General features: G+C 64.0%; 165 protein-coding genes (1 of these 165 running past the window's edge). 64 read left to right on the top strand and 101 right to left on the bottom strand.

The window, feature by feature from the left end; translation table 11 throughout:
• Positions 1-338, bottom strand: partial view of a hypothetical protein gene (locus LFT47_RS20520; RefSeq protein WP_236813643.1) — the 5' portion only. Its footprint begins 205 nt before the window's first position; 338 of the gene's 543 nt are visible here — the first part of the coding sequence; its start codon is at positions 336-338; its stop codon lies beyond the left edge, outside the window.
• Between the two features lie 52 nt (positions 339-390).
• Positions 391-822, bottom strand: a complete 432-nt coding sequence (locus LFT47_RS20525; protein ID WP_236813645.1) for a MarR family winged helix-turn-helix transcriptional regulator — start codon at positions 820-822, stop codon at positions 391-393.
• A 100-nt stretch (positions 823-922) separates the two neighbouring features.
• On the opposite strand from LFT47_RS20525, the gene LFT47_RS20530 reads away from it, so the two are divergent.
• Positions 923-2,803 (top strand): ABC transporter ATP-binding protein, encoded by a 1,881-nt coding sequence (locus LFT47_RS20530; protein ID WP_236813647.1) that lies wholly within the window; start codon positions 923-925, stop codon positions 2,801-2,803.
• Here LFT47_RS20530 and LFT47_RS20535 read toward each other — a convergent pair.
• The 6 genes from LFT47_RS20535 to LFT47_RS20560 form a co-directional block, all read right to left on the bottom strand.
• Positions 2,793-3,470 carry a response regulator gene (locus tag LFT47_RS20535; protein ID WP_236813649.1) on the bottom strand — a complete coding sequence of 226 codons (678 nt, stop codon included), beginning with the start codon at positions 3,468-3,470 and terminating at the stop codon, positions 2,793-2,795. The two genes, LFT47_RS20530 and LFT47_RS20535, sit on opposite strands and share 11 nt — an antisense overlap.
• On the bottom strand, positions 3,467-6,109 hold the full coding sequence (locus LFT47_RS20540) for an ATP-binding protein (protein WP_236813651.1): 2,643 nt from the start codon (positions 6,107-6,109) through the stop codon (positions 3,467-3,469). The genes LFT47_RS20535 and LFT47_RS20540 overlap by 4 nt, the downstream gene beginning before the upstream one ends.
• A gap of 80 nt (positions 6,110-6,189) precedes the next feature.
• Positions 6,190-6,798, bottom strand: coding sequence for a K(+)-transporting ATPase subunit C (gene kdpC / locus LFT47_RS20545; RefSeq protein WP_236813652.1), 609 nt, complete (start codon positions 6,796-6,798; stop codon positions 6,190-6,192).
• A 9-nt stretch (positions 6,799-6,807) separates the two neighbouring features.
• On the bottom strand, positions 6,808-8,967 hold the full coding sequence (kdpB, locus tag LFT47_RS20550; protein ID WP_236813655.1) for a potassium-transporting ATPase subunit KdpB: 2,160 nt from the start codon (positions 8,965-8,967) through the stop codon (positions 6,808-6,810).
• Positions 8,964-10,631: a potassium-transporting ATPase subunit KdpA gene (gene kdpA, locus LFT47_RS20555; RefSeq protein ID WP_236813657.1), complete on the bottom strand. Its 1,668-nt coding sequence runs from the start codon at positions 10,629-10,631 to the stop codon at positions 8,964-8,966. Before kdpA ends, kdpB begins: the two co-directional genes overlap by 4 nt.
• 6 nt (positions 10,632-10,637) lie before the next feature.
• A complete protein-coding gene (locus LFT47_RS20560; protein ID WP_231497388.1) occupies positions 10,638-10,718 on the bottom strand; it encodes a potassium-transporting ATPase subunit F in 81 nt (26 codons plus the stop codon).
• 385 nt (positions 10,719-11,103) lie between these two features.
• On the opposite strand from LFT47_RS20560, the gene LFT47_RS20565 reads away from it, so the two are divergent.
• A complete protein-coding gene (locus LFT47_RS20565; protein ID WP_236813659.1) occupies positions 11,104-13,080 on the top strand; it encodes an amino acid transporter in 1,977 nt (658 codons plus the stop codon).
• A 33-nt stretch (positions 13,081-13,113) separates the two neighbouring features.
• On the opposite strand, the gene LFT47_RS20570 is transcribed toward LFT47_RS20565, so the two are convergent.
• Positions 13,114-13,350, bottom strand: a complete 237-nt coding sequence (locus tag LFT47_RS20570) for a hypothetical protein (protein WP_236813661.1) — start codon at positions 13,348-13,350, stop codon at positions 13,114-13,116.
• Between the two features lie 141 nt (positions 13,351-13,491).
• Here LFT47_RS20570 and LFT47_RS20575 point away from each other — a divergent pair, with 141 nt between their 5' ends.
• Positions 13,492-14,181: a hypothetical protein gene (locus LFT47_RS20575; protein ID WP_236813663.1), complete on the top strand. Its 690-nt coding sequence runs from the start codon at positions 13,492-13,494 to the stop codon at positions 14,179-14,181.
• Positions 14,182-14,319: 138 nt separating this feature from the next.
• On the opposite strand, the gene LFT47_RS20580 is transcribed toward LFT47_RS20575, so the two are convergent.
• The 4 genes from LFT47_RS20580 to LFT47_RS20595 form a co-directional block, all read right to left on the bottom strand.
• Entirely contained in the window at positions 14,320-15,351 is a 1,032-nt protein-coding gene (locus LFT47_RS20580; protein WP_236813665.1) for a 2-keto-3-deoxygluconate permease, read from the bottom strand.
• Between the two features lie 76 nt (positions 15,352-15,427).
• Positions 15,428-16,471, bottom strand: a complete 1,044-nt coding sequence (locus LFT47_RS20585; protein WP_236813667.1) for a zinc-dependent alcohol dehydrogenase — start codon at positions 16,469-16,471, stop codon at positions 15,428-15,430.
• Positions 16,472-16,522: 51 nt separating this feature from the next.
• The gene (locus LFT47_RS20590) at positions 16,523-17,821 is read right to left on the bottom strand and encodes a four-carbon acid sugar kinase family protein (protein WP_236813669.1); all 1,299 of its coding nucleotides are present in this window, start codon (positions 17,819-17,821) and stop codon (positions 16,523-16,525) included.
• 1 nt (position 17,822) lies between these two features.
• On the bottom strand, positions 17,823-19,088 hold the full coding sequence (locus LFT47_RS20595; protein ID WP_336885443.1) for a RuBisCO large subunit C-terminal-like domain-containing protein: 1,266 nt from the start codon (positions 19,086-19,088) through the stop codon (positions 17,823-17,825).
• 271 nt (positions 19,089-19,359) lie between these two features.
• Here LFT47_RS20595 and LFT47_RS20600 point away from each other — a divergent pair, with 271 nt between their 5' ends.
• Positions 19,360-20,226, top strand: coding sequence for a GntR family transcriptional regulator (locus tag LFT47_RS20600; protein ID WP_236813673.1), 867 nt, complete (start codon positions 19,360-19,362; stop codon positions 20,224-20,226).
• Positions 20,227-20,328: 102 nt separating this feature from the next.
• Here LFT47_RS20600 and LFT47_RS20605 read toward each other — a convergent pair whose 3' ends face one another.
• Complete coding sequence (locus tag LFT47_RS20605) at positions 20,329-21,363, bottom strand: LacI family DNA-binding transcriptional regulator (RefSeq protein WP_236813675.1); 1,035 nt, start codon at positions 21,361-21,363, stop codon at positions 20,329-20,331.
• A 286-nt stretch (positions 21,364-21,649) separates the two neighbouring features.
• Here LFT47_RS20605 and LFT47_RS20610 point away from each other — a divergent pair, with 286 nt between their 5' ends.
• The 7 genes from LFT47_RS20610 to LFT47_RS20640 are packed head-to-tail and all read left to right on the top strand — an operon-like array spanning position 21,650 to position 28,888.
• Positions 21,650-22,969: an extracellular solute-binding protein gene (locus LFT47_RS20610; protein ID WP_236813677.1), complete on the top strand. Its 1,320-nt coding sequence runs from the start codon at positions 21,650-21,652 to the stop codon at positions 22,967-22,969.
• A 3-nt stretch (positions 22,970-22,972) separates the two neighbouring features.
• Complete coding sequence (locus tag LFT47_RS20615) at positions 22,973-23,875, top strand: carbohydrate ABC transporter permease (RefSeq protein WP_236813679.1); 903 nt, start codon at positions 22,973-22,975, stop codon at positions 23,873-23,875.
• Positions 23,875-24,798: a carbohydrate ABC transporter permease gene (locus tag LFT47_RS20620; protein WP_236813681.1), complete on the top strand. Its 924-nt coding sequence runs from the start codon at positions 23,875-23,877 to the stop codon at positions 24,796-24,798. Before LFT47_RS20615 ends, LFT47_RS20620 begins: the two co-directional genes overlap by 1 nt.
• 34 nt (positions 24,799-24,832) lie before the next feature.
• Positions 24,833-26,026 (top strand): Gfo/Idh/MocA family protein, encoded by a 1,194-nt coding sequence (locus LFT47_RS20625; protein WP_236813683.1) that lies wholly within the window; start codon positions 24,833-24,835, stop codon positions 26,024-26,026.
• 12 nt (positions 26,027-26,038) lie between these two features.
• Positions 26,039-27,043 carry a sugar phosphate isomerase/epimerase family protein gene (locus LFT47_RS20630; protein ID WP_236813685.1) on the top strand — a complete coding sequence of 335 codons (1,005 nt, stop codon included), beginning with the start codon at positions 26,039-26,041 and terminating at the stop codon, positions 27,041-27,043.
• A 40-nt stretch (positions 27,044-27,083) separates the two neighbouring features.
• Positions 27,084-27,782, top strand: coding sequence for a ThuA domain-containing protein (locus tag LFT47_RS20635; protein WP_236813687.1), 699 nt, complete (start codon positions 27,084-27,086; stop codon positions 27,780-27,782).
• Entirely contained in the window at positions 27,767-28,888 is a 1,122-nt protein-coding gene (locus LFT47_RS20640) for a Gfo/Idh/MocA family protein (RefSeq protein ID WP_236813689.1), read from the top strand. Before LFT47_RS20635 ends, LFT47_RS20640 begins: the two co-directional genes overlap by 16 nt.
• Here LFT47_RS20640 and LFT47_RS20645 read toward each other — a convergent pair.
• The 4 genes from LFT47_RS20645 to xylA form a co-directional block, all read right to left on the bottom strand.
• Complete coding sequence (locus LFT47_RS20645) at positions 28,870-30,090, bottom strand: ROK family transcriptional regulator (protein ID WP_236813691.1); 1,221 nt, start codon at positions 30,088-30,090, stop codon at positions 28,870-28,872. The genes LFT47_RS20640 and LFT47_RS20645 overlap by 19 nt on opposite strands.
• Positions 30,091-30,206: 116 nt before the next feature.
• Positions 30,207-31,292, bottom strand: a complete 1,086-nt coding sequence (locus tag LFT47_RS20650) for a Gfo/Idh/MocA family protein (RefSeq protein WP_336885423.1) — start codon at positions 31,290-31,292, stop codon at positions 30,207-30,209.
• The gene (xylB, locus tag LFT47_RS20655) at positions 31,267-32,769 is read right to left on the bottom strand and encodes a xylulokinase (protein WP_236813693.1); all 1,503 of its coding nucleotides are present in this window, start codon (positions 32,767-32,769) and stop codon (positions 31,267-31,269) included. The genes LFT47_RS20650 and xylB overlap by 26 nt, the downstream gene beginning before the upstream one ends.
• A 4-nt stretch (positions 32,770-32,773) precedes the next feature.
• Positions 32,774-33,964, bottom strand: a complete 1,191-nt coding sequence (xylA, locus tag LFT47_RS20660; protein WP_236813695.1) for a xylose isomerase — start codon at positions 33,962-33,964, stop codon at positions 32,774-32,776.
• 147 nt (positions 33,965-34,111) lie between these two features.
• Between xylA and LFT47_RS20665 the strand changes: the two genes are divergently transcribed.
• Genes LFT47_RS20665 through LFT47_RS20675 form a run of 3 tightly spaced genes read left to right on the top strand, consistent with a single transcriptional unit; the run spans position 34,112 to position 37,672 of the window.
• On the top strand, positions 34,112-35,431 hold the full coding sequence (locus tag LFT47_RS20665) for an FAD-binding protein (RefSeq protein WP_442863482.1): 1,320 nt from the start codon (positions 34,112-34,114) through the stop codon (positions 35,429-35,431).
• 10 nt (positions 35,432-35,441) lie between these two features.
• Complete coding sequence (locus LFT47_RS20670; RefSeq protein WP_236813700.1) at positions 35,442-36,647, top strand: ROK family transcriptional regulator; 1,206 nt, start codon at positions 35,442-35,444, stop codon at positions 36,645-36,647.
• A gap of 23 nt (positions 36,648-36,670) precedes the next feature.
• The gene (locus LFT47_RS20675) at positions 36,671-37,672 is read left to right on the top strand and encodes an aldose 1-epimerase family protein (RefSeq protein WP_236813702.1); all 1,002 of its coding nucleotides are present in this window, start codon (positions 36,671-36,673) and stop codon (positions 37,670-37,672) included.
• A gap of 13 nt (positions 37,673-37,685) precedes the next feature.
• Here LFT47_RS20675 and LFT47_RS20680 read toward each other — a convergent pair whose 3' ends face one another.
• The 3 genes from LFT47_RS20680 to LFT47_RS20690 form a co-directional block, all read right to left on the bottom strand.
• Entirely contained in the window at positions 37,686-38,873 is a 1,188-nt protein-coding gene (locus LFT47_RS20680) for a 4-hydroxybenzoate 3-monooxygenase (RefSeq protein ID WP_236813704.1), read from the bottom strand.
• Positions 38,874-38,987: 114 nt separating this feature from the next.
• Positions 38,988-39,758 (bottom strand): IclR family transcriptional regulator, encoded by a 771-nt coding sequence (locus LFT47_RS20685; protein WP_236813706.1) that lies wholly within the window; start codon positions 39,756-39,758, stop codon positions 38,988-38,990.
• Between the two features lie 49 nt (positions 39,759-39,807).
• Entirely contained in the window at positions 39,808-40,371 is a 564-nt protein-coding gene (locus LFT47_RS20690; RefSeq protein WP_236813708.1) for a hypothetical protein, read from the bottom strand.
• A 183-nt stretch (positions 40,372-40,554) separates the two neighbouring features.
• On the opposite strand from LFT47_RS20690, the gene LFT47_RS20695 reads away from it, so the two are divergent.
• Positions 40,555-41,796 (top strand): integrase catalytic domain-containing protein, encoded by a 1,242-nt coding sequence (locus LFT47_RS20695; protein WP_236812481.1) that lies wholly within the window; start codon positions 40,555-40,557, stop codon positions 41,794-41,796.
• 45 nt (positions 41,797-41,841) lie between these two features.
• Here the strand turns inward: LFT47_RS20695 and LFT47_RS20700 are convergent, their stop codons facing one another.
• Together LFT47_RS20700 and LFT47_RS20705 are read right to left on the bottom strand one after the other, a co-directional pair.
• Positions 41,842-42,636, bottom strand: a complete 795-nt coding sequence (locus LFT47_RS20700; RefSeq protein ID WP_236818736.1) for a GAF and ANTAR domain-containing protein — start codon at positions 42,634-42,636, stop codon at positions 41,842-41,844.
• Positions 42,637-42,783: 147 nt separating this feature from the next.
• Positions 42,784-43,836, bottom strand: a complete 1,053-nt coding sequence (locus LFT47_RS20705) for an FUSC family protein (RefSeq protein ID WP_236813710.1) — start codon at positions 43,834-43,836, stop codon at positions 42,784-42,786.
• A 255-nt stretch (positions 43,837-44,091) separates the two neighbouring features.
• Here LFT47_RS20705 and mscL point away from each other — a divergent pair, with 255 nt between their 5' ends.
• The 9 genes from mscL (at position 44,092) to LFT47_RS20750 (ending at position 52,292) form a co-directional block, all read left to right on the top strand.
• Positions 44,092-44,523, top strand: a complete 432-nt coding sequence (gene mscL / locus LFT47_RS20710; protein WP_236813712.1) for a large conductance mechanosensitive channel protein MscL — start codon at positions 44,092-44,094, stop codon at positions 44,521-44,523.
• A 122-nt stretch (positions 44,524-44,645) separates the two neighbouring features.
• The gene (locus tag LFT47_RS20715) at positions 44,646-45,509 is read left to right on the top strand and encodes an ACT domain-containing protein (RefSeq protein WP_236813714.1); all 864 of its coding nucleotides are present in this window, start codon (positions 44,646-44,648) and stop codon (positions 45,507-45,509) included.
• Positions 45,510-45,538: 29 nt separating this feature from the next.
• Complete coding sequence (locus LFT47_RS20720; protein WP_236813716.1) at positions 45,539-45,793, top strand: hypothetical protein; 255 nt, start codon at positions 45,539-45,541, stop codon at positions 45,791-45,793.
• 71 nt (positions 45,794-45,864) lie between these two features.
• Complete coding sequence (locus LFT47_RS20725; RefSeq protein WP_236813718.1) at positions 45,865-46,812, top strand: proline dehydrogenase family protein; 948 nt, start codon at positions 45,865-45,867, stop codon at positions 46,810-46,812.
• 346 nt (positions 46,813-47,158) lie between these two features.
• Positions 47,159-48,499 carry an MFS transporter gene (locus tag LFT47_RS20730; protein WP_236813720.1) on the top strand — a complete coding sequence of 447 codons (1,341 nt, stop codon included), beginning with the start codon at positions 47,159-47,161 and terminating at the stop codon, positions 48,497-48,499.
• A 101-nt stretch (positions 48,500-48,600) separates the two neighbouring features.
• Positions 48,601-49,284, top strand: coding sequence for a GntR family transcriptional regulator (locus tag LFT47_RS20735; RefSeq protein ID WP_236813722.1), 684 nt, complete (start codon positions 48,601-48,603; stop codon positions 49,282-49,284).
• Positions 49,281-50,093, top strand: coding sequence for an aspartate/glutamate racemase family protein (locus LFT47_RS20740; protein WP_236813724.1), 813 nt, complete (start codon positions 49,281-49,283; stop codon positions 50,091-50,093). Before LFT47_RS20735 ends, LFT47_RS20740 begins: the two co-directional genes overlap by 4 nt.
• An 8-nt stretch (positions 50,094-50,101) precedes the next feature.
• On the top strand, positions 50,102-51,550 hold the full coding sequence (locus LFT47_RS20745) for an amidohydrolase family protein (RefSeq protein ID WP_236813726.1): 1,449 nt from the start codon (positions 50,102-50,104) through the stop codon (positions 51,548-51,550).
• Positions 51,551-51,557: 7 nt separating this feature from the next.
• The gene (locus LFT47_RS20750; protein ID WP_236813728.1) at positions 51,558-52,292 is read left to right on the top strand and encodes a maleate cis-trans isomerase family protein; all 735 of its coding nucleotides are present in this window, start codon (positions 51,558-51,560) and stop codon (positions 52,290-52,292) included.
• Between the two features lie 18 nt (positions 52,293-52,310).
• Here the strand turns inward: LFT47_RS20750 and LFT47_RS20755 are convergent, their stop codons facing one another.
• Complete coding sequence (locus LFT47_RS20755; RefSeq protein WP_035743560.1) at positions 52,311-52,514, bottom strand: cold-shock protein; 204 nt, start codon at positions 52,512-52,514, stop codon at positions 52,311-52,313.
• A gap of 203 nt (positions 52,515-52,717) precedes the next feature.
• Between LFT47_RS20755 and LFT47_RS20760 the strand changes: the two genes are divergently transcribed.
• The 3 genes from LFT47_RS20760 (at position 52,718) to LFT47_RS20770 (ending at position 55,545) form a co-directional block, all read left to right on the top strand.
• Positions 52,718-53,431 (top strand): response regulator, encoded by a 714-nt coding sequence (locus tag LFT47_RS20760; RefSeq protein ID WP_236813730.1) that lies wholly within the window; start codon positions 52,718-52,720, stop codon positions 53,429-53,431.
• Positions 53,432-53,478: 47 nt separating this feature from the next.
• Positions 53,479-54,252 carry an SDR family oxidoreductase gene (locus tag LFT47_RS20765; protein WP_442863483.1) on the top strand — a complete coding sequence of 258 codons (774 nt, stop codon included), beginning with the start codon at positions 53,479-53,481 and terminating at the stop codon, positions 54,250-54,252.
• 90 nt (positions 54,253-54,342) lie between these two features.
• Positions 54,343-55,545, top strand: a complete 1,203-nt coding sequence (locus tag LFT47_RS20770) for a serine hydrolase domain-containing protein (protein ID WP_236813734.1) — start codon at positions 54,343-54,345, stop codon at positions 55,543-55,545.
• Positions 55,546-55,611: 66 nt separating this feature from the next.
• On the opposite strand, the gene LFT47_RS20775 is transcribed toward LFT47_RS20770, so the two are convergent.
• On the bottom strand, positions 55,612-56,664 hold the full coding sequence (locus tag LFT47_RS20775) for an iron ABC transporter substrate-binding protein (protein ID WP_236813736.1): 1,053 nt from the start codon (positions 56,662-56,664) through the stop codon (positions 55,612-55,614).
• 321 nt (positions 56,665-56,985) lie between these two features.
• Here LFT47_RS20775 and LFT47_RS20780 point away from each other — a divergent pair, with 321 nt between their 5' ends.
• From LFT47_RS20780 to LFT47_RS20790, 3 genes are all read left to right on the top strand, one after another.
• On the top strand, positions 56,986-57,639 hold the full coding sequence (locus tag LFT47_RS20780) for a hypothetical protein (RefSeq protein WP_236813738.1): 654 nt from the start codon (positions 56,986-56,988) through the stop codon (positions 57,637-57,639).
• Positions 57,640-57,693: 54 nt separating this feature from the next.
• Positions 57,694-58,128: an SRPBCC family protein gene (locus tag LFT47_RS20785; protein WP_236813740.1), complete on the top strand. Its 435-nt coding sequence runs from the start codon at positions 57,694-57,696 to the stop codon at positions 58,126-58,128.
• A gap of 131 nt (positions 58,129-58,259) precedes the next feature.
• Entirely contained in the window at positions 58,260-58,889 is a 630-nt protein-coding gene (locus LFT47_RS20790; protein WP_236813742.1) for a hypothetical protein, read from the top strand.
• A gap of 60 nt (positions 58,890-58,949) precedes the next feature.
• On the opposite strand, the gene LFT47_RS20795 is transcribed toward LFT47_RS20790, so the two are convergent.
• From LFT47_RS20795 to LFT47_RS20815, 5 genes are read right to left on the bottom strand one after another with little or no spacing between them, the layout of a single operon-like run.
• Positions 58,950-59,330, bottom strand: a complete 381-nt coding sequence (locus LFT47_RS20795) for a RidA family protein (protein WP_236813744.1) — start codon at positions 59,328-59,330, stop codon at positions 58,950-58,952.
• A 52-nt stretch (positions 59,331-59,382) separates the two neighbouring features.
• A complete protein-coding gene (locus LFT47_RS20800) occupies positions 59,383-60,147 on the bottom strand; it encodes an amino acid ABC transporter ATP-binding protein (RefSeq protein ID WP_272909599.1) in 765 nt (254 codons plus the stop codon).
• On the bottom strand, positions 60,144-61,067 hold the full coding sequence (locus tag LFT47_RS20805) for an amino acid ABC transporter permease (protein WP_236813746.1): 924 nt from the start codon (positions 61,065-61,067) through the stop codon (positions 60,144-60,146). The genes LFT47_RS20800 and LFT47_RS20805 overlap by 4 nt, the downstream gene beginning before the upstream one ends.
• A 12-nt stretch (positions 61,068-61,079) precedes the next feature.
• On the bottom strand, positions 61,080-62,024 hold the full coding sequence (locus LFT47_RS20810; protein WP_236813748.1) for an ABC transporter substrate-binding protein: 945 nt from the start codon (positions 62,022-62,024) through the stop codon (positions 61,080-61,082).
• A complete protein-coding gene (locus LFT47_RS20815; RefSeq protein WP_236813750.1) occupies positions 62,021-63,316 on the bottom strand; it encodes an alpha-hydroxy acid oxidase in 1,296 nt (431 codons plus the stop codon). The genes LFT47_RS20810 and LFT47_RS20815 overlap by 4 nt, the downstream gene beginning before the upstream one ends.
• A 126-nt stretch (positions 63,317-63,442) precedes the next feature.
• On the opposite strand from LFT47_RS20815, the gene LFT47_RS20820 reads away from it, so the two are divergent.
• The 3 genes from LFT47_RS20820 to LFT47_RS20830 all read left to right on the top strand — a co-directional run bounded on the left by LFT47_RS20820 (position 63,443) and on the right by LFT47_RS20830 (position 65,797).
• A complete protein-coding gene (locus LFT47_RS20820) occupies positions 63,443-65,107 on the top strand; it encodes a PucR family transcriptional regulator (RefSeq protein WP_236813752.1) in 1,665 nt (554 codons plus the stop codon).
• Positions 65,108-65,231: 124 nt separating this feature from the next.
• Positions 65,232-65,507, top strand: coding sequence for a type II toxin-antitoxin system Phd/YefM family antitoxin (locus LFT47_RS20825; protein ID WP_236813754.1), 276 nt, complete (start codon positions 65,232-65,234; stop codon positions 65,505-65,507).
• Positions 65,504-65,797 (top strand): type II toxin-antitoxin system RelE family toxin, encoded by a 294-nt coding sequence (locus LFT47_RS20830; RefSeq protein WP_272909600.1) that lies wholly within the window; start codon positions 65,504-65,506, stop codon positions 65,795-65,797. The genes LFT47_RS20825 and LFT47_RS20830 overlap by 4 nt, the downstream gene beginning before the upstream one ends.
• 18 nt (positions 65,798-65,815) lie before the next feature.
• Here LFT47_RS20830 and LFT47_RS20835 read toward each other — a convergent pair whose 3' ends face one another.
• From LFT47_RS20835 to LFT47_RS20850, 4 genes are all read right to left on the bottom strand, one after another.
• The gene (locus tag LFT47_RS20835; protein ID WP_236813756.1) at positions 65,816-69,292 is read right to left on the bottom strand and encodes a fibronectin type III domain-containing protein; all 3,477 of its coding nucleotides are present in this window, start codon (positions 69,290-69,292) and stop codon (positions 65,816-65,818) included.
• 227 nt (positions 69,293-69,519) lie between these two features.
• On the bottom strand, positions 69,520-70,902 hold the full coding sequence (locus LFT47_RS20840; RefSeq protein ID WP_236813758.1) for an NAD(P)(+) transhydrogenase (Re/Si-specific) subunit beta: 1,383 nt from the start codon (positions 70,900-70,902) through the stop codon (positions 69,520-69,522).
• Complete coding sequence (locus LFT47_RS20845; protein ID WP_236813760.1) at positions 70,899-71,240, bottom strand: NAD(P) transhydrogenase subunit alpha; 342 nt, start codon at positions 71,238-71,240, stop codon at positions 70,899-70,901. Before LFT47_RS20845 ends, LFT47_RS20840 begins: the two co-directional genes overlap by 4 nt.
• On the bottom strand, positions 71,240-72,430 hold the full coding sequence (locus LFT47_RS20850; RefSeq protein ID WP_236813762.1) for a Re/Si-specific NAD(P)(+) transhydrogenase subunit alpha: 1,191 nt from the start codon (positions 72,428-72,430) through the stop codon (positions 71,240-71,242). Before LFT47_RS20850 ends, LFT47_RS20845 begins: the two co-directional genes overlap by 1 nt.
• Before the next feature lie 227 nt (positions 72,431-72,657).
• Here LFT47_RS20850 and LFT47_RS20855 point away from each other — a divergent pair, with 227 nt between their 5' ends.
• Positions 72,658-73,269 (top strand): NADPH-dependent FMN reductase, encoded by a 612-nt coding sequence (locus LFT47_RS20855; protein ID WP_236813764.1) that lies wholly within the window; start codon positions 72,658-72,660, stop codon positions 73,267-73,269.
• A 24-nt stretch (positions 73,270-73,293) separates the two neighbouring features.
• Here LFT47_RS20855 and LFT47_RS20860 read toward each other — a convergent pair whose 3' ends face one another.
• The 12 genes from LFT47_RS20860 to LFT47_RS20915 all read right to left on the bottom strand — a co-directional run bounded on the left by LFT47_RS20860 (position 73,294) and on the right by LFT47_RS20915 (position 84,918).
• Positions 73,294-74,118, bottom strand: a complete 825-nt coding sequence (locus tag LFT47_RS20860) for an IclR family transcriptional regulator domain-containing protein (protein WP_236813766.1) — start codon at positions 74,116-74,118, stop codon at positions 73,294-73,296.
• A 96-nt stretch (positions 74,119-74,214) separates the two neighbouring features.
• Positions 74,215-74,901: a 3-oxoacid CoA-transferase subunit B gene (locus LFT47_RS20865; RefSeq protein ID WP_236813768.1), complete on the bottom strand. Its 687-nt coding sequence runs from the start codon at positions 74,899-74,901 to the stop codon at positions 74,215-74,217.
• Position 74,902: 1 nt separating this feature from the next.
• A complete protein-coding gene (locus LFT47_RS20870) occupies positions 74,903-75,562 on the bottom strand; it encodes a 3-oxoacid CoA-transferase subunit A (protein ID WP_236813770.1) in 660 nt (219 codons plus the stop codon).
• A 4-nt stretch (positions 75,563-75,566) separates the two neighbouring features.
• Positions 75,567-76,796, bottom strand: coding sequence for a thiolase family protein (locus LFT47_RS20875; RefSeq protein ID WP_236813772.1), 1,230 nt, complete (start codon positions 76,794-76,796; stop codon positions 75,567-75,569).
• An 82-nt stretch (positions 76,797-76,878) separates the two neighbouring features.
• Positions 76,879-77,358 carry a 4-carboxymuconolactone decarboxylase gene (gene pcaC, locus LFT47_RS20880; RefSeq protein WP_236813773.1) on the bottom strand — a complete coding sequence of 160 codons (480 nt, stop codon included), beginning with the start codon at positions 77,356-77,358 and terminating at the stop codon, positions 76,879-76,881.
• Positions 77,355-78,158 (bottom strand): alpha/beta fold hydrolase, encoded by an 804-nt coding sequence (locus tag LFT47_RS20885; protein WP_236813775.1) that lies wholly within the window; start codon positions 78,156-78,158, stop codon positions 77,355-77,357. Before LFT47_RS20885 ends, pcaC begins: the two co-directional genes overlap by 4 nt.
• Entirely contained in the window at positions 78,151-79,614 is a 1,464-nt protein-coding gene (locus LFT47_RS20890) for a lyase family protein (protein ID WP_236813778.1), read from the bottom strand. The genes LFT47_RS20885 and LFT47_RS20890 overlap by 8 nt, the downstream gene beginning before the upstream one ends.
• Positions 79,611-80,186, bottom strand: a complete 576-nt coding sequence (gene pcaG / locus LFT47_RS20895; protein ID WP_236813780.1) for a protocatechuate 3,4-dioxygenase subunit alpha — start codon at positions 80,184-80,186, stop codon at positions 79,611-79,613. Before pcaG ends, LFT47_RS20890 begins: the two co-directional genes overlap by 4 nt.
• Positions 80,187-80,189: 3 nt before the next feature.
• Positions 80,190-81,065, bottom strand: coding sequence for a protocatechuate 3,4-dioxygenase subunit beta (pcaH, locus tag LFT47_RS20900; protein ID WP_236818740.1), 876 nt, complete (start codon positions 81,063-81,065; stop codon positions 80,190-80,192).
• Between the two features lie 54 nt (positions 81,066-81,119).
• Positions 81,120-83,057 (bottom strand): bifunctional sugar phosphate isomerase/epimerase/4-hydroxyphenylpyruvate dioxygenase family protein, encoded by a 1,938-nt coding sequence (locus LFT47_RS20905; RefSeq protein WP_236813782.1) that lies wholly within the window; start codon positions 83,055-83,057, stop codon positions 81,120-81,122.
• On the bottom strand, positions 83,057-83,980 hold the full coding sequence (locus LFT47_RS20910) for a shikimate dehydrogenase (RefSeq protein WP_236813784.1): 924 nt from the start codon (positions 83,978-83,980) through the stop codon (positions 83,057-83,059). The genes LFT47_RS20905 and LFT47_RS20910 overlap by 1 nt, the downstream gene beginning before the upstream one ends.
• A gap of 167 nt (positions 83,981-84,147) precedes the next feature.
• Positions 84,148-84,918 carry an IclR family transcriptional regulator gene (locus LFT47_RS20915; RefSeq protein ID WP_236813786.1) on the bottom strand — a complete coding sequence of 257 codons (771 nt, stop codon included), beginning with the start codon at positions 84,916-84,918 and terminating at the stop codon, positions 84,148-84,150.
• 207 nt (positions 84,919-85,125) lie between these two features.
• Here LFT47_RS20915 and LFT47_RS20920 point away from each other — a divergent pair, with 207 nt between their 5' ends.
• Both LFT47_RS20920 and LFT47_RS20925 read left to right on the top strand, forming a co-directional pair.
• Complete coding sequence (locus tag LFT47_RS20920; protein WP_236813788.1) at positions 85,126-86,442, top strand: MFS transporter; 1,317 nt, start codon at positions 85,126-85,128, stop codon at positions 86,440-86,442.
• Positions 86,443-86,696: 254 nt separating this feature from the next.
• Positions 86,697-86,933 carry a hypothetical protein gene (locus LFT47_RS20925; protein ID WP_059388807.1) on the top strand — a complete coding sequence of 79 codons (237 nt, stop codon included), beginning with the start codon at positions 86,697-86,699 and terminating at the stop codon, positions 86,931-86,933.
• 16 nt (positions 86,934-86,949) lie between these two features.
• On the opposite strand, the gene LFT47_RS20930 is transcribed toward LFT47_RS20925, so the two are convergent.
• From LFT47_RS20930 to LFT47_RS20960, 7 genes are all read right to left on the bottom strand, one after another.
• Positions 86,950-87,237: a MoaD/ThiS family protein gene (locus LFT47_RS20930; RefSeq protein WP_236813790.1), complete on the bottom strand. Its 288-nt coding sequence runs from the start codon at positions 87,235-87,237 to the stop codon at positions 86,950-86,952.
• A gap of 8 nt (positions 87,238-87,245) precedes the next feature.
• A complete protein-coding gene (locus LFT47_RS20935) occupies positions 87,246-88,412 on the bottom strand; it encodes a WD40/YVTN/BNR-like repeat-containing protein (protein WP_236813792.1) in 1,167 nt (388 codons plus the stop codon).
• 57 nt (positions 88,413-88,469) lie between these two features.
• Positions 88,470-88,670: a hypothetical protein gene (locus tag LFT47_RS20940; protein WP_059388808.1), complete on the bottom strand. Its 201-nt coding sequence runs from the start codon at positions 88,668-88,670 to the stop codon at positions 88,470-88,472.
• 320 nt (positions 88,671-88,990) lie between these two features.
• Positions 88,991-90,382: a GntP family permease gene (locus LFT47_RS20945; protein ID WP_236813794.1), complete on the bottom strand. Its 1,392-nt coding sequence runs from the start codon at positions 90,380-90,382 to the stop codon at positions 88,991-88,993.
• Positions 90,383-90,404: 22 nt separating this feature from the next.
• A complete protein-coding gene (locus LFT47_RS20950) occupies positions 90,405-91,040 on the bottom strand; it encodes a bifunctional 4-hydroxy-2-oxoglutarate aldolase/2-dehydro-3-deoxy-phosphogluconate aldolase (RefSeq protein WP_236813796.1) in 636 nt (211 codons plus the stop codon).
• Positions 91,037-92,689: an N-acyl-D-amino-acid deacylase family protein gene (locus tag LFT47_RS20955; RefSeq protein ID WP_236813797.1), complete on the bottom strand. Its 1,653-nt coding sequence runs from the start codon at positions 92,687-92,689 to the stop codon at positions 91,037-91,039. Before LFT47_RS20955 ends, LFT47_RS20950 begins: the two co-directional genes overlap by 4 nt.
• Before the next feature lie 10 nt (positions 92,690-92,699).
• Entirely contained in the window at positions 92,700-94,010 is a 1,311-nt protein-coding gene (locus tag LFT47_RS20960) for an alanine racemase (RefSeq protein ID WP_236813800.1), read from the bottom strand.
• Between the two features lie 240 nt (positions 94,011-94,250).
• On the opposite strand from LFT47_RS20960, the gene LFT47_RS20965 reads away from it, so the two are divergent.
• The 4 genes from LFT47_RS20965 (at position 94,251) to LFT47_RS20980 (ending at position 97,959) form a co-directional block, all read left to right on the top strand.
• Positions 94,251-95,282 carry a sugar kinase gene (locus LFT47_RS20965; protein WP_236813802.1) on the top strand — a complete coding sequence of 344 codons (1,032 nt, stop codon included), beginning with the start codon at positions 94,251-94,253 and terminating at the stop codon, positions 95,280-95,282.
• Entirely contained in the window at positions 95,279-96,040 is a 762-nt protein-coding gene (locus tag LFT47_RS20970; protein WP_236813803.1) for an IclR family transcriptional regulator, read from the top strand. The genes LFT47_RS20965 and LFT47_RS20970 overlap by 4 nt, the downstream gene beginning before the upstream one ends.
• On the top strand, positions 96,037-96,441 hold the full coding sequence (locus LFT47_RS20975; RefSeq protein WP_236813805.1) for a RidA family protein: 405 nt from the start codon (positions 96,037-96,039) through the stop codon (positions 96,439-96,441). The genes LFT47_RS20970 and LFT47_RS20975 overlap by 4 nt, the downstream gene beginning before the upstream one ends.
• 225 nt (positions 96,442-96,666) lie before the next feature.
• On the top strand, positions 96,667-97,959 hold the full coding sequence (locus tag LFT47_RS20980) for a sensor domain-containing phosphodiesterase (protein WP_236813807.1): 1,293 nt from the start codon (positions 96,667-96,669) through the stop codon (positions 97,957-97,959).
• A gap of 10 nt (positions 97,960-97,969) precedes the next feature.
• On the opposite strand, the gene LFT47_RS20985 is transcribed toward LFT47_RS20980, so the two are convergent.
• Genes LFT47_RS20985 through LFT47_RS21010 form a run of 6 tightly spaced genes read right to left on the bottom strand, consistent with a single transcriptional unit; the run spans position 97,970 to position 104,092 of the window.
• Complete coding sequence (locus LFT47_RS20985; protein WP_236813809.1) at positions 97,970-98,404, bottom strand: rhodanese-like domain-containing protein; 435 nt, start codon at positions 98,402-98,404, stop codon at positions 97,970-97,972.
• Between the two features lie 19 nt (positions 98,405-98,423).
• Positions 98,424-99,239: an IclR family transcriptional regulator gene (locus tag LFT47_RS20990; RefSeq protein WP_236813811.1), complete on the bottom strand. Its 816-nt coding sequence runs from the start codon at positions 99,237-99,239 to the stop codon at positions 98,424-98,426.
• Between the two features lie 6 nt (positions 99,240-99,245).
• Positions 99,246-100,859, bottom strand: a complete 1,614-nt coding sequence (locus tag LFT47_RS20995) for a beta-N-acetylhexosaminidase (protein WP_236813813.1) — start codon at positions 100,857-100,859, stop codon at positions 99,246-99,248.
• Positions 100,856-101,764, bottom strand: coding sequence for a carbohydrate ABC transporter permease (locus LFT47_RS21000; protein WP_236813815.1), 909 nt, complete (start codon positions 101,762-101,764; stop codon positions 100,856-100,858). Before LFT47_RS21000 ends, LFT47_RS20995 begins: the two co-directional genes overlap by 4 nt.
• On the bottom strand, positions 101,761-102,756 hold the full coding sequence (locus LFT47_RS21005; RefSeq protein ID WP_236813817.1) for a carbohydrate ABC transporter permease: 996 nt from the start codon (positions 102,754-102,756) through the stop codon (positions 101,761-101,763). Before LFT47_RS21005 ends, LFT47_RS21000 begins: the two co-directional genes overlap by 4 nt.
• Before the next feature lie 43 nt (positions 102,757-102,799).
• Positions 102,800-104,092, bottom strand: a complete 1,293-nt coding sequence (locus LFT47_RS21010; RefSeq protein ID WP_236813819.1) for an extracellular solute-binding protein — start codon at positions 104,090-104,092, stop codon at positions 102,800-102,802.
• 214 nt (positions 104,093-104,306) lie between these two features.
• Here LFT47_RS21010 and LFT47_RS21015 point away from each other — a divergent pair, with 214 nt between their 5' ends.
• From LFT47_RS21015 to LFT47_RS21025, 3 genes are all read left to right on the top strand, one after another.
• On the top strand, positions 104,307-104,657 hold the full coding sequence (locus LFT47_RS21015; protein ID WP_236813821.1) for a metal-sensitive transcriptional regulator: 351 nt from the start codon (positions 104,307-104,309) through the stop codon (positions 104,655-104,657).
• A gap of 49 nt (positions 104,658-104,706) precedes the next feature.
• Positions 104,707-104,946 (top strand): heavy-metal-associated domain-containing protein, encoded by a 240-nt coding sequence (locus LFT47_RS21020; RefSeq protein ID WP_059388821.1) that lies wholly within the window; start codon positions 104,707-104,709, stop codon positions 104,944-104,946.
• A gap of 71 nt (positions 104,947-105,017) precedes the next feature.
• Entirely contained in the window at positions 105,018-107,462 is a 2,445-nt protein-coding gene (locus LFT47_RS21025; protein WP_236818743.1) for a heavy metal translocating P-type ATPase, read from the top strand.
• A gap of 98 nt (positions 107,463-107,560) precedes the next feature.
• Here the strand turns inward: LFT47_RS21025 and LFT47_RS21030 are convergent, their stop codons facing one another.
• Together LFT47_RS21030 and LFT47_RS21035 are read right to left on the bottom strand one after the other, a co-directional pair.
• Positions 107,561-107,833: a DUF2277 domain-containing protein gene (locus tag LFT47_RS21030; RefSeq protein WP_234752874.1), complete on the bottom strand. Its 273-nt coding sequence runs from the start codon at positions 107,831-107,833 to the stop codon at positions 107,561-107,563.
• Positions 107,834-107,873: 40 nt separating this feature from the next.
• Positions 107,874-108,905: an EamA family transporter gene (locus LFT47_RS21035; RefSeq protein ID WP_236813823.1), complete on the bottom strand. Its 1,032-nt coding sequence runs from the start codon at positions 108,903-108,905 to the stop codon at positions 107,874-107,876.
• A gap of 70 nt (positions 108,906-108,975) precedes the next feature.
• Here LFT47_RS21035 and LFT47_RS21040 point away from each other — a divergent pair, with 70 nt between their 5' ends.
• On the top strand, positions 108,976-109,524 hold the full coding sequence (locus tag LFT47_RS21040) for a CGNR zinc finger domain-containing protein (RefSeq protein WP_236813825.1): 549 nt from the start codon (positions 108,976-108,978) through the stop codon (positions 109,522-109,524).
• A gap of 129 nt (positions 109,525-109,653) precedes the next feature.
• Here the strand turns inward: LFT47_RS21040 and LFT47_RS21045 are convergent, their stop codons facing one another.
• The 3 genes from LFT47_RS21045 to LFT47_RS21055 form a co-directional block, all read right to left on the bottom strand.
• Positions 109,654-110,004 (bottom strand): hypothetical protein, encoded by a 351-nt coding sequence (locus tag LFT47_RS21045; protein WP_236813827.1) that lies wholly within the window; start codon positions 110,002-110,004, stop codon positions 109,654-109,656.
• Positions 110,005-110,071: 67 nt separating this feature from the next.
• A complete protein-coding gene (locus LFT47_RS21050; RefSeq protein WP_236813829.1) occupies positions 110,072-110,626 on the bottom strand; it encodes a hypothetical protein in 555 nt (184 codons plus the stop codon).
• Between the two features lie 9 nt (positions 110,627-110,635).
• Positions 110,636-111,979 carry an MATE family efflux transporter gene (locus tag LFT47_RS21055; protein ID WP_236813831.1) on the bottom strand — a complete coding sequence of 448 codons (1,344 nt, stop codon included), beginning with the start codon at positions 111,977-111,979 and terminating at the stop codon, positions 110,636-110,638.
• A 40-nt stretch (positions 111,980-112,019) separates the two neighbouring features.
• On the opposite strand from LFT47_RS21055, the gene LFT47_RS21060 reads away from it, so the two are divergent.
• The 4 genes from LFT47_RS21060 (at position 112,020) to LFT47_RS21075 (ending at position 114,720) form a co-directional block, all read left to right on the top strand.
• Positions 112,020-112,589: an antibiotic biosynthesis monooxygenase gene (locus LFT47_RS21060; protein WP_236813833.1), complete on the top strand. Its 570-nt coding sequence runs from the start codon at positions 112,020-112,022 to the stop codon at positions 112,587-112,589.
• A gap of 154 nt (positions 112,590-112,743) precedes the next feature.
• The gene (locus tag LFT47_RS21065; RefSeq protein WP_236813835.1) at positions 112,744-113,178 is read left to right on the top strand and encodes a DoxX family protein; all 435 of its coding nucleotides are present in this window, start codon (positions 112,744-112,746) and stop codon (positions 113,176-113,178) included.
• Positions 113,179-113,367: 189 nt separating this feature from the next.
• Entirely contained in the window at positions 113,368-114,336 is a 969-nt protein-coding gene (locus LFT47_RS21070) for an acyl-CoA thioesterase (protein WP_236813837.1), read from the top strand.
• Between the two features lie 51 nt (positions 114,337-114,387).
• Positions 114,388-114,720: a TfoX/Sxy family protein gene (locus tag LFT47_RS21075; protein ID WP_236813839.1), complete on the top strand. Its 333-nt coding sequence runs from the start codon at positions 114,388-114,390 to the stop codon at positions 114,718-114,720.
• Between the two features lie 32 nt (positions 114,721-114,752).
• On the opposite strand, the gene dnaB is transcribed toward LFT47_RS21075, so the two are convergent.
• The gene (gene dnaB / locus LFT47_RS21080) at positions 114,753-116,135 is read right to left on the bottom strand and encodes a replicative DNA helicase (RefSeq protein WP_236813841.1); all 1,383 of its coding nucleotides are present in this window, start codon (positions 116,133-116,135) and stop codon (positions 114,753-114,755) included.
• A gap of 625 nt (positions 116,136-116,760) precedes the next feature.
• On the opposite strand from dnaB, the gene LFT47_RS21085 reads away from it, so the two are divergent.
• Positions 116,761-117,240, top strand: coding sequence for a hypothetical protein (locus tag LFT47_RS21085; protein ID WP_236813843.1), 480 nt, complete (start codon positions 116,761-116,763; stop codon positions 117,238-117,240).
• Between the two features lie 3 nt (positions 117,241-117,243).
• A complete protein-coding gene (locus LFT47_RS21090; protein ID WP_236813845.1) occupies positions 117,244-117,819 on the top strand; it encodes a hypothetical protein in 576 nt (191 codons plus the stop codon).
• 27 nt (positions 117,820-117,846) lie between these two features.
• Here the strand turns inward: LFT47_RS21090 and LFT47_RS21095 are convergent, their stop codons facing one another.
• From LFT47_RS21095 to rpsF, 6 genes are all read right to left on the bottom strand, one after another.
• Complete coding sequence (locus tag LFT47_RS21095) at positions 117,847-118,473, bottom strand: FMN reductase (protein ID WP_236813847.1); 627 nt, start codon at positions 118,471-118,473, stop codon at positions 117,847-117,849.
• Positions 118,474-118,589: 116 nt separating this feature from the next.
• Positions 118,590-119,426 (bottom strand): PhzF family phenazine biosynthesis protein, encoded by an 837-nt coding sequence (locus LFT47_RS21100; protein WP_236818745.1) that lies wholly within the window; start codon positions 119,424-119,426, stop codon positions 118,590-118,592.
• Between the two features lie 112 nt (positions 119,427-119,538).
• Positions 119,539-119,991 carry a 50S ribosomal protein L9 gene (rplI, locus tag LFT47_RS21105; RefSeq protein WP_236813849.1) on the bottom strand — a complete coding sequence of 151 codons (453 nt, stop codon included), beginning with the start codon at positions 119,989-119,991 and terminating at the stop codon, positions 119,539-119,541.
• A gap of 17 nt (positions 119,992-120,008) precedes the next feature.
• Positions 120,009-120,248 carry a 30S ribosomal protein S18 gene (gene rpsR, locus LFT47_RS21110; RefSeq protein ID WP_003800144.1) on the bottom strand — a complete coding sequence of 80 codons (240 nt, stop codon included), beginning with the start codon at positions 120,246-120,248 and terminating at the stop codon, positions 120,009-120,011.
• A gap of 125 nt (positions 120,249-120,373) precedes the next feature.
• Complete coding sequence (locus tag LFT47_RS21115; protein WP_078107100.1) at positions 120,374-120,949, bottom strand: single-stranded DNA-binding protein; 576 nt, start codon at positions 120,947-120,949, stop codon at positions 120,374-120,376.
• A 55-nt stretch (positions 120,950-121,004) separates the two neighbouring features.
• Positions 121,005-121,310, bottom strand: a complete 306-nt coding sequence (gene rpsF, locus LFT47_RS21120; protein WP_028267876.1) for a 30S ribosomal protein S6 — start codon at positions 121,308-121,310, stop codon at positions 121,005-121,007.
• A 228-nt stretch (positions 121,311-121,538) separates the two neighbouring features.
• Here rpsF and LFT47_RS21125 point away from each other — a divergent pair, with 228 nt between their 5' ends.
• Positions 121,539-121,877 carry a YnfA family protein gene (locus LFT47_RS21125; RefSeq protein WP_236813851.1) on the top strand — a complete coding sequence of 113 codons (339 nt, stop codon included), beginning with the start codon at positions 121,539-121,541 and terminating at the stop codon, positions 121,875-121,877.
• Between the two features lie 154 nt (positions 121,878-122,031).
• Positions 122,032-122,703 (top strand): DUF1345 domain-containing protein, encoded by a 672-nt coding sequence (locus LFT47_RS21130; protein WP_236813853.1) that lies wholly within the window; start codon positions 122,032-122,034, stop codon positions 122,701-122,703.
• Position 122,704: 1 nt separating this feature from the next.
• Here the strand turns inward: LFT47_RS21130 and LFT47_RS21135 are convergent, their stop codons facing one another.
• From LFT47_RS21135 to LFT47_RS21165, 7 genes are all read right to left on the bottom strand, one after another.
• The gene (locus tag LFT47_RS21135) at positions 122,705-124,006 is read right to left on the bottom strand and encodes a M18 family aminopeptidase (RefSeq protein ID WP_236813855.1); all 1,302 of its coding nucleotides are present in this window, start codon (positions 124,004-124,006) and stop codon (positions 122,705-122,707) included.
• A gap of 43 nt (positions 124,007-124,049) precedes the next feature.
• Positions 124,050-125,048, bottom strand: coding sequence for a hypothetical protein (locus LFT47_RS21140; RefSeq protein ID WP_236813857.1), 999 nt, complete (start codon positions 125,046-125,048; stop codon positions 124,050-124,052).
• Between the two features lie 554 nt (positions 125,049-125,602).
• The gene (locus tag LFT47_RS21145) at positions 125,603-126,298 is read right to left on the bottom strand and encodes a response regulator (RefSeq protein WP_236813858.1); all 696 of its coding nucleotides are present in this window, start codon (positions 126,296-126,298) and stop codon (positions 125,603-125,605) included.
• A complete protein-coding gene (locus LFT47_RS21150) occupies positions 126,295-127,581 on the bottom strand; it encodes a sensor histidine kinase (RefSeq protein WP_236813860.1) in 1,287 nt (428 codons plus the stop codon). Before LFT47_RS21150 ends, LFT47_RS21145 begins: the two co-directional genes overlap by 4 nt.
• Positions 127,582-127,629: 48 nt before the next feature.
• A complete protein-coding gene (locus LFT47_RS21155) occupies positions 127,630-128,520 on the bottom strand; it encodes an ABC transporter permease (RefSeq protein ID WP_236813862.1) in 891 nt (296 codons plus the stop codon).
• Entirely contained in the window at positions 128,517-129,515 is a 999-nt protein-coding gene (locus LFT47_RS21160) for an ABC transporter ATP-binding protein (RefSeq protein ID WP_236813864.1), read from the bottom strand. The genes LFT47_RS21155 and LFT47_RS21160 overlap by 4 nt, the downstream gene beginning before the upstream one ends.
• A gap of 176 nt (positions 129,516-129,691) precedes the next feature.
• On the bottom strand, positions 129,692-131,188 hold the full coding sequence (locus tag LFT47_RS21165; RefSeq protein WP_236813866.1) for a bifunctional phosphatase PAP2/diacylglycerol kinase family protein: 1,497 nt from the start codon (positions 131,186-131,188) through the stop codon (positions 129,692-129,694).
• A 158-nt stretch (positions 131,189-131,346) separates the two neighbouring features.
• On the opposite strand from LFT47_RS21165, the gene LFT47_RS21170 reads away from it, so the two are divergent.
• The 4 genes from LFT47_RS21170 to LFT47_RS21185 are packed head-to-tail and all read left to right on the top strand — an operon-like array spanning position 131,347 to position 135,336.
• Positions 131,347-132,885 (top strand): efflux RND transporter periplasmic adaptor subunit, encoded by a 1,539-nt coding sequence (locus LFT47_RS21170; protein WP_236813868.1) that lies wholly within the window; start codon positions 131,347-131,349, stop codon positions 132,883-132,885.
• 6 nt (positions 132,886-132,891) lie between these two features.
• Complete coding sequence (locus LFT47_RS21175) at positions 132,892-133,620, top strand: ABC transporter ATP-binding protein (protein ID WP_236813870.1); 729 nt, start codon at positions 132,892-132,894, stop codon at positions 133,618-133,620.
• Positions 133,617-134,864, top strand: a complete 1,248-nt coding sequence (locus LFT47_RS21180) for an ABC transporter permease (RefSeq protein ID WP_059388845.1) — start codon at positions 133,617-133,619, stop codon at positions 134,862-134,864. The genes LFT47_RS21175 and LFT47_RS21180 overlap by 4 nt, the downstream gene beginning before the upstream one ends.
• 58 nt (positions 134,865-134,922) lie before the next feature.
• Positions 134,923-135,336, top strand: a complete 414-nt coding sequence (locus LFT47_RS21185) for a hypothetical protein (protein WP_236813872.1) — start codon at positions 134,923-134,925, stop codon at positions 135,334-135,336.
• Between the two features lie 87 nt (positions 135,337-135,423).
• Here LFT47_RS21185 and LFT47_RS21190 read toward each other — a convergent pair whose 3' ends face one another.
• The 8 genes from LFT47_RS21190 to LFT47_RS21225 all read right to left on the bottom strand — a co-directional run bounded on the left by LFT47_RS21190 (position 135,424) and on the right by LFT47_RS21225 (position 145,488).
• Positions 135,424-136,617: an MFS transporter gene (locus tag LFT47_RS21190; RefSeq protein WP_236813874.1), complete on the bottom strand. Its 1,194-nt coding sequence runs from the start codon at positions 136,615-136,617 to the stop codon at positions 135,424-135,426.
• Complete coding sequence (locus LFT47_RS21195) at positions 136,614-137,384, bottom strand: DeoR/GlpR family DNA-binding transcription regulator (protein ID WP_236813875.1); 771 nt, start codon at positions 137,382-137,384, stop codon at positions 136,614-136,616. Before LFT47_RS21195 ends, LFT47_RS21190 begins: the two co-directional genes overlap by 4 nt.
• 310 nt (positions 137,385-137,694) lie before the next feature.
• Positions 137,695-139,377 carry an ABC-F family ATP-binding cassette domain-containing protein gene (locus tag LFT47_RS21200; protein WP_236813877.1) on the bottom strand — a complete coding sequence of 561 codons (1,683 nt, stop codon included), beginning with the start codon at positions 139,375-139,377 and terminating at the stop codon, positions 137,695-137,697.
• 34 nt (positions 139,378-139,411) lie between these two features.
• Complete coding sequence (locus LFT47_RS21205; protein WP_236813879.1) at positions 139,412-139,990, bottom strand: TetR/AcrR family transcriptional regulator; 579 nt, start codon at positions 139,988-139,990, stop codon at positions 139,412-139,414.
• A gap of 23 nt (positions 139,991-140,013) precedes the next feature.
• Positions 140,014-141,294 (bottom strand): FAD-dependent oxidoreductase, encoded by a 1,281-nt coding sequence (locus LFT47_RS21210; RefSeq protein ID WP_236813881.1) that lies wholly within the window; start codon positions 141,292-141,294, stop codon positions 140,014-140,016.
• Between the two features lie 136 nt (positions 141,295-141,430).
• Positions 141,431-143,425, bottom strand: coding sequence for a penicillin-binding transpeptidase domain-containing protein (locus tag LFT47_RS21215; protein ID WP_236813883.1), 1,995 nt, complete (start codon positions 143,423-143,425; stop codon positions 141,431-141,433).
• A 96-nt stretch (positions 143,426-143,521) separates the two neighbouring features.
• Entirely contained in the window at positions 143,522-144,115 is a 594-nt protein-coding gene (locus LFT47_RS21220) for a response regulator (protein WP_236818747.1), read from the bottom strand.
• A 62-nt stretch (positions 144,116-144,177) separates the two neighbouring features.
• Positions 144,178-145,488: a sensor histidine kinase gene (locus LFT47_RS21225; RefSeq protein ID WP_236813885.1), complete on the bottom strand. Its 1,311-nt coding sequence runs from the start codon at positions 145,486-145,488 to the stop codon at positions 144,178-144,180.
• Positions 145,489-145,682: 194 nt separating this feature from the next.
• Between LFT47_RS21225 and LFT47_RS21230 the strand changes: the two genes are divergently transcribed.
• Both LFT47_RS21230 and LFT47_RS21235 read left to right on the top strand, forming a co-directional pair.
• Positions 145,683-146,774: an ABC transporter permease gene (locus tag LFT47_RS21230; RefSeq protein ID WP_236813887.1), complete on the top strand. Its 1,092-nt coding sequence runs from the start codon at positions 145,683-145,685 to the stop codon at positions 146,772-146,774.
• A gap of 39 nt (positions 146,775-146,813) precedes the next feature.
• Complete coding sequence (locus LFT47_RS21235) at positions 146,814-147,512, top strand: ABC transporter ATP-binding protein (protein WP_236813889.1); 699 nt, start codon at positions 146,814-146,816, stop codon at positions 147,510-147,512.
• A gap of 17 nt (positions 147,513-147,529) precedes the next feature.
• On the opposite strand, the gene LFT47_RS21240 is transcribed toward LFT47_RS21235, so the two are convergent.
• Both LFT47_RS21240 and LFT47_RS21245 read right to left on the bottom strand, forming a co-directional pair.
• Entirely contained in the window at positions 147,530-148,528 is a 999-nt protein-coding gene (locus LFT47_RS21240) for an IS481 family transposase (RefSeq protein ID WP_236812636.1), read from the bottom strand.
• Between the two features lie 198 nt (positions 148,529-148,726).
• Complete coding sequence (locus tag LFT47_RS21245; RefSeq protein ID WP_236813899.1) at positions 148,727-149,119, bottom strand: winged helix-turn-helix transcriptional regulator; 393 nt, start codon at positions 149,117-149,119, stop codon at positions 148,727-148,729.
• An 82-nt stretch (positions 149,120-149,201) separates the two neighbouring features.
• On the opposite strand from LFT47_RS21245, the gene LFT47_RS21250 reads away from it, so the two are divergent.
• Positions 149,202-149,807, top strand: coding sequence for an NAD(P)-dependent oxidoreductase (locus LFT47_RS21250; RefSeq protein ID WP_236813901.1), 606 nt, complete (start codon positions 149,202-149,204; stop codon positions 149,805-149,807).
• A 232-nt stretch (positions 149,808-150,039) separates the two neighbouring features.
• On the opposite strand, the gene LFT47_RS21255 is transcribed toward LFT47_RS21250, so the two are convergent.
• From LFT47_RS21255 to LFT47_RS21275, 5 genes are all read right to left on the bottom strand, one after another.
• Positions 150,040-151,485, bottom strand: a complete 1,446-nt coding sequence (locus LFT47_RS21255) for a phytoene desaturase family protein (RefSeq protein ID WP_236813903.1) — start codon at positions 151,483-151,485, stop codon at positions 150,040-150,042.
• Complete coding sequence (locus LFT47_RS21260; RefSeq protein WP_236813905.1) at positions 151,478-153,049, bottom strand: glycosyltransferase family 87 protein; 1,572 nt, start codon at positions 153,047-153,049, stop codon at positions 151,478-151,480. The genes LFT47_RS21255 and LFT47_RS21260 overlap by 8 nt, the downstream gene beginning before the upstream one ends.
• 192 nt (positions 153,050-153,241) lie before the next feature.
• Entirely contained in the window at positions 153,242-153,382 is a 141-nt protein-coding gene (locus LFT47_RS21265; RefSeq protein WP_172465581.1) for a hypothetical protein, read from the bottom strand.
• 581 nt (positions 153,383-153,963) lie between these two features.
• Positions 153,964-154,548, bottom strand: a complete 585-nt coding sequence (locus LFT47_RS21270; RefSeq protein ID WP_236813907.1) for a histidine phosphatase family protein — start codon at positions 154,546-154,548, stop codon at positions 153,964-153,966.
• A gap of 1 nt (position 154,549) precedes the next feature.
• On the bottom strand, positions 154,550-156,046 hold the full coding sequence (locus LFT47_RS21275; protein WP_236813909.1) for a CCA tRNA nucleotidyltransferase: 1,497 nt from the start codon (positions 156,044-156,046) through the stop codon (positions 154,550-154,552).
• A 216-nt stretch (positions 156,047-156,262) separates the two neighbouring features.
• Between LFT47_RS21275 and LFT47_RS21280 the strand changes: the two genes are divergently transcribed.
• The 5 genes from LFT47_RS21280 (at position 156,263) to trxA (ending at position 162,210) form a co-directional block, all read left to right on the top strand.
• A complete protein-coding gene (locus tag LFT47_RS21280) occupies positions 156,263-156,763 on the top strand; it encodes an NUDIX hydrolase (protein WP_059388857.1) in 501 nt (166 codons plus the stop codon).
• Positions 156,764-156,833: 70 nt separating this feature from the next.
• Positions 156,834-158,915: a murein biosynthesis integral membrane protein MurJ gene (gene murJ, locus LFT47_RS21285; protein WP_236813911.1), complete on the top strand. Its 2,082-nt coding sequence runs from the start codon at positions 156,834-156,836 to the stop codon at positions 158,913-158,915.
• 143 nt (positions 158,916-159,058) lie between these two features.
• The gene (locus LFT47_RS21290) at positions 159,059-160,732 is read left to right on the top strand and encodes an ABC transporter substrate-binding protein (protein ID WP_236813913.1); all 1,674 of its coding nucleotides are present in this window, start codon (positions 159,059-159,061) and stop codon (positions 160,730-160,732) included.
• A 158-nt stretch (positions 160,733-160,890) separates the two neighbouring features.
• Positions 160,891-161,847 (top strand): thioredoxin-disulfide reductase, encoded by a 957-nt coding sequence (gene trxB, locus LFT47_RS21295; RefSeq protein ID WP_236813915.1) that lies wholly within the window; start codon positions 160,891-160,893, stop codon positions 161,845-161,847.
• Positions 161,848-161,883: 36 nt separating this feature from the next.
• Positions 161,884-162,210 carry a thioredoxin gene (gene trxA / locus LFT47_RS21300; protein ID WP_078107075.1) on the top strand — a complete coding sequence of 109 codons (327 nt, stop codon included), beginning with the start codon at positions 161,884-161,886 and terminating at the stop codon, positions 162,208-162,210.
• Positions 162,211-168,163: 5,953 nt separating this feature from the next.
• Here the strand turns inward: trxA and LFT47_RS21305 are convergent.
• The 8 genes from LFT47_RS21305 to rpmH all read right to left on the bottom strand — a co-directional run bounded on the left by LFT47_RS21305 (position 168,164) and on the right by rpmH (position 173,761).
• The gene (locus tag LFT47_RS21305) at positions 168,164-169,351 is read right to left on the bottom strand and encodes a ParB/RepB/Spo0J family partition protein (RefSeq protein WP_236813917.1); all 1,188 of its coding nucleotides are present in this window, start codon (positions 169,349-169,351) and stop codon (positions 168,164-168,166) included.
• A gap of 67 nt (positions 169,352-169,418) precedes the next feature.
• Complete coding sequence (locus LFT47_RS21310) at positions 169,419-170,474, bottom strand: ParA family protein (RefSeq protein WP_236813918.1); 1,056 nt, start codon at positions 170,472-170,474, stop codon at positions 169,419-169,421.
• Between the two features lie 86 nt (positions 170,475-170,560).
• Positions 170,561-171,211: a 16S rRNA (guanine(527)-N(7))-methyltransferase RsmG gene (gene rsmG, locus LFT47_RS21315; protein WP_236813919.1), complete on the bottom strand. Its 651-nt coding sequence runs from the start codon at positions 171,209-171,211 to the stop codon at positions 170,561-170,563.
• A gap of 6 nt (positions 171,212-171,217) precedes the next feature.
• The gene (locus tag LFT47_RS21320) at positions 171,218-171,793 is read right to left on the bottom strand and encodes a Jag family protein (RefSeq protein ID WP_236813920.1); all 576 of its coding nucleotides are present in this window, start codon (positions 171,791-171,793) and stop codon (positions 171,218-171,220) included.
• Positions 171,793-172,767, bottom strand: coding sequence for a membrane protein insertase YidC (yidC, locus tag LFT47_RS21325; RefSeq protein ID WP_236813922.1), 975 nt, complete (start codon positions 172,765-172,767; stop codon positions 171,793-171,795). The genes LFT47_RS21320 and yidC overlap by 1 nt, the downstream gene beginning before the upstream one ends.
• A 17-nt stretch (positions 172,768-172,784) precedes the next feature.
• On the bottom strand, positions 172,785-173,183 hold the full coding sequence (gene yidD, locus LFT47_RS21330; RefSeq protein ID WP_442863421.1) for a membrane protein insertion efficiency factor YidD: 399 nt from the start codon (positions 173,181-173,183) through the stop codon (positions 172,785-172,787).
• Positions 173,176-173,583 carry a ribonuclease P protein component gene (rnpA, locus tag LFT47_RS21335; protein WP_236813924.1) on the bottom strand — a complete coding sequence of 136 codons (408 nt, stop codon included), beginning with the start codon at positions 173,581-173,583 and terminating at the stop codon, positions 173,176-173,178. The genes yidD and rnpA overlap by 8 nt, the downstream gene beginning before the upstream one ends.
• Positions 173,584-173,623: 40 nt before the next feature.
• On the bottom strand, positions 173,624-173,761 hold the full coding sequence (gene rpmH / locus LFT47_RS21340; RefSeq protein ID WP_011776797.1) for a 50S ribosomal protein L34: 138 nt from the start codon (positions 173,759-173,761) through the stop codon (positions 173,624-173,626).
• Between the last annotated feature and the right edge of the window lie 457 nt (positions 173,762-174,218).

The following is a 174,218-nucleotide window of genomic DNA, read 5'->3' on the forward strand; positions in this document are numbered from 1 at the left end:
GGCGCTGCAACGCCGGTTGTGGCCGGTGGCGCCACCTGGGCAGGTGCCGGTTCAGCGGTCACCGCCGGCGAGGGCGTTGACGCGCCACCGGGAGGAACTACGACGCCGGGATCCGGTTGGGGTTGCGGTTGTACCGGTGGGCTGGCCGTGGCGGACGGTGTGGGTTTGACCGACGGCCGGGGAGACTGGGAGCTACTGGGAGAACACATCCCAACCACACCTAAGAGGCCCTGTGAACTGCAGGATTCGGCCCCTGCGGTCTCCGCGGGCGCAAGTGCGATGAGGCACAACGCGAAAGGGAGCGCGACCAGGGCAACTGGAACCTTCCGGCGAGTCATGGCTTCGACTCTACCTACTCCGCGGCAACTTGGCAGGGAGGCGGCGTTGGCCTCAATCCCCGAGCTGCCCCAGAATCCGGGCCAGCTCGGCGCGATCCTCTGCGCTGAGCCGGGCAAAGTACTCGGAGGACTTGCCGCGCCGTTCGGCACTGACCTTCGCAAAGAGCTGCTGCCCCGCGGGTGTGGCGGCGACAAGGGTGGCCCGCCGGTCCGTAGGGTCCGGATCGCGACGGACGAGGCCTTTGACCTCGAGCTGGTCCACCACTTCCGTGGCCGAACGCGGAGCAATGCGCAGGCGTTCCGCAAGGTCTTTCAGCCGCATCGGCTCACCGGGCGCCGGGCGCATCAGCGTCATCAGCGCCCGCCATTGGTGCGGCGTCAGCTCCCATGGAGACAGCTGTTCGGCCCAGGTCCTGCGCAGCCCCCGGAAAGCGGCATGGAAGAGATCGCCGAGGTCGGCAGAATCAGAGGGCTGTGAGTGCATGCTGCCAGTCTAGCAATTTGACCAGTAACCACATAGTGAGGTAGCCTCTGCATTAGTAGGCGCGATTCCCGCGCCCCGCTCGCCACTGGAGGTGGTGCTTATGACGGAGAATATCCTCACCCAAAATCCCCATCGACCGGGCACTGGAGCCCGAAGTCCCGGCCGCGGCCCTGCCCGCCTCAATCCCGCCGACCGCACCCAACTGAAACAGCATCCCGTGCGCCTCAAACGGATCGCCGGGCTGTTCTCACCGCACAAAGTGACCATTGCCGCCGTCGTGCTTCTCATCAGCGCTTCCAGCATCATCGGGCTGGCGCAGCCGTTCCTGGTCCGCCACATCATCGACGTCGCACTCCCCGGCAAGGATCTGCCGCTTCTCGCGTGGCTGGCCGCCGGATTGATTGCCGTAGCAGCCGCAACCGCACTCATCGGCGTGCTGCAGACATGGATGACCACGGGCATGGGCCAGAAGATCATGCACACGCTGCGCACACGCTTGTTCACCCACCTGCAGCAGCAATCACTGGGATTCTTTACCCGGACCCGCAGCGGCGAGGTGCAGTCGCGGTTGAACAACGACATTTCCGGCCTGCAGCAGGTCATCACCTCCACCGCCACCGGTGTTGCCTCGAATCTGACCACGGCCATTGCCACCGCCATCGCCATGGTGGCCATTTCACCCGGGCTCTCGCTCCTGTCCCTGATAGTGATCCCGCCGGCTGTCTGGTTCACCCGCCGGGTGGCCCTGCTCCGGCGCAACATCACGTCCACGCTCCAGAGCGAACTGGCCACCATGAACACGCAGGTCGAGGAAGGGCTGTCGGTCTCCGGCGTCCGGCTCTCCAAAACCCTCGGAACCACCAAGCGCGACGCCCACCGCTACACGGAAAGCTCCAGGCGGCTGATCGGTCTGGAGATGCGCTCCCAATTGGCCGGCCGCTGGCGGATGTCCACCATGGGCATCATCTTCTCGGCTATTCCGGCGCTCATCTACCTCGCCGCTGGACTGCCCGTCACGAGCGGAGGCATGACCATCGGCACGCTCGTGGCGTTTACGGCGCTGCAGTCCGCCATCTTCCGTCCCGTCATGAGCCTGCTGGACCTCGGCGTCCAGTGGGTCACTGCGATGGCCCTGTTCAGCCGCATTTTTGAGTACCTGGACTTGACTCCCGAGATCACGGCGCCGGCGCGGCCCGTCCCGCTGGACCCGGCCGCAGTGCGCGGCGAGGTCCGCTTCGAAGGCGTCCGTTTCGCGTACGACGGCGGCACTGAAGTGCTGCTCGGCATCGACCTCACGCTTCCGGCCGGCACCAGCACCGCAATCGTGGGCCCCACGGGCTCCGGGAAATCGACGCTGGGCTCGCTGGTCCCCCGCTTGCATGACGCCACAGCGGGACGGATCACCATTGATGGGGTTGACGTCCGCGACATCGCCCCGGAGGACCTGACGAAAATCGTGGGTGTCGTGTCCCAGGAGACCTACTTGATTCACGACACCATCCGGGAAAACCTGTTGCTGGCCGCACCCGGCGCGGACGACGCAGTCCTGTGGAGCGCGCTGGCCTCCGCGCAGATCGCGGACCTGGTCGCGAGCCTGCCCGACGGCTTGGACACCATGGTCGGAGCCCGTGGCCACCGGTTCTCCGGAGGAGAACAGCAGCGCTTGGCCATTGCCCGGACCATCCTGCGGAATCCCAAAGTGCTGGTCCTCGACGAGGCCACCTCCGCCCTGGACAACGCCACGGAGGCCCAGGTCCAGGCTGCGCTCGACCGCCTGGCCGTCGGCCGGACGACGCTGACCATCGCCCACCGGCTCTCCACCGTGGAGAAAGCTGAGCAGCTGGCAGTGCTGGCCCGGGGTGCCATTGTCGAAGTCGGCACTCCCGGCCAGCTTCTCGATGCCGGCGGCGCGTATGCACGGCTTGTCGAGGCCGGAGAGACGGTGGAGTTTGCCGGCGCCGCAACCCGCCTCACGGCATGAACCGGTATCCGATCCCCACCTCGGTGATCAGGTGGCGAGGGTTCCCCGGCTCCGGTTCCAGTTTCCGCCGGAGCTGCGCCATATACACGCGCAAGTAATTGGCTTCCTTGGCGTAGGCCGGGCCCCAGACCTCGCTGAGGAGCTGCTGTTGGGTGATCAGCTTCTCGGGATTGCGTACGAAGAGATCCAGGATCCGCCACTCCGTCGGTGTCAGCCGGACGTCTTCGCCGTCGCGGGTCACGCGTCTCATGGCCAAATCCGCAGTGAATGATTCAGTGACCAGCACGGGCGGTTCTTCGCCGGGTTCCGACGTGCGCCGCAGGATCGCCCGGAGACGCGCCAGCAGCTCGTCGAGCCCGAAGGGCTTGGTGATGTAGTCGTCCGCGCCGGCGTCGAGGGCTTCAACTTTGTCGTCGGAGCCGTGCCGGGCGGACAGGACCAGGATGGGCACGCTGCTCCATTCACGCAAGCGGGTGATGACCGTGGTTCCGTCGATGTCCGGCAAACCCAGGTCGAGGATCAAGACGCCCACCGGGTGCTGGGCTGCAGAGCGCAAGGCCGATTCGCCGTCGGCCGCGGTGGCCACGGTGTAACCGTGGGCCTGGAGCGTAATCCGAAGCGCCTTGACGATATGGGGATCGTCATCCACTACCAGGACGTTGCTCATCTCGCCTCCCCGGAGGCGCTATCTGAATTGCCCGACGGCGGCACATGGCGACGATGCAAGAGCACCGATTGCGCTTCCATGGGAGCTTGCGCCTCCTCGTGCGGGAACGCGACCCCTGTGGACAGCGGAAGCCGAATGACCATGGTCAGGCCGCCGCCCGGAGTCTCTTCCGCGGTGAGGGTGCCTCCCATCGCTTCCGTGAATCCCTTCGCCACGGCGAGCCCCAGCCCAACCCCGGTGGTGGAAGGGACGTCGTTGAGCCGCTGGAATGGCTGGAACATCCTGACCACGCTTTCGGCGGGGACGCCTTGGCCGTGGTCGATGATGCGCAGTTCTCCGGACGGCCTCCCGTCCAGGGCCGATGAACTGAAGCCACCCGAGGCTCCCACCAGCACAACATCGGAATCCGGTGCGTACTTGATGGCGTTCTCCACGATGTTTGCAATGACGCGTTCCAGCATCCCGGCGTCGGCGTCGATCTCCGGCATGTTTCCGGGCAGGTCGACCCGCACCCGCCCCTGCGGTATGCCATGGAGGGCGGTCGGGATCACCTCGTACCAGCGCACCGGGCGAATAAGTGCGTTCACCGAGTCAGAGGTAATGCGGGACATGTCCAGGAGGTTCCCCACGAGGACGTCGAGCCTGTCCGAGCATTCCTCGATCGTTGCCAGCAGTTCCTGTTCCTCCTCGGGTGTGTAATGCACGCTGCTTTGCCGCAAGCCGCCTACGGCCAATTTGATCCCTGCCAGCGGAGTCCGCAAGTCGTGGGAGACGGCGCGCAGGATGGAGGTGCGCATGGTGTTGCTCTCGGCCAAGCGCGTGACCTCCCGCCGGCTAGCTGCCAGCTGTCGCCGCTCAAGCTGGGCTGAGAGGTGCGCGCCGAAGGCGCTGAGCAACCGGCGGTCGCTGGCGGGCAGGATGCGGCCGGAAAGGACCAACCGGGTTCCGGCGTCGATCTGCTCGGTGTTTTCGCCGCCGTCGGGAGGGACGGGTGCGGCCTCCCCGGCTTTGGCGACGAGACGCCAGCCGCCGGGCGCACCGCCACCCGGGCCCCCCGCCTTGAATAACGCCGCACCGCGCATCTGGAACACGTCGAGGGCCTGGTTCAAGAGTCCTTCCACGGTGTCCTCGGCGCTCGATGCCCCCCGCGTGAGATCACCCAGGGTGGTGGCCTCGGCGCGGGCCCGGGCGGCTTCCTTGGAGCGCCTGGCCGAAACGTCCACCACGGCGGCCACAGCTGCTGAAACGCCCACGAAAACCAGCAACGCCAAGATGTTCTCGGGGTCGCTGATGGTCAGGGTTCCCACGGGCGGTATGGAGAAGAAGTTCACCAACAGGCTGCTCCACAGGGCACCGAGAAGGGCGGGCCACAACCCGCCGACCAGTGCCACGGCAACCGAGCCCGTGAGCTGGAGGAGTACCGCCGTCGCAATGCTGTGCGAAGGGCTCGCGGCCAGCAGGAGCTGCAAAGCGACCGGCAGGACCACCGCCATGGCAAACCCGACGATCACCCTGGTGCGGCCAAGGTCCCGCTGCCGCGGACGGTCGACGCCCCGGCCTCCCAAGGGATGCGAAACCATGTGCACGTCAATATCGCCGGAGTCGCGAACCACCCGGTTGCCGATCCCCCGGCCGGTCAGCCTGGCGACGAGGCTCCGTCGTCGGGAAATCCCGACGACGATTTGCGTCGCGTTCACGCTACGGGCGAAGTCAAGCAGGGCCTTCGCCGGGTCCTCCCCTGCCACGGTGTGGTAGCTGCCGCCCAAATCCCGCACCAACAGGCGCTGGGCTTCCAACGCCTGGGGAGATTCCGCGGCCACGCCATCGGCGGCGCGGACATGCACCGCGAGCAAGTCGCCGCCGTTGACGCGCTTGAGGATCCGGGCGGCGCGGCGGACGAGAATTTCCCCCTCGGGGCCGCCTGTGAGGCCGACTACTATGCGTTCGCGGGCGGGCCAGCTCGCCTCGATCCCCTGTTCCGAACGGTATTTCGCGAGCCCTTCATCCACCCGGTCAGCCAGCCACAGCAGTGCCAGTTCCCGTAATGCCGTCAGGTTGCCCATCCGGAAATAGTTGGACAGGGCTGCGTCGATCTTGTCCGCCGAGTAGATCTTGCCGTCGCCCAGCCGTTGCCGCAACAGCTCGGGTGAGATGTCCACGAGGTGGATTTGATCGGCCCGCCGCACCACGTCGTCGGGCACTGTCTCCGCCTGCCGGACGTCGGTGATGGCGCTCACGACGTCGCCAAGGGAAGCCAGGTGCTGCACGTTGACGGTGGAGAGGACGTTGATACCGGCGTCGAGCAGTTCCTCGACGTCTTGCCAGCGCTTGGGATTTCGGCTTCCCGGGATATTCGAGTGGGCGTATTCATCGACGACGGCGGTGCGCGGCTTGCGTGCCAGGACCGCGTCGAGGTCCATCTCCTCGAACGCCGTGTCCCGGTAAGCAATCGTGTGGGGTGGGATGACTTCCAGTCCGTCCATCAAGGCACGGGTGTCGCTGCGCCCGTGGTCCATGGCGAAAGCCACCGCCACGTCTTCCCCACGCCCGCGCAGCCGGTGGGCCTCTGCAAGCATGGCGTAGGTCTTACCTACCCCCGGGGCTGCCCCGAGGAAAATGCGCAGCGTTGCCCGTGCCATGTGGTCATTCTTTCACTTGTTGAACGCGGCGGTTCCCCGCGGGACCGGCAACGCTCGCTTGGCTGGTTTCCTTTAGTTGGCTAGTTGGCGGCCGCTGCGGCCACGTCCAGGTTCAACTCCGTGACGTTGACGGACGGCTGCCCCAGGAAGGCCTCGAGTCCGGTTACTGTGCGGCGGTCCACCATGGCCTGCACGGTTTCAGGACTCAGCCCGTGGGCCTTGGCCACCCTGGGCACCTGGAGGCGGGCATACGCTACCGAGATCTGCGGGTCCAGCCCGGAACCGCTCGCCGTCACGGCGTCGGCCGGTACGTCCGATTCCTTGACCCCCTCTTCGGCGGCGATAGCAGCACGGTTGGCTTTGACGGCGTCGAGCAGCTTGGGATCGTTGGGGCCCAGGTTGCTGGCGGTGGATGCCCCCGGGTCCCACTTGGCTGCCGAGGGGCGGGCGTGGAACCACAAGGGGTTCTGAATGCCGGCGTCGTTGGCGGAGACTTGGGCAATCAGCGCGGAAGCGGCGGGCTTGCCGGCCGAGTCTTTCACGATGGAGCCATTGGCTTGGAAGGGCGCAACGGCTTGGCTGATACCGAAAACCGCCAATGGGTAGATCAATCCAAGGACCACAGTGGCCAGGAGCAGGAACCGCAGGGCCGTTCCTGCTTGCCGAAGATATCCGGGAAGGGTATTCATGATGGACTCCTAGCCGATGCCGGGGATGAGGGAAATGAGCAGGTCGATGAGCTTGATCCCGATGAAAGGCGCTACGAGGCCGCCCAGGCCGTAGATCGCCAGGTTCCGGGCCAGGGCCTGGTTCGCCGAGACGGCACGGTATTTCACGCCGCGCAGGGCAAGTGGAACCAGCGCGATGATGATCAAGGCGTTGAAGATCACCGCGGAAAGGATGGCCGAGGAAGGCGAGGCCAGGCCCATGATGTTCAGCCGGCCAAGCCCCGGAAATACCGAGGTGAACAGGGCTGGAACGATCGCGAAGTACTTTGCGACGTCGTTCGCCACCGAGAACGTGGTCAGGGCGCCGCGGGTGATGAGCAGCTGTTTGCCGATGCCCACGATGTTGATGAGCTTGGTGGGATCCGAGTCCAGGTCCACCATATTGGCAGCCTCCTTGGCTGCTGGCGTACCCGAATTCATGGCGACCCCGACGTCCGCCGCGGCGAGCGCCGGGGCATCGTTGGTGCCGTCACCGGTCATGGCCACCAGCCGGCCTTCGCCCTGCTCTTCCTTGATGACGGCCATCTTGTCTTCCGGGGTGGCTTCAGCAACGAAGTGATCCACCCCGGCTTCGGCGGCGATCGCCTTGGCCGTGATCGGGTTGTCCCCCGTGATCATCACCGTCCGGATGCCCATCTTCCGCAGTTCGGCGAAGCGGGCGTGCATGCCCGGCTTGACCACATCCGCGAGGTGGATAGTCCCCAAGACCCGGGCTCCGCCGTCGTGCCCTACGCCGGCCACCAACAGCGGGGTGCCGCCTTGGGCCGAGATCTCCTGCACTTTGTGCTCCACTTCGGGAGGCGTGTGGCCGCCGGCCTCTGCGACAAAGTTGGCGACGGCGGTTGCGGCGCCCTTGCGGATCTTCGTTCCGTCGAGGTCAAGGCCGCTCATGCGGGTGCTTGCGCTGAACTCGACAATTGCGAACTCCTCCGAGCCCTTCAAGAGGGCGCCAAGGTCCGGGCCGCCCACGCCCTTTTCCGCCGCTAGGTCCACGATCGAGCGCCCCTCCGGCGTCTCGTCGGCCAAGCTGGATAGCCGGGCCGCTTCGATGAGTTCAGTCCGCTCAACGTCGTGGGCGGGGAAGAAGTTGACCGCGCGGCGATTGCCGTAGGTAATGGTGCCGGTCTTGTCGAGCAGGAGCGTGGTGATGTCTCCTGCGGTCTCCACGGCGCGGCCGGAAGTGGCCAGGACATTGTGCTGCACCAAACGGTCCATGCCTGCGATGCCAATGGCCGGCACGAGCGCCCCGATCGTCGTGGGGATGAGGCAGACAAGCAGCGCCACCAGCACGATTGGCGATGGTGTCGCCCCCGGCAGGGAAGCGAACGGCGCCAAGCTCATGGTAACCGCCAGGAAGACGACGGTGAGCGAGACAAGGAGGACGTGGAGGGCGATTTCGTTGGGTGTCTTTTGCCGGACGGCGCCTTCCACGAGCTTGATCATCCGGTCGATGAACGTTTCGCCCGCTTCGGCCGTAATGCGAACGGCGATGCGGTCTGAGAGGACCTTGGTGCCGCCGGTCACCGAGGAGCGGTCGCCGCCCGATTCACGGATCACGGGCGCCGATTCACCGGTGATGGTGGATTCGTCCACGCTCGCCAGGCCTTCGATGATTTCGCCGTCGGAGGGGATGACGTCCCCGGCTTCGCAGATCACGACGTCGTTCTTCCGCAGTTCCGTTCCCGGTACCTCTTTGAGGGTGCCGTCTTCTAGCCGAAGCCGGGCCACCACACCTTTCCTGCTGGCTCGCAGGCTGTCTGCCTGGGCTTTGCCGCGGCCCTCGGCGATGGCTTCTGACAAGGTCCCGAAGAGCACCGTCAGCCAAAGCCAGATTGTCACCGAGATGCCGAACACGGCCGGCTTGAGGATGCAGATGGCTGTGCAGAGAGCCGCCCCCACCAGCACGGTGAACATCACCGGCGAGTGGATCATCTGTCGCGGCCCCAGCTTCCGCACTGCAACCGGAAGGGCGGTCCGGATGCTGGCAAGGTCCAGTTTGGCCGGTGCCTTGGTGTGGTGTTTGTGCTCCCCGGGGGTGCCCAGGGGATTTCCGTCCGCGTAGGTTTGGGCGGCGGTGTCCGAGGCTAATGCCGTGTTGGACTTGGTAGTTGCCGTGCCGGACTTGGTCATTTGAGGAGTCCTTCTGCGAGGGGGCCCAAGGAGAGGGCCGGGAAGTAGCTCAAGGCGGTCATGATCACGGTGACGCCGAGCAAGAGGGAACCGAAGAGCCAGCCGTGGGTCGGGACGGTGCCGGACGACGCCGGGATCTTGGGTTGTTTCGCCAGCGAACCCGCCAAGGCCAGCACCAGGACCATGGGCAGGAAACGGCCCAGGAGCATGGCGATTCCAAGCATTGTGGACAGGTAGGGTCCGGAGGTGGTGATCCCGCCGAAGGCCGAGCCGTTGTTGTTGGCTCCGGAGGTGAAGGCGTAGAGCACTTCGCTGAATTGGTGCGGCCCGGAGGCCGGTGCGTTGGACATGGCGTCCGGGAGCAGGACCGTGATTCCAGCCGTGGCCAGCACGACGACGGGTGTCACGAGGATGTACATGGCCGTGAGCTTCATTTCCCGTGGTCCGATCTTCTTGCCCAGGAATTCCGGAGTGCGGCCCACCATGAGCCCGGCGATGAACACTGAGACAATCGCGAGGATGAGCAGGCCATAAAGCCCTGACCCTGTGCCGCCGGGGGCCACTTCGCCGAGCATCATGTTCACCATGGCGACACCGCCGGCCAGGGGCGGCAGGGAATCGTGGGCCACGTTGATGGCTCCCGTGGACGTCAGGGTGGTGGCCGTGGCAAAGATTGAACTTTGGGCCGCGCCGAAGCGCTGCTCGAAGCCTTCCCCCAGACCGCCTGCAGCAGCGGTTGCCGTTCCTTGCGCGGCGGCAAGGGCCCAGCCCATCAATACCGTGGACGTCAGCCAGAGCGTGCCCATGACACCCACTACCGTGTATCCCTGCCGTTGGTCCCCCACCATGCGGCCATAGGCGTACGGCAGGGCGGAGGGGATGAGCAGGATCAGGAAGACCTGGAACATGCTGATGAAGACGTTCGGGTTCTCGAACGGGTGCGCGGAATTGGCGTTGAAATAGCCGCCGCCGTTGGTGCCGAGGATCTTGATGGCTTCCTGGGAGGCTACTGGCCCACCGGGAATGGTCTGGGTGACACCTGTTGCCTGATTGGTGACGTCGGTGGACCAGAAGTTCTGGACCACGCCGCCGATCACCATCACGACGGCCGCGAGGACAGCCATCGGGAGCAGTACCCGGAACGAAATGCGGGCCAGGTCCACCCAGAAATTCCCCAGCCTGTCCGTCCGGGTCCGTGCGATGCCGCGGATCAGGGCGACCACCACCACGATTCCGACGGCGGCGGAGAGGAAGTTCTGCACGGCCAGGAGGCACATCTGCACGAAGATGCCCATGGTGGCTTCGGGGACGTACGTCTGCCAGTTGGTGTTCGTCGCGAAGGAGATGGCCGTGTTCATGGCCGTCCACGGATCAACGCCAGGCAGGGAATTGTTCCCGGGCGGCACGCCTTGGAGCCGCTGGAGCAGGAACACCACCAGGATGGACACGGCAGAGAAGACGAGCACGCTGCGCAGGTAGATGGACCAGCTCTGCTCGATATTTAGGTCCACCCCGGACAATCGGTAGAACAGCCGTTCCACCCGGGTTGACTTCTTTCCCTCAAACACGCTGGCGAGGTAAACGCCCAGCGGTTTGTGCACCAAGATCAGCAGCAAAAGCAGAACGGCTACCTGGGTGACGAAGGAGGCCATGCTGAAAACCATCCGGAATCACCACTTTTCCGGGTGGATCAAGACGGCCAGCAGGTAGCCGAACAGACACAAGCCTGCAATGAACAGGACCAACCACATCACGGCGTCCGCGCTCACTGCCCGTTCACCGGCCCATCGCCGTCGACGATTTTGCCCAGAAGGTGGGCAATCCACATCACGATCCCCATGGACACCACGAAGATCCCCACAACAGCCACGTCGGCCACTGGAACGTCCTTTCATCCGCGCCCCGTTTGCGGGGCTGATGTCAGTCAACTCCTTGGCAGGCCACCAAAATCGGTTCCTGATGGTTCCTTAACACGGCAAGGCCGAATCTTGACGGCTTCTTAACAGGTGCAACGCGGCTTCCGGGAAATCGACGTTAAGGATTCATCAAGATCGGCTTCAACCAGCGAAAACACCTGTAGTCGGTGCTATCTTCAGCAATGATCGCGGTGCCTGCGCGTCGCGCGGAAAGGACACCATGACTACCTTGAGCAGGCCCCCGGCCGATCCTTCGGCACCACGGCCCGGGGGTATGTCTTCCTTGCGGACGTGGTTGCTGTTCGGACTGCAGGACTCCAAAGGATCGCACCAAGGCCCGGGTGCGGTGGGCGATTCCCATCTGAAGAAGCATTCGTGGTGGCAGGTCATGTGCCTCACCGGCGTCGACTATTTTTCCACCCTCGGCTACCAGCCGGCCATCGCGGCATTGGCTGCGGGAGTGATCTCCCCCTTGGCCACCATCGTGCTGGTGGCCGTGACCCTGTTGGGCGCCCTGCCTGTGTACCACCGCGTCGCGGGAGAAAGCCACCGCGGCGAGGGATCCATCGCCATGCTGGAGCGCCTCTTGCCACGCTGGGGAGGGAAGCTCCTCGTCCTCGTCCTCCTCGGGTTCGCGGCAACGGACTTCATGATCACCATGACCCTCTCTGCCGCGGACGCCACGGCCCACGCGATCCAGAATCCGCTCGCCCCGGGCTGGCTGCAGGGACAGAACATCCTGGTGACGTTGTTCCTGCTGGCCCTGCTGGCGGCGGTATTCCTGCGTGGATTCAAGGAAGCCATTGGCGTGGCGGTCGTTCTCGTCATCGTCTATCTGAGCCTCAACGTCGTCGTCGTGTTCTCAACGTTCGTGGAAGTGTTCGCCCATCCGGTCGCAGTGGGCGACTGGTGGCATGCACTCTCGACGTCACACGGAAACCCTTTCATGGTGATCGGCATTGCGCTACTCGTTTTTCCCAAACTCGCCTTGGGCCTGTCCGGTTTCGAGACCGGAGTCGCCGTGATGCCCCAGATCCGTGGTCGTGCCTCGGACACCGAGGAAAACCCTGCCGGACGGATCAAGGGAACCCGCCGCCTCCTGACCACGGCAGCAGTCATCATGAGCTCATTCCTGATCGCTACCAGCTTCACCACCGTTGTGCTGATTCCGGATCAGGAATTCCAGCCCGGCGGGCAGGCCAATGGACGCGCCCTGGCGTTTTTGGCGCACCAATATCTCGGCGTGGGGTTCGGCACCGTCTACGACCTCAGCACCATCGCCATCCTGTGGTTCGCAGGCGCCTCCGCCATGGCCGGGCTGCTGAACCTGGTCCCGCGGTACCTGCCGCGATACGGGATGGCACCCGGATGGGCCCGGGCAGTGCGCCCGCTGGTGTTGGTGTTCACCCTCATCGGGTTCCTGATCACCTTCCTTTTCAACGCCGACGTCGATGCACAGGGCGGTGCGTATGCCACCGGCGTGTTGGTGCTGATGACATCTGCAGCCTTGGCGGTGACCCTCTCCGCGCGCCGCTTGAGGCAGCGCAAGCGCACTGTCGGATTCGGCATCATCGCCCTCGTCTTCATCTACACAACAATTGCCAACATCTTCGAACGTCCCGAAGGCATCCGGATCGCCGCAATCTTTATCGTGGGAATCATCGTGATCTCCCTGCTTTCCAGGATCCGGCGCTCCTTTGAACTCCACGCCACCCACGTCCATCTGGACCGCCAGGCGCTGGAATTCATGTCCACCAACCTGAGCGGCCCGATTGCGCTCATCGCCCACGAACCCCTCCGCCTCACTGCGGAGGCCTACCGGGACAAACTCACCTCAGCCATTGAAGTCAGCCACATTCCGGTGGATTACCAGGCGCTCTTCCTGGAAGTGATCGTGGACGATTCCTCCGACTTCGAAACCGCACTCGAGGTCCACGGCGTGGTCCGGCACGGGCACCAGATCCTTGAAGTCCACGGGCCCGTGGTCCCGAACACCATCGCCTCGGTGCTGCTGCACATCCGCGACGTGACCGGCCTCATGCCGCACATCTACTTCCGCTGGACCGAAGGCAACCCGGTCATCAATCTCCTTCGCTTCCTGTTCCTCGGCGAAGGAGAGATCGCTCCGGTCACCAGGGAAGTCCTGCGTGAAGCCGAACCCGATGTCAGCCGGCGCCCGTGGGTCCATGTCGGCTGAGCGTTGCCACTCGGCGCCCAGGAAGCACTGCTTTCAGGGCCGCTCCGGCACCTCGCCGTTCGCTACCGCTTCGACCCAGTCGACAGCCTCATCGGAGAGGTAGAACCCCGAAGGCCCACTCTCACCAACCCACCACGCATCGGAAGTAATGACGCCTCCAACGTGGGCGATCTCGGCAACCACATCGGGGGACACCACGTCGCCGTTGTTCTCTATCAGCCATTTTTGGGTGGACGGCTTCAGCTTCGGCCACCAGTGCTCGATACTCATGGCCGAAGTCTGACATGCCTGCCCCCATTTGCTCGAGCCTTGCCCGTTAAGAGAGTGCTAAATCTGCGCCTGCCAGCATATGGATCCCATTAAGATCCGGGAGGGCGCTGTGTTCGGTGATCTGATGAAAGGGAGGAATCCATGGCCAACGGGGCCGTGGACGGGTCCTCCGCAGGAGATGAATTCACCATGAAGCGCATTGCGTTGACCAAGGGAACGGTGCCCGATGCCACGGTCCCGGGCACGCACCCGAAAGATTACGTCGTGGTCGATGACATCGGCGAGTTCACCTATTACCCGTCCGAGGGCGCGATGCTGGAAGACCTCGAGTATGTGGACGAAGCAGCCTGCGTCCTTGACCGGGAAGGCAACGACTGCCGCCTCACCCTGGATAAGGACAGAGACCTTTGCCTCGGTCCCTCGTTCGGGCTTGTGGAATTCAGCTGGCTCCGCCAGGCATGGATGAACAACCGGCACCGGAATCTGCAGGCCCATCGCTTGCAGCGCTTCTTCCCGGCAACCCGCGAGGCCCTCGTGGCCGAATTGTTCGAAACCCTTACCCTCGAATGCGCCCGGAATGCCAACGGGACACCCTGGGTGCTGCATGTAGGTGGAGAGGAAGCGCACCCGGCGACACTGAGGGACCTAGATGGGCTCCTTGCAGGGCTGGATCACCTTGAACAGGCCACCGTGCGGGACCCTTTCGGCCATGAATACAGGCCAGTCCGCCACCAGACCCACCGGCACCTCGCCCCAGGCGCAGGCCCGATCTACTACATCGAGATTCACCCCCGCGGACGCGAACTCCGGCAGCCAAGAGTCCAACACTGAGGCACCATTTTCGTCACGCGTGCATAGCCAATCAGTTTCGTCCTGCTCTGCACCGATGTCTCATAACTAATGGTGCATACGCCAACTTGATCAGAAGGTTTCGAGACGCGCCCGCCCACTTCTTTTGGTCCTCCCCGGTCAGTTTTGGGGTTTTACTGCGTGTTTGGGGGCAAGCGGCTCCTGCTCGGCGGAGTCCTCCAACGTGTCAGTTGCTCTCTCTTTTTTCTGTACCCTGCGGGCCCATGCTGAGGTCACGATGGGGCAGAGTATTGCGGAGACGACGACCGAGGCTGCCACGAGGACGGTGGCGTGGTTAGCGGCTGGGGCGTAGACGGGGTTGGCGGTGGCGATGATGGCCGGGACAAGGGCGGCGTTGCCGGCTGTGGTTGCTGCGGCGAGGCCGGCGACGCCGTCGCCGCCGGTGAGCTTGTCGGCCAATAGCAGCACGGCGCCGCCGACGAAGACCACGAACAGGCCGAGGACGATGCCGAGCAGTCCTGCTTCGACGACTGCGTTGAGGTTGATGGTCAGGCCGAGGGCCAGGCCGAGGAACGGCACCATCGCGGGCACCAGCGGGGCCAGGAGATTCCGCATGTTTTTGTCCAAGTTTCCCAGGAGCATGCCCAGTGCCAGCGGGAGGATGGCGCCGACGAGTGCCTGCCAGGGGAAGGCGGACAGGCCGGCGATGCCGAGGGTGACCATGGTCAGGAAGGGGCCTGATTCCAGGGACAGGATGGAGTAGGCGCCCGCGTCGCGTTTGCGGCCGTACTGGCCCATGAGGGAGATGTAAAGACCGCCGTTGGTGTCGTTGAGTGCGGCGACGAGTGCGAGGGTTGAGAGGCCTGCGAGGATTCCTGAGTCGATGGGTGCTTCGCCGAGGAAGCGTCCGGCGATGACGCCGATGAGGATGGCGAAGAGGATCTTGGAGCCCAGCAGCACGCCGCCTTTTTTGAGGATGTAGGGCGTGGATTTCACTTCGAGTGTTGCGCCGAGGCATACGAAGAACACGGCCAGGAGGGGTGCCAGGCCGGTGAAGAATGCGCCGGTGAAGGATCCGAAGAATTTTCCTGCGTCAGGTGCCAGGGTATGGATGACGGCGCCGATGCCAAGGGGCACCAGCATCATGCCGCCGGGGACTTTGTCCAGGGCTTTCTTGATGGGAATCGACATTGATTTCTCCTGTGAATGGCTGGGGTGTGCTTGGTCCGCGCGCTCGGGGGGGCGGGTGCGCGGGTGGGGGGTGTGTTTAGCCCAGGCCCGGGATGAGCAGGACTTTGCAGGCGTCTGCGGTGAGCAGTTCGACGGCTTCGTCGATGTCGCTGAGCTTCTTGCGGTGGGTGATGAGCCAGTCCAGTTCCAGCCTTCCGGAATCGAGGAGCAGCAGGCTTTGTTCCCAGGTTTCCCAGAGCCGGCGTCCGAAGATGCCGCGCAGGGTGATGCCCTTTTTGCTGATGTAGGCGGCGATGTCGACTTCTGCGGGGCGGCTGGGGTGTCCGACGGTGATGACGGTCGCTTCGCGGCGGACGGCTTCGAAGAGTGTTGTCAGGGTGCCGGGGGCTCCGGAGCATTCGAAGGCGACGTCGAAGCCGCCGCGGCGGCCGGTCAGTTCGCGGCAGCGGTCGATGATGCCGTCGTTGGGGTGCAGGGCTGTCGCGCCGAGTTTCTCGGCTTGGGCCCTTCGGTAGGGGTTGGGGTCGACGGCGATGACATGGCTGGCGCCCATGAGTAGTGCCAGGTTCACGACGACGAGTCCGACGGGGCCGGCGCCGCTGACGAGCACGGCCCGGCCTGCGACGGAGTAGTTGGCGCGCTGGATGGCGTGGACGGCGACGCCGGCGGCTTCGAGCAGGGCCCCGGATTCCAGGGACAGGCCGGTGGGGAGCTTGACGCAGATTTCTTGCGGGACGGCTGCGTACTCGGCGAAGACACCGTCGATGTGCATGCCGAGGATGCCGGTGCGTTCGCAGGTGTGTGCGTCGCCGGTGCGGCAGGGGAAGCACTGGCCGCAGGTGAGGTGGCTTTCGAGGGCGACCTGGTCGCCGACCTTGAGCCCGGTGACGCCGGGGCCGACTTCGATGATGGTTCCTGCGCCTTCGTGGCCGAGGATGACCGGGAGGTTGAGGTTGAATGCCTGGGCTGAGGGGGTCCATTCGTAGAGTTCGCGGTCGGTGCCGCACAGGGAGGCTGCGCCGACTTCGATGACGACGGAGCCTTCTGTTGCTTTGGGATCGCCGGCGTCGGTGACGTAGGTGACGCCTCGCTCGGCTGCGTTCTTGACTACTGCCCGCATGGGGGCCGCCTTTCGTTGGTTCTGGTGATGCGCGGAGGAATTGTGTTGGGGTCAGCTGGGGAGGTGGCCGGCGAAGCGGCGCAGGATGTCGCTCGGGCCGACCTGTCCGCCTTTGAGCAGGAGCCTGCACCTGCTGACGGCGGAGGCGCCGTCGGCTTTCAGGATGGGGCCTGCTGTGACGAACTGGTCGGACACCCGGAGTTGGCGTACGCCCATGGCGATGAGTGCATGGCTGGAGGTGTCGCCACCGCAGACGGCGATGTCACGGGTGAGCCCAGCGTTTGCCATCCTGGCGGCGATGCCACCGATGAGTGTGCCGACGTAGCCGGCGTCCACCGGTTTACTCGCACCGTAGCGGGGGTCCGCCGCTCCGCGGGTGGTGTGGACGACGACGTTCCTGCCTGCCCGGAGGGCAGCGGAGACCTGTTCGTCGAGAGCTGCCACGAGGGTTCTGTCATCGCGTTGCAGCAGTTCGGCAGGCACGGGAACTTCCTGCCAGCCATTGGAGGCAGCGTCGTTGATTTGTTCGGCTGTGGTGCTGGAGGCTGAAGCGCTGACGGCCAGTACCGGTCCGGCCGGGCGCTGCGGCCCGGGGGTACGTGGAGCCTGGTCCGAGATGGAGCGTGCCAGGGCTGCCATGATGCCGCCGGATCCGACGACGATGGATGGGCCGTGGCCGTGTTCTTCCCGTGTGAGGGCTTCTGCGATGGCGTCCATGTGGTGTTCGTCCACGGCGTCGACGACGAAGGCCTGCGCTCCGGGGTCCCGGCGCCGGTCGGCCCAGGCGTCCTTGAAGGTGCCGTCCTGGTAGGCGGGCAGGTGGATGGCCCCGGGCACCTGGGTTCCGCCGAGCTGTTCGGCCAGGACCTCGCGCAGGTCCGCCTCGGACATGGGGGTGGACGGGTGCCGGGACATCACCGGATGGCGGTCCAGCCGGTAGATTTTTCCGGCGTGGGTCGCGTAGTGGTTGCTGAAGGCGGTGTAACGGCCGAAGCCCGGCTGGGCCGGCACCACGGGAATGGGGCCGTGCAGGGGGAACTGCCCATGGAGCAGCTGGATCCCGCGGCCAATGCTTCCCACAGTGGTGGAGCTGTCGAACGTGGAGCAAACCTTGTACAGCAGCACCTCCAGGTTCAGGGCCGCAATCCCGGCAAGGTCGCGGGCTACCAGGTTGTCGAACGCCGTTCCGGACAGGGACCGTGCAGGCCCGGCGAACCCGACGACGTCGGTGTCGGTGGGCAGCGGCGCGTCCCCGATGACCAGGGCAGCTTCCAGGCCGTAGCGGTGGGATTGGGCCAGGACGTCGGCGGCTCCGGTGAGGTCGTCCGCGACGAAACCGAAAGCTGGCATGTCAGGCACCTTTCCCGAACGTCTGGACCGCATGCAACAGGGCGTCGTCTCCAGTTTCCGCCTGCCTGGCGGCTGCAGTCTGCAGCGGGACCCTGTCCACGGCTGCTTCCCATGCCTGGCGCAGGCTGCGCACTCCGGCGCCGGGACCGTCCGGGTGCGCGGCGACCCCGCCGCCGGCCAGCATCATCAGATCGGTGGAACCCACCGCGTCGAAAGTGGGGCCGGGAGTGGTGACGTTCTGCCCCGAGGACAACACGGGAACTGGTGTGATGGTCTGTCCCAGAGGTTCGAGCAGGCTGCGGATGTTGGCCGCGACTTCTTCGTCGAGTTCGTAGAACTTGCTGCCCAGGCCGCTGGCGTGCAGGTGGTCGGCGCCGGCAAGGCGGGCCATCTGCTGCCAGACCCGGTAGTCCATGCCCAGGGCTTTGGACCGCATGGAGGCGGCGAGGCCCGCGCGGTGGCCGTGGATGGGGACCTGGGCGAAGCTGCGGAGCAACGCAAGGGCCGGCATTCCCATCACGGGGATGTTCAGCATCACGCAGCGGCCACCGGACTCCACCACCAGGTCGTGGCGCTTTTGCAGGCCGGCAAGATCGCCGGTGATGTTGAAGGCATACATCGTCGAGTGGCCCGTGACCTGCTCGGCGGCACGGATTTCCTCGGTAGCGACCGCGACCCGGCGTTCCAGCGGCAGGTACTCCGGATCAGTCATCAGCTCGTCATCCTTGATCAGGTCGATGGAGGCCATCGCCAGATCCCGGACCACCAGCCTGAACTCTTCTTCCGAGAGCCCGACGTTGGGTTTGACGATGGTGCCGACCATGACGCCCTGAACGTCACTGATGAGCTTGCGCGTCCCCTCGATGCCGAAGGCCGGGCCGGGGTGGGCGGCGACGAAGTCTCCGGGCAGCTGCATATCCTGCAACCGGCAGGCATACAGATCGCCCAGTTCGAAAAGATTGCCTGCGATGGCAGTCTGCAAGGTGGCCAGGTCGGTGCCGATGTTCTCCATCGGGAAATCAACGGTCACCAGTGCGGCACGGACTTTTTCCGGGTTGGCCCGTGACGGCAGGGAGGGGCGGCAGAAGCCGAGCTCCTGGATATCGGCTATCCGGGCGGCGTGCCGTTCCCGGATCCGGGCGGATTCGCCAGGCACCGGCAGGAACGTGCCGCTGGACTGCTCACCCGCCATGATGGTGGCGGCCTTCTCGGGCTCAATCTCAGACTCTAGGTAATAGGTGCAACGCACCGAGCGCGGGTCGCGCATGGACTCTCCAATTCGAGGGGTTTTGGAACTCACGTATCCGACTGTCACCTGCAGGTACTTTCACTTCGCTCACGCGCCAATGCGGGCTCAAGCAGGTGACTCGCACTCCGTATCCATGGCATCTTCCGTGATCCCAGGGCCGAAGTTGTACGTACCTTTGATACGTACAATAATGGGTGGTGTAGGTCACGTCAAGACCAGTCGATAGCACCGCAACCCGCTGGGCACGCAGCGGGAGGGCTAAGATTTGCACAGCGGCATAGGAGTGAGCGTGAGTTTGGAACCAGCAGAAGCAGGATCGGAGCCGGCGGGACGCAGCGGTGGCCTGAACCGGGAAGCCGGAGGCCCCCTTCATGCCCAGATCCGGGACATCCTGCACCGGCAGATCGTGGACCTTGCGCTGCCCCCGGGCTCCTCCCTGCCCACCGAAGAGGAACTGCAAAGGCAATTCGGGGTCTCCCGCAGCGTCGTGCGCCAGGCCTTATCCGGCCTTGCCGACCTCGGCCTGATCCGGCGCCAGCGCGGCCGCGGCAGCGTCGTGGCCGCAACGCCCATCCTCCGCCGACATGTTCAGCGCGCCGGCGGCCTGGATGAGCAGGCAGCCGCGCACGGCCAGCGACTGCGCACCCATGTCCTCAGCGTGGAACCTTCCGAGCCGCCCCAGGCAGGCATCGAGGCCCTCAACACCACCAACACCTGGAAAATCGAGCGGGTCCGCTACCTCGACGATCTACCCGTCGCCTTCATGCGCACCTGGGTCCCGCGCGACTTCTTCCCGCACTTCACCGCGGAACTGCTCGAAAACGCCTCACTCCTTGGCCTGATGCGCGACCACGGCTACCACCCCGCCGGCGGACCACGCCAGGTACAGGCCGTGTCCTCCGATACTGACCTGGCACGAAGACTGAACATCACCACCCGCGAACCCCTGCTCCTGCTCCAAGGCGTCACCCGGGACGCCCTTGGCCACGGCCTCGAATGGTTCAACGTATGGCACAGCCCCAACACCGTCTTCGACGTCGACGCGCAAGTGACCAGCCAGCCAGGACGCGTCTCCCAAGAACACATCCGCCGCCTGCGCACCCTGACCCAACAACTCGAATCAGAACTAGCCGACCTCGAACGAGGAGCCCACTAAAGCGCGCCCCTGCCAAACGATCTCTGCGCGGTTGGGCTGAAGATGTGAGCGCGCGTCGGCGAAAATACCCCCAAAAGTGAGCGAGGGTCGGACGGGAGCTCCCTACGCCGGGGGCGCCGTAGATTCGCGGACCACAAGGTGCGTGGCGAGCTCCACCCGCCGGGAGTCCACCGCGTCACCCCGCATTTGGCGCAGGACAAATCGCAGGGCGGCGCGGCCCATCTCCTGCAGCGGCTGGGATACGGACGTCAGTGGGGGTACCGATTCCTCCGCTTGGTAGGTCCCGTCGAATCCCACCACGCTGATGTCCTCCGGGATGCGGATCTTTTGCCGACGCGCCTCGGCGAGTACGCCCAAGGCGATGCTGTCGCTTGCGGCGAAGATTGCCGTTGGGCGCTCTTCGAGTTGAAGCAGGGTTTTCATTCCCGCCACACCATTCTCGGAGCGGAAGGGTCCCGACAGGATGTAGCGCTCCTCGACGGGCACCCCCTTCGCCATCAGCGCCGCCATGTAGCCGTGCAGCCGGGCCTGGTTGCACTCGGCCGCTTCCGGCCCGCCCAGATAGGCGATCCTGCGGTGCCCGAGATCCAGCAGGTGGGCCGTGGCGGCCTTGCCCCCGGCCCAATTGCTGGCACCGACGCTGACCACGTCACCCGGCGGCGGGTTGAGCGGGTCGATGACAACAATTGGTATCTGCCGCCGTCGAAATGGATCCAATTGTGCCGAGCTGAACGCCGAGGTCACCACGATCATGCCGCTGCGGCCTTCATCGACGATCCGCTGCGCCCGTTGCTCGAGACTCAGCTTCGACGCCGATTGCTGGCCGGTGATGTTGAGCAGGACTTCGACGTCGGAGGCGGCCGCGTGCTCCAGCACGCCATTGAGCACTTCCACTCCATACGCCGAATTCAAGGTGTCGAAGACAACCTCCACCACGGGCCGGCGGCTGGCGGTGTTCTTTCGCTGAAGCGGCGACTTGTATCCCGTCCGCTCCAAAGCGGTCAGAACTTTGGCGCGCGTATCAGCCGCAACGTCCTCGCGCCCATTGACCACCTTCGAGACGGTCGGCATCGAGACGCCCGCTTCCCGGGCGATCGCGGCCAATGTCACCTTGGCGGGACTTTCGCTGCTGGCCATGGATCCTCACTCTTTCGAAATATTTCGTTGACATAAGTCTGAGCGGCCAGGCGAACAGAGTCAATCGCCATTTCGTAAAAGAGTTGAACTTTATGCCCGATTTGCCTTGACGGTGACCCACGCCACAGCTAAATTTGCGTAACGGACCGAAAATATTGTCGAAATATTTCGAAGATTCGGATCAAGCATATTCAGCGGCAGTGCAGCCTCGCTCCCCGAAGGCCGGACTCCCGAAACCAATAGCCGGGCAATCAGCGTCGAGCCCGGAGGACGAATGGAATTCTAAATGCTAAAACTCACGTTGCGCTCAGCGGCGATCGCCGTCACTGCTGCGGCCGTATCGATCTCCCTCGCAGCTTGCGGATCAAGTGGACCGGCAAGTTCAGCAGGAAACGCCGATTCGGCCACCATGTGGGGCCTTACGGGCGGTAACCAGCCCGTACTTCAGAAGTCCATCGATGCCTGGAACAAAGCCCACCCGGACGAGACCGTCAAGCTCGACTTCTTCGCCAACGACGCGTACAAGACCAAAGTGCGTACCGCCGTCGGCGCCGGCCAGGGACCTACCTTCATTTACGGTTGGGGCGGCGGCGTCCTGAAGTCCTATGTCGACTCCGGCCAGGTGGCCGACCTGTCGGACTTCGTAGCATCAAACCCCGATGTCAAGAACCGCTACCTGCCGTCCGTGCTCAAGAACGGCGTGATCGATGGCAAGACCTATGCCCTGCCCAACAACAACGTGCAGCCCGTCGTTCTTTACTACAACAAGGAAGTCTTCGACAAGATCGGCGTGCAGGCCCCCAAGACCTGGGACGATCTGATGGCATTGGTGCCGAAGTTCAAGGCTGCAGGAATCGCTCCCTTCTCCCTGGGCGGCCAGTCCAAGTGGCCTGACCTGATGTGGCTCGAATACCTGGTGGAGCGCATCGGCGGACCCGACGTCTTCGCGAACATCGCCGCCAACAAGCCCGGCGCCTGGTCCGATCCGGCCGTCAAGGAAGCCCTGAGCAAGATCCAGAACCTCGTGGACGCCGGCGGATTCGCCAACGGTTTCTCCTCCATCGCTGCCGACAGCAACGCGGACCAGGCCCTCCTCTACACCGGCAAGGCCGCAATGATCCTGCAGGGTGGCTGGATCTACCAGAGCATGAAGAAGGACGCCGCGGACTTCGTCAAGAACGGCAAGCTGGGCTACGTCACCTTCCCCGCCGTATCCGGCGGCAAGGGCGATCCGGCCAACGTCGTGGGCAACCCCTCCAACTTCTGGTCGATCTCTTCCAAGGCCACGGACAGCCAGAAGAAGGCAGCACTCGACTATGTCAAGAGCGGAATGTTCACCGACGCTGACACGCAGGCCTTGATCGACTCCGGAGCCGTTCCCGTCACCACCGGCATCGAAAGCAAGCTGGCCGCATCACCGGACAAGGACTTCCTGAGCTACGTGTACGGCATGGCCAAGAACGCCCCCAGCTTCACCCTCTCTTGGGACCAGGCCCTCAGCCCCGCCCAGGGAGACGCCATGTTGGCGAACCTGGACCAGATCTTCCTGAAGAAGATCAGCCCCGATCAGTTCGTCTCAACCATGAACGCAACGATCGGAAAGTAACCCGTGCCTACCTCAACCGGTTCTTCCCGGCGGGTCCTTGAAAAGGGCCCGTCGGGGTGGCTGGCCGCACCAGCCCTCGTCTTCTTCCTCCTCTTCGCCATCATCCCGCTCTTCGGCGTGCTCTTCCTCAGCTTCACCAAATGGGACGGGCTGGGCGAAATCAGGCTGGACGGCTTGTCGAGCTGGACCACGGTCCTGACTGATCCCGTCACAGGCAATGCCCTGTGGGTCACCGCCAAGATCATGTTCTTCTCTTTCATCGTCCAGGCTCCCATCAGCTTGCTCCTCGGGGTCTTCACGTCCGCATCCCAGAAATACCGTGCGGCCCTCGCCGTCCTCTACTTCGTGCCGCTGCTGCTGTCCTCCGCGGCCGTCGCCATCGCCTATAAGGCCCTCTTGGACCCGAACTTCGGCCTTGGCCCGGGCTTGGGCCTTCCATTCCTGGCCCAGGACTGGCTCGGCAACTCAGATCTGGTGCTGTTCGTCGTCGTCTTCGTCATCGCCTGGCAGTTTGTCCCGTTCCACACGCTCATCTACCAAGGCGGCGTACGCCAGATCCCGGCGTCGCTGTATGAAGCGGCCCAAATCGACGGCGCCGGGCGCGTCCAGCAGTTCTTCGCCATCACCTTGCCCCAGTTGAAGTACACGATCATCACGTCCTCCACCCTCATGGTGGTCGGCTCACTGGCCTACTTCGACCTCGTCTTTGTCCTCACCGGCGGCGGTCCCGGATACTCCACGCGGCTGCTACCGCTGCACATGTACCTGACTGGCTTCAAGGCCAACGACATGGGAGCGGCGAGCGCCCTGGGTGTCATCCTCGTGGTGATCGGCCTTGCCTTGGCCCTCCTCCTGCAAAGACTCGGTGGCAAGAACCGCAACGCAAGCCAATTGGAAGGTGCCTGATGGCTTCCACGACCCAGATTCCCGCACCGCCTGCAAGGCGCACCGCGCCAAGCAACAGGCAAGGCCGCAAGCATGGCGTCGGAGCGAAACGGACCAAGGGGCCCGGCCGGCTCCGTCCCAACTACCTGGGTGGGCTGGGCGGCTGGCTTTGGCTGGCGATCATCATCGTCCCCATCTACTACGTAGTGGTGACCAGCCTGAAGAACCAAGCCGGGTTCTTCACCTCGAACCCGATGATGCCACCCACCGAGCCGACGTTGGACAACTACAAGCTGGTCCTGGACAACGACTTCGCGATGTACTTCGCCAACAGCCTGATCGTCACTGTGGGCAGCGTCGTGCCGGCACTCTTGGTGTCGTTCATGGCCGCCTACGCGATCGTCCGGGGCAAGGGCCGCTTCCTGACGTGGACGAACAACACGTTCCTCCTTGGCCTGGCGATTCCCTTGCACGCCACGATCATCCCCATCTATTGGATGATCACCAAGGCCCATCTCTATGACACTTTGTTGGCGCTGATCCTGCCCTCCATCGCGTTCGCCATTCCCATTTCCGTCCTCATCCTGAGCAACTTCATGCGCGATGTTCCCAATGAGTTGTTCGAGTCCATGCGGCTCGACGGATGCTCGGACTGGGCCATGATGTGGCGCCTCGCGCTACCCATGACGCGGCCCGCCGTCGTGACCGTAGGCATCTACAACGCGCTCGGCGTCTGGAATGGCTTCCTCTTCCCGCTGATCCTGACCCAGAGCCCATCCACCCGCGTGCTTCCACTGTCCTTGTGGACCTTCCAGGGCGAATTCAGCGTGAACATCCCCGCCGTGCTGGCTTCCGTGGTGCTCGCCACCTTGCCGCTGCTGGTCATCTATGTGGTCGCCCGCCGCCAACTGCTCAGCGGACTGACCGCCGGATTCAGCAAATAGCCAACGCTCTTCTGAATTTCACGAAAGGAACACAATGACCCCCGCAAAGCCCTTGCGCGTCGGCATGGTCGGCTACGCGTTCATGGGTGCCGCCCACTCCCACGCCTGGCGGACAGCGCCGCGGTTCTTCGATCTCCCGCTGGACCCCCAGCTCACCGCGCTTTGCGGCCGGAACGACGACGGCGTCCGCGCCGCCGCGGGCAAGCTCGGCTGGGGATCGGTGGAGACTGATTGGCGCCGGCTTCTCGAACGGGACGACATCGACCTCATCGACATCTGCACCCCGGGCAACACGCACGCCGAGATCGCAATCGCGGCCCTCGAAGCCGGAAAACACGTGCTGTGCGAAAAGCCCCTCGCCAATTCGGTGGCGGAGGCAGAGCGCATGACCGAAGCCGCCCAGGCCGCAGCTCTTCGTGGCGTGTTCTCCATGTGCGGGTTCAGCTACCGCCGCACCCCCGCGTTGGCCCTCGCCAAGCGGATGGTCGAAGAGGGCCGCCTGGGAAAGATCCGGCACGTGCGGGCGCAGTACCTGCAGGATTGGCTCAGCGACGAAAATGCGCCCATGACGTGGCGACTGGACAAATCCAAGTCCGGATCGGGCTCCCTGGGCGACATCGGAGCGCACAGCATCGACGCAGCGCAGTGGGTCACCGGGCAGCAGATCACGGGCGTTTCCGCGCTCCTGGAAACTTTCGTCCACGAGCGGCCGTTGGCCGGTGATCTCGTGGGCCTCGGCGGCCACGGCGACGTCGGCGCGGATGCGCCACGCGGCACGGTCACCGTCGATGACGCCGCCATTTTCACGGCAAGGTTCGACGGCGGCGCTACTTCAGCGGGCGCCGTCGGGGTCTTCGAGGCCACGCGTTTCGCGCTCGGACGGAAGAACGCCATGCGACTGGAAGTCAACGGGACGAAGGCATCCCTCGCGTTCGACTTCGAAGAGATGAACGTCTTGTCCTTCTACGACGCCGCCGAATCCCCCGACGCCGGGTTCCGCCGGATCTTCGTCACCGAGCCCGAGCACCCCTACGCCGGCAACTGGTGGCCCACCGGGCATGGCCTCGGATACGAACACGGCTTCACGCACCAAGTAGTGGACCTCGTGACCGCGATCGGCGCAGGCAAGCAGCCCTCGCCGTCGTTCGCTGACGCTTTGCAAGTGCAAAAGGTGCTGGCCGCCGTGGAAGGCAGCGCCGCAGAGTCCAGCCGCTGGCAGAAAGTCTAGGAGGGAACCGCGATGAAAAGACCCATCACACTATTCACCGGCCAATGGGCCGATCTTCCCTTCGAAGAGGTCGCCCGGCTCGCGGGCGAATGGGGTTTCGACGGGCTGGAAATCGCCTGCTGGGGCGACCACCTCGACCCCTACCGTGCTTCCGTCGACGACGGCTACGTACAGGAACGCCTCGATATCCTCGAAAAGAACGGCCTTAAGGTCTTCGCGATCGCCAACCACCTCAGCGGCCAAGCGGTGTGTGACGACCCCATCGATGAGCGCCACCGGGACATCCTGTCCGATGAAGTCTGGGGCAATGGTGATCCCGAAGGGGTGCGTCAACGCGCTGCGGAGGCCATGAAGGTGACGGCACGGGCGGCGGCACGCCTCGGCGTCAAGACCGTCACCGGGTTCACGGGCTCCTCCATCTGGAAAGCAGTGGCCATGTTCCCGCCCGCCTCGGAGGCGATGATCGAACGTGGCTACCAGGATTTCGCGGACCGCTGGAACCCGATCCTCGACGTGTTCGACGAGGTGGGAGTCCGCTTCGCCTTGGAAGTCCACCCCTCCGAGATCGCCTACGACTACTGGACCGCAAAGCGCGCCCTGGAAGCTGTCGGCCATCGCGAGAGCTTCGGGCTGAACTTCGATCCGTCCCACTTCATCTGGCAGGACCTGGATCCGGTGATGTTCCTCCAGGATTTCGCACCGAAGATCTTCCATATGCACGTCAAGGAATCCATCCGCCAGCTCAATGGACGCAATGGCCGGCTCGGATCCCACTTGCCATGGGCGGATCCGCGGCGGGGCTGGGACTTCGTCACCGCAGGCCATGGGGACGTGAAGTGGGAGCCGATCTTCCGGACCCTCAACGCCATCGGCTACGACGGGCCTACCAGCGTCGAGTGGGAAGACGCGGGCATGGACCGGCTCGTGGGAGCGCCGCAATCCTTGGCCATGGTTCGGGAACTCGCCGCCATCGCCCCGCCGATCGCCGCTTTCGACGCAGCATTCTCAAGCCGCTGACCGTTCGTTTTATCCGGCCAATTTCTAAGCAAAGGAAACCATGACTGACAAGAAGACCGCCCTGGTGGTCCGTGGCGGCTGGGATGGCCATCAGCCATTCGAGGCCACAGAGCTCTTTATCCCATTCCTCAAGGACAACGGCTATGACGTTCGGGTGGAGGAATCTCCCAAGATATATGCCGATTCGGCATATATGTCCGGCGTGGACTTGATCGTGCAATGCGTAACGATGTCCACCATCGAGAAGGACGAATTCGAGGGCCTCCGCACCGCCGTCGAAAACGGCACCGGGCTCGCGGGCTGGCACGGTGGCATCGCCGATTCGTACCGGAACAACTCGGACTATCTGCATATGATCGGCGGCCAGTTCGCCTGCCATCCCGGCAAACATCCGGACGAACGCATCGGCGAGCAGTCGGACAACTACGTGCCGTACACGGTGAACATGCTCCAAGCTGCCGCGAGCCATCCCATCACGCAGGGCATCAGCGACTTCGAGCTGGTCACCGAGCAGTACTGGGTCCTCTCGGACGACTACATCGACGTCCTTGCCACCACCACCCAGAAGGTCCGCGAATGGGACCAGTGGAACCGGGAAGTCACCTCACCCGCCATCTGGACCAGGCAGTGGGGAAAGGGGCGGATCTTCGTGTGCACCCCCGGACACCGAGTGGAAATCCTCCAGGACAGCAACGTCCGCACGATCATCGAAAGGGGCATGCTTTGGGCAAGCCGTTAAGAGTAGGAATCATTGGCTGCGGCGCCATCATCGCCCAGTACCTCACAAACTTCCGCCGGCTGGAGGCCATCGACCTGGTGGCCGTGGCGGATCTCGATCCCGCGCGCGCTCAGGCGGTCGCGGATTCTTACGACGGCGTCCGCGCAGTCACCGTCGACGAGCTCCTGGCGGCGGACGACGTCGAGCTCGTCCTGAACCTCACCATTCCGGCCGCGCATGCGCCGATCGCTTTGAGGGCGATCGCCGCCGGCAAGAGCGTGTATGGAGAAAAGCCGCTCGCCGCGACGACCGCCGAAGCACGGCAAGTGCTCGACGCGGCGAGGGAGGCCGGCGTCGTTGTCGGCTGCGCCCCGGACACGGTGCTCGGTACCGGTATCCAGACAGCCCGCAAGGCAATCGATGACGGCCTGATCGGCGCGCCGATCTCGGCCACGGCGACCATGGTGACCCCGGGACACGAGCGCTGGCATCCCAACCCGGACTTCTACTACCAGCCCGGCGGCGGACCCCTGCTGGACATGGGCCCCTATTACGTGAGCGCCCTGGTGACGTTGCTGGGTCCGGTGGTCTCGGTCATTGGAGCCGCAAGCCACACACGGAACTCGCGCACCATTGGTTCGGGCCCGCGCGAGGGCGAGGTGATTCCGGTGACCATCGATTCGCACGTGACCGGCGTCCTGGTCCATGCCTCCGGCGCCTTGTCCACGCTAGTGATGAGCTTTGACGCGGTAAAAACCAAGTCGCCCAACATCGAGATCCACGGTGCGGCAGGGTCCCTGGTGGTTCCCGACCCGAACCACTTCGACGGCGACGTTGAGCTCTTCACGCTCGGTGCCGACTCCTGGCAGACGCTTCCGGTCTCTGCCGGCTACGTCGATTCAGGCCGGGGCTTCGGCATCGCCGACCTCGCCGCAACCCCGGCCGGGGCCGAACCACGTGCTGGCGGCCAACTGGCGTTCCACGCGCTGGAGGTCATGGAATCCGTGCTGGCATCTGCCCACAGCGGCTCAGCGGTGTCGATCGAAAGCACGGTTGCCCGGCCGGAACTCGTGGAGCTGACAGCCTTGGCGGCCCCGCTCGCGGAGGTTCAAGGAATCAGCTCGTAGGCCTGGCCCAATATTCTCCGGACTGAGGTTGCCGCTGCGCCCCTGAGGGCCCCCGTCTGTCCCAGTCCGGAGAACGCCAGGTTTCCTTCCGGGATCAATCCCGGTGCATGGTGATCCAGGCTCCGGTGCAGTGCGGGAGCGATCCATTCCTCCAGTACGGCGAAATGACCGCCGAGCACGACGGCGGAAACGTTCGCCACGCGCGCTGTGGAGGCGACCGCGATTCCGAGGTAGTGCCCGGCCTGTTCCACCGCTGACACGGCGCTCCCATCGCCGCCGGAAATGCGGCTCAGCAGCTGGTCCATCTGCTGGGACGTCACATCCTGATCGATTCCTGCTGCGGAATATATGGCCTCTTGGCCTGCGAACGTCTCAAGGCAACCGTGGCCGCCGCAAGCGCACAGGGGGCCGTCGGGATGCACCACCACATGCCCGATCTCACCGGCATGGCCTTGCGGGCCGGCGAACAGCTGGGAATCGATGATCAGCCCGCCGCCAACGCCGATTTCGCCGGAAATGTACAGGAAGTCCCGGAACCGGAAGCGGGCGCTTGTGGCGTGATCTGCGCCGTGGCCAAACCAGAGTTCCGCGAGCGCTGCGCTATTGGCCTCATTCGAGAGGGAGATTCCGAAGGGGGCTTCGGGCAGGAGCATGGGCAGCTCTTCGGAGAGCTCGACGTCGGCCCAGCCCAGGTTCGGCGCCCCCAGCACCACGTTCCGTTCCATATCCACCAATCCGGGCACGGTCAATTCCCCACCAAGAAGTTCGACGCCGTTGCGCGCCGCCTCTGTTGCCGCCCGCTGCGCCATGGTGACAAGGAGCGGCAGGATGTCGGAGGGCAAGCTCCCGCGGTTATGCCGTTCAACGGTTTCGTGGAAGGTCAGTTCCCCGGTGAAATCAAGGACTCCCACCGCGAGGTAGTCCACATTGATTTCCGCGGCCAAGGCACCGCGGGCCGGATTGAGGACAAGGCCGGTTCCCGGCCGCCCGCGTTCGCCGTCGCGGGTGACACTTGTTTCCCGCACCAGGCCGGATTCGAGCAAGTCGGTGACGATGCTCGAAACGGACGCTTTCGTCAGACCGCTTTCCGCGGCAAGCTGGGCACGGGTGGCCCCACCATTCCTCTGGATCCCGGCGAGCACAAGTGCCAGATTCTGCCTGCGGACATCACCCACCCTCCCGGGCGACGGCGTAGCGGACATGTTTCCTCCGGGATCCTGTCTTGACTGCGTGACTTACATCATCAATCAGGGATCCGCGGTTCAAGGCCATTTGGACCGTGCCGTGCGGCCTGGCGATGCCGCCGGGGGCTCCGCCCCTAGTCCGCAGGGTACCTGATTCCCGCTTGACTGCGTGCTTCATCCAGCAGGGACATGGTGGCCAGGGTATCTGCCAATGGCATGGTGGGGCTCTCGAGAAGGCCCTGCTGCAGGCAGCGGACTACTTCGCGCAGCTGGTATGTGTAGCCATGGCCGGCCGGGGTGAATTTTTCCACCCGTTGCTCGCCGGAGCTGGAGACAATGGTCAGCTCGCTTGGATTGAACAGCGGGGCGTTGCAGCGCAGCATGCCCTTCGTGCCGCACACTGTGGCCGTTTGTGGGGTCGCCGAAGTCAACGACGTCATGGCCTGGACCTGTGCACCGGAGGAATAAGACAGCGTCAGTGCAGTCTCGGAATCCACTCCGCCATCCGTGAGATGTGCCGTGGCCGTGATCGACTGCGGGTGACCGAGGCTGATCAGCGCCCAGGTCAGGGGATACACCCCAACGTCCATCAGGGCGCCTCCCCCGTCGTCGCGTCTCCACAACCGGGACTCCGGATGATACGGCGCTGGAAATCCAAGGTCTGCCTGCAACCACCGGATCTCGCCGAGTTCTCCGGATGCGATGATTTCGGCCGCCCGTTGCACGCTGGGCAGGAACCGAGTCCATACGGCTTCCATCAAGAACAGGCTTTTCTCCTGGGCCAGGCTGACCAGATCTGCTGCTTCGCGGGCGTTGATAGTCATCGGTTTCTCGCACAACACGTGTTTCCCGGCGTCGAGGGCCGCTTTCGCCACCACATAGTGGCTCGTGTGCGGCGTTGCCACGTAAACAACGTCTACCTCAGAGTCGTGGAGCAGGCGCTGGTAACCCTGGAGGCCGTCGTCGTCACCGTAAGCGCTCCGGAAGCCATGCTCCAAGGCAAACGCCTCCGCATTTTCCTGGGTCCGGGAACTGACGGACTGCAGCACGGCGTCGGGCAGGAGCGCGAGGTCTCCGACAACGGTGGAAGCGATCCGTCCGGTGGAAATGACTCCCCACCGGACGGGATTGCCCGAGGCAGGCACTGGGTCCTGATTCAGGGAATCAACAAGCGGAGTCCGGACGAGCAGCGGTTCAGTTGCCGGTGTCAACGCTGGCACTGACCTTCCTGTAGTTCTGGCCGATCAAAGCGCGGAAATCCGGCTCAGGCGTTGCATCCACGGCCACGGGCCAGTCCGGGCGGTGCCCTGCGAGCGCCCATTCCGCCTGCACCGCAGCGCCGCGGGCCACGTATTCACCGGGGCTCGGAACCACCACCGGCAGGTCGAACACCTGGGCCGCGATCCGTTGGACAGCAGGGTTCTGCACGGCACCGCCGATCAGGAGCAATCGCTCCGCACGGCCGCCCTGGTCACGCAGGGCATCCAGGCCCCCAGCGAGTCCGCACAGCATGCCTTCGATGGCCGCCCGGGCGATATTCGGCCGGGTGGTCGAAGCAATGCTGAGGCCGTGGAAACTGGCCTTCGCATGAGGCAGGTTGGGTGTCCGTTCCCCTTCGAAATACGGCACCAGCACCACACCTCCCGCACCGGGTTCGGCTTCGAGGGCGAGCCGGGAAAGCTCGGCGAAGTCGACGTCGAGCACTGCGGCAACCGAACTGAGCACACGGGCGGCATTCAGCGTCACGGCGATCGGCAGGTACTCCCCGCTCGCATCCGCGAAGCCCGCCACGGTCCCGCTCGCATCGTTCCCCGGGGAAGAGTCCACGGCGAACACGGTGCCGCTGGTACCCACGGACACCACGACGTCGCCGGGTCTGGCTCCGAGCCCAAGCGCGGCGGCGGCATTGTCCCCCGCCCCGACACCGAGCAGGATTCCGCTCCCTAACGATTCGCTAGCGCCGGTGCCGCCGAAACATGCCGGGTGCACCCGGCCTGCGGTTTCGCCGGGGCCCAGCACGCGGGGAAGAACGACGACGCCGGGCGCCGCCGTCGCTGACCCGCCCGAGGCTTCCCGGGCGTCCTGGCCGAACGCCAGTTTGAACAAGTCCAGATCGTAGCGTCCGGTCAGCGGGCTCCAGTAGCCGGTGCCGCTCGCATCCGAACGGTCAGTGGTGAGCTGGTCCAGGTCCGGCCCCAGCGGACTGGAGCCGGCCGGTCCGTACCCGCGAAGACGCCACGTGAGCCAGTCGTGCGGGAGCGCGACGGCGGCCACCCTCGCGATGCTTTCGGGTTCGTGATCCCTGATCCAGCGGATCTTCGTGATCGTGAACGAAGCCACTGGTACCAGCCCGGTCCGCCGGGCGAAGTCCTCCGCCCCTACTTCTGCGGTGAGGTCTTCCGCGGAGCCGGCCGAGCGTGTGTCATTCCACAGCAAGGCCGGCCGCACCACATTGCCGTCCCGGTCCAACAGCACCATGCCGTGCTGCTGGCCCGCTACGGACAGCGCGCTGACATCGGCGAGGCCGACGGCGTCGTCGAACGCTTCGGACAGCGCCCGCCACCACTCGTCCGGATGGACTTCCGTTCCCTCCGGGTGGCCCGCCCGGCCTTCGCGGACGAGGGCTCCGCTTTCAGCGTCCAGGACCACCACTTTGCAGCTTTGAGTAGAGGAATCAACCCCGGCAACCAGTGTCATGAGGTCAGCGCGCTCCGAGGAGGTGCTCGATGAAGAGCTGCTGGAGCTTCACGAATCCGAAGCCCTTACCGCCGAAGTAGGCATCGGCGTCGAAGTCCTCGTAGGCGGACTTGTCCGCACGCAACTGATCGTAGCCTTCGCCCGGGTTCAGGGTGGGTTCGTTGATTTCTGCCACGCGGGACGCCTGGAGGGCTTCCTGGACCTCGGGGTCGGCGCGGAATGCCTTGGCGCGCTCCTTGAGCAGCAGGTAGGTCTGCATGTTCGCAGCCGCAGAGTCCCACACGCCGTCAATGTCCTCGGTGCGGCTGGGCTTGTAGTCGAAGTGGCGCGGGCCCTGGTAGGAGGGGCCGCCGTCGGGGCCGCCGTTTTCGAGCAGGTCCACCAGGGAGAACGCGTTCTGCAGGTCGCCGTGGCCGAATACCAGGTCCTGGTCGAACTTGATGCTGCGCTGGCCGTTGAGGTCGATGTGGAAGAGCTTGCCCTGGTACAAAGCCTGGGCGATGCCATGCGTAAAGTTCAGCCCGGCCATCTGCTCATGGCCGGTTTCGGGGTTGATTCCCACGAGCTCCGGGCGCTCGAGCGTTTCGATGAAGGCCAGTGCGTGGCCCAGGGTGGGGAGCAGGATGTCGCCGCGGGGTTCGTTGGGCTTCGGTTCGATGGCGAAGCGGATGTTGTAGCCCTTGTCCGTGACGTAGTCGCCCAACAAGTTCACGGCTTCGCGGTAGCGCTCCAGCGCGCCGCGGATGTCCTTGGCGGCGTCGTATTCGCTGCCTTCACGGCCGCCCCACATGACGAAGGTTTCGGCGCCGAGTTCAGCGGCGAGATCGATGTTGTCCAGCACCTTACGCAGGGCGAAGCGGCGGACGCCGCGATCGTTGCTCGTGAAACCGCCGTCCTTGAAGACGGGGTGGCTGAACAGGTTGGTGGTGACCATGGGAACGATCATCCCCGTGGCCTTGAGGGCCCCTTGCAGACGGTCGATTTCGCGCTGGCGATCGGCGGCTGAGCAACCGAAGGGGAACAGGTCGTTGTCGTGGAAAGTGATGCCGTAGGCGCCAAGGTCGCTGAGCCGGTTGATGGCTTCCACGGTGTCCAGCGGCGGGCGGGTGGCCGAACCGAATTGGTCCTGTGCCTCCCATCCCACGGTCCAAAGGCCGAACGAGAACTTGTCTTCACGGGTGGGCTGAATCGTCATTGAGTGCTCCGGGTGGCTTGATGGATTTGTTTCGCTATCCAACATATTACGAATATCTGTGATGTCAACCACGTGGAGTCAATAAAATTCTTCATTCCAGTAATGAAAAATACCCGAAAGATCTGGCGCCGCGGCAATCCAACCGTTATGTTGTTGTGGACATCAAATAAGGCCGCGAGGCACTCGAACGAAGGATCAACCGTGACTGATCAGCTGGTGGCGGAACGCAACTGGGCAGGAAACTACAGCTACCAGGCACCGCAGCTCGCCCATCCCGCCAGCGTGGAGGAGCTCCAAGGGCTCGTGGCAGGCGCCAGGAAGATCCGCGCGCTCGGGTCCCGCCATTCCTTCAACTCCATCGCGGACACGGCCGGCACACTCGTGGTGCTGGACCGCCTTGATCCGGCCATCAGCGTGGACGCGGCGAACATGACCGTCACGGTGAGCGGTGGCACGCGTTACGGAACGCTCGCGGCGGAACTCCATCGCCAGGGCTTCGCCCTTCACAACCTCGCATCGCTCCCCCACATTTCGGTGGCGGGAGCTGTCGCCACCGCCACGCACGGATCCGGGGACGCCAACGGCAACCTGGCCACCGCCGTCGCGGGCCTTGAATTGGTCACTGCGGACGGCAGCATTCTCAGCGTGCGCCGCGGCGACGAGGATTTCGAGGGCATGGTGGTGGGACTCGGCGCACTCGGCATCGTCACCAAACTGACCCTGGACATCCAGCCAAGCTTCGACGTCGCCCAGAGCGTCTTCGAAAACCTCAACTGGGATCTCGTCCTGGAAAACTTCGACCGGATAACCTCCTCTGCGTATAGCGTCAGCCTCTTCACCGACTGGAGCGGAGAGACGGTGGGCCAGGCGTGGCTCAAGCGGCGCAGCGGCGATCCCGCGACGGAAACGCCGGAATTCTTCGGCGGCACCCCCGCAACGGACGCCCGGCACCCCCTCCCCGGCGTGTCAGGCAGCAACTGCACCCAGCAACTCGGCGTTGCCGGGCCGTGGTCCGACCGGCTGGCCCATTTCAGGATGGAATTCACTCCGAGCCAGGGCGACGAGCTGCAGAGCGAGTACCTCATCCCCCGTGAACACGCCGTGGACGCCCTCCGCACCATGCGCAGGCTCTCCGACGTCGTGACTCCGCTGCTGCTGATTGGCGAAATCCGCACGGTGGCTGCCGACCAGCTCTGGCTGAGCGCCAACTACGGCCGCGACGGCATCGGCTTGCACTTCACCTGGCGCCAGGACCAGCCGGCGGTCGAAGCCATCCTGCCGCTGCTTGAGGCGGAATTGGCTCCGTTCGCGGCGAGGCCGCACTGGGGCAAGCTGTTCGACGCCGGTGCTGCCGCCGTCGCGCCTTTGTACCCTCGCTTCGGCGACTTCATCGCCCTGGCCGAGCGGCTGGACCCTTCCGGAAAGTTCCGCAACGACTTCCTGGACCGCACGGTGTTTGGGAGCTGATATTGTCGCGATGATGCCCTCCCCCACCCCGAATCCCGTCACCGTCAGCGAGCCCGATCCGTCGCGGCGAAACAACTTGGCGCTGCTGACCTCCCTTGTCCATCACAACGGTGGTCTCAGCCGCGCCCAGCTGACCAAGCGGACCGGCCTGAACCGGTCCACGGTAGGGACGCTCATAGGGCAACTTGTGAACTTGGAAGTGGTCTACGAGACGGCGCCTTCCGGTGAAGCCCAGGTGGGCAGGCCCAGCCCGATCGTCCATCCGCGGCCCTCCATCGCCGCCCTGGCGGTCAACCCCGAGATCGATGCCGTCACCATCGGCCTTGTCGGCCTTGGGGGGAAGGTCCAGAAGAAGATCCGTTTCGACACGGAGCGGATACCCACGGCCAAAGAGGCCGTGAACATCGCAGCCGCAGTGATCGCCGGAATGCGGTCCGAACTCGACACTTCGTACCGGGTCATGGGCGTGGGCATCGCGGTGCCCGGGCTCGTCAACCGCGACGACGGCGTGGTCCGGCACGCCCCGCATCTGGGCTGGCGCGATGAACCCATAGCCCGAATGCTCAGCGAAGCCACCGGATATCCCTGCCACGCGGCCAACGACGCATCGCTCGGCGCTGAGGGCGAACTCCTCTTCGGCGCTGGCGCGGGCCAGAAGAACTTGATCTTCCTCAACGGCGGTGCCAGCGGCATCGGCGGGGGGATCATCGCTGACGGGGAATTGCTTCGCGGAACATCAGGCTACGCCGGGGAACTTGGACACACGTTTGTCCGCTCGTCCGGCAAACCTTGCCACTGCGGTGCCACGGGCTGCCTTGAAACCGAAGTCTCCCAGTCACCCCTTTTCGAACTCGCCGGGCTTGGTGGCGGCGACGCGGGCCAACTCGAACAAGCGCTGCGGGCGAACAGCAGCGAAGCAGTGGGCGCCGAAGTGGCGCGCCAGCTCGAATATCTCGGCATCGCCTTGCGAAATGCGGTGAACACCTTCAACCCGGAAGCGATCGTCCTCGATGGCTTCCTTGGAGTCATGCACGCCTTGTCTCCCGGGACACTGGACAGCCTGCTCCGATCCCAGGCAATGGACGGCCCGGCAGGCCAGGTAAAGATCTACAGGGCTGCCCTCGGCTCGGATCTGATGATGATCGGAGCGGCGGAACTGGCCTTCGCGCTCTTCCTCGCGGACCCCGCCGGCGCCTTCTCCGGTCGCACTTCCTAATCCCCCTCCCAGTCAGGTCACCTATGCCGAATCAAGCTCGCTCGCTCAATCAGGAACGCTCGCTGAACCAGGAACCGCGTCACCGTGCACCAGCGCCCATGGGCGAACACTTCGAACTCAAAGCCATGATCGGCGGCGTTAGCCAGCGCGCCGTCGTGACGGAAATCGCCGCCAGCCTGCGGGAGCTCGACGTCGACGGCGTGGCGCTGGTTCAGGACTATCCCGTCGATGCCCAACCGCCATGGTGCGCAGGCTGGGTCCTGGTCCCGTGGCCAAACCGCGTGGCTGGCGGCGCGTGGAGCTACGACGGCGTCGCCCAACAACTGGATATCACCGAAGCGGACAAAGGCAACGCCTTGCACGGATTGCTGAAGCACACTCCGTACAGCGTCGGCGCCCGCACCGTTGACAGCATCACGCTCGACGCCGGCATCTCGCCGCAGCCGGGGTACCCCTTCGAGCTGTCGACGTCGGTCCGCTATCAACTCCTGGAGGACGGCCTGCTGGTCACGCACCGACTGGAAAACCCGGGCCACCGGTCCGCGCCCGTCGCGCTCGGTGCGCATCCTTTCCTCAGACTGGGCAGCCTGCCGACGGAAGAACTCACGCTCTACATCAACGCTGATACCCACATCGAAGTGGATGAACGCCTGAACCCGAGCGGAATCACCACGGACGTCAGCGGAACCAGGAACGACTTCCGTGCCGGGCAGCTGGTGGGCGCCGTTGACCTCGACGACGCCTGGGGCGACGTCCGCCGCGAGGACGATGGAAGCTCACTGCACTTTCTCGAAGCGCCGGACGGCAGGCAAGTCCAGATGTTCATGGATGCCTCCTTCGGCTACGTCCAGGCCTTTACCACCACGGAGTTCGCAGCCGACGGCGGCATGGTGACCGCCGTCGCGGTTGAACCCATGACGGCGCCCGCCGATGCCTTCAACAGTGGCGAAGGCCTGCGCTGGCTGGAACCCGGGGAGGTCTGGGAAGCCAGCTGGGGAATCCGGTACCTGACGACGCGCAAATAGCCAGCCGCGAACGCTACTTCCCCGTCGGCCACCCCGTGTACGACTCCGCCAAGTACGCCCGGGCGTGCCGGGAGGACACTACGGAATGGAGTTCGCCGAGCTGGCGCGCCCGGCCGAAGTCGTCCGCGCCCGGAACGGTGTGCAGCATGGACGTCATCCAGTAGGAGAAGTGCTGGGCCTTCCAGACGCGTTCCAGCGCACGGTTGCTGTAGGACTCGAGCAGCGCGTTGGAGCCGTTCGAGTAGAAGGACTCGAGGCCTTCGAAGAGCACTTTGACGTCATGGAGAGCCAGGTTCAGCCCTTTGGCGCCCGTCGGCGGGACGGTGTGGGCTGCGTCGCCGGCGAGGAATAGCTTCCCGTGGCGCATGGGGGTGTGGACGAAGCTGCGGAACGGCAGGACCATCTTCTCGAGGACCGGCCCCTCCTTGAGCTCAAAGCCGTTTCCGTTGACGCGTTTGCGGAATTCGGACCAGATGCGCTCGTCGTCCCAATCGGCAACGTTTTCCTTGGGGTCGCACTGGAAGTACATGCGCTGTACCGTCTCCGTGCGTTGGCTGATCAGGGCGAAGCCACTCTCGGAATTGGCGTAGATCAGTTCATCTGAGCTCCGCGGAGCCTGCGTGAGGATGCCGAACCAGGCGAACGGGTATTCGTGGAAGTACCACTTGCGGTTGGCCTCGGGGATCTGGAAACGGCAGTGGCTGCGGGAACCATCGGCGCCTACCAGGTAGTCCGCCTGGATCTCGAATTCCTGGCCCTCGACGTCGGTGAACCAGACTTTCGGTTTGCCTTCGAGGTCATGGATGGAGGTGTCCGTGACGCTGTACCGGACGTCGCCGCCGTCGTCCTTACGCCGTGCGGCGAGGTCGAGGAAGACGTCAGTTTGCGGGTAGAGCCACACCGATTCCCCGACGAGCTCCTTGAAGTCGATCCGGTGGCTTTCACCGTTGAAGCGCAGTTCGATCCCGTCGTGCCTGTCGCCGTCGCGCAGCACGCGGTCGGAAACGCCGCTTTCCACGAGCAGGTTCACGGAGCCGTGCTCCAGGATGCCCGCACGGACAGTTTCGGCGATCTGCTGATGGCTGCGGACCTCGACGACGGTGGATTCGATCCCCGATTTCGCCAAAAGGTGGGAAAGCATGAGGCCGGCCGGGCCTGCGCCCAGGATGGCCACTTGGGTGGTGATGATCTTACGTGCCATGGTGTGCCTCGCTTCATTGCGGAACCGCGCCTGGAGGGCTGCGGTGGGTTCTGCTGATCAGTGTGACCCCCACCGCATGGTCGGCGTTATATGAATTCCGTTGAACGGAAACGCTTAGGCGTCTCGCAGGAGCCCGCTGTTCCGCTGCTCCCCGAGCTGGCGAGCGATGCCGCGGGCAGCCGTCTGCAGCGCGGGAACCAACGCCTGCAGGCGCATTTCAGCGAGAGGAACCACGACGCCGAGCGCAGCCACCGTGCCCTGTTTGCCGTCCGTGACCGGCACCGCGATGCCCCATGTGTCCGGATCCACCACGCCCGCGAGCTGCGCATACCCTAGCTGGGCGGTTTCGGCCAACAGGTGACGGACGACGTCGGCCGTCACCTTTCCCGCGGGGTCGCTGAACTGTTTGAGGTACTCGGCCTGCAGTTCCCGTGGTTGGCTAGCCATCAACGCCAACCCGGCCGAGGAGATGTGAACCGGCATGCGGCCGGCAATGCGGGCGCGGTTGGCCACGGATCCCCGGCGGGACAGCCGCTCCACGAACAATGCCTCCCAGCCGTCGAGCACGGCAAGGTTCACGTTCTGGTTCAGGACCTGCTGGATGTCTTCCATGAACGGCAGGGCGGCCTGCCGGAGGGCCAAGGTGGGTGAATTCCGATTGACGAGCTCCCATAACCGCAGGCCCAAACGGACATTTCCGCCAGTGCCGAGTTCAAGGAGTCCGTGATCGGCGAGCTGCCGGACCAGGCGATGGGCGCTTGAGAGTGGCAAGCCCGTGGTCCCAGCGAGTTCGGAAAGCCGCAGGGATGTGGAGCCTTCGGGGAAGGCTCCAATGATCCGGACAATGCGATCCACGACGGAATCACCGGATGCCGAGTTGGCCACGGAGCGCATCCCACCTTCCTGTGGATTCCATTGAATGGTGGGCTCAAGTTTACTGCGGTTCGGCGGGATCCGCCGTGGCGTCCTTGAGTTCCCTCCGCGAGATCTCCAAGCCGATCGCGTCGTAGTGCGCCAGCACTACCGGAGAGGCAGACGTGCCAGGCTGGTCCAGCAGGCCAAAGGCGAAATCACTGGCGGCAAGAAGTTCTTCATCGGAGCACTTGTCCAGCGGTTGGAATCCCGCCGCATCGATCGAGGCTCCGAATTCGCCGGTGATCTCAATCGATTTCGATCCCGTTGCGGCCCCGAGCGGGAAGCTGGCACGCTTGTCCGTAAATTCCAGGGAAACTCCGGATCCGCTGACGAGGCCAACTTCCGTGGTTCCGCCGTCGATCGCGTTGAGGTCGTTGCGGAGTCCCGCCAGGGCTTGAGATTCCACCAGCGAGGCGCGGGAAAAGCCCACTCTGATGTGGGAGGTGACGCCCATTCGCCGAATCCGGCGAACGATGTGAACGAGCGCGGGCCTCGAATCTTGATTCAAGCTCCCCCGCACGTCGATTTCGACTGCGTCGGTGGAAACATCGAATTTTACGACGGCGTGCAATCTGCGGTCCATAGGTACTCCAAAGAAGGGTGTCTATGGCCGACGGCTCAACCTCAAAAAGCGTAGCCTCTGGACGCCTCGTTGTACACCCCGCGCGTTGACTCATAAAAAACCTCCGCGTAGCCGCATACGTTGCCTCATGGGAAAGGGTCCGGGAAGGGTGGCCGCGGAGATCCTTGAGGGATGGGATTGACGATGGGTGAACGCAAAGCCGTGACGAAGCACCTGGCCGAGTCCTACCGGGCCGGTGACCGGGCCAGGAAGGGGCGGATCCTGGATGAGCTTGTCGAGCTGACCGGCTGGCACCGGGACCATGCCCGGGCGGTTTTGCGGCATGCGCTCGATCCGCCGCGGCCACGGCCCGTCAGGCCGGGACGCGCCCCGGTGTATGGGGCCGACCTGCAGGACGGTCTCGTGCTGTGCTGGGCGGTGCTACGGGGCCCTGCGGGCAAGCTGCTGGCCCCCATGCTGCCGGATCTCGTGCCGATGCTGCGGGCAGAGAAGGTCCTGGACATTACCGACGGGCAGGCAGCGATGCTCGCCCGCATGAGTGCGGCGACCATTGACCGCCGGCTGGCCGGTCAGCGGGCGAAGCTCCTGCCGCATGGCCGGTCCCATACCAAGCCCGGATCTTTGCTGAAGTCCCAGATCCCGATCCGCACCTGGGCCCAGTGGGACAGCGCTGTGCCGGGTTTCGTCGAGATCGATCTGGTCGGCCACGAGGGCGGCGCCGCGTCCGGGCAGTACTGCTTCACCCTCACGGTCACCGATATCGCTACCGGGTGGACGGTGAACCGGTCCGTGCCGAACAAGGCACAGAAGCACGTCTTCGCGGCCCTGCGGCACGTCCTGGCGGTCTTCCCGTTTCCCGTCATCGGCATCGATTCGGACAACGGCAGTGAGTTCATCAACAACGAACTCTTCGAGTTCTGCCTCGAGCACCGCATCACCTTCACCCGGTCGCGCCCGAGCAACAAGAACGACGGCGCCCACGTCGAACAGAAGAACTGGTCCCGGGTCCGTGAGCTTGTCGGCTACCTGCGCTATGACACCGCCGCGGAACTGGAGCTGCTCAACGAGATCTGGGAGCTGGACCGGATCTTCACCAACTACCTGCTGCCCCAGCAAAAGCTCATCGCCAAGGTCCGCCACGGAGCCAAGGTCAGCAAAACCCACGACCGGGCGGCGACCCCGCACAGGCGCGCCGTAGCAGACCCCGCCGTGGCACGGATGCCCGTGATCCGCATGAACGCCCAATACAAGAAGATCAGGCCGGCCGCGCTCTCACGGCAGATACTGGCCCTCACCGGCCAGCTTGAAACCATCGCCACCGCCAAACAACCGGCACCGATCAAACCCGCTGTGAACGAACGATGGAACCACACCAGCCGGAGGTTTTCACATGAGGCAACGAATCAACCTTCCCGGAGGTATTGACGTGAGGCAACAGGCCCCGCTAGTTGCCCCGCAGCCGGGCCGGACTCACCCGGCCCGGCTTCGGCCCGGCTGCTGGACCGGCTGCTGAACCGGCTGCTGGACCGGCTCTTCGAAGTGGGTCAGGGTGCCCGCTGTATCGACGGAATCCACCACGGACTTGGCGATATCGCGCAATTTCACGTTGCGGTTACTCGAGGCCTCCGTCAGGATCCGGACCGCGTCCTCCTGGCTGCAGCGGCTCTGTGCCATGACAACTCCCACGGCAATGTCGATAATCGTGCGGGACTCCATTGCCGCCCGGAGATTGTTGGCGCTGTCCTTATGAACAGCGAACCTCACGGCAAGTCGCAAGGCCTGCGATACCTCGCGGGTATAGCCCCTGGCCCGGTCCGCGGCCCTTTCGTTGAACTTGTATGGGGCATCGGAGTACAGATTGAGGGCCGCCTTGGCCTCGCCCTCAAGGTTGAATGGCAAGGAGAGGACTGATCTCAGGCCGTACGATGCAACGGCAGTCGCGTAGTCGGGGCCCCAGCGGTTCTCCTCCAGGAGATCCGGAACGTAGACTTCCCGCTCCTCCTTGGCGGCCGTCAGGCATGGTCCTTGGGCCAAGGAATACTGGATCTCGTCCACTTCACGGGCCACATCACTGCTCCACCCAATCGTGAGTGCCTTCCGCTCGCGCAGAAGCGTGATCCCACAGAGCGCATCATCGCCGTCGCCCGCCATTTGGTGGGCAGAAAACCGTGCCAGTTCGTTGAGGAACTCCTCAAAATCGGCACTTTCCAGGATCAGGTTCTGGATTTGGTCATTAGTGGTCGGGGCGGAATCTGCAGGGAGCATGGCGCGTTCTCCAGGTGAATATGCTGACGGGGGCATGTGGAAATAATAAGTCCCTTCCGTACACCGTCCCACACCGCGGCCCAATAGGATACGACTAGTTGAAACCAAGACTTGTCAGGCACCGGAGCCGTCGCGCTTAGCGCCGTGTCAGCGTCGCGCGCGCTCCGCCAGGACCCGGGACCATGCCGCTGGCGCCAATACCACCGCGACGCCGACGGCGGCCCCGATCACCGTCTCCACGATGCGGTCCCGCAGCAAGAGCCCCGGCGGGACGTTGGCAACCAGCAGAGTGGAAATGAGCGCCAGCGGCGTGACGAAGATCTGCGCCACAAGATATTGGCGCGCAATGAAGAGCTCGGCCCCGAACTGGCATGCGGCAATCACCAACACCATTTGCCAGGGCGCCGGGCCCAGCCAGAGGATTCCGGCCAACACCAGCAACCCGAGCAGGGTCCCAACGATCCTCTGGATTCCGCGTTGCACCCGATGGCGGGTACTGCGCCCCACCAAGGGAACCACCGCCGCCACCATGGCCCAATAGCCGTGTCCGAACCCGAGCCATTGCCCAGCCAAGGTAGCAAGCGTTCCGGCCAGCCCGGCGGCCACGAAGTAGCCCAGGCCTTCCAGCCAGGCAGCCCGGACTTCCTGGGGAAGCAACCGCTCCGCCGGCGGTCGCTTCCAGGGCGTCCGGTGGCTCGGAACCACCCGCGCCGACATTCCGATCAACAACGCCAACACAACGGTCAAAACGGCGGAGAACATCCCTTCCCAGAGCGGCGGCTGCTGAGGCACGGAGGCGATCGCGGCGAAAGCGAAAATATGGAAGAGGGACCCTGCCGGGCGAAGTCGCCACAGCGCAGTCACCACGGAACAAAGCGCGGCGACCAAGGTGGTGCCAAGCGTGAGGATCCACACGTACACGTCCGAGCCCTGCCCCACCCTGCCCGTCAGGGTGGCGAGCAGGATGATGCCCAGCAGCAGCGAACCGGCCCGGAGTTGGCTTCGAAAACGGAGGCTGTGGGGCTCGTTGCGGCCATAAATGTTGGTGAATGCGGCAAAGCTGGCGAAAACCACAAGGTCCAGCCGTCCGAACAGTACGAGGGTGATCAATGGCAGGAAGACGCCCACCGCGCAGCGCACAGCCGGATGATGGTCCTTGTTGCCGGGACCGATCCTGAACATCTCTGCCAGGGCGTTCAATGGATTGCCTGCCTCGCTTGCTTCTCTCGAGCACTGTACTGCTCAACTAATACTGCACGACGGCGGCACTGGCATCCGCTACGAGCTTACGTCGGGCGGCTTCAGGCAATCCGATCAGCTTCCGTTGAATGGTAGGTCCTGCGTGGGAGTATGACGCCTCGACACCTTCGATTGATAGTCTCGTGTCGGTTGTTACCGGCCGGCCGGGCCTCGCTCCGGCCACATCACCCGCACCCGTTCACCGGAGGAAATTCCATGCTTAAAGGTTTCAAGGACTTCGTTCTTCGCGGCAACATTATCGAGCTGTCCATCGCCGTGGTCATCGGCACCGCGTTCACAGCCCTGGTCGCAGCGTTCACCACCAACATCATCAATCCGGTCATCGCAGCCGCCGGCGGAGTCAACGCCCAGGGCCTGGGCTTCTCCATCTGGCCCGACAACGCGAAGACGTTCGTCAATTTCGGTGCCGTCATCACAGCGTTCGTGACCTTCCTGATCACGGCCGCCGTGGTGTACTTCATCTTCGTTGCGCCCATGAACAAGATCAACGAACTGACCAAGCGCCGCGCCTCCATTGAAGAGCCTGAGGACGAACCGCTGCCGGCTGACACCGCCCTGCTTGTTGAAATCCGCGACCTCCTGACCGATCTCGCCGCCGCCAACAAGAGCAACGAGAACGCCCGCTAGGTTTGTGCATTACGGCCAGTTCGGCGCATCCGGTCGGCGCCGAACTGGCCCCCATCAGTGCTGACTGAGATCGTGACGCAGGCGCAATCCGCCTGAAACAGGGCTCGGGCACGATTAGTGCCATGAAGCCGAACAAGAGGACTTCCGCTACATCCGAGCTCTCCTGCGAAGTGTGCGGCCAGATGCCCGAGGCTCCGAAGGCCCGGGTCACCGTGGCCCAAATTGCTGTGATGTTGCCCATCGAACTTCTTGTCCACGCCATTGTGGTTGAAACGCAACTGCCTTACCTGGCCAAGGTGCTCCTCCTGACGGTGACCGCAACCGTCCTGGTCATTTGGGTCGCAGAGCCCTCCGCGGCCAGGATTCTGCGGCGCTGGATCCACGCGCCTGCCCTCCGCCACCGTAGGAAGCTCCATTCGGCCCCGGCTCTTTGGCGGGCGAGGACCATACTCCGCGACCAGCCGGGATCGCTCCAACGCATCACCCAATCGCTGGCGCGGAGCGACATCAATATCCTCAGCATCCATGTCCACCCGATGGACGGAGCCGTCATGGACGAATTCGTACTTTCGGCTCCGGGCCACCTCGGCGAGCAAGAGCTACTGACAGCGCTCGACGACGGCGGCGGCCGGGATTCGCACGTGTGGCCTACCACTGCACTCGCCATGGCGGACGGCCAGACCAAGGCCTTGAGCCTGGCTGCCCGGATCGCCCACAACCCGCAAGAACTACCGCTGGCGGTTGCGGAACTCCTTTCGGCGAAAATCGTCATCCCGGAACCCGAAGGTCAGGCCGTCAAGGCGGGCGCCGCCGTCGGGCCCTCCACGACGCTGCTCAAGATCCCCACCGCCTGGCACGGCCCGCTCCTGTTCTCCAGGCCGGGCGAGCCTTTCACGCCGGCGGAATCAGCGCGCGCACATCGGCTTGCCGAGCTCGCGGAAATCCTGGCGCACACCCGGAGCGCCAAATCCAAGGGCCGGGACTAACCGGGCGACAACTGGAAGGTGGTGGCGGGGTGAGCGCCATGGACATGAGAGAGCCGGATGCTCCGGAGGTATCCGTTCCCGGGCAGCCCAGCGCCGAGGCGGTGGCCACGAGCCGGGAGCCCCAGCACTGGGGCCGTGCCATGGCCGTTGCCATCGGCAAACTCGGGGACCAGCTGGCGTTGAAGGATGGGCATGAGGCCCTGATGGGCCGGGAGCTGCGGCTCCTCATCACTACGGATCCGGACGGCGCACGCATCTCGATGTGGTGTTTGCCGGAGGAGTAGCGAGGACGTCCGGATTTCGTATCGTGAACGCGACTCCGGTGCCCATAAACACCGCAGGTACAGTTTGTCGGGTGACTACGAAGATTGATCTCGAGCGTGCCGCCAATACCCTGCGGGCGTGGGCGTTGGATGAAGACCTGAAGCAGCGTGTCATGTCCACACCAGCCTTGGCGACGATGGCTTCGCGCGTGGCAAGGCGATACTCGGCCGGGGACACTGCAGCCGACGCCATCGATGTAGCGGCAGCGGCGGTGGCCCGCGGGCATGCCGCGAGTATCGAATACGCGGGTGAGAGCGTGCGCAACGCCGGCCTCGCACGCTCGGAAGCCGGGGTGTTCCTTGAGTTGGCCGCCGCCCTCGGGAAAACCGGTCTGCCGAGCACCATCTCTTTTGATCTGTCCCACCTCGGCGCCCTCGTGGACCCTGAGCTGGCGCTCGACCATGTGCGTCAGCTCGCCGCGATAACGGAACCGTTCGGAACGGGGCTGATGATCTCGGCAGAAGGTTCGGATCGGACCGATCTGGTCCTGGACCTGTACGACGAACTCGCGGTCGAGATCCCCCGCGTCGGCATCACACTCCAAGCCCGCCTGCATCGCACTGCCGGAGACCTCAAGCGGGTCCTTCGCCACCCCGGTACCGTTCGGCTGGTCAAAGGCGCGTTCCTTGAACCCCAGTCCGTCGCCTACCCTCGCAACAGCGTCGAATTGACTAACGCCTACCTCGACCTGGCGAGCCGGCTCATCCTCTCCGGCCACCCGCTTTCCCTTGCGACGCACGACGACGAGCTCGTCAACACGCTCATAACCAGGCACGGCGAGGCGCTGAAGACCGATGCGATCGAATTCGAGATGCTCCTCGGACTGGGGACCGATCTTCTCGACCGGCTCCACAGGGACGGCTTCAGGACGCGCGAGTACGTCATCTTCGGTGGCGAGTGGTGGTTGTACGTCCTCAACCGCATCGCGGAACATCCCGAACGGGCGCTGACGGCTCTCGCCGACCTCAACCCGAGTTAAGGATTCCCGGGTCCTGTAGCCAGTTGCGCGTCGGTATCCCATACCGGCGCCGATTCGGACGCCAATGCCTACAAGTAAAGAAACTTCACCCCTCGGTCACATTCTGTTTCTTCGCTTTGTATACCAAAAGTCTTGACAGTGCGCCGGGTCACATCTATTTTTGATTTTGGGATCCCAAAGCGGGATCCCAAAACGGGCCCAACGAACCGGCAGCGTCCCTCCTCCCAGAAAGAGGACCGGGCCGCGACTGCTGCCGCCGACGCGAGTCCAGCTGCCGCGGCAACCCGCACCCGGCACAACAATTCAAGACTTTCCCCGCTCCTCAAACTCCCCTGAAGGAGAAACTGTGTCTCTCCAAAACACCGAAACTGACGCGCATATAGTCGAAGGAAAAGCCGGCAAGGACGGCGTGCAGCGACGCACGAGTGTCCGTTGGAGGCTCTTCGTCCTGCTGCTGATCCTGGTAGCCGTCAACTACATCGACCGCGGCTCCATCTCCGTGGCCTTGCCCATCATCCAAAAGGAATTCAACCTCGCACCGGAGCTCGTCGGGCTCCTGCTTTCCGCATTCTTCTGGACCTACGCCCTCATGCAGATCCCCGTCGGCTTGCTCATCGACAAGTTCGGCCCCCGCAAGGTCGTCACGGCGTCGTGCATCGGCTGGGGTGCCGCAACGGCAGCATCCGGCCTGGCCGGCGGCTTCCTCAGCATGTTCATCGCCCGCCTGGGCATCGGTGTCGCCGAAGCTGGCGTCATGCCGGCCGGCGGCAAGCTCAACGCCATCTGGATGCACAAGAAGGAGCGCGGCCGCGGGGCCACGATCCTTGACGCAGGCGCCCCGCTCGGGGCTGGCCTGGGCGGTATCCTCATCACCTGGCTCATCGCCTCAACCGGCAGCTGGCGCTACTCGTTCATCATCGCCGGCGCGGCCACCGTCCTCATGGGCCTGGCAGTGTGGTGGTACGTCCGGGACAATCCCCGCAACCACAAAGCCGTCAACGCCGCCGAGGCAGAATACATCGAGTCCTCCCACGCCGAAGAAGACGCCGAGGCCGAGAAAGACGGCGTCAAGGGCAAGCGCGCCCTGCTCCCCTACCTGAAGTTCCGCTCTTTCTGGGCCATGTGCTTTGGCTGGCTCGGATTCAACGGCGTGTTCTACGGCCTGCTGACATGGGGCCCGCTCTACCTGGCCCAGGCCAAGCATTTCAACCTGAACACCATCGGCTGGTCCACGTTCGTGATCTTCGGCGCAGGTTTCGTCGGTGAGATCCTCGGCGGCGCCATCGCCGACAAGTGGCGTGCAACCGGAGCCTCGGCCAACCTGGTCATGCGCACCCTGCTGGGCATCTCCAGCGTCGTGGTAGTCGGCGGCCTGGTTGGAGTGACGGTCGTCGCGGACCCGATTACCGCCGTCGTGCTCCTCTCTGTTGTCCTGTTCTTCCTCCGCTGGGTGGGTCTCTTCTGGTCCATCCCGGCCATCCTGGGCGGCCGTACCAACGCCGGCGTCCTGGGCGGTGCGATGAACTTCAGCGGCAACATCGCAGGCTTCGTCACCCCGATTGTGGTAGGCCTGATTGTCGGGGCTACCGGCTCCTACACGTGGGCGCTGCTGTACTTTGTAGGATCCGCCGTGATCATGGGGGTCTCCGTCCTGACCCTGAACTACAACAAACGGCTTCCGGTCTAACTCGCCTGACCGGGACGGCCGTGTGGTCCTGAACCGCCGCACGGCCGGACGCCTCCGGGTTGCCGGACGCAATGATCCAAGAGAACACGAATGGAGCAAAGATGCTGATTGCAGATGAAACCCCCACCACGGACCGCCCCCTCCGGGAATCCGTGCGGGACGCCATCCGTTCGCGAATCTTCGAGGGCCATTACGCGCCCGGCACCCGGCTGGTGGAGCGGGACCTCGCCGCCGAATTCAACGTCTCGCGACTCCCCATCCGCGAAGCCCTCCGCATGCTGCGCCAGGAAGGCCTCATCCAGGACCGGGCCTCCCGCGGTTCCGAAGTGGCAGGGTTGAGCCCCAAAGACGTGGAAGATCTCTTCGACGTACGTCAGTCGCTCGAGGTCCTCGCCTGCCGCCTTGCCGCGGCCCGCGCCACGGACAAGGACCTCAAACACCTGGCGAGGCTCCTCGATGAGGCCGATCGCTTCCTCGCGAAAGGCTCAATCCTCGAGGCCCACCGCGCCAACAGCGAATTCCACGATGCCATCACGGCCATCGCCAACAACGATTTTCTCCGCACCGCGCTGGAACCGCTCCAAGGCCGCATGCACTGGCTCTTCCGCCACGTCGACGACCTGCCGGAGCTGATCCAGGAACACCGCGATCTCTACGCCGCCATCGCCAGCGGCGATCCCGAGCGCGCCGCAACCCAATCGGCGTCGCACATTGGAAAGTACCGCGAGCAGTTTCCCCAGAACGAGCCCGCCACCGAACTCAAGTTGCAAGGCAAACGACCATGAAATTGCTAGTCATCAATCCCAACATCAGCGCGGACGTCACTGCGTTGATCGACGCCGAAGCCCGCCGCTCGGCGGGGGCTGACACCGAGCTGATCGTCCGGACCGCCGGCCGTGGCGTCGAATACATCGAGACCCGCTTTGAAGCCCTCATCGCGGCCGGCGCAGTCGCCGAAATCATCGCCGAGCACTCCGGCGGCGATCCGGAAGCGGACCGCATAGACGGCGTCGTGGTGGCCGCATTCGGCGACCCGGGAATGCCCGCACTCAAGGAACTTACCGACGTCCCGGTCATCGGCATCACGGAGGCAGCCCTCTGCGCCGCGGCCCTGCAGGGTCAACGCTTCTCCATCATCGCCATTTCGGACCGCATCACGGCCTGGTACCGGGACTGCGTGGAGCATTTCGGACTTGGCAGCCGTCTTGCCTCGATCCGGTCCATCAACCAGAGCCTCAACGGCATCGGCACCGTGCAACAGGATTTCAAGGAAACCCTCCTGGCACTGAGCAGGCAAGCGGTCGCTGAGGACGGCGCCGACGTCGTCATCCTGGCAGGTGCCCCGCTTGCCGGACTCGCGCGCGAGCTTGAAGGACAGATCCCCGTGCCCGTGGTGGACGGAATCTCCGCCGGCATCCGCATGACAGAAGCGGTTGTGGCCCTGCAGTCGGGCTTCCACCGCCAAGGCGCTTTTGCGCCGCCACCCGTCAAGAACCGCCGGGGGTTGTCCGAAAACCTCGACGCCGCCCTGACCGCCATCCAGGCCGCCGCCGGCGCTTCCGTTACCGCCAACGCCGTTCCGGCCGGAAAGTAGGGACCACCGTGACCATTCCCGATCTCGTCATCGCCCACGGCACCGTGGTCAACAGCCATCAATCCACTGGGCCGGCCCGGCAAGCCGCCCACGTTGTAGTGCGCGATGACCGCATCACCCAGCTCGTCGATGCCGCGGAACCGGTCCCCGCCGCCTCCCGCACCATCGACGCATCCGGCAAGTTGGTCATCCCTGGCGGCGTCGACGGTCATTGCCATGTGGCCCAAGTGACCGGACGCTTCCGCACCCTGGACGACTACCGGACTACCTCCACCGCGGCCCTGTGGGGCGGCACAACAACCATCATCGATTTCGGTATTCCGCGTGATGCACAGGAATCCCCGCTGGACGCCGTCCTGGACAAGAAGCGCTTGGCCGCCGAGTCCCGCTGCGACGTCGCGCTCCACGGCTCAGTGGTCAGCTGGGACGAGACCGTGCCCTGGCAGCTGGAACAGCTCGCCGCCGAAGGGGTCCGTTCGGTCAAGATGTACACCACCAACCGCGGCTCCACCATGGCCGACGGCGACACCATCCTGAAGGTCATGCGTGAAATGGTGCGCCTGGACGGACTCACGTACATCCATGCCGAGCACGATCCCATCATCGCCGACTGCACCGAACAGCACGCCGCGGACGGGCGGATCGGCATCGAGCACCTGCATTCCACCCGGCCCGAACTCGCCGAGGAGATTTCGGTCAAAGAGACCCTTGCCATGGCCGAGTACACCGGTGCGCCCGTGTACTTTGTGCACCAGTCGACCCCCGGCGCCGTGGATCTTGTCAGCGAGGCCCGGAATCGTGGCCAAGAAGCCTACTCCGAGACGTGCCCGCACTACTTGACGCTGGATGACACCGTCTACGGCAGCGATTTCCCCGAATGGTATGCGTGCTGCCCGCCCATGCGCAGCGCCGAAACAGTAGCCGCGCTGAAGGAACGCCTCGCTGCCGGGGCCATCCACACCGTGTCCTCGGACCACTCCTGCTACGACCTCTCGCAGAAGCGCGCGCGCACCGACGACGTCCGCTTCATGCCGCACGGATTGCCCGGCGTGGAAACCCGCATGCCTGTCACGTTCACCGCGATGGCGCCGAACAGCACGGTGGAGGACTTCGTCGAGGTATTCTCGGCCGGTCCCGCGCGGATCAATGCCGTGCCCGGCAAGGGCACTATCGCCGTAGGGTTCGACGCCGATCTGGTCATTTTTGATCCCGCCGAAGAACGCGAGGTCGACGGGGGCGCCCTCCACATGGGAACTGACTTCTCGCCTTTCGAAGGGAAGACGCTGAGCGGCTGGCCCGCCGTCGTCGTCTCCGCCGGACGCGTGGTGGTCGACGACGGCGGTTTCCACGATCCCGGGCCGGTGGGCCGTTTCGTTGCCCGCAACGGCTTCGCCGCGCACCGCGACGCACTCTCCGTTCGAAAATCGCCGTCCGTTCCCGCCACAGTTTCTGCTTAGGAGAACAATGCCTTCCACACACCGCCCCACCCGCATCGGCATGATCGTGCCGTCGTCCAACACGTGCCTGGAGCCGCAGAGCTACCGGATCCTGGGTGACCGCCAGGACGTCACCATCCACTTCACGCGTATTCCGGTAACCCGGATCGCGCTTGATGATTCTTCGGACAAACAGTTTGATGCGGCCGTCATGCGGGAGGCCGCCGCATTGCTCGCGACGGCGGACGTGGACGTCATCGCGTGGAACGGAACCTCCGGTTCCTGGCTCGGTGCCGCCCACGACGAAGCCCTGGTCCGGGAAATCACGGAAGCCACCGGGATCCCGGGCACCACCTCGACGTTGGCCTACCTGGAGGCCTTCAAGACCTTCGGCACGGCAAGGATCGGCATGTTCACCCCCTATACCGGGGACGTGAATCACGCCGTCATTGAGTCATATGCGCGCGAAGGCATCAAGACGGTAGACCACCGCTACCTGGACCTCAGCAACAATGAATCATTCGCCCGGGTCACGGACGCTGAAATGCTGCCCGGGTCCTTGGAACTTGCTGCCTCGAACCCGGACGCGCTCATTTATTTGTGCACGAACCTTTACGGCGCCAACATCACCGAGGAAGTCGAGGAAACCACCGGAGTACCGGTCCTTGATTCCGTGGCGGTGACGCTGTGGCATTGCCTCAAGCTCGCCGGGGCGCCGTTGTTGGCGCCCAAGTGGGGCCGGCTGCTTGCAGAACTAGCCTGAGTCGTCTGTGGTCCCCTCCTAAAGAGGTTGGATGTTCTCTGCCTGGGGGCCTTTCGGACCCTGCACGACGTCAAACTGGACCCGCTGATTCTCGTCTAGTGATCGGTACCCACTTGAGGCGATCGCTGAGTAGTGGGCAAAAACGTCCGCCGAACCGTCGTCGGGGGCAATGAAGCCGAAACCCTTTTCGGCGTTGAACCACTTGACAATACCTGTTGCCACGGCCATGTTCCTTCTCTGAATCTGACTGACCACCGGCTTCAAACCCGATGCCCCCGGACGCATACGTCCGCTTCCTCAAACCTACGGTGCGGGGTTCGGGGGCGCAAGGATCTCCGGAGGTCTCGGTGTTCCCTAGTGCCAGAATCTTGAGGATTTCTTGCTCCTCTGCAGTGCGGGATCTTGAAACTGGGACGGCAGAGTGGTTGACGATTAGCGTCGTCGGCCATGAAGGAGAACACCAGGTGGGGTTGTTCCGGCGCCGGTTCGAAGCGGCAGCGCCAAAGATCCACGTGGACATCCTCGAAGATCACGCACTGCTCCGGGAGAGTCTTGCTTCCTGGCTTGAAGCTAACGCAGCAACCGTGAAGGTGGTGGGCAGGTTCAGCTCCTGGGCTGAGCTCGCCGCCTCGCTGGGACAGTTGTCTGACGTTGTCCTGTTGGACATCATCCTTGGTGACCGGATCCCGCTGCGCTCCAAGATCCACGCCATTCTCTCGACAGGGTCACAAGTGGTGGTCTGCAGTTCCCTCGCGACGCCACTGGTGATCCGCCAAGCGTTCGACGCCGGCGCCCTGGCCTACATACCCAAGACGGCGGGGGCCGAAGTGCTCACGGCAGCCGTTCTCGCGGCAGCGCGCGGCGAGAAGTTCGTCCTTGCCGAGCTTGAGGGCGTCTTTGACGGTCCCGGGCCGCGGATCCGCCTCACCCCGCGTGAACACGAGGCGGTCACTCTGTATCTCGGCGGCTCGGGCGGGACAATGGCGGATGTCGGCGCGAGCCTGGGCATCAGTGCCGACGGCGTCAAGAAGCTCCTCGTCTCAGTCCGCCGCAAAGCCCATAACGGACCGGAACCACTCAGCCGGCCCGCGCTCCGGGAACTGCTCATCGCCGACGGCTGGCTGCTCCCCGATCGGTGACGGGCGGCGTGGCCGCCGATGCCGCTTCCTAGAATCGAACCATGACTATGCAGAGCCATTCGAAAGTCGCGGTTGTGACGGGGGTCGGCCGGCGCCGTTCGATCGGGGCGAGCCTCGCGGTCGGTCTGGCGCGCGACGGCTGGGACCTCGCCCTCAACTATTGGCGGCCATACGACGATCGCGTCGGACTGGAGGGCAATCCCGACGACCCGGAGTCGATCGCCAGCGAATGCCGCGCGTTGGGAGTCGCCGTCGAACTCGTCCCGGGCGACTTGAGCGATCCAGCGGTGCCGGCTGAGCTCATCAGGGCTGCCGGAACCCTTGGGCCGGTGACAGGTTTGGTCATGTCGCACTGCGAATCAGTGGACAGTTCCATCCTGACGACCGACCTTGAGAGTTGGGACCGCCACTTCGCTGTCAACGCCCGGGCGACGTGGCTCCTCATCAAGGCCTTCGCGGAGCAGCTGCGGGAACCCGTAGTTCCGGGCGACGTCGGTGGCCGGATTGTTGCCTTGACGAGCGATCACACTGTCCACAATCTGCCGTACGGCGCGAGCAAAGGCGCACTCGACCGCATCGTCACAGCAGCCGCCGTCGAGCTGGCAGGCCGGGGTGTGCGTGCCAACGTGGTGAACCCGGGCCCGATCGATACCGGGTGGATGGACGACGCGACGCGGCGTTCGGGCATTGACGCGACTCCGGCGGCTCGACTCGGCACGGCTGAGGACACGACGGACCTGATGAGATTCCTGTTTTCCGAGCAGGGCTCATGGATGAATGGCCAGATTCTATACAGCAACGGGGGCTTCAAGGTCGGCTGAGATGGCCTCGTGTCACTCGGTTACTTCGAGGAGGACGATCAGGCATAATCATGAAAGAGAATGCTATTCGCTTTCATGAGGAGGAACACCGTGTCACGCACCAACACTCGGGAGAGCAGGGTCACCGTTGACAACTGGCAGGAGCCGGGGAATCTGCAATGGTCCTTCCTCCACATGGATGAGCTTTTCGCGAACGCTGCGATTCGCGCCACAGCCGCGGACTCCGCCGGCCCGCTGGAGCGGGCGACGCCTGGGGATCCCCTCGGGCTCCACAGCCTGCCCGTGCGTCTACCCGGCGGCTCGTACAGCACGGTCGAGCAGGTCCTGGCGACCACCAGCACCGATGCCTGGATGCTCCTGCACGGCAATGAGGTTCTCGCCGAGGAGTACTTCGGGGCGATGAGCCCGGGTACAAGGCACCTGCTCATGTCCGTGAGTAAGTCGATCGTTTCTGCCGTGGTCGGCGTACTGGCGGGCCAAGGGAAGATCGACACCGCCCAAGCGATAGAGCACTATGTTCCCGGGCTCCGTGCCAGCGGCTACAGGGGCGCCACGGTGCGGGACATCTTGGACATGCGCAGTGGCATCAAGTTCTCGGAGGAATACCTCGACGCAGGATCCGAGGTGCGGAAACTGGACGAGGCTGTGGGCTGGGCACCCCGCAACGGCGGCGCAGGCACGCTCAAAGAGTTCCTGGTGACCTTGGAGCAGGTCCGTGAACACGGCGGCCATTTCGAATACCGCAGTTGCGAGACGGATGTGCTCGGCTGGCTTTGCGAAGCTGCGAGCGGGAAGCCGTTCGCGGAACTCGCCTCCGAGCTCCTCTGGGCGCGGATGGGCGGCTGTCACGACGCCTACATCTGCCTCGACGCGGCCGGCACCGGCATGTTCGACGGCGGCATCTGCGCCACGCTTGGGGACATGGCTCTGTTCGGTGCCATGATCCGCGACGGCGGGGTCACGCTGAACGATGAGCGGATCCTCGAGCCCGGCTGGGTTGAGGATATCTTCGCAGGCGGCCCTGATACCGCAGCGGCCTTCGCGGCCGGCAATCATGCGGAAGCGATGCCGGGAGGCCGGTACCGCAGCCAGTTCTGGTTTCTCTCGGACGATCCAGATACGGCATACTGCCTCGGGATCCACGGGCAAATGGTCTATATCAACCGGAAGTCCGGGGTAGTGGGGGTTAAATTCTCTTCAACAGCGCTGCCGGTCGACCCCGTCGCGGGCCCTGCAGCGGCCGCGATGTTCGAGGCCATCAGCGAGCGGTTGGTTGCCCTGAACGAGGACTGACGGACCGCCACCCCCGCCCCTTTGCGGGACAGGAGTGGCGGTCGGCAGCAGCAAGCGACGCTGGGGCTAGAGAAGCCCGACCTTGGTCATCAGCTCGGTGACCTTCTCGCTGTTGAGCTTAGCCGGGTCCACCGAAGGTGCCTGGAGGTCCTTGAGAGGCACAAGCTTGGAGTTCGCCGGCACGTCGGAGCCAACCGTGTATTCAAAGGAGTCACCGTTCTGGAGGACCTGCTGACCGGCTTTGCCCGTGATGAACTTCAGGAACTGCTGGGCTTGGGCCTGCTTCTTGCTGGATGCCAGAACAGCCCCGCCGGAGACGCTGACGAACGCACCCGGGTCCTGGTTCTTGAAGTAGTGGAGGTCAACATTCTTGCTGTTTTCTCCGGTCTGGGCCTGATCGACGAAGGAGTAGTAGTGGTACAGGACTCCCGCGTCGACCTCTCCGGCGTTCACGGCCGCGAGTACCGGGGTGTCGTCCTTGTAGGACTTGAAGTTGGTTTTGGCCGCCTCGAGCCATTTCTGGGTGGCGTCCTCTCCCTTGAGCGCAAGCATCGCGCTGACAATGGCCTGGAAATCAGCTCCGCCTGTGGACGCGCCGATGCGCCCCTTCCATGACGGGTCCGCGAGGTCCATCAAGGACTTGGGAAGCTGGTCTGCGCTGAGCTTGGTCTTGTTGTAGGCCAGCACGGTGGAGCGGGCCGCGATGCCCGTCCAGTCGCCGGTGGAGGGCCGGTACTGGGCAGGGACTTGGCTGAGGGTTGCCTGGTCCACGGGGGCGAGCAATCCGGCACTCGCGATGCGGACCATGGCCGGGGAGTTTTCCGTGAGGAAGACGTCCGCTGGGGAGTTCTTGCCTTCCTCGCTGAGCTGGTTGCTCATTTCAAGGTCGTCACCATTACGGAGCGTAACCTTGATTCCCGTCTCCTTGGTGAAGGCGTCCACCCATGCGCCGGTGAGGTTTTCATGCTGCGCGTTGTAGACGACGATGCCATCACCGGATGCGCCGGCCGTGGAACCACCGCTTGCGGTACCGCTTGGTGCGCCGCTGCACGCCGAAAGTGCCAGCAGCGTGGCCGTGGCGGCGGCAAGGGCCGTAGCGGGTTTGATGCCGAATTTCATGGGGGCCTTTCAAGGATTCCGGCTGTGACCGGAATGGTCGGGGGGTACCACTGCGCTTCACGCCGAGCAGCTCGAGGAGCCGGGGAACGGTAGCGAGATAGGCAAGGCAATCCTTACTGTAATAACAACATGCCATTGTTGCGTAATTCTGGGCACGCTGAGGCCGACTGTTACAAACGGGAACGCAGGCGCTAGATTCGCTGCTGTCCGCGTAAGGAAACCGTTAAGGACCCACGACGGGCGCCATGTTTGGTGGTCTGATGAGCATAGACAATTCAGGCTTTGGGCTAACCTCGGTCCTCGGTAGGAGCTGAATCCACCATGAAACGCACTCCCCTCAACCAAGGAGCGGCACACGCTTCCGAGCTTGCCGGCGCGGCTCCGGAAGACTACGTCGTTGTGGATGAGCTCGGTGATTTCACGTACTATCCATCCAAAACCGCCATGCTCAAGGACCTTGAGTACGTTGAGGAAGCCGCCAGCATCCTGGACCGGGCGGGCAACAACCTCCACTTGAGGTTGGAAGAGGGCCGGGAGTTGGGCCTGGGCTCCTCGTTCGGCCGGGTCGAATTCACCTGGCTCCGCCAGACCTGGATCACCGACCGGCGCCGCGAACCGAAAGCGCATCGATTGCTGCGCCTCTACCCCACAACGCTCGATGCCCTTCTGGCTGGAATATTTGAAACCCTGAGCCTGGAACTCGCCAGCAGCGCCACCAGTTCGCCCTGGGTAGTGGATGTAGCGGGGGAAGAGACCCATCCCGCGACACTCAGGGACGTCGATGGCCTCCTCGCGCGGCTGGATCACCTTGAACGTGTCACTGTGCGCGATCCCTTCGGACACGACTACCGGCCAACCCGTCATGCAACACACCGCCTCCACGCCCCTGGCGCAGGCGCGATCTACTACGTGGAGATGGAACCGCGCGCCGAGGAGGCGGAGCAGCATCCCAACGAAACCGACAACCGGCCCTGAATTCATTCAATGTGGGTTGCCCGCCGGTAGGCGCGTTCTGCGATAGTTGGGAACATGGTGAACGTCCAGACCGAAATACTGATCCAGCGGCCCCGCGAGATCGTGGCAAGTTATGCTTCCAATCCGGACAACGCGCCGGTCTGGTATGTGAACATACGATCTGCACAGTGGCAGACGCCGAAGCCCCTCGCGATCGGTTCCCGGGTCGCCTTCACCGCACGGTTCCTGGGCCGGAATCTGGACTATGTCTACGAATTCACCGAGCTTGTCCCCGGCGAGAAACTCACCATGCGCACAAGCCAAGGTCCCTTCCCTATGCGGACCACTTACACCTGGTCCGATGAGAATGGCGCCACCCGCATGACCCTCCGCAACACTGGTGAGCCCTCCGGGTTCTCCGCGCTTGCAGGGATCGTCATGGCGCCAATGATGCGCGCGGCCATGCGCAAGGACCTGGAGAACCTCAAGAAGATCCTCGAAGCCGGTTAGAAACGACGGGCCAGGCCCTCCCCCACGGCTGCGAATCGCCGACGTAGTTATTCGCTGCAAACGCTGGCGAATTTCCGCTGGCGCGTGCAAGGATGTTCCGTACGATTGCAGCGGTCCACATTGGGGGAAACATGACCGAAAGCACCAACCTGCCGGAAAACACGCAGCCCGGCAGCAACGAATACGGCGCATCGCAGCGTCCCCAGCCTGAGTTCGGAATGAACGCCCCGGATGCCTCCGGCGCGCAGATTCCCCCTTGGCATCCGGAAGCAAACCAGGCCCAGGCCACCGCATGGCCGCCCGCTCCCCCGATCCGAACCCGCGAAAACGTGGGCCGAGGCGCCCTGTTCGCCCTCGCCGCCCTCCCGATCGGCGTCGTGCTGTGGCTCGTCATCTGGAGTTTTGGCTGGATGTCCTCGCTCGTCACCTTCGCCGCTGCGGCGATGGCGGCCCGTTTCTATGTGATGGGAGCTGGCGGGCTGAGCCGAAAAGGCGTGTGGGTGATAGCGGGTATCACGGCTGCCACCGCGCTTTTGTCTTTCGTAGCAGGAGTCTGGCTGGACGCTGCCAAATACATCAACAGCCAACCCTTGTCCTTGATCACCAGCTCCGAGCCGTGGGACCTGATGAACTACAACCTGGCGAACAACCCGGACTTCGTGAAGAGTTACATGGGCGACTTCCTCATGGCGTTGCTCTTCGGCGCCCTGGGTTGCTTCTTCACGCTGCGCCGCATGTTTGCCGCGACCAAGAACACCTAACGCTCAGCGGGAAGCGGCGGCTGCGAAGCAAGTTCGCGGCCGCCGCTTTCGCGTTAAGCGCTAGGGCACGACGGCGACCACATCGATCTCGACGAGGAACTCACCTAGGAACGAACCCACCGTTGTCCGGGCCGGGTACGGGGTTTCGACGAACTTTTCGTAGACGGTGTTGAATCCTGCAAAGTCGCGGCCCGGATGGTGCAGGTGCACCGTCGCTTTGACAACGTGGGAGAAGTCGAGCCTGTACGCGGCCAAGACGGCGCCAAGGTTGTTCATGGCCTGGAGTGTCTGTTCTTCAATGGTGGTTCCCACGGCGTCACCGCTGATGGGGTCATGCGGAGTCTGGCCAGCCGTGTAGAGGAAGCCGTTGGCGACGATGGCCTGGGAGTAGGGGCCGGCCGGACTGGGTGCGAATTCGGTTGTGACCTGCTTGCGGGACATGGATTGGTTCCTTTCCGGGGACCGGCCGTTGGCCGGCCGGGATTGCTGATGTTCAGAGGACCTTCGAGAGGAAGGCCTGGGTGCGTTCGTGTTGCGGGTTGCCCAGGACGTCCTCGGGCCTGCCGCTTTCAACAACTACGCCTTGGTCCATGAAGACCACCTGGTCGCTGACTTGGCGCGCGAAGCCCAGTTCGTGCGTAACCACCACCATGGTCATCCCTGCTTCGGCCAGGGACTTCATGACATCGAGCACTTCGCCCACGAGTTCCGGGTCCAGCGCAGACGTTGGTTCGTCGAACAGCATGAGCTTTGGCTTCATGGCCAGTGCGCGCGCAATCGCGATGCGCTGTTGCTGCCCGCCGGAGAGCTCCTGGGGATAGGAATGGCCCCGGTTGCCGAGCCCCACCCGGTCCAGCAAGGCCTGGGCTTCCGCGGTGACCTCGTTGCGGGGGCGGCCCAGGACGTGTATCGGCGCTTCCACGACGTTCTCCAGCACGGTCATGTGCGGGAAGAGGTTGAAGCGTTGGAAGACCATGCCAGCGGTCAGCCGGGAACGGGCTGTCTGCCGCTCCTTCATTTCGTAGAGCCGTCCGTTCCGCTCGGAGTAGCCGACCAGGTGTTCGTCGACGTACAGGCGGCCGGCGTCGACCTTCTCCAGGTGGTTGATACATCGGAGGAAGGTTGTCTTTCCTGAGCCGGACGGACCGACGAGGCAGGTCACGGAGCCTCGTTCGACCTTCAGATCAATGCCCTTGAGGATTTCCGTCGAGCCGAAGCTCTTGCGGACCCCTTGGGCCTCCACCATCGCGGTAGTCATCGTGCTGTCCTTGTCTTTAGCCGGCGCGTCCGTCGCGGTGCGGCGTCGAATCCGCGGCCATACCGTCGTTCGAGTTTGGTTTGGAAGAAGCTCAGGATGGTCGTCATGAGCAGGTACCAGAGGCTCGCGACGATGAGCAGCGGGATGGTCTGGTAGTTGTTGGCGTAGATGATCTGAGCGGAATACAGCAGGTCGGAGATGGCCAGGACGCTGACCAGGGCGGTGCCTTTGAGCATCGAGATGACTTGGTTGCCGGTGGGTGGGAGAACGACGCGCATCGCTTGCGGGAGGATGACCCGGCTCATGAGCTTGTTGCCGTTCATGCCAAGGGCCCGGGCGGCGTCGTACTGGCCTTTGTCCACGGATCCGATGCCTCCCCTGATGATCTCGGCCATATAGGCGGCCTCGTTCAGGGACAGTCCGAGCAACGCCGCACCGAGCGGAGAGACGAGCACGTTGGCCGAACCAAGGACCACGGAGGGGCCGCCGAAGGGCAGTCCGAACGCGATCACTGGGTACAGGGCGGCAATGTTGTACCAAAAGATCAACTGCACAAGCAGCGGGGTGCCGCGGAAGAACCAGATGTAGGCCCGGCTGATGGTTTTGACGATCGGGTTGGCCGAAAGCCGCATGATCGCCAGGACCGTGCCAAGGGCAATGCCGACGGTCATCGACACCACGGTGAGGAGGATGGTGAGCCCGGCTCCCGTGATGATCTGCGGGGCGAAGAGATAGGAGACGACGACGTCCCAGTGGTACCGCTGGTTTACAGCCACATCCCACGCAGCACTGAATGCTACAAGAATGAGGACGACGGCGATTGCCAGGCGGACGGGGTGCCGGAGCGGCACCACGGGGATGGAGTCGCCCGGGGCCGCGGGAAGGCTTTGCCTTGTGTCGGAAATGGAGTGTTGCTGCATGATGGTCACCTTTTATTGGGCGAAGTTGACGCGGGCGTCGGTAATGGCGCTGGATTCAAGGCCGTATTTCCCGAGGACCTTGACGTAGGAGTCGCTCTTGATCACGGTGTTAAGGGCCGCGGAGACAGACTTGACCAGGCCGGAGTCCTTCGGCATACCGACCCCGACCGGTGCGAAGCCGTACTTGGCGGCGATCTCGATTTGCGGGTTCTGCGTCGCGGCAAAGTTCAGGATGGGCGAATCAGCCAACACGGCGTCGAGGCGTCCGCTGGTGAGGGCCGAAATAGCCTGGCGCGTGTCCTGGAACTCGTTTGTCTGGATCTTGTCTTTGCCGCCGTCCGTGCACGTTTTGTCGAAATCGGGGACGTCGACTGTGAGCTGGTAGGAACCGGTCAGGACTCCGACCTTCTTGCCACAAAGGGACTTCTCATTGAGCCCCAGGGGATTGCCCTTCGCGGCCGCGACGGTGCTGCCCATCTGCATGTAGTCAACGAAATCAAGCACCTTCATCCGCTCCGCCGTGGGGGTCATCGAGGAGACGGTCATGTCATACCGCCCGGCGGCGATTCCCGGGATGATGGAATCGAAATTGGCTACCTGGATCTCGACCTTCACTCCGAGCGCCTCTCCGATCAGGCGTGCGACGTCGGGGTTGGCACCCGTCATGTCCTGGGTGCCTTCCCGGTAAAACTGGGTGGGCGGCTCGTTGGTGGGGATGGCCACCCGCAGGACCTTGCTCGCCTTGATGGATTCCGGGAGCAACTGTGCGGCGGCCTGGTTGACGTCCAGTGCGGGAACGCTCGCGTCCTGCCCGGTACCGCCCGGCGACACTGCAGAAGTGGCGGACGTTGCGGGTGAGCAAGCGGTGACGGCAAGCAACAATGCTGCGGTTGCGACGGCGGCTGGGACGCCGAGCCGGGAGCGTTTCGTGCGGGGGCTGGTGGTTAGGGATTTCATCGGGAGGACCTCGTTTCTGCGTAGGCCATCTGGGCCTCAGGGGTCGGGATAGTGCCTGGGAACGATTCACTGCGATGACGGATCAGCTCGCGGCCTTCTTCCCGGAGTTCCTGGATCGTGGAGACTCCGAGGAGCATCATGGTGCGCGTGATCTCGGCGGCGAAGAGTTTCAAGACGTGCGCTACTCCCGCTTGGCTGGCCGCTGCCAGTCCGTACAGGTAGGGGCGACCGATGGAGCAAGCGTCAGCGCCAAGGGCGATTGCCTTGACGACGTCGGAGCCGCGGCGGATGCCGCCGTCGACGATGATTTCAAGCCGGCCGGCCGCCTTCTCGGCAATGTCGGGAAGGACGTCCAGCGGGGAAGCCATGTGGTCCAGTTGCCGGCCGCCGTGGTTGCTGACCTGGATGGCGTCGATACCAAGCTCGGCCGCGATGACGGCGTCGTTGGGATTGACGACGCCTTTGAGGATGATCGGACCGTTCCAGCGCGACCTCAGGTCCCGGATGTCGTCCCAGTCCGTCGGTTCGTAGGATCCAGCGAGGAGGGTCCGCCACATGTCCGGGCTGCTGGAGAGCGGGCCTTCGGGAATTTCGGCGTCGAGATTCGGGAAGGCGATCGCATCGTTGGCCAGGAATCCAAAGGCCCACCTGGGATGCAGCGCACCTTCGATGACAGTTTTGGGCTTGATCGACGGCGGCGCCGTGAATCCGTTGCGGTAGTCACGTTCCCGGTGGCCAATCGCGCGGCAATCGACGTTGACGAGAAGCGCTTCGTATCCGGCATTCGAGACCCGGTCCAGGACGGCCTGGAGCATGCCCTTGTCCGCAGTGGGCTCGATGTTGAACCATCGCCGAAGGCCCGGGGTGGCGGCACTGACGTCCTCCATGGTGGTGGTGCTCAAGTGCGCCAGTCCGTAGGGAACGCCTGCCTCAAGGGCCGCGCGGGCGACGGCGGTCTCGCCGTCGGGGTGGAAGAGCCGGGTGCCGCCGGTAGGCGAGAGCGTCAGCGGCATCGCCACCGGACCGCCCAGGAGGGTTGAACCAAGGTCCAGATGCTCCACCGACCCCCACTTCGGGAGGAAGGCCCAGTCATCGAAGGAGGAGCGGTTGCGCCTCAAGGAGGCCTCGTCCTCGCCGCCGCCCTCGATGTAGTCGAACACGCTTCCCGGAAGGCGTTCCGCGGCCAGTTTCCTCATGTCCTCGACGCTGTAGCAGCGCCTGGACAGCCGCTCCGGCACGGACCGGGCAGGTCCCTGCACCGAGGCCAGCGCCCTGATGTCCTTGAATCGCATTTTTCTGTTCCTCTGTTTTTGGGGGGTTGTCTTTCGGTACCTTCCTCAATAGTGATGTAGATCTCTCCCCTTCTGCATGTCGATTCCTCCATAAGATCCTCTTTGGGCTTGTGATATCTTCCAACTATGGATACGAAGGAAGGGCGCCACGGAGAGCCCGATCTCCAGACCGCCGTCGTGCGATTGTCCGATTGCATCCAGCTCATGCAGGCCGATCTGGTGCACGCGAATCCCACCCCGGACAACCTCGGACACCCCGTCTCGGACGTACTCATGTACGACCCCATGGACGAATGGACCAGCGTCGATGGCCGGATCGTCCTCGCCGTCGGGCTCATGTGCGGTTCGCCGGATTTTGACCAGCTGCTTCACCGGGCGTCCAATAGCAACGCGGCCGCAGTAATCGTCAAGGCCCATGGGGCGCCCTTGGAGGAGCTGCGCTCTGCCGCGATCCGCTACGACCTGGCGGTCCTCATCGCACCCGACGCCGCCGATTGGACACGGCTCGTGGCACTGGCCCGGGCGTCAGTCATGGGCGCGGCCGTGGACTCTGTCTCCGGCGTCCGACTCGGAGACCTTTACGCGTTCGCCAACGCTGCCGCATCCATCACCAACGGCGCGGCCAGCATTGTGGATCCGCTCGGCAGGATCCTCGGCTACTCGACGCTGCCCGGCCAGCCCATCGACGAGCTCCGCCGGGTCACCACCCTCTCGCTGCAGGAGATCAAGCCCCCGGCGTTCGACGCTGACTTCAAGACCGTTTACGCGTCCGGCGGAGCCGTGCTCATCCCCGGAATCGATGACGAGATGCCAAGGCTCGCCCTTGCCGTGAGGGCCAGCGGCGAACTGCTTGGCTCGATCTGGATCATCGACCCGGGCGAGGACAAACGGGAGGCTGCCCTGGAGGCACTCGACCGGATGGCGCCGCTGGCCGGACTCCACATGCTCCATGCCCGCTCCGCGTCCGATTTCGGGGAACGCAGGAACGGAGACCTGATCCGGACCCTCATGGAGGACCCCGGACACGCGCCCTTTGCCGCAGCCCAACTGGGGCTCGAATCCTCCGGCGGGCTCGCCGTCGCGGCCTTTTCGATCGTTCGGGCCGAAACAGGCAGCCTGGAGTCGGTGCGTGAAATCCATCGGCTGCTGCACTTGGTGACCACCGTTTGCAACGTGCAGTTCAACTCGAGCCACAGCGCCCTCATCGATTCCGTGGTCTACGCGCTTCTTCCCTCTGACGGGGCCGCGTCAAGGGCGATACATCGGCGCGTGGTCCAGGAAATCGGCACTTACGGCCACACGATCAGCTCCTACCCGCTCATCGCTGCCGTCGGCGGCATCGCGGCCCGCGTAGAGGAGCTGCCAGGATCCCGGGCCGAGGCCGTGCAGACACTCCAATACCTGCTCCACCAACAATCGACGAAACGTGGTGCCGCTGGCGGGGCCGCCCCCTCCGTCGGGCTCTTCGAGGACTACAGGATCCCGCTGAATCTCCTGAAGATCGGGGCATTCATCAGCGAGAGCGGATTTGCCGAGCTCGACGACATCGCAAAAATCCAGGCCTACGACTCCGAACAGCAAACCGACTATCTGGACACCTTGAGGGCATACATGGCCTCAAACGGAAACATCTCCGCGATGGCGGCCAGCCTCCACGTGCACAACAACACCGTCCGCTACCGGATCTCACGCTTGGCCAAGGACTTTGACCTCGATCTGGACGACCCGCAGAAGCGGCTCTGGCTCTGGCTGCGGCTCACAACCATGGACCTGGCGGTTGAAGTGGAATAGCCGGCTGAACCACCGGCATCCAAGTGGGAGGGCAGGTTCACGACTGAGCCACCTCGGGAACGGATTGCCGGCCGGCTAAAAGTCTGGCTAGTTACTAGCCTGATATCAGGCTATAATTCTGAGCATGAGAACGGTACCGCTCAGCGAAGCCAAGGACAAGCTGTCCGCCCTCGTGGAGGAAGCAGACACGACCCACGAGATCATCCAAATCACCAGGCACGGGCACCCATCAGCCGTGCTGATGTCCGCCGATGACTTGGAATCCCTGCAGGAAACCATCCACTGGCTGTCACAGCCGGGCATCCGCGAAGACCTGGACCAGGCCCGGCGCGACATCGCCGAGGGCAACACGACCAGCGGCGCAGACCTCCGCCGTGAATTCGGGCTGCCGCCGCGGTGACCGGCCCAGAACCCACTGGCCCCGCAGCATGGAACGTCCAGGTCACCAGCCCGGCGCTGAGGGGCTTCAGGCGACTGCCTGAGAAGGCCGCGGCAGCGATCGTCGAATTCGTCACGGGCGCACTCGCCGAGAACCCACACCGGCTGAGCAAGCCCCTCACAAACGAACTGCTCGGACTCCGCACCGCCCGGCGCGGCGACTACAGGGTGCTGTTCACCCTGGACATCGAAGAGCACACCCTGTACGTCCACCGCATCGAACACCGCTCCGACGTCTACAAACCGCGCTAGTAAGCTCTCCCGACGGTCTCAGCCGTTGGTGAGGGTGACGTCGTCGAGGTACATCCAGGTGTCGTCGGCGGGGCTGGAGCCGTCGAGGTGGACGTTGAACCAGAGGGTGATGGTCTGGCCTTTGTAGGGGGTGAGGTCGGCGGTGAGCTGGGTCCAGGTGCCGTTGTTGTTGCAGAGTTTGAACAGGCTTCCCAGGGTGGTGCCGGTGGTGGTTCGGGCTTGTGCTTCCATCCAGTCGTAGGGGCAGGCGTTGCCGGTGCAGGGGTCTTCCTGGCTGTGGGGCTGGTACCAGAAGGACAGGGTGGTAGTTCCGGTGGCGGGGACGGTGATGGTCTGGGACAGGCTGCTGTCGCCGAGGGGTTCTGCCCCGGATGCCAGGCCGAGGAGTGCGGAGCCGGTGCCGGTGTGGGCGGTGGTGGAGGCCACCGGTGCCCGGACGCCGCCGGTGGTCCAGGCGGTGAGCCCGGATTCGAAGCCGCCGTTGGTGATGGCCGAGGTGGTGGTTCCCGTGGGGGTGACCGGCGCCGAGGCGGCCGACGCCGGGGAGGTGCCGATGGCGTTGGTGGCGGTGACGGTGAAGGTGTAGGCGGTGCCGTTGCTCAGCCCGGTGACGGTGGTGCTGGTGGCGGGCGGGTTCCCGGTGACGGTGACCGGGGCCAGGGTGGTGGTTCCGGCGTGCGGGGTGACCGCGTAGGAGGTGATCGCGGAGCCGCCGTTGGCCGGGACGGTCCAGGACACGGTTGCCGAGGCGTTCCCTGCCGTCGCCGTCACGCCGGTGGGTGCGGCGGGTGCCGTGGCCCCCGCCGTCGGGGTGACGGCGGCAGAAGCGGCCGAGGCCGGGGAGGTGCCGATAGCGTTCGTGGCGGTGACGGTGAAGGTGTAGGCGGTGCCGTTGCTCAGCCCGGAGACGGTTGCCGTCGTTGCGGGCGGGTTCCCGGTGACGGTGACCGGGGCCAGGGTGGTGGTGCCGGCGTGCGGGGTGACCGTGTAGGAGGTGATCGCGGAGCCGCCGTTGGCCGGGGCGGTCCAGGACACGGTGGCGGAGGCGTTCCCCGCCGTCGCCGTCACGCCGGTGGGTGCGGCGGGTGCCGTGGGCGTTGTCTGGGTGTTGGTGAGGGTGACGTCGTCGAGGTACATCCAGGTGTCATCCGCCGGGCTGGAGCCGTCGAGGTGGACGTTGAACCAGAGCACGATGCTCTGGCCGTTGTAGGCGGAGAGGTTCGCGCTGAGCTGGGTCCAGGTGCCGTTGTTGTTGCAGAGTTTGAACAGGCTGGCCAGGACCGTGCCGCCGGTGGTGCGGACCTGTGCTTCCATCCAGTCGTAGCGGCAGGCGGTGCCGGTGCAGCTCTCGTCGGCGGTGTGCGGCTGGTACCAGAAGGACAGCGTGGACGTCCCGGAGGCGGGCATGGTGATGGTCTGGGACAGGCTGCTGTCCCCCAGCGGCTCGGCCCCCGATGCCAGGCCCAACAACGCAGAACCCGTGCCGGTGTGCGCAACGGTGGAGGCCACGGGTGCCTTGCCGCCGCCGGTCGTCCAGGAGGCCAGCCCGGACTCGAAACCGCCGTTGACGACGCCCGGAACCGGGGCCGAAGGCGTGACCGGGGCCGAGGCGGCCGACGCCGGAGACGTTCCGACGGCGTTCGTCGCCGTGACCGTGAACGTGTACGCGGTGCCGTTAGTCAGTCCGGTGACGGTCGCCGTCGTCGAGGGCGGATTACCGGAGACCGTCACCGGAGCCAATGCCGTGCCACCGGACGAAGGCGTCACCGTATAGGAAGTGATCGGGGAGCCGCCGTTGGCCGGAGCCGTCCACGACACCACCGCCGAAGCATTCCCCGCCGTCGCAGCCACGCCCGTGGGAGCGGCTGGCGCCGTCGGGGCCGTCGGGGTGACGGGCGCGGACGCGGCCGACGCCGGCGACGTCCCGACGGCGTTGGTGGCGGTGACGGTGAACGTGTACGCGGTGCCGTTAGTCAGTCCGGTGACGGTCGCCGTCGTCGAGGGCGGATTCCCGGTAACCGTCTCCGGAGCCAGGGCCGTGCCACCGGAGGAAGGCGTCACCGTATAGGAGGTGATCGGTGACCCGCCGTTGGCCGGAGCCGTCCACGACACCACCGCCGAAGCATTACCCGCCGTCGCGGTCACACCGGTCGGCGCCGCAGGCGCGGTCGCCGCGGCCTGGGTGACGTCGATCATCGAATAGTCATCCGTGGTGATCGAACCGTTGGATTGGATGTTCAGTCCGTAGCTGATACCCGAGGCGCCTGCCGGAAGAGCCGGCGTGGTCCAGGTGATCTGGGTCCAGTTGCTGCTCGCGTTGAACAACGGGCTCGCCGTCCAGTAGGTCCAATACCCCGTTCCTGTGCGGTAGTAGACCTCGAACTGGGTGATGACATTGGATTTATACCAGGTGCTGAGCTGATAGATATGACCTGGAGTGCCCGTGGGTGAGCAGCCGCCAAGGTCCAGTGCCGGCAGGAGCTTCGCGTCCCCGCTGACATAGCCGCTCATTGTCAGCAGCTCCGCATTGTTGCCCGTGTGGCCGGGTGAGACCACTGAATAGCTGGGCGTGTTGGTGCCGTATCCACCCGCTGCCCAGCAGAGCGGAATTCCGCTGGTGAGCGTCTCCAGGCTCGGGTTCTGGATCATGTTGGTCCCCTGTGGAGGCGGCGGCGGCACCGGCGGCCCGGAGACGAGGGGCTGGACCGCGCCACCGATTACCTGGTCAACCGTCTTCACGACGACGCCGCCCGCTGTCTGTTGTTGCGCTAGCCAGGAGGCGAATTGGTTGAACAGACTGGGGCTGATGGTGAGGGTCGGATCGGTCCCGACCGCGATGTGGTGGAACGTCAACTGAACCCAGCCACCGCCAGCCGCCTGGGCCCTGGTCACGGAGTTTTCAAGGTTGGACAGCGTCCATGTGCTGTCCACTTCCTCCGGCGCCGCGGTGTCATAGGGGTTTGCGGGCGGGATGCTCTCGGCGGCCGGGAGTCCCGGATCGTCCTTGCTGTAAAGGTCCCCGAGCCCGCGTGCGCTGTTGAAACCGCAATTCTTCACGATGGTCTGCACAGCGGGGTCCAAGGAAGCGAAGGGGTAGGCGAAGCTGGTGACCTTGAAGCCCATGTTTGCCAAGGCGACCCTGCCGTTGCACACCTGGCGCGTCACTTCATCCGAGGTCAACGTGACCAGGTCCGGGTGCGTGACGGTGTGCCCGGCAATTTCGTTGCCGTCCGCATACAGTTGCTGCAAGTTCGACGACGTGAAATAGCTCGGCTGATCGACCCACCCGGAGGGGACGAAATAAGTGCCGTGAAGTCCGAGGTTCTTCAGCGTGGTTGCGGCGGTCAGTTGGTCGGCGTTGCCGTCATCGAAGGTCAGCGTGATGACTGTGTTTGCAGCCGCATGCGCCGGCAAAGCGAAGCCACTGAGGAGTGCCAGGACCATTGCCGCGCACGCTCCAACTGCGGCCCAACGGACGCCGAAACGCGGCGTCACCTTGTGCTCCTGAGTCGAGAGTCCAGCCACTCCACTCACCGTCCATTCGAAGCCGGGCAACCGTCAAGGATGGGAGCATTCCCACCCTGGGTCTTCGGCGATGATAGGACGTTGCATCCGGCCGCGTCTTGAGTGTGCTCACCCGGCTGGCAGCAGCTGTGGGCCGCGATCCTGAGTGTGCTCACCTGATTCGGCAGCAGAGAGGCGCGCGGGCACCGCAGGGTTGGTTAACTAAGCTTGAGCGCCTTGACCGCACTCAACACTTTGGTGAGGGATTCCTTGGCGTCGCCAAACAGCAGTGTGGTCTGGGGTTCGTACATGAGTTCGTTCTCGATTCCCGCGAATCCCGGCCGCATGGAGCGCTTGAGGAAGACTACTTGGCGCGCGTCGGCCACCTCAAGGATGGGCATCCCGTAGATCGGCGAACCTGCGGTGGTTTTCGCGGCCGGGTTGACGACGTCGTTCGCGCCGACCACCAGCGCGACGTCGGCCGTCCGGAATTCAGAGTTGATCTCGCCCATTTCCTTGAGGGACTCATAGGGCACATTGGCTTCTGCGAGCAGGACGTTCATGTGCCCGGGCATGCGGCCAGCCACTGGATGGATCGCGAAGTCCACGTCAACGCCCCTCGCCTCCAACGCAAGGGCCAGCTCGGCCGCCGTGTGCTGCCCTTGCGCTACCGCGAGCCCATAGCCAGGAACGATGATGACCCGTTGCGCGTAGGCAAGGAGCACGGCCACGTCTTCCGGGCTGGAGGAGCGGACGGGGCGGTCGCTCACCGCCGTCGACCCCGCCGTCGAGCTTCCCTTGAACGCGCCGAAGAGGATACCCACAACACTGCGGCCCATGGCCGCCGCCATGGCCCTGGTGAGGATGGTGCCCGAGGCGCCCACCAACGTGCCGGCCACCACCAAGAGCACATTGCCAAGCACCAGGCCCGAGGCAGCCACGGCCAGGCCCGTGAAGGCATTCAGCAGCGAGATGACGATCGGCACGTCCGCGCCGCCTACCGGCAGCACCAGCAAGACGCCTGCCGCCAACCCCAGCACTAAGAGCAGCAGCGCCAGCGCGAGGGAACCACTGAAAACGACGGCGACGGCGGCACCCACCGCCGCGATCAGCACCGCTCCCATGAGGGTCGGCAGGCCAGGGAAGACCACCGGGCGGGTGGTCATGAACTCTTGGAGCTTGGAGAACGTGATGGCGGAACCCGCGAACGACACCGCCCCCACCAGCAAGGTGAAGACAATCGCCACACGCACCCAGTGGTCCTCCGTGTGCGCAAGTTCCAGGAGTGCGACGAGCGCCGCGGCACCGCCGCCCACGCCGTTGAACAGCGCCACGAGCTGCGGCATCTGCGTCATCTTCACCTGACGCGCCACCGGCGCGGCCACGCCCGAACCGACCACCATCGCGCCCAGTATCCAGGGAACGTTGTCCATTTTGACGGACAAAAAGACAGTGGCGACGGCGAGCGCCGCACCGAATGCGCCCACTAGGTTGCCTCGCCGGGCGGTACGTGGCGAATTGAGTCCCTTGAGCGCGAGGATGAAACAGACCGCGGCCGCGAGGTAGAGGAGCGAGGTCCACACCGGATCGATGAGGGTCATCGCGTGCGCTCCTTGGACTCGGCCGCTATGGGCTCCGATTTCGCGCCTGGGGGTGCAACGCGTTTACGGCCGTGGAACATCTCCAACATGCGGTCGGTCACTACGAAGCCGCCCACCAGATTGGCGGTCGCGAGCACGACGGCGAGCAAGGCCACCGCGAGGACCCACGGATCCGAGGCCTGCCCGGCGACGATGATCGCGCCCACCAGGATGATTCCGTGGATGGCATTCGCCCCGGACATCAAGGGCGTGTGCAGCGTGCTTGAGACCTTGGAGACCACTTCGAAGCCCACGAACACAGCCAAGACGGTGATGGTGAGCAGGGCGATGCCGTCCATCAGGAGACCCCCTCGTTGGCAGAGGTTACGGATTCCGCCGTCTCGGCCGAGAGCGCAGCAAGGGCCTCGGCCGTCGGACCGTGCCGCACCTCGCCGTCGTGCGTCAAACACGCACCCGCCACCACCTCATCGCCGAAGTCCGGAACGACGGCGCCATCACACGTCATCAAGGCCAGCAGGTTCGCGACGTTCTTCGCGTAGAGGCGCGAGGCGTCCGCGGGCATGGCGGAGGCGACATCCTTCATCCCCACCAAGGTGACCGTGCCCTGGCCATCCGCCGTCGGTATTTGAAGATCCAAACCCGGCACTGAGCCTTCCACGTTGCCGCCGGACTCCGCGGCGAGGTCGACGACCACCGAGCCCGGGCGCATGTGCTGGACCATTTCACGGCTCACCAGGAGAGGGGCCCGCCGTCCGGGGACAGCCGCCGTCGTGATGAGTACGTCTGCCTGGGCCACGTACGGGGCGAGCAGCTCACGTTGCAGGGCACCGCGGTCGGCGCTGAGCTCGCGCGCGTAGCCGCCGGAAGATTCCGCCGTCTCCACGTCGAGTTTGATGAAAGTGCCACCCATGGATGCGACCTCGTCCGCCGACGCCGGCCGGATGTCATTGGCGGAGACGCGTGCACCCAGCCTCTTCGCGGTACCGATGGCCTGCAGGCCTGCCACGCCCGCACCCAACACCAGCACGCGGGCGGGGGGAATGGTTCCGGCTGCCGTCATATAGAGGGGGAAGAATCGCGGGAGCCGCATTGCCGCCTCGAGCACGCAACGGTATCCAGCCACGAGGGCCTGGGACGTGAGCGCGTCCATGGATTGTGCCCGGGAAATGCGCGGCACCAGCTCAAGCGCGAAGGAGGTCACGCCCGCTTCGGCGAGTGCGCGGACGGTGGGAAGTTCCGACGACGGCGAGGCCAGGCCCACGGTGACGGCGCCCCGGCGGAGCGCGCCCGCCGTCGTGGGTTCGAGGGGGCGGACGTGCCCGTAGACGTCCAGTGTGGCCAGATCCAAGGCGGGGACGATGAGAGCTCCGGCCAGGCGGTAGTCCTCGTCGCTGTGGCCCGCGGCGGTTCCGGCTCCGCTTTCGACGACGACTTCCAGTCCCAGTCCAGCCAACTGCTGGACGGTCTCCGGCGTCGCAGCCACACGCCGTTCACCGTCCAGGCGTTCCCGCGCTATGCCAAGTTTCACCAGCGCTCCCTTTCTGAAACCCCATTGTCCTTCTGGACATCATTGTCCCGAGCCGTTGTTGGCTTGAGTCTAGGACGCGGAAGGCCCTGACGGGAGTAGGGATGGCACCCCGGGCGGCCATTCCCATCTTCGGACTGCTCTAATAGGCTCGCTGTGGGCTGGGAGCCTCCAGTTACCGCACCGTCGATGAGCCGGTTCCGGCCGCGCCGTCGGGAAGGAATATTGCCATGGCCACGTACAAGATCGGATACTTCGTCGGCAGCCTTTCAAGCCGCTCCATCAACCGGGTCCTGTCCAAGGCGCTCATCAGCGTCGCGCCGGAAGAGCTCGAATTCACAGAGATTCCTATCAAGGACCTGCCTCTGTACAGCCCGGACTACGACGCCGACTACCCGGCTGCCGGCCGGGCCCTCAAGGACGCCATTGCGGCCTCGGACGGGATCCTGTTCATCTCCCCCGAGTACAACCGCTCCGTTCCCGGCGCCCTGAAGAACGCCATCGACTGGGGATCCCGGCCCTGGGGAACCAACTCCTTCGCGCGCAAGCCAACGGGGATCATCGGGACATCACCTGGCAGCATCGGGACGGCCGTGATGCAGGCGTCGATGCGCAGCGTCCTGAGCTTCCTCGACGCACCTCAGCTGAACGCCCCGGAGGCCTACATCAAATTCAATCCGGCGTCCTACAACGAGGACGGATCGGTCAGGGACGAAGGCACGGCATCCATCCTGCGCCACTATGTGGAGGAATACTGTGCGTTCGTCGAGCGGGTCCTGGCTGCCAACGCACCAGGGCACATCGGCGACCACCACCCGGACCACGCCAAGCTGACGCGGTAGCGCGGGCGCAGGTTCCTTGCGCGGCTAATGCTTCGCCGAGACGTCCTGCGATATCGCCCGCGCGGTCTCCACGATCTGCTCCCGGACCGATTCGAGGTAGGCCTCGGGGTTCGGCTGGGCAGCGACGTTTTGGGCTTGGAGCGAGACATTGACCGCTGCGGCCACATGGCCGGCATGGTGATTCCACACCGGCGCAGCGATGGACATGAGCCCGAGTTCCAGTTCCTGGTCCAGGAGACACCAGCCCTGCTTGCGCACCCGGTCCAGCTCGGCTATTAAGGCTTCGCGCGACGTGATGGTCCGTGGTGTCAGTTCCTTGAACTCCACCGAGGACAGGTACTCGTCCAGTTTCAGCGGCGTCAGGCCGGCCAGAAGGACGCGTCCCATGGACGTGGCGTAGGCCGGGAAGCGGGTGCCCACCGAAATGCCGACCGTCATGATCCTGCGTGTGGTCACGCGGGCCACATAGAAGATGTCCGCTCCGTCCAGCACCGCGGCCGACGTCGACTCCCCCAATTTCAGCGAGAGTTCTTCAAGGTGCGGCTGCGCGAGCTGGGGCAAGGACAAGGCCGACAAATATGAGTAGCCAAGCTGCAGGACCATCGCCGTGAGCGCGAAGGTCTTGCCGTCTGTGCGGACATAGCCCAGCTCCACCAAGGTATGCAGGAATCGACGGGCCGTGGCACGCGTCAGGTTTGTACGCGCCGCCACCTCGCTGAGCGTCATGACGGGGTTGGCCGCGTCGAACGCACGGATCACGGACAACCCGCGTGCCAGCGATTGCACATACTGGTCACTCGCTTGGGGAGCACCTGCCTGCGGCACCCCTGCTACTGCTGCGTCGGTCATGATTACCCATCTTATTGGCGCGAACTGGCAGCAGTTGCCCCATGGATTGCCTCCAGAGGGCATTTGCTGCCAGTTCGCGATCGACTTGAGGCGCGTTTAGACCCCGACGACGGCGCCGGCCGCCTTCTCGTCGAACGGCACCAGCGGGACCGGCACCATGGCTTGGAGTTCTTCGAAGGTGCAGCCGAACGTCTCACGCACGGTCACGCCGTCGGGCCCTATCAGGAAGACCGCTTTGTCCGTGTACACGCGGGTCACGCATCCCACCCCAGTAAGCGGGTAGCTGCAGGTGTCGACGAGCTTGGACGCGCCCTCGCGGGTCAGGAGAGTCATCATGACGAATACGTCCTTGGCGCCGGTGGCCAGGTCCATCGCCCCGCCGACGGCCGGAATCGCGTCCGGTGCTCCGGTGTGCCAATTGGCGAGGTCACCCGTGGCCGACACCTGGAAAGCGCCGAGGACGCAGATATCCAGATGCCCGCCGCGCATGATCGCGAAGGAATCGGCATGGTGGAAATACGAGGCGCCGGGGAGCTCGGTGACGGGGATCTTGCCGGCGTTGATGAGGTCGCCGTCGATCGCGTCCCCCTTGGCTTCAGGGCCCATTCCGAGCATCCCGTTCTCCGTGTGGAGAGTGATGTTCTGCTCTTCCGTGAGGTAGTTGGAGACGAGCGTCGGCTGGCCGATGCCGAGGTTCACGAACGAGCCCGGAGCGATGTCCCGCGCCACGAGCCGCGCGAGATCGTCACGACCCAGGGGTGTTGTTGAGGTTTGGATGCTCATGTCAGGCCACCTTCACGATGCTGTTGACGTAGATTCCCGGGGTCACCACGTTCTCCGGGTCGAGGGCGCCGGTCGGAACGATCTCCGACACCTGGACGATGGTGTGCTTTGCGGCCGCCGCCATGATCGGTCCGAAGTTCCTGGCCGTTTTGCGGTAGACAAGGTTGCCCTTGCCATCGGCCTTGAGCGCCTTGATGAGTGCGACGTCGGCGTGGATGGGCGTCTCGAACACTTGCCATTTTCCGTCGAGGAAGCGCGTGTGCTTCCCTTCCGCGAGCATGGTGCCGTAACCGGTGGGCGTGAAAAACCCGCCAATCCCTGCGCCCGCCGCCCGGATGCGCTCCGCCAAGTTGCCTTGCGGCACGAGTTCCAGTTCGATTTCCCCGGCCTTGTACTTGGCGTCGAAGTGCCAGGAATCGGACTGGCGCGGGAAGGAGCAGATCATTTTGCGGACCCGTCCTTCCTTGATGAGCAGTGCAAGGCCCTGATCGCCCTGGCCCGCGTTGTTGTTCACTACGGTGAGGTCGGTGGCACCGGTATCGAGCAGCGCGTCGATCAGTTCGAACGGTTGGCCCGCGTTTCCGAAGCCTCCGATCATGACGGTAGAGCCGTCCTTGATGCCGGCGACTGCTTCGCCGACAGTGTCTATGAATTTCAGCATTGCCTTAGCCCTTCACCGGTTGTGCCGAATTTCCGGCAGTGACGTTCTCAAGCACCACGGCCAGGCCCTGCCCGACGCCGATGCAAATCGCGGCGACACCCCAACGCTCACCGGAAGCCTGAAGGCTGCGGGCCAAGGTGCCCAGGATCCGGGTGCCGGAGGCGCCCAGCGGGTGGCCCATCGCGATCGCGCCGCCGTGCCGGTTCACGATGGACGGGTCGATTCCCCACGCATCGATGCACGCCAGGGACTGTGCGGCGAAGGCTTCGTTAAGTTCGACGGCGCCCACCTGCTCCCAGCCGATGCCCGCCTTCGCGAGTGCCTTGTTAGCCGCTTCCACGGGCGCGTAGCCGAAGAACTGGGGATCGTTTCCGTGTGCTCCGCGGCCGGCGATGCGGGCGAGCGGCTCCAGCCCGAGCAGCCCGGCGGCGCTTTCGCTGCCGATCCAGGCCGCGGAGGCGCCGTCGGACAGTGGGGACGCGTTCCCCGCGGTGACCGTTCCACCCTCACTACCGGCGGATTCGGCACGGAACACGGTCTTGAGCCCGCCGAGCTTCTCCGCCGTCGAGCCCGCACGGATGCCTTCATCACGGACCAACTCCGTACCCGGAACCTGGCTCACCAACTGGTCGTAGAAGCCCTCGTCCCACGCCGCCGCGGCGAGGTTGTGCGAGGCCGCGGCGAACTCGTCTTGCCGCTCCCGGGTAATCCCATACTTCTCGCGGAGCCGTTCGGTGGCCTCGCCCAGGGAAATGGTCCAGTCCTTGGGCATGGCCGGGTTCACCAGGCGCCAGCCCAGAGTGGTGGAGGCCAGGGTCATATCTCCGGCCGGATACGGCTTCGAGGTCTTGGGCAATACCCAGGGCGCGCGGGACATGGACTCGGCGCCGCCCACCAGAACCAGCTCTGCGTCGCCGGCGTTGATCTGGCGGGAGGCGATGATCGCGGCGTCCAGCGAAGAGCCGCACAGGCGGTTGACCGTGGTGCCGGGGATCGACGTCGGGAGCCCGGCCAGGAGGGTGGCCATGCGGGCGATGTTGCGGTTCTCCTCGCCGGCGCCATTGGCGTTGCCGAATACGACCTCGTCGATGCGCTCAACGTCCAAAGCAGGGGCACGCTTGACGGCCTCGCGCACCACGTGGGCCGCGAGGTCATCCGGCCGCACCCCGGCAAGGCCCGAGCCGAATTTTCCAAAAGGTGTGCGCACGGCGTCGTACACATACGCCTGGTTCATGGGGTCTCCTCTAAGTGTCTGTAGTCCCAACTAGCTCGCAGTTAATGTCGTTATGAGGGCTCAAAACGACATCTAATGCGAGTCAGTTGGGTGGGGTGGGGGTTTCAGGGGCCGCGGTGGATTCGGGGGTCTCGTCGAGTTCCGCGAAGACGCCCTGTGCGGTCTTGAAGGCGGTGTTGGCGGAGGGGACTCCGCAGTAGATGGCGGTCTGCAGCAGGATTTCCTTGATTTCGTCCCTGCTCAGCCCGTTGGTGATGGCAGCCCGGATGTGCATGGCCAGTTCTTCCCAGTGCCCGTGCGCCACCATCGCGGTGATGGTGACGGCCGAGCGCATCTGCCGCGTCAGCCCGGGCCGGGTCCAAATCCCGCCCCAGGCGATGCGGGTGATCATGTCCTGGAAGTCACCTGTGAATTCGTCCTTCTTGGCGTTGGCACGGTCCACGTGCGCGTCGCCGAGCACTTCACGGCGGACCACCATGCCGGCGTCGTAGATTTCCTGCGAGGTGGCGTCGCGCTGAACAGCGCCGTTTTTGTCGGCTCCCGGCGAACAATCGGTGCTCATTTTCCGGCCTCCGTCATGAACGTCCGCATGAGGTCCGCGACGACGGCGGGCGCCTCCGCGGGCGCAAGATGCCCGACGCCGTCGAGCGCAATAGCGATAGCGGTGCCGCCACCGGCGTTGATGCCTTCCGCAATTTCTTCAGCGAACGACGGCGGCGCAACAGTGTCCTCGACGCCCGCCAGTGCCTGGGTGGGGACGGTGATGCTGCCGAGTTCGGCGCGGACGTCGAAACCGGCGAGGGCTTCGCAGCAGAAGGCGTAGCTGAAGCGGTCGGCGTCCCGCAGGGCGTGCAGGAGGCGGCTGCTGACCACCGGCTGGCGATCCATGAAACCGGGAGCGAACCAACGCTGCGCGGAACCCTGGATCATCACCGCGGTGCCTTGCGCGCGGACGGTTTCAGCCCGTTCCAGCCATCCCTCCGGCGTACCGAGCTTCGCTCCGGTGCACTGTACGGACAGGGACTTGAGCCGTTCACCGTGTTTGATGCCGAGCTGCAGTCCGGTGGCACCGCCCAGGGAATCGCCGGCGTAGTGGAACACGGCTCCGGGCACGATCGAATCCACCAGATCCACCACAGCGTCGGCCAGTTCGGCGACGCTGAACACTTCGGAGGCCGCGGGCGAGACTCCATGCCCGGGAAGGTCCCAGCCAATGACGTCGAAGTCACCGCCGAGAAGGGCTGCCGTCTCGGTCCACAACACCGTGGAGGTTCCGAGGGAGGGGCCCACCACCAGGAGCGGCTTCTCCCCCAAGGTGCGCTGCGGGGACAGCAACACCGCTTTGATGCTGGGCTTAGCCACGATCGGCTCCCTTCGTGTTGGTGCGGGAAAACTCGGGGTACGCGGCCAGGATGCGACGGCTGATCTCCGCAGCCTCACCGACGTAGTTCGCAGGGTTCAAAAGTGCCTTCAGTTCCTCGTCGGACAGCTTGCTGGCCGGCACGGCTTCGCGCAGGAGCTTGGTGTAGATCCGGGTCTGCTCCGCTGCGGGTGCCTGGAGGGTCTGGTCGACGACGGCTTGCAGTTTCGCCTTCGCTTCTCCCCTGTCCGTGCCGAGGAGCGGAGCAACGGAGGATGCAACAGCTTCGCTGAGCAGCAACGGCCCGGAGATGTCCAGGTTGCGGCGCATCGCCTCGGGGAAGATACGGAGCCCTTCGGCAAGCTCGCGCAATTGGGTGGCGGCACCAAGTGCAAGCCGGAGCAAGCCCCGCAATGCCTGCCATTCGCTGTGCCAAGCGCCGTCCGGGCGTTCGTCGTTGAAGTTCGCGGCCGCAAGGTGCAACTGCGCGGCCAAGCCAGGGGCTTGGAGCGCCGCGCTGCGGATCAGCACGGACAACACGGGATTCTGCTTTTGCGGCATGGCAGAGGAGACGCCCCGACCTGCGGCAAGGGGTTCACCCAGCTCGGCAACTTCGGGGCGGCTGAGGAACAGCAGATCCGAGGCGATCTTGCCGAAGGAGTCCGTCAGGGAGGCCAAGGCGTCGCCGAGTGCGGTGACGGCAAGGCGGTTCGTGTGCCACGGTGCGGGAACGGGAGCGAGGCCCAGTTTCCCGGCCAAAGCATCGGCCAGCGCAAAGGGGCCCGACGGCGAGCCTTCCGTGAGCGACGAGCCTTGCGTAAGCACGGTACCGGCAGCCAGGGTGCCGCCGGCCCCGCCGAACTGCACGGGCGACTCCAGGGCTTCGAGGCGGCGGGCCGCGGCTGCCACTCCGTGGAACCATTGCGCCGCCTTGAGCCCGAAGGTGAACGGAAGCGCATGCTGCGTCAGGCTCCTGCCGACGCACAGCGTGTCCGCATGCTGCTGTGCGAGGGCGGCGAGCGCCGTCGTCGTACCTTTTACCTCGGCGAGAAGCGCGGAAACCACCCGGTGCGCGAGCAGCATCAGGGCCGTATCCAGGACGTCTTGGCTGGTCAGGGAGGTGTGCACGGCAGCAAGCGCGCCGAGGGCCCCGCCGGGATGCCCGGCGTCGAGCTGCCTGACCCTGCCCCGGAGATCGGCCAGCAGCGGAATGACCGGGTTGGCTCCACCTTGTGCGCGTTCGGCGATGGAAGCGGCGTCGTAGGCCCAGGATTCCGCGGCTTCCGTGACGACGGCGGCGGAACCGGGAGGCGCGAAGCCGGCCTCTTCGAGGACAACAGACCAGGCGGCCTCGACGTCGAGGATGGCTGCGATCACCGCACGGTCACCCGTCAGCGCCCCCACGGCGGGCGACGCCGAGACCGGGCTGAGCAGCCCGAAATCGCCGTCGCCGCTCACTGGGAGGCGCCTTCGAAGCGCTCGAAGTCCAAAAATACTGTCTCGTTCCCGCCCTGCAAGCGCAGATCCCAGGTGAGTCCGCCATCCCCGTCGCGGCGTGCGATCAGGGTGCTGCGGCGCTCGGGATCGAGGGAGCTGAGCAGCGGATCGGCCGCGAGCGCTTCCTCGTTTTCCGGCAGGTAGATGCGGGTGAAAAGGCGGTTCATGAGGCCACGGGCAAAGACGGCGACGGAAATGAACGGAGCCGCTCCCGGCTCTGTGGGTCCGGGGTTGACCGTGGTGAAGGTGTACACGCCGGAGTTGCCCACTGCTGCTCGCCCCCAGCCGGTGAAGGTGTAGCCGTCACGGACCAGGGAGCCCGTGCGCTGGACCACCTTGCCTTCGGCGTCGGGCTGCCAGATCTCCAGGATGGCGTCCGGGATGGCTTCTCCTGCGCCGTCGTAGACGGTGCCTTGCAGGCGGATGCTTCCGGGGCTGCCGGGGGCGAGGAGTTCGTTGTCCTTATTAAAGGGAAGGGCGTAACCGTAGAAGGGGCCGACGGTCTGGCCGGGTGTGGGTGTCAGCTTGCTCATGGTCTACTCCTCATCTCCGGTGTCGCCAAAGGCTTCGTTTTCGGTCCAGGTCCGCTTCGACCCGCTCAGCACAATGTCCCAGTTGTATCCGAGGGCCCACTCGGGGCTCGTCAACTCGTGGTCGTACTTGGCGACGAGGCGGTCGCGGGCGTCCTGGTCCACGATCGATTGGTAGATGGGGTCCAGCGGGAACAACTGGTCACCCGGGAAGTACATCTGGGTGATGATGCGCTGCGTGAAGTCCGTCCCGAACAGCGAGAAGTGGATGTGCGCCGGCCGCCAGGCGTTGAGGTGGTTCTTCCACGGGTAGGCGCCGGGCTTGATGGTGGTGAAGCGATAGGATCCGTCCGGTCCGGTGATGCAACGCCCGACGCCGGTGAAGTTGGGGTCGAGCGGGGCGGGGTGCTGGTCGCGCTTGTGGATGTAGCGGCCGGCGGCGTTGGCCTGCCAGATCTCCACGAGCTGGCCGGCAACCGGGCGCCCATCGCCGTCGAGCACTTTGCCTTGCACGATGATCCGCTCGCCCTGGGGTTCGCCGTTGTGCTGGATGGTGAGGTCCGATTCCAGGGCGTGCACGTCCTGGTGCCCGAACGCCGGAGAGTACAGTTCAATGGTCTCCGGATCCGCGTGGTGCAGGCTCTTGGTGGGGTGGCGCAGGATGCTGCTGCGGTATGGCGCGAAGTCCAGGCGGGGCTGGGTCTCCGGCGCGGCCCCGTCCTTGAGTGCCCGGGCGTACGCCTCGCCGATGGCCTTGATCTCGGCGCTGAGATCCGCTTGGGTTTCGACGGCGGCGTCCGACGGCGCGTGGGCGGCATGCGGTTCGGCCGCCGGTACGAGCTCGTCGTCGTCTTGGTAGTGCCCGGCATTTGCGTCTAGCAGCACGGCCGGCTCCTTTCGGGTGGTTGCTTTCCTGGTTTCTGCTTGCGATTCTGCTCAGCGGTGCATGTGGCGGGCGTGGAGCGAGTCGTATTGGACGGCATGCCGCACGGGGGCGTTGGGGGCGCCGTAGCCGTCGTAGTTGCCCCGGCGTTCCACCATTTCGAAGAACACGCTGCCCACCGTGGCGGTGTAGAAGTGGAGGAATTCACCGTTGGCGTCCCTGTCATAGAGGAGGTTCAGTTCCTTGAGGGTGGCGAGGAAGGCAGGATCCAGGGCGAAGCGCGCATCCAGGTCCTCGTAGTAGTTCGCCGGGATCTGCAGGAAGTCGAGTCCGCGTGCCTGCGCCGCCCGCGCCGTGGCCACGAGGTCGTCCACCGCGAACGCGATGTGTTCCTGGTAGCTCTTGCGGGCGCCGTTGCCTTGCTGGCCGGGGCCTTGCTGGCCCGGGTCCTGTTGAAGCACGGGAGCGAGGTTCAGGACGAGGCGCACGGCTCGGTCCGACGTCAGCATGACCTGTGAGCGCACCAGGCCGCTAGGGCTTGGCACCTCGGCGAACGGCTGCGGTTCCAATGCGAGGGCACTCGTGTAGAAGAGGACGGCTTCGTCGAAGTGCTGCCAGGGCTGGGCCAGGTTCACGTGGTCGATCACGGCTTGCGCTCCCGCTGAAGGGTGCTCGAGTCCTTCGCCGAATTCATGCGTCCATGCCGCCGTCCCGTCGGGGCTGCCTTGGCAAAGGAAGATCTCAGTGGAGTCCGGGGCGGCGATGCCTTGGAACACTTCCTCGTCGGCCTGGACTTTGCGCGGCACCACGGGGGCCTTGAGTTGCTGGGCCCGGGCCGAGGCAATCACAGGAGAGTCGACGTCGAACCCCAACGCCGCAATGGCGGGTTCACTGTGCGACGGCGCCTGTTCGTTGATGATGACGCGTGCTTGCCCCATGGACCACAACTGCACGTCCTTGGTCCGGTGCCGGCCGTCGAATTCGAAGCCGAGCTGGCCCAGGAGCGTCTCGAGCTGGGCGGGCTCATCGGTCTTGACCTCTGCGAAGTTGAACCCGGCCGGTTCGGCCACCTTGGGCAGCGTGGCCAGTTCCATGGGATAACGACGCCGGCCGGCAGCGTTGGCGAGCGAGTCACCGCCGGAGGGTCCCGGAGTGAGGGATACCGCATTCGCGTCGAGCCATTTGGCGCTTTGTTCCTCAAGCCAAATCAGCGAGCGCATCGCGTCCACGGCGGTGCGCTCCACATCGGATTGGCGGAAGACGTCGTTGAAGACCTCCAGCGAGACCGGGCCGGAGTAGCCCGCGCGGGCTACGTGGCCCATGAACTTGGCCAGCTCGAACTGTCCTTCGCCCGGGAACACGCGGTAATGCCGGCTCCAGGACAGGACATCCATGGAGAGCTTCGGCGCGTCGGCCACTTGGACGAAGAAGATCTTTTCAGGCTTGATGGCCTCGATGGGCGCGGTGTCCCAGTCGCGGGAAAGGATGTGGAAGGAGTCCAGGCACGTGCCCAGGTTGGGGTGGTCCACGGTGCCCACCAAGCGGTGCGCGTGCTCGTAGTCGTTGACGTATTTGCCCCAGGCCAGGGCCTCGTACGCTACTTTGACTCCGTGGTTCCCGGCCAATTCCGCTAGGCGGGAGAGCTGCCCGGCCCGGAGGTCGTCGTCGTCGATCGTGGCGGTTCCCACGTTGGTGCACACCAGGATGGTGTCCATGCCGAGGCGGGACATGAGCTTGAACTTGGCGTCCGCCCGGCGCAGGTTTTCCTGCAGGAGTTCTTCGGAGACGCTGTCGAAGTCGCGGAACGGCTGGTATAGATCCAGGCCGAGTCCGAGGTCCGCGGCCATCTTCCGCACATCCTCCGGGCTGAGCGGCGAAGTGACGAGGTCCTGTTCGAAGATCTCGATGCCGTCGAATCCCGCGATCGCACAGGCCTGCATCTTTTCCTTGAGCGTGCCGGAGAGGCAGACTGTCGCGATTCCCGTGCGCATCAGTGCCCCGCTCCGGCGAGTGCCTTGCCGGACTTCGACTCTTCAGCCTTGGCGTCTTCGGCGCCCACCAACTCCAGGAAATGTGCCCGCATCCGTTCGGGATCGGCGTCGCGCCCGGTGAAGATGCGGAAAGCGTCGGCGGCCTGCCCCACGGCCATGCGTCCGCCGTCGAGCACCCGGCAGCCCTTGGCCCGGGCCTCGAGTACCAGCTGGGTCTCGATCGGCCGGTAGACGATATCGGCCACCCAGTGCCGGGGCTCCACGAGGGACATGTCCAGTGGGAGGCCGGGATGAGCGGCCATGCCCACCGGCGTGCAGTGCACCAAACCGTCTGCCAGAGGCATGAGTTGCGCCAGCTCCGCCGTCGTGCGCGCGGTGACCGTGCTGCCCGGGAACAGGGCGGCGAGTTCGTCCGCCCGTTCGGCGCAGCGCGCGGGGTCCACGTCCACCAGGTCCAGTTTCTTGACGCCCGCCGAAAGAAGGGCGTAGGCGACAGCGGAGCCGGCACCCCCGGCCCCGAGCTGGACGACGCGGTGCAGGCCGGCGTCGGGAAGGCCGCTGGCCAGCGCGGAGCCAAAGCCGGAGAAGTCTGTGTTGTGGCCGATGAAGCGGCCGTCCTGGATCAGCACGGTGTTCACAGCGCCGAGCCGCTGTGCGTCCTCGGAAACCTCGTCCAGGAACGGCAGCACGAGTTGTTTGCACGGATGCGTGATGTTGAGGCCGTTGTAGCCAAGCCGGGAAGCTGCGGTCAGCAAATCGCCGACGGCGGAGCCGGGCAGCGAGAGCTCCAGCAGGTCGATGGGCCGGTACAGATAGCGCAGCCCCTGTACGTCAGCCTCCTTCTCATGCATGGGCGGCGTCAGCGAAGGCGATACGCCTTCACCGATAAGGCCCACCAGGAAGGATTCGGCTCGGTTGCTCATGCTCATTGCTCCTTTGACAACTGCACCCGCGGATTGACCGCCTCTGGATCCCCTTGAGTCATCCAGAGTCTGCTGCTCCGCCGGGCGGTATGAATCAGACTACACAAAATGTTCATATATTGCACTTGTGTTCTTATCGCGAACAAAAGCGCCGACCACTAGCGTCCTTAGCGCTGCGGCAAGCGATCGGCGAGCTCGGACGCCGCGCTCTTCAGCAAGGGGACCACCGCCACCAGCTGCTCGACGCTCATCCTGAAAACAGGCACCGCGGTGGCAAGGGACGCGAAGGCGACGCCTTGCGAATTGAGGACGGGGACCGCGACGGCGCGCATGCCCACCTCGTTTTCCTCGTCCATGATCGCGTAGCCCTGGCGCCGGACCTTCTCGATTTCCAAGCGGAAGGCGTCGCGGTCGGTAATGGAGAACTCCGTCAGTGGCTCCAACTCGAGCTCTTCCACCAACTGTTGCCGCTCGCCGTCGTCCGCGAAGGCAACAAGCGCCTTGCCAACTGCCGTCGTGTGGAGCATTCCAAGGTGCCCCGGATCGCTCGTGACCCGGAACATTTGGGGGCCATCCACTTTGTTGACCGTGAGGTGGTGGTGGCCATCCCGGACCGAGAGGATGGTGGCCTCGCCGGTCCCCTCCGTCACGCGCTGCAGGATGGGCCGCGCGGTGCCGGCAAAGCCATGGTGGTTTGATACACGTTGACCGAGCTGGAAGACGCGAAGTCCCAGATGGTAGCGGCGGCCGTCGGCCTCGTAGTCGACGAATCCGTCGCGGGTCAGCGATCCGAGCAGCCGGTAAGTAGTGCTGAACGGCAGCTCCGCCTGGCGGGCGAGCTCCGAGGCGCTGGCCCCCTTGGGCTCATTGCCCAGCAGTACGAGGAGGCCCAGGGCCTTTCCGATCATGTCGGTTTTTGTGTCTTCCTTCACATCCATACCTAAAGATTGCCACATCGTGAGAGCTATATCTAGATGGTGAGTAAATATCTTGACAAGTGACTACGCTCACAGTCATCATTGCTATATCGCACAAGTAGCTCTCACAATGTGGCTACAGTGTGAGGCCGCTGCCGGACCCACATCGACGTTCCAGGTACGCAAATTTCAGCCAGATGCGACATCGCCGTCACACAAAGGAACACCATGAGTCACACGATCCCGTCTACGACGCCGGGCACTGCCACGGCAGGAACGCCGAAGAAGGCCGCCCTCGCCAGCTTCCTCGGCAGCGCCGTCGAGTACTACGACTTCTTCATCTTCGGTTCGGCCGCGGCCTTGATCTTCCCGCACGTCTTCTTCCCCAGCGCGGATGCCAACGCAGCCATCATGTCCTTCGCGACGTTCGGCTTCGCCTACGTGGCAAGGCCAATCGGAGCCATCATCCTGGGGCACTTCGGCGACCGCATCGGCCGCCAACGCGTCCTGATGTTCACCCTTGTACTTATGGGCGGTGCGACGTTCATCATCGGCTGCCTCCCCGATTTCAAGTCCATCGGATGGTGGGCTCCGGCGCTGCTGGTCTTCGCACGCCTCTGCCAGGGCCTCTCGGCCGCCGGTGAACAAGCCGGAGCTTCGTCCATGACCCTGGAACACGCTCCGGACAACCGCCGCTCCTTCTTTACTTCCTGGACCCTCACGGGAACCCAGGGCGGCCAGATCCTCGCAGCATTGGTCTTCATCCCCGTGGTCGCCCTCCCCGACGAGATCAAGTACGGCATCGGCTGGCGCATCCCGTTCTGGCTCAGCGCCGTGGTAGTCCTGGTCGCGTTCTTCATCCGTCGCACCCTGCATGAGCCGCCGGCGTTCGCCGAGGCCAAGAAGAACAACCAGATCGCCAAGCTTCCCGTCGCTGACCTCCTCCGGCTGCACTGGGCCGACGTCCTGCGCGTTATCTGCTGCGCCTTCATCTCCGCCGTGAGCACCGTCTTCGGCACCTTGGCGATTGCCTATGCCAAGGATGTGGCCCACGTCAACAGCACCATCACCTTGTGGCTCGTCGTGGCGGCAAACGTCGTCGCGCTCGGCACCCAGCCGGTCTTCGGCCGGATGGCTGACCGGATCGGCCGCAAGCCCGTCTTCATCTACGGCGCCGTCGCCAGCGCCATCATGACGCCGGTGTTCCTCCTGACGCTCGAGTCCGGAAACGTGCCGCTCATGTTCCTGGTCTCCGTGGTGTACTTCGCTCTCGGATACGCCGCTGCAAACGCGGTGTGGCCCTCCTTCTACGGCGAAATGTTCAGCACCAAGGTCCGTTTCTCCGGCTTGGCCATCGGCACGCAGATCGGCTTCCTCATGGCAGGCTTCGCCCCGACGATCGTCACCGCGATGGGCGGCACCAAGGCCGGCGGCTGGGTCCAGATCAGCATCTTCACCGGCGTCATCTGCGTCATCGCAGCTGTCTCCGCGATGACCGCCCGCGAATCCTTCAAGACCCCGACGGCGGAGCTCGGCCTGAAGTAGGACGCTACCCCGATTCCCCCCATCCATTGCTCCGTGCCTGTCGTTTTGAGCCCTCAGAACGACAGGCACGTGGGCCCACGCCGGCAGGGTTCCCGGGCCGAACTTGTGAGGCTAGGGGGCCGGTGGGGAGCAATGGATTTTTTTGCTAACGGAAGTCTTACCCACGGCTAACCCATACGAAACCACCCTGCAACATTGGCCCGTCACACTGGAATAGCCGGCAAACGCTGGCAGCTCCAGCCAGGGAGGCCACCATGTTGAAGGAAGTATCAACCCACCCCACAAGAATCCGCGCCCTTGACCAGTTGCACCGTGGCGACCAGATCGAAGCCCGCCTCTCCGTCGGACCCTCCTACGATGACGTTGTCATCCGCCGGGGCAGCGTCCAGGAAACGGCTCCGGGCATCGGCGTCGTCTGGATCATGGATCAGCTGACAGGCCTGCGCAAGGCCATCAATACCGACGAATGCACAGTCTGGCGAGTGGCCTGACCTGGCCCCGAACCGCTCAGCCGCCAGCCACGGACTGGATGATCAAGACCTCCTGGCCGGCCGTAACCTCAGTATCCAGACCCTTCAGACGCCGGACCTCCTCGCCGTTCACGTAAATATTCACGTAGCGCCGGAGCGAACCGGTTTCATCCCGGAGCCTCCGGGCCAGCACCGGGTAATTACCGGTCACAGCGTCAAGCAAGCTTTCCACGGTCACAGCTCCGTCGGCGGGCGTAGTCAGGTAGGACTGCCCGCCGGCGAGGGGCTGGAGAACGCTAGGCAACACCACGGTGATATCGGGCAAGATCCGTCCTAAGCCGGAAGACCGGATGCTGCGGAGGCAGCGGCCAATTCGTCGGCGACATCTGCGGAGACAACCCCGGCGATGATGGCAGCGCGGACGCACAAAACATCGGGTAGGTGCGAGGCCACTTCGATGAAGGACTCGCCTTCGTCGGCGCTGGCGTAGACCGAACCGCCGCGTGTTCCGAAGTACACCCCGGTAGGTTCAGCAGTGTCCACCGCGGCCGCGTCACGGAGCACGGCGTTGTATTCGTGATCCGGGAGGCCCACATCCAAGCGCTTCCACGACCCACCTGCGTCGTCCGTGCGGTGCACAGCAAGCCGGCCATCCGGCGGAATCCGCTCACTATCGGCCTTGATCGGAATCACCCAGGCGGTCCCTTCGCGGCGGGGATGGGTGAGCATGACGAAGCCGAAATCTGCCGGAAGGCCATCCGCGATGGAGATCCAGTTCTCCCCGTTGTCATCCGTGCGGTACACGCCGTGGTGGTTCTGCGCATACAACCGGCCTTCGACGGCGGCGTCCGCGGCGATCTTGTGCACGCACTGGCCGAACTCGGGATGGGGATCCGGCATGAAGTAGGCCGAAATCCCCTTGTTGCGGGCTTCCCAGGAGGCTCCGCCGTCGAGCGATCGGTAAACGCCTCCCGTGCTCATGGCGACGTGCACGTTCTCCCCGGAAGGGTTGACCACGATCGAGTGGGCGGCAGCCCCGCCGTAGCCGGCTCCCCACTCGCTGCGATGCGGGTGGTCCCACAGGCCGCGGTTCAACTCGAAGTGCTCGCCGCCGTCGGTGGATTTCCAGACGGAGATCGGTTCGCAACCGGCCCAGACGACCCCTGGGCGGGAGGCGGAATCGGGGTAGATCTGCCAGATCCGTTCCAGCGCAGCCTCGGTTCCCTCAGGGAATTTGATGGCGCCTTGTTCGGGCTCGGTCCATGTGGCGCCAAGGTCATCGGAGTGGGCCACTGTGGGACCCCAGTGTTCGGAACGCACGCCCACCATGATCCGGGGCGTGTCCCCGCGCGTATCGATCCCGATGCTGGGGATCTCGCTCATGAGGAAGTGCGGACCGGAAAGGGACCATTCCTTGCGGTCCGTGCTGCGTGCCAGCCACAGTCCTTTTTTGGTCCCGATCGCCAAGACATAACTCTCTGCGGTAGCCATGCACCCCATGCAACCATCCCGGCGCGGGAGCCGCAACGATTTTATGGACCGACCTAGGAAACCGTCTCAGTCTACGAACTCGGACTGCGTCTCAATGAAGTCCCAGTCGGCGTCGCTCAGCCCGCCAGCGAGCTCTTCCAGGCGCGGGCCTCCAACATCCGCAATGCGTTGCAGAACTTCGAGCGGAAGCTCGGTGGCACGAAGGTTCTCGCGCAGCCATTCCTTGCTCTTGAGGTCTATGTCCAGCCACCACATGAAGATCTCCACGTGGACCACCCCTTCCTGTGCAAAGTTAACGCTAGGCCTGCGCATGGTCCTCTACAAGGGGCCGGGAACCTGATCAAACGCCGGATTTCGCCCCGAATTCGGGGTCGGAAAAAGTAAAGTGAAAGTAGTTATTCAGATTGGTAGCGGAGTGCTGTTGGGGCACGTAAGCTAATTGTCAGCAGGAACCCAAAGAACCTGCTCCAAAGTCCGCTCCGGAGTGCGTATCCCCCAATAACGCACTCCGGAGCTCTTTGTTTAAGCCCAAAGATGCGCAAAATCCGTGTCGCTCACCTCTTTACGAGTCGCGGCGCGGAACGGGCCTAGACGAATTGGTACAGCAGGGCCGCCATGCCGAAGCCCACCACGGAGAGCACCGTCTCCAGCACGGTCCACGTCTTCAGGGTGTCTTTGACCGACATGTTGAAGTACTTGGAGATGATCCAGAATCCGCCGTCGTTGACGTGGCTGGCGATGATGGAACCGGAGGAGATGGCCATCACGATCAAGGCCAATTGCGGTTGCGAATAGTGTCCGGCCGTGAGCGCCGGAGCCAGGATGCCGCCGGTCGTCACGATCGCCACCGTGGCCGAGCCCTGGGCAAGGCGCATGCCGCAGGCAATCACGTACGCGGACACGATGACGGGGAGCCCCGCCTTGGCCAGGCTGTCCGCGACGGCGTTGCCTACCCCGGTTGCCGAGAGTACGGCACCGAAGAACGCGCCCGCTCCAACCACCAGCAGGATCATGCCGACCGGCTTCAGCGAAGCAGAGCTGAGTTCGGAGAGGTCCTTTGCGCTCATGCCGCGACGAGTGCCGAGGAGCCACATGGAGAGTGCGACGGCAACGGTGAGCGCAATGGCCGGGTTGCCGAAGAACACCAGCGCATCGCGGAAGCCGCCTGCGGGCAGGAAGACATTGCCGAAGGTGGCGCCGAGGATCAGGAGCATCGGCAGCCCGATGGCAAGGGCAACGACGCTCATGGGCGGCTCGTGGCCCACGGCTTCCTCTGCCTCCGGGATCACGCGGTCCTCCGGAACAGCCACCTGCACGCGCTTGCCGATCCACTGGCCCCAGAGAATGCCGGAGGCGAACCAAGCTGGGATGCCACAGGCCAGGCCCATGATGATGATCCAGCCAAGTTCCACGTGGAACAGCCCGGCCGCGGCCACGGGACCGGGGTGCGGCGGCAGGAAGGCGTGGGTCACGGAAAGGCCGGCGAGGAGCGGCAAGGCATACAAAATCAGTGATTTCCCGCCGCGCACCGCTGCAACGTAGACGAGGGGCGCGAGCACGAAAATGCCGATGTCGAAGAAGACCGGAATCCCCAGGACAAAGCCTGTGACGCCCATGGCCAAAGGCGTGCCCTTTTCGCCGAAGACCTTCACCAGCCTCCCCAGCAGGACCTCCGCGCCCCCGGAGCGTTCCAGGATGGCGCCGAGCACGGTACCTAGGCCAATGATCAGGGTGATGTGTCCGAGGATCCCGGCGAAGCCCTTCTCAATGAGGGCATCCCCGCTCTTGATGGGCGAGCCGACAAGGGCGTCGATGCTGACTCCGCCCGCCAGCGCCACGAGCACGCTGGTGCCCACCAGGGCGATGAACGGTTCGACCTTGACCTTGATGATCAGAAACAGCAGGAGGGCAATGCCCACACCCGCCAGGAGAAGCAGGCCGGCTGTATCGTGCCGCAGCCAGTTCAGGAATTCATTCATGGACGTTACTTTCTGGGGATTGCTACTTGAGGGTGGCGGTGAAGGCGGAGGCCCTGGCCGAGATGTCCGCCCAGTCGCCCGAGGCCACGGCGGCAGGAGGGACGACGCTGGTTCCGCAGCAGACTGCTGCGGCGCCGGCGTCGAGGTAGCTCTTGGCGTTGGACGCGTCGATCCCGCCGGAGGGAAGGAGCCGGATGCCTGGGTAGGGCCCCTGGAGATCCTTCAGGTAGGCCGGGCCGAGCTGCCGGGCGGGGAAGATCTTGACCGCGGCGGAACCGAGGTCGAGGGCCACCGCAACCTCGGTGGGTGTCATGGCGCCCAAACTGAAGGGAATACCGGCTGCCGCGGCCACCGCCGCAACCTCGGGACGAAGGCCAGGGGTCACCAGGAACTGGGCGCCGGCGTCGATCGCTGCCCTGGCCTGTTCGGCCGTCATCACGGTGCCGATCCCGACGGCGGCGCCGTGCTGCGCGGCGGTATCCGCCGCCCGCCGCACATGCTTCAGCACATCGGGGGTGGTGAACGTCAGTTCGACGCTGCGGATGCCGCCGTCGGCCAAGGCCCGGCAGAGCTCGGCGGCGTCAGGGATGGACGCAGCGCGAACGACGGCGAGCGTGCGGTCGGCTTCAAGTTGTTCGACAAATTCTTCAGGAGTCATGCGATGTCGTTACTTCCTGCTCGGGTGCGTCCGTCGGGGCTGCGGCGCAGGGCACGGCCGGCACGGGCGCCGGTGGGCTTCCCGCCGTCGATCGCTGCCGTCCCGTTGACGAACACGTAATGGATGCCAGTGGCTGGCTTGCGGGGGTTTTCAAAGGTGGCTTCGTCACGGACGGTGCGCGGATCGAAGAGGACGACGTCGGCCGCGTAACCTTCGCGGACCAGCCCCCGACGATCAAGTTTGAGCCGCCCGGCCGGGCGTCCGCTCAAGTGGTGGACCATGTCTTCCAGGGTCAGCAAGCCCAAGTCACGGCTGTAATGGCCCAAGTAGCGGGGGAACGTTCCCCAGGCACGCGGGTGGGGTTTGGCACCGACCAAGAGGCCGTCGCTACCGCCTGTGTGCGTCCGGTGGACCATGATGGCCTGCACGTTTTCCTCGTGGCCAACGTGCTGCAGGATCCCGGTACCCAGGCGGTCTTCCCGGAGGATTTGCGCGAACACGTCGAATGGCTCTGCGCTGCTTTCCTCGGCGATCCGGGCGATGGTCTTGCCCACGTGGCCGGCGAGCGCCGGGTTCTGGACGCCGCTGATCTCCAGGGTGTGCCATTCGGCAACCACTCCGTGGCAGCCGTCGGAGCCATAAATCTCCACGCTTTCGCGGATTCTCGCCAGCGTAGCCGGGTCGGCAAGCCGCGCGAGTGTAGCCTCGGTCCCGCCGGAGGACGACCAGCTTGGCAAGATGGCCGCAAGCGTGGTGGCGCCGGGGAGGTAGGGGTAGGTGTCGAGCGTGATATCGGCGCCGTCGTCGAGGGCTGCATCGATGAGCTCAAGCAGTTCGCGCGCCCGGCCCTTGTTTTCGGCGAAGTTCATGGTCGCGTGGGAAAGGTGCAGCGCGCAGCCCGTGTCGCGGCTCAGCCCGATCATCTCCGCATAGGCGCCGAGCGCGCCCTTCCCGTAGGAGCGGTGGTGCGGGGCGTAGAAACCGCCCAGTTCTCCCACGGTCCGGCAAAGCCCTGCCAGTTCCTCAGTCCGGGCATACATGCCGGGGGTGTAGGTCAGCCCGGAGGACATGCCCACGGCACCTTCCTCCATGGCGGTGCGGACCACGTGCTGCATCCGGTTCTGCTGCTCGGGCGTCGGGTCCCCTTCGGCGAAGCCCATCACGATGGCCCGGACGGTTCCTTGCGGCACGAGGTAAGCGGCGTTCGTGGCGATGCGGCCGGCTGTGTCTTCAGCGTCGAGACGGTCCAGGTACTCGCCCACGGTTCGCCAATTCCAGTCGAAATCCTGCGGGTTGTCATTCCAACCGGCGATCTTTTCGCGGACCCCGGTAAGTGTGGCGTCGTCCACCGGCGCGTAGGACAGGCCGTCCTGGCCCAGCAGTTCAGTGGTGACGCCCTGGCTGAGCTTGGCGTAGTGGTCCTTGTTGACCAAGAGCTGCAGGTCCGAATGGGCGTGCATGTCGATGAAGCCGGGGCTCAGGACGAGGCCTGTGGCGTCGATCGTCCGCTCGGCGCCCGTTCCGCTGGCGGTGAGGGATCCGGCGTCGGCGACGACGGCGATCACCTCGCCGTCCAGCAGGACGTCCGCGGGACGACGGTCCGCCCCGGTTCCGTCCACCAGAGCGGCGTTGCTGATGAGGGTCTTCATGGCTTGTGTCCTAGAAGAAGGTATGGATGAGGTCGACGACGGTTTGGTCACCGTCAGTGTCCGCGAGCACGGGGATGAGCGTCCACTTGTCGAAGGCGGTGCACGGATGCGAAAGTCCCAGGCGCACGACGTCGCCGGGCCGCACAGTTGTGGTGCCGGCATCGAACGTCATGAAGCAGTGCTGGTCGTTGACGGCGGTGATCTCGGCACCGACGAGCGGCTGCATGGAACCACCGAGGGCGGGCCCGAGCAACTGAGGACGGGGCAGTCCTTCGTCCACGGGCAAATCGCGTTTGCCGGCGTCGAGAATGGCAAGGCCCGGCTCGGGCTGGGACACGACGCGCGCCCAGCCGTGCATTCCTGCCTTGAACGGCTGGCCTCCGTCGCGGGAAAACGGCGAGATGCCCCGGTAGAAACCGTCGTCGTGGATGATGTAGGCGCCGCTGCGGATCATGAGTTCCACCCGGGGGCCGGCCTCCGACCCAGCGGTGACGCACGGCGAAAGGACCTCGACGACGTCGTCGAAGTAGGCGCTGCCGCCTGCGGTGAGGATGACGGCGTCGGATCCGTAGAGACCTTCCTCGAGGAGCCGCTGATGCAGCCCACCCATCCGGCCCAAGTAGCCTCGGACCGCGGCGAGGCTGTCCGCGTCGGCAGTGTGGGCCAAGGATCCTTCGTAGCCGCTGACCCCCACCAGCCGCAGGTTCGAGGAGGCAGCGACGGCGCGGGCCACGTCGAGTGCGGCCTCCACGCCCCTTGCTCCGGTGCGGCCACCGATTCCGCCGAGTTCAACAAGGACATCCAGGACGGCGTTGCTTCCTGCGGCTTCCAAGGTGCGGCCGATGACATCCACGGTGACGGTGGAGTCAACCCAGGACAGGATCGGCATCTCAGGCGTCGCGGTGGCGGCAATCCATTCGATGGCATGCGGATCGGTCAGGCTATTGGCCAATTGCAGGCGCCGCACGCCGAATTCGCGGGCAACGCGGAGCTGGGCGAAGTTCGCCACAGTGATCCCCCAGGCGCCGCGGCTCAGCTGTTCGGCCCAAAGCTGCGGTGCCATGGTGGTCTTTCCGTGCGGGGCCAGCAAGACGCCGCGCTCAGCACACCACGTGGCCAGCCGATCCGCGTTATGGCGGAGGGCGCGGGCATCGAGCGTCAGCAGCGGGGTCTGGAGATCGGCCAGCGCGTGCTTTTCGGCGAGGAAATCGATGTGGGTGGTCCCGTTTGCGGTAGCGGGCACGGCCTTGTGCCGCCAGTCCAGGCGGCGATCTGCCAAGGCGGCCACGGCAGATGCCGAAATGGCTTCGGAAGTGTTCACGCGTTGATTCCCTTCGCGGTGCTGCGTTTTTGAAGCTGCGGGGCTGTTGGATGGAGTTTTCGCTTGCGTTGCGTATTTTGCAACGCTGGTTGCAATACTGTTGGTGATATGTCTAACATGGTGCAGGATGGGGAGTCAAGGCCGCGGCGTGCCCGGAGGCCTCGGTCCCAGCCACGGAAATCCCTTCTTCATGGGGGTGTCGAGTGCTGCTAAAAACGGCAGAGGGAGTGCGGGAGTTTCATGCTTTCAGCTGTATGTGTGGGCGAGACGATGGCCATGCTCACCCCGGTGAAGGCTGTCCCGTTGCACGAAGCCACTGAGTTGCATTGCGGCATCGGCGGCGCCGAATCGAACGTTGCGATGGGCCTTGCTGCCATGGGCCTGGACTCGCACTGGGTAGGCCGGGTGGGCCGCGATGGCTTCGGCACGCGCATCCTGGACGAGCTCAGCAGCCACGGCGTGGGGATTTCCGGCGTCGAGGTTGACCCCGGACGGCCCACGGGGCTTTACGTCAAGGTCCCCGCCCAGGAATCAGATCCCGACGGCGGGAGCTCAGTTCTGTACTACCGGCAGGGTTCCGCGGCCTCGGCCATGGGCCTGGGCACCCTGGCGAGTCCCGCCGTCGCGCGCTTGATGGAAAAAGCCGCGCTCATCCACCTGAGCGGCATCACGGCAGCCCTCTCGGCCGACTGCCTGGAGCTGATGGAAACGATCCTGGCCGCACCGAGGCAGGGCGGCGTCATCAGTTTCGACGTCAATTGGCGCGCCGCACTCTGGGCAGGGCAGGACCGTTCGGTGCTGCGCCGCCTCGCCAACCTCGCCGACATTGTCCTGGTGGGCAAGGACGAGGCCGAGCACGCCTTCGGCACCACGGACGAAACTGAACTCCGGCGCCTCATGCCGGATCCCGCCGTCGTCGTCATCAAGAACGAAGCCATCAGTGCCATTGCCCTGGAACGGGACGGCACGCGATCGGAAGTGCCTGCGTTGTCCGTGGACGTGCTCGAGCCGGTGGGCGCGGGCGATTCTTTTGCTGCCGGCTACCTGAGCGGCGTGCTGTTTGGACTCGGGCAGAAGGCAAGCCTCCGCCGGGGCCATGTCGCAGCCGCCTGCACCCTCACCGTCCACGGCGATCGCGGCCCCCTTCCCGACTCCGCCCTGCTTTCGGCCATCCTCGATTCCACCGACGCCGAATGGGCTGCGATCCACGTTGCCGGGGGGCACTTCAACAGCCGGAACCGGAGCGTTCAAGATCGGAGCACAACACCATGAGCCAGAGCCTGATGCGGGCCATCGACCTGCTTGCCGAGCTTGCTGCCAAACCAGCCACCCTGGATGAGCTTGCCTCCAAGGCGTCAGTGCACAAGACAACCGTCATGCGCCTCCTGCACGCCATGGAGGAAAAACGCTTCGTGGTCCGCGATGACGACCAGCGATTCATGCTCGGCTCCAAGCTGTTCGAGTTGTCCTCGCTCGCGCTGGAACAACGGGACATACGCAAAGTGGCGCACCCATACTTGGCCGAACTGAACGGAAAGACGGGGCACACCGTGCACCTCGCCGCGTTCGAGGGCAATGACGTGGTGTACATCGACAAGTTCGAGTCCCACCATCCCGTGCGGATGTACTCCCGGATCGGCCTGACCGCGTCCCTGCATTCGGCCGCCGTCGCAAAAATCCTCCTGGCCGACATGCCGCGCAGCCGGCAGGAACGGATCGCCGCAGGACTGGACTACACAAGAATTACCGACACCACCCTGACCTCACCGGAGGCCCTGCTGGCCGAACTGGAGCAGGTCAGGATCCAGGGCTGGGCCCACGACAACGCCGAGCACGAAGCCTTCGTGCACTGCATCGCGACCCCCATCCGCGACGCGAGCGGCGCCGTCGTGGCCGCAGCCTCTTGTTCGGTACCGGTGGTGATGCTCAGCTATGAAGGACTGCTTGAGCTGCTGCCCGACCTCAAAGCCAGCACCGAGGCCATCTCCCGCGACCTCGGCTGGATCAGCCACGAAAGGAACTCAGCATGAGTGAAAAGACTGTAGTACTGACCGACAACGCTCCAGCCCCGGCGCACGTATTCTCCCAAGGCATCCGGAAGGGTGGCCTGTTCCAGGTGTCCGGCCAAGGCCCCATGGATCCCGCCACCAACCAGTACATCGGCGAAGGCGACGTCCGCGTCCAGACCCGCCGCACCCTGGAGAACGTCAAGGCCATCCTCGAGGCCGGCGGATCCTCCGTGGAGGACGTCATCATGTTCCGCGTCTACCTCACCACCCGCGACGACTTCGCCGCCATGAACGAGGTCTACGGTGAATTCATCACCGAGAACGTCCCCAGCGGCCAACTGCCCAGCCGCACCACGGTGTTCGTCGACCTCCCGCACGAAGTCATGCTCGTGGAAATCGACGCGCTGGCGGTTACGGCGTAGGTTCCCCAGCCGGAAGGTTCGACGGCGGCGCCCGGGTGAGTGCCGCCGTCGAACCTTATGGGGGACGCGAGTGCTTCGATGCCGGCGTCCCCCCTTGCCTAATGGCACTATTAGGGGATCGCTTCGATTGCGGCAGGAGGCCCCATGGTTCGAGCTTCGGGGGAACCGCAGCGGTCCAGCCCGTTCAGGAACCGACTAGCGTCAGCCTCGACCGGATGGTGGCTGATGATTGTCGTATTCATCGAGGCCGCGGTCGCTTTGTCCATTCGCCTGCCAATGGCTTTCGGATATCCGCCGTGGGGCGGCATCGATGATTCCACCGCATTCCCCGGGCTCCTATCGCTGCTGGTTGTGCCATTGGTGGTGCTGGCAGCATGGCGCCTGATGCGGCAGCAGCAGCGGGAGCGAAGGCAGGCATTCCGGACCTCCCGTTTGATGGACACAGTGCTGCACGCAAGCCCGGACTGGTTGTGGGCCACCGGCCCGGATGGGCGATTCACTTTCTCCAGCCCGGCCTGCAAGGACATCACCGGATACGAACCTTCCGAGCTGTTGGGAAGACACATCACCTATGTCATCGACCCCGCGGATTTGGCTGACGCACGGGAAGACTGGAAGGCAAGGGAAAGCGGAGACTCCTCATGGTCCCGGGTGGTGACCGTTTGCCGCCACCGGAATGGCGGCCGCGTCTTGGTTGACGTGTCCGGAAGGCCAATGCGTGACCGGGAAGGCAAGGACTGCGGCTTCGAGGGTACCTGTCGCGTCCTCGACGCGGAGATGGCACGTTCGCGCACTGAAGTCACTGCCCGCACCCAGGAATTGCTCACTGGGGGCTCACTCACAACAGCTTTCCAGCCGATCAAACTGTTGGAAACGGGCAGCGTCATCGGAGCAGAAGCCCTGACAAGATTCGGCGGCCCGGACGGCGGGTCCCCTGAAGTGCGTTTTGTTGAGGCAGCTTCCGTAGGGCTGGATATCGAGCTTGAAATCCTTGCGCTCCGGGTCGCGCTGACTGCCGCTGCTGAGCTCCCGTCGGAACTGTACGTGGGGGTGAATCTCTCGCCCCGAGCATGCCTGGACCCGCGGCTGTCAGCCACGATTGAGGAGTCTGGCATCCCTGCACGGCGCATCGTGCTTGAACTGACCGAACGCCACGAAGTTGCCAACTACGGACCGCTCGCTGAAGCACTGGCCCCGCTGCGTCGCGCCGGGCTGCGGATCGCCGTCGACGACGCCGGAGCGGGCTTTGCTTCCATGCGCCACATCTTGCAGCTCAAGCCAGACCTCATCAAACTCGATCGCGAGATCATCGCCGGCATCGATGCGGATCCAGGGCAGCGGGCCTTGGGAGCCGCCATGGTTGGTTTTTCCTCGGAAATCGGAGCAACGCTGGTGGCCGAAGGGATCGAGACTGAAGCTGAGTTGGCTGCGGTGACCAAGCTCGGGATGACCGCAGCCCAGGGCTACCTGCTCGGCCGCCCCTCGCTCAGGCCGGAGGACTGGGCGAGCTGGGGGTAGCAAAGAGCGGCTATGCCTCCGGCTGGTGCGCGGTCACCAGGGCGTCGAAGTGCCGGACAACAATTCCATCAGCCGTCTCCACTGGAAGCCCGTTTCGCACCCAATACTCAATGCCGCCGATCATTTCGCGCACCGGGTATCCGAGCTCGGCGAACGCCAGTGCCGCGAAGGTACTGCCGTTGCAGCCCGGGCCCCAGGAATAGACAACCACTGAGTTCCCGGCCGGGATCAGGGCACCAACGCGGGCAGGGATCTCGGCGGTTGGCAAGTGCACGGCGCCCGGGATATGGCCATGGTCCCACGACGACTGCCTGCGTGTATCCACGAGCACGAAACTGCCGGGAGCAGCATCTGCAACGTCCATGACGTCGATCTCGAACTGCAGCTTCGCGCGAAAGTACGCGCCCGCGGTGCCCGAACCTACTACGGCGCCGGCGTCGTTCATTGGTTTTCCATCCCCACCCCTAGGCCAGCTTCGCGAGTTTGGCGGTCGCCCGCCGCGATCCCAGCTTGGCCGAAATGCGCAGGCTGGTTTCGGCGGCCATGGGGCCCACTTCGCGTACGCGCTTGGCGGTCATCCGGGACGACAACGAGGAGACGCTGAGGGCGGCAACCACGTGGTCATCGTGGCCGAAGATCGGAGCGGCGACGCACCGGACCTCGGGTTCGTTCTCGCGGTCGTCGATTGCATAGCCACGACGGCGGATCGCCGCGAACTCGGCCCGCAACTGCTCCGGATCGGTGATGGTCCGTTCCGTCAGCGGTACCAGTTCGTCAGCCAGGATCGGCGCCACCACTTCCTCCGGACTGAACGCGAGCATGGCCTTGCCTACCGCGGTGCAGTACGCAGGCATGGTCGCGCCAACCCGTGATGCCATGCGAACCGTTGCCTCGTCCTCCACCTTGTCGAGATAAACGACGTCGTGGCCGGACAGAACCACCAGGTGGCACGTGCTTTCGGTGGCGCGCATCAGCACCCGCAGCTCGGCGTTGGCGACGCTGCGCAAATCGAGCCGGTCCAAGTATGACTGTCCCAAACGCAGGCACCCATGGCCCAACCGGAAGCGGCCGCTCTCGGCATCGCGTTCCAGCAGGTTTTCCTCCAGCAAGGGCGCGGCCAAGCGCAGCACCGTGCTCTTGTTGAGCCCGGAGACTTTGGTCAGCTCCACCAGGGCAAGTCCGTCCGCGCTCACCGGATGCTCCGCCACGACCGCCAGCAATGCCAGCGCTTTCCGCAACGAGGCCGAGGAGTTCCGGGCCTCCGTACCTTCAGTACCCACGTGTTCCTATCCAGCGACGCTGCGCTGCTCGGCGTCGTAATCGCGTTTCCAGCCAACCACGCCCGGCCTCAACTGCCAGGGACGGGGTCCGGACAGCGGCCGGTATTCCACTCCCATGGCCTCCAGGCGTTCCAGATGTGCTCCTTCGAGCCTGGCCAGGAAACCATCGTAGTCCCGGTTTTCCGGCTGGGACCAGAGCGCCTCCGCCACGGCGCTCAGCCGCGGAAACGCGGCGAAGTGGACCCGTCGGGGAGAATCGAGGTGTTCCGTCCAGATGTTGGCCTGCGCCCCGAGGAGCCGGCCCGGGAAGACACGATCCGCTCCCCCGGGAAGCGGTTCGAAGCCGTAGACATCCTGAAGGGCGGTGACAAAACCCACGGGCACGGGTTCATCGTCACCGTCGGCCTGCCGGTGGTCGAGGTACAGCCTGTGCTCGGGGCACATGACCACGTCATAACCGCTTTTGAGCGCGCTCAGACCGCCTTCATAGCCTCGCCAGGAGGCCACCAAGGCACCCTCCGGCAGCTCGCCGTCGCCGATTTCGTCCCACACGGAAGTCGCTCGCCCATGCCCGTCAAGGTGCCTCGCCAACTGCCCGACAAACCAGCTGTGCAGCCCGGAAACGTCCGGCAAGCCGAGTTCGGCGGCTTTGGCCTGTGCCTGGGCGCTGGATTGCCACTGGGTGGGCGGAACTTCGTCCCCGCCCAGGCTGATCCAGCGGGACGGGAAGATCTCCACCACTTCATCGAGTACGTTGCGGTAGAACTCCAACGAGGTTTCAGAGACTTCCAAGACCGTCTCGTTGATTCCCCAACGGGTCCACACCTCGGGGGCCGAGCCAGTGCCCAGTTCGGGGTAGGCCGCGATGGCGGCTTGACTGTGCCCAGGAACATCGATTTCGGGGATGACTGTGATGTGCCGCTCGGCAGCGAACGCGACGACTTCGCGGAGATCGTCCTGGCTGTAGAAACCGCCGTGCGGAAGCCCATCGAAAACCCCTGCCCGCCACGAACCAAGCGAGGACTCACGCCGCCACGCCCCGGTCTCAGTGAGATTCGGGTAGCGGTTGATCTGGATCCGCCAGCCTTGGTCGTCCGTGAGGTGCAGGTGCAGGACGTTGAGCTTGTGCATGGCCATCACCTCGATGAACCGCAGCAGGTTGTCCTTGGGCATGAAGTGCCGTGCCACGTCCAGCATGGCGCCCCGGTACCCGAAGCGCGGCTGGTCCTGGATGGACACCGTGGGAACCGGCCACATGCCGTACGTTTCCAGCACTGGCGCTTGCCGCAGGGCGGCCGGCCCCATCAGCTGCAGGAGCGTCTGCGCGGCATAGAAGGCTCCGGCCGGACCGCCCGCTTGAATCACGACGGCGGCGCCCACCTCCAGGCGGTACGCCTCGGCGTCGAGCTCCGGGTCAAGCCAAAGGCTGATGCTCGCCTCGCCCACGGCGGCCGGGAACAGGTCCCAGCCGGTGGCCGCGCCGAGGGTCCGGGCCAGCCAACGGCGCGCGCTGTTGAGCTCCGCATCGGCGGCCAAGGTGGTGGCTGCGTCCAGTTCCAGGAAACCGCCGCCGGGCTCCACTGAGCACGGAATGGGAACCAGCAGATCTGCGGCGCTCATCCCTTCACCGCCCCGGCCAGGCCGGACACGAGCTTTCGCTGGACGGCAATGAAAAAGATCAGCACCGGAATGGTCATGATCACGGAACCGGCCATAATGGCACCCCAATCGTTCTGGTCGGGTTTGAAGAAGGTCAACAATGCCATGGGCAGGGTCTGGTTCTCCTGGGCGGAAATGATGAACGTCTTGGCGAAGAGGAAGTCATTCCAGGTGGAGATGAACGAGAATACCGAGCACGCCACCACTCCGGGAGCCACCAGCGGGAAGAGCACCGAGCGGACAAAACGGAAGCCGCTTGCCCCGTCCAGGCGCGCTGCTTCCTCGATCTCCACCGGCACGGCCGCCACGAAGCCACGGAGCATCCAGATCGCGAACGGGATGCTGAAGCCCACATGGACCAGCACCAGGGAACCGAGCTGGTTCAGGCCCACGAGCGGTACCGCCTCCCCCGCATTGCGAAGCAGGAAGAAGAGCGGAATCGTCAGCGCCTCCACCGGCACCATCTGGGATACAAGCACGACGATCAGCAGCTTGGTGCGCATCTTGAATTCGTAACGGGTCAGCGCCACGGACGCCAGGAAAGCCAGCACGGTGGAGATGATGACGACCACCAGCGCCACGATCACGCTATTGAGGAAGTACCTGCCGAAGTTGTTCACCGACAGGACCCGCATGAAGGAATCGAGGGATGGTTCCAGCGTGAACGGTGCGGCATCGCCGGCGTCGAGCGCTGTCTTCGGCTTGAGGGCCGAAAGGACCATCCAGAACAGTGGGAACGCGACGAGAAGCGCGATGGCGAGTGCCGCGGCGTCGGCTCCGAACCGGCGTCGTCCGCCTTTGCGGAGCTTTTGCGGTCCGTCCGGCGCGGGCCGGTTCTTGCGGAGTGAAACGTCGACGGCGGTCACAGGACTTCTCCCGTTCTCTTGAGGATGCGGAGGTAGACCAGGGTGATGATCATCAGCAGCGCGGTCATGATGACACCGAGGGCCGAGCCGAGGCCGTAAAGGCTGGCCGCGAAGGCCTGCTGGTAGCCGTAGACGTTCAGCACGAGGTTCTGCCCGGCGATACCGCCACCGTTGGTCATGATGTAGATCTGCGAGAAGATCTTGAAATTCCAGATGATCGACTGGATGGTCACCACCATCACGATGGGACGCAGCATGGGAAGCATGATGCTGCGCGCGATCCGGGGCATCGACGCACCGTCGAGCCGCGCCGCCTCAATCACTTCGGTGGAGATCGCCTGGATGCCGGCGTAGACCGTGACCAGCACGAACGGGAATGAACACCACACCACTTCGCTGGCTACCAGGCCAAAAGCGGACCATTTGTCGTAGGTCCAGGAGTAGCCGTTGAATTGGGTCAGACCGATGGAGACAAGGGCCTTGTTGACCAGCCCCAAGGTGGGATCGAAGAGGAACAACCACACCGCGCTGCCGGTGACGGCCGGGGTAGCCCAGGCGCCCAGCGAGACCACGAACAGTGCGGTCCGGACCCACGGCCGGAGCCGCGTGGCCAGCACAGCCAGCGACGTTCCCACCAGCAGAGTCAGGACAACGCAGGCGCCCGCAAACAGAACGGTGTTGCCCAGCACCGACCAGAACTCCGGATCGGCGAACAGTTTCTGGTAGTTCTCCAGGCCGGTGAACTGCAGGGGTGCCTTGCCGCTGACCTGGGCCTGGCGGTAGTCGTACAACGAAACGTTGATCAGCTGGAAGATCGGGTACCCCAGAAGCGCAATCAAGACAATAAACGCCGGGGCCAGGTAGAACCAAGGTTCCAGGCCGCGTTTGCCTAGCGCACGACGGCGGGACGCGCCCGCCGTCGTCGGCTTGCGGTTCTGCTTGGGGCTCTGCGATCCGCTTGCGTCCGTCTTCGCGGACGCAAGCGCCGTCATGACGCACCGCCCGGCGCGGATCGACCTTGAGTCACGAACCCGATCATTTGGATCCGAAGATCTTGTTCATGGCGGCTGCCGCGTCCGCCGCAGCCGTGTTGACGTCAGCCTTGCCGGTGACAATCTTCTGGTACATGCCGGTGAAGATGCCTTGGGCGTCGATCGTGGACCAGGTTTCCGTCACCGGGACGAAGTTGGTGCCCGCGGCGAGGGTTTTGATGAAGGGGTCAAGCTGCGGGTTGGAGGCTGCAACGGATTTCTGGACGTCGCTGAACGTCGGCAGGTTGCCCATGGCATCGAACATCTTTTGCTGGTACTTCTTGCCTGCCAGCAGCTCGACGAACTCAGCCGCCAGGGTGTGGTGCTTGCTGCTGTTGAAGACGCCCAGGTTGTTGCCGCCGGCAAATGCGGGGGCGATCGAACCTGCCGTATTGCCAGGAACCGGAACCACCGCGAACTTGTCCTTGACGGCGCTGGCTGCCACGGCCTTGTAGTTGAAGTCGCCGCCGATGGTCATGGCCGACTTTCCGGCGATGAACTGCTGCACGCTGGCGTTTCCACCGAATTCGGCACACGTCTGGGGTGGGCAGATGTCGTTCTTGAGCAATCGGGCATAAGCGGAGATGCCGTCCCGGGATCCGGCCGAATCCAAGCCCGAGACAAAGGTGCCACCCTTCTTCGTGGCGATGTCGCCGCCGTTGGCCCAGAGGTAGGGCATGGCCGAGAACTGCGCAGCTCCACCGACGGAAATGCCGAGCATGTCCGGGTTGGCTGCGCGGACTGCGCGGGCCACGGTTTCGACGTCCGCGAGGGTCTTCGGAGCCTCCAGGCCTGCCGCCTTCAAGAGGTCGGTTCGGTAGTACAGGGCCCGGACGCCCACGTACCACGGCACGCCGTAGTTCTTGCCTCCAACGTCCGTAGTGGCCAGGATCTTGCTGTCCAGGTCCTTTGACTCGTCCCAGGCCTTGATGTCGGCCGTCATGTCGGACAATCCGCCCGATGCGACGTAGCTGGCGAGGTCTGTGTTGCCGAATTCGGCGACGTCGGGAGCGCTCGAGGGGTCGTTGAACGCGGCCTTGAATCGTTCGGCCCGGCTGTCGACGGGAATGTACTGGACGTCGACCTTGACGCCGTTGTGGCTGGCTTCGAAATCCGAAACGGCGGCTTTGACAACCGCGGATTTAGGGTCTTGGTTGACTTCCGAGAAGAGCCACACGCGGATGGTGCCGGACTTCTCATCCGAGGATGATGCGGCGTTGCTCGAGGTGGGCGGGGCGCAGGCCGTCAGCGCGAGGGCGGCGAGGGCAAAGGCAGCCGCAGAGCGTGCGATTTTCAATGGATCCTCCATGGAGAAAAGGGTTCGATGCCCGGCGGTCCTCCGCTTCGGGTATGGAAGGAAACTTTACAAACATACTTTTGTGAGCGGAAGCACAAGCGGCAAAAGGTTTGCATTGCAAAACGAGAATTTGTAAATTGATCACCTTCATGGCTGGTCACATACCCCCCAGGGGTACTTGATTTTATACCCCTAGGGGGTATACCTTGGCAGCATGAGCACGATCGATGTGAACCCCACAGATTTGGACCCGGCTGACGTGAACATTGGCCAGCATGGCTACTCTTCCAACAAGGACGCGTACTTGCGGCGCCTCAAGCGGATCGAGGGCCAAGTACGCGGTATTGCACGCATGGTGGAAGAGGACAAATACTGCATCGACATCCTCACGCAAGTCTCGGCAGTCACGAAGGCGCTGCATGCCGTGAGCCTCGGCCTCGTAGAGGAACACATCGGGCACTGCGTCGTCGGAGCTGCCTCCGAGTCCGATCCCGTCGTGCGCGCAGAGCAAATCGACATCAAGGTCAAGGAGGCAGCCGATGCCATCGGGCGCCTGCTGCGGTAACCCCTCAAGCACTCACCACACCATTCAACCCACCACCAAGGAGCACGCCATGGGCCACACCGCCACCATCCAGACCAACGTCAGCGTTTCCGGCATGACCTGCGGGCACTGCGTCTCAGCCGTCAGCGAGGAAATCGAGTCCTTGGCAGGTGTGGAGAATGTCGAAATCGACCTGAATGCCGGCGGAATCTCCACCGTCACCATCACTTCCACCCAGGAATTGTCGCCGTCCGAAATCGGCGAAGCCGTCGCCGAAGCCGGCTACCTGGTAGTCGCGAACGAGGCCTAGGGGCCAATGTGAGCAATCACGACATTCTCCATCAGACGGGCACCCGCATCATCGAACTCGACATCGAGGGCATGACGTGCGCATCGTGCGTAGCGCGCGTAGAGCGGAAACTAGGCAAGCTCGAGGGCGTGGAGGCTTCAGTCAACCTCCCCCTCGAATCAGCCCAAGTAAAAGTCCCGGACAACGTCACGGACCAACAAATCGTGGACACAGTGAACGCAACAGGCTACAAAGCCTGGATCCGCGAAACGCACCCAAGCCCGTCTCAGCCCCATGAGCACGCCCACGATCGCGAAACCAGCATCGAAGGCAGCACCGGTCACGACGACGCAACGAAACATGACCACAGCGACGGTGCCGGCGACCACAACGAATGGCTCCCTGACCACAGTGGCGACGCGGGGGGCATGCGGCAGCGTGCGTCTAAGGGAGGAACGACCGAGCACGCAGAGCATGTGGCCCGTGGCGCCGCGGCAGGCGACCACGATGCGCGCACCCACGAAGACCACATGCACCACGGCCCTGCGTCCCGCCAGCTAAGGCCAAGACTCATCGCCGCAGCCATACTGACGGTCCCGGTCTTCGCCATCTCGATGATTCCAGCTCTACAGTTCCCGCAGTGGGGTTGGGTCGCGGCCGCACTTGCACTTCCCGTGGTGACATGGGCTGCCTGGCCCTTCCACCGGGCCGCCGCCATCAACGCGCGCCATTTCGCCTCGACCATGGACACGCTCGTCTCCATTGGTGTCCTGGCCGCATACCTCTACTCCGCGTGGCAGCTCGTCTCGAACCCCATGATGACTGAACACCCCGGCATGGAATCCACGGGAGGCATGGGCGGCGGGCTGTACTTCGAAGTTGCCGCCGTGGTCACCACGTTCCTGCTTCTGGGCCGCTATCTTGAGGCCAACGCCAAAGCGAAGGCCGGTGATGCCCTCAAGGCACTCCTGAATCTGGGAGCCAAGGACGCAACGGTGCTGCGAGACGGCGTCGAGCACAAGATCCCGGCCGAGCAACTCGTGGTGGGGGACATCTTCGTGGTCCGACCGGGAGAAAAGATCGCCACTGACGGCCTGGTGACGGGCGGTTCGTCTGCCGTGGATGCCTCATTGGTCACCGGTGAATCGGTGCCCGTGGAGGTCGGGCCGGGAAGCCAGGTCACGGGCGCCACCATCAATACTTCGGGCCGTTTGCTCGTCCGCGCGACGCGCGTCGGTTCCGAAACGACGCTGGCGCAAATGGGGCGGTTGGTGAGCCAGGCGCAGACGGGCAAAGCCCCGATCGCACGGCTCGCCGATCGCATCAGCGCCGTCTTCGTTCCGGTCGTACTGGTCATCGCCGTGGTTACTTTCGTAGTCTGGCTCGCCCTGAGCGGGGACCTCAATGCCTCGTTCACAGCTGCTGTGGCAGTGCTCGTGATTGCCTGCCCGTGTGCGCTTGGGCTCGCGACTCCCGTTGGCCTCCTGACCGGGACCGGCCGGGGTGCGCAGCTCGGCATCCTCATCAAGGGTCCACAAGTGCTTGAAGATACGCGCACCGTGGACGCTATCCTGCTCGACAAGACCGGTACCGTCACGAGCGGCAAGCTGGCCGTTGGACACACCCTGGCCTTGAACGGCCACTCCCCCGCCGATGTGCTGTCTCTCGCCGGCGCCGTCGAGGCAGCGTCGGAGCACCCCATCGCCCACGCCATCGCCGCTGCCGCCAAGTCCGCAATGCCCGACGCCGGCCCTCTCCCCGCTGTGAAGGACTTCAGTTCCGCCCCGGGCGGCGGAGTCCGGGGGATGGTTGCGCTGAGCCTAGCCGGAAATGGCGCCGAGCGAATGGTCGTGGCGGGCAGGACTGGCTGGTTGGAAAACAACGGAATCTTCCCTGACGACGCAGACCGCCAGGCACTGGCAACCGAGGAAGGCGAGGGCGCTACCGCCATCTGGGTTGCTGTGGATGGGAAGCCCGCTGGAATAGTCACGCTCAGGGACACCGTCAAACCCGGTTCGGCTGCAGCCATCGCGAAGCTCAAGGAACTCGGGATCCGCCCTCTGCTGCTGACCGGAGACAACGCCGCTGTCGCCGCCCAAGTGGCCACCGCCGTCGGGATCTCCCCGGAAGACGTATTCGCTGGGGTCCTGCCGGAAGGCAAAGTGGACGCGGTACGGAAACTCCAGGCCCAGGGCTCCACTGTGGCCATGGCCGGGGATGGAGTCAACGACGCCGCAGCATTGGCGCAAGCCGACCTTGGCATCGCCATGGGATCCGGTACGGATGTGGCCATCGAGGCCTCGGATCTGACCGTGATGGGCAGCGACCTCGGCCAGCTGGTGCAAGCCATCGAGCTGTCCCGGAAGACGCTCTCCACGATCAAGACAAACCTGTTCTGGGCATTCTTCTACAACGCCATCGGTATCCCCGTGGCAGCCCTTGGTTTACTCAACCCGATGATCGCGGGGGCGGCCATGGCTGCGAGCTCGGTCCTGGTGGTCGCAAATTCGCTAAGGTTGCGCTCGTTCGCAAAGTAGCGGCGGCACCCAACCGTCCCGGCAGCACCCAACTAGCTAGCAGTTGTTGTCGTTATCGGGCGTGAGAACGACAACAACTGCCAGTCAGTTTGCCGAGGCTAGGCCGTTCCGAAACGAACGGCCGCGCGGGCCCTGGCTTTCGCCGCTTCCTCGTCGCGGTTGCGCGCTGGCGCGTGGGTCACGAGGGAATCGAGCAGATGCTGGGTGATATGCGCGATCTCATGGACAGCCTCGGCGAAGGCCTCCTCGTTGACCTTTGACGGCTTGGTGGTGCCACTGATCTTGCGCACGTATTGCAGGGCTGCGGCTTCCACCTCCGCGGAGGTGGCTCGTGGCTCGAAATTGTGGAGGGTGTGGATGTTCCGGCACATATCAACATGCTAGGCCCCGGCATCCCGTCAGGGGTCGTTTTTAGAGGACCCTCTCGGAAGGAACCGGCTCGACGTCGTTCGCGTGGTCAAGCTCGCGGGCTGCGTGGTCTTTACCGGGCTCCACGGCATCGCGCTTGTCCGCGCGCAGCTCGTCGATCCGCACCAGGACCACTCCGCACACGATGAGTGCCCCGCCCACGAGCTGGATGGCTCCCGGCAACTCGGCCAGCAACAGCCAGGCCCACACCACGGCGAACAACACTTCCGTGAGCGAGACAAAGGATGCCACCTTCGACCCGAGGCTTCGTGCTGCCATGATCCCGGTGACGTAGGACAGCACGGTGGAGAGGATGACGAGGCCGGCGATCGAGACCCACCACGGCGTGGTCCACGGCCCGAGGTGCGTATCCGCGGTGGCGAAAGTCATGGACACCAGACCGGTTCCGCCGGCAATCCAGATAAGGATTGAGCCTGCCATGAGACCGCCGGAAGCCAGCACAATGGGAGGCAGCGTGTCGTTTTGCTTGGCCGTGATGAAGAAATAGATGACCAAGCAGACTGCCGCGGCCATGCCCCAGAGGACGCCGACGAAGTCCACCTTCACTGCGCCGGTGAGATCAAGCACCAGGACGAGTCCGCCGAGCGAAAGCAGCGTTCCAATAGCGGTGAGGGCCCTCGGACGGCGTCGACTGGCGGCCCACAGCCACAGGACGATCATGGTGGGCGCGAGATATTCAAGCAGGAGCGCGACCCCCACGGACAGCCGGGACACCGAGTTGAAGTAGAAGAGCTGGCACCCCGCAACACCAATCACGCCGAACAGCAGGATGGTGAGCCAATTGTCCTTGAGCTGGTGCCAACGGCCGCGGAGAGCGACGACGGCCGGGATCACCAAGATGAGTGCAGCACCGCTCAATCGGATGGCAACTGCCGCGCCTGGGGTCCACCCGGTTTCCAGGAGGGACTTGGCAAACGAGCCGGACAAGCCGAAGACCGCTGAGGAAAAGAGCGCGAGCCCCAGGCCCGACGCCATGAAGCCCGCAGCACCAGCCCGGTTTGTTGCAGCTGACACAGCAGCCTCCTGTCAGGAGTAAAATGGGTTACGCTGCTGACACTACTACCGAGAGATGTAAGGAGTCAAAGTGCTTTTTGCACCTGACACTGAAGTGGCGCTTCGAAGTGTGGTCCATTTGATCAATTCGGCCGCCAACGGCACCGAATCCCTCACGAGTGTCGCCGAACTCCGCGCCTTCCTCGATGCGGAAGAATTCACGGGGAGCAGGGACGGAACCGAGGCCGAGCTAGTCAGCGTCAGGCGACTGCGGAGCCAGCTGGCTTCCCTGTGGACGGCCGATGAATACGCGGCCGCAAAGGCCGTCAACCAACTCCTCACGGACGCTCGCGCACTCCCCCAATTGGTCAAGCACGATCACTGGGATTGGCACTTGCACGCAACCACCCCTGAAGCGCCCCTTGCGGAACGCATGGGCACCGAAGCTGCCATGGCACTCGTGGACGTCATCCGCAGCAAGGAAATGGATCGCCTGCGGGTGTGCGCGGCGGACGATTGCGACGCCGTCGTGCTGGACCTGAGCCGCAACCGTTCCAAGCTCTATTGCGATACCGGCAACTGTGCCAACCGAACACACGTCGCGGCCTACCGGGCGAGGAAGGCCTCGGGGACCGAATAAGGGGGCGGGCGTCACGCCGTGCAACTTTTCAAGGCGCACGACGGCGGCCTGCCGCGAGTTTCCGGGGTTGCTGCGCTGACCAGCCGGCAAGAAGTTGCGTGGCGTGACACGAAAAAAGACTAAGACGGCCTAGTCGGCGTCGGGCGTTTCCGTTTCGCTGCCCGCGTTGGGCGCCGCGGAACCGTGGCCCTGGCCCGGCTTCCTGGAACTTAGGTTGACTCCCGAGCCTTTGCCGAGGTGTTCGGCGTTTTCCTTGTGGCTCATGGAAAGCATCGCAGCGAGGACGAGGCTCACAATGAAGGCGATGCCGGCACCGGTGAAGGCGAGGTCGAAGCGCGGAGTGCGGGCGCTGCCGCCGGAGGCGAAGATCAGCACGGCGAAGAAGATCAGGACGCCCCAGAACGCGGAGAACATCAGCGGTCCCTTCACCGAGGTCCGCATCTTGCGCGGCTCTCCTGGTTTCTGGTCAGCCAAGGTCATTCCTCCAATGTGGGTGTTGGCGCCGTCCGCGCCTTGAGAGTTCTACGCAGGGTAGAACGTATGACTACTAGTTTACGGCCTCAGCAGAGGGGGTTCGCCCATCGTGCCGCAGGCTCAGCCCGGACAGCACCCACAAGACTCCCGTGATGATGGCGCCGCCGCCGGCAACACCGAGAAGCGCGTGCGCTCCCAGGCTGATGAAGAACGGCAATGCAACGGCGGTGCCGATGCCCACCACGCCGGAAATGATCCAGTCGCGGGCGAGCACATGCCGTCCGCGCTGCCGGAATCCCCGGACCAGTTCAAACGCCCCGAGCACCAACAGCCCGACGAGCGCGGAGACGCCGACACCCGCGTCGGACTGCGTCATCAAGGCACCCACCCCCGCCAGGCCGACGACGACGGCCGCGGCCGCCGGAACGCTCGCAGTAAGGAACGCGGCCCCCGCGGTTGCGAACAGGTAGAGCCCCGTAGCCCAGGCCAGAACGTGAACGGATGGCGAGCCCCAGAAGACGGTCACGGCTCCAAACACGAGCGCAGCACCGGCGCGGAGAAGTACGGGCTTCCAGAGCGCGGCTGCCGAGGGCGTGGATGAAGTCGCTGAAGAGGTGGGGAGAGTCACCAGTCCAGTTTAGTGCGAACCGAGGACCATCCATTTGTCAGAGCGGGCCCGCAGCCCCAGGGTGACCCCGCGGGCCAGCATGTAGCCCAGCGCGAACGCGACCCAGAGCCACACGAGCCCCGCCGCGCCGTCGGGCCTGGTCAGGTGGACTGCCACCAAAAGCGGCAGATAGACCCCGAGGTTCACGACGCCGGCAATCGCCAGGTAGCGGGCATCGCCCGCGCCGATCAGGACGCCGTCCAGGACGAAGACGTACCCCGCGAGGGGCTGCCCGACGGCGAGCACCCACAGTGCCGCTGTGAGCGCGGACTGCACGCCGGCGTCGGAGGTAAAGAGGAAGCCGGCCCACGGAGCCGCCACTGCCAGGAGCACGCCCGTCACCACGCCGAATCCCACGCCCCAGCGGATCATGGTGCGGGTCAGTTCCCGCGCCCGGGCCGGATGGGAAGCTCCGAGTTCCTTGCCGATGAGGGCCTGCGCGGCAATCGCCAAGGCGTCCAGGGCGAAGGCGAGGAAGGAGAAAATGGTCATCGCAAGCTGGTGCGCGGCGAGGTTCACGGACCCTTGGGAAGTGACCACCAGGACAGTGGCGAGGATAGCCAGGCGCAGGCTGAGGGTACGGAGCATGAGCCATGAACCCACGGTGGTCATCGTGCGGATTCCACGCCAGTCCGGGCGCAGCGAAACGCCGTGGCGCCGGGCATTCCGTCCCACCATGACCAAATAGACGGCGGCCATGGCCCATTGGGCAATGCTGGTGCCGATGGCCGAACCCGCCACGGACAAATGCAGGCCATAGACAAGGAACCAATTCAGGGCGATGTTGATAGCGAACCCCGCCGTTGCAACCACCAACGGCGTGCGGGTGTCCTGCAGTCCGCGCAAGACGCCGGTGCCAGCGAAGATCAATAGCATGGCGACGAGTCCCGGCATGGACCAGCGCAGATAATCGATGGCGTATGCCCGCACCTCGCCGCTGGCTCCAAGCAACCCGAGCAGTGGCTCAGCCGCGAAGAAGCCAGCCACCGCGAGGACGGTGCCCAGCAGCAAGGCCAGCCAGACGCCGTCGCGCCCTGCGGCCAGCGCCTTGGCGAGCTTTCCGTGCCCGATGGCACGCGCCACAGCGGGAGTTGTCGAATATGCCAGAAACACCATAAGTCCGACTGCGGTGTACAGCACGGTGGAGGCCAGCCCCACGCCCGCCAGTTGAGGGACGCCAAGGTGCCCCACAATGGCGGAGTCAGCCAAGAGGAAGAGGGGTTCGGCAATGAGCGCCCCAAAGGCGGGGACAGCCAGGCGCAGGATCTCGCGGGCAGTGGAGGGCGTGGTGGGACGGGTCACTGTTTGGTGCACTTTCCCAGCCTAGCGGGGCGCCGGCATGTAGCTTGGTGAGGTGTCGCTCGAGCATCCCATCACCGTTTCCGTCGCCCGTACCATCACTCCCGGCTACACCCGCCAAGCCAACGCATGGGCCCACGCTGGCCAGGAGCTTGCCCGGGAATGGCCCGGCTACCTGGGTTCAGGGTGGGTGCGCACGGCGGCCGATTCCGATGAATGGCACATGCTTTACCGCTTCGCGGACGCTGAAACCCTGCAGGCCTGGGAGGAATCCGAAGAGCGCCGATGGTGGATTGAAAGCGCCACCGAGCTCATGGAGGTCACACGGGTGGAGCGCCGTTCCGGGATCGAGGGATGGTTTTCCCAACCCGGCGACGTGAACCTCGTCGTCCCGGAGACCGCATTGCCGCCGCGGTGGAAGCAGGCCGTCAGCATCTTCCTGCCGTTCTTTCCTTTGAGCCTGCTGGCCAATTTCCTGCTGCACCCCTTGGTCCTGGGCTGGCCGCTGGTCCTCCAGGTGCTGTTGAACATCTGTATCCTGACGCCGCTCATGGTCTACATTTTCCTGCCGGTCACCACCCGGCTCCTGAAGCCCTGGCTGGAAGCAAAGCGGAAGGGTCAATAGCATCTGCCGGGACAGCGGAGCCGGCCCCGCCGCGTCGTACTTGTTTGACACTTCAAACAAAGTTCGAAAGGCTTGAGTTGAAGCTTCAACAAATTGAGCCTTGGCTTTCGAAGCTTCACGACAGCCAACCGCTACCCGAAAACGGTGCAAAAACATGAACCAGTCCACCCTGACCAACACAGCCCTTACCGTCCTGCGCGTCATCGTCGGCTTCATCTTCGCCGCGCATGGCTGGCAGAAATTCACCGAATTCACCATCGCCGGCACACAGGCCGCCTTTGGCAAGATGGGCGTACCCGCCGCCGACGTCGTGGCCCCGATCGTGGCAACGATCGAACTTGCCGGGGGCATCGCCCTCATCGCGGGCGTGCTGACCCGAGTCTTCGGCGCCCTCCTTGCACTGGACATGCTCGGCGCCCTGTTCCTGGTCCACGCCCCGGCGGGCCTGTTTGCCGAGAACGGTGGGTACGAACTTGTCCTGGCCCTCGCCGCTGCAGCGGCAGCCGTGGCCCTGACCGGCGCCGGACGGATCTCCATCGACGCCGCCGTCTTCGGCCGGCAAGGCTCCAAGCTGGGCATCCTCGCCTAGGATCGTGCGCGGCCGCACTGGCGACACCCAAGTGCGCTGCGGACACCCGAACGGGCTGGCGACACCGGGATTCTGGCGTCGCCAGCCCGTTTGCGTGACACAGATCGACCTGGGAGTCGCTGGTCCGATTCGGCGTCGCCCGCCCGTCATACAGCGCATCAGTATCCACGCCGTCGATACACTCACGTCATGAGCGAGCTCCCCTCACACTCCGTCACGCTGCGGTTCCTGGCCTCCCCCACCGACGTCGGACACAGCGGGTCCGTCGACGCCGGCACAGTCCTTGAGTGGGTGGACAAGGCGGCGTACGCGGCAGCTGTCGGCTGGTCGAAGTCCTATTGCGTCACGGCATATGTCGGCAACATCCATTTCGCCGACCCCGTGAACAGCGGAGACATGGTCGAGGTGGAAGCGACCATCGTCTACACGGGCCGCTCTTCCATGCACATCCGGACCACCGTGTCCTCAGGCGATCCCAAGGGCGGTCCGGCCACGATGCGCAGCCAGTGCCTGGTGATCTTCGTTGCTGTCGGCGCCGACGGCCGCCCCGTTCCAGTCCCCCAGTTCGAGCCGTCGACGCCGGAGGAAATCGAGCATCGTGACAACGCCCTCGCGCGGATCGCCGTGCGGGAAAAGATCGTCGAAGCGATGAACGCACAGGAATATACCGACGCCGGGACGGCCGAGCGCGTTGTCCTCCGCTTCATGGCGGCTCCCACCGACGTGAACTGGGGAGGGAAGGTCCACGGCGGCATCGTCATGAAGTGGATCGATGAGGCCGCCTACGTCTGCGCTTCCCGCTATTGCGGCAAGGACACCGTGGCGGTGTTCTCCGGCGGCGTGCGGTTCTATCGCCCGCTCTTGATCGGCGACGTGGTGGAAGTAGAAGCCCGGCTCGTCTACACAGGGCACAAAGGCATGCACATAGCCGTCCATGTCCGCTCCGGAAACCCCAAGAGCCGTGAGATGAACCTGACCACCTACTGCCTCACGGTCATGGTGGCCAGGGACGAAACCGGCACGTCCGTTCCGATCCCGCACTGGGAACCGGAAACCGGCGAGGACCGGCGCCTTCACGCCCACGCCCGCGAATTGCTGGAAATCCGGGGACGGGCCCCCGGAAACCGGATGCCGGATCATCTGCTCAACGGCGGTTAGGCGTTCCTTCCGGGTCTGGCGCCGCGAAGTCCGGGGCGGGAAGATGTCCTCATGTTGGCTGAGGAATGGTTCAACGCACTCATCGACGAATTCAGGGCCGTCCCGGGTGTGAGCGTGCCCGGCGAACCGGGACAGCATGGATTCGGTTCCTCGGCATTGAAGGTTCACGGCTCGATTTTCGCGATGGTTTCGGGTGGCAGGCTTGTTGTGAAGCTGCCACGAGATCGGGTCAGTGCCCTGATCGGGACCGGAGCCGGGGCGCCGTTCGACGCCGGAAAGGGGCGTGCCATGAAGGAGTGGCTCACGGTTATGGCCGACGATCAGGAGTCAAGGCTCACCCTCGCCCGTGAAGCCCTGGACTTCGTTGGATCTGCGCACCACTAGGCAACCCGCCATAAAAGTCATCCCGCCGGGCGCTAGAACCCGCCGCCGCCCGTCTCGCCCGCCATATTGGCGAAGCGGGAGTAGTGCCCCTGGAAGGCAACCACGATGTCCTTGGTGGGACCGTTGCGGTGCTTGGCGATGAGGATGTCGGCCTCGCCGGCGCGGGGGGATTCTTTGTCGTAGACGTCTTCGCGGTGGAGCAGGATGACCATGTCGGCGTCCTGCTCGATGGAACCCGATTCACGGAGGTCCGAGACCATGGGCCGCTTGTCCTGGCGCTGTTCGGATCCACGGTTGAGCTGCGAGAGCGCGATGACCGGAACCTGCAGCTCCTTGGCCAACAGTTTGAGGGCACGCGAGAATTCGGAGACTTCCTGCTGGCGGGATTCCACCTTCTTGCCGGAGCTCATGAGCTGGAGGTAGTCGAGGATCACCAGCTTGAGGTCGTGCTGCTGCTTCAGGCGACGGCACTTGGCCCTGATTTCCATGAGGGACATATTGGGGCTGTCATCAATGAACAACGGCGCATCGTTCATGCGCCCCATCGTGGTGGCGATCTTGGACCACTGCTCGTCCTTAATGGTGCCCTTGCGCAGGTCCTGGAGGCCAATGGTGGCTTCCGCGGACAGCAGGCGCATCGCGATTTCGTTGCGTCCCATTTCCAGGGAGAACATCACGGTGGCGAGGTTGTGCTTGATGGCAGCGGAACGGGCGAAGTCAAGCGCGAACGTGGACTTACCGACGGCGGGGCGCGCGGCGATGACGATCATCTGGCCCGGGTGCAGGCCGTGGGTGAGCTCATCGAGTTCATAGAACCCGGTGGGGACACCCGTCATGCCTTCGCCGCGATGGCCGGATGCCTCGATCTCGTCAACGGTGGATTCCATGACGTCCTTGAGCGCCACGTAGTCTTCCGCCGTGCGTCGTTCGGCCACGGCATAGATCTCGGCCTGGGCCTGGTTGACGAGGTCTTCGACCTCTCCATCCTGGCCGTAGCCCATCTGGACGATCTTGGTGCCGGCGTTGACGAGTCGGCGCAGGACCGCTCGCTCAGCCACGATTTCGGCGTAGTAGCCCGCGTTGGCCGCCGTGGGCACGGTCTGGATGAGCTCGTGCAGGTAGGCAGGGCCGCCGATCCTGTTGATCTCGCCGCGTTTGGTCAGCTCATCGGACACTGTGACGGCATCGGCAGGTTCGCCGCGGCCGTAGAGATCGATGATCGACTCGTAGATCGTCTCGTGGGCCGGGCGGTAGAAGTCATGGCCGCGGACAATTTCCACGACGTCGGCAATGGCGTCCTTGGACAACATCATGCCGCCCAGAACCGACTGCTCAGCGGGAATGTCCTGGGGAGGTTTGCGGCTGGCGTCCGATGTCCGGCCGCCCTCGATCGAATCCAAGTGCGTAACTGACAAGCCGTCCTCCATTGTGTACCGCGCAGATAACTGTTCCCGGCGGTGCGGTAGGCCAATGCCCAGGTGTGGGTTGCTCCGACCGCGCCGTTTATGCCGGCTGGTCCAAACTGTTCCGTAGGGCACCGACAATTTTGGTTCCCCGAGATTTCCACAACTTATCCACAGACAGGTCCGCGGGCGCGCTGCTTTTCGACGGCACCGGGTGTCGTCCACAAGAAACAGGGGTTTTCCAAGTACCTAAAGCAGGTACTCAGCCACGTTAGCCCTGCTTTTCCGAGGCACCAAGCCGGGCCTGTGGATAAAGTGTGGAATACGCACCCCTACTTGTGCACAGTCTGTGCATGACCCTGTGGAAAGAGAAATTCTTTTTGCGGCAAATAGGCCCTGAGCTGGGAAAACGTTCTTCGTGCCATGTGGATCAAAAGTATTTTCTTCAGGGGATCATCCACAGGCCGATTCACTCAATCCGCGCCGTTCCCTTCGTGCAAGCGTCCGGGGAGGGATAAATATGCCGAAAATGTGATACTCCCCACAATCTCTCCCGGAATTTGACAGCCGGCTCTCAGAAGCTATGCCGGAGCAGGAATGTGCTGTGGATAACCGCGTTCTGACATAAGCTCTAGGTATGGGTTTCACCATTGGGGATGTACTGCTGGTCGCAATGCCCGTTGTCATCCTTGTGGCTGTGATTTGGGCCCTGACGGCGGCATTCAAGCCACGCAACTCAGGGCTGTCCGACGCCGAGCGCTACCAACGTGAGCTGGCCGCCCGCTCGGCAGCCCACCAGGCCGCCCAAGTGCAGGCGGCGACGGCGGCAAGGGCCCGTATCGATGCGTCCACCAGGCCGAGCCAAAACGCCCAGCAACAGTCCCAGCAGGACAGCCAGTCGCGGGCCGCGCTCAGGGCGCAAGCCGGGGCCAGCCCGGGAGTCGGCCAGGCCGGCTACAACGGCCCCATTCTGCCCAACGGGCAGTTGAATCCACAGTTCGCCCTGCAATTGCAGGGAATGGTCCGCAGTGGGCAGAAGATCCAGGCGATCAAGCTCCTGCGCCAGCAAACCCACTCGGACTTGTTGACCGCCAAGAACTACATAGATCGGCTTTAGCGCATGTCATCCCTACTCGTTCCGGTCTTGATACTGGCGGCCGTCATGGTCGGCGTGCTGTTGATCAGCCGCGCGCTCTCCCGCCGCTCCGCGGAACTTCGCGACAATGCCGCCACCGGCAAGGCTGCCGTGGACCCTGTGGAGCTGGCCCGCGAGGCCGCCGCGAAGCTCAGTGAGGACCAACACCGGCAGCTGTATTCCCTGATCGCCCAAGGCCAGGCCATGGCGGCCATCAAGCTGTACCTCAGCGCCACCGGGGAGGGGCTGCGTGCCTCACGGGACGCCGTCGGCGCCCTTGCAGCGCACCCGCAGCCCTTCCGCAAGCCCGAACCCGCCCCGCAGGACCTCATGCCCGACGACGACGAGCCGGAACACTTCCCGTACCGTTACCGGGCAATCGTCAGCAAGGGCGACGTCACACGTGAAGTGAGCAGCAACATGCTCAACGACGAGATCTACGGACGGATCCGTACCTTGGCCAAGAGCGGCGACATCGAAGCCGCAGCGTTGGCCCTGACCAAGCATTCCGATATCAGCATGAAGCAGGCCCGGGAGTTCATCGAGCTGCTGGACGACTAACGCCAGGTGCGGCGCAGCCCGGCTCGCCTAGCGTCCCGCGGTGATCCCGGCGAGGAGTTGCTCAAACGGCAGGGATTCCATCGCGTCCGCCTTGCGGTGCGGCTGCCCGCCGCTCAGGAGCCGGGTCAGCTCGCCGGCCGCGCGGTCCACGCGGACCGATAGCGGCGACGCTCCGTCATCGGTGTTTCCCCAGTCCTGGGGCCCGGCGAAAACGGACGTCTGGGTTATCCGGGTGCGAAGGTAGGTGAAGAGCGGACGCATGGCGTAATCGAGCACCATTTGGTGGCGGTCTGTGCCGCCCGTGGCACCGAGGAGAACTGCCTTGCCGTCCAGGGACTTCGGGTCCAGAACATCGATGAACGACTTGAACAGCCCGCTGTATGAGGCGCTGAAGACGGGCGTGACGGCGATGATGCCATCAGAATCCTCGACGCCGGCGATCACCTCCGCGAGGCGCGGCGCGGCATAGCCGGTGACGAAGTTGTTGGCGATATCCACGGCCAGGTCCCGGAGTTCGACAACGTCCACCTGCACCTCGTACCCGGCATCGCCCAGCTGGCGCTTGGCCGATGCGGCGAGCTGGTCTGCAAGAAGCCTGCTCGACGACGGTACGCCAAGTCCGGCGGAAAGGACGGTTATGCGGCGGGTCTCCATGGCGATCTCCTGTTGCTGGGCGGTTCGATGGCTTCAAACCAGAGTACATGCGTTTGCATCTATACTCCCAAACCGCGCCCGCGCCCCTTTTATTCCCCTGTTAGAGACGCACGGTGTTAGAGACGCACGGTTCCCTGGATGCACATCACCGAACTCCCGCCCACCCAGATGTCCCCGTCTTCCGCTTTGACGTGGATGCGTCCCGCCCGGCCCAGCACCGTACCCTGCGCGGCCACGTATTGCTCCGGAGCCCGGCCGCTGCCGATAAGCCACTGGGCCGCCCCCGCATTGAAGCTTCCGGTCACGGGGTCCTCCACCATGGCGTCTCCGGGAATGAACGTCCGGACCTCGAAATCGACGCCGGCACCCGGCTCATGGGGCCCGATCACACCGACCTTCAGATCCCCCAACGCCGCAAGGTCGGGCTCAAGGCCAAGGACCTGCTCGGCCGATTCGAGCAGCACGCCGATCCATTGGGGGCCATTGACAAGCCACGACGCATCCAAAAGCGCCGCTTGGGGCAGCCGGAGGCCTGCGGCCAACCGTTCCATGGCTGCCTCGCCCACGGGCCCGAAGCGGTTCAGCGGCGGCGCCGCGAAGGCAAGGCGGCCGCCGTCGAGCTTGACTTTGACCAAGCCTGCGCCGCATTCCTGAACCAGCGTCCCTTCCTGCTTCGGGACACCGCCGGCCGCCAGCCACGCATGCGCCGAGCCGAGAGTCGGATGTCCCGCGAAAGGAAATTCCTCGCTGCCAGTGAAGATCCGCACGCGGTAATCGGCCGCAGGATCGCTGGGCGGCAGCAGGAAGGTGGTCTCAGACAGGTTGGTCCAGTTGGCGAAGTGCTGCATCTGCTCCGCGCTGAGCCCTTCAGCGTCGACGACGACGGCAAGCGGATTGCCGAGGTACGGCACGTCAGTGAAGACATCCACTTGCGAGAAGGGCCTGGTGCGCATCGTTTCAAGGTTCACCCCGGCAGGCTATCACCGGGGGTACGCGCGCAAAGCAAAGGACCCCCGCCTCCGGAAACCGGAGACGGGGGTCCTTCAAGCTACGTCAAAGATAACGCTACTTTGCTGCTACGACCTCGAGGTCGATGACAGCGGAAACGTCCTCGTGCAGGCGGACGTTGGCCTGGTACGAACCAAGGGACTTGATGTGGTTCGGCAGTTCAACGTTGCGCTTGTCGATGGAGCCGAGGCCAGCGGCCTCAACTGCGGCAGCGACATCAGCCGGCTTGACGGTGCCGAAGAGACGACCGGACTCGCCGGCCTTCACTACGAGCTTGACCTTCTTGGAAGAAAGCGCAGAAGCCTGGGCCTGTGCAGCTTCAACCGAAGCGTGGGCACGAGCAGCGCGGGCAGCCTTGATGGACTCAACCTGCTTCTCGCCACCCTTGGTCCAGGTCAGAGCGAAGCCGCGGGGCAGCAGGAAGTTACGTGCGTAACCGTCCTTGACCTCGACAACATCGCCAGCAGCACCGAGACCGGTTACTTCGTGGGTCAGAATGAGCTTTGCCATGTTAGTTAATCCCTTCCTTAGCCGCGGCCAGCGCCGGAGTAAGGCAGCAGAGCAACTTCGCGGGCGTTCTTGATTGCCTGGGCGATTTTGCGCTGTTCCTGCACCGTGACGCCAGTGACGCGACGGGCGCGGATCTTTCCGCGGTCGGAGATGAACTTGCGCAGCAATGCTACGTCCTTGTAGTCGATGACGGTGATGTCAGCGGCCTTCAAGGGGTTGGACTTTGGTTTGGGCTTACGGAGTTCAGCCTTAGCCATCGTGGAGCTCCTTTTCTATGGAGCCCGTGGAATGGATCCACGGGATGGTGGTGCTCGACGGCGGTCGCCACCCGGGTGCCTCGCGGCACGTCCGGCGGGTTCCGGCGTCGAGCTTTTATGAGTGTTTAGAAGGGAGGTTCGGAATCCGGGCCGTTGCCCCATCCGCCCGCATTGCTGACACCCGGGGTAGCCCAGGGGTCTTCCTGCGGTGCGGATTGGCCGCCGCCCCATGTTCCGCCGGAGTTGCCGCCCTGGTTTGCACCAGCGCCGCCACCTCCGAAGCCGCCGCTGTTGTTGCCGCCGCCGAAGCCGCCCTGACCACCCTGACCGCCGGAGCGCTGGGTGCGGTTGACCTTGGCGTTGGCGTAACGCAGGCTCGGGCCGATTTCATCGACTTCGAGCTCGATAACGGTGCGCTTCTCGCCTTCCTTGGTTTCGTAGGAACGGCTCTTCAGTCGGCCGGAAACGATCACGCGCATGCCCTTGGTGAGGGATTCGGCGACGTTTTCAGCTGCTTCGCGCCATACCGATGCGCGGAGGAACAGGGTTTCCCCGTCCTTCCATTCATTGGACTGGCGGTCGAAGGTCCGGGGAGTAGAAGCGATGGTGAAGTTCGCTACCGCCGAGCCTGACGGTGTGAACCGCAGTTCGGGGTCATTGGTGAGATTACCGATGACCGTAATAGTGGTTTCGCCTGCCATCTACTGCCTCCTTGTTCGTTCCTGCGGGGTAAAGAATGAAAGCCTGGAGCTGAAATTACTCAGCAACGACCTTCTGCTCTTCGGGGCGGGTGATCTTGGTGCGCATGATGGTCTCGTTGAGACTCAGCTGGCGGTCAAGTTCCTTGGCGGTTTCCGGCTTGGCGGTGAAGTTCACCACAGCGTAGATACCTTCGGACTTCTTCTTGATGTCGTAAGCGAGGCGACGGCGGCCCCAGATGTCAACCTTTTCGATGGTTCCACCATCGGTAGTGATGACATTGAGGAACTTCTGAAGCGACGGCTCTACGGTACGCTCTTCGACCTCGGGGTCGATGATTACCATCAATTCGTAAGGACGCATATGTGAACCCACCTCCTTTGGGCTAAGCGGTTACGGCATTTCCGTAACAGGAGGTTCATTTGCGATGAACAGTGCTGCTGACCGCTTCCAGAAGCGGAAGCAGGGCGCAGCACAGACTTCAATATCTTAGTCCATTTCCCGCCTCTAAGCCTATTCGGCGTGTCGGCAAGGTGGAACGCGCGGCGTCGCGTATGTGGATAACTTTCGCGGCTCAGGCAGACTGAACCCATGACCATGCTCAAATCCGTCGCACTGTTTGTCCTCGCGGCCGTCGCCGAGATCGGCGGGGCGTGGCTCGTGTGGCAATCAGTCAGGGAAGCCAAACCGTGGTGGTGGGCTGGCCTTGGGATCGCGGCCCTCGGCATCTACGGGTTCGTGGCGGCGTTCCAGCCTGACGCACACTTCGGCCGTGTCCTCGCAGCATATGGAGGGGTGTTCATCGCCGGATCATTGGCTTGGGGAATGCTCATGGACGGTTTCCGCCCGGATCGTTGGGACGTCATCGGCGCCATGATCTGCATCCTGGGCGTGGCCGTCATCATGTTCGCACCCCGGCCTGTCAGCTAAGCCGGCAACGCAGCTAAGCCGTCACGCCGCGCAACTTGCTGGACCGTCCGACGTCGGGATCCCCCGGTTTTCCGGGTCGCGGCTCCACGCCGCACGCTAAAAATCTGCGTGGCGTGACGCCGGGGCCGGCCAACCCGCGTGCCATGATCTGACTATGAACGCCGCAGCAAAGAACCAACGTCCGAAGACTGCCCGTGCCAAACGTTCCCGATTGCGGTTCGGGCTAATGATCGTCACCGGCATCGCTGCGGCCGTAGCGACCGGAATATGGGGTCAGTGGATCTACGCACCCGCCGCGGGCTGGGCCGTGGCCGCGGTGGTCTACAACGTTTTCGTGTGGACGATCATCACCCCGATGAAGGCCGATCAGACGAGAAGCCATGCTACCGAAGAGGATCCGCGGCGCTCCACCGCCGACCTCCTCATCCTGTGTGCCGCCGTCGGTTCCCTGGCAGCCGTCGTGCTCGTGATGATCGGCGCCAAGGATGCGCACGGATTCGACAAATTCATGCTCGCCCTGCTGGCCCTCGTTGGTGCAGCGGCCTCGTGGCTCCTGGTCCACACCCTCTTCACCTTGCGTTATGCCGAGGTGTACTACACGTCCGATCCACCCCAAGGCATCGAATTCAACCAGAAAGAACCGCCGCAATACACGGATTTCGCGTACATGGCATTCAGCCTGGGGATGACCTACCAAGTCTCGGACACGTCGATCACCACCAGGGCAATGCGGTCCGCTGCTTTGCGGCACAGCCTGCTCGCCTACGTTTTCGGCGTCGGGATCCTGGCCACCACGATCAACCTCGTGGTCAGCCTCGCATCCTGAGCTAGATCGCTGTTCGGAAGAACAACTCCGCCACCGTGGCCAGGTGGCGCGGGTCTTCAACGCCGCATAGCTCGCGTGCCGAGTGCATCGACAAAAGCGGCACGCCGACGTCGACCGTCCTGATGCCCAGGCGGGTAGCCGTCAGCGGACCGATGGTAGAGCCGCACGGGACGTCGTTGTTGGAGACGAACTCCTGGTAGGGGACACCCGCCACGCCGCAGAGCCGGGCCCAGAAGGCCGCGCCGGTGGCGTCCGTGGCGTAACGCTGGTTGGCGTTGATCTTCAGGAGCGGTCCGCCATTGAGGATGGGCCGGTTGGCGGGATCGTGCCGCTCGGGGTAATTGGGGTGGACGGCGTGGCCTGCATCCGCGGAAACACAGAACGACGCCGACAACGCCTGCCGCCGTTCACTCACGGTGGCGCCGAATCCGTCGGAGATCCGGGTGAGGATGTCTTCGAGGATGGGTCCGCAGGCCCCGGAGCGCGAGGCAGAGCCGATTTCTTCGTGGTCGAAGGCGGCCAGGACGGCGATGGGGCCGGCTGTCGGCGCACCCGCGGCTGCGTGCGCAATAAGTGCCGCAAGCCCGGCGTGGGTTGAAGAGAGGTTGTCGAGCCGTCCTGAAGCGAAGAACTCGCCCTTGGCACCGAACTGCTCAGGCGCCTGGGTGTCCGCGACGACGATGTCGTAGCCACCGATCTGCGCGGGATCCACGGAAGCCCCGGCCACGGAGTCCGCCAGGATTGCCAGGACGTCCGCGGAATCGGGATCGCCGAGGCCGAAAACCGGGTTCATGTGCTGTTGCTTGTCGAGCGTGAGGCCGTCATTGACAGCCCGGTCCAGGTGGATGGCCAACTGCGGGAAGCGCAGGAGCGGTCCGGTAGCTGTGAGGTGCTGGGTGCCGTCCAGCATCACGAGCCGGCCCGCGAGCCGAAGCTCACGATCCAGCCAGGAGTTCAACAAAGGGCCGCCGTAGACCTCCATGCCGGCCTGGAGCCAGCCGAACTTGCCTGTCGTCGGCTTGGGCTTGAGCTTGAAGGACGGAGAATCCGTGTGGGCGCCGAGGATATTGAACGCCGTAGTCGGAGTTGCGCCTTCCGGCGTCACCCAGGCGATGAGGGCGCCATCGCGCATCACGTAGAAGCTCCCAGCCCCGCCCTCCCATGGCAGAAGTTCATCAAGGGCCGTGAAACCTGCCGCATCGAGGCGGTGCGCGGCCTCGTGGACCGCGTGGAAGCTCGACGGCGATGCGCTCACATACGCGCCAAGGTCCTGGATGTGTTCTGCAGCGGAGTTCGAAGGCATGGCTTCGAGTCTAGCCGCGGCCGCGGATTTGCCGGCCCCTCGTTCAACGTCGGATGAACAATTCTGCCGTGGGTTCGGCTGATTTGAGGACCCAGCCGGGGTTTGTGTTTAGCCAGCGGGCCAGCCCGGTAGCGGGAGGTACCAGGACGCAGTCCGCACCGCGCAGCCCTTCGTTCAGATCCCCTTGGCCGTCGAGGACGCGCAAGGATTGCGTGACCCGCTCCGCGCCATAGAGATCGTTTCGCGAATCAATGGACACCGGGACATCGGGCCTTTCTAGGATCACCAGTCCGCCTAGCTGGTATTCGTTGAACAACTTGCAACCAGCCGGAATGGCCTGGATTGCTGCGCGTGGGAAATGTGCTGGATCCGGACGGCCGAAGAAAGGGAGATTGAAAACTGCCAGCCCTATAGCGATCACGAGGACGGCGGTGGCACCTTGGAAGAACAACCGTCGGCGACTGGCAAAGTAGCGCAACACCACCTCGTGTGACGCAAACGCCGCCAGAACCGGCAACGCCAGCAAGACAAGGATTGGAAGGACGCGCATTGCAGCCACTGATCCGCAGGCCGCAACTGCGATTGCGGCCGTGAATACCGGGTCTCCTCGGCGTGCCGCAACGCCAAGTCCGAGAAGACCGATGGCCAACATAACAAGCTGCAATGGATCAGCCGGGTTGAATGGCTGCCATTCCGTAATGACAGTCGATTCAGTCTTGACTTGCAGCGTTTGGGCGAGCAGCCCTGCGCCGTAAGGATTTACGAGTGAGCAAAGCATTGTTACTAGTAGCGCTGCCAGAAACCAGCCTGATCGGCTGCGCGTGCTTCGTCTCAAGAACACCAAAAGGGCACTGGCACCCACAATTGCCACGCCCAGCAAGGCTCCCGCGTGCAAGTTGACCCAAAGAATCGTCAGGACGGCGATAGCAATGAGCGGCCAAACCGGCTTAGGCACCTCTACCAGCCGCTGTAGGAGCATCACGAGTGCCAGGACGGCAATGTAATCCACGAGCTGGGGCCGCGCCGACAAAAACAATGTCAACAATGGCGCTCCAATCAGAAGCACCCAAGCGGACGGTACCGGCGCTGCTCCCAGTCGCCGGGCGAGAAGCAGCACCAGTCCACAGATGACGGCGACGAAGCATGCGCAGACAAGAGCAACACCCACCAAACCGGCCGCTTCGTAAGAGAATCCGAGGACGACGTTGAAAGCCCACGAGTTTAGCGTCCATGGTTTTCCGCTGACGGTCCACGAAAACGGATCCACTGAGGGAATTCGGCCTTCGGTGATCGTAAGGAGCCCCGTGCGGACCTGCCAAAATGTATCTGACTCGGCGAGGTTTTCGGACCGAATCAAGGCAAACGGAAGGAACGCCAACCACGCCAGCATCCAGAACTTGCCCGGCGCTTCAGTCCCCAGGCGAGAAGCAGCCTGGTTACTTTGCCCGACAACTTCGCTCCGCGGTTCCCCCATGAGCCATACCATAGCGGAGCGCCCCGATGCCTGACAGGGTCATCCAGGAAATCCATGATGGAGAGAATCCTCAGTTCCGCCTGCATTTAAAGCTAAGCGGCCAAAGAGAGCTCAGGCTGACGTTAGTAATCAGGGTTGCTCGGGATCACGAGTCCTGTTTCGTACGCGTACACCACTACCTGCACCCGGTCCCGCAGGTGCAGCTTGGTGAGGATCCGCCGGACGTGGGTCTTGACCGTGGCCTCGGACAGGAAGAACTTGTGGGCGATTTCCGCGTTGGACAGCCCTGCGGCGATAGCTTCCAGCATCTCGGTTTCGCGGGGCGTCAATTCTTCGAGCAGCGGATCTCGGGGCTGGGCTGTGGCGTGGCCGGGCATGCGACCCCCGCGGACGTAGGTCTCCAGGAGCCGCTGGGTGACCCTCGGAGCCACCACGGCGTCGCCGCTGGCCACAAGACGGACGCCCTGGACCAACTCAGCAGGCGCAACATCCTTGAGCAGGAACGCGGAGGCCCCTGCCTGAAGGCCTGAGAATGCATATTCATCAAGGTCAAAGGTCGTCAGGATGATGATCCTGGCGTTGGATGCCGAGGCCGTAATCCGCCGTGTGGCTTCGATTCCATCCAAGGCAGGCATCCGGACATCCATGAGCACCACGTCCGGTTCCAGTTCCTCGACCTTCCGTACGGCTTCGGCGCCGTCGGAGGCTTCGCCCACTACCTCGAGATCGTCTTCGCCTTCCAGGATGAGCCGAAATCCCATGCGCAGCAGGGGTTGGTCGTCCACCAGCAGAACCCTGATGGGAGCATTGTCGGTCATGATTTCCCCTTGTCGCCATTCCAGTTAAGCTCAGCATGGACGCGCCACCCGCCGTGCATTCCAGGACCGGCATCCACGGTTCCAGCATAAATTCCCGCACGTTCACGCATTCCCGCGATGCCCTGGCCCGTTCCCAAGACCGCTTCTTCGGTGCCCGCATCCCGGGAGCCTCGGCCGTCGTCGAGCACTTCAATGGTGACCGAGTCGCTCTCCCGCACGATCCTCACATCCACTTGGCTCGAGGAACGGCCGTACCTGAGCACGTTGGTCAGGGATTCCTGCACGATCCGGTAGACGGTGAGCTGGAACGCCGGGTCTTCAGGAAGGGCCGGTCCCGTGTGCGAATAGTGCAACGGCAGCCCTGCAGTCCGGAATCCATCGAGCAGCTTGCTCAGGTCGTGCCCGGAAACCAACGGCTCCAAAGTCGCCGGGCGGGCTGAGTCGTCCCGCAGCACGCCAAGGACGCGGCGCATGTCGGCCAGCGCAGTCCTGCCGGTTCGGGAGAGTTCGCCAAGCACCTCACCTGCGCGCTCCGGATCCTTCTTGACCACGACGGCGGCGCCGTCCGAAAGGCTGATCATGACAGTGAGGGAGTGGGCCACGACGTCGTGCATCTCCCGGGCGATCCGGTTGCGTTCGGTGACGGACCCCAAGCGGGCCGTGCGGGCTGCCCACGCCCTGATTTCGCTTTCGTGCTCACGCCCCTGCCGCACCGAAATGCCAATCCCGGTGGCGATCAGGTTGGACAACAGAATGCTGGCCGCGGCGGCGATGTTGCTGATGAGGTGGAAATTCTCCGGAATCGCCTCTCCGTTGGATGGGGTCGCCGGGCTGGTCCACATGAACAGGTACACGAGGGTCAGCGGCAGGCTCGCCGCCCCAAACACCGTCAACGCGAATCTCCGGGTCCTCGCCACGGCCACGGCGTACAGCGCGAACCACAATCCCGCCGAGACGTTCGAACCCCAGGGATTCAACAGCGTCACGGCCACCTCGAGGACGGCAGCCGCCGCAGTGACACTGAGTGGATTGCGGCGTCGAAGGAACAGGATGGCTGCAATGGCAACGAGCAGCAAGGCGGCGAACCACTTGCCATCCACGATCGAGCTGATGAACGTAGGAAGAGCCAGCAGCGAATAGCAAAGCACCACCACCGCGTCCATGACCCGCGGGTGCTCAAAAAGATAGCGGCGGATCCTGCCACGGCGGCGCAGCGTGATTTCAGCAAAGGACGCGTCGGCCACGTGGGCCGACGCGTCCTGTGCTGGCAACTCTTCACTCATGGCTTGAGCCTAGTGGCCTTGCCCGAGCGGGTGTCCGTGGATTGCGAATCAGACGTCGCGCTTCTTGAGCACAATGAGGGCAGGAATCATGAACAAGATGACGTAGCCAAGGAACACGAGGCCGCCCGCCCATGGATCCAGGGTGCCGTCTACGTGGCCGATCGACAAGAAGCGCCCGCCGGCCTCACTGGGCAGGTACTGGGGGACGTACTTCCAGAAGTCTCCGGGTGCGAGGCCAAGGAATTGGCCGGCGAACGGGAGGACGAACATGATGCCTACCAGGACAGTGATGCCGCCGGCCGGGTTCTTCAACAGTGTTCCGAGAGAGAGGCCGATCAGCGCGACCCCGGAGACGTAAAGGCCTCCGGTGAAGACGCTGTAGAGGACACCATCCGTGTTCCATCCGAGGTCAAGGCCGAAGTTGGCGAACATGGGCGACGCCACCAGGAAGGTCACGACGCCGGCCACGACGGAAAGGACATAGGAGACCACAACCAGGACCACGGCTTTGGCGCCGAAGGTGGAGAGCCGTCCCGGAGCCGCATTCATGGTTGACCGGATCATGCCGGTGGCGTACTCGGAGGCAATGAAGAGCACGGCAAGGGATCCCATGACCAGGATGCCGATGTTGAGTCCGGCGTTCGGCAGGTTGTAAAGATCGAATCCCGAACCCGGCGGGAAGGAGGCTACAGCTTGCTGCACCGTTTCCTTATGACCCTGCCGGCCGACTTCGACCATCTGGTTGATGAAGTTCCAGCGGACCAGGGCGGACAACAGGCCGATGCCGACAATGGCAACGAAGGTCAGGACCAACAGGAGCTTGGTGCTCATGAGGGTGCGGAACTTGATGGATTCGGAGTTCAGTACCCGGAGGAAAGTGACGCCACCGGCCCCGGCTGACGGGACCGCATGTTTCTTGCTGATGGTGGTGGTGCTCATGACTGGATCCCTTCCATGGTGGCCGCGGATGTGGCGCCGACGCCGGCGGGGCTTCCGTCAAGCGGCCCGCCTGGTGCTGCCGGTCCGCCGGTGATGTGCGAGTGGTATTCCACCTCGTCCTTGGTGAGCTGGAAGTAGGCCTCTTCCAGCGACGACGTGAGCGGAGTGAGTTCGTAAACCAGGACCCGGTTGTCCAGGGCGAGCTCGGCGATGCGGAGCGGCTCCACTCCGTACACTTCCAGGGTTTCCCGTTCGTTCTGCTCCACCCGGACACCGTCGCGGGCCAGCAACTCGGACAAGCGAGTGGTCTCCGAGGTACGGACCAAAGTGCGCTTGCGGGACTGGCTCTCAATCAGCGCATCCACTGTGGTGTCGGCGATGATCCTGCCGCGACCGATCACAATGAGGTGGTCCGCTGTCTGGGCCATCTCGGACATGAGGTGGCTGGAAATGAAGATGGTCTTGCCCTGGCTTGCCAGGTAGCGCGCAAGGTTCCTGACCCACTGGACGCCCTCGGGATCCAGTCCGTTGACCGGTTCGTCGAGGATGAGCGTCTGGGGATCGCCCAGGAGTGCGTTGGCGATGCCAAGCCGCTGGCCCATGCCGAGGGAGAACCCCCCGGCCTTCTTCTTGGCAACGGCGGTGAGGCCGGTCATCTCGATGACTTCCTCAACGCGCGAGTTCGGAATCCCGTGGGTTGCGGCCATGGCCCGCAGATGGTTGTACGCGCTGCGGCTGGTGTGCACCGCCTTGGCATCGAGCAGCGCTCCCACTTGGTGGAGCGGGTCTTTGTGCTGGGAGTAGTGCCTGCCGTTGACAATGACGTCGCCCGACGTCGGGCGGTCGAGACCCATGATCATGCGCATGGTGGTGGACTTGCCGGCGCCGTTCGGGCCAAGGAAGCCCGTGACTTTCCCGGGCTGTACGGTGAAGCTGATTCCGTCCACGGCTGTCTTTGCGCCGTAGACCTTCCTCAAGCCTGTTGCCTCAATCATGGAAGCGTTCCCTCCGCTTGCTGCAGCTATGTGGTGACTGTAGGTACAACGCTAGCCACCGGCACGGCGGAATTCGCCGGTCTCAGGGATGATTCAGGGGCCGCTCAGGGTAGTCCCTATGGATGATGCGGGCCGCGACGTGGACTTCCGGGCACCGGGAAAGCGCTAGGAAAACTCTAGTAAAGCGGTGAATACACCCGCAGCGCCCGGCGTTTCACCGTGAACTCCGCGGTCCGCACACCGGGCAGGGGCTCGCCGTCAACCGCAATCACGAGTGGTTCACCGATCGCTTCGATGCTGAGCTCCGCGGCTTCGCTGAGGTGGGTCACTTTCGATGTACCCACGGTTCCGGTGAGGATCGCCCACAGCAAGCGCAGCCGTGCAAAGGGCTCATCGGCCGTGACCATGCGGATGTCCAGCACGCCGTCGTCAAGCACGGGACGCGTCAATGGCGCCAGGTCCCGCGGGTAGTAGCGGCCCCGGCCCAAGTAGAGGATCCACAACTTGTGGGGGACACCGTTGATCCGGAGGGTGGTCGGCGTTGCCGCGCCGAAAGTGCGCAGGCCTGCGACAAGTCCCGCGAGGGGCTTCCCCAAGGCGGGCTGCAGCCGTTCGCGTCGCCGCACCAAGTTGGGGTAAACGCCGACGCTTGCCGTATTGAGCATGATGAGCTCGGTGGTCTCGTCCTTGCCATCGACGCCGCGGCCCGCGCTCACATGGCCCAGGTCCGTCCATGCTGCTGCTCCCGTTTTGGCGGCCTTGAGGGCCCCTTCGAGGGACCGGGCGTCCACGTCACGTGCGAAATGGTTGAGTGTTCCACCGGGCAGCACCAGCAAAGGCAGCGAGCGCTCGACGGCGGCCGCCGCGGCAGCGCCGACGGTTCCGTCGCCGCCCCACACGCCCAGAGCCTTCGTCCCGGGCCGCCCTGCCTCGGCCTTGATTTGGGCTACCACATCATCGCCATCGGAAATGAGGCTTATATGCGCCTTGGGGAATATTTCCCGAAGCTGGGTTTCGGTCTCCGGCGAGTAGGAACCGCCAAGGGCATTGACCGCAATGCTCAACCCCTCGCCGTCGCCGACACCGGGCGCGTCGGCCGGTGAACGGTCCGTGTCCGGAACGGGAGGGCGGGCCGGCCACCATTTTCGCGTCAGGAGGGCCGCTCCGGCGCCGATCGCCGAGCCGAGCACGACGTCGGAGGGCCAGTGGGCGCCTGTGTGAACCCGGGAATACGCCACGCCCGCGGCAACAGGAGCCAAAACTGCACCAAGGCGGGGATTCACCAGGGCGACACCAAGAGTGAATGCGACAGCAGATGCTGAGTGACCCGACGGCATCGAGGAGCTTGTGGGCTGCGGGTTGACAAAGCGGAATGCCGGCAGGAGCTCGGGCAATGGCCGCGTCCGCGGAAGAAGCGTCTTGAAACCGAGATTGGTGACGGCCGACGCAACGCCAAGGGCCAGGAGTCCGTGAATCGCCGCGTTACGTGGCTTACCCGGAAATGCCGCGCAAACGCCAGCGACAGCAAACCAGAGCTTGCCCTTTGTAGCGGCCTCCGAGAGGTTTTTCAGAACGGCGTCATGCGAGCCCTCCGGCCACCGCGAGACTGCTCGGACCGTCGCCCGATCGAGTCGCGCTATCCGCCCTGATCCCCATCGCAGCATGCTTGGCATTCCACCAGACTATCGGCGGGCTGGTTAGGATGTGGGATTGTGGAGGTCGTTCTTCCCCACATACTCGAGGGAATCGGCACACCGCGCAGGGCGTCACATAGGGTAAACGATCAGGTAGCACTCGGTCTTCTCCAAGAGAGCGATCATAGTCTTCGGGCATGCTCTCAAAGCCTCAACTCATCAACAGCGGCATCGGGGTGGCCGTAATCGGCATTGCCGCCGGCGCCTTCTTCGTGCTGAACGGCGTGCCGCAAACGGCCGCCGACACCACCGCCCGCACCGTCGCGGTCAGCGCAGCGGACCTCGCCGCCGTCTCTACGGCGAGCGGAAACGTCTCGCCCGCAAGCACCACGGTCATCAACGCGCAGAACTGCACCGGGCCCATCGCCACTGTTTCCGCCGTGACCGGTCAGCAAGTCACGGCCGGGCAGGTGCTGGTGACGATTGATCCGACGAACGCCCAGAACGCCCTGGCCGTCGCCCAGGCCCAACTGGATTCGGCCGCCGCGCAGGCAAACCAACAGCAGGCCTCAGCCAGCAACCAGGTAGCTTCGGCGAATCAGAGCCTGGCCAACGCCCAACAAACGGCCAACCTGGACGCGAGCCAGCAAGCCAGTGCCGTGGCCGCCGCGCAGACAGCGGTGAACAACGACAATGCGACTGTTGCTGCGGCCCAGACCGCTGCCAGCGCCCAGCCCAGCAGCCAGCCGGCCCAGAACGCGCTCAACACGGCACAGGCCCAGCTGGCCAAGGACAACCAGGCACTGACCCAGGCCGTCAACCAGCAAGCCAGTTCCGCCCTCAAGGACAAAGAGCAGATCGCCTCGGCTGCGACGGCCCTGAATTCCGCCCAAAGCGGTGGGGGCGCCACATCCAATACGACGTCGGCCCAAATTGCCGTCGACACCGCAACCAAAAACCTGGCGTCCTGCTCGCTCGCGGCCCCGGTTTCAGGAACGGTCACCGCTGTGAACGCCGTCGTCGGAGGCAATGCGGGCAGCAGCTCCGGCTCATCCGGGTCCTCGGCTTCCGGTTCTTCCGGGGCTTCCCCTTCCTCCAGCAGCTCTTCCGCAGGCGCGGCGAGCACATCGTCGTCCGGACTGATCACCATCAGCGACACCGCGCATCTGCAGGTCATCGCCAACTTCGCCGAATCCGACATTGCCGCCATGAAGACCGGCGACTCCGCCACCTTCACCTTCCCGGCGCTCAAGACCGACCCCACCGCGGCACCCGTCACCGGCACCATCACGGCAATCGCCCAGAACGCCACAACAACGAACAACGTGGTCAGCTACCCCGTGACGATCTCCATCAAGAACCCCCCGGCTGCCCTCCGGCTCGGCCAGAGCGCAAACATCTCCGTGACGACGGCCACCGCCAAGAACGCTTTGACGGTGCCGTCGCTGGCCATCACGACCACCGGGACCAAGCAGACCGTCAACGTGATGAAGAACGGAACCTCGACGGCGGTGACCATCACCACCGGGATCACGGACAATGGCCGCACCCAGGTGCTCACCGGACTCAGCGCTGGCGATCAGATTGAACTCCCTGCCATCTCCTCCACCCTCGACACCACCGGCACCACCGGACGAACCGGGACGGGCGGACTTGGCGGTACGGGCGGGTTCGGTGGAACAGGAGGCGCCGGAGTTACTGGCGGCACTGGTGGCACCCGCGGAAATGGCGGGTAAGCAGCCGTGAACGACGCCGTCATCCAACTGGACTCCGTCAGCAAGATCTATGGCAAAGGGGAGGCCGAAGTACGGGCACTCGATTCCGTCAGCATCTCCATTGACCGGGGCGACTTCGTGGCCATCATCGGGGCCTCGGGCTCCGGAAAGTCCACCATGATGAACATCATCGGTTGCCTCGACGGCGCCACCCAGGGGACTTATCACCTGGACGGCATCGCTACCGGGACCCTGGACGAATTCCAGCTCGCGCAGATCCGCAACCGGAAAATCGGCTTCGTCTTCCAGAACTTCAACCTGATTCCACGCACGCGGGCAGTGGACAACGTCTCCATGCCCCTCGCGTACGCAAAAGTGCACCGCAAGGAACGGCGCGAGCGGGCCCTGGAAGTGCTCGACTCCGTGGGTTTGGCGGAGCGGGCCGACCACAAGCCTTCACAGCTCTCCGGCGGACAGCAACAGCGTGTTGCCATCGCCCGGGCACTCGTGACCAACCCGGTGCTGCTGCTGGCAGACGAGCCGACGGGTGCACTGGACACCAAGTCCTCACACGAAATCCTGGATCTCTTCGAGTCCTTGCACGCCAACGGCCGGACCATCGTGATGATCACCCACGAGGCGGACGTCGCTGCGCGGGCCAACCGTGTTGTGCGCTTCCAGGACGGGCACATCATTGAGGACCACCGGATCCGAGCCGTTAATGCGCACCCAGTAGCGACGGCGGTGCCGGCATGATGATCGCCGAATCAGTCCGCTTCGCCCTGACCGGGGTGATGGCCAACAAGATGCGCTCCATCCTCACCACCTTGGGCATCTTGATCGGCATCGCCTCCGTCATCATCCTGCTGGCCGTGGGAGCCGGAACCTCCAACGCCATCAAGGCCCAGATCGGCAAACTGGGAACCAACGTACTCACCGTGAGCCGCCAGACGACCGCAGGCGGCCGCGCCGCGGGCGGCGGACAAGCCGTCACCGGTCCGCGGTCCCGTGGCACCAACCTCACGCTCCAGGACATGGCCGCGCTGACGGATCCCGTCATGGCCCCCGACGTCGCCGCAACGGCTCCGGTGGTCACGGCACAGAACGTCACGGGTACTTACCAGGACGCAACCCACGCGGTCGCAACATTCGTGGGGACCACGCCGTCGTACTTTTCCATTTCGAACGACACGCTCGCGGCGGGGTCCTACTTCAGCGACGGCGACGCCAGCAGCGGCACCGCAGTTGCCGTGATCGGCAACACCGTTGCGCAGGACCTGGTGGGCAGCTCGGTGACCTCGGCGGTGGGGCAGACGATCGCCCTCAACGGCCAGAACTTCGTGGTCTCCGGCGTCCTGGCCCAAAAGGGGTCCTCGGGCCTCAACGATCCAGACGACATTGTGGTGATCCCCTACAGTGCGGCCCAGGACAAGTTCACCGGATACTCGCCGTCGCTTGCCTCCATCACTGTCCAGGCGAAATCAGCGGACGTGATGAACCAGGCACAGAACGAGGTTCAGATGATCCTCGATGCCAGGCATAACGTCACCTCCGCCAACCGTGACTACCAAGTGCGCAACCAAGCGCAGATCCTCACGACAGCCACCACCACCACGGCCACGCTGACCATCCTCTTGGGTGCCGTGGCCGGCATTTCGCTCCTGGTGGGCGGAATCGGCGTCATGAATATCATGCTCGTAACGGTCACCGAACGTACCCGCGAAATCGGCATCCGCAAGGCGATCGGAGCCTCGCGGGGCAGCATCGTGAGCCAGTTCCTGATCGAATCGCTCATCATTTCGCTGATCGGCGGGGTGCTGGGAATTGCCGCAGGCTACATCGGCAGCGCGTTCCCCCTGCTCGGAACGCAACCCGAAGTCCAGTGGTGGACCGTGTGGCTGTCGTTCCTGGTATCGGCTGCAATCGGCTTGATTTTCGGAATCTACCCGGCCAACAAGGCTGCGAAACTAAGGCCCATCGACGCCCTGCGGTACGAATAGCCGCCCACCTTCCACTCCCCAGCAACTCAAAAAGAAACAGCCAACAGGAGATCCACAAATGTCCTATTCAGCACCGGAGCCCGGCCCCACGAACCAGCCGGAGCCCCAGCAGCCCTACACCCAACAGCCCAACGCCGGACAGCCCACCGCGGTCCTGCAAGCCACCGGCCAGGAACCCACCGGACAGGGTTGGGGCCAACCCCAAGCGCCGGAGCCGTTCGTGCCCAAGAAGCGGTTCCAGATGGGCCGCCTGACGCAGATCCTCCTTGCCGTGCTGCTTGTTGCTGTCGGCTTCTTCGGAGGCGTTGGCGTCACCAAGCTCATGGATGCCGGCCAGGCCCGTCCCGGCCGCGGCCAGTTCCAGAACTTCAACGGCCAGGGCGGCCAAGGACGGAACCGGCAGAGCGGCGCTCCGACCAACGGGGCGTCGCCGAGCGCGGTTCCTTCGGCACCTGCCACCTCGGCACCGTAACCACCCAATTGCTCCCCAGCGCCGTACCCACCCAACTAGCTCGCAGTTGTTGTCGTTTTGACGCCTCATAACGACAACAACTGCGGGTCAGTTGCTTTTCGCCAAAGGTTTCGCGGCGCCGGCCAGCCACAGTGCGATCAGAATCGGCGCCCCGATCGCAAGCAGGGCCATGTGGATGCCGGTGTGGTCACCTAGATATCCCAGAAGCGGCGGCCCGGCGAGAAACGCTACATAACCGATTGTCGAGACCACCGAGACGCGCGCGGCTGCGTGCTTAGGATCATCGGCAGCAGCGGACATGCCCATCGGGAAAGCCAAAGCCGCGCCGATACCCCAAAGAGCCGCACCCACCCCGGCAAGGATGAGATCGCCCGCGAAAACGAAGAGGGCCAGGCCCACTGCTGCGGCGGCCATGCTGACCCGCAGCACGGCTACGCGCCCGAACCTGTCGATCGCGCGGCCGCCGAAGAAGCGCATGAGCGTCATCGCCGCCACGAAGAGCGCAAACAAAAGCGCGCCTGCCGATTCGGAAGTATTCAAGCCATCGACCGAGGCCTTGGCGATCCAGTCGTTTCCGGCCCCTTCCGTGAGGGTCGCTCCCAGCACCACCACACCGATCAACAGGGTACGGGTGTCCCGCCAAGCCGACGGGCCCTTCACGGCGGGCGCGCCGCCGTCGGGCATTGTTCCTGTGGCTTCGTGGGGCATGAAGTAACGCGGCGCCGTCAAAGTGAGAAGGACCACGACGCCGGCAATCACCAACAGGTGCTCCGGTAGTCCAACGCCGATCTCGGAAAGCCACGCGCCAACCAGCGCACCCACAAAGGCACCCCCGCTAAAAGCCGCGTGGAACTGCGGCATGATGGTGCGCCCGAGGCGATGTTCGACGTCGGCCCCTTCGATATTCTGCGACACATCCCATAGCCCAACCCCGACGCCGAAGAAAAACAGCGCGAGCGCGGTGGCGACCACGGAGCCGGCCATCAAGGAGAACGCGATGGCCGCTCCGGCAGAGGCGGCCAGCAGACCGGCAGCGCGGACGGTATTGGCCGTACCGATCCTGCCGACAACCCACCCCGCGGAGGGCAGCGCCACAAGGGACCCGACGGCGGTGCACAGGAGGAGTGTGCCCATCTGTCCCGACGACAGGTGCAGGGTCTGGGTGACGGCGGGTATGCGGGCCGCCCAACTGGCAAAGACCAGCCCGTTCATGCCGAAAACCAGGAAAGTGGCGATTGCCGCGGCTTTGACGTTCGGAGCGGTTCGGGTGCTGGTGGTCATACGATCACAACTTCCACGGAGAGATTTTCAAGTAGGGTGCGTTCTTCAGTGTTTGGCTTCCGGTCCGTCACAATGACATCTACCGCGTCCATGGCTGCAACCAAGGCCACGGCCTGTGCATTCCATTTACTTCCTGTGCAGGCCACGATCACCCGGCCGGCCGATTCCAGGCCTGCCCGCTTGATCGCGGCGTCCTCGAGATCGTGCGCCAGCAGGCCGTCCTTGAGGTTAATGGCACACGGAGTGACGATCGCGGTGTCAAAGCGTAGAGAGCGGATGTTGGCCTCTGCCATCGGTCCCCGGAATGACTGCTCGCCGGGAACCAGGCTGCCGCCAGGCAACAAGAGACCGGGACGCCGTCCCGAGGCAAGGTCCGTGGTCAGGAACTCCACCGCACGAAGGGACATCGGCATGATGGTCAGTTCCCGCTGCGCGAGCCGGCGCGCGATCTCCGTGGCCGTGGAACCGCTGTCCAGCCACACGTGATCGCGGTCGCGGAGTAGCCGTTCGACGCCGACGGCGATTCTCTCCTTGGCGTCCTGGTCCTCGAGTTCGCGCTGCCCATAGCCCGGGTTGTCGCCGCGGTCCACGAGGCTGCGGGCCCCGCCATGCACGCGGCGTAGGACGCCGTGGGACGCGAGGATTTCCAGGTCGCGCCGAATAGTGGCCCCCGAGGCTCCGCATTCGGCAACGAGCTCGTCAACTGTGATCTCTTCGCGCTTGCGCAGTAGCTCGCCAATGAGCCGGTGGCGGTCAGCAGTCCTCATGCTCATATGCTATCCAAGAATGAGCATTTAATCATTATTGGTGATCATATGGGTGCCTGCATGCCGAACGACTCAAACGCTCGCTCACCTATGACGCATTTCAACCCGACGCTCGCTCACGTATGCCGCGTTTCAACCCGACGCTCGCTCGCTCACTCGAGGTGAGCGCGCGTCCCGTGGCGACCCGTCAAAGGTGAGCGGGCGTCCCGTGGCGACGCACCAAAGGTGAGCGAGCGTTCCGAAAAAACACCCCAAAGGTGAGCGAGCGTTCCCAGGCCCGCGGCCGGCGTCGGCCAGTCTCGGCTGGACGTCAGCGCGCCCGCTCTACCCGGGACTCGTCCCAGACGGGCTCGGCGGATTCGTAGACTTTGCCGTCGGATCCGAAAACGAGGAAACGGTCGAAGGACTTCGCAAACCAGCGATCGTGCGTGACGGCGAGGACAGTTCCCTCGAACGCGTCGATCGCACGCTCCAAGGCCTCGCCCGAGTGCAGGTCCAAGTTGTCCGTTGGTTCGTCCAGGAGGAGGAGCGTCGCGCCGGACAGCTGGAGGAGCAGGATCTGGAAGCGCGCCTGCTGCCCGCCGGAGAGCGACTCATACTTCTGCTCGGCCGAGCCCACCAGCCCGTAGGAGTCGAGCGCGCCGGAAGCGGCCTCGCGGCCCAGCCCGGAACGGTGTTCGTCACCCCGGTGCAGGATGTCCAGGAGCGTCCGGCCCAGGAGATCCGGACGGGAGTGAGTCTGCGCGAAGAATCCGGGACGGATCCTGGCACCCAGTTTGACGGTGCCCTCGTGCGGAACTTCAGCGATTTCGACGTCCGAAACGGGCAAATGCTCGCGTTCCGGGTCGGTGCCGCCGGCTGCGAGGAGCCGCAGGAAGTGGCTCTTGCCCGAGCCATTGGAACCGAGCACGCCCACGCGGTCCCCGAACCAGATCTCGGTGGAGAATGGCTTCATCAGGCCCGTGAGTTCAAGCTTTTCAGCCACCACGGCGCGTTTGGCCGTGCGGCCTCCCTTGAGGCGCATGTGCACGTTCTGCTCCAGGGGCAGGGCTTCGGGCGGCCCGGCCTCCAGGAACTTGGCGAGCCGCGTCTGCGCGGCCTGGTACTTGTTGGCCATGTCCGAGCGGAATGCAGCCTTGGTCTTGTACATAATGACGAGTTCCTTGAGCTTCAGGTGCTCCTCGTCCCAGCGCTTGCGCAGTTCCTCGAATCGCGCGTTGCGGTCGATACGCGCGTCCACATAGGTGCCGAAGCCGCCGCCGTGCACCCAGGCGCCGGCCCCGTTGATGCCGGGTTCAAGCGTCACGATGCGGCCCGCGGCGTTGTTGAGCAGCTCGCGGTCGTGGCTGATGAAGAAGACCGTCTTCTTGGACTCGTTGAGCTTGCCTTCGAGCCAACGCTTGCCAGGAACGTCGAGGTAGTTGTCCGGTTCGTCGAGGAGCAGCAGCTGATCCGGTCCCGAGAACAGTGCCTCAAGCACCAGCCGCTTCTGCTCGCCGCCCGAAAGGCTCGACGCCGGGCGGTGCTGTGCGCGGTCAAAGGGGATGCCGAGCGCGGCCATGCAGACCTCGTCCCAGACGGTCTCGACGTCGTACCCTCCGGCGTCTCCCCAGTCCACGATCGCTTGGGCGTACCGCATCTGGGTTGGCTCGTCGTCGTGCTCCATCATGGCGAGCTCGGCGTCCTCGACCGCCTTGGCGGCCGCGGCGAGGGCAGGCGGCGCGGCCGAAACGAGCAGGTCACGCACTGTGGATTCATCGCGGACCTGCCCGACGAACTGTCGCATGATGCCCATGGTTCCGGAACGGCCCACCACTCCTTCGTCAGGCGTGAGATCGCCGGCGATGATCTTGAACAGGGTGGTCTTTCCCGTTCCGTTGGGCCCGATCAGGGCTGTTTTGCTGCCGTCCGGGACCTTGAAAGTCACGCCGTTGAGCAGTTGGGTGCCGTCGGAGAGGAAGTAGTCGATGCCTGAAACGTCAATATGGGCCACGCGTTCAATCTTCCCACGGACCGCGGCGGACTCCTCAGCCGCCCAGGTGGTCCGCGCCAACGGCACCAGTGAGATAGCGCTGTATTGTCGGCCCCAGCGCCCGGACGACGACGGCGTGCGGCGCCGAGGCGATCGGCTCGAGTTTGATCAGGTAACGGGTCAGGATGAGTCCGGAAAGCTGCGATGCCACCAGGTTTCCGCGCCACGATGCCTCTTCCGCGGGCACCCCAAGCCCAACCAGAAGCGGATTGACAGCCCGGTTCAGGATGAACTCGCGGACCAGCGCGGCACTCCACTCGTGTTGCATCGCCGTCCGCAGGACCGCGACGCCGGCTGCCCCCGCGGGGGAGTCCCACACGGTCAGGAAGCGCGCCACCAGCCTCTCCCCGACGTCTTCCCGTGGCCCGCCCAGGACGGCCGATACGTGGTCCTTGGGGTCCAGGGGTGATTCGAGCGCAGCCATGAACAGCTGCTCCTTGGTGCCGAAATGATGGTTGATCATGGATGGATCCACGCCGGCCTCGGCCGCGATCGCCCGGACGGTTGCGGCGTCATATCCTTTGCGGCTGAACTGTTCGCGGGCGGCACGGAGAACCGCGTCCCGGCTGCTCACTGGTCCCGGGCGGCGGCCCCTGTTCACACCGGTTTCCGGTTCACGGCGGGCTTCCGGCGCGCAAAGTCCGGGGCGTGCTCCGGCCGCGGCCCGAAGGCGATCATGAGGGCTGGAAGTTTCCCGAACCAGGGAGCGTGGCGGAGGACAAAGACCACCAGACCCGGCGGGCCTACCAACTGGCCTTTCACTGCGGGGCCGAAGACCGCCTTCTGGATGAGGAGCTGCATATTCTGGATCACCACGGTGGGGAGCCAACGCCTCTTCTGCACCGAAGCGAGATCCGCCTCGCCAAGGGTGCCCTGAAGCAATGGACGGGCGATGCGCTGGGCCGCGGCGACGGCGTCCTGGATGGCCAGGTTGATTCCGACACCGCCTGCGGGAGACATGGCGTGGGCGGCGTCTCCGATGAGGAGAAGGCCTGGTTTGTGCCAGGGCTTGATCCGGTTGAGTTTCACATCGAGCAAATGCAGATCGTCCATGGATTTGATTTCATCCACGCGGTCCGCCAGATCCGGGCGGATTCGGACCACGCGGGCACGGAAGCTCTCCACCCCTTCGGCACGCATTTGCGGGTCCTTGCCCTTCTCCGCGATGTAGCCGATCTGGTAGAAGTCCTTGCGCGTCAGGCTGAGGAGCACGTCGCTGCCGGAGAAGCGGGGCATGATCGAGGCCAACTTTCCCTGTTCGTCCGCGTGCCGGGAGAGCCTGAACCACCAGGTGTCGAACGGCACGGGGAACTCGCGGGGGACCAGTCCTGCCTTCTGCCGGAGCACCGAGCTGCGGCCGTCGCATGCCACCGTCAACGTCGCGCGAAGCTCCCCTGTCCCGGTTTCCGCTCCGGACGCCGCGTCCCGGATGCGGTACGCCACCCCGGCGACCTTACCGCCGTCGTCGTACAGCAGATCCGTGGCCTCGGTGTTCATCCGGAGCCTGAACTGCGGCTCTTGCTGTGCGGCGTCCACCAGGAAATTCAGGAGGTCCCACTGCGGAACCATGGCTACGTAATCGTAGGGCGGCTTGAGGCGATCGAAGTCGACCAGGGTCACTTCCTTTCCGCCCGCGGGGAGTTTGAAATTGCCGAGCTTGCTTTGGGGCAAACCCCGGAATCCCTCGCCCAGCCCAAGCTCATCCAAGAGACGGATGGTGGAGGGATGGACGGTGTCGCCGCGGAAGTCGCGCAGGAAGTCGGCGTGCTTTTCGAGGACGGTGACGTCGACGCCGGCCCGGGCCAGAAGGAGTCCGAGCATCACCCCCGCTGGGCCCCCGCCCGCGATGACGCACGTGGTGCTTTCAGGCTGGTTCATGGCCACTCCCGCAGGATGCAACTAATTCAACAAGCGTTGAATTAAGTGTGCACCTGTAGGCAATGCCTGTCTAGAGAGACTGCGAGCCTCCCCCCGGGCTACGCTCGCTCACATATCGTGCCGAAATACGGACGGCTCAGCCAGCCGCGGTGAGGAACGATTTGAGCAGCGGGCCGCTGGTTGTCGCACCGAGCCCACCGTCTTCCACGAACACAGCCACCGCCAGATCTCCCTGGACTGCAACAATCCAGGCGTGCGTCTTGGGCGGATTGTCGCTTCCGAACTCGGCCGTCCCGGTCTTCGCGCCAACAGGTGCCCCCGGCACCGACGCGAGGAAACCCGCGTGGCCGGAGGTCACCACAGCCCTCATCATGTCGCTAAGCGCGGCTGCCTCAGCCGACGTAACCGGCTTGTCGGACGCCGGTGCGGCGGGAGACACGGACGCCGCGGGGGACGCCGACGACGACGGTGCGCCGGACGCCGTCGGCGTGGCACTCGCGGAGGGTGAGGCTGGGCCGGGGTTCAGGACGAGTTGCGGCGACACCGGCGCGCCGCGGGCCACCGAAGCTGCCATGATCGCCGCAGCCAGCGGGGAAAGCAGCACTTTGCCCTGGCCGATCATCGAAGCCGCGTGCTCGGTGCCGTCGGCGTTTCCCGGCACGGAGCCCAGGAAGGCATCGGCCCCCAGTTTCGGGGCCTGGACTGCCACTCCCAATGAAGTTGCCGCGGATTCGAGCTGGGCTTGGCTGACCTTGTCCCGAGAACTGATGAAGGCCGTGTTGCACGAATGCGCAAAAGCCTCACGCAAAGCAACCGAGCCGAGCGACGACACCGGATAGCCTTCGGCGTTCTTGAAGGTCCGGCCGTCCACTGTAATTGTTGGCGTGCATTCAACCTTGGAATCCGGCGTCATTCCGTTGCGGATCAAGGCGAGTGAATCAACGATCTTGAACGTGGAACCCGGCGCGTACTGCCCCAGCATTGCCGTGTTGTAGCCGTTGCTTCCAGGGCCGGAGGCCGCTGCGAGGACCGCGCCGGTGGAGGGGCGGAGCGCCACTATGGCCGAGGCCGGGCCGACCCCGCCCAAGGTGTCTTCAGCGAGTTGCTGCAAACGCGGATCCAAGGTGGTCTTCAACGGATCGCCGGGCTTCGCATTGACGGCAAAAAGCACTCGGCGGGGATCCGGATTTGCTGCCTTGATCTGGTCGTCGGTCATGCCTTGCGGCCGGGTCTTGATGGAGACTCCATCCTGGCCACGCAGCTGGTTCTCGTATTGTTCCTCCAGGCCGCCGGTCCCGACGACGTCTCCGGCCTTAAGGGCACCCCCGGCCTTTTGGATCTGTTCGGCGCTTGCCTCGGCGACGGTGCCCAACACGGCACGGGCGAAGGTACGTGTCGGTGCCAAGGGCAGAAAATCGTGGATGGCACGGGCGCCCGGAATCGCCGCAATCTGCTGGTCTGTCACCGTCCGGTTGCCGTCCTCGCGCAGGGTGATGGCGCTGACGAATGCCTGCGGGCCGGACGCCTGGACTTGCTTCACATACGCGGCTTCGTCCACGCCGACCAGTTGCGCGAGCTTCGCCGCCGAAGCTGCAGGATCCGCGGATCCGATCGTGGTCTTGTCGATGCCGACGTAAACCACGGGACGGTAGCTGACCAATTTGGAGTCCCCCGCGCCGAGGATATCGGCCCTGGAGGGCGAGTTGACGGTCTTGTCCAGGACTTCGCCGTCCTTCAGATCCGGCTCCAAGAGTGTCGTGGTCCATTGGACGGCCCACTTGTCGCCGGATTTCTTCAGCGCGGCCTGGGAGGTGTATTTCCACTCCGCAGTTCCGATCTTCCACGTGAAGTTGAGCGGGACCGACGCTTTGTCGCCGTCGAGCTTCACAGCGCCGCTTTCAACGGACGGCTTGGCCGGATCGAGGGCCGCAAACACTGCCTTGAGCTGCTCGTTCGCCGCTGCGGCGCCTTTGCCGTCAACGGCGAGCGATCCGACGTCGAGCGCGGCCAGGGACGACGCGAGCTGCTTCGCAGCGCCTTCCGCCCCGGAGCGGCCGTCATCACAAGCGGTCAGCGAGCCCGCAATCGTCAGGGCGGCAAGCCCCAGGACAAGATTCTTGATTTTCCCCATTTGCGCCATTATGCCTTCTTAGGCCAACCGGAATGATCCAAATCACAGCACGTTGCGCTTTTGTGATGCTTCAGGCACTTGGGCTTCCGGCAGATCCTACTGACTTCGGATGATCCTGCGCTGGGTTGCCCCCGCGATGGCCGCCGTCCGATTGTCGACGCCCAGCTTGCCGTAGATGTGCACCAAATGGGTCTTGACCGTGGCCTCGGAAATGAAGAGTAGCTTCGCCATCGCACGGTTGCTCATACCGGTGGCGAGGAGCTCCACGAGTTGGACTTCACGCGCACTCAGGGCGTGCACTGGATTGCGGATCCGTCCCATGAGCCGCGCGGCAACCTCGGGCGCAAGGGCCGTCTGACCCGCTGCGGCAGACACCACGGCCTGCCGGATTTGATCGGGTGGCGCGTCTTTGAGCATGTATCCGCTGGCACCGGCTTCCACTGCGGCGAGGATGTCGGCGTCGTTGTCGTACGTGGTCAGGATCAGGACCGGCGGCGGGGGAGTTCCGGCTTCACCGGCTTTGATCTTGCCGGTGGCGGTGACGCCGTCCATCCCCGAGCCCATTTGCAAGTCCATGAGGACCACGTCTACGGGTTCGCCGAGGGTGTGGAGCTTCGACAGTTCCGCCAATGCGGCGCCGCCGTCGGCCGCTTCCGCCACCACTTGGACGCCTTCGAAGTCGGCAAGCATGGCGCGTAGTCCCGCCCGGACCACGGGATGATCATCAACGAGCAAGACCCTGATGTTGTTCTTCACGGAGACGCCTCCGAAGCCGGGTTGCCAGTCCCCAACGGCAGCCGGATTGCCACCACGGTCCCCTCGCCGGGAGCCGACTCGACGTCGAGCGTTCCGTTCAGGGCAGCGAGCCGCTCGCGCAGGCTTTTGAGCCCGACGCCGGTTCCGTCACCGCGGGTTGGCTCGGCAGCGGCCGCTACGGGATCGAAGCCCGCGCCGTCGTCGAACACGTCCATGGTCACCTCGGCGTCCAGGAAGGACAGGGTGACGACGGCGGTGCTCGCCTGGGCATGCGCCCACACGTTCGCGAGGGAAGACTGAGCCGCCCGCAACAAGGTGGTTTGGTAGGGGTTGGGAAGCGCCACCGGCGTGCCCTGGAGCTCGAAGCGGCAATGCAACGTGGCTCCGCGTGCGGCGGCCTCGGCCTCGGTCTTGGTGCACAGGCGCCGGAGAGTGCCTGCCAGGCCGGACTCGGCCAGCTCAGGGGATCCGAGTCCGCGGACGAAATTGCGTGCCTCCGCCAGGTTGCCGGCTGCTGTCTCCCGGACTGTCCTGAGGCGGTCGCGGGCCGCGGCGTTGTCACCGGCCTCGAGGGCCTTCTCCGCCGAGCGCCCCATCAGGACGATGCTTGAGAATCCCTGCGCCAGGGTGTCGTGGATTTCGCGGGCGAGTCTTTCGCGCTCGGCAAGCGCGCCGGCGTCGTGCTGGCTGCGTGACAGCTCGGCCCGGGTGCGGCGCAATTCCTCGGCGGCAAGTCGTTGGTTCTCCGCCTCGACGTACAGCGCCCGATACGCCAGGCCGGTGACAACCGCGAAGGCGGCCCCGAAAACAGGCCCGAGGACCATGGCAAGTTGCAAGGCATCCGCCCCGGCACCACGGTTATGGAACCACATGGCCGCAATCAGGAGTGCGGTGCTGGCCGCTATGGCGGGCAGGGCGACGCGCCGCGGGAGGATATGCAGTTGCAGGAAGAACAACGGGAAAGCTATCCAAGCGAAGTCCGGACTGATGAGCATGAGCAACAGCCACAGGAAACCGACGACGGCGAGCCACCAGCGCGCGTAAGGCTTCGGGTCGAAACGATCGGAATTGGCAGCGTGTCGCTTTTCGAGGACCGTCCCCGCAAGGTAGACGCCGGCAAGAAACAGGGCAAGTAACAGACCCGCCCAGGTGGCGAATGACGAAAGTCCCGCGACCGCAAGCCTGACGACTGCCACCAACAAAAGCACCGCAAAACCGACATGCAGGCTGACGCGCAGGACACGCAAAATCACGGCGGACCCACTGGGATACTGCGCGGTGGCTTGCGGCAAATCGTCTCCCTGCATGCCCTCCAGCGTAGCCTCGCCCGCCGACACTTTTGCCCCGATTCCGCGGTATCCGGGCCCAATCAACCAAAAGGTTGATCCGCGGGTCAACCAAGGCGATCGGATGAGTCCATCCACCTCCTGATGTTTCACGCGCCAACTGCCCGGAGAGTTGAAACCGGACCAGAAGATCGCCTCCGAACCAAAGGAATTCCATGTTTCTCGCAGTGCGCGACATCCGCTTCGCCAAGGGCCGCTTCGCCCTCATGGGATGCGTCGTCGCCCTCATCACACTCCTTCTCGTCATGCTCTCCGGACTGACCGCGGGCCTCGGCAACCAGTCGACGTCGGCCATTGCAGGCCTTCCAGCGCAGCAAATCGCCTTCGGCGCGCCCGCCGGGGGCGAGGCCAAGGCGTCTTATACGGAATCGGAAGTGTCCAACAAGCAGCTCGAAGCCTGGCGGAACCGGCCGGGTGTTGCTTCTGCCGAAGCCGTGGGTATCAGTCAGACGCGGTTCCAGTCGCTCGATTCCTCCAATAATGCCGCGGGCACAGCCAACGTCGCGGTCTTCGGGGCCGACGGCGGCATCTCGCCGGTGGCGGTCAAGGACGGCGAGGTGGTGGTCGGGGAGTCCTTGGCGAAGGAACTCAAGCTGACTATCGGGACCCGCGTGACCGTAGGCGGTACCAACCTGACGGTTTCGGCCGTCACCAGGGACGAGTGGTATTCGCACACCGGAGTCGTCTGGACCTCCCTGCCTACATGGCAGAAACTCGCACATATTCCTGCCGGGGCATCCATCGGAACGGTCCTCGCGGTGACGTACGACGCCGGTGCCTCCGTGGACCTCGACGCCGCCAATGCGGTGGCCGGGACTGTCAGCGCCACCCCGAGCGGCTCATTCCAGGCCCTCGGCTCCTACAAGAGCGAAAACGGCTCCCTGATGCTCATGCAGGCTTTCCTCTACGGCATCTCGGCGCTTGTCATCGTGGCTTTCCTGACCGTCTGGACTGTTCAGCGAATACGGGACATCGCGGTGCTCAAGGCTATGGGCGCCTCGTCGGGCTACGTGGTGCGGGACGCGCTGGTCCAAGCGGGAATCGTCCTGCTCGCCGGCGCGGGACTGGGTGGCGGCCTAGGCATGCTGGGCGGCTTCTTCGCCGCCAAGGCGGCCCCGTTCCTCGTGACTCCGCTGACTACGCTCGTCCCGATTGCCGGGATCGTGATCCTCGGCCTTGGCGGTGCAGCGGTTGCCGTACGCAGCATCACCCGAGTGGATCCGCTGATCGCCCTCGGCGGCAACTAGGCCATTCCGAACAGTTAATATTCCACGAAAGGCATATTCATGAACTCCACATTAAACCTCGTCAACGTCACCCTGGAATACCCCGACGGGGACTCCACCCTCAAGGCCCTGGACGCGGTGGATCTCCGCGTCGACGCAGGTGAATTCTTTTCCCTCGTGGGGCCGTCCGGCTCTGGGAAGTCCTCGCTTCTGGCGGTGGCTGCAACACTGGTCCGGCCAGGTTCCGGGCTCGTCATCATCGACGGCACGGATGCCACCGGGCTCAAGGACACTGAACTCACTTCCCTGCGCCGGGAAAAGGTGGGCATCATCTTCCAGCAACCCAACCTCCTGCCCTCCCTGACCGCCGTCGAGCAGCTGATCATCGGAGACCATTTCCGGGGGAAGCCGGCCGCTAAGGCACGAAAGCGCGCTACGGAACTGCTCGACGTCGTCGGGCTCGGGACTTCACTCAACAAGCGGCCGCACCAGCTCTCCGGAGGCCAGCGGCAGCGCGTAAACATCGCGAGGGCGCTCATGGGCCAGCCCAGGGTGCTGCTTGTCGACGAGCCGACGGCTGCCTTGGATCACGAGCGCAGTGAATCGATCGTGCGGCTTCTGCGGCAGGTCACGGACGAATTCTCGACGGCGACCGTCATGGTCACGCACGACACCGAGTTTCTGCCGCTCACCGATTCGGTCGCGACCATGCGGGACGGGCGCCTCGGTTCCGGCGTACCCGTCGGCCCAACCAACTAGTCCCCACCGCCACCCAACTAGCTGTACTGCCCAGGGAGGTTGGTCAACCGGCTGAGGGGTGGTTTGTTCCCGGTGGCGGTGTGGGGCCTGTGGTGATTGTAGTAGTGGATCCAGGCCGGTAGGGCGTCGCGGCGTGCTGTTTCGGTGGGGTAGAACTTGGCGTAGGCCCAGCCGTCGTTGAGGGTGCGGTGGAACCGTTCGATCTTGCCGTTGGTTTGGGGCCGGTAGGGTCGTGTGCGTTTCGGTGTGATGCCCAGTTCCTCGCAGGCGTGGGTCCAGGCCTTGGAGACGTAGGCGGATCCGTTGTCGGAGAGCACCCGTTTGGTGGTGATGCCGCGGTCGGCGAACCAGGCCACGGCGCGGCGCAGCACGGCGATCGCGGTTACGGCCTTCTCGTTGTGGTGGATCTCGGCGTAGGCCACCCGGGAGTAGTCATCGATGACGGTGTGCACGTAGGCGGTGCCGTTGCGGGGGTGTTTGCCCGAGCGGGGCAGGCCGTTGCGGCTGGCTGAGGCCCGGGAGTTCTTCCCGCCTTCTTGCCGGCCGAGGTATCGGTGGCCTCCGCCGTCGGGGATGTTGCCGAACTTGGTGACGTCGACGTGGAGCAGCTCTCCCGGGGATTGGTGTTCATAGCGGCGGATTGGTTCGCCGGTCACCCGGTCGATGTAGCGCAGCCTGTTGATCCGGCAGCGGACCAGGACTGCGTGAACAGTTGACGCCGCGATTCCCAGCCTGCCGGCGATCTGCACCGGTCCCAGTCGTTTGCGCCACCGAAGTGCCACGATGCGTTTCACCAACGCCTGCGGTGTCCTGGCCGGGCTATGGTGCGGCCGTGAGGACCTGTCCTGCATGCCCGCGGCTCCGTGGTCGAGGTAGCGCTGGACCCAGCGCTTGGCCGTGGGCCAGGACACCATGAACATCTTCGCTGCCTCGGAGATCGTCCAGTGCTCGTGGACGACCAATTTGGCGAGCTTCAAACGGGTTTTTGAGGTCAGTGTTGCGTTAGCGTGGGACACGAAGGCCTCCTGGGTGAGCAGCGGTTCTTAGACAGCTCCACTCCACACCGGGAGGCCTTCGTCATGCCGGAAATCTATGCCGTGTTCTCACACGACTTCAACCAATGTCCCTGGGCAGTACAACTAGCTCGCATTAGATGTCGTTTTGAGCCCTCAAAACGACATCTTTTGCGAGTCAGTTGGCGAAGGCCGGAAGGGTCAGTCGCGGATCAAAGCGTCGTCCTGGGCATCGTCATAGGCATCGCGGGCCTTGAGAATGCTGGGCACGTGGTCCTCCGCCCAGAGACGCAAGAGGGTCAACGGCTCCAACAGGGAAGCTCCAAGCTCGGTCAGTTCATAGTCGACGCGCGGGGGCACCTGCGCGTGGACCGTCCGGGTGATGAGACCGTCGCGCTCCAGGGTGCGAAGGGTCTGGGTGAGCACCTTGGGCGTCACCACGTGGACCATCTTGCGAAGCTCGGAAAAACGGATGGGGCCGTCCGCGAGGACCTGGACCACCAACGAGGCCCATTTGTCGCCGATGCGCTGAAAGACCACTCGAGACGGGCAATCAGGGTCGAGGATGTTCGCCGGCAGGTCATTGGTATCCATGAGGTAACTAAGTTCCTTTGAAGCTCTCAGTATCAATTAGATACTGTTTTGATATTGCAAGGATAGCAACCCAAGGAGAGTCATGAAAATCGCAGTTTACGGCGCCACTGGCATGGTCGGAAGCCAGATCGTCAACGAATCCCTCACCCGCGGCCACGAAGTCACCGCCATCTCCCGCAAGGGTTCAGAGGTTGCCGGAGCGAAGGCCCTCGCCGCCGATCAAGCGGATGGCCAGAGTTTCGCGGCGATCGCCAAAGAGCACGACGCCGTCATCCTCGCCACCGGCCCGAGCCGCACCGGCGGTGACCACGGAGAATGGCTTGCGGCAATGGACACCGCCTACAGCAACGCCGAAGGCACGCGCCTGATGATCGTCGGCGGCGCAGGCACGCTGGAGATCGACGGCGTCCGCCTCCTCGATTCGCCCGACTTCCCCGAGGTCTACAAGGCCGAGGCCACCACCGCGGCCGCAGCTTTCGCCGCCGTCAAGGAAGCTCCCGAGAGCCTGGACTGGACCGTACTCGCGCCCGCGCCCGTCATCCAGCCAGGTGAGCGCACGGGAAAATACTCCACTGCCACGGATTCTCCTGCCGGCAACACCATCTCCACCCAGGACTATGCGGTCGCCATGTTGGACGAAATCGAAACTCCGGCCCACCGCCGCGCCCGTTTCACCGCAGCCAACTAACCCAACGCTCGCTCACCTATGACCGTCAATTTCCCAACGCTCGCTCACCTATGACGGCCCAACTCCGGACGCTCGCTCACATATGACGGCCCAACTCCGGACGCTCGCTCACCTCTGGATGAACACACGGATCCCTTGGATACCTGAGCGAGCGAGCGTCCGGGAAAATGGGCACATATGTGAGCCAGCGTCGAGGAAAAAAGGCAGATATGTGAGCGAGCGTCGGGGGAGGTTAACTGCCCAGGCCAAGCCCGGGTATCTGCAGTCTGAACATGTCCTTCAAGGCATATTTCGCAGCGTGATACCCGGGCATTCCTGTTACTCCGGGCCCTGGGGGCGTTGAGGATGAACACAGATACACCCCTGGAATCGGCGTCCGCCATGGCACCGTCGAAAACACGGGACGCTGCACCAATCCCCGAGGGTCCATCAGTCCTGCACTAAAGTCTCCGCCAACATAGTTCGCGTTGTATTCCGCCAAGCCTGCCGCTGTCATCGTTTTCCAGCCGATCACCACGTCGCGGAAGCCGGGCGCGAATTCCTCAATCCTGGAGATGACCGCCTCGGCCATGTCCACAGTCGATCCTTTGGGCACGTGGCAATAGGACCAGAGAATGTGCCGCCCGACGGGAGCGCGCCCGGGATCCACAATGGATGGCTGGGCAACGAGGATGTAGGGCTTCGCGGGATGTCGGCCGGCCGCTACCAGGTTCTCGGCCTCGGCCATGGCGCCACGCGTGCCACCGACATGGACCGTCCCGGCGGCGGTCAGACCTTGAGCTGCCCAGGGCACCGGCCCGGAGAGGATGAAATCCACCTTGCACGCTGCATTCCCGAACCGGAATGCTTCCAGCGACCGCCTATAGCGGTCGGGAATCGCCGAACCGGCCATACGCAGCAGTCCAGGCGGCGCAACGTCCAACAGGATGGCCTTCGCGGGGCGCAGCTCTTCGAGGGAATGGATCTGCACGCCGGTCTCAATCACTCCGCCGTGGGCCTCGATGTCCCGGACCATGGCCTCCGCTATAGCCACAGAGCCACCAACGGGAATAGGCCACCCGCCGGCATGAGCCAACGCCCCCAGGAGGAGTCCCGCCCCCGCGGCGGCGAGCGAAGGAAGCGGCCCCACAGCGTGCGCCGCGACCCCGGTCAGGAGTGCGGGAGCCGCTTCCCCCGAGAAGCGCCGGTTCCACCACGGCGAACCCTGCTCCAGGGTCGCCAACCCAAGTCGTAACGCCGCCACCGGATCGGCCGGGATCCTCAGCAGTTGGTTCTGCGTCACGTCCAGCACCCCGTCCAGCCGCTCCACCAGCGGTCCCATCAGGCGGGTGAAAGCAGATCCGTCAGGCCCTAGCTCAGAAGCGGTCCGCTCCAGCGAGCGATACGCGAGGGCTGCCCTGCCGCCGTCGAGCGGAGTTCCGTATTGGACTTCCGGCAAGCGCAGCTCCACGCGCCGCTCGAGTTCAAACTCCCGGAAGAAGCGCGAAGCCAGGGCCATCGGATGGACCGCGGAACATACATCGTGGACGTGCCCCGGTTTCAGCAGCTCAGCTGTCCGTGTTCCCCCACCGATCGTCTCGGCGGCCTCATACACCCGCACAGCCAGACCCGCCCGGGCCATGACTACCGCGGCGGCCAAGCCGTTAGGTCCGGAGCCGACGACGGCGACCTCAGCCATCGCGTTCGGCCTCGCTGCGTGGAGAGGCCACTGAGTCGTGGGAGGGTTTGGGCGTATCGAGCCCGGATTGCGCGTCTCGCGCGGACTCACCATCCGCGCCGTTCAAGGCATCGCGCCGCCAAGGCAGCACAGATGCCGCCGGGTTCTTGAGGTCAATCCGGAACCAATCCTCCGCGCCGTTGAACACGCCACCGTGGGGGTCGTCCACACCGTGGACCCGGAGGGGATCCAGGTGGGGTTCCCAGATGTCCCATGCAACCCTCAACATCAAATATGCCGTTGCGGTCGTGTGTAGCGTGACGGACATGACGTAGTACGGCATATCGATGTTGTTCTGCGCGGCTCCGCCACTGGTCGTCTGGCCCAGATACATCCACGTGGCGGTCCAATGCAACGCCTCGGCCGCCTGCCAGAGCAGGAAATCACGCCAGCGGGGTCTGGCCAAAGTCAGCAATGGCACCAGCCAAAGGACATATTGGGGCGAATAGACCTTATTGCTCAAGATGAAAGCTGCCACTATCAGAAATGTCAACTGGGCCAGCCGCGGGCGCCGCGGCGCTGTCAAAGCCAATCCGGCAATCAATACGCAGGCAATGAGGAACATGTCCATCGCCAGGGCATTGATGGTCTCCGGGCCAAGCTGGACCAGTTGAAGGCGTTCTGCGACGAGGTTGTAGGCGAACCACGGCGAGCTGTATCCAGCTGGGCGATCACGGGTGTAGTCGAAGAAGTAGCGCCAGCCGGCCGGGTTGGCGACTACGACCGGGACATTGACTGCGAGCCAGGCCACCGTGGCGGACAGGGTGGTCACAAACAGGACCCGCAGCCGGCCGCTGCGTAGCGCGAGTACAAAGATTGCGCCCAGTATGAGCAGCGGATAGAGCTTGGTCGCTGTCCCCAAACCGATGAACAGACCGGCCAGGACGGGACGTTCCTTTGCGAAGAAGTACATCCCCACCGCGAGCATCGCCACGGCCCACATGTCCCAATTGATGACTCCGGCCAGCACGATCCCGGGTGCCAGGGCCACCATGGCAGCGTCCCACGGCCGGCGCCGGTTGATGCGCACGGTGGCCAGGACCACCACGATCCACATGGCCGCAATCAGGGTCGCGTTCACGTCGAAATAGCCAAGGATCCGTTCGGGGCTGGCACCGTGCCCCGGTACGAGCCATGCAGTGACACCCGCAATCAGCCCCGTGATCACGGGATATTCGAACAGGGCTTTCTGATCGAAGATCGGAAACACGCCGTCCGCAAGGCCCCGGCTGCTGAAAAGTTCGGGGAAATCCGAGTAGCAGGTGGCGTAGAACTGCTGGGGAGTGTGCCAACCGTTAACGCGGCAGTAGCCCTTGATCAAGATCGACAGGAGTGCCGCAACGATCGTGAGGATAATCAGGACCCGTTCAACGGTGAAGAATCCCGGGGAGACGGCCCCGGGGGAGGACCGCTGCCCAAGAGGTCCTCCGATCAACTCGGTGAAGTTCCTGAGCAAGGAATCACTACGGCTGGGAACCACAAAGCGCGCACGCTTTTCCTGGCTGTGCGGCTTCGTCTCCTGCATGGAATCGAGCTTACCTTCAGGCCCGGCGATCAGGCTCCAGGAAGCCGCGGTGGACAGCCCCGCGCAGACCTCCCGCGTTAAGCCGACCTCCCGCATTAAAAGGCGGAAGCCCACGCATAGCCGCGTGGGCTTCCGGGGCGAACTGTCCGATGTGTGCCATCAGTCCCTCCTGAATTGCAGTGGTGGGGACACTCAGCGGATGATGCCCATTTGGTGCAGGACGACGTAGACGTCTTCCCGGCGTTGGTCCAGCAGTTGCCCGTTGAAGAGCGTCTTGTCTTTGACGACGGGCTTGCCGTTGAAGACCATCAGGTCCTTGAGGCGCTTGGCCAAGGGTTCACCTCCTTTCGTTTTGAAGAGAATTGCCGGAATTCGGGAATGACAATTAAGCCCACTGAATTCGAAGAAAACAGCGGCAGAATTAGGCATGTGACTGCCGGGCAAGGATGGGTGGATTAAGCGGATTTATCGAATGACCGTAAACAATACCGAAGCGTGGAGTTCCGGTACGTGGCATCCAAGGCAGCCGTCCCCAACAAGAAGCTGGTTCCGAACTATGAGGAAACTGCGCACCACGTCAATCGCGTGATACCGCTCAATGGCAGGCCCAACTCGGAGCCTGATTGCACCGTGAACTGCCCCAAATAATCAGGGGAGTAAGTACATCAGGGGGAGTTAGGCCGCAAAACGGCGTCGAGCAGCGAAGGCCGGGGTGCCAGCAACGGTCATCTTCCATCCGCTAGTCAAAGTAATCATTTTCCCAACCTCCTTTTCTGCTTTGGCCCTACCGCAGCTGACTGACTGGGTAGTGCACGCCTCAATCCCGGCGGATCGCTCTGGGATCAAAAATAAAGTTACACCATGAATCGCGCTGTTGACCAGCCAATTACAAACAATTTAGAAATTAATTCTTCCTACAGTCCCCAGCGAAGAATGGCAGGCGTCCGCTTGTCCCAACCCAAAGTGCAAACTTTGGCTGTCCCCAGGACAAAGTGGCGGCCTTCCCGGGCATCCAATTCAAGCCAGCGGGCCGTGAGGATGCGGGAAAAATGCCCGTGCGCCACAATCAGGACGTTGTCCATTCCAGACTCGAGGACGCGTGCAATGATCTTGTCGGCACGGGCTGCCACGGAGTCGAGAGTCTCGCCGTTGGGAACGCCGTCGAACCAGATGAGGTAGTCCGGGTTGTCCTTGCGGATGAGGTCCGAGCTGATGCCTTCGTAGTCGCCGTAGTTCCACTCCACAGCGAGCGGTTCATGAACGGCGTCGGGGAAGCCCGCCAACTCCGCGGTACGCCGGGCCCGGCGCAGCGGCGATGTCAGGACCATGTCGAAGTCGATGCCTTCCAAGATCTTGCGGGCTTCCACCGCCTGCTGTTCGCCTTCCACCGTCAAGGGAAGGTCCGTCAAACCGGTGTATTGGCCGCTCTTGGACCATTCGGTCTCCCCGTGACGCATGATCCAGAGCTGTGGCCGGGAAGGCTTGGCTGCAGGGTTCACTTCAGGACTCCTCTGGTTCGGCGGTGCCTGCTTTGGCATCGACGGCTGGTTCCGATGAAAGTTCGACGGCGGCCTCGGGTTGCCCGGCCCACCACGCCACGAGCTTGGACTCGGCATCCTCCTGGGACAGCGGACCGTTTTCCATGCGCTCCTCCAGGAGGAACTTATAGGCGCGACCAACCACGGGTCCGGGCTTGAGTCCCAGCAAAGCCATGATCTGCGCTCCGTCCAAGTCCGGCCGGATGGCATTGAGCGATTCCTGTTCGGCCAGGACCTCAATCCGTTGCTCAAGGTCATCGTAGGCAAAGGAAAGCCGCTCCGCCTTGCGCTGGTTACGTGTGGTGACGTCGGACCGGGTGAGTCGGTGCAGACGCTCCAACAAGGGGCCCGCGTCTGCCACGTAGCGGCGGACGGCGGAATCGGTCCAACCCGCGTCTCCGTAGCCGTAGAAACGCATGTGGAGTTCCACAAGCCGAGCCACGGCTTTGATGGTGTCATTGTCGAAGCGCAGGGCCTTCATGCGTTTTGCAGTCAGTTTGGAGCCCACCATGTCGTGGTGGCGGAAGCTCACCGCGCCGCCGGGTTCGAAACGGCGCGTCGCGGGCTTTCCGACGTCGTGCATCAGCGCGGCGAAGCGCAATACAAAGTCCGGGCCAGGCACCGGGCCGTCCGGGCCGGTCTCGAGCGACGCGGCCTGCTCCAGGACCTGCAGGGAATGCTGGTAGACGTCCTTGTGCCGGTGGTGCTCATCGGCTTCAAGGCGCAGCGCAGAAACCTCGGGCAGGACGAATTCGGCTAGTCCGGTATCCACGAGGAGGTCGATGCCCGCGCGCGGATGCGCACCATTAATCAGCTTGACGAGCTCCTCGCGCACACGCTCGGCGGAAATGATCTTGATCCGCTCGGCCATGCCGGACATTGCGAGGCGGACGTCGTCGTGCACCGCAACGCCGAGCTGCGCAGCGAAGCGGGCAGCTCGCATCATGCGCAGAGGATCGTCGGAAAATGATGATTCCGGTGCTCCCGGTGTTGCGAGGACCGAGGCATGGAGGTCGCGGACCCCGCCGAACGGATCCACGAGTTCCAGGGAGGGCAGCCGGAGCGCCATGGCATTGATAGTGAAGTCGCGGCGTAGGAGATCGTCCAGCAGCGAGGAGCCAAAGGCCACCGCCGGCTTGCGGGAATCGGCGTCGTAGGCCTCGGCCCGGTACGTCGTGATCTCAATCTGGAAGCCGGACTTCTTCATTCCGATCGTTCCAAAGGCGCGGCCGATCTCCCAGAAATTGTCGGCCCATCTCTTGATGATGGAAAGGGTCTGGTCCGGAGTGGCGTCAGTGGTGAAATCCAGGTCCGGCGAGACGCGGCCGAGGAAAAGGTCCCGCACCGGCCCGCCAACCAGCGACAGTTCGAATCCAGCGTCCACAAAACGCTGCCCGAGGTCCAGGACCACTGGATCCATCTGGAAATTAACTGAAGAACTGTCCAATACTTGCGCCATAGTTCCTTAAGCTTGTCAGATTTCGCTGCGCCATCCCACCGGATCCTTGTCATTGCGCTGCGATTGCGTGGCGGCGGCACCGGGATCACGGCCGAACGCCATCCGTACGTCACCGCGAGTCCATGTCCCGGTCATCACCAACGGGCAAGAGTCGTTAGAGTGGACTTCATGGCCAACCCGATCCCGAGTGCTCCTGGCAGGAGGACGAACGCACCATTGCCGTCGGCAATTGGTGCCCACGTCGCGCCCGCCCCGCACCCGGCCCAGGCGGCCCTTCCGACGGTGGAGGAAGTCTCCGCAGGCGGCGTCGTTGTAGACACGTCCGACGGCGAACTAAGGGTTGCGATCATTGCCCGCCTTAATAGGGGTGGCCGGCTCGAGTGGTGCCTTCCGAAGGGCCATCCGGAGGGCAAGGAAAACAACGAAGAAGCAGCCGTTCGCGAGATTGCCGAGGAGACCGGGATCGAAGGCAACGTCCTCGCTCCCCTCGGCAGCATCGACTACTGGTTCACCGTGAGCGGGCACCGGGTCCACAAAACCGTCCACCATTTCCTCTTGCGGGCGACCGGTGGAGAGCTGACCATCGAGAACGATCCCGATCAAGAGGCCATCGATGCCGCCTGGGTTCCCCTCCAGGAATTGGCCCGCAAACTGTCCTTTCCCAATGAGCGGCGTATCGCCGATCTTGCCCGGGAAGTCCTGCCCGAACACCTCTAACGCAGCCTTTCCCACCGCCTGACGCCGGTTTGACGCACCGGGCAGCCCGGCTCATGGGACGATAATGACAATGTCTGCCGCCAAAACAACCCAGTCACCCCAGTCCGGAGAAACACGTTCCAGCGCCGTCATGGCCGCGGGGACGCTCGTTTCACGGTTCCTCGGCTTCGCCAAAACCTGGATGCTTGGCGCCGCACTGGGCCTGGGATCGACGGTCAATGACACCTTCATCAACGCCAACAACCTGCCCAACCTGATCTTCCTCCTGGTGGCGGGCGGCGTGTTCAACGCCGTGCTGGTCCCGCAAATCATCAAAGCGAGCAAGGGCCCGGACCGCGGTGCGGACTACATCAGCCGGCTCCTGACCTTGGCCGTGCTGGTTCTCTTGACGCTCACGGCGCTGGTCACACTGGCTGCGCCGATGGTCATCGATCTCACTACGCAGGGCTATTCACCCCAGCAGAAATCGCTGGCCGTAACGTTTGCGTTCTATTGCCTGCCGCAGATCTTCTTCTACGGTTTGTATGCGCTCCTGACCCAGGTCCTGAACGCCAACGGCGCCTTCGGCCCCGCCATGTGGGCGCCGATCCTGAACAATGTGGTGGCCATCGCAGGACTGGGCATGTTCATCTGGATCCTCGGCGCCAACAACACCAACCCCCACACCTTGGACAATTGGGGGCCTTTCCAGACCTTCCTGATCGCCGGATTCTCCACTGTCGGCGTATTAGCGCAGACCGCCATACTCCTCGTCCCGGTGATCCGTCTGCGGCTCGGGCTGCGGCCGCGCTTCGGCTGGAGGGGCGTGGGACTGGGCCAGGCAGCGAAATTGAGCGTCTGGACGCTCCTGACCGCCGCCGTCGGGCAGCTCGCTTTCCTTTACGTCATGAGGATCGCGACGATTCCCGGTTCCGAGCGGCTCCGCCTGGAGCATGCGCAGGACCCCGCGGCCGCCACCCTCCCCGGTAACGCGGTCCTGGAAGTCGCAAGTCAGCTGTACCTGCTTCCGCACTCGATCATTGCGTTGTCGCTCGCCACGGTGCTCTTCAACCGCATGGCCCATGCCTCCCAGGCAGGCAACAAGGCCGAGTTGCGCGAGGCCCTTTCACACGGACTGCGGACCATGGCCGTCGCCACTGTCTTCGGGGCCCTGGCCCTGTTCGCCCTCGCCGGACCGCTGGGCATGTTCTTCTCCGGCGGGAAGCCCCAGGACGGTGTCATGCTCGCCCAGACGCTGACGATCCTCGCGCTGAGCACGCCGTTCATGAGCGCCAACTTCATGATGTCCCGCGTCTTCTACGCCAACGAGGACGCCCGGACCCCTTTCTACATCCAGCTCATGTTGGCCCTGCTCAACGTTGTGGGCGCGTTCATCATCCAGTTCCTGCCGGTGGGCCGGATCATCTTCGCGATCGCCGTCCTGTACACGCTCGGCAACATCCTTTCCGTGGTCATCAGCGTCTGGTTCCTGCGACGCCTCCTCGGCCATGTGGACGGCCCGCGGATCGCAAACTCGTACATTCGCATGGGTTACGCAGCCTTGGGCTCGGCGATCGCCGGCGCTTTGGCTCTGTGGCTCCTTGGCAGCTACCACGCTGACGGTTTCGCCTGGAGCAGCAGGCCTGCCGCTTTGGTGACGGTCGTCGTCGTCGGGCCCGTCATGCTGCTTGCGTATCTGTTCCTGCTGCGCGTCTTCCACGTGAGTGAGCTGCGCGATTTGCTCCGGCCGGTTCTCGGCCGGCTCGGCCGGGGCGTTCCAGTCGAGAAAACACCGTTCCCGAGCGGAAAACAGACCCCGACGGCGGTCCGCGCCACAGTGTCCGACGACACCGGGCTCATTCCGCGCATTTCGGGCGAGTTCGACGCAGCATCCTTCCGCGCCGGTCCCGCCTTGCAAACCATCCCCTCCAAGGACGGGTGGGATGGCGGCCACGATCCTGACCGCCTTGCCGATGGAGGCATTGCGGAAGGGAAGGACACAGTGGACGCTTGGTCCGACGTCGAGAAGTCATATCTGCCGGATGAGGACGTCCCCAACACCGCGCAAGGGGCCGCAGGCCGCCCAGGCATCCCGTTGCCTGGCCGCCGCACCTATCAAGGGACCCTGGGAAACAACCCCTATTTCCGTGGTGGACCCCGCCGCAAAAGGTGACGCATCCTCGCAAACCGGGAGCCGGAACGGCCCAATCAGCTAGGATCAGAAACTAATACAGGTAGTTGCAGACCACGGGTCACCCGGCTGGCCGGATCCCGTATTCAGGACCCGCAGCTTCCGGACAGTCATAGGAGGAACCCGTGTCCCACCCGATCGATGTCGGATCAGTGCTTGGCGGCCGCTACAAAGTCACAGCCACGGTGTTGACTTCGCACGACCAAGATCTGGTGCTCGACGGCGTGGACCAGGTGCTCAACAGACCTGTCAGCATCCTCGTGGCCGGCCCCGGAAACGCCGAGCAGGTCGCCAAAAGCGCCCGCGAGGTAGCCACTGGGGAACGGCCCGGCCATGTCCAGATCCTCGATCTCGGCGTGAGCGACAGCACCACGTACCTCATCACCAACCACAGCAGCGCTCCTGACCTGCTGGATCTCGTGGTGGCCACCAATCCGCCCTACGTCGAACCGTTCTTCACGGACACTCTTGGCAGCGAGATCTTCGGCCAGGCCAGGTCCCACGAACCCGAGACCTACGACGGACTGTACGACGAAGAAGAGCACGACGCCGAGTACATCAGTTACGACGAGGTCGAGCCCCATCCCGCCGGCGACTCGCGGCCGGGTGCCGCGGCACCTGCGGACCCGCGCCGCCCGGTGGTTCCTCCCATGCCTGCTGCCCGGCCCACGTCGGCCCCTGGGGGCATCGGTTCCCGCATAGCTGCTGCGGCAGCGGGAGCAGGGGCGGCTGCCGCAGCGGCCGCAGCCGCCGTAAAGGGTGCCGGAAAATCAACCAGCGGCGACGGCGAAGCCGCACCCTCCGGAAGGGCCGGATCCGCTTCGGCCGCCGAGTCTGCGACGTCGAACCGGACCGCAGAGTCGAACCGGACCGCTCCCCAGCAAATCCAGGCGGCGCCCGCCACGCAGGCTGTTCCGGCGTCCACCCCTCCGGCGCCCACCTCCGCGACCCCCTCCCAGGAATCCAAGGTCTCTCTCTGGTCCGAAGACGACTACGGCTTCGTTAACGAGGACGGCGGCGCACGCGGCGCGGGCGCTACTCGTGATGCGGCCGCCGCTACCGGCGGATACAGCCGAGGAGCATCGAGCTTCCCCTCCACCGCGCGTGAGCAAGCCGAGCCCCTCGACGAGGACGAATACTACGACGAAGAGCCAGTCCGCGAGCCCCGTTCCTTCCGTTGGCTCGTGGGTGGGGTCCTTGCCGCCGTGTTGATCGTCGGTTTGATTCTGGCTGTCACCAACCTCGGCAACCTCATCCCCGGTGGGACTCCGGCAGCCAAACAGTCCCCCACAGCGTCTCAAACGGTAACTGGACAGCCGAGCAGCAGTACATCAGCACCCCCGGTCGCAGCGCCTCCCGTCATTGATGGAGTTAGTCGGATGGGCGATTTCGAGTTCGCCGCGACCTACGACAAGGACCTGGTCAAGGCCTACGACGGCAACGCCGCAAGTTACTGGTCGGACATGGAGTTCGCCACCGCGGACTGGGGTGGACTCGCTCCTGATGGAGTTTCGCTGCTCGTCAAGCTCAAAGCCCCCTCACAAGTGACGTCCGTCACATTGAGCCAGTTGGGCGCGTCCGGTGGAAATATCAACGTTTACACCAACGACCGTCCGGCCATGGACGGCGCCAAATTGGTCGGCACCAACAGCTTCACTTCACCCGAGCTCACCATGCCGCTCAGTTCCCCTGTGACGGCCCAGTACGTCATCATCTCCATCAAGTCCCTGCCAAAGCTGACCGCGCCCAAGACGCGCTACGGCTTCGGCCTGCGGCTTGCGGAGATCAAGGTCCAGTAGTCAACGGCGGGAGTCCTGCGCTGCCAGAAGGTACCCTGAATGGTGGCGGATATTAGGGTCCCCGGGAACATCGGAATATTCCGCACCGCCACAGGGTTGTGCCATGTGGCCGGCCGCAAGGATCCGGTGCATCGACTAAGGAAGAGGTTCACCCACCAGTGAGCAACGCAGAAAACACCGCGTCCAACGTACGTGATGTCATCATCGTAGGCTCCGGGCCTGCAGGTTACACGGCGGCCGTCTACACGGCACGCGCCAACATGAACCCGCTGCTCATCGCCGGTTCCGTGACTGCCGGTGGCGAACTGATGAACACAACAGACGTCGAGAACTACCCCGGTTTTCCCGACGGTGTCATGGGACCTGATCTCATGGAGAACTTCGAAAAGCAGGCGGCACGCTTTGGGACCGAGATTCAGTTCGAGGATGTCACCGAACTGGACCTCGACGGCGACATCAAGTCCGTGACGATCGGCACGGGGGAGACCTTCAAGGCACGCGCCATCATTCTTTCCACGGGTTCGGCATACCGCGAGCTCGGCCTGGCAAATGAAAAGCGTCTTTCCGGACACGGCGTGAGCTGGTGCGCAACCTGTGACGGTTTCTTCTTCAAGGACCAGGACATCGCAGTGATCGGCGGCGGCGACTCTGCCATGGAGGAAGCACTCTTCCTCACCAAGTTCGCCAGGTCCGTCACCGTGGTACACCGTCGCGACAGCCTCAAGGCCTCCAAAATCATGGGCGACCGGGCCCAGGCCCACGAGAAGATCAACTTCGTCTGGAATACCGCCGTCGAAGACGTTATTGGCGGGGACAAGGTAACCGGCTTGAAGCTGAAGAACCTCGTCAACGGCAGCGAATCCGAACTCGCCGTCACCGGCGTTTTCGTCGCGATCGGCAACGATCCCCGCACAGAACTCGTCAAGGGAAAGCTGGAGCTGACCCCTGAAGGCACCATCGCCGTCGACGGCCGCAGCTCCAAGACAAGCATCAAGGGCGTCTTCGCCGCCGGCGACGTCGTGGATCCCACCTACCGCCAGGCCATCACGGCAGCCGGTTCCGGTTGTGTCGCGGCTTTGGACGTCGAGCACTATCTTGCAGACCTGCACGCCTAATCGGCACGGCAGCCATCCATTCGAAGGGAAAGAATTATGAGCAACGCTAAAAACGTTACCGACGCCAGTTTCAGCACCGACGTCCTGGCCGCTGAAAAGCCGGTCATTGTGGACTTCTGGGCGGAGTGGTGCGGCCCGTGCCGCAAGTTGGGTCCCATCCTCGACGAGATCTCGGTTGAGTACGGAGACAAGGTTGACGTCGTCAAGCTGAATGTCGACGATAACCCAGCCATCGCCGCTGAATACGGCATCACGTCTATTCCTGCGGTTTACCTGTTCAGTGGGGGAGAAGTGAAGAGCACGGTTATCGGTGCTAAGCCGAAGCAGTTCTTCGAAAAGGAATTTGAATCCGTGCTGTCTTAGGACGTCGGGCGCCGGTCTAGCGGTCGCGTCCGGTTCAGCCGGTGGTTCTCGCTCTTGAGCGAGGGCCGCCGGCTTTTTCGTGCCTCCGGGTACGCGGTCCTGGGGCTTCGTCCTCACGCAGCTAGTGGTGATGGTCGTGATTTCCGGGGGTATTGGCCGGCACATGGAGGGGCTGTTATTGGCTTCGCTTGGAGCCTGCTATTTGTGAACCTTTTTCATATTCAAAATAGACAATTCTTCTTGGTAACGGCCTAGACAGGCTTGAGATATCAGGCCGACCGGCGCCGGGCTTGGGATCAGCGCAACTGCAGGTAGGCATGGCCTGGAACACGGATGCGAGAACACCTCCGCAATGTCGATCCTTTTCAGTCGCGGTTGATGCCGGGGAGTTCACTCTAATGCGGCGTTTACGTGTTTGATGGCAAGGTGGAAGCAGTAGATTCTGCTGTTTCACGTGAAACAGTGCTGGCCGATCGTAGAGTTCCGAGTAGATCGAATTTCTGAAATCTGTTCCAGATGAGTTGCCGTGCACGCTCAGCAAGCGCGTCGTTTCACGTGAAACATGGCTACCTGCTTGATTAGTTTCGAACTGCACACTCGTGTTTGCGTCCAGTGGAGCCGAAAAGCGTCGACGCAGGCTGTTGGATGGTTTCACATGAAATCTCGGCAATCCTGCGCCCTCGCACGGATCGCGGGCACATGCCGAATTACCAGTGGGTACTGAGGCGACGCTGAACTCCGCCTGGATTCGGATCCATTGACTCCGCGAGCGATACCTCTTGCCGACTGCTTCCGGGTCGCCGCCGGTTTAGCGAAGATGCCCGGCCTTGACCAACACTCTCTGTTTAGCAGGGGAGTGCCCGCAGATGCTTCTCCGTGTCCCATGTTTCACGTGAAACACCGTCCCAACTGGAAATCCTAATCACGTGCTCATCGGCCCGGACTCGGTTCACGTGGTTACCAGCGTCCTTCACCACCGAGCAACCGCAGTCCGTGGTGAGGCGGGTTCCGCACGGCATAGCACTCCGGGGTTCCGGCTCTTGGGATTCGGAATCCGAGCAACATTCCTGGAGATAGCAGCTGAACGAATCACCCGCCGAGGTCCTCGCTTCCGAAATTTTGTCGTTAGAAGTCTGTCCAGGCTACGACGACGGTCGGGCACAGCTGCTTCGTCGCGCCATACCTCCACGCTGTCTTCCCGAAATGTGCGCCATGCAATTAATTTTGATTGTTTTATAATTTGCGATTGGGACTCCGTGCCATGAAATCCAGTCCACCATCCATGCAGGGACGCCGGCGGCTTACGAACGTAGTGATTCTTCCTTTAGGGCGGGCAGGTTAGGGCCAAAAGGCTGGATATTCATCGGGATGAGCCACCAATGCGCTGCGATTCGATAAGCGTGCCGAGACCTAGCCGTGGCATCTTGGCTCTGCAGGCCGACGCTGCGTCGAAACATCTTCCTCAGTAGCCCCAGGAGAATGACGATTGGCGCTCCCCGCGTCCACACGAGCTAGATTGCAACCTGGGCACATCGACGACCTCACGGCGGGTTGCAGGCTAGATCGGCAGGTAGGTCCGGAAAGCGCCGATCAAGGGGCTGAATTCGGCGCCTCGAAATCGGCCCTGGCGCATCAGAACCGACAACCAACCGTGGGACGGCGCGAGGGCGTCGGTACTGCATTCTGCACGGGAGCGCCCGCGAGGCTGGCCGGCCCTCATCACCATCCACTTGCCTCAGGGCAACCATTGGGCGATTGAACCGGGACTGATGGGGGGATAGGGTCCGATCGTGGCGGTCAGGTTCGCAAAAGCAGCGGCCGATAGCCAGTTCAGGGTCGTCGACCAGCAGTGGTCCGGGTCCAAGTAGACCCAGGAAGCTCCTCATTGACCCAGTGGTCGGGGCCTGAAGCCACAGCTCCCACGTAAGAAGCTTGTCGGAACAGGGTCCGAGACGACACTGACGAGACCCTGCACCGATGAGCGTGGCCACGGTGTCTAGTCCTGAATCACAGCGCCGCGCACGGCGCCGCGGGCGGCGCCGCGGGCGGCGCCCAGCTCGTTCCCATCGAGCTACAGCCCGGACTTCGGCAGACCCAGTTCCTACCTCACGCCTACTGATTTGATGTTACGAAGCCAGTCAACCATCAACGCGAGCGCCCGGAACGACCATCCAGACGCGAAAGGACTCTGGGCGCCGGATCGAACACGAACATGCAGCCCCCGCGCGACCCTTCGCAAGCCTGCACCCTCCCTCACTGAAAAGTGCAGGCATTGGAAGATTGGAACATTGGAAAGGCTGGCGCGTGCAGTGCTGATCCGCGTCCCAGCTTCTTCCAAAGCGCAAGCGAATCCACACGCACCGAGGAAGAGTTCGTATCCCCAGGGGAGTGAGTCCTGCGGATACGGACTGCTGAACGTCATCCGACGATTCCCCTTGCCGCGTATCCGTCCGGCCCGTGCGCCCCCGGCCTATGCGCCTCCGGCCCGTGCGCCCCCGGCCTATGCGCCCCCGGCCTGTGCGCCTCCGGCCCCGCCAACGGTTCTTTACGGCTCCATGCACTGACTCAAGTTCCGCGGGGCGCAGGCGGACGCTGCTTCAGAGTCGATTTGAAGGTCGCAAGGCCTTACACACTTGATTGCGAACCGGCACCGCGATCGCCGGAATGTCCTCGCCATGAATGAACCATACCCAAGCCAAGCGGGCGTCCGGTCCGCTGGATGTCAGCACTGTAGCCTCACAGTCTCAACGGCTGCCTTTCCCCTCAGGCGCGTATTGGTGTGCCTCTGCCGAAGGCCAGCCTGCGACTGCCCTTCCCCTTCAGGCGCGAAAGAGTCCCCGCTATTGGTAGCCGCGAGGCGGTCACAGTTTCACGTGAAACATAACCAGGCCATGGGCCTAAACTCGCTCACGTTAGCCTCGGAAATTTTCATGAGCCCCGAGCCTGCTGATTGGGACACGGACACTTGTGGACAACATAACACCGACCTTCGACAGCAGTTGCGTCGAGACTGCTAAAAGATATCCACCGAACGGTCCAAAGTTATGCACACAGTTATCCACAGGGATATCCACCGGGGAAAAGAGCCCGTCCGTCTAGCTCCTCAAGCCTGGTACGGACCGCCATTAGCCCTAACCAAAGCGCCGCTCAGCCTGCCCCTCGAAATCAGACATAGTCTGGGTCGGAAACTTCTCAAAGGCCCCCAAATTGGCCAAATTCCGGCCAAATCAAGGTGAAATCGAGCAATTTGAAGACGATGGTCCTGTTTCACGTGAAACAGAACCGGTGAAGAGCGCAAACACCACGCGCATCACAGCATCGGCCGGATAACGAGCCGCGGAGCTAGGACATTCGACGCCCCAACCCTGTCGACTTATCAACAAAGTTATCCACAGCGATATCCACCGCTGCCCTCAGACTTTTCAACAGCAGTTCGTAGGTGTCGGGGGTGTGACCATCGCGCAATGGCCACGCTTGGTCTTCCGCCGACCGAACGACTCCAGCACCGAGCCGTGCTTTTGTACGCCCGTTGACGTCCAGGACCGTCGATAGTTCCAACCGCTCTTTTAGAAGTAGCGGCCTGTGTAGTCTCAGTGTTCCGACGCTGACCACCCTAGAGACCCCTCCGGATGTTTCCACACCTCCACAATTCGAAAGCCGATGTGAACTGGCAGAGGTTCGCGCGCTCAACGTCCGCCGAGCATGCCGCGGATACGCCTCCGAGATTCACGGTGCCCGACGTCCCGGGTCCATGCGGATCCAGATGCGCCGCGGGTCGCTGTGCGGACGTCGCGCTACCAACGATTGGCTTGCCACTCAACTTGTCTTAGTGAGAACACCTCGCGTAGGTACGCCCGAACCAAAGGGCGCGCGCACCAGGAACGCGGCCGCGCCGGGAAGGGTAGGCCCGGAAAGGGTAGGACAGGCGAAGGCGCTAAAGATGATCCAGGCGGGATTGTGGGGCAGACTATTCTGCTCACCGCTACGCTCCACACGAGAGCCGCGGCCGTGCCACGTCCACGAATTGTCTTGCGACTATAGGCGTAGGCACCGTTAGCGGCTTCAGCACCGACCCTCCCACAACCACATCCCGAGCCGCTTCGGACTGCCGGGGACCGCGAACACCTTGCCGGTGGAGCCGTTGACGATACTGACCATTGGTTGCCGAGTCCCCGCCGAGGGCAAGCCGAGTCAACTCCCACCCTACGGCTTGGGATCTTCGCTCCGGATCCTGGGCGAGCCCCGCATCGAGGACGCAACAATCCCGACGGCCGGCTCGGACTCGAGCCGGGCTCATCAGTGCCGCCGGGGGCCAAGATGATCACGGAACGCTCCAGTATGTGCCAATCCAACCTTCAAACCAACAGGCGAGCAGTACCGGAGATCGGGGTCTCGAGCTCATGTCGCAGATGTCAGTAAAAGGGTTCAGCATCGCTTAGGTCCGGGATCTGCAGTGGCAATCGCTCGCAGTCCCAGACACGCGACGGATACCAGGGCGAGCAATCGGCAAGCCCTCCACCTAACGCTGCATAGTCCCGGATAGCTCCCCGCCCATGGCTGTGCCCACCGCGCCGACGCCAGCTCCTGCCAATTCCGCGTTCCAGACGCCGAAAACGCCGCCCAACACACGCGCCGCACCCCGTCGTGCGGGTCCGCGAGCGTGGAGATCCTGAGAACCCCCGCGAGCACACATCACGGGTAGACGATGCTTGTTTCTCCTTACGCCACGCTGCTCGGCCAGCCTGCCGGGCCGGGTCTGGTGGATCGTTAAAAGTTCGACGCATGGGAGCGAATAGTGGCGACTCATGGTCGAGCCCATTGCCACTGAGTCCATCACTACTAACGACAACCTTCCTTCAGATTCCCAACCGTAGACGCCGTGTCCCTTGAGGCGGCCTGATAGGCCTAGCCGAATGCAGGAAATCCCCTTCGTAAGGTGAGTGGACAGAACCAGGGCAAGCAAGCGGCGGCCTCTGAGGCGTCTCCCTAACCCAGTTCGCCAAACTTCTGTTACGTACTGCAAGTCAACTATCAAATAGCAAAGCGCAAACCCCGAATCGCTCTTGGCCCAGCCTGCAATCCTCAGTTTCACGTGAAACCGACCGCGTTGACTGGCTACCCCAGCGTGTCTACCAAGCCACTGGCGGACCGACCTGTCGAGCGAAGGCGAGATCAATGCGTGCGGCCAGCCAGGGGCGAACGCGCCTCGGCCAGCTGTTTCACGTGAAACATCCGCAGCTCAACGAGGCACAGAGAAGTTGGCCGACTTGGCACAGCATGCGCGGACCCCCCGCCCAGACCATTGGAGCGTAACCGACTGTAGTTCAGCCCAAGGTCTGGCGCTGTGCAGGCGCAGAATCTAGGTTGAAGGTTCTTTAGATGCCGCCCTAGCGCGGCCCTTGTCGCCAAACAGAAGGGAAGGGCGGACGAGCCCTGTTGTTCACATGAATCGCGAAGATCTGTACTCGCAAAGCAAGCTGGCAGGCCACGGCCGAAGCCTGGGGGAGCTCGACATTCCTGTCACGAACGCATGTTCCAGCGAACTCAAGCGGAAGCGCTTCAACAGACCACTTAAGTGTACGTCTGCCGAAGCTACCCAAATCGGCCCAACGCAGAGGGCAAATGACAAGACCGACTCCTACCTGCCTATGCGACGGCCCGATGGGTTTCACGTGAAACACACAAGTGACAACACGGAGCGCAGCGGCGGGCCGCGACGGACGCTCCAGGGAAGACGGGCGCTCCAGGGAAGACGGACGTTCCAGGGGAAAGCGTGCAGTACTGCTGCACCTGCAGCGGGACGGCCTCAAGGCGGCCGTACGAGTACAGATCTCCCTCTACGATGAACATCGCCACAGAATCCACTGATCTCCGTATGCCCTCAAGCAACCGTTAAATGAGAATGGGGCCCGCCTCCTCAGAAGCAAACCCCAATTCCGTAGAAATCGAGCGACTAGCCTTCGTCTCCGGGCGACAAAACATCCATGATGCGGTTCAGATCCTCAACGCTCGCGAACTCAATGCTGACTCGACCCTTTCGTGCACCCAAGGTGATCTTCACGTTGGTGTCCAATCGATCGGAAAGAGAAGAAGCAAGGTAGTCGAGGCGCTCGTGGCGAGCATTGGGGCGCGGAATGCTGTTCTTCGGCGGCACCGTAGGATCCTGGTACAACGCCACCGCTTCCTCAGTGGCGCGTACGGACATACCTTCGGAAACAATCTTCTGCGCGAGACGCTCCATCGCGGCCGCGTCCGGGAGAGCCAGCAATGCACGAGCGTGGCCGGCCGACAGCACGCTGGCCGCAACTCGTCGCTGCACCAGTGGAGGAAGTTTCAGGAGCCGGAGAGTGTTGGACACCTGCGGCCGCGAGCGTCCGATCCGATCGGCCAACTGTTCATGGGTGGTACCGAAGTCCTCCAGGAGCTGCTGGTAGGCAGCTGCTTCTTCCAGGGGGTTCAGTTGGCTGCGGTGGAGGTTCTCCAGCAAGGCATCGCGGAGGAGGTCGTCATCATTGGTATCGCGGACAATCGCGGGGATAGTTTCGAGTCCGGCGGCCTGTACAGCCCTCCAGCGCCGTTCACCCATCACCAATTCGTACGGTTCTCCACCCTTTTCGGTTGAAGTACGTACAACAATTGGCTGGAGGACGCCTATTTCCTTGACGGAATGAACCAGCTCCGCCATGTCGTCCTCATCGAAGACACTACGCGGTTGCTTGCGGTTGGGATGAATATCCCCGACGGGGATTTCGGCAAAGCGCGCCCCCGGAACTTCGACTAGCTGAACCTCGGGCGCCTCCGCAGGAAGCGACCCAGAAAAAGCGTCATCGGCAGTAGTCCCGGCTGGCTCAGAGGCGGCCGGCGATTCACGGGAGGCGACCTTCGCGGCAGGCGACTTCGCAGCAGGAGTCTTTGCCGCCGTCGTACTCTTGGACGAAGATCCCCGCGAGGGGGAACTCTTCGCAACTTCGGTTTCAGGAACCTCAGGCGTGTCCACCGTCTGCGCGGCTTTGCGCGCCTCAGGGAAGAACAGGTCCACAGGCCGGGACGTCGGAACGCCATTGCCCGACGCACCGGCCGAAGCGGAGCTGGGAATGAGAGCCCCAAGACCCCTACCCAGGCCTCGTCGCTTTTCGCTCATTAGTATGTCCCTCCGGTGGAATGGCAAGAATAGAGCCCGCCAAGGATATTGCAGTGATTAAGGAAGTCTAGCGCTCGGCGATTTCCGCGGCGGCTTCCATGTAGGACAACGCGCCGCTGGATGAGGGATCGTAGGTCATTACCGTCTGTTGGTAGCTCGGAGCTTCGGAGATGCGCACGGAGCGGGGAACCACGGCGCCGAGGACCTGATCCGGGAAATGTTGACGGACTTCGGAAGCCACCTGTGCGGCGAGATTCGTGCGGCCGTCGTACATAGTGAGGAGAATGGTGGAAACGACCAGGTCAGCATTGAGGTGCTTCTGGATCATTTCGATGTTCTTGAGGAGTTGGCTCAGGCCTTCCAATGCGTAGTACTCACACTGGATCGGGATGAGTACCTCGCTTGCCGCGCAGAATGCGTTGACGGTCAGCAGGCCCAGGCTGGGCGGGCAGTCGATGAAGATGAAGTCCAAGCGGCCTTCACCGTTCTTCGCGCGTTCCTTCGAATACACATCGATTGCGCGGCGCAGGCGCTGCTCGCGTGCCACGAGGGAGACCAGTTCAATCTCAGCGCCCGCCAGGTGAATGGTGGCCGGCGCGCAGATGAGATTGGGAATATCAGGGCAAGGTGCCACAACGTCACGCAGTGGAAGGTCGTTGATCAGCACATCGTAGATACTGTCGACGTCGGCGTGGTGTTCAATACCAAGAGCGGTGGACGCATTTCCTTGGGGATCGATGTCGATCACCAGGACATTGAGTCCCGCGGAAGCCAAGGCGGCCGCAATATTGACAGTCGTGGTGGTCTTTCCGACGCCGCCTTTTTGATTGGACACGGTGAAAATACGGGTCTTTTCCGGCTTGGGGAGCTCGCGTCCCACCAGCCGTTCGCGGCGCCGGGTCTCGTTGGCGAGTTGGCGCGCAATGGGGCTGGAGTCGTCGATGGAGTCCATGACGTTGTCGTGTCCGGCAATTAGGGTTTCACGTGAAACAGCAGCGTTCGCAACCGAATTGGTACGCATCAGCGCAGATTCAAAGGACGCCGAGGGTGCAGCCATGGCCCGAGCCGACCCCAAGGAAATAAATGGCGGGATCCGCTGGGTGGAGGTTTCGCTACTGCCCACTGTCACACTCTCACTCTCATTCGGCTCTAGCTGCCGTTCTCTAGCTTAACCGCTCAGTTGCGGACACGCGGGACACAGCGCCGAAGCTAAGCGATCTTCCGCTGTTTGTTAACGACGATCCTCACCACTGTGGTGGGTTCTTCCAGGAGCTCCTGCCCACAAACCACGACAGACGTTTCCACGCCGCCGAGCCTGCGGATGACTTTTGTTGCTTGCTCAATCTCCTCCGCAGCACTGCGGCCCTTGATCGCAACCACTTCACCCTTGCCGTTAAGCAAGGGAATGGTCAAGCCAGCCAGCTTGGTGAGGGCGGAGACAGCCCTGGCCGTGACGACGTCCGCGTCGACCATCCCCACCGCGAGCTCTGCCCGGGTGCGCATGACCGTGACATTGCCCAGCCCGAGGTCGTCCACTACTTCCTGAAGCCAAATGACGCGTCGCTCCAGGGGTTCGATCAGTGTGAGTTCAAGATCGGGACGTGCAATTGCCAAGCACAGGCCGGGAAGCCCCGCACCGGAACCAACGTCTGCAACGTGGCTTCCGTGGGCAATCACCGACTCGATGACCGCGCAGTTGAGAACGTGCCGGCTCCACAGGCGGGGAACCTCGCGCGGGCCAATCAACCCGCGCTCGGTTCCTGACGTCGCCAAATGCTCTACATACCGCTGGGCGAGACCAAGCCGGTCACCGAAAATCTTTTCTGCCGCCTGTAGTTCGGCTGCCGTGATTTCAACCATGATCCGTTAGTCGGTCGAAACCACAATGTGGCGGCCGGCGCCTTCGCCCTCAGACTCGGATACGAAACCGAGGTCGGCGACAGCGTCGTGCACAATCTTGCGTTCGTAGGCGCTCATAGGTGCAAGTGCAACGGAGGCGCCTGTCTCCTTGACCTTTGCAACGGCGTCTTCCGCAATCTGCTGCAGATCGCCGGCACGTTCCTTGCGGTAACCGTTGATGTCGAGCACCAGGCGCGAGCGGCTCTCAGTCGCCGACAGCACGGACAGGCGAGCGAGTTCCTGAAGGGCTTCGAGCACTTCACCGTCGCGGCCTACCAGGCTCTCAAGCCCCTCAGAGTCGTCTTCAGCCGCGATGGAGATGTAGGTGCGGCCATTGCGGATCTCGATGTCGATGTCGCCGTCGATGTCGGCAATGTCGAGGAGTTCCTCAAGGTAGTCTGCGGCGACGTCGCCCTCTTCCTCGAGGCGGCTCACGGAAGTGCCCTTACCTTCAGCAGCGCCCTCTTCGGAAGTTTCTTCCGTGGCTTCTGCCAATTCATCGGCGGCAGCCGCCGTTGCCTCTTCGGTGCTTTCAACAGACATTACTTCTTCTTCCTGTTCTTACGTTGTGGCTGGATGCGCTGCTGGGCCTTGACCTCGACGGCGGCAACTTCGGCAGCGACGTCTGCGTCCTTCTTACCGCCCAGAAGGGGGTGGGACGGCAAGCCCTTGGCGGCGCGACGCTCAGCAAGCGCCTTCGCTGCGGGGGATCCCGGCGTCGGCATGCGGCGGATGACAAAGAACTGCTGGCCCATGGTCCACAAGTTGGTGGTGGTCCAGTAGATGAGCACACCAATCGGGAAGTTGATGCCACCCACACCGAAGACGAGCGGCAGGATGTAGAGCATCATCTTCTGCTGGCGCATGAACGGGCTGGCCATCGCCTCTTCGGACATGTTCTTGGCCATGATCTGCTTCTGCGTGATGAACTGCGACGCCGTCATGGCCAGGATCATCACGATGGAGAGGACCCACACGGCCACGACATCGCCGCCGGCGGGTGTCCCGTGAAGCAGTGTCGCCGAGAGGGGGGCACCGAAGATGCTGGATGCATCGAACTGCACTACCTGCTCATGGCTCAAAGCACCGATGCCGGTGCCGCTTTCCTTCGCGGCACTGATACCGGAAAGCACCTGGAACAGGGCGAAGAAGAACGGCATCTGGATCAGCATGGGCAAACACGCCGAGAACGGGTTGGTGCCGTGCTTCTTGTACAGCGCCATCTGTTCCTGGGCCATCGCCTGGCGGGAGAGCTGGTCCGTCTTGCCCTTGTACTTCGCCTGCATCTTCTTCAGATCAGGCTGAAGCAACTGCATGCCCCGCTGGGCCTTGATTTGCTTGACGAAGACAGGGATCAGGGCGGCACGGATCACCAGCACCAAGCCGATGATGGACAGCGTCCAGGTCCAGCCGTTTTCCGGCGGCAGGCCAATGAAACTCAGCCCGTCGTGGAACCCCAGCATGATAGCGGACACTAGCCACTTGAACGGGGCCAGAATTGTTCCAAAGATGTCCATACGTTTTCCCTATTTCCTCAGGCCGCTGTGCGGCGACCGTCTTCATCAGACCACACAGCCAGGGACTGGTCCGGGTTGTTCAGTACAACAATTGTGGGCGTCTGGCCTTCGGGCCAGTGACGATGTCCGGCGGGGACGTGGTCCACGCCGCCGGCGTTCCAGGGGTGGCAACGCGCAAGGCGCCGCACTGCGAGCCAACTTCCCTTGACGGCACCATGCACCGTCACCGCTTCCAGGGCATACGCCGAGCAGGATGGGAAGAACCGGCACACCTGGCCGTACAAGGGAGAGATGATCCTGCGATACGTCTTCAGCAAGATGATGAGGACGTTGCGCGGCAACTCCCACAGAAATGTTCCGAGGATCTTTGGAGAGACCCTAAAGAAGCGGACGACGGCGGAGCTCAGCTCATGCACGCGGTGTCCCTTCCGTTGTGGTGCCCTGGGTGGGCGAAACAACACGCGGAGAGGATCCGCCGAGCCGTTTCGTGGTTGCCGCCAAGGCGGCGTTGTAATCCGTCAGCAGCTGGTCCCAGCTCGCCGTCGCGGCCGCGGGCAACGCCCGGACCACAACAGCAAGACCCGTGCCATGTCCTTTCAAAGACAAAGCACCTGCTTCTCTCAGTCTCCTCTTAACGAGGTTCCTGGTCACAGCGTTCCCGACAGCTTTGGAAACGATGAAGCCGATGCGGCTCGGTTCTCCGGCACCGATAGGTGCCGTATATAACACTAAGTTCCGGCGTCCATTGCGGACGCCGGAACGTACAGTTGTTGAAAAGTCGGTAGAAGTCCGCAGACGATTACGGGTGGCTAGCACCTATTGACTCGCTTGGAAGGCTGACCGACGAGTCAGTTATTTAGGCCGACAGTTCGACGCGGCCCTTGCCACGACGGGCGGCCAGGATGGCACGGCCGGCACGGGTGCGCATACGAAGGCGGAAGCCATGCTTCTTGGCCCGACGGCGGTTATTCGGCTGAAAAGTCCGCTTGCTCACGTTAGTTACTCCAGTGGATCAAAGGTGCGCCCACCCGATCAAAAGGGGAAGAACTGGCCGACGCTAAGTTTATTGAGTATCCGCCGCCGCCCAACGCCGGAATTACCGGAGGTGCGGGTGGTCGAAAAGCGGACACATAGGACTTCACAACGTTAGGGCAAAAAGACCCCCCAGGTCAAACCGGGAGCCGCGGTGCCCGTTATCCCCAGCTGTGGCTAACTACGCACGCCAGCCTGTGGATGAAGTGGCTCACAGACCCCGTTTCAGAACCACAACCGTGTAATTATCCACAAGCTTCTTCCCAGCTATCTTCTGGAGTTTCCATCCCCTAGAGTGTCTCAGTAGCCGATTATCCACGGACTGTGCATAACCCTGTGGATTCGGTTCGGAATCCACTCATGGTTTGGACCTTCGGCTGCCGCAATCCAGGCAAGCAAGCACTCGAGGGAACCAATTG

It is taken from the genome of Arthrobacter sp. FW306-2-2C-D06B, from assembly GCF_021789175.1.
Taxonomy (GTDB): domain Bacteria; phylum Actinomycetota; class Actinomycetes; order Actinomycetales; family Micrococcaceae; genus Arthrobacter.

Bases quoted from the DNA above. Each gene is read 5' to 3' on its own strand.
- LFT47_RS20525 (WP_236813645.1), bottom strand. From the start codon at position 822: ATGCACTCACAGCCCTCTGATTCTGCCGACCTCGGCGATCTCTTCCAT.
- LFT47_RS20530 (WP_236813647.1), top strand. From the start codon at position 923: ATGACGGAGAATATCCTCACCCAAAATCCCCATCGACCGGGCACTGGA.
- LFT47_RS20535 (WP_236813649.1), bottom strand. From the start codon at position 3,470: ATGAGCAACGTCCTGGTAGTGGATGACGATCCCCATATCGTCAAGGCG.
- LFT47_RS20540 (WP_236813651.1), bottom strand. From the start codon at position 6,109: ATGGCACGGGCAACGCTGCGCATTTTCCTCGGGGCAGCCCCGGGGGTA.
- kdpC (WP_236813652.1), bottom strand. From the start codon at position 6,798: ATGAATACCCTTCCCGGATATCTTCGGCAAGCAGGAACGGCCCTGCGG.
- kdpB (WP_236813655.1), bottom strand. From the start codon at position 8,967: ATGACCAAGTCCGGCACGGCAACTACCAAGTCCAACACGGCATTAGCC.
- kdpA (WP_236813657.1), bottom strand. From the start codon at position 10,631: ATGGTTTTCAGCATGGCCTCCTTCGTCACCCAGGTAGCCGTTCTGCTT.
- LFT47_RS20560 (WP_231497388.1), bottom strand. From the start codon at position 10,718: ATGTGGTTGGTCCTGTTCATTGCAGGCTTGTGTCTGTTCGGCTACCTG.
- LFT47_RS20565 (WP_236813659.1), top strand. From the start codon at position 11,104: ATGACTACCTTGAGCAGGCCCCCGGCCGATCCTTCGGCACCACGGCCC.
- LFT47_RS20570 (WP_236813661.1), bottom strand. From the start codon at position 13,350: ATGAGTATCGAGCACTGGTGGCCGAAGCTGAAGCCGTCCACCCAAAAA.
- LFT47_RS20575 (WP_236813663.1), top strand. From the start codon at position 13,492: ATGGCCAACGGGGCCGTGGACGGGTCCTCCGCAGGAGATGAATTCACC.
- LFT47_RS20580 (WP_236813665.1), bottom strand. From the start codon at position 15,351: ATGTCGATTCCCATCAAGAAAGCCCTGGACAAAGTCCCCGGCGGCATG.
- LFT47_RS20585 (WP_236813667.1), bottom strand. From the start codon at position 16,471: ATGCGGGCAGTAGTCAAGAACGCAGCCGAGCGAGGCGTCACCTACGTC.
- LFT47_RS20590 (WP_236813669.1), bottom strand. From the start codon at position 17,821: ATGCCAGCTTTCGGTTTCGTCGCGGACGACCTCACCGGAGCCGCCGAC.
- LFT47_RS20595 (WP_336885443.1), bottom strand. From the start codon at position 19,088: ATGCGCGACCCGCGCTCGGTGCGTTGCACCTATTACCTAGAGTCTGAG.
- LFT47_RS20605 (WP_236813675.1), bottom strand. From the start codon at position 21,363: ATGGCCAGCAGCGAAAGTCCCGCCAAGGTGACATTGGCCGCGATCGCC.
- LFT47_RS20610 (WP_236813677.1), top strand. From the start codon at position 21,650: ATGCTAAAACTCACGTTGCGCTCAGCGGCGATCGCCGTCACTGCTGCG.
- LFT47_RS20620 (WP_236813681.1), top strand. From the start codon at position 23,875: ATGGCTTCCACGACCCAGATTCCCGCACCGCCTGCAAGGCGCACCGCG.
- LFT47_RS20625 (WP_236813683.1), top strand. From the start codon at position 24,833: ATGACCCCCGCAAAGCCCTTGCGCGTCGGCATGGTCGGCTACGCGTTC.
- LFT47_RS20630 (WP_236813685.1), top strand. From the start codon at position 26,039: ATGAAAAGACCCATCACACTATTCACCGGCCAATGGGCCGATCTTCCC.
- LFT47_RS20635 (WP_236813687.1), top strand. From the start codon at position 27,084: ATGACTGACAAGAAGACCGCCCTGGTGGTCCGTGGCGGCTGGGATGGC.
- LFT47_RS20645 (WP_236813691.1), bottom strand. From the start codon at position 30,090: ATGTCCGCTACGCCGTCGCCCGGGAGGGTGGGTGATGTCCGCAGGCAG.
- xylB (WP_236813693.1), bottom strand. From the start codon at position 32,769: ATGACACTGGTTGCCGGGGTTGATTCCTCTACTCAAAGCTGCAAAGTG.
- xylA (WP_236813695.1), bottom strand. From the start codon at position 33,964: ATGACGATTCAGCCCACCCGTGAAGACAAGTTCTCGTTCGGCCTTTGG.
- LFT47_RS20665 (WP_442863482.1), top strand. From the start codon at position 34,112: ATGTTGTTGTGGACATCAAATAAGGCCGCGAGGCACTCGAACGAAGGA.
- LFT47_RS20670 (WP_236813700.1), top strand. From the start codon at position 35,442: ATGATGCCCTCCCCCACCCCGAATCCCGTCACCGTCAGCGAGCCCGAT.
- LFT47_RS20675 (WP_236813702.1), top strand. From the start codon at position 36,671: ATGCCGAATCAAGCTCGCTCGCTCAATCAGGAACGCTCGCTGAACCAG.
- LFT47_RS20680 (WP_236813704.1), bottom strand. From the start codon at position 38,873: ATGGCACGTAAGATCATCACCACCCAAGTGGCCATCCTGGGCGCAGGC.
- LFT47_RS20690 (WP_236813708.1), bottom strand. From the start codon at position 40,371: ATGGACCGCAGATTGCACGCCGTCGTAAAATTCGATGTTTCCACCGAC.
- LFT47_RS20695 (WP_236812481.1), top strand. From the start codon at position 40,555: ATGGGTGAACGCAAAGCCGTGACGAAGCACCTGGCCGAGTCCTACCGG.
- LFT47_RS20700 (WP_236818736.1), bottom strand. From the start codon at position 42,636: ATGCTCCCTGCAGATTCCGCCCCGACCACTAATGACCAAATCCAGAAC.
- mscL (WP_236813712.1), top strand. From the start codon at position 44,092: ATGCTTAAAGGTTTCAAGGACTTCGTTCTTCGCGGCAACATTATCGAG.
- LFT47_RS20715 (WP_236813714.1), top strand. From the start codon at position 44,646: ATGAAGCCGAACAAGAGGACTTCCGCTACATCCGAGCTCTCCTGCGAA.
- LFT47_RS20735 (WP_236813722.1), top strand. From the start codon at position 48,601: ATGCTGATTGCAGATGAAACCCCCACCACGGACCGCCCCCTCCGGGAA.
- LFT47_RS20740 (WP_236813724.1), top strand. From the start codon at position 49,281: ATGAAATTGCTAGTCATCAATCCCAACATCAGCGCGGACGTCACTGCG.
- LFT47_RS20750 (WP_236813728.1), top strand. From the start codon at position 51,558: ATGCCTTCCACACACCGCCCCACCCGCATCGGCATGATCGTGCCGTCG.
- LFT47_RS20765 (WP_442863483.1), top strand. From the start codon at position 53,479: ATGCAGAGCCATTCGAAAGTCGCGGTTGTGACGGGGGTCGGCCGGCGC.
- LFT47_RS20775 (WP_236813736.1), bottom strand. From the start codon at position 56,664: ATGAAATTCGGCATCAAACCCGCTACGGCCCTTGCCGCCGCCACGGCC.
- LFT47_RS20780 (WP_236813738.1), top strand. From the start codon at position 56,986: ATGAAACGCACTCCCCTCAACCAAGGAGCGGCACACGCTTCCGAGCTT.
- LFT47_RS20785 (WP_236813740.1), top strand. From the start codon at position 57,694: ATGGTGAACGTCCAGACCGAAATACTGATCCAGCGGCCCCGCGAGATC.
- LFT47_RS20790 (WP_236813742.1), top strand. From the start codon at position 58,260: ATGACCGAAAGCACCAACCTGCCGGAAAACACGCAGCCCGGCAGCAAC.
- LFT47_RS20795 (WP_236813744.1), bottom strand. From the start codon at position 59,330: ATGTCCCGCAAGCAGGTCACAACCGAATTCGCACCCAGTCCGGCCGGC.
- LFT47_RS20800 (WP_272909599.1), bottom strand. From the start codon at position 60,147: ATGACTACCGCGATGGTGGAGGCCCAAGGGGTCCGCAAGAGCTTCGGC.
- LFT47_RS20805 (WP_236813746.1), bottom strand. From the start codon at position 61,067: ATGCAGCAACACTCCATTTCCGACACAAGGCAAAGCCTTCCCGCGGCC.
- LFT47_RS20810 (WP_236813748.1), bottom strand. From the start codon at position 62,024: ATGAAATCCCTAACCACCAGCCCCCGCACGAAACGCTCCCGGCTCGGC.
- LFT47_RS20815 (WP_236813750.1), bottom strand. From the start codon at position 63,316: ATGCGATTCAAGGACATCAGGGCGCTGGCCTCGGTGCAGGGACCTGCC.
- LFT47_RS20820 (WP_236813752.1), top strand. From the start codon at position 63,443: ATGGATACGAAGGAAGGGCGCCACGGAGAGCCCGATCTCCAGACCGCC.
- LFT47_RS20825 (WP_236813754.1), top strand. From the start codon at position 65,232: ATGAGAACGGTACCGCTCAGCGAAGCCAAGGACAAGCTGTCCGCCCTC.
- LFT47_RS20840 (WP_236813758.1), bottom strand. From the start codon at position 70,902: ATGACCCTCATCGATCCGGTGTGGACCTCGCTCCTCTACCTCGCGGCC.
- LFT47_RS20845 (WP_236813760.1), bottom strand. From the start codon at position 71,240: ATGGACGGCATCGCCCTGCTCACCATCACCGTCTTGGCTGTGTTCGTG.
- LFT47_RS20855 (WP_236813764.1), top strand. From the start codon at position 72,658: ATGGCCACGTACAAGATCGGATACTTCGTCGGCAGCCTTTCAAGCCGC.
- LFT47_RS20860 (WP_236813766.1), bottom strand. From the start codon at position 74,118: ATGACCGACGCAGCAGTAGCAGGGGTGCCGCAGGCAGGTGCTCCCCAA.
- LFT47_RS20865 (WP_236813768.1), bottom strand. From the start codon at position 74,901: ATGAGCATCCAAACCTCAACAACACCCCTGGGTCGTGACGATCTCGCG.
- LFT47_RS20870 (WP_236813770.1), bottom strand. From the start codon at position 75,562: ATGCTGAAATTCATAGACACTGTCGGCGAAGCAGTCGCCGGCATCAAG.
- LFT47_RS20875 (WP_236813772.1), bottom strand. From the start codon at position 76,796: ATGAACCAGGCGTATGTGTACGACGCCGTGCGCACACCTTTTGGAAAA.
- pcaC (WP_236813773.1), bottom strand. From the start codon at position 77,358: ATGAGCACCGATTGTTCGCCGGGAGCCGACAAAAACGGCGCTGTTCAG.
- pcaG (WP_236813780.1), bottom strand. From the start codon at position 80,186: ATGAGCAAGCTGACACCCACACCCGGCCAGACCGTCGGCCCCTTCTAC.
- LFT47_RS20905 (WP_236813782.1), bottom strand. From the start codon at position 83,057: ATGCGCACGGGAATCGCGACAGTCTGCCTCTCCGGCACGCTCAAGGAA.
- LFT47_RS20910 (WP_236813784.1), bottom strand. From the start codon at position 83,980: ATGAGCAACCGAGCCGAATCCTTCCTGGTGGGCCTTATCGGTGAAGGC.
- LFT47_RS20915 (WP_236813786.1), bottom strand. From the start codon at position 84,918: ATGGATGTGAAGGAAGACACAAAAACCGACATGATCGGAAAGGCCCTG.
- LFT47_RS20920 (WP_236813788.1), top strand. From the start codon at position 85,126: ATGAGTCACACGATCCCGTCTACGACGCCGGGCACTGCCACGGCAGGA.
- LFT47_RS20925 (WP_059388807.1), top strand. From the start codon at position 86,697: ATGTTGAAGGAAGTATCAACCCACCCCACAAGAATCCGCGCCCTTGAC.
- LFT47_RS20935 (WP_236813792.1), bottom strand. From the start codon at position 88,412: ATGGGGTGCATGGCTACCGCAGAGAGTTATGTCTTGGCGATCGGGACC.
- LFT47_RS20945 (WP_236813794.1), bottom strand. From the start codon at position 90,382: ATGAATGAATTCCTGAACTGGCTGCGGCACGATACAGCCGGCCTGCTT.
- LFT47_RS20950 (WP_236813796.1), bottom strand. From the start codon at position 91,040: ATGACTCCTGAAGAATTTGTCGAACAACTTGAAGCCGACCGCACGCTC.
- LFT47_RS20955 (WP_236813797.1), bottom strand. From the start codon at position 92,689: ATGAAGACCCTCATCAGCAACGCCGCTCTGGTGGACGGAACCGGGGCG.
- LFT47_RS20965 (WP_236813802.1), top strand. From the start codon at position 94,251: ATGCTTTCAGCTGTATGTGTGGGCGAGACGATGGCCATGCTCACCCCG.
- LFT47_RS20970 (WP_236813803.1), top strand. From the start codon at position 95,279: ATGAGCCAGAGCCTGATGCGGGCCATCGACCTGCTTGCCGAGCTTGCT.
- LFT47_RS20975 (WP_236813805.1), top strand. From the start codon at position 96,037: ATGAGTGAAAAGACTGTAGTACTGACCGACAACGCTCCAGCCCCGGCG.
- LFT47_RS20980 (WP_236813807.1), top strand. From the start codon at position 96,667: ATGATTGTCGTATTCATCGAGGCCGCGGTCGCTTTGTCCATTCGCCTG.
- LFT47_RS20985 (WP_236813809.1), bottom strand. From the start codon at position 98,404: ATGAACGACGCCGGCGCCGTAGTAGGTTCGGGCACCGCGGGCGCGTAC.
- LFT47_RS20995 (WP_236813813.1), bottom strand. From the start codon at position 100,859: ATGAGCGCCGCAGATCTGCTGGTTCCCATTCCGTGCTCAGTGGAGCCC.
- LFT47_RS21005 (WP_236813817.1), bottom strand. From the start codon at position 102,756: ATGACGGCGCTTGCGTCCGCGAAGACGGACGCAAGCGGATCGCAGAGC.
- LFT47_RS21015 (WP_236813821.1), top strand. From the start codon at position 104,307: ATGAGCACGATCGATGTGAACCCCACAGATTTGGACCCGGCTGACGTG.
- LFT47_RS21020 (WP_059388821.1), top strand. From the start codon at position 104,707: ATGGGCCACACCGCCACCATCCAGACCAACGTCAGCGTTTCCGGCATG.
- LFT47_RS21025 (WP_236818743.1), top strand. From the start codon at position 105,018: ATGACGTGCGCATCGTGCGTAGCGCGCGTAGAGCGGAAACTAGGCAAG.
- LFT47_RS21030 (WP_234752874.1), bottom strand. From the start codon at position 107,833: ATGTGCCGGAACATCCACACCCTCCACAATTTCGAGCCACGAGCCACC.
- LFT47_RS21045 (WP_236813827.1), bottom strand. From the start codon at position 110,004: ATGACCTTGGCTGACCAGAAACCAGGAGAGCCGCGCAAGATGCGGACC.
- LFT47_RS21065 (WP_236813835.1), top strand. From the start codon at position 112,744: ATGAACCAGTCCACCCTGACCAACACAGCCCTTACCGTCCTGCGCGTC.
- LFT47_RS21070 (WP_236813837.1), top strand. From the start codon at position 113,368: ATGAGCGAGCTCCCCTCACACTCCGTCACGCTGCGGTTCCTGGCCTCC.
- LFT47_RS21075 (WP_236813839.1), top strand. From the start codon at position 114,388: ATGTTGGCTGAGGAATGGTTCAACGCACTCATCGACGAATTCAGGGCC.
- LFT47_RS21085 (WP_236813843.1), top strand. From the start codon at position 116,761: ATGGGTTTCACCATTGGGGATGTACTGCTGGTCGCAATGCCCGTTGTC.
- LFT47_RS21090 (WP_236813845.1), top strand. From the start codon at position 117,244: ATGTCATCCCTACTCGTTCCGGTCTTGATACTGGCGGCCGTCATGGTC.
- LFT47_RS21095 (WP_236813847.1), bottom strand. From the start codon at position 118,473: ATGGAGACCCGCCGCATAACCGTCCTTTCCGCCGGACTTGGCGTACCG.
- LFT47_RS21100 (WP_236818745.1), bottom strand. From the start codon at position 119,426: ATGCGCACCAGGCCCTTCTCGCAAGTGGATGTCTTCACTGACGTGCCG.
- rplI (WP_236813849.1), bottom strand. From the start codon at position 119,991: ATGGCAAAGCTCATTCTGACCCACGAAGTAACCGGTCTCGGTGCTGCT.
- rpsR (WP_003800144.1), bottom strand. From the start codon at position 120,248: ATGGCTAAGGCTGAACTCCGTAAGCCCAAACCAAAGTCCAACCCCTTG.
- LFT47_RS21115 (WP_078107100.1), bottom strand. From the start codon at position 120,949: ATGGCAGGCGAAACCACTATTACGGTCATCGGTAATCTCACCAATGAC.
- rpsF (WP_028267876.1), bottom strand. From the start codon at position 121,310: ATGCGTCCTTACGAATTGATGGTAATCATCGACCCCGAGGTCGAAGAG.
- LFT47_RS21125 (WP_236813851.1), top strand. From the start codon at position 121,539: ATGACCATGCTCAAATCCGTCGCACTGTTTGTCCTCGCGGCCGTCGCC.
- LFT47_RS21130 (WP_236813853.1), top strand. From the start codon at position 122,032: ATGAACGCCGCAGCAAAGAACCAACGTCCGAAGACTGCCCGTGCCAAA.
- LFT47_RS21135 (WP_236813855.1), bottom strand. From the start codon at position 124,006: ATGCCTTCGAACTCCGCTGCAGAACACATCCAGGACCTTGGCGCGTAT.
- LFT47_RS21145 (WP_236813858.1), bottom strand. From the start codon at position 126,298: ATGACCGACAATGCTCCCATCAGGGTTCTGCTGGTGGACGACCAACCC.
- LFT47_RS21150 (WP_236813860.1), bottom strand. From the start codon at position 127,581: ATGAGTGAAGAGTTGCCAGCACAGGACGCGTCGGCCCACGTGGCCGAC.
- LFT47_RS21155 (WP_236813862.1), bottom strand. From the start codon at position 128,520: ATGAGCACCACCACCATCAGCAAGAAACATGCGGTCCCGTCAGCCGGG.
- LFT47_RS21160 (WP_236813864.1), bottom strand. From the start codon at position 129,515: ATGATTGAGGCAACAGGCTTGAGGAAGGTCTACGGCGCAAAGACAGCC.
- LFT47_RS21165 (WP_236813866.1), bottom strand. From the start codon at position 131,188: ATGCCAAGCATGCTGCGATGGGGATCAGGGCGGATAGCGCGACTCGAT.
- LFT47_RS21170 (WP_236813868.1), top strand. From the start codon at position 131,347: ATGCTCTCAAAGCCTCAACTCATCAACAGCGGCATCGGGGTGGCCGTA.
- LFT47_RS21180 (WP_059388845.1), top strand. From the start codon at position 133,617: ATGATGATCGCCGAATCAGTCCGCTTCGCCCTGACCGGGGTGATGGCC.
- LFT47_RS21185 (WP_236813872.1), top strand. From the start codon at position 134,923: ATGTCCTATTCAGCACCGGAGCCCGGCCCCACGAACCAGCCGGAGCCC.
- LFT47_RS21190 (WP_236813874.1), bottom strand. From the start codon at position 136,617: ATGACCACCAGCACCCGAACCGCTCCGAACGTCAAAGCCGCGGCAATC.
- LFT47_RS21195 (WP_236813875.1), bottom strand. From the start codon at position 137,384: ATGAGGACTGCTGACCGCCACCGGCTCATTGGCGAGCTACTGCGCAAG.
- LFT47_RS21210 (WP_236813881.1), bottom strand. From the start codon at position 141,294: ATGAACCAGCCTGAAAGCACCACGTGCGTCATCGCGGGCGGGGGCCCA.
- LFT47_RS21215 (WP_236813883.1), bottom strand. From the start codon at position 143,425: ATGGGGAAAATCAAGAATCTTGTCCTGGGGCTTGCCGCCCTGACGATT.
- LFT47_RS21220 (WP_236818747.1), bottom strand. From the start codon at position 144,115: ATGCTTGCCGACTTCGAAGGCGTCCAAGTGGTGGCGGAAGCGGCCGAC.
- LFT47_RS21225 (WP_236813885.1), bottom strand. From the start codon at position 145,488: ATGCAGGGAGACGATTTGCCGCAAGCCACCGCGCAGTATCCCAGTGGG.
- LFT47_RS21230 (WP_236813887.1), top strand. From the start codon at position 145,683: ATGTTTCTCGCAGTGCGCGACATCCGCTTCGCCAAGGGCCGCTTCGCC.
- LFT47_RS21235 (WP_236813889.1), top strand. From the start codon at position 146,814: ATGAACTCCACATTAAACCTCGTCAACGTCACCCTGGAATACCCCGAC.
- LFT47_RS21245 (WP_236813899.1), bottom strand. From the start codon at position 149,119: ATGGATACCAATGACCTGCCGGCGAACATCCTCGACCCTGATTGCCCG.
- LFT47_RS21250 (WP_236813901.1), top strand. From the start codon at position 149,202: ATGAAAATCGCAGTTTACGGCGCCACTGGCATGGTCGGAAGCCAGATC.
- LFT47_RS21255 (WP_236813903.1), bottom strand. From the start codon at position 151,485: ATGGCTGAGGTCGCCGTCGTCGGCTCCGGACCTAACGGCTTGGCCGCC.
- LFT47_RS21260 (WP_236813905.1), bottom strand. From the start codon at position 153,049: ATGCAGGAGACGAAGCCGCACAGCCAGGAAAAGCGTGCGCGCTTTGTG.
- LFT47_RS21275 (WP_236813909.1), bottom strand. From the start codon at position 156,046: ATGGCGCAAGTATTGGACAGTTCTTCAGTTAATTTCCAGATGGATCCA.
- murJ (WP_236813911.1), top strand. From the start codon at position 156,834: ATGTCTGCCGCCAAAACAACCCAGTCACCCCAGTCCGGAGAAACACGT.
- trxA (WP_078107075.1), top strand. From the start codon at position 161,884: ATGAGCAACGCTAAAAACGTTACCGACGCCAGTTTCAGCACCGACGTC.
- LFT47_RS21305 (WP_236813917.1), bottom strand. From the start codon at position 169,351: ATGAGCGAAAAGCGACGAGGCCTGGGTAGGGGTCTTGGGGCTCTCATT.
- rsmG (WP_236813919.1), bottom strand. From the start codon at position 171,211: ATGGTTGAAATCACGGCAGCCGAACTACAGGCGGCAGAAAAGATTTTC.
- LFT47_RS21320 (WP_236813920.1), bottom strand. From the start codon at position 171,793: ATGTCTGTTGAAAGCACCGAAGAGGCAACGGCGGCTGCCGCCGATGAA.
- yidC (WP_236813922.1), bottom strand. From the start codon at position 172,767: ATGGACATCTTTGGAACAATTCTGGCCCCGTTCAAGTGGCTAGTGTCC.